The sequence below is a fragment of the Mesorhizobium sp. CNPSo 4661 genome (assembly GCF_057784215.1).
Map to the genome: position 1 here is coordinate 166,256 of NZ_JBWGIO010000009.1, position 171,646 is coordinate 337,901.

170 protein-coding genes, 1 tRNA gene and 1 pseudogene are annotated in these 171,646 nt (G+C 64.4%); 92 read left to right on the forward strand and 80 right to left on the reverse strand.

From position 1 onward, the window contains the following. Positions 1 to 181: 181 nt before the first annotated feature. Positions 182 to 988, reverse strand: coding sequence for an endonuclease III (gene nth, locus AC0YKC_RS15320; protein ID WP_488511636.1), 807 nt, complete (start codon positions 986 to 988; stop codon positions 182 to 184). A 23-nt stretch (positions 989 to 1,011) separates the two neighbouring features. Here nth and AC0YKC_RS15325 point away from each other — a divergent pair, with 23 nt between their 5' ends. Next, positions 1,012 to 1,506 (forward strand): DUF2244 domain-containing protein, encoded by a 495-nt coding sequence (locus AC0YKC_RS15325; protein WP_320296870.1) that lies wholly within the window; start codon positions 1,012 to 1,014, stop codon positions 1,504 to 1,506. Between the two features lie 106 nt (positions 1,507 to 1,612). On the opposite strand, the gene AC0YKC_RS15330 is transcribed toward AC0YKC_RS15325, so the two are convergent. Further along, positions 1,613 to 2,428, reverse strand: coding sequence for a class I SAM-dependent methyltransferase (locus AC0YKC_RS15330; protein WP_488511637.1), 816 nt, complete (start codon positions 2,426 to 2,428; stop codon positions 1,613 to 1,615). Between the two features lie 115 nt (positions 2,429 to 2,543). Between AC0YKC_RS15330 and AC0YKC_RS15335 the strand changes: the two genes are divergently transcribed. From AC0YKC_RS15335 to AC0YKC_RS15370, 8 genes are all read left to right on the forward strand, one after another. Continuing rightward, positions 2,544 to 3,449, forward strand: coding sequence for a methylated-DNA--[protein]-cysteine S-methyltransferase (locus AC0YKC_RS15335; protein WP_320296872.1), 906 nt, complete (start codon positions 2,544 to 2,546; stop codon positions 3,447 to 3,449). 238 nt (positions 3,450 to 3,687) lie between these two features. Continuing rightward, positions 3,688 to 4,161, forward strand: a complete 474-nt coding sequence (locus AC0YKC_RS15340; protein WP_320296873.1) for a hypothetical protein — start codon at positions 3,688 to 3,690, stop codon at positions 4,159 to 4,161. 22 nt (positions 4,162 to 4,183) lie between these two features. Next, on the forward strand, positions 4,184 to 4,576 hold the full coding sequence (locus AC0YKC_RS15345) for a PDZ domain-containing protein (RefSeq protein ID WP_320296874.1): 393 nt from the start codon (positions 4,184 to 4,186) through the stop codon (positions 4,574 to 4,576). After that, positions 4,543 to 5,103: a hypothetical protein gene (locus AC0YKC_RS15350; RefSeq protein WP_434724003.1), complete on the forward strand. Its 561-nt coding sequence runs from the start codon at positions 4,543 to 4,545 to the stop codon at positions 5,101 to 5,103. The genes AC0YKC_RS15345 and AC0YKC_RS15350 overlap by 34 nt, the downstream gene beginning before the upstream one ends. After that, the gene (locus AC0YKC_RS15355; protein WP_488511638.1) at positions 5,078 to 5,560 is read left to right on the forward strand and encodes a hypothetical protein; all 483 of its coding nucleotides are present in this window, start codon (positions 5,078 to 5,080) and stop codon (positions 5,558 to 5,560) included. Before AC0YKC_RS15350 ends, AC0YKC_RS15355 begins: the two co-directional genes overlap by 26 nt. Positions 5,561 to 5,710: 150 nt before the next feature. Further along, complete coding sequence (locus tag AC0YKC_RS15360) at positions 5,711 to 6,616, forward strand: ribokinase (protein ID WP_488511639.1); 906 nt, start codon at positions 5,711 to 5,713, stop codon at positions 6,614 to 6,616. Continuing rightward, positions 6,616 to 8,073 carry an amidase gene (locus AC0YKC_RS15365; RefSeq protein ID WP_488511640.1) on the forward strand — a complete coding sequence of 486 codons (1,458 nt, stop codon included), beginning with the start codon at positions 6,616 to 6,618 and terminating at the stop codon, positions 8,071 to 8,073. Before AC0YKC_RS15360 ends, AC0YKC_RS15365 begins: the two co-directional genes overlap by 1 nt. A gap of 101 nt (positions 8,074 to 8,174) precedes the next feature. Continuing rightward, entirely contained in the window at positions 8,175 to 8,789 is a 615-nt protein-coding gene (locus AC0YKC_RS15370) for a LysE family translocator (protein ID WP_320296879.1), read from the forward strand. 39 nt (positions 8,790 to 8,828) lie between these two features. On the opposite strand, the gene AC0YKC_RS15375 is transcribed toward AC0YKC_RS15370, so the two are convergent. Continuing rightward, complete coding sequence (locus AC0YKC_RS15375; protein WP_320296880.1) at positions 8,829 to 9,770, reverse strand: nucleoside hydrolase; 942 nt, start codon at positions 9,768 to 9,770, stop codon at positions 8,829 to 8,831. Between the two features lie 241 nt (positions 9,771 to 10,011). On the opposite strand from AC0YKC_RS15375, the gene AC0YKC_RS15380 reads away from it, so the two are divergent. Both AC0YKC_RS15380 and AC0YKC_RS15385 read left to right on the forward strand, forming a co-directional pair. After that, positions 10,012 to 10,437 (forward strand): Hsp20 family protein, encoded by a 426-nt coding sequence (locus tag AC0YKC_RS15380; RefSeq protein WP_320296881.1) that lies wholly within the window; start codon positions 10,012 to 10,014, stop codon positions 10,435 to 10,437. A 63-nt stretch (positions 10,438 to 10,500) separates the two neighbouring features. Then, complete coding sequence (locus tag AC0YKC_RS15385; RefSeq protein WP_112096587.1) at positions 10,501 to 10,758, forward strand: BQ00720 family protein; 258 nt, start codon at positions 10,501 to 10,503, stop codon at positions 10,756 to 10,758. Positions 10,759 to 10,914: 156 nt separating this feature from the next. On the opposite strand, the gene ptsN is transcribed toward AC0YKC_RS15385, so the two are convergent. The 6 genes from ptsN to lptC form a co-directional block, all read right to left on the reverse strand. Further along, positions 10,915 to 11,379: a PTS IIA-like nitrogen regulatory protein PtsN gene (gene ptsN / locus AC0YKC_RS15390; RefSeq protein WP_042641064.1), complete on the reverse strand. Its 465-nt coding sequence runs from the start codon at positions 11,377 to 11,379 to the stop codon at positions 10,915 to 10,917. 61 nt (positions 11,380 to 11,440) lie between these two features. Further along, positions 11,441 to 12,022 (reverse strand): ribosome hibernation-promoting factor, HPF/YfiA family, encoded by a 582-nt coding sequence (hpf, locus tag AC0YKC_RS15395; protein WP_434724007.1) that lies wholly within the window; start codon positions 12,020 to 12,022, stop codon positions 11,441 to 11,443. Between the two features lie 416 nt (positions 12,023 to 12,438). Continuing rightward, entirely contained in the window at positions 12,439 to 13,968 is a 1,530-nt protein-coding gene (gene rpoN / locus AC0YKC_RS15400) for an RNA polymerase factor sigma-54 (protein WP_488511641.1), read from the reverse strand. 179 nt (positions 13,969 to 14,147) lie between these two features. Next, positions 14,148 to 14,966, reverse strand: coding sequence for an LPS export ABC transporter ATP-binding protein (gene lptB, locus AC0YKC_RS15405; protein ID WP_320296884.1), 819 nt, complete (start codon positions 14,964 to 14,966; stop codon positions 14,148 to 14,150). Next, the gene (locus tag AC0YKC_RS15410) at positions 14,966 to 15,562 is read right to left on the reverse strand and encodes an LptA/OstA family protein (RefSeq protein ID WP_320296885.1); all 597 of its coding nucleotides are present in this window, start codon (positions 15,560 to 15,562) and stop codon (positions 14,966 to 14,968) included. The genes lptB and AC0YKC_RS15410 overlap by 1 nt, the downstream gene beginning before the upstream one ends. Beyond that, positions 15,549 to 16,262, reverse strand: a complete 714-nt coding sequence (lptC, locus tag AC0YKC_RS15415; protein WP_488511642.1) for an LPS export ABC transporter periplasmic protein LptC — start codon at positions 16,260 to 16,262, stop codon at positions 15,549 to 15,551. The genes AC0YKC_RS15410 and lptC overlap by 14 nt, the downstream gene beginning before the upstream one ends. 392 nt (positions 16,263 to 16,654) lie before the next feature. Between lptC and sppA the strand changes: the two genes are divergently transcribed. The 4 genes from sppA to lhpI all read left to right on the forward strand — a co-directional run bounded on the left by sppA (position 16,655) and on the right by lhpI (position 19,456). Next, positions 16,655 to 17,611 (forward strand): signal peptide peptidase SppA, encoded by a 957-nt coding sequence (gene sppA / locus AC0YKC_RS15420; RefSeq protein ID WP_488511643.1) that lies wholly within the window; start codon positions 16,655 to 16,657, stop codon positions 17,609 to 17,611. A 75-nt stretch (positions 17,612 to 17,686) separates the two neighbouring features. Further along, positions 17,687 to 17,971, forward strand: a complete 285-nt coding sequence (locus AC0YKC_RS15425; RefSeq protein WP_027165368.1) for an integration host factor subunit beta — start codon at positions 17,687 to 17,689, stop codon at positions 17,969 to 17,971. A gap of 115 nt (positions 17,972 to 18,086) precedes the next feature. Continuing rightward, a complete protein-coding gene (locus tag AC0YKC_RS15430) occupies positions 18,087 to 18,419 on the forward strand; it encodes a DUF1049 domain-containing protein (protein ID WP_320296888.1) in 333 nt (110 codons plus the stop codon). A gap of 74 nt (positions 18,420 to 18,493) precedes the next feature. Further along, complete coding sequence (gene lhpI, locus AC0YKC_RS15435; protein ID WP_488511644.1) at positions 18,494 to 19,456, forward strand: bifunctional Delta(1)-pyrroline-2-carboxylate/Delta(1)-piperideine-2-carboxylate reductase; 963 nt, start codon at positions 18,494 to 18,496, stop codon at positions 19,454 to 19,456. A gap of 3 nt (positions 19,457 to 19,459) precedes the next feature. On the opposite strand, the gene AC0YKC_RS15440 is transcribed toward lhpI, so the two are convergent. From AC0YKC_RS15440 to AC0YKC_RS15450, 3 genes are all read right to left on the reverse strand, one after another. After that, positions 19,460 to 19,885: an EVE domain-containing protein gene (locus tag AC0YKC_RS15440; protein ID WP_488511645.1), complete on the reverse strand. Its 426-nt coding sequence runs from the start codon at positions 19,883 to 19,885 to the stop codon at positions 19,460 to 19,462. Next, entirely contained in the window at positions 19,882 to 20,262 is a 381-nt protein-coding gene (locus AC0YKC_RS15445; protein WP_488511646.1) for a VOC family protein, read from the reverse strand. Before AC0YKC_RS15445 ends, AC0YKC_RS15440 begins: the two co-directional genes overlap by 4 nt. Before the next feature lie 71 nt (positions 20,263 to 20,333). After that, complete coding sequence (locus AC0YKC_RS15450) at positions 20,334 to 21,044, reverse strand: helix-turn-helix transcriptional regulator (RefSeq protein ID WP_488511647.1); 711 nt, start codon at positions 21,042 to 21,044, stop codon at positions 20,334 to 20,336. Positions 21,045 to 21,122: 78 nt separating this feature from the next. Here AC0YKC_RS15450 and AC0YKC_RS15455 point away from each other — a divergent pair, with 78 nt between their 5' ends. The 7 genes from AC0YKC_RS15455 (at position 21,123) to olsB (ending at position 28,758) form a co-directional block, all read left to right on the forward strand. Next, positions 21,123 to 21,608: a DUF1772 domain-containing protein gene (locus tag AC0YKC_RS15455; protein WP_488511648.1), complete on the forward strand. Its 486-nt coding sequence runs from the start codon at positions 21,123 to 21,125 to the stop codon at positions 21,606 to 21,608. Positions 21,609 to 21,696: 88 nt separating this feature from the next. Further along, complete coding sequence (locus AC0YKC_RS15460) at positions 21,697 to 22,779, forward strand: RsmD family RNA methyltransferase (RefSeq protein WP_488511649.1); 1,083 nt, start codon at positions 21,697 to 21,699, stop codon at positions 22,777 to 22,779. Position 22,780: 1 nt separating this feature from the next. Then, positions 22,781 to 23,641 carry a TrmH family RNA methyltransferase gene (locus AC0YKC_RS15465; RefSeq protein ID WP_488511650.1) on the forward strand — a complete coding sequence of 287 codons (861 nt, stop codon included), beginning with the start codon at positions 22,781 to 22,783 and terminating at the stop codon, positions 23,639 to 23,641. A 23-nt stretch (positions 23,642 to 23,664) separates the two neighbouring features. Then, positions 23,665 to 24,153: a signal peptidase II gene (gene lspA, locus AC0YKC_RS15470; protein WP_320296896.1), complete on the forward strand. Its 489-nt coding sequence runs from the start codon at positions 23,665 to 23,667 to the stop codon at positions 24,151 to 24,153. Between the two features lie 53 nt (positions 24,154 to 24,206). Further along, the gene (gene acuI / locus AC0YKC_RS15475; protein ID WP_488511651.1) at positions 24,207 to 25,196 is read left to right on the forward strand and encodes an acrylyl-CoA reductase (NADPH); all 990 of its coding nucleotides are present in this window, start codon (positions 24,207 to 24,209) and stop codon (positions 25,194 to 25,196) included. Between the two features lie 109 nt (positions 25,197 to 25,305). Next, positions 25,306 to 27,585: an ATP-binding protein gene (locus AC0YKC_RS15480; RefSeq protein ID WP_488511652.1), complete on the forward strand. Its 2,280-nt coding sequence runs from the start codon at positions 25,306 to 25,308 to the stop codon at positions 27,583 to 27,585. A 285-nt stretch (positions 27,586 to 27,870) separates the two neighbouring features. Then, on the forward strand, positions 27,871 to 28,758 hold the full coding sequence (gene olsB, locus AC0YKC_RS15485; protein ID WP_488511653.1) for a l-ornithine N(alpha)-acyltransferase: 888 nt from the start codon (positions 27,871 to 27,873) through the stop codon (positions 28,756 to 28,758). Between the two features lie 74 nt (positions 28,759 to 28,832). Here the strand turns inward: olsB and AC0YKC_RS15490 are convergent, their stop codons facing one another. After that, on the reverse strand, positions 28,833 to 29,465 hold the full coding sequence (locus AC0YKC_RS15490; protein ID WP_320296900.1) for a trimeric intracellular cation channel family protein: 633 nt from the start codon (positions 29,463 to 29,465) through the stop codon (positions 28,833 to 28,835). A 118-nt stretch (positions 29,466 to 29,583) separates the two neighbouring features. Next, the gene (grpE, locus tag AC0YKC_RS15495) at positions 29,584 to 30,216 is read right to left on the reverse strand and encodes a nucleotide exchange factor GrpE (RefSeq protein WP_320296901.1); all 633 of its coding nucleotides are present in this window, start codon (positions 30,214 to 30,216) and stop codon (positions 29,584 to 29,586) included. Between the two features lie 217 nt (positions 30,217 to 30,433). On the opposite strand from grpE, the gene AC0YKC_RS15500 reads away from it, so the two are divergent. After that, positions 30,434 to 30,631 carry a hypothetical protein gene (locus AC0YKC_RS15500; protein WP_488511654.1) on the forward strand — a complete coding sequence of 66 codons (198 nt, stop codon included), beginning with the start codon at positions 30,434 to 30,436 and terminating at the stop codon, positions 30,629 to 30,631. Positions 30,632 to 30,758: 127 nt separating this feature from the next. Here AC0YKC_RS15500 and AC0YKC_RS15505 read toward each other — a convergent pair whose 3' ends face one another. The 7 genes from AC0YKC_RS15505 to cysG all read right to left on the reverse strand — a co-directional run bounded on the left by AC0YKC_RS15505 (position 30,759) and on the right by cysG (position 38,280). Further along, the gene (locus AC0YKC_RS15505) at positions 30,759 to 31,379 is read right to left on the reverse strand and encodes a DJ-1/PfpI family protein (protein ID WP_488511655.1); all 621 of its coding nucleotides are present in this window, start codon (positions 31,377 to 31,379) and stop codon (positions 30,759 to 30,761) included. 195 nt (positions 31,380 to 31,574) lie between these two features. Continuing rightward, the gene (locus AC0YKC_RS15510; RefSeq protein WP_488511656.1) at positions 31,575 to 33,182 is read right to left on the reverse strand and encodes a GMC family oxidoreductase; all 1,608 of its coding nucleotides are present in this window, start codon (positions 33,180 to 33,182) and stop codon (positions 31,575 to 31,577) included. 194 nt (positions 33,183 to 33,376) lie between these two features. Next, entirely contained in the window at positions 33,377 to 33,916 is a 540-nt protein-coding gene (locus tag AC0YKC_RS15515) for a DUF934 domain-containing protein (RefSeq protein WP_434724021.1), read from the reverse strand. Positions 33,917 to 34,082: 166 nt separating this feature from the next. Then, entirely contained in the window at positions 34,083 to 34,844 is a 762-nt protein-coding gene (locus AC0YKC_RS15520) for a phosphoadenylyl-sulfate reductase (protein ID WP_488511657.1), read from the reverse strand. Next, a complete protein-coding gene (locus AC0YKC_RS15525; RefSeq protein WP_488511658.1) occupies positions 34,819 to 36,489 on the reverse strand; it encodes a nitrite/sulfite reductase in 1,671 nt (556 codons plus the stop codon). The genes AC0YKC_RS15520 and AC0YKC_RS15525 overlap by 26 nt, the downstream gene beginning before the upstream one ends. Positions 36,490 to 36,532: 43 nt before the next feature. Beyond that, entirely contained in the window at positions 36,533 to 36,835 is a 303-nt protein-coding gene (locus AC0YKC_RS15530) for a DUF2849 domain-containing protein (protein WP_488511659.1), read from the reverse strand. After that, a complete protein-coding gene (gene cysG / locus AC0YKC_RS15535; protein WP_488511660.1) occupies positions 36,832 to 38,280 on the reverse strand; it encodes a siroheme synthase CysG in 1,449 nt (482 codons plus the stop codon). Before cysG ends, AC0YKC_RS15530 begins: the two co-directional genes overlap by 4 nt. Before the next feature lie 415 nt (positions 38,281 to 38,695). On the opposite strand from cysG, the gene AC0YKC_RS15540 reads away from it, so the two are divergent. After that, positions 38,696 to 39,136 carry a host attachment family protein gene (locus AC0YKC_RS15540; RefSeq protein ID WP_320296909.1) on the forward strand — a complete coding sequence of 147 codons (441 nt, stop codon included), beginning with the start codon at positions 38,696 to 38,698 and terminating at the stop codon, positions 39,134 to 39,136. Between the two features lie 217 nt (positions 39,137 to 39,353). Continuing rightward, complete coding sequence (ybaL, locus tag AC0YKC_RS15545; RefSeq protein WP_488511661.1) at positions 39,354 to 41,153, forward strand: YbaL family putative K(+) efflux transporter; 1,800 nt, start codon at positions 39,354 to 39,356, stop codon at positions 41,151 to 41,153. 6 nt (positions 41,154 to 41,159) lie between these two features. Here ybaL and AC0YKC_RS15550 read toward each other — a convergent pair whose 3' ends face one another. Then, positions 41,160 to 41,966, reverse strand: coding sequence for a helix-turn-helix domain-containing protein (locus tag AC0YKC_RS15550; protein WP_488511662.1), 807 nt, complete (start codon positions 41,964 to 41,966; stop codon positions 41,160 to 41,162). A 123-nt stretch (positions 41,967 to 42,089) separates the two neighbouring features. On the opposite strand from AC0YKC_RS15550, the gene AC0YKC_RS15555 reads away from it, so the two are divergent. Continuing rightward, positions 42,090 to 43,007 carry a zinc-binding dehydrogenase gene (locus tag AC0YKC_RS15555; RefSeq protein WP_488511663.1) on the forward strand — a complete coding sequence of 306 codons (918 nt, stop codon included), beginning with the start codon at positions 42,090 to 42,092 and terminating at the stop codon, positions 43,005 to 43,007. Positions 43,008 to 43,017: 10 nt separating this feature from the next. On the opposite strand, the gene AC0YKC_RS15560 is transcribed toward AC0YKC_RS15555, so the two are convergent. From AC0YKC_RS15560 to AC0YKC_RS15595, 8 genes are all read right to left on the reverse strand, one after another. After that, positions 43,018 to 43,767 carry an SDR family NAD(P)-dependent oxidoreductase gene (locus tag AC0YKC_RS15560; protein ID WP_434724029.1) on the reverse strand — a complete coding sequence of 250 codons (750 nt, stop codon included), beginning with the start codon at positions 43,765 to 43,767 and terminating at the stop codon, positions 43,018 to 43,020. Between the two features lie 152 nt (positions 43,768 to 43,919). Next, positions 43,920 to 46,190: a transglycosylase domain-containing protein gene (locus tag AC0YKC_RS15565; RefSeq protein WP_320296914.1), complete on the reverse strand. Its 2,271-nt coding sequence runs from the start codon at positions 46,188 to 46,190 to the stop codon at positions 43,920 to 43,922. A 193-nt stretch (positions 46,191 to 46,383) separates the two neighbouring features. Further along, the gene (locus AC0YKC_RS15570; protein WP_488511664.1) at positions 46,384 to 46,608 is read right to left on the reverse strand and encodes an SGNH hydrolase domain-containing protein; all 225 of its coding nucleotides are present in this window, start codon (positions 46,606 to 46,608) and stop codon (positions 46,384 to 46,386) included. Positions 46,609 to 46,664: 56 nt separating this feature from the next. After that, on the reverse strand, positions 46,665 to 46,811 hold the full coding sequence (locus AC0YKC_RS15575; protein ID WP_320296915.1) for a hypothetical protein: 147 nt from the start codon (positions 46,809 to 46,811) through the stop codon (positions 46,665 to 46,667). 106 nt (positions 46,812 to 46,917) lie between these two features. Next, the gene (locus AC0YKC_RS15580; RefSeq protein WP_320296916.1) at positions 46,918 to 47,172 is read right to left on the reverse strand and encodes a GlsB/YeaQ/YmgE family stress response membrane protein; all 255 of its coding nucleotides are present in this window, start codon (positions 47,170 to 47,172) and stop codon (positions 46,918 to 46,920) included. A 108-nt stretch (positions 47,173 to 47,280) separates the two neighbouring features. Next, positions 47,281 to 47,487, reverse strand: a complete 207-nt coding sequence (locus tag AC0YKC_RS15585; RefSeq protein ID WP_320296917.1) for a hypothetical protein — start codon at positions 47,485 to 47,487, stop codon at positions 47,281 to 47,283. A 66-nt stretch (positions 47,488 to 47,553) separates the two neighbouring features. Then, positions 47,554 to 48,177, reverse strand: coding sequence for a ribonuclease D (locus tag AC0YKC_RS15590; protein ID WP_434724033.1), 624 nt, complete (start codon positions 48,175 to 48,177; stop codon positions 47,554 to 47,556). 123 nt (positions 48,178 to 48,300) lie between these two features. Beyond that, the gene (locus AC0YKC_RS15595) at positions 48,301 to 49,686 is read right to left on the reverse strand and encodes a M20/M25/M40 family metallo-hydrolase (RefSeq protein WP_434724034.1); all 1,386 of its coding nucleotides are present in this window, start codon (positions 49,684 to 49,686) and stop codon (positions 48,301 to 48,303) included. A gap of 525 nt (positions 49,687 to 50,211) precedes the next feature. On the opposite strand from AC0YKC_RS15595, the gene polA reads away from it, so the two are divergent. Continuing rightward, positions 50,212 to 53,166, forward strand: coding sequence for a DNA polymerase I (gene polA, locus AC0YKC_RS15600; RefSeq protein ID WP_488511666.1), 2,955 nt, complete (start codon positions 50,212 to 50,214; stop codon positions 53,164 to 53,166). A gap of 102 nt (positions 53,167 to 53,268) precedes the next feature. On the opposite strand, the gene AC0YKC_RS15605 is transcribed toward polA, so the two are convergent. The 8 genes from AC0YKC_RS15605 to AC0YKC_RS15640 form a co-directional block, all read right to left on the reverse strand. Next, positions 53,269 to 53,673, reverse strand: coding sequence for a Fur family transcriptional regulator (locus AC0YKC_RS15605; protein ID WP_041003614.1), 405 nt, complete (start codon positions 53,671 to 53,673; stop codon positions 53,269 to 53,271). 150 nt (positions 53,674 to 53,823) lie between these two features. Further along, on the reverse strand, positions 53,824 to 54,870 hold the full coding sequence (gene mgrA, locus AC0YKC_RS15610; protein ID WP_488511667.1) for an L-glyceraldehyde 3-phosphate reductase: 1,047 nt from the start codon (positions 54,868 to 54,870) through the stop codon (positions 53,824 to 53,826). Between the two features lie 112 nt (positions 54,871 to 54,982). Then, complete coding sequence (locus tag AC0YKC_RS15615) at positions 54,983 to 56,125, reverse strand: Gfo/Idh/MocA family protein (protein ID WP_488511668.1); 1,143 nt, start codon at positions 56,123 to 56,125, stop codon at positions 54,983 to 54,985. 5 nt (positions 56,126 to 56,130) lie between these two features. Further along, the gene (locus AC0YKC_RS15620) at positions 56,131 to 56,883 is read right to left on the reverse strand and encodes a sugar phosphate isomerase/epimerase family protein (protein ID WP_488511669.1); all 753 of its coding nucleotides are present in this window, start codon (positions 56,881 to 56,883) and stop codon (positions 56,131 to 56,133) included. Positions 56,884 to 56,923: 40 nt separating this feature from the next. Next, on the reverse strand, positions 56,924 to 58,033 hold the full coding sequence (locus AC0YKC_RS15625; RefSeq protein ID WP_488511671.1) for an ABC transporter ATP-binding protein: 1,110 nt from the start codon (positions 58,031 to 58,033) through the stop codon (positions 56,924 to 56,926). Further along, positions 58,033 to 58,962, reverse strand: coding sequence for a carbohydrate ABC transporter permease (locus AC0YKC_RS15630; RefSeq protein ID WP_488511672.1), 930 nt, complete (start codon positions 58,960 to 58,962; stop codon positions 58,033 to 58,035). The genes AC0YKC_RS15625 and AC0YKC_RS15630 overlap by 1 nt, the downstream gene beginning before the upstream one ends. Continuing rightward, complete coding sequence (locus AC0YKC_RS15635; protein WP_320296926.1) at positions 58,955 to 59,848, reverse strand: carbohydrate ABC transporter permease; 894 nt, start codon at positions 59,846 to 59,848, stop codon at positions 58,955 to 58,957. The genes AC0YKC_RS15630 and AC0YKC_RS15635 overlap by 8 nt, the downstream gene beginning before the upstream one ends. Positions 59,849 to 59,933: 85 nt before the next feature. Then, entirely contained in the window at positions 59,934 to 61,172 is a 1,239-nt protein-coding gene (locus AC0YKC_RS15640; protein WP_488511673.1) for an ABC transporter substrate-binding protein, read from the reverse strand. Between the two features lie 386 nt (positions 61,173 to 61,558). Between AC0YKC_RS15640 and AC0YKC_RS15645 the strand changes: the two genes are divergently transcribed. Continuing rightward, positions 61,559 to 62,605 (forward strand): LacI family transcriptional regulator, encoded by a 1,047-nt coding sequence (locus AC0YKC_RS15645; RefSeq protein ID WP_488511674.1) that lies wholly within the window; start codon positions 61,559 to 61,561, stop codon positions 62,603 to 62,605. A 226-nt stretch (positions 62,606 to 62,831) separates the two neighbouring features. Here the strand turns inward: AC0YKC_RS15645 and gndA are convergent, their stop codons facing one another. The 6 genes from gndA to AC0YKC_RS15675 form a co-directional block, all read right to left on the reverse strand. After that, positions 62,832 to 64,256: an NADP-dependent phosphogluconate dehydrogenase gene (gene gndA / locus AC0YKC_RS15650; protein ID WP_488511675.1), complete on the reverse strand. Its 1,425-nt coding sequence runs from the start codon at positions 64,254 to 64,256 to the stop codon at positions 62,832 to 62,834. Between the two features lie 235 nt (positions 64,257 to 64,491). Further along, positions 64,492 to 66,120, reverse strand: a complete 1,629-nt coding sequence (locus AC0YKC_RS15655; RefSeq protein ID WP_488511676.1) for a copper resistance CopC/CopD family protein — start codon at positions 66,118 to 66,120, stop codon at positions 64,492 to 64,494. 51 nt (positions 66,121 to 66,171) lie between these two features. Then, the gene (locus AC0YKC_RS15660) at positions 66,172 to 66,690 is read right to left on the reverse strand and encodes a YcnI family copper-binding membrane protein (protein WP_488511677.1); all 519 of its coding nucleotides are present in this window, start codon (positions 66,688 to 66,690) and stop codon (positions 66,172 to 66,174) included. Positions 66,691 to 66,720: 30 nt separating this feature from the next. Then, positions 66,721 to 67,275, reverse strand: a complete 555-nt coding sequence (locus AC0YKC_RS15665; protein WP_488511678.1) for a copper chaperone PCu(A)C — start codon at positions 67,273 to 67,275, stop codon at positions 66,721 to 66,723. 88 nt (positions 67,276 to 67,363) lie between these two features. After that, a complete protein-coding gene (locus tag AC0YKC_RS15670; RefSeq protein WP_488511679.1) occupies positions 67,364 to 67,711 on the reverse strand; it encodes a DUF2946 family protein in 348 nt (115 codons plus the stop codon). Between the two features lie 336 nt (positions 67,712 to 68,047). After that, positions 68,048 to 68,950: a GntR family transcriptional regulator gene (locus AC0YKC_RS15675; RefSeq protein WP_320296934.1), complete on the reverse strand. Its 903-nt coding sequence runs from the start codon at positions 68,948 to 68,950 to the stop codon at positions 68,048 to 68,050. 260 nt (positions 68,951 to 69,210) lie between these two features. Here AC0YKC_RS15675 and AC0YKC_RS15680 point away from each other — a divergent pair, with 260 nt between their 5' ends. The 5 genes from AC0YKC_RS15680 to AC0YKC_RS15700 all read left to right on the forward strand — a co-directional run bounded on the left by AC0YKC_RS15680 (position 69,211) and on the right by AC0YKC_RS15700 (position 75,812). Continuing rightward, positions 69,211 to 70,716 (forward strand): UxaA family hydrolase, encoded by a 1,506-nt coding sequence (locus tag AC0YKC_RS15680; RefSeq protein WP_488511680.1) that lies wholly within the window; start codon positions 69,211 to 69,213, stop codon positions 70,714 to 70,716. A 347-nt stretch (positions 70,717 to 71,063) separates the two neighbouring features. Next, entirely contained in the window at positions 71,064 to 72,059 is a 996-nt protein-coding gene (locus AC0YKC_RS15685; RefSeq protein WP_320296936.1) for an ABC transporter substrate-binding protein, read from the forward strand. A gap of 156 nt (positions 72,060 to 72,215) precedes the next feature. After that, positions 72,216 to 73,769: a sugar ABC transporter ATP-binding protein gene (locus AC0YKC_RS15690; RefSeq protein WP_320296937.1), complete on the forward strand. Its 1,554-nt coding sequence runs from the start codon at positions 72,216 to 72,218 to the stop codon at positions 73,767 to 73,769. After that, on the forward strand, positions 73,766 to 74,731 hold the full coding sequence (locus AC0YKC_RS15695; RefSeq protein WP_320296938.1) for an ABC transporter permease: 966 nt from the start codon (positions 73,766 to 73,768) through the stop codon (positions 74,729 to 74,731). Before AC0YKC_RS15690 ends, AC0YKC_RS15695 begins: the two co-directional genes overlap by 4 nt. 64 nt (positions 74,732 to 74,795) lie before the next feature. Then, positions 74,796 to 75,812, forward strand: a complete 1,017-nt coding sequence (locus tag AC0YKC_RS15700) for a zinc-binding alcohol dehydrogenase family protein (protein ID WP_488511681.1) — start codon at positions 74,796 to 74,798, stop codon at positions 75,810 to 75,812. 288 nt (positions 75,813 to 76,100) lie between these two features. Here the strand turns inward: AC0YKC_RS15700 and phnF are convergent, their stop codons facing one another. After that, on the reverse strand, positions 76,101 to 76,847 hold the full coding sequence (gene phnF, locus AC0YKC_RS15705) for a phosphonate metabolism transcriptional regulator PhnF (RefSeq protein ID WP_488511682.1): 747 nt from the start codon (positions 76,845 to 76,847) through the stop codon (positions 76,101 to 76,103). 126 nt (positions 76,848 to 76,973) lie between these two features. On the opposite strand from phnF, the gene phnG reads away from it, so the two are divergent. Genes phnG through AC0YKC_RS15720 form a run of 3 tightly spaced genes read left to right on the forward strand, consistent with a single transcriptional unit; the run spans position 76,974 to position 79,163 of the window. Further along, a complete protein-coding gene (gene phnG / locus AC0YKC_RS15710; RefSeq protein WP_434724051.1) occupies positions 76,974 to 77,435 on the forward strand; it encodes a phosphonate C-P lyase system protein PhnG in 462 nt (153 codons plus the stop codon). Next, a complete protein-coding gene (phnH, locus tag AC0YKC_RS15715) occupies positions 77,435 to 78,046 on the forward strand; it encodes a phosphonate C-P lyase system protein PhnH (protein WP_488511683.1) in 612 nt (203 codons plus the stop codon). The genes phnG and phnH overlap by 1 nt, the downstream gene beginning before the upstream one ends. Position 78,047: 1 nt before the next feature. Next, positions 78,048 to 79,163 (forward strand): carbon-phosphorus lyase complex subunit, encoded by a 1,116-nt coding sequence (locus tag AC0YKC_RS15720; protein WP_488511684.1) that lies wholly within the window; start codon positions 78,048 to 78,050, stop codon positions 79,161 to 79,163. Between the two features lie 2 nt (positions 79,164 to 79,165). On the opposite strand, the gene AC0YKC_RS15725 is transcribed toward AC0YKC_RS15720, so the two are convergent. Further along, positions 79,166 to 79,339, reverse strand: a complete 174-nt coding sequence (locus AC0YKC_RS15725) for a hypothetical protein (RefSeq protein WP_320296944.1) — start codon at positions 79,337 to 79,339, stop codon at positions 79,166 to 79,168. Positions 79,340 to 79,398: 59 nt separating this feature from the next. Here AC0YKC_RS15725 and AC0YKC_RS15730 point away from each other — a divergent pair, with 59 nt between their 5' ends. From AC0YKC_RS15730 to phnE (AC0YKC_RS15770), 9 genes are all read left to right on the forward strand, one after another. Next, positions 79,399 to 80,313, forward strand: a complete 915-nt coding sequence (locus AC0YKC_RS15730; RefSeq protein WP_488511685.1) for an alpha-D-ribose 1-methylphosphonate 5-phosphate C-P-lyase PhnJ — start codon at positions 79,399 to 79,401, stop codon at positions 80,311 to 80,313. Beyond that, complete coding sequence (phnK, locus tag AC0YKC_RS15735; RefSeq protein ID WP_488511686.1) at positions 80,310 to 81,086, forward strand: phosphonate C-P lyase system protein PhnK; 777 nt, start codon at positions 80,310 to 80,312, stop codon at positions 81,084 to 81,086. The genes AC0YKC_RS15730 and phnK overlap by 4 nt, the downstream gene beginning before the upstream one ends. Positions 81,087 to 81,402: 316 nt before the next feature. Next, entirely contained in the window at positions 81,403 to 82,110 is a 708-nt protein-coding gene (phnL, locus tag AC0YKC_RS15740; RefSeq protein WP_488511687.1) for a phosphonate C-P lyase system protein PhnL, read from the forward strand. Further along, positions 82,107 to 82,724 carry a DapH/DapD/GlmU-related protein gene (locus tag AC0YKC_RS15745; protein WP_320296948.1) on the forward strand — a complete coding sequence of 206 codons (618 nt, stop codon included), beginning with the start codon at positions 82,107 to 82,109 and terminating at the stop codon, positions 82,722 to 82,724. The genes phnL and AC0YKC_RS15745 overlap by 4 nt, the downstream gene beginning before the upstream one ends. 133 nt (positions 82,725 to 82,857) lie before the next feature. Beyond that, positions 82,858 to 83,568, forward strand: a complete 711-nt coding sequence (locus AC0YKC_RS15750; protein WP_488511688.1) for a DUF1868 domain-containing protein — start codon at positions 82,858 to 82,860, stop codon at positions 83,566 to 83,568. Between the two features lie 116 nt (positions 83,569 to 83,684). Continuing rightward, positions 83,685 to 84,542 (forward strand): phosphonate ABC transporter ATP-binding protein, encoded by an 858-nt coding sequence (gene phnC / locus AC0YKC_RS15755; RefSeq protein WP_434724058.1) that lies wholly within the window; start codon positions 83,685 to 83,687, stop codon positions 84,540 to 84,542. 139 nt (positions 84,543 to 84,681) lie between these two features. After that, complete coding sequence (phnD, locus tag AC0YKC_RS15760) at positions 84,682 to 85,590, forward strand: phosphonate ABC transporter substrate-binding protein (RefSeq protein ID WP_488511689.1); 909 nt, start codon at positions 84,682 to 84,684, stop codon at positions 85,588 to 85,590. Between the two features lie 56 nt (positions 85,591 to 85,646). Further along, positions 85,647 to 86,600: a phosphonate ABC transporter, permease protein PhnE gene (gene phnE / locus AC0YKC_RS15765; protein WP_434724060.1), complete on the forward strand. Its 954-nt coding sequence runs from the start codon at positions 85,647 to 85,649 to the stop codon at positions 86,598 to 86,600. Positions 86,601 to 86,686: 86 nt separating this feature from the next. Further along, positions 86,687 to 88,051: a phosphonate ABC transporter, permease protein PhnE gene (gene phnE, locus AC0YKC_RS15770; RefSeq protein WP_488511690.1), complete on the forward strand. Its 1,365-nt coding sequence runs from the start codon at positions 86,687 to 86,689 to the stop codon at positions 88,049 to 88,051. Between the two features lie 156 nt (positions 88,052 to 88,207). Here phnE (AC0YKC_RS15770) and AC0YKC_RS15775 read toward each other — a convergent pair whose 3' ends face one another. The 3 genes from AC0YKC_RS15775 to AC0YKC_RS15785 form a co-directional block, all read right to left on the reverse strand. Continuing rightward, entirely contained in the window at positions 88,208 to 89,059 is an 852-nt protein-coding gene (locus AC0YKC_RS15775) for a sugar phosphate isomerase/epimerase family protein (RefSeq protein ID WP_488511691.1), read from the reverse strand. A gap of 169 nt (positions 89,060 to 89,228) precedes the next feature. Next, positions 89,229 to 90,416 (reverse strand): Gfo/Idh/MocA family protein, encoded by a 1,188-nt coding sequence (locus AC0YKC_RS15780; RefSeq protein ID WP_488511692.1) that lies wholly within the window; start codon positions 90,414 to 90,416, stop codon positions 89,229 to 89,231. Between the two features lie 54 nt (positions 90,417 to 90,470). Then, positions 90,471 to 91,526 carry a sugar phosphate isomerase/epimerase family protein gene (locus AC0YKC_RS15785; RefSeq protein WP_488511693.1) on the reverse strand — a complete coding sequence of 352 codons (1,056 nt, stop codon included), beginning with the start codon at positions 91,524 to 91,526 and terminating at the stop codon, positions 90,471 to 90,473. Between the two features lie 397 nt (positions 91,527 to 91,923). Here AC0YKC_RS15785 and AC0YKC_RS15790 point away from each other — a divergent pair, with 397 nt between their 5' ends. From AC0YKC_RS15790 to AC0YKC_RS15805, 4 genes are read left to right on the forward strand one after another with little or no spacing between them, the layout of a single operon-like run. Beyond that, a complete protein-coding gene (locus AC0YKC_RS15790; RefSeq protein WP_320230675.1) occupies positions 91,924 to 92,811 on the forward strand; it encodes a sugar phosphate isomerase/epimerase family protein in 888 nt (295 codons plus the stop codon). Positions 92,812 to 92,863: 52 nt separating this feature from the next. Beyond that, positions 92,864 to 94,033 (forward strand): mandelate racemase/muconate lactonizing enzyme family protein, encoded by a 1,170-nt coding sequence (locus tag AC0YKC_RS15795; protein WP_488511694.1) that lies wholly within the window; start codon positions 92,864 to 92,866, stop codon positions 94,031 to 94,033. A gap of 2 nt (positions 94,034 to 94,035) precedes the next feature. Further along, positions 94,036 to 94,752 (forward strand): FadR/GntR family transcriptional regulator, encoded by a 717-nt coding sequence (locus AC0YKC_RS15800; protein ID WP_320216915.1) that lies wholly within the window; start codon positions 94,036 to 94,038, stop codon positions 94,750 to 94,752. 4 nt (positions 94,753 to 94,756) lie between these two features. Continuing rightward, entirely contained in the window at positions 94,757 to 95,737 is a 981-nt protein-coding gene (locus AC0YKC_RS15805; protein WP_488511695.1) for a hydroxyacid dehydrogenase, read from the forward strand. Positions 95,738 to 95,980: 243 nt separating this feature from the next. Here AC0YKC_RS15805 and AC0YKC_RS15810 read toward each other — a convergent pair whose 3' ends face one another. Beyond that, positions 95,981 to 97,276, reverse strand: a complete 1,296-nt coding sequence (locus tag AC0YKC_RS15810) for an amidase (RefSeq protein WP_488511696.1) — start codon at positions 97,274 to 97,276, stop codon at positions 95,981 to 95,983. Positions 97,277 to 97,395: 119 nt separating this feature from the next. On the opposite strand from AC0YKC_RS15810, the gene AC0YKC_RS15815 reads away from it, so the two are divergent. Further along, positions 97,396 to 97,743, forward strand: coding sequence for a GFA family protein (locus AC0YKC_RS15815; RefSeq protein WP_488511697.1), 348 nt, complete (start codon positions 97,396 to 97,398; stop codon positions 97,741 to 97,743). 59 nt (positions 97,744 to 97,802) lie between these two features. On the opposite strand, the gene AC0YKC_RS15820 is transcribed toward AC0YKC_RS15815, so the two are convergent. Then, the gene (locus tag AC0YKC_RS15820) at positions 97,803 to 98,711 is read right to left on the reverse strand and encodes an SDR family oxidoreductase (protein WP_488511698.1); all 909 of its coding nucleotides are present in this window, start codon (positions 98,709 to 98,711) and stop codon (positions 97,803 to 97,805) included. A gap of 94 nt (positions 98,712 to 98,805) precedes the next feature. Between AC0YKC_RS15820 and AC0YKC_RS15825 the strand changes: the two genes are divergently transcribed. Continuing rightward, positions 98,806 to 99,384, forward strand: a complete 579-nt coding sequence (locus tag AC0YKC_RS15825) for a TetR/AcrR family transcriptional regulator (RefSeq protein WP_488511699.1) — start codon at positions 98,806 to 98,808, stop codon at positions 99,382 to 99,384. A 308-nt stretch (positions 99,385 to 99,692) separates the two neighbouring features. Continuing rightward, entirely contained in the window at positions 99,693 to 100,775 is a 1,083-nt protein-coding gene (locus AC0YKC_RS15830; RefSeq protein WP_488511700.1) for an Acg family FMN-binding oxidoreductase, read from the forward strand. A gap of 135 nt (positions 100,776 to 100,910) precedes the next feature. Here the strand turns inward: AC0YKC_RS15830 and AC0YKC_RS15835 are convergent, their stop codons facing one another. Next, on the reverse strand, positions 100,911 to 102,125 hold the full coding sequence (locus tag AC0YKC_RS15835) for an MFS transporter (RefSeq protein ID WP_488511701.1): 1,215 nt from the start codon (positions 102,123 to 102,125) through the stop codon (positions 100,911 to 100,913). Positions 102,126 to 102,296: 171 nt separating this feature from the next. Between AC0YKC_RS15835 and AC0YKC_RS15840 the strand changes: the two genes are divergently transcribed. After that, positions 102,297 to 103,265 (forward strand): AraC family transcriptional regulator, encoded by a 969-nt coding sequence (locus tag AC0YKC_RS15840; protein ID WP_488511702.1) that lies wholly within the window; start codon positions 102,297 to 102,299, stop codon positions 103,263 to 103,265. A gap of 99 nt (positions 103,266 to 103,364) precedes the next feature. After that, positions 103,365 to 103,796, forward strand: coding sequence for a DUF4437 domain-containing protein (locus tag AC0YKC_RS15845; RefSeq protein WP_434724072.1), 432 nt, complete (start codon positions 103,365 to 103,367; stop codon positions 103,794 to 103,796). Positions 103,797 to 103,920: 124 nt separating this feature from the next. Here AC0YKC_RS15845 and AC0YKC_RS15850 read toward each other — a convergent pair whose 3' ends face one another. From AC0YKC_RS15850 to AC0YKC_RS15880, 7 genes are all read right to left on the reverse strand, one after another. Further along, positions 103,921 to 105,024: an ABC transporter ATP-binding protein gene (locus AC0YKC_RS15850; RefSeq protein WP_488511703.1), complete on the reverse strand. Its 1,104-nt coding sequence runs from the start codon at positions 105,022 to 105,024 to the stop codon at positions 103,921 to 103,923. Continuing rightward, entirely contained in the window at positions 105,024 to 106,127 is a 1,104-nt protein-coding gene (locus tag AC0YKC_RS15855) for an ABC transporter ATP-binding protein (RefSeq protein WP_320296968.1), read from the reverse strand. Before AC0YKC_RS15855 ends, AC0YKC_RS15850 begins: the two co-directional genes overlap by 1 nt. Beyond that, the gene (locus AC0YKC_RS15860; protein WP_320296969.1) at positions 106,124 to 106,345 is read right to left on the reverse strand and encodes a hypothetical protein; all 222 of its coding nucleotides are present in this window, start codon (positions 106,343 to 106,345) and stop codon (positions 106,124 to 106,126) included. The genes AC0YKC_RS15855 and AC0YKC_RS15860 overlap by 4 nt, the downstream gene beginning before the upstream one ends. Further along, on the reverse strand, positions 106,342 to 107,298 hold the full coding sequence (locus AC0YKC_RS15865; protein WP_320296970.1) for a carbohydrate ABC transporter permease: 957 nt from the start codon (positions 107,296 to 107,298) through the stop codon (positions 106,342 to 106,344). Before AC0YKC_RS15865 ends, AC0YKC_RS15860 begins: the two co-directional genes overlap by 4 nt. Before the next feature lies 1 nt (position 107,299). Further along, complete coding sequence (locus AC0YKC_RS15870; protein ID WP_320296971.1) at positions 107,300 to 108,205, reverse strand: carbohydrate ABC transporter permease; 906 nt, start codon at positions 108,203 to 108,205, stop codon at positions 107,300 to 107,302. Positions 108,206 to 108,271: 66 nt separating this feature from the next. Beyond that, a complete protein-coding gene (locus tag AC0YKC_RS15875; RefSeq protein WP_320296972.1) occupies positions 108,272 to 109,588 on the reverse strand; it encodes an ABC transporter substrate-binding protein in 1,317 nt (438 codons plus the stop codon). 353 nt (positions 109,589 to 109,941) lie between these two features. Next, complete coding sequence (locus AC0YKC_RS15880; RefSeq protein ID WP_488511704.1) at positions 109,942 to 110,625, reverse strand: TetR/AcrR family transcriptional regulator; 684 nt, start codon at positions 110,623 to 110,625, stop codon at positions 109,942 to 109,944. A 211-nt stretch (positions 110,626 to 110,836) separates the two neighbouring features. Between AC0YKC_RS15880 and AC0YKC_RS15885 the strand changes: the two genes are divergently transcribed. From AC0YKC_RS15885 to AC0YKC_RS15895, 3 genes are read left to right on the forward strand one after another with little or no spacing between them, the layout of a single operon-like run. Further along, a complete protein-coding gene (locus AC0YKC_RS15885; RefSeq protein WP_488511705.1) occupies positions 110,837 to 112,033 on the forward strand; it encodes a Tm-1-like ATP-binding domain-containing protein in 1,197 nt (398 codons plus the stop codon). 12 nt (positions 112,034 to 112,045) lie between these two features. Continuing rightward, on the forward strand, positions 112,046 to 112,891 hold the full coding sequence (locus AC0YKC_RS15890) for a phosphoenolpyruvate hydrolase family protein (RefSeq protein WP_488511706.1): 846 nt from the start codon (positions 112,046 to 112,048) through the stop codon (positions 112,889 to 112,891). A gap of 4 nt (positions 112,892 to 112,895) precedes the next feature. Then, positions 112,896 to 113,312: a cupin domain-containing protein gene (locus AC0YKC_RS15895; RefSeq protein ID WP_488511707.1), complete on the forward strand. Its 417-nt coding sequence runs from the start codon at positions 112,896 to 112,898 to the stop codon at positions 113,310 to 113,312. Between the two features lie 76 nt (positions 113,313 to 113,388). Here AC0YKC_RS15895 and AC0YKC_RS15900 read toward each other — a convergent pair whose 3' ends face one another. After that, positions 113,389 to 114,576: a M24 family metallopeptidase gene (locus AC0YKC_RS15900; protein WP_488511708.1), complete on the reverse strand. Its 1,188-nt coding sequence runs from the start codon at positions 114,574 to 114,576 to the stop codon at positions 113,389 to 113,391. Between the two features lie 334 nt (positions 114,577 to 114,910). On the opposite strand from AC0YKC_RS15900, the gene AC0YKC_RS15905 reads away from it, so the two are divergent. From AC0YKC_RS15905 to AC0YKC_RS15930, 6 genes are all read left to right on the forward strand, one after another. Then, entirely contained in the window at positions 114,911 to 116,521 is a 1,611-nt protein-coding gene (locus AC0YKC_RS15905; protein ID WP_488511709.1) for an ABC transporter substrate-binding protein, read from the forward strand. Between the two features lie 261 nt (positions 116,522 to 116,782). Beyond that, on the forward strand, positions 116,783 to 117,769 hold the full coding sequence (locus AC0YKC_RS15910; protein ID WP_488511710.1) for an ABC transporter permease: 987 nt from the start codon (positions 116,783 to 116,785) through the stop codon (positions 117,767 to 117,769). Then, positions 117,766 to 118,596 (forward strand): ABC transporter permease, encoded by an 831-nt coding sequence (locus AC0YKC_RS15915; protein WP_488511711.1) that lies wholly within the window; start codon positions 117,766 to 117,768, stop codon positions 118,594 to 118,596. Before AC0YKC_RS15910 ends, AC0YKC_RS15915 begins: the two co-directional genes overlap by 4 nt. Beyond that, the gene (locus AC0YKC_RS15920) at positions 118,593 to 119,603 is read left to right on the forward strand and encodes an ATP-binding cassette domain-containing protein (RefSeq protein ID WP_488511712.1); all 1,011 of its coding nucleotides are present in this window, start codon (positions 118,593 to 118,595) and stop codon (positions 119,601 to 119,603) included. Before AC0YKC_RS15915 ends, AC0YKC_RS15920 begins: the two co-directional genes overlap by 4 nt. Next, positions 119,600 to 120,376 (forward strand): ABC transporter ATP-binding protein, encoded by a 777-nt coding sequence (locus AC0YKC_RS15925; RefSeq protein WP_488511713.1) that lies wholly within the window; start codon positions 119,600 to 119,602, stop codon positions 120,374 to 120,376. Before AC0YKC_RS15920 ends, AC0YKC_RS15925 begins: the two co-directional genes overlap by 4 nt. Positions 120,377 to 120,439: 63 nt before the next feature. After that, positions 120,440 to 120,946, forward strand: coding sequence for an L-2-amino-thiazoline-4-carboxylic acid hydrolase (locus AC0YKC_RS15930; RefSeq protein WP_434724085.1), 507 nt, complete (start codon positions 120,440 to 120,442; stop codon positions 120,944 to 120,946). An 8-nt stretch (positions 120,947 to 120,954) separates the two neighbouring features. Here AC0YKC_RS15930 and AC0YKC_RS15935 read toward each other — a convergent pair whose 3' ends face one another. From AC0YKC_RS15935 to AC0YKC_RS15970, 8 genes are all read right to left on the reverse strand, one after another. Further along, on the reverse strand, positions 120,955 to 121,740 hold the full coding sequence (locus tag AC0YKC_RS15935) for a DeoR/GlpR family DNA-binding transcription regulator (RefSeq protein ID WP_488511714.1): 786 nt from the start codon (positions 121,738 to 121,740) through the stop codon (positions 120,955 to 120,957). A gap of 214 nt (positions 121,741 to 121,954) precedes the next feature. Then, positions 121,955 to 123,253: an NAD(P)/FAD-dependent oxidoreductase gene (locus AC0YKC_RS15940; RefSeq protein ID WP_488511715.1), complete on the reverse strand. Its 1,299-nt coding sequence runs from the start codon at positions 123,251 to 123,253 to the stop codon at positions 121,955 to 121,957. Positions 123,254 to 123,255: 2 nt separating this feature from the next. Then, a complete protein-coding gene (locus AC0YKC_RS15945) occupies positions 123,256 to 124,626 on the reverse strand; it encodes a glutamine synthetase family protein (protein WP_488511716.1) in 1,371 nt (456 codons plus the stop codon). Positions 124,627 to 125,008: 382 nt separating this feature from the next. Further along, positions 125,009 to 125,770 carry an SDR family NAD(P)-dependent oxidoreductase gene (locus tag AC0YKC_RS15950; RefSeq protein ID WP_434725773.1) on the reverse strand — a complete coding sequence of 254 codons (762 nt, stop codon included), beginning with the start codon at positions 125,768 to 125,770 and terminating at the stop codon, positions 125,009 to 125,011. Between the two features lie 11 nt (positions 125,771 to 125,781). Then, positions 125,782 to 126,594 (reverse strand): ABC transporter permease, encoded by an 813-nt coding sequence (locus AC0YKC_RS15955; protein ID WP_040987444.1) that lies wholly within the window; start codon positions 126,592 to 126,594, stop codon positions 125,782 to 125,784. After that, a complete protein-coding gene (locus tag AC0YKC_RS15960; RefSeq protein ID WP_488511717.1) occupies positions 126,594 to 127,457 on the reverse strand; it encodes an ABC transporter permease in 864 nt (287 codons plus the stop codon). The genes AC0YKC_RS15955 and AC0YKC_RS15960 overlap by 1 nt, the downstream gene beginning before the upstream one ends. 77 nt (positions 127,458 to 127,534) lie before the next feature. Continuing rightward, positions 127,535 to 128,698: an ABC transporter substrate-binding protein gene (locus tag AC0YKC_RS15965; RefSeq protein WP_320296989.1), complete on the reverse strand. Its 1,164-nt coding sequence runs from the start codon at positions 128,696 to 128,698 to the stop codon at positions 127,535 to 127,537. Then, on the reverse strand, positions 128,679 to 129,815 hold the full coding sequence (locus AC0YKC_RS15970; RefSeq protein ID WP_488511718.1) for an ABC transporter ATP-binding protein: 1,137 nt from the start codon (positions 129,813 to 129,815) through the stop codon (positions 128,679 to 128,681). The genes AC0YKC_RS15965 and AC0YKC_RS15970 overlap by 20 nt, the downstream gene beginning before the upstream one ends. A gap of 118 nt (positions 129,816 to 129,933) precedes the next feature. Between AC0YKC_RS15970 and AC0YKC_RS15975 the strand changes: the two genes are divergently transcribed. Continuing rightward, positions 129,934 to 130,746, forward strand: a complete 813-nt coding sequence (locus tag AC0YKC_RS15975; protein ID WP_488511719.1) for a helix-turn-helix transcriptional regulator — start codon at positions 129,934 to 129,936, stop codon at positions 130,744 to 130,746. Here the strand turns inward: AC0YKC_RS15975 and AC0YKC_RS15980 are convergent. Continuing rightward, positions 130,724 to 131,377, reverse strand: a complete 654-nt coding sequence (locus tag AC0YKC_RS15980) for a GntR family transcriptional regulator (protein WP_488511755.1) — start codon at positions 131,375 to 131,377, stop codon at positions 130,724 to 130,726. The genes AC0YKC_RS15975 and AC0YKC_RS15980 overlap by 23 nt on opposite strands. 338 nt (positions 131,378 to 131,715) lie before the next feature. Between AC0YKC_RS15980 and AC0YKC_RS15985 the strand changes: the two genes are divergently transcribed. The 8 genes from AC0YKC_RS15985 to atzF are packed head-to-tail and all read left to right on the forward strand — an operon-like array spanning position 131,716 to position 140,047. After that, the gene (locus tag AC0YKC_RS15985) at positions 131,716 to 132,843 is read left to right on the forward strand and encodes a BMP family ABC transporter substrate-binding protein (RefSeq protein ID WP_488511720.1); all 1,128 of its coding nucleotides are present in this window, start codon (positions 131,716 to 131,718) and stop codon (positions 132,841 to 132,843) included. A 28-nt stretch (positions 132,844 to 132,871) separates the two neighbouring features. Then, complete coding sequence (locus AC0YKC_RS15990; protein ID WP_488511721.1) at positions 132,872 to 133,996, forward strand: ABC transporter permease; 1,125 nt, start codon at positions 132,872 to 132,874, stop codon at positions 133,994 to 133,996. Continuing rightward, positions 133,996 to 134,922, forward strand: coding sequence for an ABC transporter permease (locus AC0YKC_RS15995; protein WP_488511722.1), 927 nt, complete (start codon positions 133,996 to 133,998; stop codon positions 134,920 to 134,922). Before AC0YKC_RS15990 ends, AC0YKC_RS15995 begins: the two co-directional genes overlap by 1 nt. A gap of 40 nt (positions 134,923 to 134,962) precedes the next feature. Further along, positions 134,963 to 135,664: a biuret amidohydrolase gene (gene biuH / locus AC0YKC_RS16000; RefSeq protein WP_488511723.1), complete on the forward strand. Its 702-nt coding sequence runs from the start codon at positions 134,963 to 134,965 to the stop codon at positions 135,662 to 135,664. Between the two features lie 10 nt (positions 135,665 to 135,674). Continuing rightward, positions 135,675 to 137,207 carry an ABC transporter ATP-binding protein gene (locus AC0YKC_RS16005; protein WP_488511724.1) on the forward strand — a complete coding sequence of 511 codons (1,533 nt, stop codon included), beginning with the start codon at positions 135,675 to 135,677 and terminating at the stop codon, positions 137,205 to 137,207. Then, positions 137,207 to 137,875 (forward strand): cysteine hydrolase family protein, encoded by a 669-nt coding sequence (locus AC0YKC_RS16010; RefSeq protein WP_488511725.1) that lies wholly within the window; start codon positions 137,207 to 137,209, stop codon positions 137,873 to 137,875. Before AC0YKC_RS16005 ends, AC0YKC_RS16010 begins: the two co-directional genes overlap by 1 nt. After that, entirely contained in the window at positions 137,868 to 138,218 is a 351-nt protein-coding gene (locus AC0YKC_RS16015) for a cupin domain-containing protein (RefSeq protein WP_488511726.1), read from the forward strand. The genes AC0YKC_RS16010 and AC0YKC_RS16015 overlap by 8 nt, the downstream gene beginning before the upstream one ends. After that, positions 138,215 to 140,047, forward strand: coding sequence for an allophanate hydrolase (atzF, locus tag AC0YKC_RS16020; protein WP_488511727.1), 1,833 nt, complete (start codon positions 138,215 to 138,217; stop codon positions 140,045 to 140,047). The genes AC0YKC_RS16015 and atzF overlap by 4 nt, the downstream gene beginning before the upstream one ends. A gap of 67 nt (positions 140,048 to 140,114) precedes the next feature. Here atzF and uxuA read toward each other — a convergent pair whose 3' ends face one another. After that, on the reverse strand, positions 140,115 to 141,299 hold the full coding sequence (uxuA, locus tag AC0YKC_RS16025; RefSeq protein ID WP_488511728.1) for a mannonate dehydratase: 1,185 nt from the start codon (positions 141,297 to 141,299) through the stop codon (positions 140,115 to 140,117). A gap of 231 nt (positions 141,300 to 141,530) precedes the next feature. Here uxuA and AC0YKC_RS16030 point away from each other — a divergent pair, with 231 nt between their 5' ends. After that, on the forward strand, positions 141,531 to 142,229 hold the full coding sequence (locus AC0YKC_RS16030) for a GntR family transcriptional regulator (protein ID WP_488511729.1): 699 nt from the start codon (positions 141,531 to 141,533) through the stop codon (positions 142,227 to 142,229). A 232-nt stretch (positions 142,230 to 142,461) separates the two neighbouring features. Then, positions 142,462 to 143,817 (forward strand): glutamine synthetase family protein, encoded by a 1,356-nt coding sequence (locus AC0YKC_RS16035; RefSeq protein ID WP_488511730.1) that lies wholly within the window; start codon positions 142,462 to 142,464, stop codon positions 143,815 to 143,817. Positions 143,818 to 143,900: 83 nt separating this feature from the next. Here AC0YKC_RS16035 and AC0YKC_RS16040 read toward each other — a convergent pair whose 3' ends face one another. Continuing rightward, positions 143,901 to 145,118: an NAD(P)/FAD-dependent oxidoreductase gene (locus AC0YKC_RS16040; protein WP_488511731.1), complete on the reverse strand. Its 1,218-nt coding sequence runs from the start codon at positions 145,116 to 145,118 to the stop codon at positions 143,901 to 143,903. Positions 145,119 to 145,126: 8 nt separating this feature from the next. Then, positions 145,127 to 145,891 carry an HpcH/HpaI aldolase family protein gene (locus AC0YKC_RS16045; protein ID WP_488511732.1) on the reverse strand — a complete coding sequence of 255 codons (765 nt, stop codon included), beginning with the start codon at positions 145,889 to 145,891 and terminating at the stop codon, positions 145,127 to 145,129. Positions 145,892 to 146,157: 266 nt separating this feature from the next. On the opposite strand from AC0YKC_RS16045, the gene AC0YKC_RS16050 reads away from it, so the two are divergent. The 14 genes from AC0YKC_RS16050 to AC0YKC_RS16115 all read left to right on the forward strand — a co-directional run bounded on the left by AC0YKC_RS16050 (position 146,158) and on the right by AC0YKC_RS16115 (position 161,045). Then, the gene (locus tag AC0YKC_RS16050) at positions 146,158 to 146,970 is read left to right on the forward strand and encodes a shikimate dehydrogenase family protein (protein WP_488511733.1); all 813 of its coding nucleotides are present in this window, start codon (positions 146,158 to 146,160) and stop codon (positions 146,968 to 146,970) included. Further along, entirely contained in the window at positions 146,963 to 147,769 is an 807-nt protein-coding gene (locus AC0YKC_RS16055) for an SDR family NAD(P)-dependent oxidoreductase (RefSeq protein ID WP_434724107.1), read from the forward strand. The genes AC0YKC_RS16050 and AC0YKC_RS16055 overlap by 8 nt, the downstream gene beginning before the upstream one ends. Before the next feature lie 11 nt (positions 147,770 to 147,780). Further along, positions 147,781 to 148,128, forward strand: coding sequence for a RidA family protein (locus AC0YKC_RS16060; RefSeq protein WP_488511734.1), 348 nt, complete (start codon positions 147,781 to 147,783; stop codon positions 148,126 to 148,128). A 151-nt stretch (positions 148,129 to 148,279) separates the two neighbouring features. Continuing rightward, entirely contained in the window at positions 148,280 to 149,068 is a 789-nt protein-coding gene (locus tag AC0YKC_RS16065; RefSeq protein ID WP_488511735.1) for a FadR/GntR family transcriptional regulator, read from the forward strand. A 14-nt stretch (positions 149,069 to 149,082) separates the two neighbouring features. Continuing rightward, a complete protein-coding gene (locus AC0YKC_RS16070) occupies positions 149,083 to 149,322 on the forward strand; it encodes a hypothetical protein (RefSeq protein ID WP_488511736.1) in 240 nt (79 codons plus the stop codon). A gap of 40 nt (positions 149,323 to 149,362) precedes the next feature. Continuing rightward, complete coding sequence (locus AC0YKC_RS16075) at positions 149,363 to 150,073, forward strand: SDR family oxidoreductase (RefSeq protein ID WP_488511737.1); 711 nt, start codon at positions 149,363 to 149,365, stop codon at positions 150,071 to 150,073. A gap of 11 nt (positions 150,074 to 150,084) precedes the next feature. Next, entirely contained in the window at positions 150,085 to 150,834 is a 750-nt protein-coding gene (locus AC0YKC_RS16080; protein WP_488511738.1) for an SDR family NAD(P)-dependent oxidoreductase, read from the forward strand. Positions 150,835 to 150,911: 77 nt separating this feature from the next. Then, entirely contained in the window at positions 150,912 to 151,859 is a 948-nt protein-coding gene (locus tag AC0YKC_RS16085) for a LysR substrate-binding domain-containing protein (RefSeq protein ID WP_488511739.1), read from the forward strand. Between the two features lie 174 nt (positions 151,860 to 152,033). Continuing rightward, positions 152,034 to 153,437, forward strand: coding sequence for an FAD-binding oxidoreductase (locus AC0YKC_RS16090; protein ID WP_488511740.1), 1,404 nt, complete (start codon positions 152,034 to 152,036; stop codon positions 153,435 to 153,437). Positions 153,438 to 153,650: 213 nt separating this feature from the next. Then, complete coding sequence (locus AC0YKC_RS16095; protein WP_488511741.1) at positions 153,651 to 155,321, forward strand: thiamine pyrophosphate-binding protein; 1,671 nt, start codon at positions 153,651 to 153,653, stop codon at positions 155,319 to 155,321. Continuing rightward, on the forward strand, positions 155,318 to 157,414 hold the full coding sequence (locus tag AC0YKC_RS16100; protein ID WP_488511742.1) for a hydantoinase/oxoprolinase family protein: 2,097 nt from the start codon (positions 155,318 to 155,320) through the stop codon (positions 157,412 to 157,414). The genes AC0YKC_RS16095 and AC0YKC_RS16100 overlap by 4 nt, the downstream gene beginning before the upstream one ends. After that, the gene (locus AC0YKC_RS16105) at positions 157,411 to 159,027 is read left to right on the forward strand and encodes a hydantoinase B/oxoprolinase family protein (RefSeq protein WP_488511743.1); all 1,617 of its coding nucleotides are present in this window, start codon (positions 157,411 to 157,413) and stop codon (positions 159,025 to 159,027) included. The genes AC0YKC_RS16100 and AC0YKC_RS16105 overlap by 4 nt, the downstream gene beginning before the upstream one ends. Next, positions 159,027 to 160,229 (forward strand): pyridoxal phosphate-dependent aminotransferase, encoded by a 1,203-nt coding sequence (locus AC0YKC_RS16110; protein ID WP_488511744.1) that lies wholly within the window; start codon positions 159,027 to 159,029, stop codon positions 160,227 to 160,229. Before AC0YKC_RS16105 ends, AC0YKC_RS16110 begins: the two co-directional genes overlap by 1 nt. Before the next feature lie 3 nt (positions 160,230 to 160,232). After that, a complete protein-coding gene (locus tag AC0YKC_RS16115) occupies positions 160,233 to 161,045 on the forward strand; it encodes an NAD-dependent epimerase/dehydratase family protein (RefSeq protein WP_320297017.1) in 813 nt (270 codons plus the stop codon). Between the two features lie 550 nt (positions 161,046 to 161,595). Here AC0YKC_RS16115 and AC0YKC_RS16120 read toward each other — a convergent pair. The 6 genes and pseudogenes from AC0YKC_RS16120 to AC0YKC_RS16145 form a co-directional block, all read right to left on the reverse strand. Further along, a complete protein-coding gene (locus AC0YKC_RS16120) occupies positions 161,596 to 162,522 on the reverse strand; it encodes an alanine--tRNA ligase-related protein (protein ID WP_488511745.1) in 927 nt (308 codons plus the stop codon). 77 nt (positions 162,523 to 162,599) lie between these two features. Beyond that, positions 162,600 to 162,929, reverse strand: a complete 330-nt coding sequence (locus tag AC0YKC_RS16125; protein ID WP_488511746.1) for a hypothetical protein — start codon at positions 162,927 to 162,929, stop codon at positions 162,600 to 162,602. Positions 162,930 to 163,036: 107 nt separating this feature from the next. Beyond that, positions 163,037 to 163,453, reverse strand: coding sequence for a carboxymuconolactone decarboxylase family protein (locus tag AC0YKC_RS16130; protein ID WP_488511747.1), 417 nt, complete (start codon positions 163,451 to 163,453; stop codon positions 163,037 to 163,039). 112 nt (positions 163,454 to 163,565) lie between these two features. Then, positions 163,566 to 164,141, reverse strand: a complete 576-nt coding sequence (locus AC0YKC_RS16135) for a carboxymuconolactone decarboxylase family protein (protein ID WP_488511748.1) — start codon at positions 164,139 to 164,141, stop codon at positions 163,566 to 163,568. A 1-nt stretch (position 164,142) separates the two neighbouring features. Continuing rightward, positions 164,143 to 165,705 carry an MDR family MFS transporter gene (locus AC0YKC_RS16140; protein WP_488511756.1) on the reverse strand — a complete coding sequence of 521 codons (1,563 nt, stop codon included), beginning with the start codon at positions 165,703 to 165,705 and terminating at the stop codon, positions 164,143 to 164,145. A 142-nt stretch (positions 165,706 to 165,847) separates the two neighbouring features. Then, positions 165,848 to 167,001: pseudogene (locus AC0YKC_RS16145) on the reverse strand (HlyD family secretion protein). 121 nt (positions 167,002 to 167,122) lie between these two features. Here AC0YKC_RS16145 and AC0YKC_RS16150 point away from each other — a divergent pair. After that, positions 167,123 to 168,034 (forward strand): LysR family transcriptional regulator, encoded by a 912-nt coding sequence (locus tag AC0YKC_RS16150; RefSeq protein ID WP_488511749.1) that lies wholly within the window; start codon positions 167,123 to 167,125, stop codon positions 168,032 to 168,034. Between the two features lie 22 nt (positions 168,035 to 168,056). Here the strand turns inward: AC0YKC_RS16150 and AC0YKC_RS16155 are convergent, their stop codons facing one another. Next, positions 168,057 to 168,803 carry a sulfite exporter TauE/SafE family protein gene (locus tag AC0YKC_RS16155; RefSeq protein ID WP_488511750.1) on the reverse strand — a complete coding sequence of 249 codons (747 nt, stop codon included), beginning with the start codon at positions 168,801 to 168,803 and terminating at the stop codon, positions 168,057 to 168,059. 98 nt (positions 168,804 to 168,901) lie between these two features. On the opposite strand from AC0YKC_RS16155, the gene AC0YKC_RS16160 reads away from it, so the two are divergent. From AC0YKC_RS16160 to AC0YKC_RS16170, 3 genes are all read left to right on the forward strand, one after another. Next, positions 168,902 to 169,813: a LysR family transcriptional regulator gene (locus tag AC0YKC_RS16160; RefSeq protein WP_488511751.1), complete on the forward strand. Its 912-nt coding sequence runs from the start codon at positions 168,902 to 168,904 to the stop codon at positions 169,811 to 169,813. A gap of 178 nt (positions 169,814 to 169,991) precedes the next feature. After that, the gene (locus AC0YKC_RS16165) at positions 169,992 to 170,231 is read left to right on the forward strand and encodes a DUF680 domain-containing protein (protein WP_488511752.1); all 240 of its coding nucleotides are present in this window, start codon (positions 169,992 to 169,994) and stop codon (positions 170,229 to 170,231) included. Between the two features lie 241 nt (positions 170,232 to 170,472). Further along, complete coding sequence (locus tag AC0YKC_RS16170; RefSeq protein WP_488511757.1) at positions 170,473 to 171,144, forward strand: muconolactone Delta-isomerase family protein; 672 nt, start codon at positions 170,473 to 170,475, stop codon at positions 171,142 to 171,144. A gap of 248 nt (positions 171,145 to 171,392) precedes the next feature. Here the strand turns inward: AC0YKC_RS16170 and AC0YKC_RS16175 are convergent. Beyond that, positions 171,393 to 171,469, reverse strand: a tRNA-Met gene (locus AC0YKC_RS16175). Positions 171,470 to 171,646: the final 177 nt, after the last annotated feature.

Consider the following 171,646-nt stretch of genomic DNA (forward strand, 5'->3'; position numbering starts at 1 on the left):
TCCGGAATTGCGTAAAAACAAAGAGATAGGGCGTTTCGCCGGTTCCGTGAAACGGTGAAAACACACGAGAACACCGCCCTAAAGCAGGTCGCGTGAAAAAGGATTCACGCAACCTGCTTTAAGCCTTTGATCTTAAGCATGTCTTTGTCCCGAAACCGGGACCACTTTCGGGAGACATGCTTTAGGCTTCGACCGGAAACCTCTCATCCAGCGGCGCGATCTGCACCAGCGGGGCCGGCACGTCGGTGGTCTTTTCCTTCGACTTGCAGATGTCGGCGATCACGCAAGCCGGGCAATCGGGCTTGCGCGCCTTGCAGACATAGCGGCCATGCAGGATCAGCCAGTGATGCGCATGGCGCATGAATTCGGCCGGGATGACCTTGAGCAGCCCTTGTTCGACCTGTTCCGGCGTCTTGCCGGGCGCCAGCCCGATCCGGTTGCCGATGCGGAAGATATGCGTGTCGACCGCCATGGTGTGCTGGCCGAAAGCGACGTTGAGCACGACATTGGCGGTCTTGCGCCCGACGCCAGGCAGCTTCACCAGCTCGTCGCGATCCTGCGGCACCTGGCCCGCATAATCGTCGATCAGCGCCTTCGACAGCGCGATCACGTTCTTGGCCTTGTTGCGCCACAGACCGATGGTGCGGATATGGTCGCCGACCTTGGCCTCGCCCAATGCCAGCATCTTGGCCGGCGTGTCGGCCGCGCCGAACAGCGCCTTCGTCGCCTTGTTGACGCCGGCATCGGTCGCTTGCGCCGACAGCACCACCGCGACCAGCAAGGTGAAGGCGTTGACATAGTCGAGCTCGCCTTTCGGCTCCGGCCGTTGCACGCAAAAGCGCCGGAATATCTCATGCACCTCGGCCGGCGTGTAGAGCGAGCGCGAAGCGGCTTTTGATGGCCGCCGACCAGGCGCCCGGCCGCCGCCCGCGACGGCGGGTTGAGGTTTTTTGACGGCTGCGGATTTTTTCGACTTGGGAGGCGCCATATCCCTTCCTATAATATCCCCTCATGAGCGACACAAACGCCTCATTCGAAGCCGACGAGCCATTTTTCCAGGCTTTGCTGACGCCGCACCGCTCGCTCGGCCGTACCGGCTTCCTGATCCTGATGGGAGCGCTTGTGTTCGGCTGGGCGGTCACCGGCGCCTTCTTCCTGGCGCACGGCGCCTGGCCGGTGTTTGGCTTCTTTGGCCTCGACGTGATCGCCGTCTACATCGCCTTCCGCGCCAATTACCGGGCGGCGCGCGCCCGTGAGGAAATCTCGGTCTCGCGCACCAGTCTCGACATCCGCAAGACAGCGCCTTCCGGCCGCTCGGAAGATCATCGCTTCAACCCTTTCTGGACGCGGTTCTCGATCGCCCGCCACAGCGAAATCGGCATCACCAAAATGGCCGTCGAAGCGCAGGGCAAGAGCGTGGCGATCGGCGCCTTCCTCAATCCCGACGACCGCGAAAGTTTCGCCACCGCCTTTTCGCGCGCGCTGGCGACCGCCAAGACGCGCTGAGCATGATCCCGAACCGAGGGTCCGCGTCAGCGAAAGGTGGACGCCGGTTTTTGCTTTCGCTGACCTGCGGTTCGGACAAGATCATGCTCACGGCAAAATAACCGTTTCAGAACCGGTAGCGCAGCAGCCTGCCGACCTTGCGCATCGCCGGGATAAGCTTCCAGAGACCGACGAACAGACGCGCCGACCAGCCCAGGCGCGCCCCTTGCTCCGGCTTGTAGGACGGGATCTCGCCGATGAAGCGAAGCTTGGGCACCGCCCGCTCCAGGTCGCGCGGATCCTCTATGGCCCAATGGACCTCGGCGCCGGTCGCCTTGATGGCCGGATTGAGGCGCATCAGCTTCAGCCCGAACCGGCTATAGGCGTCGAACATCAACTCGCCGCCAGCAAGATGCGAGACAAGCCGCGCAAGCAGCCGCGGTCCCTCGTCGGCGGGAAGATACGGCGTCAGCCCCTCCGCCACCACGATCGCCGGGCGATTGCGGGGCACCGCGGCCAGCCAATCCGGCTCGGTCACCGAGGAGGCGATCGGGTGGTAACGGTCCCTGGACGGGTAGAGCCTGCGCCTGAGCTCGACGACTTCCGGATAGTCAACGTCGAACCAGTCGATGCCTGGCAGTGGGTCGACACGAAATACCCGCGTATCGAGCCCGCATCCCAGATGCAGCACGATCGCGTCCGGATATCTTGCAAGGAAATCCGCGACGCAAACGTCCAGGGTCTTCGCCCTGATTGCGAATCCCAACCCGAGATTGGCATCGACCTTGAGCCTTGCGAAATCATAGTCGATCTTGCGCAACGCCTCGTCGGCGAAGCGGTCCTTGAGAAGCGAATTGGGCAGCCGGCTCTCCAGCGCCTTGCCGTAGAGCGTCATCAGCAAGGTTTCCCTTGCCCCGGTCAGATCAACCTTTTCGACGGCCATGATCGTCCTCTTCGGCCCGAAGCCCACTCTATCTGGGTGCCGTGTGCGGGAAGGCAAGTTTCGGGTGGAGGCAAAGTTCTGGAAGACCGATATTCGGGACCAAGGAGATATTGCCATGAACGCTCAGATGACCACGAATACCCGCATGAAACCGACCGCGATCCTCCAGAACGACATCACGCCGGAAGGCAGCGACTACGACGTCGTGCGCCGCGCCATCGAGAAGATCAGCCTCGACTATCGCGACCAGCCCTCGCTCGAGGTCCTGGCCGAAGAGGTCGGCGAAACGCCGACCGGCCTGCAGAAACTCTTCACCCGCTGGGCCGGCTTGTCGCCCAAGGCCTTCCTGCAGGCGGTGACGCTCGACCATGCGCGCAGGCTGCTCGATTCCGGCATGCCGCTCTTGGAGACCTCGTTCGAGCTCGGCATGTCCGGTCCCGGCCGGCTGCACGACCTCTTCGTCACCCATGAGGCGATGTCGCCTGGCGACTACAAGACCCGGGGCGCGGGTCTCACCATCCGGTACGGCTACCACATCTCGCCTTTCGGCATCGCGCTGATCATGGTCACCGACCGGGGTCTCGCGGGCCTCGCCTTCTGTGACGCCGGCGGCGAGCGGGCCGCCTTCGCCGACATGTCAGGCCGCTGGCCGAACGCGACCTACGTCGAGGACATGTCGGCCACCCAGGCTTACGCCGCCCGGGTCTTCGACCCGACGCAATGGCGGGCCGACCAGCCGCTGCGCGTGGTGATGATCGGCACCGATTTCCAGCTTCGCGTCTGGGAAGCCTTGCTGCGCATCCCGATGGGCCGGGCCTGCACCTATTCCTCGATCGCGGCAAGCATCGGCGCGCCGAGCGCCAGCCGGGCCGTGGGCGCGGCGGTGGGCGCCAACCCGATGTCCTTCGTAGTGCCTTGCCACCGGGCGCTGGGCAAGTCCGGCGCGCTCACCGGCTATCATTGGGGCCTGACACGCAAGCGTGCCATCCTCGGCTGGGAAGCGGGACAAGTGACGTCATGAAACAATCGATTTTTTCGTATCCCGTTGCGAAAAACCGTGTTTCGTAATATAAGTCAGTGCAAGATAAATAAATACATCGATTTATTCACGAAATGCAACCGGCGACAACCTCTGGTTATTGTCGGTTTTGTTTGAAGTTGCTCTCCGACATTAGTTCATTTAACGCTAAATTAACCACGATAAAGGGAAGATGACCCCTACGTTGAGCCGCATCATCCGGCTCGAAAGTGGGGTCCCAATGAAGTTCTTTCGCGCCGCCATGGCTGCGAGCTTGCTGGCCGCCTGCACCTGCCAGACGGGGCAGGCCGCCACCACCGGAAACGTGCTGTTCAACGGCACGATCACCGCGACCTGCACGGTCACGATCAACTCCAACGGCACGATGACCGTCAGCAGCAATCTTCAGTCGCTGAGCTCGCACAATGCCGGCGGCTCGGCCGGCAGCGCTCAGGTCGATACCACGGGCGGCGTCTCGCTCAGCGTCGATCCGGTGACCACGACGACCGTGCCCGCCTCGGATACGACGGCCACGACATGGACCCCGACCTTTGCCACTTCCGGCGCGCAGACGATCGCCGAAACCGGCACCGCGACCGCGCTGACGGTGCCGGGTACATCGACGGTGGCGGTCAATCTCGCCGGCACCAAGAGCGGCACCAACCGCTTCTCCGCCGGCAACTACCAGGCAACGGTGACGCTGCGCTGCGAATAGCCTCTCGTGAAAGGAGCGGTCCTTGAGAACGATTGCAATTCTGGCGGCGGGCCTGACCGCCGCGTTGTCTCCCGTTGCAGCGACCGGCCAGTCGATGACGCCGATGCGGGGCGAAGTACGATCCTTCACGGATGCCTTCGCCGTTCGCGTCTTCCCGGGCAACCCGTACAACCAGCGCATACGCGTGGAGGTGCATGTCTACGACCAGGATTTCCAGCCCGTCGACGCCAGGATCACGCCGAGCGCTTTCCTTCTGGCCGGTCAGGCGTCGCGCCCTGTCCTGGTGGTCGTCCCGTTCGACGGCGCGAACGAGCGTAAAGTGCGTATCTGTACCGAGAGTATCCCCTTTCCAAGCGAGCAGACCCAGATAAGGGCACAGATATGCGGAAAGTTCTTCGGGCATCGCAGGTTCTGACCCTGTCCTTGCTGCCCGTCCTGGCGGTCGTAAGTCAGGGGCTTGCCGAGGATATCCTGAACCTGAACCAGAACCAGACGGGTTTCAGCCTGCCCGGCGTCAGCCTGCCTCAGGGCCAGGACGAGGTTCATGCCAGTGACGGCACGACCTGCCGCTCAGCCGTTTCCGGCAGCGGTGCCTATCTCGACCTTGGTGTCATCCGCGGCAACAACAGCAGCAACCAGGCCAACAGCGACATCGCCACATACGGCCGCGTGGTGATCCCGATCGGGCGGACTCCGAAACGCGTCGATTGCAGCCGCCTCTACGAGCTGGAGGTTGAGCGCCTGCAGCTGGAATTGAAGCTCCTCAAAATGGGCCTCGGCACCGATGGCCAGACGACGGGGAGCACGACGAACACCGCTGCCACGGCCGCAACAGCTTCCGCGGCTCCCGCAGCTCGCTCGGCGACGTCGGCAGGATGGGCCAATGAAGGCTGGAGCATCAGAGGCACGACCGGCAATGAGAAGAAAAAGAAGCGGAAATAGTCGAGCGCCGTTGGCGATAGCAGCGCTCGCCTGCTTCTGTCTCCCGGCACAGGCGGCGATCATCGGCACCTGCACGATCATGATCGGCGCCTCGGGGACGATGAAATCGAACCTGGCCATCAACACCCTGGGCTCCAAGCAGGCAGGTGGGTCGAGCGCCGGCGCCACCATCACCGCGAACTCGACGCTGTGTTCGATTCTAAACCTGCTAGACTGCTATACCGTCTCCGCGCCGACGCCGATCGCTTTCACCTCGGCGCCGAGCGGCGGCGACACCAACGTCACCTTCGCCACCGTCTTCCGGCTCGACGGATCCGGGCTGGACATACCGGGCAGCTCGCCGCAGCGGGTGACCAACGGCACCCACACCATCCAGGTCGATCTGACCGCCACCAAGTCGCCCGGCATCTTCCCGGCAGGCAACTATCAGGGCACGGTCACGGTGCGCTGCGAATGATGCCTGTGGGCCAAGAGCCCGCGCAACCGGCATGATCTGGCAACCGGCGGTCTTTGCAGCTAGCTTCCGGCGCAATCAATTGTGTAAAAGCAAATACTTGGAGTTGGTCCCGTCAATCGAAGGCTGGACGGCTCCAGCAGGAGGCACTTCTTGATCATCGTTGTCGGCTCGATCAACCTCGACCTCATCGCCAATGTCGACCGTTTGCCGGAACCCGGCGAGACGGTGCGCGGCTCCGGCTTCGCCACCGCGCCCGGCGGCAAGGGTGCCAACCAGGCCCTGGCCGCTGCGCGCGCCGGCGCGCCGGTGCGCATGGTGGGCGCCGTCGGCAAGGATGGTTTTGCCGCCGAAGCGCTCGCCCTTCTCAAGGCCGGCAACGTCGATCTGTCCGGCGTCGGCCAGAGCTTCGCCTCCACCGGCACGGCGTTGATCCTGGTCGGCGCTGATGGAGAGAACGTCATCGCCGTCGTGCCTGGCGCCAACGACTCGGTAGTGCCGGGCGATGTCGCCAAGGCCTATCTCAAAAAGGGCGACGTCGTGCTCTTGCAGCATGAGATCCCGCTTCAGACGGTCGAGGCAACGCTCGACGCGGCGCGCGCGGCGGGCGCCGTCAGCGTGCTCAACACCGCGCCCTTCCGTGCCGAGGCCGCCGGATTCGTCGGCAAGGCCGACTATGCCGTCGCCAACGAAACCGAGTTCGATCTCTATGGCGAGGCGCTGGCGCTCTTGGGCCGCGATCGCCCTGCCCGCATGCGCGACTATGCCAAAAGGACAGGCCGCGCCATCGTCGTCACGCTGGGTGGCGACGGCGTGCTCGCCGCCACGCCGGAGGATTTCCTCACCGTTCCGGCGTTGAAGATCACGCCGGTCGACACGGTCGGCGCCGGCGATACCTTCTGCGGTTATTTCGGCGCCGGCCTCTCGTCCGGCCTGTCGCTCCAGGAGGCGCTCACCCGTGCCGCAGCCGCCGGTTCGCTTGCCTGCCTGAAACCCGGCGCGCAGCCGGCGATCCCGTTGGCAAAAGACGTCGACGCCGCCTTGGCGGGAGCCCGGTAATGGCCATGCGTCCCGTCACCAGGCATGCCGTGCCGCCGGCCGGCGATATCTGCCGCCTCTCCGCCGTCGAGCTTGCCGAAAAGATCAGGCAGCGCCATCTGTCGGCGCGCGAGGTCGCCGGCGCTTTCCTCGACCGCATCGAGGCGGTGAACCCGCTGGTCAACGCCATCGTTTCGCTGCGCGAGCGCGCCGATATCCTGGCCGAGGCCGACAGGGCCGATGCTCATTTAGCCTGCGGCGGCGAGGCCGGATCGCTGTTCGGCCTGCCGATCGCCATCAAGGACCTGGCCCTGACGAAAGGGCTCAGAACCACCTTCGGCTCGCCGATCTTCGCCGATTTCATCCCCGACGTGGACGATTTCTTCGTCGAGCGCGTCCGCATGGCCGGCGCCATCATCATCGGCAAGACCAATGTCCCGGAATTCGGGCTGGGCTCCAACACCTACAATCCGGTCTTCGGGCCGACGCTCAACGCTTTCGACCCGGCGCTCACCGCCGGCGGATCGAGCGGCGGCGCGGCCGTTGCGCTGGCGCTCGACATGGTACCGGTCGCCGACGGCAGCGACTTCGGCGGCTCGTTGCGCAATCCGGCCGCCTACAACAATGTCTACGGCTTCCGTCCCTCGCAGGGCCTTGTGCCTGCAGGCCCGGACTTCGATGTCTTCCATTCGCAGATGGGCGTCGAAGGGCCGATGGGCCGCAACATTCGCGACATCGCGCTTTTGCTGGACGAACAGGCCGGCTACCACCCGCACGCGCCGCTGTCATATGCCAAGGAGGGCTCGTTCCTCGACGGCTTGGGCGCGAAAGCGGCCGGCGGCCGTATTGCCTGGCTGGGCGATCTCGGCGGCCACCTGCCGATGGAACCGGGCGTACTCGACCTCTGCGAGGCCGCCCTTGCCCGCTTCGCCGATGCATCCTTCCACAGCGAAGCCTCGGTTCCGGATGTCGATTTCGAGGCGCTGTGGCAGGCTTTCGTCACCTTGCGCCAGGCAAGCAGCGGCTGCGGGCTGAAATCGCATTACGATGACCCGGAAAAGCGCAAGCTTCTGAAGCCTGAGGCCGTCTGGGAAGTGGAACAGGCGATACGCCTCACCGCGCCGCAGATCCATGCCGCGACCGTCCGGCGCACCTCCTGGCACCGAACGCTGCTGTCGCTGTTCGAGCGCTTCGACCTGATCGCGCTGCCCACCGCCCAGGTGTTTCCCTTCGACGTCTCGACCCACTGGCCGCGCGAGGTCGCGGGGCGGCCCATGGACAGCTATCACCGCTGGATGCAGGTCTCGGCCTTCGCCACGCTCGGCGGCTGCCCGGCGCTCAACGTGCCGGCCGGCTTCGACGAGAAGGGCCGGCCCATGGGCATGCAACTGATCGGCCGCCCGCGCGGCGACCTCGCCGTGCTCAAGGCCGGCGCCGCCTATGAGACGACGCTGCCCTGGCCGGTGGGAGCTGGCTGAGCGATTCTGGTCGACAAGGCAGGGCGACTTGCGCCGGCGGCCGCGCCGTGCATTGATCCCCCAGCCACCGCCGCATCACCTCCGTCCATCCGAGGAAGACCATGTCGCTGGAACTCTACGCCACCTATGTCGTCGCCTGTATCGTCATCATCCTGGTACCGGGTCCGACGGTGACATTGATCATCGCCAACAGCATCCGCCACGGCTCGCGCGCAGGCTTGGCCAACGTCGCCGGCACCCAGGCCGGGCTTGCCATCATGATCGCCATCGTCGGCATCGGCCTCAACACGTTGATCGCCGGCATGGGCCACTGGTTCGAGTGGGTGCGGCTGATCGGCGCTGCCTACCTGATCTGGATGGGCGTGCAGATGTTCCGCGCCAAGGGCACGCTGAACCCCGACGGATCGGCGAAAAAACCGCGCGGCGGCTTCTTCCTGCAGGGCTTCCTGGTCGCCGTCAGCAATCCGAAAACCTTGGTGTTCTTCGGCGCCTTCTTCCCGCAGTTCATTTCACCACAGGGCAATTACACGCTGCAGATCGTCGTGATGGGCCTGACCGCGATGATCTTCGCCGCCATGTCGGACTCGACCTACGCCCTTGCCGCCGGCCGCGCCGGCCGGATGCTGTCGGCCAGCCGCGTCAGGCTGATGTCGCGCATCAGCGGCACCTTCCTGGTCGGCGGCGGCCTGTGGCTGGCGTTCTCGAAGGCGAAGTGAGCGCTTCCCCTTCTCCCCTTGCGGGAGAAGGAAGAGGGGCTACAGCCGCCCGAGCCGCTCCACCAGCAGCGCGAAGAAGCCGTCATGGTCGATGTCGCGCATCACCGTGGCGTTCTTCTCGCGCTTGGTGACGCCCCACCAGTCGATCACCGTCATGCCCATGGTGAGCTCCGACGCGGTCTCGACGCTGACATTGCAGTGGCGGCCCTTGAACAGTTCCGGCTTGATCAGGTAGGCGATCACGCACGGATCGTGTAGCGGCCCGCCATCGGTGCCGTATTTCTCCTCGTCGTAGCGCTCGAAGAACTCCAGCATCTCGGCGGTCGCGGTGCCGACCTTGGTGCCGAGCTGGCGGAAAGCCTGGATGCGCTTGGACGTGGTCAATGCCTTGTGGGTGACGTCGAGCGGCATCATCACGATCGGAATGCCCGATTTGAACACCAGATCGGCGGCCTGCGGGTCGACATAGATGTTGAATTCGGCGGCCGGCGTGACGTTGCCGCCTTCGAAGAAGCCGCCGCCCATCAGGACGATTTCCTTGATGCGTGGCGCGATCCTCGGCTCGCGGATCAGCGCCAGCGCGATGTTGGTCAGCGGCCCGAGCGGGCAAAGCGTGATGGTGCCTGCCTCCTCGCGCATCAGCGTCTCGACGATGAAATCGACGGCGTATTGTTCCTGCAACGGCATGGTCGGCTCGGGCAGTTGCGGCCCGTTGAGGCCGGTCTTGCCGTGCACTTCCTCGGCGGTGACGAGTTCGCGCGCCATCGGGCGGATGGCGCCGGCATAGACCTTGATGTCCGGCCTGCCGGCCAGCTCGCAAATCTTGCGGGCGTTGTTCTGGGTCAGCTTCAGCGGCACGTTGCCTGCAACCGCGGTGATACCGACGATCTCCAGCTCCGAGCTGCCGAGCGCCAGCAATATGGCGACGGCATCGTCCTGGCCGGGATCCGTGTCGATGATGATCTTTCTGGACTGGGGCATTTCAATTCCTTTTGGGGAGTCTTTTTGGGCGGGTTTAGAGCATGACCGCGAAAAGTGGAAACCGGTTTTCGGACAAGATCATGCTCCACTGAAGAGCTGAACCAGGATGGCGGTTCAACGAAACGTCATCCTGATTTCAGTGGCTTGAACTTGATCGCGCGGCAGACCATATCAAGGCCATCGGGAAAAATGCCATCTGGGTTTTTCCAGTTTGTGTCGCTCTTCAGAGGACAGTGTAACAATGAGTCGAATGACGCCCTTCTCCAGCCCGCTTCTCCTGGGTTTCGATGCCATGGAAAAGACGCTTGAGCGTCTGGCGAAGTCCGGCGACAGCTACCCTCCTTACAACATCGAACGCCTGAACGCTGCCGACGGCAAGTCCGAGAGGCTGCGTATCACGCTGGCCGTGGCCGGTTTTGCCGAAAGCGACCTCGATGTCACCACGGAGGAGAACCAGCTGATCGTGCGCGGCCGCCAGACCGACGACACCGAGCGCGAATTCCTCCACCGCGGCATCGCCGCGCGCCAGTTCCAGCGTTGTTTTGTGCTGGCCGACGGCATGCGGGTGATCGCGGCGGAACTGAAGAACGGCCTGCTGTCGGTCGATCTCGACCGGCCGGAGGCCGAGCGGCTGGTACGGAAAATAAACATATCGGTGAAAGACTAACCTTCGCCGATGGCTCTATGCGAGACGGCCAATTCTGGCGTCCTCGCGCCAAGGAGGCTTGAAATGACCAGAACTGACGAAGTGAACACCATGACCAGCGGCGAACTCGCCCATCTCGGCGAAGGTTCGGTCGCTTATCTCAGGAAAGTGTCGAGCGACGACCTCCGCGGCCGCTTCCCCGGCCTCGAGGAAATCGCGCCCGGCATGGAGCTGTGGGCGCTGTTTGCCGCCAACGGCCAGCCGATCCTGCTTTCCGATGCCCGTGACCGGGCGCTTGCGGGTGCGCTGGAGAACGACCTGACCACCGTCGCGATCCACTAACGCGGCTCAGGTCTTCGAAAGGGAAGGGGCCGCTCACGGCGGCCCTTGGAAGCTTTAATCCAAAAAATTTCCAGCAATTCCAGAAAAGTGCGGAACGGTTAGGCTCGGTGACTTCGCCGTGGCCTTCCGTCCGGAGTTGCGCTCGACCAAAGAGACTCAGGCCGCGTGCGAGGCCTGTGTGTCCGACAGCAACGCGTGGATCGCCACCGCGTCGCGCGTCCCCCTGATCTTGGCAACCGTGTCGGCGTCGCGCAGCACGCGCGCGATGCGCGACAGCGCCTTGAGATGGTCGGCGCCGGCGCCTTCGGGCGCAAGCAGCAGGAACACCAGGTCGACCGGCTGGTCGTCCAGCGCCTCAAAATCGACCGGCGTTTCCAGCCGGGCGAAGACCCCCGCGATCCGCTTCACACCGGCGAGCTTGCCATGCGGGATGGCGATGCCGTTGCCGACGCCGGTCGAGCCAAGTCGCTCGCGCTGCAGGATGGTGTCGAACACCTCCCGTTCCGGAATCCCCGAAATCGCCGCCGCCCTCTCCGACAGCAATTGCAGAAGCTGCTTTTTGGAATTCGCTTTCAACGCCGGCATGATCGCCGGGACGCTGATGAGATCACTGAGATCCATGCTTGAAAAATCCCTTGCTCGCCTGCCGCGCCAGTCGTCGCCCCCTCGCGCGGCTGGCTTTTTATCCCTGCGCGACTTTGGTCGTCGACGGATCGATCCAGCCGATATTGCCATCCGGCCGGCGGTAGACGATGTTGAGATGGTCGGTCCCGGCATTGCGGAACAGGAAGACCGGGCTGTCGCTGTTGTCGAGCTCGATGACAGCCGACGCCACCGACATGGTCCGCAGCGTCATGCTTGATTCGGCGACGATGACCGGAGCGAAGTCCTCCGGAATATCTTCCTCGTCGTCGGTAAGGGGGGCCATCACGGTATAGGCGATGTCGGTCGGCTCTTCGCCGTTGCCCGTATTGCGCGACTTCAGCCGGCGCTTGTAGCGCCGCAGCCGTGTTTCCAGGCGGTCGGCGGCCGCCTCGAAGGCCAGCGTCGGATCCTGGGCGTCGCCGGTCGCCTGCAGCGAAGCGCCGGAATCGAGCCGGACCATGCAATCGGCGGAGAAACGCGACCCCGATTTGATGACCGTGACATGTCCTGAAAAACCCCGATCGAAATATTTCTCGATCGCCTCGCCGACCCGGTCGTTGATGCGCGTGCGGAACGCATCGCCGATGTCCATGTGTTTTCCCGAAATGCGTAGATTCATCTGAAAACTGACCTTCCTTGCTCAGGCTTCAAACTGTTCCCGAGTTTATACCCGTGGCGCGCGCGCACAAGCTTCGCAGCGGCATGCGCGCCGATTTTAGACCCGAACTTTCCGGTTGATCACAAGTCGCCTTCTTGGCCGTCCGTGGCCGTGTCTGACGGACCCTTTCGCGAGCGGGCATTACCGCCCCGCTCATGCGGGCGGGCTTCTAGCCACTTCGTTGCGGCTTGTCAATGAAGCTTGGCAATTGTGGAAAATCCGCGCATCTCGCAGCGACCTCGGCTTGTTGAGATTCGGATCAGGCCGAGCCGAGAATGGTGGTTTTCGAGAACCGAAACGGAGCGTACTTTGAGGTACGCAAGTACCGGAAGCGCAGAAACCGCCATTCGCAGGCTGGCATCGCGAGACCGACAAGCCTAGCGGCCGGCGTTCGCGAGCGCTCGCTTTTCCCGCCGCCGCTGAACCGACGATGGAATATTCATGCCCTCGCGATATTTCGCGACGGTGCGGCGCGCAATATCGACCCCGCTTCCCTTGAGCATGTCGACGATGGCATCGTCGGAAAGCACGTCGGCTGGCTTTTCCTCGTCGATCATCTGCTTGATGCGATCGCGCACGGCCTCGGACGAATGCGCCTCGCCGCCTTCCGCCGAGGCGATCGACGCGGTGAAGAAATAGCGCAGCTCGAAGACGCCGCGCGGCGTCAGCATGTATTTGTTGGCAGTGACGCGGCTGACTGTCGATTCATGCATGCCGATGGCGTCGGCCACCGTGCGCAGGTTGAGCGGCTTGAGGTGGCGCACGCCATGGACGAGGAAGGCATCCTGCTGCCGCACGATCTCGGAGGCCACCTTGAGGATGGTCTTGGCCCGTTGGTCGAGACTGCGCGTCAGCCAGTTGGCGTTCTGCAGGCATTCGGCGAGAAAATCCTTTTCCGCCTGATCCTTGGCGTGGCTCGAAATGCGGGCGAAGTAGACATTGTCCACCAGCACGCGCGGCAGCGTGTCGGCGTTGAGTTCCACCGCCCAGCTGCCGTCATTGGCGGCGCGGACCTCGACATCGGCGACGATCGCATCGCTGGCGCCGCCCGAAAACGCCAGGCCGGGCCGCGGATCGAGCGCGCGGATCTCGGCCAGCATGTCGAGCAGATCCTCCTCGTCGACGCCGCAGATGCGTTTCAGCGTCTGGAAATCCCGCCGCGCCAGAAGCTCGAGGTTGGCAACCAGCGCCTTCATCGCCGGATCAAGCCGGTCGCGCGCCGCAAGCTGCAGCGACAGGCATTCGGCGAGGTCGCGCGCGAAAAGGCCTGCCGGCTCGAAGGTCTGGCAGACGCCAAGCACACGCGCCACCGCCGCGTCATCCGTGCCGAGCCGGACCGCGATCTCATCGAGTTCGGTGCGCAGATAACCGGCTTCGTCGAGCCCGTCGCCCAGCTCGCCCGCGATCAGCCGCTGGGCGGGGCTAAGCGACGCGAGCGCGATCTGCTCGCCGACATGCTCACGCAGCGTAATGGCGGCGGCTGCCATGTCACCGACGTCGAACCCCTCGGATGACGCTGCGCCGGCGCCGCCGCCCGCGGCCGACTTCCACTGCGCCGTGAGATCGGGCCCCAGCCTCTCGCTGGTGCCGGGATCGTCGGGAAACAGGTTCTCCAGCGAAGAATCGAGCTTTTGCGAGATCGCTTCGGCGCTCCACTCCGTCTCGCCCTCGAACCAGTCGCCCTCGGGATCCTTGTCCGGCGCCGCCTCGCCTTTCTGGGCCTGGTCGCCGGCCGCGTCGTCCTGCGGTTCGGCCCGCTCCAGCAGCGGGTTGCGCTCGATCTCCTCATCGATGAAGCGCTCGAGCTCGACATGGGTGAGCTGCAACAGCCGGATCGACTGCATCAGCTGCGGCGTCATCACCAGCGACTGGGACTGTCTGAGCTGCAGTTTGGCTGCCAGCGCCATGGTGGGATTCAAACGCCTCGTCTACGCGTCGTACATAAAGTTTTTCGGTCGGGCATAGAAACTGGCCCGGCTTTTGCTTGTCAAGGAAAACGCTAACAGCTGCCGCTTACCGGAGCGTTATCGAGCGCTAAAATAACCGAAAGTCGGACGCGGCCACGAAAAAACGCGAAAACCGCGGATCAGAGGGTGAAGCCCTCGCCGAGATAGAGACGCCGCACATCGGCGTTGGCGACGATCTCGTCGGCCCGGCCATGCGTCAGCACCTGGCCGGCATGGATGATATAGGCGCGGTCGATCAGGCCAAGCGTCTCGCGCACATTGTGGTCGGTGATCAAGACGCCGATGCCGCGCGCCGTGAGGTGGCGAACGAGCTGCTGGATGTCGGCGACGGCGATGGGGTCGATACCGGCGAAGGGCTCGTCGAGCAGCATGTAGGCCGGCCGCGTCGCCAGCGCCCGCGCGATTTCGAGGCGACGACGCTCGCCGCCCGACAGCGACATCGACGGCGCCTTGCGCAGATGGCTGATGTGAAATTCCTCGAGCAGCTCGTCGAGACTGCGTTCGCGCACCTTGCGATCCTTTTCGACCACTTCCAGCACGGCGCGGATATTCTGTTCGACATTGAGGCCGCGGAAGATCGACGCCTCCTGCGGCAGGTAGCCGATGCCAAGGCGGGCACGCCGGTACATCGGCATCGAGGTGACGTCGAAGCCGTCGATCTCGATCGAACCTTCATCGACGGGCACAAGGCCGGTGACCATATAGAAACAGGTGGTCTTGCCGGCGCCGTTGGGACCGAGCAGGCCGACCGCTTCGCCGGCGCGCACGCCGATCGTCACCCCGCTGACCACCTTACGGCCCTTGTAGCTCTTGGTCAGGCCCTTGGCGATCAGGGTGCCCTTGAATTTTTCCTTGTCGACGCCGGCCGTCGCGGACGCAGCCGGTCGGGCGGCCGCCCGCCCCGGAAGACGGGCAAGCAGCGAAGTTACGCCGGCCATTAGTTGCTCGACGCTCCCTGGTTCTGGGTCGCATCCTGCTTCTGCGGCTTGAACATCATGATGACGCGCGGGCAGCCTTCGACATTGCCGAGGCCGCTCTTCATCTGCACGGTGAGCTTGCAGCCCTTGAGTACATTGTCGCCCTGCGACAGCACCACTTCCTTGCCCGAAAGCACCAGCACCTGCGTCTTCATGTCGAACTTGCCGGTGTCTCCGGTGGCGATCTGGTCGTTCGATTTGATGTAGACTTTGTTCTCGACCTCGAGATGGTCGATATTGGCCGCGCCCGTCATCGCCGACGCCCCCGCGGCAGCGCTTTTGTCAGCCTTGGGGTCCTTGACGTAGTAGACCGTCATCTTGCCGGCCTTGAGCAGGGTCGGCCCCTGATTGACGGTCACGTTGCCGCTGAAAACAGCCATGCTCTCGTTCTGCCGCACCTCGAGCTTGTCGCTTTCGATCTGGATCGGCTGGTCGCCCGACAGCTTCAACCCCGGGATCTGGCTGGTCGCGCTCGATTGCGCGAACGAATGCGCGGTCGCCAGAAGCAGCAATGCGGAGGCAGCGCCCGGAAGCCATGCGGATTTACTGCGACGCATTCTGTTCTCCACCGTTTACCCCCGCAGCCTTCAGCGCGGCTGGATCTATGTTGACGCGAACCCGGTTCTCGAAGACCACGAGCCTGCCATTGTCCTCGACCGACATCGAGTCCGCGGTGATGCGCGACCCGCCACGGCTGACATCGACCGGATTGCTCGTCTTCATAGAGCCTTTGCCCATGTCTAGGAAGATCGATTTGAACTTCGCCACCAGTCCGTCCGTCGTCGTCACGGCGACGTCGCTGGTCAGGTCCATCGTATTGGCGTCGCGATTGTAGATACCGTGCGCGGCGTCGACGGACACGATGTTGTCGGAGGCGACAGGCAGTTTGGCATTGATGCCTTCAAGGTCGATGACGGCCTGCTGGCCAACATCCTGCGTCGCCCTGGTCGCCGTCAGCGAATAGGGCAGCTTCTGCTTGGTGAAGCCATTGAGCTTCGGATTGGCCATCACCAGCTTGCCGTCGGAGAACGCCGTGCCGTCGGCCTGCACCGAGACGGACAGGGGTGCCTTCAGGTAGGAATAGACCGGAAATGCGACGGCGATCGCAACCGCGAGCAGCGGCACCGCGAATTTCAGCACACGCACGCGGCGCGAGTGCCGCTTTGCGCGGTTGAAGGCATCGCCACGCGCGCCGTCCTGGCTCGCGGGAGCCGATGCCTCACCGGCATCGCTCGTTTCGTCAGATCGCGCCAACATGACTTTTCTAATGGACCTTTGCCCGCCCAAACACCGACTATAGGTGGTATGCCGGCACCTACAAGCAAGCACAAGCGGAGGAAAACTGCAAAAATGTGACAACTGCCGCCCGCAAAATCGAGGGGAATCCAGCGGGACGGCTTGTAGTTCATAGCAGATACTGACTGCTTGCGTTAATTTTTCGTGAGGCCGGCGTCAACACCGAAGCCCGAAGCCGGGCCTTTCTAGCCATTCCAGGAAAAGTGCGAGCGGTTTTCCGGCGGGAACTGCATCAGGACAGTGAGATCCGGCCGATCACCGTTCCGTGAAGCGGCAACCGACCCCACGAAACGGTAGCCCTGTGCCGAGGCTTGCTTTAAAAGCGTGTTTTCCCACCACCCATGAGGCTGACGATGGCAATGAGAGCCGACGACCTGATCGACCGCCGCCGCTTGCGCCGCAAGCTGACTTTCTGGCGCGTGGCTGCTTTTGTTGTCCTGGCGGCGGCAATTATCGCCTTCTCGGCCTGGGTCTATGGCGACAATTTTACCGGCCAGGCAGTCCCCCATATCGCCAAGGTCAAGATTGAAGGCACCATCACCGAGGACGAGGAACTGCTCAAAAGGCTGGAAGCGATCCGCACGTCGTCGGAGGTGAAGGGCGTCATCCTCTCGATCGATTCGCCCGGAGGCACCACGGTCGGCGGCGAGTCCACATTCGAAGCCGTGCGCAAGCTTGCCGGCGACAAGCCGGTGGTGGCCGAAGTCGGCACGCTGGCGGCATCGGCCGGCTATATGATCGCCAGCGCCGCCGACCACATCGTCGCCCGCAAGACCTCCATCGTCGGCTCGATCGGAGTGCTGATCCAGTATCCCGACGTCAGCGGTCTCATGGACAAGCTCGGCATCAAGCTGGAGGAAGTGAAATCGTCGCCACTCAAGGCTTCGCCTTCGCCCTTCAAGCCGACCAATGACGACGAGCGCGCCATGGTGCGCAAGCTGATCCTCGACAGTTACGACTGGTTCGTCGGTATCGTGGCCGACCGCCGCAAGATGACGCATGAGCAGGCGCTGGCGCTGGCCGACGGTTCGATCTTCACCGGCCGCCAGGCTTTGGCCAACCATCTGGTCGACGCGGTCGGCGGCGAGCAGGAGGCGATCGACTGGCTGGCGACGAAGGGCGTGGACGGCAAGCTCAAGGTCGTCGAGTGGAAGAACAAGGACAGGCGTGGCGGTTTCCTGTTTTCCCAGTCGATGGCAAAAATGGCGGCCAAGGCGCTCGGCCTGCCTGATGCCGGCGGCGATGTCATTCACGAACTCGGTGCCGACCGCTTGTTTCTTGACGGTCTCGTTTCGGTCTGGCACCCTTGAGGCACCGTTGGTACCTGCCAAAAAAGCAATAAAATCATCCTGATAATCGATTCCAGTGGTTTACGGGGAACGTCTATGATCAAATCCGAGCTTGTGCAGATCATTGCTGCACGCAACCCGCACCTTTTCCTGCGCGATGTCGAAAACATCGTCGGCGCGATCTTTGACGAGATCACCGATGCGCTTGCCGAGGGCAACCGGGTCGAGCTGCGCGGTTTCGGCGCCTTTTCGGTGAAGAATCGTCCCGCCCGCACCGGCCGCAACCCGCGCACCGGCGAATCCGTCGAAGTCGAGGAAAAGTGGGTGCCGTTCTTCAAGACCGGCAAGGAGTTGCGCGAGAGGCTGAACGGCGGCAAATAGGCGCCGCGCCGGCGCGTTGAAACCGCATCTTGGCGCTTAAAGCATGTCTCCCGAAAGTGGAGGCGGGTTTCGGGACAAGCATGCGCGCCTCAAGAAGCCTCTCCATGGAGATCTGATGTTCAATCGCTTCATCCTCGTCGTGGTCTTCGTGCCGCTGGCCATCATCCTGATCGCGCTCGCCGTCGCCAACCGCGGCCCCGTCGCCTTCACGCTCGACCCATTCCATCCCGGCAATCCCGCGCTGACGCTGAACCTGCCGCTTTTCATCTTCCTGTTCCTGGCCTTGGCCGTCGGCATGGTCGTCGGCAGCATGGCAACCTGGGTGAAGCAGGGGCGCTACCGCAAGCTCGCGCGCCAGCGCGGTCTGGAAGCCGAGAACCTGCGCCAGGCGGTGAGCCGCACGCCCGCGGCGCCGAACGGACCGGCGCTGCCCAAGCCGACGAACTAGAGCATGACGCCGAAAAATGCGAAGCGGCTTTCGAGTGCATCATGCTCTCTGAGTAACGCCTTACGGAGCCCCCGATGCTGACCATTTCGGCCGAAGAGGTCGACCGCGCGCTGACCTTTCCGGGCCTTGTCGAGACATTGCGCACAGCCTTCCGTGATGGCGCGGTACAGCCGGTCCGCCACCATCATGGCGTCGAGCGGCCGGATGGCGCCGCCTCGACCCTGCTTTTGATGCCGGCCTGGACCGACTTCAACGCCGCAGGCACCTCGGTGGGCGGTCATATCGGCGTCAAGATCGTCACCGTGTCGCCCGACAACAACGCCATCGGCAAGCCGGCGGTGATGGGGCTCTATCTCTTGCTCGACGGCGTAACCGGCGAGCCGCAGGCGCTGATCGACGGCCAGCGGCTGACGCAATGGCGCACGACCTGCGCCTCGGCGCTCGCCGCCTCCTATCTCGCCCGCAAGGACGCCTCGCGGCTTCTGGTGATCGGCGCCGGCGCGCTGTCGCCCTTCCTCGCCAAGGCGCATTCGGCGGTCAGGCCGATCACCTCCATCCGCATCTGGAACCGCACGCCGGCCAATGCCGAAAAGGTGGCCGCCGCCTTGCGCGCCGAAGGCCTTCCGGCGACTGCCGCAGGCGATCTCGACGCCGAGCTTGGCGAGGCCGACATCGTCGCCTCGGCGACGATCTCGAACACGCCGCTGGTCAAGGGCGCGCTGCTGAAGCCCGGCGCCCATGTCGATCTGGTCGGCGGCTTCACACCGACGATGCGCGAAAGCGATGACGACGCCATTGCCCGTGCCCGCGTCTATGTCGACACCCGCGCCGGCGCCACCAAGGAAGCCGGCGACATCGTCCAGCCGCTGGCCTCCGGCGTGCTGAAGCCGGAAGCGATCGTCGCCGACCTGCATGAGCTTGCGCGCGGCGAGAAAAAGGGCCGGCAAAGCGACAGCGAGATCACGCTGTTCAAGTCGGTCGGCGCCGCGCTCGAGGATCTCGCCGCCGGCATCGCCGTCTACAAGGCGCTCAGATAGCTGCTAAGCCAGCCTGGCCCCCATCGCATCGCCGATCAGTCCAAAATCGTGTTTGCTGATCTCGAACAGGCCAAAGCGCAACTGGTAGCCCCAGTTCGACTTGCTGGCAGTAAAATCCAGCTGATCGAGCAGCGGCTTGATCGGAACCTCCCTGGCCTCGCGCCAGTCGACATCGCGCCGCGCGGGCGTGAAACCGCCGCCCATGACGCCCTCATACACATCACCTTGCCGCACCGTGCCGATCGCCGTGAAGGATTGCAGCCCGTCTTTCTCGCCGAGCACGGTGCTCGGCGAGTAGTAGGCGATGCCGTCGCCCGGCTTGATGCGGCGCAGCGGCGCCGCCTTGCCGTGATTGACCTGCATGAAGCCGTCCTGGCGGCCGATCCGCACATGCTCGGCCGACGCAACCGCGATCCAGAAGGCGCTCATCCTTGCGCTCCCTCGAACGGCCAGTAGACGCGCAGGCGGTGATTGTCCGGATCGAGCGCGACGAAGCTACGGCCGAAATCGAGATCGGTCGGAACCCGCAGCATTTTCAGGCCACGCCCGGCCCAATCGGCATGCGTGGCATCGACCGCCGCCGCGTTCTCGACGGCAAGCACGAGCTCGCCACCCCCGCCGGTGGCGGTCGCGGCCGGTTCCACAGTGTGGCGCGACCACAGGCCGAGCTTGAAGCCCTTGTCGAGCACGAACATCACGAAGGTCGGCGAAGACTCGACCGGCTCGCGCCCAAGCAGCGAGGCATAGAACGCACCGCTCCTTTCCGGGCTGTCGACATAGAGGATGATGAAATTCGGCGTGGTCATATCTGATCTCCAAAAGTGTCTGAACCTTGGAGACCATATGCGGGCCTGCTGTCAGATTCTGGCAGCAGCGATCACCGGAGAGTGTCTTTCCTACCATTCTGGCCGGACGCAGCGAGTGTCGCCCGCCACTCTTTCAGCATCGCCTGGCGGCGGCGCGGATAGCGGATGTCGGTCGCTGCCAGGTCGGATATCCGGTCTGCGCGAAAATGCCGGAAATCCTGGCGCGTCTCGCACCACGCCACCATCACCCGCACCTTGTCGAAGAAGGCGAGCGCGAATGGCCAGACCATGCGCTTCGAGGTCGAACCGCCGGCATCGCTATAGAGGAAGCCGAGCTTGCGCTCGTCGCGGATCGCCTGCCGCACGACACCGAGGTCGATCGCTTCGACGCTTTCCGATCGCGGCCCGACAAGCAGCGTCGTGGCATCGAGGTCCTCGCGCAAATCATCCGGCAGCACCGCCGCGATCTTTGCCAACGCATCGGCCGCGGCGGCGGCCAATCTCTTGTCCGGCTGCTTCGCCACCCAGCGCGACCCGAGCACGATCGCCTCGATCTCCTCGTCGCTGAACATCAAAGGCGGCAGCATGAAGCCGGGCCTCAGCACATAGCCAAGCCCCGCCTCGCCTTCGATCGGCGCGCCCTGCCCCTGCAGCGTCGCGATGTCGCGATAGAGCGTGCGGATCGAGACGCCCATCTCGTCCGCAAGCATGCGGCCGCTCACCGGCCGGCGATGGCGGCGCAGGATCTGGACGAGGTCGAGCAGGCGGGCTGAACGGGACATGATTGGCTGACCAGTGTGCTGAACAATAGGGCGCCCAATACCACGGAACGCCTGCGTCCCGTTCCCGTTGTCTCCGCAATGGAGATGCGCGGATACCTGCTTTTCTGGTCGGTGCTGACCGCTTTCGTCGCGGCGCTCAGCCTCGGGCCATCCTTTGCCCATGTGCTGGAATCGCTGCCCAAGCTGACCAGATGGTCGCCGGCGCTGTGGCGCGAGGCGACGGTGTTCAACGGTCAGTTTGTGCTCTTTGCCGTGATCGGAGCACCGCTCGATATCGCAGCGATCCTTTGTCCGGCACTGCTGGCCTGGATGTTGCGTGGAGAGCCGTTTGCCTTCCGGTTCGTGCTCGTCGCCACATTGCTTTATGCGGTCTCGCTGGCGCTCTGGTTCGGCCTCGTCAAACCGGCCAACGATATCCTCGCGCCCTGGACGCCCGGGCCAATTCCAGAAGACTTCGAAACTGTGCGGCTGCGTTGGGAAACCGGCCACATGGCGGTGGCGGCGACGAAGGCGCTTGGCTTCATTTCACTTTGTTTCGGCCTGTTCGGCCTCCGGCATGGTTGAAGACCCCACTATTGAATGAGCCAGGCTTTGTTGCGCCGGTGGGCTTAGCTGTGGCAGAAGCGGGCCGAACCGCCGGAGATGATCCTTCTTGAAATCCTTTCGCGACAAACGCCGCGATAACCGCCCGCACCCCGCAAGGGCGGAACAGCCCCGCCCGCGTGATGCTTTCGCGGCCGGGCGCCAGCAGGCCGCGCCCGCCGAGCGCCGCGAAACCAAACCGGCGGACAGGCAAGAAGCCAAACCGGCACCGCGGGTGCTTGCGCGCCGCGAGGGCGTGTTGCCCGCCGAGCGCCTGCCATTGATCCTCGAAGTCGCGCCCAACGCCGATTACGCGCTGCTGGACAGCGGCGCCGGCGAGAAGCTCGAGCAATACGGCCCCTACCGCATCGTGCGCCCCGAAGGCCAGGCGATCTGGCAGCGGGCCCTTCCGGCGAAGGAATGGGAACGCGCCGACGCCATCTTCACCGGCGATACCGACGAGGAAGGCATCGGCCGCTGGCGCTTTCCGAAGGCGCCGCTCGGCGAGACCTGGCCGATGAAGCATGACGGCATCGACTATCTCGGCCGTTTCACCTCGTTTCGTCACGTCGGCGTCTTTCCCGAGCAGGCTTCGCATTGGGACCATATGGCGGGGCTGATCGCGGCGGCGAAGCGCCCGGTCAAGGTGCTGAACCTCTTCGGCTATACCGGTCTCGCCTCGCTGGTGGCGGCCCGCGCCGGCGCCGAGGTCACCCATGTCGATGCCTCGAAGAAGGCTATCGGCTGGGCGCGCGAGAACCAGGAAATGGCCGGCCTTGCCGACAAGCCGATCCGCTGGATCGTCGAGGACGCGGTGAAATTCGCCGAGCGCGAGGAACGCCGCGGCAGCCGCTACGACATCGTGCTGTTCGACCCGCCGGCCTATGGCCGCGGCCCCAAGGGCGAGGTCTGGCAATTGTTCGAGGACCTGCCGGGCCTCACCGACCTCTGCCGTTCGATCCTGACGCCGAAGCCGCTTGCCGTCGTCCTCACCGCCTATTCGATCCGCGCCTCCTTCTTCGCCATCCATGCGCTGATGCGCGATACCTTCGCCGGCATGGGCGGCACGGTCGAATCCGGCGAACTGATCATTCGCGAGAAATCCGCCGGCCGCGCGCTGTCGACCTCGCTGTTCTCGCGCTGGGTGGCTTGAAATGACGGCACATGACGGCGCGCGCCCTGTCGGGCAGGTCAAGGAAGTCACCAGCCTTGCCAATCCCCTGGTCAAGGACATCAAGGCGCTGACGCTCAAGAAATTCCGCGACCAGCAGAACGCGTTCATGGCCGAGGGCCTGAAGCTCGTCATCGACGCGCTGGACCTCGGCTGGTCGATCAGGACCTTGGTCTTCGCCAAGGCAGGGCGCGGCAACGCGGCCGTCGAAAAGGTCGCCGCGCGGACCGTTGCCGCCGGTGGCACGGTGCTCGAAGTTTCTGAAAAGGTGCTGGCAGCCATCACCCGCCGCGAAAACCCGCAAATGGTGGTCGGCGTCTTTGCGCAGCAGACCGTGCCGCTGAAGGATATCCGCGCCAGGGACGGCGATGTCTGGGTTGCGCTCGACCGCGTGCGCGACCCCGGCAATCTCGGCACCGTGATCCGCACCGTCGACGCCGTCGGCGCCAAAGGTGTCATCCTGGTCGGCGATACCACCGATCCGTTCTCGCTGGAGACGGTGCGCGCCACCATGGGCTCGATCTTCGCCGTGCCCGTCGCCAGGGCGACCGAGCAGGCCTTCCTCGCCTGGCGGCGCGATTTTTCCGGGCTGGTCGCTGGAACGCACCTCAAGGGCGCGGTCGACTATCGCTCCGTCGATTTCTCCAGAGGCCCGGTCTTGCTGCTGATGGGCAACGAACAGCAGGGACTGCCGGACAGCCTCGCCGAGAGCTGCGACCGGCTGCTCAGGATCCCCCAGGCAGGCCGGGCCGATTCGCTCAATCTGGCGGTCGCCACCGGCGTGATGCTGTTCGAGATCCGGCGCGGCGCGTTGAAGCTCGAGCCTGCCAACGACATCCGATGAGGGCTGCCGATGAGGACTGCTAAGTGAAATCCTGGTCCCCTTACGTCGTGCTGGTCGTCATCGCCATCGCCCTCGATCAGTGGATCAAGCAACTGGTCGAGAACGGTCTCGCCTTTCAGGAGAAAGTCGATCTCCTGCCGTTCCTGGCGCTGTTCCGCACCTATAACACCGGCATCGCCTTCTCGATGTTCGAGTCCTTCGGCGACACCGGCCTGGTGGTCATCGCCGTGCTGGTCGTGGCCTTCGTGCTCTATCTCGCCACGCGCACGCCTGCCGGCCATGTCGTCGCCCGCATCGGCTTTGCGCTGATCATCGGCGGCGCGCTCGGCAACCTCATCGACCGGGCCGTCTACGGCCACGTCATCGACTACATCCTGTTCCACACGCCCGTCTGGTCCTTCGCGGTCTTCAATCTCGCAGACGCCTTCATTTCGGTCGGCGCGGCGCTTGTCGTCTTCGACGAGCTGATCGGCTGGGGCCGTGAGGCCAAACCGCAGGATCCAGGCAATTGACCGCACGCGGTTGAAGCCGCAGACTTCCCGACAGCAGAGCCGAGGAGAGAACCATGCCCGATACCTTCAAAGCCATCCTCGTTTCGCGCGATGCGGACAAGAAGCAGTCCGTCGATGTCGTCGACCTCACCGAGGCCGACCTGATGGAAGGCGATGTCACCGTCGCCGTCGAGGCGACGACGGTGAACTACAAGGACGGGCTCGCCATCACCGGCAAAGCGCCGGTCGTGCGCCGCTGGCCGCTGGTTCCGGGCATCGATTTCGCCGGCACGGTGATCTCCTCCTCGCATGCCGACTGGCGCAAGGGCGACAAGGTGATCCTCAACGGCTGGGGTGTCGGCGAGACGCATTACGGCGCCTATGCCGGTCGCGCCCGCGTCAAGGGCGACTGGCTGGTGCCGCTGCCCGAGGGCATGAGCGCGCATGATGCGATGGCCGTCGGCACGGCGGGCTACACCGCAATGCTCTCAGTCATGGCGCTGGAGCGGCACGGCATCGTGCCGGACCGCGGCCCGGTGGTGGTGACGGGTGCTGCCGGCGGCGTCGGCTCGGTCGCCATCTCGATCCTGTCGAGCCTCGGTTACCATGTCGTCGCCTCGACCGGCCGCAACGCCGAAAGTCCCTATCTGATCGACCTCGGCGCGGCCGAGGTGATCTCGCGCGAGGAGCTCAGCCAGCCCGCGAAACCGCTCGCCAAGGAGCGCTGGGCAGGCGGTGTCGACTCGGTCGGCAGCCATACCCTGGCCAACGCGCTGTCGATGACCTCCTATGGCGGCGCCATCGCCGCTTGCGGCCTGGCCGGCGGCATGGACCTGCCGGCAAGCGTCGCGCCTTTCATCCTGCGTGGCGTCTCGCTGCTGGGCATCGATTCGGTGATGGCGCCGAAGGCGGTTCGCCTCGAGGCATGGCGCCGCATCGGCACCGATCTCGACCTGAAGAAGCTGTCGACATTGTCGCGCACGATCGGTTTCGACGGCATTGTCGCTGCCGCGCGCGACATCGTCGAAGGCAAGATCAGGGGCCGCGTCGTCGTCGATATGTAGCTGGAAATAGCGGTTTCGCCCGCGCATGCGTGGTTAAAATCCGCGCAATCGCTAAAATTCGAACGATCCGTCCCAGTCTTCCATAATCTCTGTCTGGCATGGTCCGCGCATGGTCGCGGACTCCGACATCAGACAGGACAGCAAAGCCGCGGGCGCTGACAGGCTCATCCCCGATGCGCCGAAGCGGCAGGTGCTTGTCGCGCCGCCGCTGGCGCCTGAATTGCCCATGGCGAGCCACGAAGGCTTGCCGTTCCTGACGATCGTCGCCATCGCCGTCATGGCGGGGCTGGCGCATCTTACCGGCGCGCCGCTCATCATCACCATCGGCCTCGCCGCCGCCGCGCTTGCCGGCCTTGCCATGCATCTGCGCAACCGTCGCGACGAGCGGCGCGCCGCAGCGCTTCTCGACGAGACCGCCGCCCGCAGCCGCGCCGAGATCGAAACCCTCGCCGACCGCATGTGGGAGATGCAGGAGAGCGAGGAGCGCTTCCGCGGCCTGATCGACGCGCTTGGCGACCTCGTCGTCCACCGTAATCGTGACGGCCATATCGTTTATGCCAACAGCGTCTTTGCCTCGCTTGTCGAGATCGACGCGCGCGATCTTGCCGGCAAGACCTTGGCCGAGCTTGGCATCGATGTCGGTGTCGTTCCCGACGCCGCCTTCTCCGATCATGAATGCCTGAGTTCCACCGATGTCGCGATCCGCACCCCGAACGGGCCGCGCTGGTTCTCCTGGATCGAATTGTCGGTGCGCGACAAGGACACGGGCGCGGTCTCGCACCGGGCGATCGCCCGCGACATCACCGCCCGCAAGCGCGCCGAATCCTCGCTGATCACCGCGCGCGAACGGGCCGAATATGCCAGCCAGGCCAAGTCGCGCTTCCTCGCCACCGTCAGCCACGAGATCCGCACGCCGATGAACGGCATCATGGGCATGGCGAAGCTGCTTGCCGATACCGACCTCTCGCCCGAGCAGCGCACCTATGTCGGCGCGGTCTCCACTTCGGCCAGCGCGCTGCTCGCGCTCATCGAGGACCTGCTCGACTATTCCAAGATCGAGGCGGGCCGCTTCGAGCCCGAGCCGCAGCCGACCTCGCTGCGCGAGATCGCCGACAACATCATCGAGCTTCTTGCCGCGAAGGCCTTTGCCAAGAACATCGGCCTCGGCTGCCATGTCGAGCCCGACGTGCCGCAGATGATCACCGCCGATCCCGGCCGCGTGCGCCAGGTGCTGCTCAACCTCATCGGCAATGCGGTGAAGTTCACCGACACGGGCGGCGTGCTGCTGACCGTGGCGCGCGCCCGCACCGAAACCACCGACCGCATCTGCTTCACCATCGCCGACACCGGCCCGGGCCTGCGCGAAGAGGACATGGAGCGCATCTTCGAGGAGTTCGAGCAGTCCGACGGCACCTCGACCAGGGTGCATGGCGGCGCGGGTCTCGGTCTTGCCATCTCCAAGCGCCTGGCGACGGCGATGGGCGGCACGATCTCGGTTTTGAGCCGACTCGGCGAGGGGTCCGAATTCGTCCTCGAGCTTCCGGCGGTCGCCGCGACCGAACCGCCGCCGCATCGCCACAACATCCTTGCCGACCGGCGGGCGGTGATCGTGTCGAAAAACGCCGTCGAGGCCGATGCCATCGCCCGCGCGATCAGGGCCCATGGCGGCATCGTCGAGATCGCGGCGACACCAAGCCAGGCCGCTCCCTTCGCCGCCGGCTGCAACGTGCTCTTGATCGACGCGGCGCTCGAAAACAGCGATGGCAGGCTGCTCAGGCGGCTGCGCGACGCGGGCTTCGCCGACTGTGAGGCCATCACCCTGATCGCGCCGACGGATCGCGGCATGCTCGGTGAATTCCGCGCCAGCGGCTACACCACTTTCCTCGCCAGGCCGGTGCGCGGCGAGACCCTTTTGCGGGTGCTGTTGACCAGCCATGGCTCCCCGCTCCTGCAGCCGCAGCCGAAGCCGCGCGGGGCATCCTCGGTGCGCAAGCGCGACCAGGGCCTGTCGGTGCTGATCGCGGAAGACAATGACATCAACGCCATGCTCGCCCGCGCCACGCTCCTCAAGGCCGGGCATCGCGTCAGGATCGTCGGCAACGGCAAGGCCGCGGTCGAGGCCGTTACCGATGCCGGCCTCAAGTTTCGCTTCGATGTGGTGCTGATGGACCTGCACATGCCTGTCATGGACGGGCTGGACGCGATCGCCGCCATCCGTCGCCATGAAGAGTCGCTCGCCATGCCGCCGATCCCGATCATGGTGCTTTCGGCCGACAGCCAGGAAAAGACCCGGCATGCCGTGCTCGCCCACGGCGCCAGCGGTTTCGTGACCAAGCCGCTCGACCCGGACGCACTCGTCCAGGCGGTCGAGGGCCAGGTTGCGGCTTAAAGCATGTCTCCCGAAAGTGGGCCCGGTTTCGGGGCAAAGACATGCTTAAATCAAAAACTCAAAGCAGGTCGCGTGAATCCTTTTTCACGCGACCTGCTTTAAGGAAATTTTTGACCGTTGAACGCCTTGGCTTGCCTGCCTTTCGCGGTCACAAGATAGCCGGTTGAGGGTATTGCCCAGCCGACAAAGTATTGCCCGCCACGTCGTATCACGGTACTGTCACAATCCTGTTGCACCTACACCGTATCCCCGTGCCAAGAGGGATGGCTCGAAGGAGAATCACTCGTGCATACAGTCGTGCCTGAATGTGACACTCGGCCGAATGCCGGCGGCGCCCTGCTCGCCGCCCGTACCGTCGACGCCGTCGCAAACGGTGCTCCGCTGGGCCGTGTCGGCAATCTCGAAGTGCGGCTCGCCCGCAACGAGGCCGAGATCGCCGCCGCCCAGGAGGTCCGCTATCGGGTATTCTACGACGAGCTTGGCGCGAGGAAGGACCTGTTCCAGGCGCAGGACCGGCGCGACGCCGACCGTTTCGACCCGCTCTGCGATCACCTTCTTGTGTTCGACACGTCCCTTCCCGGCCCTGAACATCGTCGCATCGTCGGCACCTACCGCTTGCTGCGGCAGGAGATCGCCACGGCCGCCGGAGGCTTCTATTCCGAGGGTGAGTTCGAATTGACCAAGCTTGTCGCGCGGCACCCCGGCCAGCGCTTCCTCGAGCTCGGCCGCTCCTGCGTTCTCAAGGAATATCGCTCCAAGCGCACCATCGAGGCGCTGTGGCAAGGCATCTGGGCCTACATCAATCACTACAATATCGGCGTGATGACCGGCTGCGCCTCCTTCCACGGCATCGTGCCGGCAGCGCATGCCGAGGCGCTGACCTACCTCGCCCATCATTGCCGCACCGACTCCGCCTGGGATGTCCGCGCGGTTCCGGGACGCTACTGCTCCATGGACCTGATGCCGATCGAGGCGGTGAACACCAAGGCGGCGATCGCTGCCATGCCGCCGCTGGTCAAGGGCTATCTGCGCGTCGGCGCCCGCATCGGCGACGGTTGCGTCATCGACCACGAATTCTCGACCGTCGACGTCTTCGTCGTCATGCCCGTCAAGGAGATCGGCGCCCGCTACGTCAACTACTATGGCGGCGAAGGCCAGCGCTTCGCCGCTTAGCGAATAGCGAATAGCGAATAGAACGCTATCTCGCGCAATCCCTATTCGCTACTCCCTATTCGCTATTCGCTCCCTCAGGGAATATCCTCCGGCCTTCGCCCCGGCCGACTCCGATAGGCCGGAAACGACCAGCCGAATTTAAGCGCCCCGCCGCGCACCAAGAATGCGCCCGCGAAGCCGAGCAGGCTCGACGCCAGCGCCGGCAGGCCGGCAAGATCGCCAAGGGTGAAGATGGCGGCGCCGGCAAGGGCGGCCGTGACATAGATCTCGGGCCTGAGCAGCACCGAGGGCTCACCGGCAAGCAGGTCGCGCAAAATGCCGCCGAAGGTTGCCGTCAGCACGCCCATGATGACCGACACGACGGGCGAGCCGGTGATCGCCAGCCCCTTCGCGGCGCCCATGACCGAAAAAGCGGCAAGTCCGATGGCATCGAGCCAGAGCAGCAATTTGTAACGGGATTCGAACCGGTGGGCGCTGAAGAAGACCAGCACCGCCACGACGGCGCAGATCAGCACATAGCCGCTGTTGGCGACCCAGAACACCGGCAGGTTGAGGATGACGTCACGCAGCGTTCCGCCGCCGATTCCGGTGACGCTGGCCAGGAACAGGAAGCCGATGATGTCGAGCTCTTTGCGCGATGCGGCAAGCGCGCCCGTCGCCGCGAAGACGGCGACGCCGGCATAGTCGAGCAAGGCGATGGGATTCAAGGGCATAGGCAGTAGGGATTAGGCAGTAGGGAATGGGGGAGTATGAATAGCACGAAGCTACGCGATTGATATCGCCCTCGTTCCCTCTACTGCCTACTGCCTATTCCCTATTCCCTAATCACGCATCCTTCTCGGCCTGCTCGTTCACCGGGCCCGGCTCGACCTTCGCCTCGGCGGCGGTCTTCGGACCGCCCTTGGCGACACCGACCATTGCCGGCCGCAGCACGCGCTCGCCGATCGAATAGCCCGGCTGAACCACCTGGACGACGGTGCCGGCCGGAACCTCCGGATTGGGCACCTCGAACATCGCCTGGTGGAAGTTCGGATCGAACTTCTCGCCTTCGGGCGCTAGTTTCTTCACGCCATGGCGCTCCAGCGCCGAAAGCATGGCGCGCTCGGTGAGATCGACGCCCTCGATCAACGCCTTGAAACCGGCATCGCCGCCAGCCTTCGCCTCGGCGGGAATCGCGTCCAGCGCGCGGCGCAGATTGTCGGACACCGACAGCATGTCGCGGGCGAAGTTGGCAACGGCATAGGCGCGGGCGTCTTGCACGTCGCGCGCGGTGCGCCGCCGCAAGTTCTCCATTTCGGCCGCGGTGCGCAGCGCGCGGTCCTTCAGTTCCTCGTTTTCCTTCAGCAGCCGTACAAGCGCCTCGTAGTCGCCGTCGACGCCACCTTCCGCACGCTCGCCGGAAGCCTGGGTGGCTTCCATATCTTCGGGCGTGCGTTCGTCTTTTGCCTGGTCGCTCATCGCGTTTCCCGTCATTCGGATTGGTCTGGATTTGCGCCCGATATCGAGGTTTGGAGGCCAAAAATCAAGGGGTAAGCGTGGGCGGCCGATATCGGACTATCGTTTAAAATTAATTCAAATTTTACCGTACCGAGCAGCTTTGCTTGCTCTCAAGGGCGAGTATGGGAACCATTGTCGCCCTAGCGGAGTTTCGAAGCCGACACAGGATTTTGGGACGATGAACGGCAACAACGCCAACAGGCGCGCTGAACTGGCCAACGATATCAGGCGGCAGGCGGGCAGCGAAGCGACCAAGCGCTTTCTGCGCACCTTGCCGACATTTCGCCTGGAAAAGGAAATGCCCCGGCAACTGGTCGACCTGCTTGACCGCCTCGACGGCGCCGAGGCTGAGAATGCAGGCGGCGGGCGGCGCTAGAGCATGATCCCGAAAAGTGGGAACCGGTTTTCGGAGAAGATCATGCTCCGACAAAGAGTTAGATCGTGATGGCGATTCAACGAAACGCCTTCACGATCTAATAGCCGCGCCGCCGCAATTGACGAGTTCAGGCCGCCTTCCGGTCGTCCCGCATCAGCGCTTCACCGTGGCGGATCTCGGTACCGAGCACTTTCAGGCATTCCCGCATGAAGGCGGCGAGGCCCGGCCAGCCCTTGGCTGAAACCAGATTGCCGTCGACATGCGCGCCGGTCGGCGCGACATCGATATAGATGCCGCCGGCAAGCGTCACTTCCGGCTCGCAATAATGCAGCGCCGCCACTTCCTTGCCGAGCACAACGCCATCAACCGCGATCAGGATCTGCGCGCCGTGGCAGATGGTGAAGATCGGCTTGCCGGCTTCATGGAAATGTCTGACCAGCGCCTGCACGCGCTTGTCGATGCGGATATATTCCGGCCCGCGCCCGCCCGCCGCATAGACCGCGTCGTAGTCGGCGGGGTTCACCTCGGCGAAGGTCTTGTTGAGGATGTAGTCGTGGCCGAGTTTTTCGGTATAGGTCTGATGGCCCTCGAAGTCGTGCAATGAGGTCTTGAGCACGTCGCCGGCCTTCTTGTCCGGGCACACGACATGGACGGTGTGGCCGACCGCGTGCATGGCCTGCTCGAAGACGAAAATCTCGTATTCCTCGCTGAACTCGCCGACGAGCATCAATATCTTCTTGCCTGCCATGCTGCTTCCTCCCTTAGCTGGCTATTTATTTCGTAACGCGAAATAATGACCCTATCCTAAGGGCAAGACGACGAGAGGGGAAGTCAAAATCGCATAAGTGGTCTGACCAGATAGATTCGAATGCACCGGCGGGTGTACGGGAAAGACGACGCGCACGGAAAACCGACGAAGCTGGTCCGACCAAGCAGGCAAGGATCAGGCGGTCGCCCGGATCATGTCCGCGACCTTCTCGGCGATCATGATCGTCGGCGCATTGGTGTTGCCACCGATCAGGGTCGGCATCACCGAGGCATCGACCACACGCAAGCCCTCCAGCCCGCGCACCTTGAGCTTCGGATCGACCACGGCCATGTCGTCGACGCCCATCTTGCAGGTGCCGGCGGGGTGGTAGATCGTGTCGGCGCGCGCCCTGATGTGCGCCATCAATTCGGCATCGCTCGAAGCGCCGGCGGTATAGATTTCCTTGGCTCGATACTTCGCCAGCGCCGGCGCTTCCAATATGGCGCGCGTCATTCGCACGCCCTTGAGCAGAAGAGCGGCGTCGCGGTCGTCCTCGAGGAAGCGCGGATCGATGCGCGGCGGCGCCAGCGGATCGGCGCTCGACAGCCCCACCTCGCCGCGAGAATGCGGCCGCAGCACGCAGACGTGGCAGGAGAAGCCGTAGCCCATATGCAACTTGCGGCCATGGTCGTCGACGATGGCGATGCAGAAATGCAATTGCAGGTCGGGGCGCTCGATCGCCGGGTCGGATTTGAGGAAAGCACCGCCTTCGGCATAGGGGGTGGCGATCATGCCGCTGCCGTCCTTGCGCCAGCGCAGCATATGCCTGATCAGGCCCGGCATGCCGCTGAGGCCGATGCCCATCAGATCCGTCTCCCGCGACTTCCAGGCGAGGATAAAATCGAGATGGTCCTGCAGGTTCCGGCCGACGCCGGGCAATTCGTGGACGAGCGGAATCCCGTGCGCCGCGAGCTCGACCGCCGGACCGATGCCGGAGAGCAGTAGCAGTTGCGGCGAGCCGAACGCCCCGCCGCAGAGGATGACTTCGCGCCGTGCCTCCGCCACGGCTTCGCTCTTGCCGGCGCGATAGCGCACGCCCGTGGCGCGCTTGCCGTTGAGCACGACGCCCGTCGCATGCGCGCCGGTGATGACGGTGAGGTTCGGCCGGTTCATCGCCGGATGCAGATAGGCGGCCGCCGCCGAGCAACGCTCACCGTTGCGGCGCTCGCCCCAGAACTGCGTTACCTGATAGAGGCCGGCCCCCTCCTGCTCCGGCCCGTTAAAGTCGTCATTCAACCTGATCTGGTTTTCGCCGCAGGCCGCGACGAAAGCCCTGGAGATCGCGCGCGGGTCCTGCTGTTCGGCGACCCTGAGCGGCCCTTCGCCGCCATGCAGCGCATCAGTGCCGCGCTGATTGCCTTCGGCGCGCCGGAAATAGGGCAGCACCTCGTCCCACGACCAGCCGTCACAGCCGAGCTCGGCCCATTCGTCATAGTCGCGGCGGTTGCCCCGCGTGTAGAGCATGGCGTTGATGGCGCTGGAGCCACCCAAGGCCTTGCCGCGCGGCTGAAAACCCCTGCGACCGTTGAGGCCCTCCTGCGGCACCGTGGCGAAAGCCCAGTTGTTGATCTTGGGCCGGCCAGGCAGCAGCGCGATGATGCCGGCGGGCGCACGGATCAGCAAATCCTTGCCGGCGCCGCCCGCTTCGAGCAGGCAAACAGTCTTCGATGGATCCTCGGAAAGCCTCGCGGCAAGCGTCGAACCGGCGGAGCCGCCGCCGGCGATCACATAGTCATAGCGCATGGTTTCCTCCCGGCGGATGTTTCCGTCCGTTCTGCCGAGAGAATGCCTGCTTGGGCGGCTTGTAAAGATGCCGCTGCGTTAGCCAGAGCATGATCCCGAAAAGTGGAAACCGGTTTTTGCTGCGCTGACCTTCGGTTCGGAGAAGATCATGCTCCAACAAAAGGACTGGACCAGGATGACGGTCCGACCGAACGTCATTCTGGTCCAGCGCGCTTGCGCCGCCAGGAGTATTTCGGGCCCTTGGGCTCGGGTTCCACAGCCGGCTGGTAGTACACCGGCAGGCCACCGGTCCGGCCCTCCTCCAGCCGCTTCAACAGCACCGGATTGGAGACCTCGAACTCGTCGAAGCCGAGTCGCAGCATATGCGGCAGCTGGTCGACCAGCACCTGGCCGGTGGCGCGCACCGCGCCCTTGAAATTGTGCCGGGCGCGCAGCAGTTCGCCCTTGGAGAAAGAGCGGCCGTCATTGAAGGCCGGGAAGGCGAGCGCCACCAGCGACAGCTGGTCCAGCAGGCCGGTGATCTTGTCGAGCTCGTCGCCGGGTTGCAGCAGGACGCCGATGCGCTCGCGCGCCGACTTGCGGACCTGGTCGTCGAGCCCGAGAAAGACCTGCAGCGGCAGGATGAAGCGGCCATTGCCGGCCAGCGCCTCGGCGCTTTCGGCGTGCGTCCACTCGTCCTCGCGAAAACCGTCCGGGGTCCAAAGGCGGGTCCCCGCTGTCGTCGATCCAGTCATCAAAGATCCTAAAGTTCAAAATCGAGGCTATGTCGAGAGTCAGGTCAGGCCGAGTCGAGAGCGGTGGCTTCCGAGAACCGGAGCGGAGCGTACTTGAAGTACGTGAGCACCGGAAGCGCAGGAAGCCGCCGTTTGCAGGCCGGCCTCACCTGACTATCGGCATAGCCTAAAGAGATGCGTCGGTCAGCGACTTTTCCAAACCGGAGAGGTGAATGCCGCACTCTACCTTGGCGTGACCGGCCCAGCGGCCGCTGCGGGCGTCTTCGCCGGGCTGCACCGGCTGCGTGCAGGGGAAGCAGCCGATCGAGAGATAGCCATAGGCGACCAGTGGATTTTCGCGCAGCGCGTGCGCGCGCATGTAGTCGGCCTGGTCGGTGGTCGTCCAATGCGCCAGCGGATTGATGCGGATGCGCGAGCCGACCGCCTCGAAGACGGGCAGTGCCGCGCGCGTCGAGGCCTGGAAGCGCTTGCGCCCGGTGAACCAGGCACGGAACGGCTCGACGCCCCGCGCCAACGGCTCGACCTTGCGCACATTGCAGCAGGCATCGGTGTTGGTCTCGTGCAGCCTGCCGGTCGGGTCGACGCGGTCGAGCGCGGCCTCCTCCGGCTTGATCACACGGATATCGGTCAGGCCGAAATCGGCGACCAGCGCGTCGCGATAGCCGAGCGTCTCCTCGAAATGCTTGCCGGTATCGAGGAAGATGACCGGCAGCGAGCGGTCGATCTCCGATATCATATGCAGGAGCACGGCCGAGTCCGCGCCGAAGGACGACACCGCGGCGACCGCGCCGCGGAACTCATGCGCCGACTGCTCGATGATCTCGATCGGCTTCAGATGGCCGAGCAGCGCATCCAGCCCCGCCGCTTCCGCGGCAACGCCGGCCTCGACGCCGCCCACCTTGTCAAGCGGCCTTGGTTTCGCCAGCATAGAGCGCCTCCTTGAACGGCGCGGGACCGACACGGCGGTAGGCGTCGATAAAACGTTCGTCGGGGTTGAGCCGAAGGCCGAGATAGGTATCGACGATCTGCTCGATGGCATCGGTGATCTCTTCGGAGGAGAAGCCGCGGCCGATGATCTCGCCCACGGACGTGTTCTCGTCGGCCGAGCCGCCAAGCGTCACCTGGTAGAGCTCGGAGCCCTTCTTCTCGACACCCAGGATGCCGATATGGCCGACATGGTGGTGGCCGCAGGCATTGATGCAACCGGAGATCTTCAGCTTCAATTCGCCGATCTCGCGCTGCCGCTCCATCGAGGCGAAGCGCCGCGAGATTTCCTGCGCGATCGGAATGGAGCGGGCCGTGGCCAGCGCGCAATAGTCGAGGCCGGGGCAGGAGATGATGTCGCTGATCAGGTTGGAATTGGCGGTCGCCAGGCCGATCTCGACCAGCGCGTCATAGACCGCCTTGAGATCGGCGCGCGCCACATGCGGCAGGATCAGGTTCTGCTCGTGGCTGACGCGCAGTTCGTCGAAGGCATATTTCTCGGCGATGTCGGCCACCGCCTCCATCTGGCTGTCGGTGGCGTCGCCGGGCACCTCGCCGATGCCCTTGAGCGAGATCGTCACCGCTGCATAATCGGGATGGCGGTGCGTCACGACATTCTGGTCGAGCCATTCCGAAAAGCTCTTGGAATCGAGCCTGGCCTGTTTCACCGCATCGTCGCCTTCCGGTCGGGAAACCAGCGCCGGCGGCGCGAAATAGGCATTGATGGCCTGGATATCGGCCTCCGGCAGCTTGAGCTCCGCATCCTTCAGCTCCTGCCATTCTGCCTCGATCTGGCGGGTGATCTCCTCCACGCCGGTCTCGTGCACCAGGATCTTGATGCGCGCCTTGTACTTGTTGTCGCGGCGGCCATAGAGGTTGTACACGCGCAGGATCGCCGTGCAGTAGGACAGAAGATCCGCTTCCGGCAGGAAGTCGCGGATTTTTCTCGCCACCATCGGCGTGCGGCCCTGGCCGCCGCCGACATAGACGGCGAAGCCCAGCTCGCCGGCCGCGTTCTTCTTCAGATGCAGGCCGATGTCATGCGTCTGGATGGCGGCGCGGTCGCGCTCGGCGCCGGTCACCGCGATCTTGAACTTGCGCGGCAGGAACGAAAACTCCGGATGCACCGACGACCATTGGCGCAGGATTTCCGCATAGGGACGCGGATCGGCGACCTCGTCGGCGGCGGCACCCGCGAAATGGTCGGCGGTGACGTTGCGGATGCAGTTGCCGCTTGTCTGGATGGCATGCATCTCGACGCTCGCCAGATCGGCCAGGATCGCCGGGATGTCCGACAGCGCCGGCCAGTTGAACTGGATGTTCTGGCGCGTGGTGAAATGGCCGTAGCCCTTGTCGTATTTGCGCGCGATGTGGCCGAGCATGCGCAACTGCCGGCTGTTCAGCGTGCCGTAGGGCACGGCGATGCGCAGCATATAGGCATGCAGCTGCAGATAGACGCCGTTCATCAGCCTGAGCGGCCGGAACTGGTCCTCGGTGATCTCGCCGGCAAGCCGGCGCTGCACCTGGTCGCTGAACTCGGCGACACGGGCGTGAACGAAATCCTGGTCGAACTCATCGTAACGGTACATGCTTCGTCTTTCCGGGCGCGTCCGCCCGCTGTTTCCTAAAATTCTACGCCCTGATCGCTTCCAGGCTCGCCTGTTTGCCGAGATCGGTACGAATGGTCGGGCCCGCGGCGCGGATCTTTTCGCGCAGCCGCACCGGCTCGACCAAACCATCGACCACGGTGACATCGATCAGATTGACGTCGACCACCTCGTTGTTGGCGCCAGCCGCGGCGCCGATCGCTTCCAGCCAGTCCTCCGCCGTCTTGTCATGCGCGATATCGGCGTGACCGACCGTCTCCGCCCAGCCGCCATCGGCGTACCAGACGGCGATGCCGTCGGAGAGCCTGTTCGCGGTCAGAACCTTCATTGCTCAACTCCTTCGGCGACGGCTGACGCCGCGCCCTCATGCCTGTGTGCCGCAAGCGGCTCGGATTGTTCGAAATTGGCGCCGGCAACCGCATCGCCGATGATCGTCATCACCGGCCCGGTGAGGTCGGCGCGCGCCTCCAGCGACGGCAGGTCGGCCAGCGTGCCGTGGAAGCGGCGGCGGGTGCCGAGGCTGGCGTTCTCGACGACGGCGACGGCGGTGTCCGGCGACAGGCCCGCCTCGATCAGCCGGCCGGCGACCTCGGCCGCGACCGAGCGGCCCATATAGACGGCGACGGTGGCGCCCGAGATGGCGAGCTTCGCCCAGTCGGGCAGCGAGTTGCCCTTGAGGTCGTGGCCGGTGGTGAACACCATCGAGGACGAAACGCCGCGCAGCGTCAGCGGCAGCTCGAAATCGGCGGCGGCGGCAAAGGCGGCGGTAACGCCCGGAACCACCTCATAGGCGATACCGGCCTCGCGCAGTGCCGCCATTTCCTCGCCCGCGCGTCCGAACACCAGCGGATCGCCGGACTTCAGCCGCACAACGCGCTTGCCGGCGCGGCCGAGCTCGATCAGCAGCGCGTTGATCTCTTCCTGGCTCTTGGAATGGCAGCCTTTGCGCTTGCCGACCGGCAGGCGCTCGGCGTCGCGGCGGCCCATGGCGACGATCGCTTCCGGCACCAGCGCGTCGTAGACGATGGCATCGGCTTCCATCAGCAGGCGATGCGCGCGCAAGGTCAAAAGGTCCTCCGCGCCCGGACCGGCGCCGACCAGCGCGATATGTCCCTCGGCCGGAGCGTCCTGAGCCAGGAGGTCGAGCGCCGCGCCATGCGCCTCGGCGAACTCACCTGCTTCGATGGCCTTGGCCGGCGCGCCGGCGAAGAAATCGCTCCAGAAGCGACGGCGGCGGTTGCCTCTCGGCAGCTTTTCGGCGGCGGCGCGGAAAGACGCGGCGAGCGCCGCCAGCCGGCCGAGCGACGGCGACAGCATGCGGTCGATGCGACCGCGCAGCATCTGCGCCAGGACCGGTCCCGCCCCTTCGGTGCCTATGGCGATGGCGACCGGCGCGCGGTTGACCAGCGCCGGGGTGTAGAAATCGCAGAGCTCCGGACGGTCCACGGCGTTGACCGGAATTCCCATGCGGCGCGCGTCCTCGACGACGCGGCTGTCGACCGCTTCATCGCCACTGGCGGCAAACACCAGGGCAGCGCCTTGGAGATGCACGGCCTCGTAGGCCGCATTGATGTGGATGGCGCCGGTCGAGACAATGAAATCCAGCAGAGCGCCGCCGGCATTGTCGGCAACGATGCGCAGCACCGCGCTCGATTGCGAGAGCAGCCGCGCCTTGGCAAGCGCTTCCTCGCCATTGCCGACGATGGCTACGGCTTCGCCGTCGACCCGCATGAAGACGGGAAAGGCATTGAGCTTGGTGTTGGTTTGCGGCATGACGATGAGCAATACTGGAACAGTTTGGCAGTTTTACGCGGCCACGCCAAAAACCAGAAGGCAAGCACTCGCGCGCCGCCGAACGGCAGGCAATCGCTTTTTCGCAAGCGCGAAGGCCAAGAGAAAAAAATTCTATTTTGAGAATAAGACGGCCGGAGCGGCGTGAGAAACAGCCTTGATCCGCCGTAATTTTTAGCGCCGAACCGGGAAAGCCGCAAAACAGTTTTTTCTAATTTCTACTAAGTTAGTAGATTAAAGCCGACCTTATCGAAAGGCACTCAGCCTCGTCGGCCGGGAGTGATCGAAGCGCGACCGCCAGATCGGAACAATCATGCTCCACGGCTCGTTTCCCTAGCAGCCCATCTGTCGATCCCGGCTCCGTCGATCGGCAATCATGCAAGCAAAGAGGAACGCCATGAGCATCAGGCTGAAACACGGATTATGGGTCGTCGTGGCCGATGGCGAGAAGGCGCTGTTCCTGCGCAACCAGGGCGACAACAAGTTCCCGAACCTGGAAGTGGTGCACGAGATGGAGCAGGAGAACCCTGCCACGCGCGAGCAAGGCACCGACAAGCCGGGCCGCCAGAGCAACGAGGGTCCGCGCAGCGCTGTCGAAGAAACCGATTGGCACCGCCTCGGCAAGGAGCGCTTCGCTGTCGAGATTGCCGACCGGCTCTACAAGCTCGCGCATCGCGGCGAATTCGACGCGGTCGTGCTGATCGCGCCGCCGCAAGTGCTTGGCGAGATGCGCCAGAAACTGCACAAGGAGGTGGGCGAGAAGGTGCAGGCGGAAATCCCAAAGACGCTCACCAACCACACGATTTCGGATATCGAGAACCTGTTGCAAGCGGCATAAAGCGGCGAAAAGACAGCGGTTTCGAGGCTGGATCGCGTCTCGAAGCCGTCTCTTTGGCGGCGCGGCCGCGATTTTCCCCCATGCATCGCTGCACGGCGTCGATTTCTGCGCGGCGGTGGTTGCATCATCGCCGCTCCGTCCACCATATTGCCAGAGGCGACGGCCTCGGCGGGGGCCCATCCGACATCGTGAATTTTCGAAAGGCGCTCCATAGACAATGCCGCATGACACGCCCCTTATCGCCACCATCGTCGCCGGTCTGGGGCTTGCTTTCGTCTTCGGGGCTTTAGCCAACCGTTTCCGCATTCCGCCGCTCGTCGGCTACCTTGTCGCCGGCGTCCTTGTCGGCCCGAACACGCCCGGCTTCGTCGCCGATGCCAGCCTTGCCAACGAGCTCGCGGAAATCGGCGTCATCCTTCTGATGTTCGGCGTCGGCCTGCATTTTTCGCTGAAGGACCTTCTGTCCGTCCGCGCCATCGCCGTGCCGGGCGCCATCGTCCAGATCGGCTTTGCGACCTTGCTCGGTGTCGGGCTTGCCTGGGTGCTCGGCTGGTCGCTGGGCGCCGGCCTGGTTTTCGGCCTGGCACTCTCGGTCGCCTCGACCGTGGTGCTTTTGCGCGCGCTTCAGGAGCGGCGGCTGATCGAGACCGAACGCGGCCGCATCGCCGTCGGCTGGCTGATCGTCGAGGATCTCGCCATGGTGCTGGCACTGGTGCTTCTGCCGGCGCTCGCCGGCGTGCTTGGCGGCCAGCCGCAGGTCGAGGATCATGCCAGCCTGCTCTCGCTGCCGGCCAGCTACGGCGTATGGGGCGTGGTCGGCGTCACGCTTGCCAAGGTCGCCGCCTTCGTCGTCGTCATGCTGGTAGTCGGCCGCAGGGTCATCCCCTGGATCCTGCATTACGTCGCCCATACCGGCTCCCGCGAACTGTTCCGGCTCTCCGTGCTGGCAATCGCGCTCGGCGTCGCCTTCGGCGCGGCGAAGCTGTTCGGCGTCTCGCTGGCGCTCGGCGCCTTCTTCGCCGGCATGATTATGAGTGAATCCGAGCTCAGCCACCGCGCGGCGGAAGAATCGCTGCCGCTGCGCGACGCCTTCTCGGTGCTGTTCTTCGTCTCGGTCGGCATGCTGTTCGACCCGTCCAGTCTCATCAGCAACGGCCTGCCGATCCTCGCCACCTTGGCCATCATCGTCATCGGCAAATCGATCGCGGCTTTCATCATCGTGATCGCCTTCCGCTATTCAATCGCGACCGCGCTGATGATTTCGGCGAGCCTTGCCCAGATCGGCGAATTCTCCTTCATCCTGGCCGAGCTTGGCGTCGGCCTGAAACTGCTGCCCGAGCAGGGCCGCGACCTGATCCTGGCTGGCGCCATTCTCTCGATCCTGCTCAATCCGCTGATATTCCTGGTCGTCGACTGGATGAAGCCGTGGCTCGAAAAACGCGCCGGCAAGGCAGCGCCGGTCGAAGAGCAGAGCCCTATCGGTCCGGCGACGGAGCCTGGCCAGGTCGCTTCGGTGTCGGCAGTTCCGGGAAAGGAAGACGGTCCGCCGCCGAAGACGGCGCTTGCCGGCCATTCCATCCTGATCGGCTACGGCCGCGTCGGCAGCCTTGTGGGCGCCGCGCTGAAGGAAGCCGCCCTGCCCTTCCTGGTCATCGAGGATGCCGACAAGACGCTGGCGAAGCTGCGCGACGACGGCGTCGAAACCGTCGCCGGCAACGCCGCCAATGCGGACATCTTCTCGGCCGCCAACCCGGAAGGCGCCAGGCGGCTTATCCTCGCCATTCCCAACGCCTTCGAGGCCGGCCAGATCGTGCTTCGGGCGCGCGCGGCCAATCCGGCGATAAACGTCATTGCCCGCGCTCATTCCGACGCCGAGGTCGAGCATTTGAAGGGCCTCGGCGCCGACACCGTGATCATGGGCGAGCGCGAGATCGCCCGCGGCATCGTCGAGGTGGTGACCGGCAAGGCCACCGTTCCGGTCGAGCCCACTATCGCGGTAAAACCGCAACCTGCGTGATCGACATCAGGCCGAGAATGCGGAACCGCCGTTCTGCGCGATATCGCTGAGGTATTTCGCGGGCGGCTTGCCCAGCGCTTTCTTGAACATGGTGATGAAGGCGGTGACGGATTCGTAACCGAGATCGCCCGACACCTGCTGCACGCTGGCGCCGGCGGACAGCTCCCTGAGCGCCACGATCAGATGCAGCTGCTGGCGCCAGCGCCCGAAACTAAGGCCCGTCTCCTTGACCACGAGGCGTGCCAGGCTGCTCTCGCTGAGCGCAACGCGGTTTGCCCAGTCGGCCAACGTGCTGCGATCGGCCGGATCGTCCGCCAGCGCTTCGGCGATCCGTCGCAAGCGCGGCTCGGCCGAGATCGGGAGATGCAATTGCTGCACGGGCATGAGCGGCAGCTCTGCAAGCAGGACCTTTCCCAGGAAGTCGCAACGCGCGTCGTCCGGCGCGCATTCCGATAGCTCGATGATCAGCTCGCGCAGCAACGGCGAGATCGAAAGCGTGCAGCACTGTTCCGGCAATGCGGCGACGCCAGGCTCGATATAGACGAAGAAGATGCGGGCATTCGCCGTCGCTATGTTGCTGTGTTCCATGCGGCTCGGCACCCACACCCCGCAATGCGGCGGCACCATCCAGAGCCCGCCGGGAACGCGGCAGGTGACCCCGCCGCCGAGCGCGAAGACGAGCTGGCCTTTGCGATGCCAGTGCGCCGGCACCTCGGCCTTTGTTTCGGTCACGTCGACGCCGACGGCGATCGCCGACGCAACCACGTCGTCGACGTCGAAGTTGGGCCAGGGCCAGCGTAGCGGTTGTCTCACACCTGACTTCTTTTAGCGATCATCTGGCTATATCTCTAAATTCTTCGAGGACGGAAGTCGATAGGCTCCAGCTGTTTCGTCAATCGATCGCGACTCCCAAGCACCAATTTCAAAGGTAAGCCTATGCTCGCTCTCGCTATTTCTTCCGACAGTCCCACCGGGCTGAGGCTCACCGAGGCCGCCGACCCAAACTGCAATGGGAATGAAGCATTGGTGGCCGTTCATGCAACATCGTTGAACCGTGGCGAGCTGCGCCTGCTCGGCATACGCCCCGACGGCTGGATCCCCGGTCAGGATATCGTCGGCATCGTCGAACGCGCGGCCGCCGACGGCTCCGGCCCGGCCGCTGGCGCGCGCGTTGCGGCCTTGGTCGACCAGGCCGGCTGGGCTGAGCGCGTCGCCGTTCCGGCCGACCGGCTCGCCGTCGTGCCGGAGGGCGTAAGCTTCGCCTCTGCCGCCACGCTCCCGGTGGCGGGCACGACAGCGCTGCGGACCTTGCGCCATGGCGGCGACCTCACGGGCCAGCGGGTTCTGGTCACCGGCGCAAGCGGCGCGGTCGGTCGTTTCCAGATCCAGATCGCCCGCGAGCAAGGCGCTTCGGTGACGGCGATCGCCTCGGCCCGGCACCACGATGATCTTCGCCATCTGGGCGCCGGGCAGGTCGTCGAGTCGATCGAACTGACCGACGGCCTATTCTCGCTGATCACCGAATCGGTCGGCGGCAAAAGCCTCGCCGACGCGATCGAGCGCGTGGCGCCGGGCGGCACCATCGTCATGTTCGGCTCAAGCAGCGGCGAACTGACACCCGTCGGCTTCCGGCAGTTCGTTCCGGGCCACGAAGGCGCGAGGCTCCAGACTTTCGCCTATTACGCGTCCGGTTCAGCCATCGGCGCCGACATCGCCACGCTGCTTGGCTTAGTCGCGGCCGGCCGGCTGGAGACCCGCGTGGCCATGATCGTGCCATGGACCGACATTGCCCAGGCCCTGGAGGCACTCAGACAGCGCAGCTTCAGCGGCAAGGCCGTCCTCGCCATGGCCTGAAGTAAGCCAATCACACGTGCTGGCCGCCATTGATGTGGATCTCCGAGCCGGTCACGTAGGATGCCTGGCCGGAGCACAGGAAGAAGATGATGTCGGCGACTTCCGAGGTGGCGCCCAGCCTTCTCAGCGGGATGGTCTCGACTATTCTGTCGGTGCCGGGCGACAGGATCGCGGTGTCGATCTCGCCCGGCGCGATCGCGTTGACGCGGATGCCGTGCGGGCCGAAGTCATGCGCCATCTCGCGCGTCAGCGAGCCGAGCGCCGCCTTCGACGTCGCATAGGCCGTACCGGCGAAAGGATGCACGCGGGTGCCGGCGATCGAGGTGACGTTGACGATCGAGCCCTTGGCGGCGGCGAGCTCCTTGAACAGCCCTCTGGCCAGCATGATCGGCGCGAAGAAATTGACCTGGAAGACGTCGCGCCAGACATGCATCGGCGTCTCGATCGAGTTCATCCGGCTGCCGTCCTTCAGCTTCGGCGAGATGCCGGCATTGTTGACCAGGGCGTTGAGCTGCCCACCATGCGCCTCCAGCCGGTGACGGATTTCCGAAACGGCGATGCCGACATCCTCCTGGTCGGCGAGGTCGACCTTGATGTGGTCCTCGGGGCCGGCCGGCCACGGGCAGTCCTCGGCGAAAGCCTGGCGCGAGCAGGTGATGACGCGCCAGCCTTCGCGCGAAAAGCGCTTCACGGTCGCATGACCGATGCCGCGGCTGGCGCCGGTGAGCACGATGGTTTTTCTGCTGTCGGTCTCGGCCATGGCTTTGTCTCCGGCCGGACATGTAGCCGAAGGCGGCAGTCATTGCGAGAGGGCGAGTTGCCGCCGCAGCCATGATCGCGGAAAGCAGGTTCCGGTTTTCGGCTTCGTGATGGAATAAGAAGCTGGAGCCGTTCCGATCCCGTCGGACGGCTTCAACCGCCACCCAATATATCGAGGATCGACGTTTGCCGCCTTTTCTTTGGTCCGCCGACATCGCCGGGCGGCACCGGATGTTTGATCGAGGCGGTCGATCCACTGTCGCTCGGCATGTCGAAGCCGCCGGCGTCGACGGTTTCGGCCGGTTTCGCCGTCCGCACCTGGCGGACGGGCGCTGGCGCCTGGGCTACAGGCTGTGACTGGCCGACAGCCGCGGGCGGAGCCGGCGGTGGCGAGGCGTCCGCCGACGGGATCTCGTCCGGCACGATCGTGTCGGACGGCGTCGACTTCCAGGTGCCCGGCAGCGGCCGCACCGGCACGCCTTGATGCGCGGCCACCATGAATTCGTGCCAGGCCTGCGCCGGGAGAGCACCGCCGGTAACCTTCTTCATCGGGCTGCCGTCGTCATTGCCGAACCACACGCCCGTGGTGAGATTGGCGGTGTAGCCGACGAACCAGGCGTCGCGCGAATTCTGGCTGGTGCCGGTCTTGCCGGCCGACGGCCAGTTGAAGGCCGCCTTCTTGGCGGTGCCGACCTCGACCGTGCCCGTCATCATCGCATTCATCATGCCGACGATGTCGGCCTTGATGACGCGCGGCGCACTGCCGGTGCTGCCCTCGTAGAGCACCTTGCCGTTGGCGGTGGTGATGCGCTGGATGAAATGGATGTCCGGCTTGTAGCCGCCATTGGCGAAAGGCACATAGGCGGAGGTCAATTCCAGCGGCGTCACCTCCGAGGTGCCGAGCGCGATCGAGGTGTTGGCCTGCAGGTCGGACTGGATGCCCATGCGGTGCGCGGCTTCCACCACGGCGTCGGGTCCGACCTCCATGGTGAGCTGTGCGGCGACCGAATTCAGCGACTTGGCCAGGGCCGTCGCCAGCGTCACCTTGCCGTAATATTTGCCGCCGTAATTGTCGGGCGTCCATTTGCCGATCTTGATCGGCGCGTCGTTGCGGATGCTGTCCGGCGTGCGGCCGGCTTCCAGCGCCGCCATGTAGACGAACGGCTTGAAGGCCGAGCCCGGCTGCCGGCGCGCTTCGGAGGCGCGATCGAACTGGCTGGTCGAATAATCATAGCCGCCGACCATGGCGCGCACCGCACCGGAATCGTCGATCGACACCAGCGCGCCTTGCGTGACATTGAGCTTCTTGCCGCTCTCGTCGACCAGCCGGCGGATCGACTGTTCGGCAAGCTTCTGCAGGTTGAGGTCGACCGTGGTGTCGATGACGATGTCGCCGCGCACGTCGCCGATCAGGTCGGGGAGTTCGTCCATCACCGTATCGGCGACATAGTTTTCCGAGCCGGTCCAGTAGGACGGCGCGCGCGTCGCCGGCGCGCTCAGCGCGGTCTTGTATTCCTTGTCGCTGATCTTGCCGGTCTCGCGCATCGCCGCGAGCACGAGCTGCGCCCGCTCCTCGGCCGCCTTCGGGTCGCGCGCCGGCGAAAGCTTTGACGGCGCCTTGAGCAAGCCCGCCAGCAACGCAGCTTCGGAAAGGGTCACGTCGCGCGCGCTCTTGCCGAAATAGCGCCTCGAGGCGGCCTCGACGCCATAGGCGCCCGAGCCGAAATAGACCCGGTTGAGGTACATTTCGAGGATCTGGTCCTTGCTGTGCTTGTGCTCGAGCCAAAGCGCGAGCAGCACTTCCTGGACCTTGCGCTCCAGCGTGCGGTCCGGCGTCAGGAACAGGTTCTTCGCCAGCTGCTGTGTCAGCGTCGAGCCGCCCTGCGAGAAATGCCCGCCGACGAGATTGGTGACCATGGCGCGCGACAGGCCGATCGGGTCGATGCCGAAATGCGAATAGAAGCGGCGGTCCTCGATGGCGACGACGGCCTCCGGGATATAGGGCGACATTTCGTGCAGGCCGACGGCCTCGCCGCCCGACGCGCCGCGGTTGGCGATCAGCGCGCCGTCGACCGAGACGATCTTGATGTTTGGCGCGCGGTCCGGGACCGACCACGTCGTCGCCGCCGGCATCTTGGCGCCGTAATAGACGACGATGCCGGCTACCGCGATACCGCCCCAGATGCAGAGCACGAAGCACCAGTAGACAAGCCGCGTGGCGATGCCGAGCAGCCCGCTCGGATTGCGGTCGCGACCACGTCCGCGGCCGCGCGATTTTGCCTTGGCGGACTTGCCTTTCGAAGCGGATTTACGACTGCCCGGCACGACGCGATCCTCCTCGCTGACCGAAAAGCCTTCGGAGGATTTCGCGCGCGGCGATCCCTCGAAGCTCGGTTCGATGCGACTGTCTCTGCGGTTCGCCATGCGCTCTTGCTTGCTGCCCCGGTGCCGATGGCGTTCGGGTTGAAGACTAGATGCGGCGGTTTAAAGGCGGGTTAAGGCAGGGTTTATGCAGCCTTTTGAAAACCCTTGGGATTTTCTGAACCCGGCTGTCTCGCGGTATCGTTCTGGGCTGCGGCGGCTGTCTGCAGGACGCCATTTTTGATAGACAAGTCGCCTAAAGTCCTGCCGCCTTGGCCAGACGAGGCGCCAGCGCCAAGGCGTAGGTCGCCGTCAGATGATGGTTGTCGCGCCAGACGACGATGTTGCCGACCACCGCCGGGCAGCTGTCCTTGCCGCATATCGCATCGTTCATGTCGACCACGGTTACCCCCGGGCACGGACCGGGCGGCGAGCGCGTAGATGTTTCCCCGTTCGACCTCACCGCGCATGATTGACGCATTTGCGGGATCGGTCTAGCCCCTCACGGCGCCGGCCTCTCCCGGCCGGCCACCGTGCTCAATTCTGCTGGATCGAAATACCCTTGTCGTCGATCTTGAGCTCGACGCCTTTGGGCCTGGTCTGCTCGCGATAGACATAGATGCCGAGCGCGATGATCACGACCACAAGCGCGCCGATGATCAGATAAAGCATGTTCTGTTTCACGGCGCGCTCCTTCGGGGCAATTCCAGGAAACGTGCAAAGCGGTCAGGTTCGACGACTTCGCCGTGACTTTCCGTCCGGAATTGCGTTGAAACAAAGAGTTGGAGCGTCACGCTCGCTTCAGGACCTTGACAAGCACCAACAGGATAACTGCGCCAATGGTGGCGTTGATGATGGAGGCGAGGATGCCGCCGCCAATGGCGAAGCCCAGCCTTGGCAAAAGCCAGCCGGCAATGAAGGCGCCGATGATGCCGACGACGATGTTGCCGAGCAGGCCGAAGCCGAAGCCCGAGACGATCAGGCCGGCAAGCCAGCCGGCGATGGCGCCGATGATGATGAAGACGAGAAGACTTTCAATGCCCATGCTGATTTCCTCCGAGCGAACAGCCGGATCAGAGAAAGGCTCCGAATCGGCCTTCAATATCAACAGTCTCAGGCTATGCGAAAGCCTTTGATCACGCCAGCGGGCGCATCACCGGTCGTCGCCATCGTCATCTGAAGCGGGCCGCCAGCTCGTCGGATCGACTTTCTTCTGCGTGTCGCTGTCGGTGTAGACCCACCAGCCGCCGTCGCGATATTGCCCGACGGATTCGTTGACGACGCCGTCGCCGTCCTTCCACATGATCGTGACTTTGGAGCCGTCCTTGGGCGCGCTCGTGATCGGTTTGCGTTCTGCCATCTCTCTCCCTCCCAATCCTACGCCTCATCGGGCTGGCGGAAACGTCCCGCGCGGCTCCGGGTTCCGTCAGCTGTGCGCGAAGATGTCTTCCTCGGCCCAGCCCATCAGGTCGAGCTTGGCGCGCGTCGGCAGGAAACGGAAACAGGCGTCCGCCTCCCTGGTGCGATTTTCGCGTGCCAGGCGCGCCGCCAGCACTTCGCGCAGACGGTGCAGATAGAGCACGTCGGAGGCGGCATATTCGAGCTGTTCGGGCGAGAGCGTCTCCGCCGCCCAGTCCGAGGATTGCTGCGCCTTGGACAGGCCGATGCCGAGCAATTCGTTGCACAGATCCTTCAGCCCATGGCGGTCGGTATAGGTGCGGGTCAGCCGCGAGGCGATCTTGGTGCAGAACACCGGTTCCGCCATGACGCCGAAGGCATTGTAGAGCACGGCGATGTCGAAACGGCCGTAGTGAAACAACTTCATCACGGCGTCGTTCCTGAGCAGGCTGACGAGGTTGGGCGCCTCCTTTTGGCCAGGCGCGATCTGGATGACGTCGGCACTGCCGTCGCCGGGAGAAATCTGCACCACGCAGAGCCGGTCGCGATGCGGGTTCAAGCCCAGCGTTTCCGTGTCGATGGCCACCGCCCCGACATTGTAGCGGGTGAGGTCCGGCAGGTCGTTCTTGTGAAAACGGATGTCTGCGGTCATTCTCTTCTCCGGATCGCGATCTGCAGCGCCGCGCATCTTTTGGGATGCGCAAAGGACGCTGCATAAAAACTAGAAAGCCCGTCCTTGCCGCGATCCGGTGAAAAATCAACCAAAACTTGTTGTTTAGCGGGTCAGCGCATCGAGGATTCGCGCCCAGGACCGCTGCCCCTTGTGGAAGGAGGTCAGCTCGTATTTCTCGTTCGGCGAGTGGATGCGGTCGTCGTCGAGGCCGAAGCCGACCAGAAGCGATTCCATGCCGAGATAGGTCTGGAAATCGCCGACCACCGGGATCGAGCCGCCGCCGCCGGTGGTCACCGCCTGCTTCTCCCACTCGTCCGACAGCGCGTCCTTGGCCTTGGTCAGGAACGGCGAATCGTAGGAAAGCTGGATCGCTGGCGAGCCGCCATGCGGGTGGAACTCGACCGAGCAGTCGCCGGGGATGCGCTCGCGCACGAAGGCCTGGAAGGCGGCGCGGATCTTCTTCGGATCCTGCTTGTGGACGAGCCGGAACGACACCTTCGCCGAGGCTTGCGCCGCGATCACCGTCTTGAAACCCTTGCCGGTATAACCGCCGATGATGCCGTTGAATTCCGCCGTCGGCCGCGCCCAGGTGAGCTCGAGCACCGAGCGGCCCTTTTCGCCGGCCGGGATGGAAAGGCCGACCGGTCCGAGGAAGGTCTCGGCCGTCTCGCCGAGCCCTTCCCAGGATTTCAGCACCTGCGAAGGCGTCTCCTCGACGCCGTCATAGAAGCCCGGGATGGTGACGTGGCCGTCCTTGTCGTGGATGTCGGCCAGCACCTTGGCCAGGATGCGGATCGGATTGGCGGCGGGACCGCCATAGAGGCCCGAATGCAGGTCGCGGCTGGCAGCCTTGACGGTGACCTCCTCGCCGACCATGCCGCGCAGCGACACGCAGATCGACGGCGTCTCGCGGTTCCACATGCTGGTGTCGCAGACCAGCGCGAAATCCGCCTTCAGCTCGGCGGCGTTGGCTTCCAGGAACGGCTTCAGCGATGGCGAGCCGGACTCCTCCTCGCCCTCGAACAGGATGGTGACGCGGCACGGCAGATTGCCATGCACCTGCTTCCACGCGCGGCAGGCCTCGACGAAGGTCATCAGCTGCCCCTTGTCGTCGGCCGAGCCTCGTCCGGTGATTACCTTGCGTCCAGGCTCGATCTCCTTGATCGACGGCGCGAACGGGTCGGTTTCCCACAATTCGATCGGATCGACCGGCTGCACGTCGTAATGGCCGTAGAACAGCACATGCGGCGCGCCCGCCGGTCCCTCGTGATGCGCCACCACCATCGGATGTCCGGGCGTGTCGCGCACACTGGCGTCGAAGCCGATCAGCTTGAGCTCGGCGACCAACCATTCCGCCCCTTTGCGGCAGTCGGCGGCAAAGGCCGGATCGGTGGAGATCGACTTGATGCCGAGCAGGCCGAACAGCCGCCCCAGGCTCTGGTCGAGATTCTGGTCGAGACGGTCGAGGACGGGGGAGATTCTGGACATGCTTTTTGCCTTTCGATTTTGGGCAGACCCTAAAGGGCCACGCCGAAAACGAAAAGCCGCGATCGTTAGACCAACGAGACAAGGGGCCAGCCGAAAGGCAAAAAAAGACCGCCGTGGTGGAGGGGGAACCACGGCGGTCTCTACTCGAAACGATGCGGCAGCCCGGAGAGGGGGGATAGGCTGCCGCAGTTGCCCGGGATAGGCGGGGGACGGGCCTTACTCCGGACTTCGGCGAAAACTGCCGATGAAATGTATTTGGGTCTGTGAACGTGGCGATTCAAGGGCACGAAAATTACAGTTTTGTAACATGCCCGTGAGCGGCGAATTCCATGCACGTCGCCCAAAACTGTGCAGCGGTTTTGGGAAACGGCATGCACGAACAAAAAGACCCAAAACGCGTCGCCTGAATCCGCTTCAACGCGACGCGCTTTGGCGGACAGGATCTGTCAGGGGTGTTGCCCGAACCGGTGGGTTCCGCAGCCTTTGGCATGGACCGCGAAGGCTGGCCGCGCTATCCCTGCCGGCATGAAAAAAGGCGATCACCTCTTCCTCGTCGACGGCTCCGGCTACATTTTCCGCGCCTACCACGCGCTGCCGCCGCTCAACCGCAAGTCCGACGGCCTGCCGACCAATGCCGTGCTCGGCTTCTGCAACATGGTTTGGAAGCTGGTGCAGGACGCCCGCAACACCAATGTAGGTGTGGTGCCGACGCATTTCGCCGTCATCTTCGATTATTCCTCGAAAACCTTCCGCAGCGATCTCTACCCTGAATACAAGGCGAACCGCTCGGCGCCGCCGGAAGACCTGATCCCGCAATTCGGGCTGATCCGCCAGGCGACCGTGGCTTTCAACCTGCCCTGCATCGAGATGGAAGGCTTCGAGGCCGACGACATCATCGCCACCTATTGCCGGCTCGCCTGCGAGGTCGGCGCCGACACCACCATCGTCTCCTCCGACAAGGACCTGATGCAGCTGGTCGGCCCGACGGTCGGCATGTACGACCCGATGAAGGACCGCCAGATCGGCATCCCCGAAGTGATCGAGAAATGGGGCGTGCCGCCGGAAAAGATGATTGACCTGCAGGCGCTGACCGGCGACTCGGTCGATAACGTGCCGGGCGTGCCCGGCATCGGCCCGAAGACCGCGGCACAGCTTCTGGAGCAGTTCGGCGATCTCGACGGCCTGCTGGCGCGCGCTTCCGAGATCAAGCAGGACAAGCGGCGCGAGACCATCATCGCCAACGCCGACAAGGCGCGCATCTCGCGCCAGCTGGTGACGCTGAAGAACGACGTACCTATGAAGGAGGGGCTGGACGAGCTGGTCCTGCATGAACCGGACGGCCCGAAGCTGATCGGCTTCCTGAAGACGATGGAGTTCACCACGCTGACGCGCCGCGTCGCCGAGGCGACCGCGACCGAGATCGGCGACGTCCAGGCTTCCGCCGTCACCGTCGAGCGCGCCGATGCCGCGCATGGGCCCGATGTCGGGGCCGGCGCTCCGCCGAGACAGGCAGCAGCCTCATCAAACGGCGCCGCGAAGCCGGCGGTAAGGGGCGAGGACGCGCCGCCGCAGGGCGACACCCCATCCCTCCTCTCGGCGCTGCGGCTGGAGCAGGCGACGGCGCGCAAGATCGATCCCTCGGCCTATGGCGCCATCCGCGATGCGGCGGCGCTCAAGGCCTGGATCGCCGAAGCCCGCGACGCCGGCATCCTTGCGCTCGATGCCGAGACCTCTTCGCCCGACCCCATGCAGGCCGATCTCATCGGCATTTCCATGGCGATCGCGCCCGGCCGCGCCGTCTATGTGCCGCTCGCCCACAAGAGCGGCAATGGCGACCTGCTCGGCGGCGGCATGGTGGAGAACCAGATCCCCGTCCGCGACGCGTTGGCGCTGTTGAAGCCACTGCTTGAGGACCGTTCGGTCCTCAAGATCGTGCAGGACATGAAATACGACATCGTCGTGATGAGCCGGCACGGCATCGAGGTCGGTCCGTTCGACGACACGATGTTGATCTCCTACGTCCTCGACGCCGGCACCTCGGGCGGCCACGACCTCGCCTCGCTGTCGGAGAAGTGGCTTGGTCACGCGCCGTCCTCCAAGAAGGAACTTGCCGGCTCGGGCAAGAATGCCATCGGCTTCGACCAGGTCGATATCGACCGCGCCACCGCCTATGCCGGCGAGCAGGCCGACTTGGCGCTGCGGCTGTGGCAGTTGCTGAAGCCGAGGCTGGCCGCCAAAGGCCTCGTTTCCGTCTACGAGCGGCTGGAAAGGCCGCTGGTGCCCGTGCTTGCCCGGATGGAACAGCGCGGCATCTCGGTCGATCGCCAGATCCTGTCGCGGCTGTCCGGCGAACTGGCGCAGGGCGCCGCGCGCGTCGAGGAGGAAATCTACGGGATCGTCGGCGAGCGCATCAACATCGGCTCGCCGAAGCAGCTCGGCGACATCCTGTTCGGCAAGATGGGCCTGCCCGGCGGCTCGAAGACCAAGACCGGCCAGTGGTCGACCTCGGCCCAGCTGCTTGAGGACCTCGCCGCCGAAGGCCACGAGCTGCCGCGCAAGATCGTCGACTGGCGCCAGCTGACCAAGCTCAAGTCGACCTATACCGACGCGCTGCCGGGCTTCATCAATCCCGGCACCAACCGCGTCCACACCTCATATGCGCTCGCAGCGACGACGACCGGGCGACTGTCGTCCTCCGATCCCAATCTGCAGAACATCCCGGTGCGCACCGCCGAAGGCCGCAAGATCAGGACCGCCTTCATCGCCGAAAAGGGCCACAAGCTGGTCTCGGCCGACTACAGCCAGATCGAATTGCGCGTGCTTGCCCATGTCGCCGAGATCCCGCAGCTCAAGCAGGCTTTCGCCGACGGCGCCGACATCCACGCCATCACTGCCTCCGAAATGTTCAACGTGCCGGTCGAGGGCATGCCTTCGGAGGTGCGCCGGCGCGCCAAGGCGATCAATTTCGGCATCATCTACGGCATCTCGGCCTTCGGCCTCGCCAACCAGCTGTCGATCCCGCGCGACGAGGCCAGCGCCTACATCAAGCGCTATTTCGAACGCTTCCCGGGCATCCGCGACTATATCGAGGAAACCAAGGCCTATGCGCGCGAGCACGGCTTTGTCGAAACGATCTTCGGCCGCCGCATCCACTATCCGGAGATAAGGTCGTCCAACCCGTCGATCCGCGCCTTCAACGAGCGCGCCTCGATCAACGCCCGGCTGCAAGGCACCGCCGCCGACATCATCCGCCGCGCCATGGTGCATATGGAGGAGGCGCTGGACAAGGCGAAGCTCTCCGCCCGCATGCTGTTGCAGGTGCATGACGAGCTGATCTTCGAAACGGTGGAAGCGGAGGTCGAAGCGACGATTCCCGTCGTGCGCCGCGTGATGGAAAACGCGCCGATGCCGGCCGTCTCGATGTCGGTGCCGCTGCATGTCGACGCGCGGGCCGCCAACAATTGGGACGAGGCGCATTAGGCGGCATGCCGAGAGGCGCCGCGATCCGTCGCCCCCCTCTCTGTCCGGCAGGACAGAGAGGGGGGCTTTGCGCCGGCCTTAAAAAGGCTAAGTCGTATAGAGCTAAGCGGCTTCGGCCCGACACTTGGCGCAAACCCCACGAAACTCGATCACCGCCTTCTTGGCCGCGAATCCCGTCGAGCGCACCCACTCGTCCAGCCGGTGGTCGACATCGTGGTCGGACATCTCCGTCACCTGGCCGCAATTGTCGCAGATGGCGAAGGCCGTCATCGAATGGCTGTGGTCGTGCGGCTCGGCGCAGGCGACGAAGGAATTGAGGCTTTCGAGCCGGTGCACGAAGCCGGACTTCACCAGCGTGTCGAGCGCCCGGTAGACCTGCAGCGGGGCGCGGAAACCGCGCTCACGCAACTGGTCCAGCAGCGTATAGGCGCTGAGCGGCCCGCTGGACGCCTCGAGCTTCTCGAGCACGCAAAGCTGGTTCTTGGTCAGCGCATCTCTTGCCGTCATCTTGTTCGCCCAATCGACGCTTTGCACGCGCGACCGCATGCCAAGGACTTCAATTTCCCCTGAGATAGCGACGAACGACTGATTTTGCCACTGTTTCCGCAGCGCGTCTCTTCAGGCACAGGTCGGGCGAGATGGTTCGCCGGCTAAGCGCTACTTGCGCGGCGGCCCCTTGCGCTCGGCCGAAGCCGCCCACAGGTTGATGTCGGACTCGCGCGCATAAGTGTCGATCTCGGCAAGCTCGGCGTCGGAGAACTCGAGCGCCTTGAGCGCGCCGACGCAATCCTCGACCTGTTCCGGCCGGCTGGCGCCGATCAGTGCCGTCGTCAGCCGGCCCTTGCGCAGCACCCAGGCCAGCGCCATCTGCGCCAGCGTCTGGCCGCGGCGGCCGGCAACGGCGTTGAGCGCCTTGATGTTGGCGATCGACTTGTCGTTGATGAAGGCAGGCTTGAGCGACTTGCCTTGCGATGCACGGCTGCCATCGGGAATACCGCCGAGATATTTGTCGGTCAGCATGCCCTGCGCCAGCGGCGAGAACACGATCGAGCCGATGCCGAGCCCCTCCAGCGTGTCGAGCAGCCCGTCTTCCTCGACCCAGCGGTTGAGCATCGAATAGCTCGGCTGGTGGATCAGGCAGGGCGTGCCGAGCTGCCTCAATATGTCGGCCGCCTCGCGCGTGCGCTGCGAATTGTAGGACGAGATGCCGGCATAGAGCGCCTTGCCCGAGCGCACCGCGTGGTCGAGCGCGCCCATCGTTTCCTCGAGCGGTGTCTCGGGGTCGAAACGGTGCGAATAGAAGATGTCGACATAGTCGAGCCCCATGCGCTTGAGGCTCTGGTCGAGGCTGGCCAGCACATACTTGCGGCTGCCCCATTCGCCATACGGGCCGGCCCACATCTCGTAGCCGGCCTTGGTCGAAATGATCAGCTCGTCGCGATAGCCTGCGAAATCGCTGCGCAGGATCTCGCCGAACGCGGTTTCCGCCGAGCCGGGAGGCGGGCCGTAATTGTTGGCGAGGTCGAAATGCGTGATGCCGAGGTCGAAGGCCTTGCGCACGAGCGCCTGCTTGGTCTTGTGCGGCGTGTCGTTGCCGAAATTGTGCCACAGCCCGAGCGAGATCGCCGGCAGCTTCAGGCCGGACCGCCCGCAGCGGTTGTAGATCATCTTCTCGTAGCGGTTCTCGGCGGCGACATAGGGCATGGGGGAATCCTCAGGATACAAGCGGCGCAGAGATCGCCACCAGATAAATTGAATCGATGCTTGCCCCTAATCATTACCCTCTCCCCGCCGGAACGGGGAGAGGGGTCGCCACCTACTTTTTCTTCGCCAGCAGCGCCTTCGCGTCCTTGACGCCGAGCGCGGCCGGCCGCTCGCAGCTCGTCTGCATGGCGACATATTTGCCGCTTTCGCCGGAACGCAGGATGCCGGTCATCACATCGACGGCGTGCAGCGCCAGCTCCATCGAGCAGCGATGCGGCCGCCCTTCGCTTATGGCAACGGCCATGTCGGCGAGGCCGGCGGTGCGGTAGTTGGCCATCATGCCCTGGCCATGCATCTCGTTCGGCACACCGAACGGATGGTTCCATTTCGGCAGCTTCTTCACCGGCTTTGTGCCATTGGTGAAGCGCACCTCGCCGCCGAAGAAGTTCGGGTCCGGCACGAAGACGGTGCCCAATTCGCCATAGAGCTCCATCGGCGCGTGGCCGTGGCTCCAGACGTCCCAGCTGGTGTTGAGCGTGATCACCGCGCCATTGGCGAATTCGAGCAGCGCATGGATGGTGGTCGGCGTATTCACCGGGATTTTCTCGCCTGCGCGCGGCTGCGAGCTGATGGTGCGCTCCTTGGCCGGCGTCGTCGCGAAAGCCGCCACCTGCTTCACCGGCCCGATCAGCTGGATCAGGTTGGTGACATAATACGGCCCGATGTCCAGCACCGGACCGGCGCCCGGCTGGAAGAAGAAGTCCGGGTTGGGGTGCCAGTGCTCCATGCCATGGCCCATCACATGGCAGGTGCCGCTGGTGATCGCGCCGAGCTTGCCGCTGTCGATGAGATCGCGCACCAGCTGGTGCGCGCCGCCGAGGAACGTATCCGGGGCCGAACCGATGCGCAGGCCTTTCTTCTCGGCCCGTTTCTTGAGATCGAGCCCTTCCTCGATCGACAGCACGAACGGCTTTTCCGAATAGACATGCTTGCCGGCGTCGAGCACCGCTTTCGACACTTCATAGTGCACGGCCGGGATCGTCAGGTTGACGATGATGTCGATCTCGTCGTCCTTGAGCAGGTCGTCGACCGTCTCGGCGCGCAGCTTGAACTCCTTTGCCCGCGCTTTCGCGGCATCCATGTTGATATCCGCGCAGGCGCGCATCTTGATGCCGTGGAACAGCGGCGACAGCGAGAAATACGCCTTCGATATGTTGCCGCAGCCGATGACGCCGACGCCAAGTTTCTCTGCCATTTCGATTACTCCTGCCAGCTCTTGGCTGCCGCGATCGATCGCCGGGCATAGCGCTCGATGTCGTTGGGGTTGTCCTGCTCCATGATGAAATACTGCGCCGCGCTCTTGGCGCGCAATGTCTTGAACAGGCCCGCCCAGTCGATCGTGCCGTGGCCGACATCGGACCAGCCGTCCTCGTCGAGCCCCTCGCCGGGCTTGGCCATGTCCTTGACGTGGACGGCGACGATGCGCTTGCCGTGCTTTTCGATCCAGGGCAGCGGATCGGCGCCGCCGCGCACCACCCAGGCGACGTCCATCTCCCAGCCGATATCAGGTGCGGCGGACAGGATGTGGTCCTGCGGCAGCGAGCCGTCGGCAAGCGCCTTGAATTCGAAATCGTGGTTGTGCCAGGCAAAGCCGTAGCCGGCCTTCTTGGCGGTCTCGCCCACCTTGGCCAGACGCTCGCCGAAGCCGCGCCAGCCGGCGGCGTCGGACGGGCGCTGGTCGGGCATCAGATAGGGGCAGATCATGAGCTTGATGCCGAGCGCATCGGCGATTTTGCGCACGCCGTCGAAATCGTTCTCCAGCGCGTCGATCGAGAAATGCCCGGTCGGCATCGCAAGCCCGTTCTTGTCGAGCTCGGCGCGAAAAGCTTTCGGGTCGTCATAGACGCCGCCAAAGCCTTCGACCTGTTTGTAGCCGAGCTCGCCGAGCATTTTCACCACGTTGTTCCATGGCTGGAAATTGCGGGCGCTGTAGAGTTGGAATGACCAGTTCATCTGTCCTGTCCGTTCTGCTTGGGGGATGATTTTTCGGGAGTTAGAGGCGGCTGTCGGTCTCGGCGTCGAACAGCGAAGCGCGCGCCGGATCGAAGCCGATGCGGATCGCATCGCCGTTGTGCAGCGTTTTGTCGGCTTCGACGCGGAAGGAAAGGATTTGGCCGCCGAGCTTTGTCCATACCAGCGTGTCAGAGCCCATCGGATCGACGATCTCGACGGTGGACTCGGCGGTGAACGGCATGGCCCTCGCCGCTTCGCCGAAAGCAATATGCTCGGGCCGGATGCCGAAGACGCAGGGCTTTGCGGCGCGCCCTCCGTCGCTGTCGAACTGATAGCGGGCGAGCGGCACCGACATGCCGTCGGCCTCGAACACCGGCGCCTCGCCCGCTTCGAGCCGCCCCTTGAGAAAATTCATCGCCGGCGAGCCGAGGAAGCCAGCCACGAAGCGGTTGACGGGGCGGTTGTAGATCGTCTGCGGCGCGTCGAGCTGCTGGATCACGCCGCCCTTCATCACCGCGATGCGGTCGGCCAGCGTCATCGCCTCGATCTGGTCGTGGGTGACATAGATCATCGTGTTCTTGAGCCTGCGATGCAGAAGCTTGATCTCGACGCGCAGCTCGGAACGCAGCTTGGCATCGAGATTGGAGAGCGGCTCGTCGAACAGGAAGACGTCGACGTCGCGCACCAGCGCACGGCCGATCGCCACGCGCTGACGCTGGCCGCCCGAAAGCGCCGAGGGCTTGCGCTGCAACAGCGGGCCAATCTGCAGGATCTCGGCGGCGCGGGCGATGCGTTTGGCGATCTCCTCCTTCGGCACGCCGGCGACACGCAGGCCGAAGGAAAGGTTCTTCTCCACCGTCATCTGCGGATAGAGCGCGTAGGACTGGAACACCATGCCGATGCCGCGGTCCTTCGGCTCTTCCCAGGTGACGTTCTTGCCCTTGATGAAGATGCGCCCGTCCGAAATGTCGAGCAGGCCGGCTATGCAGTTGAGCAAGGTCGACTTGCCGCAGCCGGACGGGCCGAGCAGCACGATGAACTCGCCCTCGGCGACATCCAGGTTGAGTGTCTGCAGCACCGAGACGGCGCCGAAATTGAGCGACAGGTCCTGGATCGAAACGCTTGCATTGGCGATTTCAGCTTCCATCATCATCCTTTCACCGCGCCGGCGGCGATGCCGCGCACGAAGAGCTTGCCGGAAATGAAGTAGACGATGAGCGGAACCAGCCCGGTGAGGATGGTCGCGGCCATGTTGACGTTGTATTCCTTCACGCCCTGCACCGAGTTGACGATGTTGTTGAGCTGCACCGTCATCGGATAGGTGTCGGGGCGCGTGTAGACGACGCCGAACAGGAAGTCGTTCCAGATGCCCGTCACCTGCAGGATGATGGCGACGACGAAGATCGGCAGCGACATCGGCAGCATGATGCGCAGATAAATGCCCCAGAAGCCGGCGCCGTCGACGCGCGCCGCGCGGAACAGTTCCTCCGGCATCGAGGTGAAGTAGTTGCGGAAGAGCAGCGTCAGGATCGGCATGCCGAAGATCGAATGCACGATCACCAGGCCGGTCAGCGAGCCGTAGATGCCGATCTCGCGCAGGATGATGACGATCGGATAGATCATCACCTGGTAGGGGATGAAGGCGCCGACGATCAGGATGATGAAGAAGGTGTCGGCGCCCTTGAAACGCCAGTTGGCCAAGGCATAGCCGTTCACCGAGGCGATCGCGATCGAGAGCAACACCGACGGCACCGTGATGCGCACCGAATTCCAGAAGCCGCGCGAGAGCCCGTCGCAATTGAGCCCTGTGCACGCTGTCGCCCAGGCTTTGACCCAGGGCTCGAAGGTGATCTCCACCGGCGGCGAGAAGATGTTGCCGAGGCGGATCTCCGGCATGCCCTTCAGCGACGTGACGATCATCACGTAGAGCGGCAAGAGATAATAGAGCGCCACGACGATCAGCGTGCCGTAGAGGAAGATGTTGCGGCGCGACAGCACGTGCCGCGGCTTCGGCCCACTCGGGCCGGCATCGCGCCTGAGCGCTTGCGCGCTGGTGGACACGGAGGCGACGTCAGCCACGCTTCTTGCCTCCGAATTCGAGATAGGCCCAGGGCACGATGACGATCACCACCGACAACAGCATCATGGTCGAGGCGGCAAACCCCTGGCCGAGATTCTGGGCGAAGAACATGTAGTCGTAGACGTATTTCGCCGGCACTTCGGAGGCGATGCCGGGACCGCCGCTGGTCTGCGCCACGACCAGGTCGTAGACCTTGACGATGCCGGCGGCGATGATCACCAGCGTGGTGATGAAGACCGGCCGCATCATCGGGATGACGATGAAGAGATAGGTCTTCCAGGTTGGAATGCCGTCCACCCTCGCCGCCTTCCAGATGTCCTCGTCGATGCCGCGAAGGCCGGCGAGCATCAGGCACATGATCAGGCCCGTGCCCTGCCACAGAGCCGCGATCGAAATGCCGTAGATGACGATGCTGGAATTGTAGAGCGGGTCGAAGCTGAAGCTCGTCCAGCCGAGGTCGCGCACGACGCGCTGGACGCCGAAATCCGGATTGAGCAGCCATTGCCAGACCAGCCCGGTGACGATGAAGGACAGCGCGAAGGGATAGAGGAAGATCGTGCGGAACGTGTCCTCGAAGCGGATCTTCTGGTCGAGCAGGGCTGCAAGCAGGAAGCCGATGACCAGCGAGAACACCAGCGAGATGACGCCGTAGATCAGAAGATTCTCGATCGACACCAGCCAGCGCGATGTCGACCAGAGCCGGTGATACTGGTCGAGCCCGACGAAATTGAGCCGCGGCAAGAGCTTCGAATTGGTGAAGGAGTAGAGAACCGTCCACGCCGTGCCGCCGACGAACACCACAAGCGCAGTGAGCACCATCGGGATCGATGCGACCTTGGCGTTCAGGTTACGGAAAAGCTGGTTAGGGCGTTCGCTGTTGCTCATCTCGGCAGCCGGGCTGGGACAATGAGGACGTCATGCTCCCGACCCCCGATAGGCTGGGGCCGGGAGCGGGCGGGGGCGCCGGTTGTCAGTCCGCCGAACCGATGATCTCGGCGAAGCGCTTCTGCGCCTCTTCGACGGTCATGTCGGGCTTGGCGAAGAACTCGGAGAATAGGTCTTCCTTCTGCTTCTGGGTGTCCTGTGAAAGCAGTTGGTCCGTCCACGGCATGACCGCGCCCTTGGCGAGGATGGCGAGGCCCTTCTTCATGCAATCGTTGGCCGTGCCGAGGTCGACGTCGCCGCGCACCGGCAGCGAGCCCTTCTTGAGGTTGAAGGCAACCTGGGTCTTCGGATCGAGCAAGGTCTCCGCCAGAACTTCCTGGGCCTTGGCCTTGTCGGCATCCTTGAGCAGCGGGAAGTAGAAGGCGTCGCCGCCGGTAGCGATGACTTCGTTCAGGCCGAGGCCGGGCAGGCAGGTATAGTCCTTGCCGGCGGTCTTGCCGGCGACCTGGAACTCGCCCTGCGCCCAGTCGCCCATGATCTGGCCGGCAGCCTTGCCGGTGATGACCAGATTGGTCGCCTGGTTCCAGTCCTGCACATTGGTGTTCTTGGCCATCTTGCGGGCGTCGTCCGCCGCCTTGAACACCTTGGCGATCTCCGGACCGGCCGCAAAGGTGGCGTCCTTGTTCTTGTAGACCTTGAGGAAGGTGTCAGTGCCGCCAACAGCGGCCATCAGCACGTCGAAGGCGCCGGAAGCCTGCCAGGGCTGCCCGCCGACGGCGAGCGGAATGATGCCTGCCTTTTCCAGCGCCGGCGCGTCCGCCACGAATTCATTCCAGTCCTTCGGCAGCGGCAGGCCGGCCTTCTGGAAGGCCTCGTTGGACAGCCACAGCCACTGCCAGGATTGGATATTGACCGGCACGCAATAGATCTTGCCGCCGATGGTGCAGCTGTCGAGCAGGCTCTTCGGCCGCACGACCTCGGTCCACTTGCCCTTGGTGGCGATGTCGGTGAGGTCGCGCATCAGCCCGGCCTGCACCAGTTCCTCCGCCTGCCGGCCGTGGTTGAACTGCGTGGCGCCCATCGGATCGCCGCCGGTGATGCGGCTGATCATGATCGGCCGCGCCGTGCCGCCGGAGCCCGCAATGGCGCCGTCGACCCAGTGATTGCCTGTCGCGTCGAATGCCTTGGCAAGCTCGGCAACCGCCGCCGCCTCGCCGCCGGAAGTCCACCAATGGGTGACTTCCAGGTCGGTCGCGGCCGCCGGGCCGGCGAAGTTGAACGCAACCGTCGCGGCAAAGGCGGCAGTCATGAATTTGTATCGCATTTCGGCTTCCTCCCAGAATCTGAAACGTTACAGATTTTCGATACGGCAAATGGACTGCATAGGCAACCCCTCGCCTCAAAACCAATCAAGATTTTTTCGAGGCCCGAACAAAATCTCTCTTCTGGGATGGCAATGCCAACGTCGGAACAGTCGTTTGGTAGCAAAACCCAGCCTGAAGCCGAGATTTCTTTGTGATTCCAGAGACTTTCGGTTCGCCTCCGCAGCGCAATGGAATGCTTCCGGCCCTGCCGGCCGCTCACGAAGATTGGCAACCTGTAACGTTTCAGTATATTGAACCAGGCGACATGCTGAAGGTCGCGCAATTGTCAACGCCGCACGATTGCCGGCCGGCCTTGCGGCTGCTATGCGCCTGACGGGCGGGACGAATGGATAGACGGGTAACGAAGAAGGGCGACGACGACACGTCGGGCAAGGAGCGGCCGACTCTGAAGACGCTTGCCTTCATGACCGGACTTGGCGTCACGACGGTCTCGCGCGCGCTGAAGGATGCGCCGGAAATCGGCGCCGAGACCAGGCGCCGTGTCCAGCTCGTCGCCAAGCAGATCGGCTATCGCCCGAACCGCGCCGGCGTACGCTTGAGAACCGGCAAGACCAACGTCATCTCGCTTGTGCTGAACACCGAGCACGAGCTGATGAGCTTCGTTTCGGACATCATCTACGGCGTCACCGAGGTGATCGCCGACACGCCCTACCATTTGATCGTCACGCCCTATTCGCGCTCGCAGGATCCGCTCGACCCGGTGCGCTATCTGGTCGAGACGGGCTCGGCCGACGGCGTCATCATCTCGCGTACCCAGCCCAACGACCCGCGGGCGCGTTACATGCTGGAGCGCGGCATCCCCTTCGCCACCCATGGCCGCACCGACATGGGCCTGGTGCATCCCTATCACGACTTCGACAATTACGCCTTCGCCGGCGAAGCCGTGCGCTATCTCGCCGGCAGGGGCCGCAGCCGGCTTGCGCTGGTGACGCCGCCGGTCGGCCTCACCTATTACGGCCATACGCTGAACGGCTTTGCCGATGCGTTGAGCGAGGTGGGCGCCTCGGAGGTGCCATTCAACACCGTCTCCATCGACCAGTCGATCGAGCAGATCAGGATGCGGACTGCGCAGTTGATGCGGCGCAAGGACCGGCCGGACGGCTTCGTCAGCAGCGCCGCCGCCGCCACGCTCGCCATTGTGGCCGGCATCGAGGACGCCGGACTGAAGCTCGGCCGCGACGTCGACGTGGTCTCGAAACAATCGTCGGAACTGCTGCATCTGTTCCGGCGCGAGCTGCTGGTCGTCAACGAGAACTTCCGGCTGGCCGGCTTCGAACTCGCCAAGGCCGTGCTCGGCTGGATCGGCGGCGCTGATCCAGGCACGCTGCAATCGCTCAGCACGCCGAGCGAGGTCTTGCCCTATCGCGGTTAGCTCTGGTTCGTTGGAGATTGGCCGAAGCTCCTCAGCTTCGTCATTCCAGGGCGGAGCAGGAGCGAAGCTCCGTCGCGGAGACCCTGGAATCCATGCCGTGACCTTGGCCAGAAAACGCAGCGGAGCAGAATTCTGCTCGGTTGCGACACTCGGATGTCACGGAATGGATTCTAGGGTCTGCGCGCGTCGCTTCGCTCCTTGCTCCGCCCTAGAATGACGACCAAGCCTAGGCCGCTCCACTCCCCCACGGGCCGTGGAACGCCCCCTCTTCCCCGATGCGCTCAAAGCCATGCGCGCCGAAGAAATCGCGCTGCGCCTGGATGAGGTTCGAGGTGCCGCGTCTTTGGCGGTAGCTATCGAAATAGGCAAGCGCCGAGGACAGCGCCGGCACCGGCGAGCCAGCCTCGGAGGCGCGCGCCACGATGCGCCTCAGCGACGGATGCGCCTCCTTCATCATGGCGATGAAGGCCGGCGCCATCAAAAGGTTGGTGGACGCGCTGCCCGAGCCGAAGGCCTCGGCCATGGTGTCCAGCATCTGCGAGCGGATGATGCAGCCGGCGCGCCAGATCTTGGCGATGGTCGGCATCGGCAGGTTCCAGTTGAACTCCTTCGAAGCGCCGCTCATCACGGCAAAACCCTGCGCGTAAGCCGCGATCTTGCCGGCGAACAATGCGAGCTCCAGGTCCTTGAGCAGCGCGGCCCTGTCGCCCGCGATCTTTTCAACGCCGATATCGCCATAGGCCTTTTCCGCCGCCTGGCGCTCGTCCTTGATCGACGAGAGCACGCGCGCCGCGACCGCCGCCTCGATGGCCGTCGCCGGAATGCCGAGCTGCTGCGCCTCGATGACCGACCATTTGCCGGTGCCCTTCTGCCCGGCGCGGTCGAGGATGATGTCGACCACCGGCTTGCCGGTCTTCGCGTCGTCGGCGGCCAGCACTTTGGCGGTGATCTCGATCAGGTAGGAGTTGAGCCGGCCCTGGTTCCAGCCGTCGAAGACCTTGCCGATCTCCTTGGGCGCCATACCGAGCCCGTCGCGCAATATGCCGTAGATCTCGGCGATCATCTGCATGTCGGCATATTCGATGCCGTTGTGGATGGTTTTCACGAAATGCCCGGCGCCGTCATGCCCGAGCCAGGCGGCGCAGGGCTCGTCCTTGAACTTGGCGGAAATCGCCGTCAGCACGTTCTCGACGCGCTTCCAGGATTCTTCGGTGCCGCCGACCATGATCGACGGACCGTGACGCGCGCCTTCCTCGCCGCCCGAAACGCCCATGCCGATGAAGGTCAGGCCCGAGCCGGACAGCTCCGAGAAGCGGCGCATCGTGTCGCGGAAATTGGCGTTGCCGGCGTCGATGACGATGTCGTTGTTGGAGAGCACGCCGCGCAGTGCCGCGATCTGCTCGTCGACCGGCTTGCCGGCCAGCACCATGATGATGATCGGCCGCGGCGGCCGGATCGCCGCGGCGAGTTCCTCCAGGCTGTAGCACGGGACGACCATGTCCTTCAGCGAACCGGCGCTCTCGACGAAGGCGTCGGTGCGCGATGGCGTGCGGTTGAAGACGGCGATGCGGTGCCCGTGCTCGGCGATGTTGAGCGCCAGGTTGGAGCCCATCGTGCCAAGGCCGATCAGGCCGATTTCGGCTTTTTCCATCGTTTCTTCCCTACTTCCGGATGCTTGTTGCAGGTCGTGTTTATGGACGATGATTGACGGGCCTTGGCGACGACGTCAACCGCCTCTCCGATTTGTGTCGCGTTAGCGCTGAGTGAGATTCAGGCCAGGCCGAGCCGAGAATGGTGGGTTTCGAGAACCGGAGCGGAGCGTACTTAAGTACGTGAGCACCGGAAGCGCAAAAAACCGCCGTTCGTAGGCCGGCCTCACCTGAATATCACTCAGCGCGAATATCGATCGGCGCCTCTATCTTCACAATGTCGAAGTCCGAGACGAGGATATCGAGCCGCGCTGTCCAGCGGCCCGGTATCGGGATGACAAGATTATCGATGCGCCAGGTGCCGTCGCCGGGCTTTGTCGCCGGCCGCTTGATCGGCTCGATGCCGGAATCCGGCTTCGACAGCACCAGCGTCACCGCCTTGGCGTCCAGCGGTCCGAAATCGCCGGTCATGATCATTATCGAAGCGGCGACCTCGCCCGCGTGGCCGGGCATGACGCTGAGATCGGCCATCGCCTTCAGCGTGTGGATGTGGATCGACACCGGTTGCGCGGCGGCGATCGCCAGCGCGCGCGGCGGCGGGGTGAAGCGCCAGCCGGCGGCGACGCCGAAGATGGCAAGCACGATGAAAACCTCGATGCGGATGGAGCGCGCCAGCCGTCGCTGCACCTCCGTGTCGCCTGCCTCGGCGGGCGCGGTCAATGTCCAGCGGTTGACCGCGGCAAGCGTGAACAGGAAGAGCAGCAGAGCCAGCTTCAAGAGTAGCAGCCGGCCATAGGACGTATGGACCAGCGCCGCCGGCTGCTGCACCTGGATGATTGCCAGCATGATGCCGCTTGCGGCAAGCGCGATGACGACCGGCAGGATCGCGCGGGAGAAGCGCCGCAGAAAGGCTTTTGCTTCCGCGGGTTGCTGCCGCAGCGCTAGGCCGAGCGGCGCCAGCGAACCGGCCCAGAAGGCGATTGCGGCGCCATGCAGGAACACCAGCGGCCGCGTCAGCCATTGCGGCTCGGCGGCGCTGGCGTGGCCGCTCGCGGCGAGAGCGCCGCCGACACTGAGCAGTGCAGCACTTGCCGACAGCTTGCGAAGACCTGACGGCCCGGCAAGCGACAGCAGCGCGAGACCAAGCGCGATCACGCCTATCAGCACCGTCCAGACGAAGCTCGTCTCCAGCGCGGTCTTCCAGACAACCGGTGCCGCAAACCGGGCGAGCGGCGCGCCGAGCCCATCCAATCCCTGCAGGCCGAGCGATACCGGTGCGCCGGCCAGACCGAAAAGCAGCGCCGCGGTGACAAAGCGCTGGCCGCAACGCCGGTCCTCGGCCAGCCATGCAAGCGCGAACGCGCCGCCGACGCCGAGGAAGAGGCCGGCATAGAGAAACAGCCTGGCTGCCCAGATCGCCGCGCGCAACGTCCAGTCGACGGCTTCGGCCGCCACCGGCGCGGCACTTGGCGCACCTATGGAAAACAGCGCCGAACCGGCGACCGGATGGCCGTCGACCGACACCACTCGCCAGCTCAGCACATGCGTGCCGGATTTGAGCGTTTCAGGATTGTCGATCTCGACGGTCTGATCGTTGAGACGGAAGGATGTCAGCGCAATCTGCGAGCCGTCCGGCCGCACGAGCGTCAGGACCAGCGGCGAGACCGGCTCACTGAAGGTGAGTGAGAATTTGGCGGGACTTTGCGGCAGCACCGCGCCGTCGGCTGGATCGGTCGCGACCAGCGCCGCATGCGCAAGGGCGCGACCAGGCATGGCCAATACCGCCATCGCCATGAGCACCGCCACCAGCCAGGCAAGCGGGCCGGTATGCAGGTGGATCGTCGAGGAAGGCTGTGCTGCGTTCATGCCGTCATGACAGGAAATGGTGGCGCGCCCCGATGGAGCGCCACCGAAAGATCATTTCTTCGGCAGCAATTTGATGCCGGGCGCTGGAGTTTCCAAGGCGTCCTCATCCTGGCCCGTCGCCGGGATCTCGATCCAGCGATCGATCGCGTCGCCGCATTCCTGGACCACCGGAAAATAGAGCATCTGGCCGGCTGGTAGATCGGCCGCCAGCGAAGCGCGGAAGACAAACTCGTCATAGAACTCGTCGGGCAAATTGCCGCCGCTCCAGTCCACTTCCTTCACGCCGGTGGTCAGCGTCTCGCCATAGAGCTGGTAGGATTTCTCGTACCTGCCCTTCTTGGTCTGCAGTGTCCAGCCGGGCTTGGGCATCGGCTTCACCGCGATGACGCCTTCGGGGATCTGTACGCGCAGGGCGGTCGTCGCCTTGCCCTCGCAGCCATGCGGCACGCGCAGGACCGCCTTATAGGTGGAGTCGACAGCCGCTTCCTGCGTTTCAAGCGTGATGTGGGCGAGCGCGGCATTGGTCCCGAGCGCGCATAGCACGCCCGCCGCCAAAAGATACTTCCTCATGGATCGTCCCTCTGATTTCGAACTGGCGGATTACTCGGCGTGATCCATGTCCATATCGCCACTGCCGGTTTCGCCCATGCCTTCGACGGCAAACTCGACTTTGACGCTGCCGGCCTTCTCGAACGTCAGCGTCGCGGCGAATTTCTCGCCCTGCTTCGGCTGCCGCTTCAAGCCAGTGAACATCAAATGGTAGGCGCCCGGCTTCAGCGCGATCTTGCCGCCGGCCGGGATCTCCAGCCCGCCCTCGACCGGCCGCATGGTCATGACGCCGTCCTTGACGCCCATCTCATGCAGCTCGGCCTTGTCGGAGATCTCGGAGGAAATCGACAGCAGCCGGTCCGGCACGCTGCCCTTGTTGGTCACGGTGAAATAGCCGCCGGCCACCTTGGCGCCCGGCGGCGTCGCCCGCGACCAGGGATGCTCGATCTCGAGATTGCCGACCTTGAATTCATGCGCGATGGCGGCCGGAATGCAGGCCAAGAGAAGGACAACGAAAAGCGCGGCGAAGGCGAGACGCTGCCGCAAGCCGAGCTGCGGCTGACCGCGAAGGGCGAAGGCTCGCGCCTTGGGAAGAAGATTGGACATGGTTGCTCCATGGATAGGGAATCGCGCCGCAATGCGGTCGCGAGCAGTCTGATCATAGGATAGACAAGGCCGCGAAAGGTTCCGCGGATCAGCCGATTGCCGGCGGCGCGCGCGGATTGGCCGGCGAGCGATCGCGGGCGAAGTCGAGATGCTGGAAGGCCGGGGCCGCAAAAGCGAACGTCTCGGACGCCATCGCCCTGTGAAGCGCATTCGCTTCCGGCGGCGGTAGATGCGCCGTCGAGACCATGCTGCAGCCGAGCGAACAGCAGGCCGGCAGGTGTTGCTGATGGGGATCGCCGTCGGGGGGCTTTACAGCGCCTTCATGCGTGCAGATGACATTGCCGAAGGCGTCGAGCTGCGAAGACGCGCCGAAGGCGAACGCACCGAGAGAGGACTGAAGCAACAGAAGCAGCGCCGCGACGAACGCGGCCGGCATGCTCCATCGTTTCAGCCGGATATCCAATGCAAATCTCCCGGAAACTTGATCGACCCTAACATGGACGATGCGGCCGGAAAATCTGCAAAACCGCGCTGCGGCAACGCGGCGCGATGCGCCTGTTTTTATGGGTCTGTTGAGATTCAGGTCAGGCCGAGCCGAGAATGGTGGTTTCCGAGAACCGGCCTACGCCGGCCGTAGCCTTCCTAGAGCGGAGACCCTTATGAGGGCCTCGGCCGGCGAAGGCCGGAGCGGAGCGTACTTGAAGTACGGGAGCACCGGAAGCGCAGGAAGCCGCCGTTCGCAGGCCGGCATCACCTGAATATCAACAGACCCTCAGGCGGGCTGCGCCTGCCGTCCCTCGGGAATGGAGCTCAACAGCGTCTGGCGCGCCGACTTCAAATGCTTGCGGCAGGCGGCGTCCACCTTGCCGGGATCGCGCGATTTGAGCGCCGCGATATAGGCGAGGTGCTCCTGCACCGCGACCTCGTTGCGCTGGCGCTCCTCGGCCTTGTTCCACTGATAGTGGTAGTGGAAGATCATGGCGATGACATCGTAGAAGTCGACGATGAAGCGGTTGTGCGAGGCGCGGTGGATCAGCCGGTGGAGGCGCTCGTCGAGCTCGGAGAATTCGTTGAAGCGCGTGGCGATCTCGCTGGCGAGCTGGCGATGCTCGACCTCCAGCCCGTCGAGATCGGCCCAGACCGCGCTCTCCAGCGGTAGCGCGACAAACGCCGCCGCCGAGCGCAGCTCGAACATCTCGCGTATCTCGGTCAATTCGAGCGCGAAGGCGCGCGTGAAACCTTTCAGCACCCAATGGCTGTTGCGCCGTTTCTCGATCAGGCCGAAGCGCGAGAAGCGGATCAGGAACTCGCGCACGCTGGTGGTGCCGACGCCGATCTCGCGCGCCAGTTCCAATTCGTTGATCTGCATGCCGGCCTCGGCGCCACTGGCAAGCAGCCGTCGCATGAAGGAACGCTCGATGATCTCGGCCAGCGTGTCGGTCTCTTCCTCCGGGAAGAAATCCTCCGGCCGCGGCGCCCTGAGCACCGTCTTGCTGCGCTTGTTCCAGGCGATCAGCCCGGTCTCTTCCATGCGGGTAAGGATGCTGCGCACCGTGGTGCGGCTGACGCCGAGCAACGTGCCGAGCTCGGGCTCGGAGGGCAGGCTTTTGGATTCATCGAGCAGCCGCAGACAGCGGTTGAAGGCGTCCTTGTAGACGTTGTTGCTCTTCGACATTCCCTGCCCCGTTGCCTCGCCGGCGCTTGCGACGGCCGACTTGAGGCGCAATTATGGTGCGTTCCTAGCTCAAGCTTCCGAAAACAGGAAAGGTTTTCGCCGGCTTGCCAAACGGACACCCGCGCCGCCAGAGGGCGCGCGCTGTCCGCGACGAAAAAACAATTGACGCAAAAATGTTTTTTCCCGATAAAAGACATTACCTTTAAACGGGCGCGAGTCAATCCGCCCGCCTTCCCAGGATCCACCCAGGACAGCCGCCCGTGACCATTGCCAACACCATCCTTCTCTCACCCTCCGACAATGTCGCCGTCGCCAATGGGCGTATCGAGATTGGATCGCCCTTGCCGGGCGGCGCCGCCGCGACCGCCGTGATCGAGCCTGGCCACAAGGTGGCGATCAAGCCGATCGCCGCGGGCGAAGCGGTGGTGAAATACGCACAGGCGATCGGCCGCGCCACGCAGGCCATCGCGGCTGGCGAGCATGTCCATTCGCACAATCTGGTTTTCGAGAGCGGCCGCTTGCCGGTGGTGCCGCCGAGCGAGGCAGAGCACGCCACCGAGGCCGACCGCAAGCGTACCTTCATGGGCTACCGCCGCGCCGACGGCCGCGCCGGCACGCGCAACTTCATCGGCATCATCGCCAGCGTCAATTGCTCGTCGACCGTTTGCCATGCCATCGCGGACGAAGCCAACCGCACGCTTCTGCCGAAATATCCCGGCATCGACGGCTTCGTGCCGATCGTGCACGGCCAGGGCTGCGGCATGAGCGCCACCGGCGACGGCATGATGGTTCTGCACCGCACTTTGGCCGGCTATGCGCGCCACCCGAATTTCGGCGGCATCCTGATGGTGGGCCTGGGCTGCGAGGTCAACCAGCTCACCCTTTATGGTCAGAAGGGCGTGGCGGCGGGAAAACGCCATTTCAACATCCAGGAAGCCGGCGGCTCGCGCAAATCCGTCGCGCGGGCGATGGGCGTGCTGGCCGAGATCGCCGAGGAGGTCGGCCATCTGCAGCGCGAGCCGATACCGGTCTCGGAGATCGTCGTCGGCCTGCAATGCGGCGGCTCGGACGGCATGTCCGGCATCACGGCAAATCCGGCGCTGGGCGCCGCCGTCGATATCCTGGCCGGCTGCGGCGGCATCGGCATCCTGTCGGAAACGACCGAGATCTACGGCGCCGAGCATCTGCTTGCCTATCGCGCCGCCTCGCCCGAGATCGCCGCCAAGCTCGACGGCTTCGTGAAGTGGTGGGAGGACCATACCGCCAAGCACGGCGCCTCGATCGACAACAACCCATCGCCCGGCAACAAGCGCGGCGGCCTGACCACGATCCTCGAGAAATCGCTGGGCGCGGTCGCCAAGGGCGGCCAGACGCCGCTCAACGGCGTCTTCGGTTATGCCGAGAAGGTTTCGGGCAGCGGCCTGGTGTTCATGGACACGCCCGGCTACGACCCGGTCTCTGCCACCGGCCAGGTCGCCGGCGGCGCCAATGTCATCGTCTTCACCACCGGCCGCGGCTCCTGCTTCGGTTGCCGGCCGACGCCGTCGATCAAGGTCGCCACCAATTCGACCATGTATCACCAGATGGAAGAGGATATGGACGTCAATTGCGGTGTCATCGCCTCGGGCGAGAAGACCATCGCCGGCATGGGCCGCGAGCTCTTCGAGCTGATCATCGAGACGGCGTCCGGCCGCAAGACCAAGAGCGAGGCGTTCGGTTATGGCGACAACGAGTTCGTTCCCTGGCATCTCGGCGCGACGCTCTAGATCACGGACAACACGGCCACCGACGACGGGACCGGGGCAACCTTCCCGATCCTGCGATTTGGCTAGGGAATGAATATTCCACATTGACAGGATAATGGAATTAATGTTCCATGTTCAAGGGAGGAACGGAAGCGCGCTCGTATGCTGCCTGGGAGGGGAAGCCGGCTGAAGCCGACCAAACCCTATCCGGCAACACGTAAACGGCACCAGACACCGCTTGCATCGGCCACTGCGATGCACTATCAAAAAACGGCATCTGTTTTTTATTGATAAAGTTCTGTTTGGCTCGCGCCTATCCAGATGGAGCTTCCGTAAACCTTCACCAGGCGATTTTAGGGAGGAACCTAATGAAATTCGTGACCAGCCTTCTCAACCGCCGCGCCTTCGTGGCCTTGGCCGCCGCATCGATGCTCGCCGGCACGCTGCATTCCGCCCCTGCCTCGGCGGCCGACGTGACCATTCCGATCATCGTCAAGGACACAACCTCCTTCTACTGGCAGATCGTCCTGGCCGGCGCCCGCAAGGCGGGCAAGGATCTCGGCGTCAACGTGCCGGAACTGGGCGCGCAGGCGGAGACCGACGTGAACGGCCAGATCTCGATCCTCGAAAACGCCGTCGCCGGCAATCCGGCCGCGGTCGTCATCGCGCCGACCGAGGCCAAGGCGCTCGGCAAGCCGATCGACGAGGCCGCATCCAAGGTCAAGGTCATCGGCATCGATTCCAGCGCCGACTCCAAGGCCTTCACCTCCTTCCTCACCACCGACAACGTCCAGGGCGGCCGCGTCGCGGCTGACGGTCTGGCCGCCGCGATCGGCGCCGCCAATGGCGGTAAGGTCGAGGGCAAGGTTGCCCTGATCACCGCGCTCCCGGGCGCCGGCTCGCTCGAGCAACGCGCCCAGGGCTTCAAGGAACAGCTCAAGGCCAAGTATCCGGGTCTCGAGCTCGTTGCCGACAAATACGCCGACGGCCAGGCGACCACCGGTCTCAACATCGCGACCGACCTGATCACCGCCAATCCGGATCTGAAGGGCATATTCGCCTCCAACCTGATCATGGCGCAGGGCGTCGGCCAGGCGATCGCCGAGAACAACCTTGCCGGCAAGGTCGGCCTGATCGGTTTCGACAGCGACGAGAAGCTGATCAAGTTCCTCAATGACGGCGTCATCTCCGGCCTCGTCGTCCAGGACCCGTACCGGATGGGCTATGACGGCATCAAGACCGCGCTCGCCGCATCGAAGGGCGAGAAGGTCGAGGCCAATGTCGACACCGGCGCCAACCTGGTCACCAAGGCCAACATGAAGGACCCGAAGATCGACGCGCTGCTCAATCCGAAGCTCAAGTGAGATCTTCACGACAGTCGTTTCCGGGGCTTCGCGCCCCGGAAACATCCGCCGCGGCGGCTTGGAAATTCGACGCCTTACGTTAGCTTGCGTTCAAGGTGCGCGATCAAGACGCATCGCTGCGGATCCAACAGTTGAGATCAATCTGGGAGGATTGTCATGACGTCGACGGCGCAGGAACTGCATCCGCACCCCACGCTGGAGCCTGGCAGGACGATCCTCGAGCTCAACGGCCTCGAAAAGCGCTATCCCGGCACGCACGCATTGAAGCCCGTGCACCTTGCCTTCAAGGCGGGCGAGATCCACGCCATTGTCGGCGAGAACGGCGCCGGCAAGTCCACCCTCATCAAGCTTCTGACCGGCGTCATGCCGCGCACCTCGGGCGAGGTCGTCTGGGAGGGCAAGCCGGCGGCTTTGGCAACACCTCATGAAGCGATGGCGCTCGGCATCAACGCCGTCCACCAGGAGGTGGTGCTGTGCCGCCACCTCACGGTCGCCGCCAACATGTTCCTCGGCGAGGAGGAGTCGCGCTTCGGCATCCTTCAGCAGCGCGCCATGGTCAAGGACGCACAGAAGATCATCGACGATCTCGGCTTCGACCTGCCGGCGCATGTCGTTCTCGGCGACCTCACCATCGGCCAGCAGCAGCTGATCGCCGCCGCCCGCGCCACCGTGCGCGGCACGAAATTCCTGATCTTCGACGAGCCGACCGCCTACCTCACCCGCAAGGAGGCCGACCAGCTGTTCACGCTGATCCGCCGGCTGAAGGGCGAGGGTGTCACCATCATCTACATCAGCCACCGCATGGAGGAAGTGTTCGAGCTCGCCGACCGCGTCTCCGTTCTGCGTGACGGCACCCTGGTCGGCACCCGCAACATCGCCGAGACCAACGAGCCCGAGCTGGTCAAGCTGATGATCAACCGCTCGATCGAGCAGATCTACCACAAGGAGCACTTCACGCTTGGTGCCGCGATCGTCGAAACGAAGAACCTCTCCGGCAAAGGCTTCGAGAATGTTTCTCTGACTGTCCGCGCGGGCGAGATCGTCGGCCTCTACGGCCTGATCGGCGCCGGCCGCAGCGAGTTCGTCACGACGCTTTACGGCCGCCACAGGAAATCGGCCGGCCAGATACTGTGGCAAGGCAAAGAGGTCCAGGTCAATTCCGAGCACGACGCAATCCGGCTCGGCATGGCGCTGGCGCCCGAAAGCCGCCGCGACCAGGGCCTGTGCCTCAATTTGCCGGTCGGCATGAACCTCAACCTGCCGATCTACAAGCGCATTTCGAGCAACCTTCTGATTTCCGGCGCCAAGGAGAAGGCCGAGGCCGACCGCCAGATCGCCGACCTGCGCATCAAGACGCCGACGCGCCATGCGTTGGCCTCGAGCCTGTCGGGCGGCAACCAGCAGAAGATCGTCATCGGCAAATGGCTGGCGCATGGCGCCAAGCTGTTCATCTTCGACGAGCCGACAGTGGGCGTCGATGTCGGCACCAAGGCCGAGATTTACCGGCTGTTCAGCGTGCTCTTGTCGAAAGGCGCCGGCATCATCCTGATCTCGTCCTATCTGCCCGAGGTCTATGAGCTCGCCGACACGCTGCATGTATTCCGGCGCGGCAAGCTGGTCGCCACGCATGGCTTCCGCACTGCCGATCACGAGGAAATTCTCACGCAGGCGCTCGCCGAGAAACAAGAAAAACAGGGAGGTCAAACATGAGCACCGAGGCCATCGCCGCCGAAAAACCCAAGCGCAACTACAACGCCCTGTTCGGGCTGACGCTGCTGGCGCTGCTGGTTCTCCTGTGGGTCATCCTGTCGGTCGCGACGTCGAGCTTCGCCTCGGCCAACAACATTTCGAATCTGCTGCGCCAGGGTTCGATGATCGCCATCCTCGCAGTCGGCCAGACCTTCGTCATCATCACCGGCGGCATCGATCTTTCCGTCGGCGCGGTGGTCGGCTTCTCCACCGTCATCGCCGCAATGCTGATCAATGCCGGCGTGCCGGTCTTCGCCGCTATCCTGATCACGCTTCTGGTCGGCGTCGCCATCGGCCTGTTCCACGGTTTCGGCATCGTCAAGATGGGCCTGCCGCCCTTCATCATCACTCTGGCGACGCTGACATCGCTGCGCGGCATCGGACTGCTGATGACCAACGGCAATTCCATCTCGATCAACAACGACGCCTTCCAGGAGTTCTCGCGCAATTCCTTCGTCGGCGTCCCCAATTTGTTCTGGATGGTGATCCTTGTCGGCATCCCGGCCTACATCTTCCTGCATCACAGCCGATGGGGCCGCTATCTGTTCTCGGTCGGCTCCAATGCCGAGGCGTCGCGTCTATCCGGCGTCAACGTGCAGCGCACCATCTATATGGCCTATACGCTGTCCGGCCTGTGCGCGGCCTTCGTCGGCGTCCTGCTGGCATCCCGCATCGGCATCGGCAATCCGACCCAGGCCGAAGGTTGGGAGTTGCAGGCGATCGCCTCGTCGGTGATCGGCGGCACCTCGCTCTTCGGCGCGGTCGGGTCGGTGCACGGGCCGCTGCTCGGCGCTTTCATCCTCGCCACCATCAACAACGGCGCCAACCTGCTCAACGTCAACGCCTTCTGGCAGCGCATCATCACCGGCGTGCTGATCATCGTCATCGTCTACTTCGACGGTCTGCGCCGTCGCGGCAAATGAATCCTCCCTGAAACTCCGCGCCGGCCCGGTTCGACCGAGGCCGGCGCTCTTTTTTGGATTGCCCATGAAAGCCGTTGTCTGCCGCTCGCCCGGCGAGCTTGTCCTCGAAGACCGCGCCGCCCCAGCTACGCCGCCGCCCGGCTGGGCGCGCGTCGCGGTCAGCCATGTCGGCATCTGCGGCACCGACTACCACATCTTCGAAGGCAAGCACCCCTTCCTGGCCTATCCGCGCATCATGGGCCATGAGGTTTCCGGCACCATCGTCGAGAAGGGCGAAGGCGTCGATCTCGCGGTCGGCGAGCCGGTGATCATCAACCCCTATCTTTCATGCGGCAAATGCATCGCCTGCCGGCACGGCAAACCGAATTGCTGCGTGAAGATCGAGGTGCTGGGCGTGCATCGCGACGGCGCCATGTGCGACGAGATCCTGGTGCCGGCGCAAAACCTCTACCCGACGAACGGCCTGTCGCTGGCCGACGCCGCGGCGGTGGAATTCCTGGCCATTGGCGCGCATGCGGTGCGCCGCTCGCTCGGTCAGTCCGGCCAGCGCACGCTGGTCATCGGGGCCGGCCCAATCGGCCTTGGCACGGCGATCTTCGCGCGCATCGCCGGGCTGGATGTCAGCCTGCTCGACATGAGCGCTGAACGTCTCGGCTTCGCCGAAAAGGAACTCGGCTTTGCCCCGCTGGACAGCTCGAAAGCGGCGGCCGCCGACCTGGTGCGGCAGGCAACCGGCGGCGAAGGATTCGACCTTGTGTTCGACGCGACCGGCAACACCCAATCGGTGCAGTCGGCCTTCGCCCATGTCGCGCATGGCGGCACGCTGGTGCTGGTCAGCGTCGTCAAGGACGACATCACCTTCTCCGACCCCGAATTCCACAAGCGCGAGATGACGCTGGTCGGCAGCCGCAACGCGCTGAAAGCCGATTTCGACCATGTCGCGGCCTCGATCCGCAACGGCTCCGTGCCGTTGAACAAGCTCGTCACCCATCGCACGACGCTCGACGGAACGCCGCGCGACCTCGCCAGATGGACGCATGAGAAATCGGGGCTGATCAAGGCGGTTATCGAGGTCGGCTGAGCGCCGGCACGGAGATCTCGGCTCTGGATTCCTGGCAAATCGCGGCATTGGCGATTGGCCGAAGCGTTTGTCCCTCGTCATCCGCGGGCGGAGCAAGGAGCGAAGCGACGCGCGCAGACCCGAGGACCCATTCCGTGACGCCAACGCGTTGCGACGATCCAGAATTCTGCTCCGCTGCGCTCTACGATTAAGATAACGGAATGAATCCCCGGGTCTGCGCTCCGCTTCGCGTCGCTCCGCCCGTGGATGACGACCGCTGGGGTTATCGCCCGGAATGAAGTCGGAGGACTAATCGCCGGCCGACAGCCTCAGCTCCACCCGCTCCGCGGGAAAGCGCGACTCCGCGAACTGGATCGGCTGGCCATCGAGCGTGACGTTGACGGCGACGGTGACCAGCACGATGGCGCCCGGCTGCAGATCGAGCGCTGCAAGGTCGTCGGCATCGGCATGACGTGCCGACAGCACGGTCGATTGCCGCAGATAATCGTTGATGCCGAAACGCTTGAGCGAGGCGGTGATCGATCCCGTTTCCGCCATTGCGTCCTCGATGCCGGCGAAGCGCTGGGCGTCGAACCAGGTCGTCGCGCGCGATACTGGATGACCATCGGCCTCGCCACGCGTCTCCAGGCAAATGACGGCCGCGCCCTTGGCGATGCCCAGCGCCTCGGCGATGCGCCGGCTGGCCGGCTCCGTGGATGATGACAAGAGCGCGATGTGCCGCTCGCTCGTCTGCCCCTGCAGCCCGGTCGAGAAGCGCGTGCGCGCACCGATCGGATAGGACAGCCGCTTGCGCGACAAGACAAAGGTGCCGCGTCCCTGCTCGGCCTTCAGCACGCCTTCCTGCACAAGTGCTGCGATGGCGCTGCGCACGGTGTGGCGGTTGACGCCATAACGTTCAGCCAGCGCGACTTCGGGCGGCAGCGCCGCATTCTCGGCGAAATCGCCGCTTGCGATCCCCTGCAATATCTTGTCGGCGATCTGCCGCCACAGCGACACGCCGTTGCGCCTTTCGATACTAGCCGCCAGTCCAGTCACCTATCGCCCCCAAGCATTTTTCCCGCCCTTGTCATCCACCCGTCATGGACTCCCGTTACGAGGTGAGTATAATTTGTATAGTTGTCTATATCAATAGACAAATTTATGCATGCAAGGAGCGATGCCATGCGAGGACAGGAAGCGCGCGAGCAGGCCGGGCGAAAGGCCTTGATGGCGACGCTGGCGCATGCCGCGGCCGATGAGATCGCCCGTCTGTGGAGCGAAGCGGGCCTGCCTTCTGAGGCGGAGCTTTTGCGCGGTCCGGAGACCGGTCTGGTGACGGTGCGCGGGCGGATCGGCGGCGGCGGCGCGCCGTTCAATGTCGGCGAGGCGACGGTCACCCGCGCCACGGTGCGGCTGCCCTCCGGCCAGGTCGGCCATTCCTATGCGCTCGGCCGCGACAAGGGAAAAGCAAAGCTGGCGGCGATCGCCGACGCGCTCTGGCAGGACCCGGCACATCGCGAAGCGGTCGAGACGAAGCTCGCCGCGCCCTTGCGCGCGGCGCTCGATGCGGCGCGCGAGACAAAGCGCGTCGAAACGGCGGCAACGAAAGTGGATTTCTTCACCATGGTGCGCGGAGAGGACTGATGAACATCGCCACGCAATCGATCGACGGCGGTTTCGCCGAGCCGGTCTTCAACGCCCAGGCCGTGTTCCGCGCCATTATGGATGCGATGGCGCGCCCCGGCACCGTCCAGGAGCTGCCGCAGCTCGCCCGTCCGCCGGCGCCTTTGTCGGCGACTGCCGGCGCCGTGGCGCTGGCACTCTGCGACAACGACACGCCGGTCTGGCTCGACCACGCGCTGCAGGCGGAGGCCTCGGTCAAGGCCTGGCTCGGCTTTCACACCGGCGCGCCTTTGGCCAACACGCCGGCCGACGCGCATTTCGCCTTTATCGCCAATCCGAAGGAGATGGCGGCGATCGACGGTTTCTCGCAGGGCACGCAGGAATATCCCGACCGCTCGACGACGCTGATCCTGCTCACCAGCGATCTCGGTTCCGGCCCGACGCTGCTGCTCGAAGGCCCCGGCATCGAGAAGACGGCGATGATCGCGCCGACCGGCATGCCGCGCCATTTCGTCGAGCAGTGGAAGCAGAACAACCAGCGTTTCCCGCGCGGCGTCGACATCATCCTGGCGGCGCCCGGTAGCCTCGCCTGCCTGCCGCGCACCACCCGCATCAAGTCGATGGAGGCATGACATGTATGTCGCGGTGAAAGGCGGCGAGGCCGCCATTGCCAATGCGCACCGCCTGCTTGCCGATCGCCGCCGCGGCGACCGCTCGGTGCCGGCGCTGCGCCTCGACCAGATCGTCGAGCAGCTGGCGCTCGGCGTCGACCGCGTGATGAGCGAAGGCTCGCTCTATGATCGCGAGCTGGCAGCACTCGCCGTCGTCCAGGCGCGCGGCGACATGATCGAGGCGATCTTCCTGGTGCGCGCCTACCGCACCACGCTGCCGCGCTTCGGTTACACCAATCCGGTCGATACCGGCGCCATGCAGCTCGAACGGCGCATATCGGCCACGTACAAGGACCTGCCGGGCGGACAGGTGCTCGGCCCGACCTTCGACTATACCCACCGGCTGCTCGATCCCGAGCTTGCCGCCGGCGCCGAGGTCGAAACGCCCGCGCAGCGTCCCGTCGAGGCCGAAGCCATGCCGCGCGTCTCCGCGATCCTCGCCCATGAAGGGCTGATCGAGGCCGACGGCGACATGCCGCTGGACCATGTGCCCGGCGACATCACGCGCGAGCCGCTGCAATTCCCGATGGCACGCGACATCCGCCTGCAGGCGCTATCGCGCGGCGACGAGGGCTTCCTGCTGGCGCTCGGCTATTCGACGCAACGCGGCTATGCCCGCAACCACCCCTTCGTCGGCGAAGTACGCATCGGCGAGGTCGCGCTGGAGCTGGACGTGCCCGAGCTGCCTTTCGCCGTGCCGCTCGGCTCCATCCGCGTCACCGAATGCCAGATGGTCAACCAGTTCAAGGGCTCGGCCAAGGCGCCGCCACAGTTCACGCGCGGCTACGGCCTTGTCTTCGGCCAGAGCGAGCGCAAGGCGATGGCGATGGCGCTGTGCGACCGGGCGCTGCGCGCCGGCGAGCTCGGCGAAGACGTCGTCGCCGCCGCGCAGGACGAGGAATTCGTCATCTCGCATTCCGACAATGTCCAGGCGACCGGCTTCGTCGAGCACCTGAAGCTGCCGCATTATGTCGACTTCCAGGCCGAGCTAGGCCTGGTTCGCCGCATGCGCGCCGAATACGAGGCACGGGAGAACGAGGACAAGGCCGCCGAGGAGAAGCGGGAGGCTGCGGAATGATCCTAACGTCCGCCGCCACCGAACCACAGGCCGATATAGCCACGCGCGCCGGCAACGGTCTCGCCGCGTGGCGGCGCCTTTGGCGCGGGCAGAACCATCTTCCACAGCACAAAGGCCACGATGCCGGCAAACACCAGCAGCAGCACGCCAAGATGCATCCAACCGGTAGAGTCCATTCGGGCGCCCTCCCGCCTCTTTGGCGCCAAATCCATAGCACAGAGCGGACGTGATCGCCATGACCGACATCGCCACCTACAACTTCGCCTATCTCGACGAGCAGACCAAAAGGATGATCCGCCGCGCCATCCTGAAGGGCATCGCCATTCCCGGCTACCAGGTGCCTTTCGCCTCGCGCGAGATGCCTATGCCTTACGGCTGGGGCACCGGCGGCGTCCAGGTCACCGCCTCGATCATCGGCCCGGTTGACGTGCTGAAGGTCATCGACCAGGGCGCCGACGACACCACCAACGCCGTCTCGATCCGCGCCTTCTTCAAGAAGGTCGCCAAGGTCGCCGTGACCACCGAAACCGCGACGGCGACCATCATCCAGACCCGCCACCGTATCCCCGAGCATCCGCTGACGGCGGGCCAGGTGCTGGTCTTCCAGGTGCCGATCCCCGAGCCGCTGCGCTTCCTCGAGCCGCGCGAGACCGAAACGCGAAAAATGCATGCGCTGGAGGAATACGGCCTCATGCATGTGAAGCTCTACGAGGACATCGCCAAGCACGGCCGCATCGCCACCACCTACGCCTATCCGGTCAAGGTCGAGGGCCGCTATGTGATGGACCCCTCGCCGACGCCCAAATTCGACAATCCGAAGATGCACCGCTCGCCTGCCCTGCAGCTGTTCGGCGCCGGCCGCGAGAAGCGCATCTATGCGGTGCCGCCCTTCACCGATGTGGTGAGCCTCGATTTCGAGGATCATCCTTTCGAGGTGCAGACCTTCGACCAGCCCTGCGCGCTGTGCGGCGCAGAAAATGTCTATCTCGACGAGGTCATCCTCGACGACCATGGCGGCCACATGTTCGTCTGCTCGGACACCGACCACTGCGAGAAGCGGCGCGACGATGGCCATCACGGTCACCTTGCCCCCGAGACCCATCTTGCCCCCAAGACCCACCCCGCCGAGAAAACGGAGCCGGCTAAATGAGCGACGAACCGCTGCTGCGCGTCTCCGCGCTGTCCAAGTTCTACGGCTCGCGCGTCGGCTGCGAGAATGTCTCCTTCGACCTCTGGCCGGGCGAGGTGCTGGCGGTGGTCGGCGAGTCCGGCTCCGGCAAGACGACGCTGCTCAACTGCCTGTCGACCCGGCTGCTGCCTTCGTCCGGCACGGCCAGCTACCGCACGCGCGACGGCCAGTGGCGCGAGCTCTACCGCATGAGCGAGGCCGAGCGCCGCTTCCTGATGCGCACCGACTGGGGTTTCGTCCATCAGAACCCGGCGGACGGACTGCGCATGACGGTATCGGCCGGCGCCAATGTCGGTGAACGGCTGATGGCGGTCGGCGACCGCCACTACGGCAAAATCCGCGCCACCGCCGTCGACTGGCTGTCGCGTGTCGAGATCGACGAGGACCGCATCGACGACGAGCCGCGCGCCTTTTCCGGCGGTATGCGCCAGCGCCTGCAGATCGCCCGCAACCTGGTCACCGGCCCGCGGCTGGTGTTCATGGACGAGCCGACCGGCGGCCTCGACGTCTCGGTCCAGGCCCGCCTGCTCGATCTGTTGCGCGGGCTGGTCACCGATCTCGGCCTTGCCGCGATCGTCGTCACCCACGACCTCGCCGTGGCGCGGTTGCTGTCGCAGCGCATGATGGTGATGAAGGACGGCCGCGTCGTCGAAAGCGGCCTCACCGACCGCGTGCTCGACGATCCGCGCGCGCCTTACACGCAGTTGCTTGTTTCCTCGATTTTGCAGGTGTGATGATGGCGCCGGGTCACCCTCTTTCAGGCTATTCATTGAACTTTGGCGATTGGCGAAACCGCCCGACACAGCCCCTTCTCCCCGTCACTATACGGGGAGAAGTGCCCGGCAGGGCGATGAGGGGCGGCGCTGACTTGGCGAGAAGGCGCGCCGTGGACGCCAACCTCGCCCCGTTAGCTTCGGTTTGCGCAGAGCGACTCCTCAGCCGGGCTCCGGCGCTGCCCCTCATTGTCCTGCCGGACATTTCTCCCCGTATAGTGACGGGGAGAAAGGGCTGTACCCTCCCGCCGACACACGACAACCGGAGCACCTTCTAATGCCCACCCCTCTCGTCGTTTCCGATGTCGCCAAAAGCTTCACCATGCATCTGCGCGACGGCGTGACGCTGCCGGTGGTGACGGGTGTCTCCTTCTCGATCCGCGCCGGCGAATGCGCCGTGCTCGGCGGCCCGTCGGGCGCGGGAAAAAGCTCGATCCTGAAGATGCTCTACGGCAACTACGCCGTCGATGAAGGCCAGATCATCGTCCAGCATGGCGGCGGGTTGATCGACCTCGCCTCCGCCAGCCCGCGCACCGTGCTTTCCGTGCGCCGCCACACCATCGGCTATGTCAGCCAGTTCCTGCGCACCGTGCCGCGCGTTTCCGCGCTCGACGTCGTCGCCGAGCCGCTGGTCGAGCGCGGCGAGGACAGGGAAAGCGCGCGGATGAAAGCGCGAGCCTTGCTCGCACAGCTCAACCTGCCGGAAAAGCTCTGGGCCTTGCCGCCCGCGACCTTCTCGGGCGGCGAGCAACAGCGCGTCAACATCGCACGCGGCTTCATCACCGAGCATCCAATCCTGCTGCTTGACGAGCCCACCGCCTCGCTAGATGCGAAGAACCGCGATGTCGTGGTCGAGCTCATCGCGGCCAAGAAGGCGGCGGGCGTTGCCCTGCTCGGCATCTTCCACGACCTCGACGTGCGCGACGCCGTCGCCGACCGCGTCATCGATGTCACTGCCTTTGCCGCAGGGAAGATCGCTGCATGAGCAAAAAACTTTCGGAGGCGCCGCTGATCCATCCGACGGCGCAGGTCGAAAACTCGACCCTCGGCCGCTGGACCGAAATCGCCGAGCGCTGCCGCGTCGCCGAATGCGAGCTCGGCGACTATTCCTACATGATGCAGGACTGTGCCGTGTGGTGCGCGACCATCGGCAAGTTCTCCAACATCGCGGCGAGCGTTCGCCTCAATGCCACCAACCACCCGACCTGGCGGCCGACGCTGCACCATTTCACCTACCGCGCCTCCGACTATTGGGATGACGCCGAGCATGAAAGCGAGTTCTTTGCCCAGCGCCGCGCCAGGCGCGTCATCATCGGCCACGACACCTGGCTCGGCCACGGCTCGACCGTCCTGCCCGGCGTCACCGTCGGCGACGGCGCGGCTGTCGGCGCCGGCGCCGTGGTGTCGAAAGACGTCGCGCCCTACACCATCGTCGGCGGCGTGCCGGCAAAGCCGATCCGCGAGCGTTTCGACCGCCGCACCGCCGAGCGCTACCAGGCGCTTGCATGGTGGGATTGGGACCACGCCCGCCTGCGCGCCGCGCTGGATGATTTTCGCGAGCTGGAGGCCGAGGCGTTTCTGGAGAAATATGGCGGCTGAAGATCGTGAATGGTGAATGGTCAATAGTGAATGGCAACGAAGCTCTTCTTCCCACCATTCACCATTCACCATTCACCATTCATACCCTTGACACATGACTCGGACAGGACGCCATCTCCCCCAGGAGATCGCCATGCTCGACACGATCAGACCTTCGCTCGCCGGGTTTTTCGAAGGCACCAATCCGACGCCGCCCACCCATCTCGGCACCCGTTACGACACGGCTGGCAACTTCCTCGTCGAGCCCGGCAACACCGTCGTCTGCCATCTGGTCGAAGGCTCGCCTTCGCAAGCTGCCATCATCGAGGTGCGCGAGCGCGTCCGCGCCATGCCCGACGCGGATCGCCTCGCCTTCACGCCGATCTCCAGCCTGCACATGACGCTGTTCCAGGGCATCATCGAGTATCGGCGGCGCCTTCCCTACTGGCCGTCCGACGCGCCGCTCGATACGAGCATCGACGACATGACCCAGCTCTATCTCGACCGCCTACAGGGTTTCGAAGGCCGCGGCGCGTTCAGCGTCAAAATTGTCGAAGTGGTGCCGACCGGCCTGACGGTTGCGGGCGCCACAGAGGAAGACCGGCTTGCGATGAAAGCCTGGCGCGACGCGCTGTCAGTGCCGTTCGGCTACCGCCATCCGGACCACGACACTTATGTCTTCCACATCACCTTCGCCTACCAGATCCGCCGTCTCGCCGACGAACAGGCGGCAGCCTGGCAGGACCTGTTCGACGACTGCCCGTCGTTCCTCGATCGCGAAGCTCCCGTGATCGAGCTCAGGCCCCCGGCCTTCTGCAGTTTCAAGGACATGAAGCATTTCGAGGAACTGCTTGTGCTTGGTTAAATCCCCAAGCCTGGGACTCGTAACAAAACTGACATCAATCCGACACCGCAGCTTCATCGGCCTGCGCTAGCGAAGGTCAACAGACCTGCAAAAGCGCGACGGACTGGAGTTTTGGTATGTCAGCATCATCGGCCACGCTCGAAATCCGCGGCGTAACCCGACGATTTGGCAAGAATACCGCTGTCAGCGACATCAACATTTCGATCCCGCGTGGTCAGATGGTCGGCATCATCGGCCGCTCGGGCGCCGGCAAGTCGACGCTTTTGCGTATGATCAATCGTCTCATCGATCCCAGCCAGGGGTCGATTTTTTTTGACGGCGCCGAGGTCTCCAGCCTGCAGGGTTCGCCGTTGCGCCGCTGGCAGCGCGACTGCGCCATGATCTTCCAGCAGTTCAACCTCGTGCCGCGTCTGGACGTGCTGACCAACGTGCTGCTCGGCCGCCTCAACCACCGCTCGACGGTCTCCAACCTGCTCGGCATGTTCACGCGCACCGAGTGCGCCGAGGCGGTGGCCGCGCTCGAGCGTCTCGACATCGCCCGCACCGCGTTGCAGCCGGCCGGCACGCTGTCCGGCGGCCAGCAGCAGCGCGTCGCGATAGCCCGCGCCATGATGCAAGAGCCGAAAGTACTTCTGGCCGACGAGCCGATCGCCTCGCTCGACCCGCTCAACGCCAAGGTGGTGATGGACTCGCTGCGCGACATCAACCTGCGCGAAGGCATCACCGTCGTCACCAATCTGCACACGCTGGACACCGCGCGCGCCTATTGCACCCGCATCATCGGCATGGCCGCCGGCAAGGTCGTCTTCGACGGCGCCCCGGAAGACCTCGACCGCAACGCCGTGCGCACGGTCTATGGCGCCGATGCCAGCGGCGCCGAGATCTCCGAGGCCATCACGTCGACCAGCGTGACCATCAAGCCGAAGATCACCGCATCCGCCGGACCGCTCGAACCAGCCTTCCCTGGCTACTGACTCCGCCGCCCGGCCGCAGCCAGTCCGGGCGTCGTGGATTTCAGCAGAGCAACCCGGATCGCCCGCCAGCGTCAACGGCAAGACTTGAAAAATCAGAACGCCGCCGGCGCGCAGCCGGAACAACAGGAGAGAGATCGAAATGTTCAGGAAGATGGTTTTTGGGGCGGTTTCGCTGCTCGCCATGGCGACAAGCGCCGCGCACGCAGCTGACATCAAGGAATTCCGCGTCGGCATCCTCGGCGGCGAGAACGAGACCGACCGCCTGCGCAACTACCAGTGCCTCGCCGACCACCTGAAGTCGGAATTCGGCTTCGAGAAGGTGTCGCTGTTCCCGGCCGCCGACTATGACGGCGTCATCCAGGGCCTGCTCGGCGGCACGCTCGACTTCGCCGAGCTCGGTGCCTCCGGCTATGCCAGCGTCTATCTCAAGGACCCGAAGGCCGTCACCCCGATCCTCACCACCAAGCAGACCGACGGCTCGACCGGCTATTATTCGATCGGCCTGGCGCTGAAGACCTCCGGCATCACCGACATCAAGTCGGCCAAGGGCAAGAAGCTCGGCTACGCCGATCCGGACTCGACCTCGGGTTACCTGATCCCGCTGACCCAGATTCCGAAGGACACCGGTGCTTCGAACGAGACCTACTTTGCCTCGACCCAGTTCAACGGCGGCCATGAGAACAACGTGCTCGCCGTGCGCGACGGCAAGGTTGACGTGGCCGTCGACGATTCCTCCGGCATCGGCGACTTCAAGAACGGCTTCACTTCCGGCACCTTCCACAAGGAAGTCGCCAAGGGCGCCGTCGACCCGAACGACTTCGTCGAAGTCTGGCGCTCGGGCCTGATCCCGAATGGCCCGCTGGTCGTGCGCACCGCGCTGGGCGACGACATGACCGCCAAGCTCACCGCGTTCTTCACCGCCCTGCCGGCCAAGGACAAGGCCTGCTTCGAAGGCGTCGAGGGTGGTGATTTCACCGGCTATGTCCCGGTGAAGCCCGACTTCTACAGCGTCATCGTCGAGGCCCGCAAAGCCGCTATCGGCGGCTAACGGCAACAGGAAAAAGGGCGGCGTTCGAAACGCCGCCCTTTTTGCATGTCCACATCATGACATCAGCGACACTCCATTCCGACGCGACAAAGCAACAGGCGGACGCCTGGCGGCGCCAGACCTCGTTGCGCCGCTTCTACACCGCGCTTGGCGTCGGTCTGCTGCTCATCGCCATGTGCGCCACCATGTGGTTCGCCGACGAGGCCAATGCCGGCCATTTCTTCGACCGGCTGCCGCATCTTCTGGATTTCCTGAGCTGGCTGGTCCCGAAGGACTGGAACGACGTCTGGCGCGCGCTGTTCGACATCGCCTCGCCCAACGACAAGGGCACGCAGGAATTCAACTTCCCGCTCGGCCGCGTCTATGTCTGGGGCGGCCTCTACATTCCCGAATATTTCGAGCTGATGCTGACCACGGTGAACGTCGCGCTGGTCTCCACCTTCATCGGCTTCGTCTTCGCCGTTCCGTTCTCCTTCATCGCCGCGCGCAACCTGACGCCGAACCCGATCCTGCGGCTTGTCGTCAAGCGTTTCATGGAATTGCTGCGCGCTTTCCCGGAGATCGTCATCGCCGGCCTGTTCGCGGCCATCGTCTCGATCGGCCCGGTCGCCGCCATCATCGCCATCGGCCTGCATTCGATCGGCGCGCTGGGCAAGCTGTTCTACGAGATCAATGAGAACATCGACATGCGCCCGGAGGAGGGCCTGCGCGCGGTCGGCGCCAACTGGTTCGAGCGCGTGCGCTTCGCCGACCTGCCGCAGGTGCTGCCCAATTTCATGTCCTACACGCTGCTTCGGATCGAGATCAACGTGCGCATCTCGACCATCATGGGCGCGGTCGGCGGCGGCGGCATCGGTGAGGAGCTGAAGCTTTCGATCTCGCGCGGCTTCGGCGCCAAGACGCTGGCGCTGGTGCTCCTGCTCTTCGTCACCATTTTCCTCGTCGACCAGTTCTCCGCCTGGCTGCGCCGCAAGCTCGTCGGCGAGCAGGCTTTCCTGATGAGCGCGTGACCATGATCCCGAACCGAAGGACCGCGTTAGCGAAAAGTGGACGCCGGTTTTCGGACAAGATCATGGTCAGGAGCAAAGAGTAAGCCATGGCAGTGACCGCCTCCGAACTAAGCGCCATCGAAGATCGCCATCCGCTGATATTCCAGCGTCCTGTCTACAAGCGCTTCTGGCCGCTGCTGCTGATCGCCGGCTCGGTGCTCTACCTCGCCTATGCCTTGTGGTTCTTCAGCCTGCCGCAGGTGCTGCGCGAGTCGCATTGGGAACGCCTGCCGCTCTTCCTGTCGCAATGGATCAGCTACGACCTGCAGCCGGAATTCCGGCTCGACCAGCCTCAGATCACGCCGAAATATCCGCGCTTCTCGGCGCTCGGCGAGAACCCCGATCCCGATTGGGTGGTCAAAAACCCCGGCGGCACCTTCACGGTTCAGATCGACGGCGACGCGAAATCCGTCACCTTTGACAAGACCAGGGCGACGATCACGGCCAATGGCGTGACCGTGCCGATAACGCTGATCGGCGGCAAGCCGGTGGTCACAGGTCCGGTGCCCGACTGGGTGACCGTCCATGACGACGAGATTGTCGCCAAGATGGGCTTTGCCGGCGAGGTGCGCGTCACCGTTGACCGCGTCAAGGTGCGCAAGCGCTTCCTCGGCTGGGCCAATTTCGTCTTCGACACGCGCTCGCCCTTCTTCGGTAAACCGGCCGGCGAGGTCATCTCGCTGATCGTCTCGGGGCCTGAGCTTCAGCCCGGCACGTCCAACCTCGCCTTGGCCGCCGACAACATCTGGAACAACGCGCAGTGGCAGCACGGCGATGTCTGGACGAAGCTCCTGCAGACCATCGTCATGGCGTTCCTCGGCACGCTGCTCGGCGCCATCGTCGCCTTCCCGCTCGCCTTCTTCGCCGCCCGCAACATCACGCCGAGCGGCGTGCTCAGCCAGGTGCTGAAACGCTTCTTCGACTTCATGCGCTCGGTCGACATGCTGATCTGGGCGCTCTTCTTCACCCGCGCCTTCGGCCCCGGGCCGCTGGCCGGCAGCGCCGCGATCTTCTTCACCGAAATCGGCACGCTGGGTAAAACCTACTCCGAGGCGCTGGAGAACATCGACGACAAGCCGCGCGAAGGCGTGCTCTCGACCGGCGCCAACGGCATTTTGGTGCAGCGCTACGGCGTGCTGCCGGAAGTGGTGCCGGTCTTCATCAGCCAGACGCTCTACCAGTGGGAATCCAACACCCGCGGCGCGACCATCATCGGCGCCGTCGGCGCCGGCGGCATCGGCCTGAAACTATGGGAAGCGATGCGCACCAATTCGAACTGGGCCAACGTCTTCTACATGGTGCTTTTGACGCTGCTCGTCGTCTTCATCTTCGACAACATCTCGAACTTCCTGCGCCGCAGGCTGAGCCGCACGCTGCATGATTACAACAGGCTGCAGGCCGAGCGGGGTTGATAAGCTCAGCGCACGAGGGTGTACCGAGATTCAGGTCAGGCCGAGTCGAAAATGGTGGCGTCCGAGAACCGGAGCGGAGCGTACTTGAAGTACGTGAGCACCGGAAGCGCAGGAGGCCGCCATTTGCAGGCCGGCCTCACCTGAATATCGGTGCACCTAAGCGGCCTTCTTCCACCCATTCCTGATATGCTTATACCCCTCGCGATAAACCGCCTCCGGGCTCTCGGCGAAATCCCGCCACACCTTGGTCGCCGCCGCCAGATCCTTCAGCGAGCGTCCGAACGACTCGATGGTCAGCCAGTCGTCATAGCCGCTTTTGCGGATGGCGGAGAACGTCTCCTTCCAGGGGATGTTGCCACGCCCCGGCACGCCGCGGTCGTTCTCCGAAATATGGATATGGACGACGTTTCGGCGATGCTTCGTATAGGCGCCGATCGGGTCGGCCTCCTCGATGTTGGCGTGGAACGTGTCGTACATCGCCTTGATGTGCGGCCGGTCGATCGCGTCGATGTGCTCCGACAGGTCGGCCATGGTGTTGACGAGATAGCATTCGAAGCGGTTGAGCGCCTCCAGCCCGATGGTCACGCCCCTCTTGCCGGCATGGTCGCCGATGGCGCGCTGCGAGGCGATCGAGCGCTTCTTTTCGGCGGAAGTCGGCCCGCTGCCGGAAAAGGCGCCGAGCGTCGAATGCAGCGGCCCGCTGAGCCGGTCCGCGCCGAGGGCTGAGCTGCAGTCGATCGCCCATTTCATGTAGTCGATGCCGGCCTTGCGCGTCGCGGCATCCGGCGAGATCAGGTTCATCGCCGGATCGCCCATCGCCGAGACGGCGGTTCGCTCCAGGCCGATGCGGTCGAGCATCTCGCCGAGCTTTTTGTAGTCGTCGGGCACCCCGACGAAGACCGGTATCTCGACGCCGTCGAAGCCGGTCGCCTTGATGTCCTTCAGCAGCGCCTCGTGCTTCTTCGAGACGCTGGTCGTCCACAAGAACATGCACATGCCGATTTTCATCGACCCTCCCCCCTCATCACCTTCGATCAAGGGGTGATGAGATTCAGGTCAGGCCGAGTCGAAAACGACGGATTCCGAGAACCGGAGCGGAGCGTACTTGAAGTACGTGAGCACCGGAAGCGCAGGAAGCCGCCGTTTGCAGGCCGGCCTCACCTGAATATCGTCCCCCCTACAGTTTCGTCCACGCCCCATTCTTCTTCGACGACTTCACGCAGGCCTCAATGAAGGCCATGCCTTCGACGCCGTCCGCGATCGTCGGGAAGACCACATCCTTGCCTGGCTTGCCGCCCTTCCGGCGCGCCGCGCGGATGGCGCGAGCGGCCTCCTGGTAGATGTTGGCAAAACCTTCGAGATAGCCCTCAGGATGGCCGGACGGCACGCGGCTGACGCGTGCCGCGACCGGCATCGCGCCGGCGCCGGCCCGGGTGAGCAGCTGCTTCGGCTGACCGAACGGCGTGTACCAGAGATAGTTCGGGTCGGCCTGCACCCATTCCAGCCCGCCCTTGGAGCCATAGATGCGCAGCTTCAGCCCGTTCTCGTGGCCGGGCGCCACCTGGCTTGCCCAGATCATGCCCTTGGCCGGATGCTTGTTGCCGACCGGCTTGAAGCGCAGCATGACATTGACATTGTCGTCGAGCTGTCGGCCCGGCACGAAGGCGTCGAGATCGGCCGACAAAGAATCCAGCTCCAGGCCGGACACGAAGCGGGCGAGGTTGTAGGCATGCGTGCCGATGTCGCCCAGCGCACCGCCGGCGCCAGCCTGCTTGGGATCGGAGCGCCACGAGGCTTGCTTCTGGCCGGTCGCGGCGAGATCCTCGGTCAGCCAGTCCTGCGGATATTCCGACTGCACGATGCGGATGTCGCCGAGCTGGCCTTTGGCCACCATCTCGCGCGCCTGCCGGATCATCGGATAGGCGGTGTAGTTGTGCGTCAGCACGAACACCTTGCCGGTCTTCTCGACCAGCGCGGCGAGCTTCTTCGCCTCTGCCAGCGAGGTCGCCAGCGGCTTGTCGCAGATGACGTGGATGCCGGCCTCGAGGAACGCCTTGGCCGCCGGGACATGCACGTTGTTGGGCGTGACGATCGCCACGGCCTCTATGCCGTCGGGACGCTTGGCTTCGGCCTTGGCCATCTCGGCATAGGAGCCGTAGCTGCGCGCGGGATCGAGTCCGAGTTCTTCGGCCGATGCCTTGGCCCGCGCCGGATCCGACGACAGCGCGCCGGCCACCAGCACGAAATCGTTGTCCATGCGCGCCGCGATGCGATGCACCGCGCCGATGAAAGCGCCCTGCCCGCCGCCGACCATGCCGTAGCGGATCGGGCCGCCTCCCGCTTCCGACTTCGATGCGCCGACCATGCCTGTCTCCCTCGTGTCTTGGATGTACCTCCCTCGGCGGGAGGCGAAGTCGTGTCAAATCCCCATCATCGCCCGCAGCAGCTTCTTGTCCGTTGTACCGGCGGCGAAATCGTCGAAGGCCTTCTCCGTCACCCGGATGATATGGTGCTGGATGAAGGGTGCGCCTTCGGCGGCGCCGTCCTCGGGATGTTTCAGGCAGCACTCCCATTCCAGCACCGCCCAGGAATCGTAATTGTACTGGGTGAGCTTGGAAAAGATGCCGCCGAAATCCACCTGTCCGTCGCCCAGCGAGCGGAAGCGGCCTGCCCGGTTCACCCAGCCCTGGTAGCCGGAATAGACGCCTTGCCGCCCGGTCGGGTTGAACTCGGCGTCCTTGACGTGGAACGCCTTGATGCGCTCGTGATAGATGTCGATGAACTCGAGATAGTCGAGCTGCTGCAACAGGAAATGCGACGGGTCGTAGTTGATGTTGCAGCGCTTGTGGCCGCCGACCGCGTCGAGGAACATCTCGAAGGTCGCGCCGTCGAACACATCCTCCGAAGGATGGATCTCGTAGCCGACATCGACGCCGTTTTCCTCATAGACATCGAGGATCGGCTTCCATCGTTTGCCGAGTTCGCCGAAGGCTTCCTCGATCAGCCCCGCCGGCCGTTGCGGGAAGGGATAGAGGTAAGGGAACGCCAACGAGCCGGTGAAAGATACCGAGGCATTCAGCCCGAGATTGCGCGATGCCTTGGCGCCGAACTTCATCTGTTCGACGGCCCATTCCTGCCGCGCCTTGGGATTGTTGTGCACCGATGGCGGCGCGAAGCCGTCCATCTGTGCATCGTAGGCTGGATGCACGGCCACCAACTGGCCCTGCAGATGCGTCGACAATTCCGTGATCTCGACGCCAGCCTCGGCGCAGGTGCCTTTCACCTCGTCGCAATAGGCCTTCGACGACGCCGCCTTCTTCAGGTCGAACAGGCGTCCGTCCCAGGTCGGGATCTGCACGCCCTTGTAGCCCAGGCCTGCCGCCCATTTGGTGATCGAAGCCAGTGAATTGAACGGTGCGGCGTCGCCCGCGAACTGCGCCAGAAACAGGCCGGGGCCCTTCATCGTCGTCGGCATCGGCATCCTCCCTCTTTGTTTTCACGACCAAGCATAGCGCCGATTGGAGCGAGGACCAGTCTGTTTGGTCAATCTCACCGGCGTCTACGCACTGCGTCATTCTGGTATTACCAAATCCCTTGGGTCGGTCAAGCGGTCGAAAACCCTGGGAAGGCGCCACTTTACGGCTCACGAGGGGAAATTGTCTTATTAAATCATGAAATTACACGGCCGGTCCGGCCTCCGATGGCCACTTCTTGCCGCGCGTGAAAATTTGCTGTAGAGGTCATGGTGAACCCAATTGGTCGAACCAGTTTCGAGGAAAATGCTGGCAGTGCCTTGGGGAGGAATCATGCGACCGCTTCGGTCGGAGCGTCGCGGGGTAAATGTGACTGGCGAATTCTGGGAAGGATAGACCATGCATCTTTCGACGCACAATTGGATGCGGGCGGAGCCACTGGAGGTGACGCTCAAGCGCATCAAGAAATTCGGCTACGAATCGATCGAGATTTCCGGTGAGCCCGAGCAGTACAAGACCAAGGAGACGCGCGCGCTGCTCAAGGAGCATGGCATCCGTTGCTGGGGTTCGGTGACGCTGATGCTGGGCGAGCGCAACCTCGCCGCCAAGGACCAGGGCCAGCGCGAGCGTTCGGTCAAATACGTCAAGGACGTGCTCACCATGGTGAGCGAACTCGACGGCGAGATCATCACGCTGGTGCCCGCGACCGTCGGCAAGGTCGTGCCGGACGGCACCGAGGCGGAAGAATGGGGCTGGGTGGTCGACGCCACGCGCGAGTGTTTCACCCATGCCAAGAAGGTCGGCGTCAGGATCGCCGTCGAGCCGCTCAACCGCTTCGAGACCTATCTCTTCAACCGCGGCGCCCAGGCGCTGGCGCTCGCCGATGCGGTGAGCCCCGAATGCGGCGTCTGCCTCGATGCCTACCATATCCACATGGAGGAATTTAACGTCTATGACGCGATCCGTCAGGTCGGAAAGCGCCTGTTCGACTTCCATGTCGCCGACAACAACCGCTTCGCCGCCGGCCTTGGCCAGATCGACTGGCCGAAGATCGTGCGCACGCTGAAGGAAGTCGGCTATGACGGCGCGCTGACCAACGAATTCGTCGCGCCCGTCGACCGCACGCCGGCCGCGCCCTATCCGGAGATGGTCGAGCGCAATCCGGTCGACATCTCGCCCGAGCAGCTCAAATTCATCCAGGACCACGGCTCCAGCGTGCTCACGGAGAAATTCTACACCGACCAGATGCGCATCACCGCTGAAACGCTGCTGCCGCTGATCAAGTAGACCTCCGATTGAAATCCTTCCGCCCGGCGGGCGGAGGGGCCGAAGGGAACACATGCGCATCAAAAGCGTCCAGGCCTGGTGGGTTCGTATCCCGATCGAAGTCGCGAAGCAGCATCGCAGCGACTTCGGTCAGGTGACGACGTTCGACGCCGCCATTCTGCGCATCGAGACCGGTGACGGCGTGGTCGGCTGGGGCGAGGGCAAGAACGCCGCCGGCAGCGCCGGCAGCTATGGCGCGCTCGTGCATATGCTGAACCACGAGGTCGGCCCGCAGCTCATCGGCCGCGATCCGGCCGATATCGGCATCATCTGGGAAATGCTCTATAACGGCGTGCGGCATGAGACGGCGGCGCATGCCGGCCATGCCATGCCGCAGCTGGCGCGGCGCGGCATGAGCGTGGCGGCGATCAGCGCCGTCGATATCGCGCTCTGGGATATTCTCGGCAAGTCGCTGGGGCAGCCGGTGTGGCGGCTGCTCGGTGGCCGCAAGGTCGAACGCATGCAGGCCTATGCCTCGGGCGGCTGGGCCGCCGCCGACGCGATCGGCGAACAGTTGCAATCCTACATCGCCAAGGGCGGCTTCAAGGCGCTGAAGATGCGCGTCGGGGCCATGGACGGCGCCCCGCATGTTTCGGCCGCACGTGTGCGCGCCGCAAGGCAGGCGATCGGCCCGGATGTCGAGCTGATGGTCGACGCGCATGGCACCTACACCGTCGCCGAGGCCAAGCGCTTCATCAAGCTCACCGCCGATCTCGACCTTGCCTGGTTCGAGGAACCGGTGATCGCCGACGACAAGCCGGGCATGGCCGAAGTGCGCGCCTCCGGCTCTACGCCGATCGCCACCGGCGAAAGCGAGGCGACGCGCTACGCCTTCCGCGATCTGGCGGTGCTGAAATCCGCCGACATCTTCCAGCCGGACCCGGCGTTTTGCGGCGGCATCAGCGAGGCGATGAAGATCGGCACCATCGCCAGCGCCTTCAACCTGCGCTTCGCGCCGCATCTGTGGGCCGGCGCGCCCTGCTTCTTTGCCGGGCTGCACGTGTGTGCCGCATCGCCCGCCTCCTTCATCATCGAATATTCGCTCGGCGCCAATCCAATGATCCACGACCTTGTCAAGGAGACTGTCGAAGCGAAGGACGGTATGATAGCGATCCCTGAAAAGCCTGGATTGGGATTCACCATCTCCGAGCGATTCCTGGAGGCGCACGCGCAACGTATTTGACGATGAAAGAAAAGAACCTTCTCGCGGAACTCGCCGCTTATCTCTTCTCCAACTCGGACAAGGAGTCCGGCCGCACGCCTTCGGAGCGCGAGCTGGCGGAACATTTCGGCGTCAGCCGCGGCCAGATCCGCGAAGCGCTCGCCATCCTGGAAGCCATGCGCATCGTCGAGCGGCGCGCCAAGTCCGGCATCTACATCGACACCAAGCAGGCGAGTGTCGAGGCGCTGGCCCTGTTCGCGCGCGCGGGCCTGCCGCTCGATCCGGTGCAGATCTACGAGACGGTCGAATTGCGCAAGATCCACGAGATCAAGGCGGCCGAGCTTGCCTGCTCGCGCGCCACGGAAGAGAACTTCGAACGCCTGCGCGAGATCCTGAAAGCCTCGGAAGAGCGCATCGCCGCCGGCGAAGGCCTCGCCAAAGAGGACCGCGAGTTCCACCTCGAGATCGTGCGCGCCACCAAGAACAGCGTCTTCCACAACATCTGCAGCGTCTATTACCTGATGGGCGAGCAGCGCCTGCCGATCTATTTCAACGATCCCGAACGCAGCGTGCGCTCGCATGCCGAGCATATCCAGATCTACGAGGCGCTGTTGCGCCGCGACGGCAATCTCGCCCAGGCCCTGATGAATGCTCATTTGCAGGGCGCCGAGAGCTACTGGAAGGGGATCATCGAAGGCCGCGGAATGGAGCCGAAAGGCGCGGCGCTCGAGAAAGCTTGAGCTCATGCGCAAGATCCTGTCGACGCATCCGCTGCATCCTCGCGCCACGGCCATGCTGGCCGGCGCCGGCCAGCTTGTGGTCGCTTCCGCGCTCGATCCCAGGACGCTGACCGCTGAGGCCCGGGACGCCGACATCGTCATCGTGCGCGCGCTGCTGCCGCCGGGGCTGTTTGCCGGTGCTTTGAGCCTGCGCGCCGCGATCCGCCACGGCGCCGGGCTGGACATGATCCCGGTCGAGGCCGCGACCGCCGCCGGCGTGCTGGTGGCCAACGTGCCCGCCGTCAATGCCCGCTCGGTCGCCGAGCATGTGATGTTCACTGCCCTCGCGCTCTCGCGGCGCTTCCGCATGATGGACCGCGACCTGCGCGCCAAGGGCTGGCTTGCCGGGCGCGAGCATGCCAATTCGACAAGCGAGCTTGCCGGCAAGACGATCGGCATTGTCGGCCTCGGCGCGGTCGGCCAAGCGGTCGGCCATATCGCCGCGCACGGCTTCGACCTCAATGTCGTGGCGACCACGCGCAGCCTGCGCCCGGCGCCCGAGCGCGTCGGCTTCCTGTCGATCGACGCGCTTGTCGAGCAGAGCGATATCATCGTGCTCTGCTGCCCGCTGACGGAGGAGACGCGCGGCCTGATCAGCCGCGAGCGCATCGCCCGCATGAAGCCCAACGCGCTGCTGATCAATGTCTCGCGCGGTCCGGTGGTCGACGACGACGCGCTGATCGAAGCCTTGCGAGAAGGCCGCATCGGCGGTGCCGCGCTCGACGTCTTTTCCACGCAGCCGCTGCCGTCGAACCATCCCTATTTCGGCTTCGACAACGTCATCGTCACTCCGCATATGGCCGGCATCACCGAGGAATCGATGATGCGCATGGGCGTCGGCGCCGCCGGCGAGGCGCTGCTGGTGCTGGCCGGCAAACTGCCGGTCAATCTGCGCAATCCGGAAGTTATCGAGCACTACCGGCGACGCTTTCCGGTCAACGGTTAGAGCAATTCCAGGAAAAGTGTGAGCGGTTTTCCGTCCGGAATTGCGTAAAAACAAAGGGATAGAGCGGCTCGCCGTTTCCGTGAAACGGTGAAACGCTCTAGTACCGGCGACCATCGCGACGGTGCAGCCAGAGATGACAGCGGGACAGCGCCCCCTCTGTCCGGCAGGCCAGCGGGGGCGCGAAGGAACGCAACGGCAAATTTCCCTGACGCCAAATTTGCCTCGGTTCGCGGCGCGCCTCTCTCAACGGCCAAGCAGCGTCTCGACCGCGGCGGCAATGCGCAGCAGCCGGTGATCATCTCCATGCTTGCCCACCAGCATCAACCCGGCCGGCAGCCTGGTGCCGGGCATCGGCAGCGAGATCGCGCAGAGGTCGAACTGGTTGCCGACCTGCGTGTTGCGCAAGAGCAGCCCTTCCGTGCCGTCGCGCAGCGCTTCGTCGCCGGCCATGGCGGCAATGGAGGGCGCGACCATTGGCACGGTCGGCAAGGCCAGCACGTCGACCGTCTCCAGCCGTTCCGCCATGGCCGCTGCAAGCTTGCCGCGACGGCGGATCGTGCGGATATAGGCTGAGGCGGGGACGGCCAGCGCGCGCGACAATGGTCCGGTGACATGCGGATCGACCGGCACGGACGTGTCGCTCTTCAGCCAGTCGGCATGCACTTCGGCGCCTTCCATCGACGCGATCGTGCCGCGCCTGGTGGCAAGGCGCATCTCGGCGATGAGATCGTCGATGGACAAGTCGGCGGCACGGGCGCCGGCCTGGCTGATCCTGTCGATGCAGGACTCGAAAGCTCTGGCGACCTCGGTCTGCGTTTCGCCGAACAGCACGCCGCGCGCAATGCCGATGCGCAGGCCGGCGAGCGAGGCTGGCTGAAGCGCAGCCGGCTCTTGCCCCGCCATGATCGCATCGGTGATCGCGCAATCGGCGACGTTGCGGGCAAGCGGGCCGATCGAATCCAATGTCATCGACAGCGGAAAGGCGCCGGCCAAGGGCACGCGCCGCGCCGTCGGCTTGAAGCCGACGACGCCGTTGAGCGAAGCCGGGATGCGGACCGAGCCGCCGGTGTCCGAACCGATCGAAATCTCGCTCGTGCCTTCGCCGACCGCCACGCCCGCGCCCGATGACGAGCCGCCCGGGATGAGGCTGGGATCGGCCGCATTCCCCGGCGTGCCGTAATGAAGATTGTCGCCGATAGCGGTGAAAGCGAACTCGGTCATGTTCGTCTTGCCGAGGATGACGGCGCCCGCCTGGCGCAGCCTTTGCACGATCGCCGCGTCCCGCGTCGCCGGCACGGCGCCGGCGCGGATCAGCGACCCGGCTGTCGTCGGCTCGCCAGCGACGTCGAACAGGTCCTTGACCGAAACGATCCGACCGTCGAGCGGCCCAAGGCTGATGCCGGCCTTGCGGCGGGCATCGGATGCGTCAGCCGCCGCCCGCGCGGCCTCGGTGTAGAGCTTCGTGTAGACCTTCTCGTCGGCCGCGCGATTGGCAAGACGTGACAGGATGGTTTCAAGACGGTCGCGGACGGATTGCATTTTCGATGTCGGGCCTTGCAAAGTTGCAACGTCTTCTAGGCGCGGCCTGATGTTGGGCCGGCCCAAGAGATAAACCGGCAAGCGTGCCTTTGCACCCTGCCAGCGATGGGAAGATGCTGATGCTGTACAAAGGCAGCTGCCACTGCGGCAAGGTGGCGTTCGAGGTCGAGGGCGAGCTCGGCATGGCCGTGCGCTGCAACTGCTCGATCTGCCGGCGCAAGGGCGCGCTGTTGTGGGCCGTACCGCATGAGACGCTCAATCTGGTTGCCTGGGGCGACGACCTCGGCCGCTACACCTTCGGCAAGGCTCAAATCGCGCATCGCTTCTGCCGCACCTGCGGCATGCATCCGTTTGCCGAGGATGTCAGTCAGGGCGACGAGCGATCCGCCTATGTCAACATCAACTGCCTGGACGATGTCGACATCGCCAGCATCGAAGTCTTAGAGTTCGACGGCCGCTCGGCCTGAAGCTTTGTTTTTACGCAATTCCGGACGGAAAACCGCTACGCACTTTTCCTGGAATTTCTCTATCGGTAGCCGGTCGCATCGGCCGGCTTGCCAGCGTCCTGGACTTCCGGGACATAGCGCCAGGCGTCGGGGCGCGAGCCGTCGAGATCGGCAAAGCCATAAACCTGCGCCAGCCCGCCGCTGGAAAGCGACTGGCCGTTCCAGCGTGAGCGCTTCGGATCCGAGGCAAGCGCCACGACGGCGCGACCGACGAAGCGCGGCGTCTCCGATATGACGAAATGCGGCACATTGGCTGTGGCGTCGCGCCAGTTCTCTTCCCAAACGCCGAATGTCTCCAGCATCATCTCCGAGCGCATCCAGCCCGGTGTCAGCGAGACAGACGTCGCGCCATGCTTTTCAAGATCCTTGGCGTGCGCCCATGCCATGCGGTTCACCGCCACCTTGGCGAGATCGTAGAAGGGCGACAGCCGGTAGTGGTCGGCATTGTATTCGGCGGTGCCGTCGGTGACCTCGACGTGGAGCCCGCCCGGCTGTTCGATCAGCAGCGGCAGCGCGTGATGCGCGGTGATCAGGTGCGTGTCGATCCCAAGCCGCAGCAGCCGCAGGCCGTTGTCCAGATTGTGCTCCCAGACGGACTTGTTCCATTCGAACAGCTTCTCACCGCCCCAGACATCATTGACCAGGATATCGAGGCCGCCCTGCTCCGCGCGGATACGCGCGACAAGCTTCTGCACCTCTTCGGAGATCAGATGGTCGACCTGCACGGCAATGCCCTTGCCGCCTTGCGCGGCAACCAGCTCGGCCGTCTCCTCGATGGTCTCGGGGCGCTGATAGTCCGATTGCCGGGTGCGCGTCGTACGGCCCGTGACATAGACGGTGGCGCCGGCGGCGCCCAGCTCGACCGCAATTCCGCGGCCCGCGCCGCGCGTCGCGCCGGCGACGAGAGCGACTTTGCCTTGAAGCGTCATTGAAACCTCCGAACTTGAACTCAGCACAACGAGGGCTGGCTTTTGCCGCGCCTCTCATTTATAAATGATCATTCGTTTATGAATAAGAGTCAAGATGACCCGGCCAAAGACCCAATCTGACGAGAAGGTGCTGGAAACCGCGTACCGGCTGATGCATGCCGACGGCCCGGAAGCGTTGACCTTCGAAAGGCTGGCGCGAGCCAGTGGCCTTTCAGGCTCGACGCTGGTGCAGCGCTTCAAGAACAAGGCGCTGCTGAAGCAGCGCACCCTGCTCTATGCCTGGGATGGGCTCGACCGAAAGACCGAGGATGTGGCAGGCTCCGTCCCCAGGACGCCGGCCGGCGCCGTCGAGCTGCTGGTCGCTCTCTCGAGCGGCTATGGCGACATCGAGTCCTATGCCGAAGGTTTGCTCGTCCTGCGCGAGGATCTGCGCGATCCGATTCTCAGGGTGCGCGGCGCCGCCTGGAAGGCCGCACTCGGCAGGATGCTCGCCGATTGTTTCGCCGGCGTCCGCGGCATTCCGGACGACATCGGCCTGCTGATGGCAACTCACTGGCAGGGCTCGCTGCTGTGGTGGAGCTTCGATCCCGATGACATGGACCTTACTGCCTATGTCGAGCACAGTCTGAAGCGCTTCCTATCCGCCACGACAACGTTGGCTCGAAACCCTTGAAAGTTCCGCCGGAGAACGATGTGGAGTTAACTATTCCGCCTGAATCGGCCCAATGGTAAAGGTCATCAGGGCCACGGGCATCATCGCGCCATTATAGGCGAAGGTGCTCACCACGCCGGCATGGTCGACCTGCAGGTCGCCTGCTGGCCGAATGCGGAAGTCAGGGTAAAGATCGATCTTCCAAATCAGTCAGGGACGATTCGGGGCCGTAATGTAGGCCGCCTGGTCAGCGAGATGACGTTGACGAAGATCAAAAGACAATTTTCCGATCGGCGGTATCTTCCCTAAAGCTTATCCGAGAGGGCGCGATGAACAGGCGAACGATGCTCGTGGGCGCAGGCGCCGCGCTTGTGGCGGCCGGCGCCGGTGCCGCCGCCTGGCGATCAGCGGTCGGGTCCATGGCCGAATATGAAGCTTTCGCCGCCGGATTGCGCGACCGCCTGACGCCCGATCTTGAGGCCGTGGTCCGTTATGCAACCCTGGCGGCCAATAGCCACAATACGCAGCCCTGGCGGTTCCAGCTTGAAGGGCATGCAATCGAGATCCGGCCCGACCTTCAGAGGCGGACTCCGGTCGTCGACCCCGACGACCATCATCTCTATGTCAGCCTGGGATGCGCCGCGGCCAATCTCACGCTCGCCGCGGCGGCAACTGGCCGTACCGGCGAGGCTTCGCTTACGGCTGACGGCAACGGAATCCGTTACAATTACCTTATGGGCGCGCCGAAAGCGGACCCGTTGACCGACGCCATTCCGAAACGCCAATCGACTCGTGCCGAATATGATGGCCGCGCCACCGCCGCGGCGGATCTCGCCGAGCTTGAGCGGGCAGCAGCGATACCGGGTGTGAGCCTGGCGCTCATCACGGATCGGACGCGGATGAAGCAGGTGCGGGATCTTGTCATTGCCGGCAATGAAGACCAGATGAACGACCCCGCATTCATGCATGAGCTGAAGCAGTGGATACGCTTCAACCCACGCAGCGCGACGGCAAGCGGAGATGGGCTCTTCTCAGCCGCTAGCGGCCGCCCGGTGCTGCCGACCAGCCTGGGCCGGATCGCCCTGGATCGGCTGTTTAGCATCGCTCAGGAGAATCAGAAGTACGCCCGTCAGATCGACTCATCAGCCGGGGTGGCGATCTTCTTTGGCGAGCGGCCGGACCACGATCACTGGATCAGGGTCGGCCAGGCATGCCAGCGCTTCGCTTTGGCCGCGACGAGCCTGGGACTCAAGATCGCCTTCATCAATCAGCCTGTCGAGGTCGCCCGCCTGCGCGCGGACCTCGCGGCGATCGTCGGCGAGACCCGCAGGCCGGATATTGTAATGCGCTTCGGATATGGGCCTGCCTTGCCGTTTTCGCCAAGGAGGCCGGTGGCTTCGGTCATTACATGATGGCGTGGAGGGCTGACATGGCCCGAGGCGGTTGATCCTTCAGCCATGTTGCCGACACCTCCCACCAGGCGGGCACGGCGCATCGGCCGGAGCCTGAAGGCCTGGGTCGATGCGGCAGAAATGGTCCCGACCAGGCTAATCAGCCTGCTTCGGCCCCATCAGGAAGGTCACCAGCGCCGCGAGCAAGGTCGCCACGCCGCCATAGGCGAAGGCGCTCGCCACACCCGCATGATCGACCAGCAGGCCGCCGACGATGGCGCCGAGCGCGATCGCCACCTGGAAGGTCGCGACCATCAAGCCGCCGGCGCTCTCGGCCTGATCGGGCGCGGCGCGCACCAGCCAGGTCTGCAGGCCGACGGGGACGGCGCCGAAGGCAAAGCCCCAGGCGGTGACTGCGACTGCAGCCGTTATCGGCGAAGCGCCAAACACGAGCAGCGTCGCCGCCGACAGGGCGATCAGCAGCGGCGCCAGGCCGACGGCCATCTTAAGGTTGCGCTCGGCCAGGAACGCGCCCGCGAAATTGCCGAAGAAGCCGCCGATGCCATAGGCAAGCAGCACCAGCGAGATCGTCTCGATCGGCATCGCCGGAACGGTCTCCAGGAACGGCCGCACATAGGTGAAGCCGGCGAACTGTCCGGACGCAACCAGCAGCACGACCAGCAGCGCGACGCGGATCATCGGCCGCTTCAACACGGCGAGCAGGGTGCGGAAGCTTGCAACGGTTGTGGGCGGCAGGCTGGGCAGGGTGGCGAGCTGCGCCAGCAGCGCCAGCGCGCCGACGACCGCCGCGATCATGAAGGCGGTTCGCCAGCCCCAGATATCGCCGACATAGGCGCCGACCGGGGCGGCGGTGACGGTAGCAACCGAGACGCCGGTCAGGATGATCGACATGGCGCGCGGCATCAGCCGCATCGGCACCAACCGCAGCGCCATCGCCGCCGACATCGACCAGAAACCGCCGAGCGCAACGCCCAGCACGACGCGGGCAAGAAGCAGCATGGTGAGCGAGGAGGCGAAGGCGGCGACGAGGTTGGAGACGATCAGCAGCACCGAGAGGATCCACATCACCAGCCGGCGGTCGAGCCACTTGGTGACGATCGCCATGGTCGGCGCCGCGATCGCGCCGACGACGGCCGTCGCCGTCACCGCCTGGCCGGCGGCGCCTTCGCTGACGCCAAGGTCCTGCGCCAGCCGCGTCAACAGGCTGGCGGGCAGGAATTCGGCAGTCACCAGACCGAAAACGCCGAGCGCCAGCGAGACCACCGCGCCCCATGCCGGCTCTGTTCGCTCCTCGGCTTCGCTTCCGTCGAGATCGGCGGCGTCGACGACGCCCGTGGCGGGTTCGGTCATGGCAAAATCTCCGATCTGTTTGCGGCGCCACGTAGGAGATGACCCGATCGGACTCCACCCGATACATGCCGGCAGGCGGCTGTGTCAGTTCGATCTGGTTGCGGCGCAATATTTGGCTGCAGTGCAACATAGGGAGTGACTGGCTGGAGTTTCCATGCTAGAAACGCCGAAATGAATTACAATTCGTCCAAAACCATTCTGCAGGCTTCCGGCGACCCGCTGACCGACATGCTGCGCGGCTTGCGCCTCGACGGCGTCGATTACGGCCGCTGCGTGCTGGGCGAGCCCTGGGCCGTTTCCTTCCCCGCGCAGAAGGCGGCGCGCTTCCATTTCATCGGACAGCAGGGCTGCTGGCTGTTTACGCCGGCGAAGGAATGGACCCAACTCTCCGTCGGAGACGCGCTGCTGATCCCGCGCGGCGACGCGCACGTGCTCGCGAGCGCGCCCGGCGTGCCTCCGGTGCCGATCGGCCGCTACACGATCGAGCCGGTCTGCGAGAACATCTACGACGTCTCGAATGGCTGCGACGGCAGCAAGACCTTGCTGTTTTGCGGCTCGATGCATTTCAACCTCGACGGCTCGCATCCGCTGCTGGAAATGATGCCCGACCTGATGCAGGCGCATAAGCTGATGGCGAACGCGCCCGGCATCCAGCATCTGCTCGACGCGATGGCCGGCGAGGTGACGATGGACCGCGTCGGCTCCGGCGGCATCCTGGCCCGTCTGGCCGACGTGCTCGCCGCCACCATCATCCGCTCCTGGGTGGAGAATGGCTGCGGCGACGCCACCGGATGGATCGCCGCCGTGCGCAATCCGGATGTCGGCAAGGTGCTTGCCGCCATCCATCTGCAGCCGGAGCGCGACTGGACGGTGGAGGCGCTGGCCAGGAGGATGGGCGCCTCGCGCTCCGCCTTCGCGCAGCGCTTCGCCACCGTGGTCGGCGAGACGCCGGCCAAATATGTGCTGCGCGTGCGCATGCACCAGGCCCGGCAATGGCTAGGCCGCGACGGCATGCGGGTTTCGGTGGCGGCGTCGAGGCTGGGCTACGATTCGGAAGCCTCCTTCAGCCGCGCCTTCAAGCGGGTGATGGGCGTCGCGCCGAGTCATTTCCGTCACGCCGGCGCCGACGAACAATCCTGATCGCCAGCTGCAGGGCTGGAGGAATTGCCAAGTCTTTTGGACACCGTGTCATTCCCCGTCAGTCGAGACGGCATAAGCTCAAGGGCGGAGGAAACCGCCATGCCTAACCATCTCGCACCGTTTGCGCTTGCCGCACTTGCCGTCTTGCCGAGCCCGGCTTTGGCGCTCGAAGACAGCTACCTGCCCGCCGACAAGATCCCTTACGCCGTCGAAGCGCCGGGCCAGCCGCAGCGCCTCGGCGCGTTATGGGGCGAACGGGCGAAAGGACCGGCCGGCACGCTGCTGAAGGTCCCCGGCAACTGGCGCGCGCCTGTCCATGCCCACACCGCCGATTACCGCGCGATTGTCATCAAAGGCCTCTGGGCGCACTGGCAGATGCAGGGCGGCGAAGCCACCAAGGTCGAGTTGCCGCCCGGCTCCTACTGGACCCAGAAGGCCGACGAGATGCATGACGATGCCTGCCTGTCGGACACCGAATGCGTGATCCTGTTGATCAACGACACGCCTTACGAGACCTATCTGCCGAAATAGCGCAAGAACCGACCGGCGAAATCTCTGTGGGCGAAGCGGCGGGCTAGCGCGCTTCACCGTTTCACGGAAACGGCGAAACGCCCTATCTCTTTGTTTTTACGCAATTCCGGACGAATTGCTCTAGTCAGCTAGCGTGCTTCAGGCTGACGCCGCTGCCCTTGTCGAACAGCATCACCTTGTCCGGGTTCCAGGCAAAGCGCACCGGCTGCTCGATTGTCACATCGGTCCTGGCAGGCACGGTTGCCCGCAGCATCGTGTCGCCGACCCTGAGCGTCAGGATCTTCTCCACGCCATGGTTCTCGACATCGTGGACGCGTGCCTCGACCGGCGCGCCGCTCTCCAGGTAGACGTCCTCCGGACGGATGCCGAAGACGAGTGGCCGACCGTCGGTCGCGCCACTCGTCCTGCCCCCGCCAAAAGTCTTGGCCCCAGGTGACAGCGGCAGTTCGAAATTCACCGGCGCCATCACCGCGCGGTCGTCGACCAGCCTGCCGTCGATGAGGTTCATCGGCGGTGAACCGACGAAGCTCGCGACATAGGTGTCGCGCGGATTGTTGTAGATCTCATGCGGCGTGCCGATCTGGACGATGCGGCCATGGTTGAGCACGCCGACCTTGTCGCCCATCGACATGGCTTCGATCTGGTCATGCGTGACGAACAGGAATGTGGCACCGAGCTGCATCTGCAGGTTCTTCAGCTCCGTGCGCAGCGCCTCGCGCAGCTTGGCGTCGAGCGCCGACAGCGGCTCGTCCATCAGGAACACGCGCGGCTTGCGCACGATGGCGCGGCCGATCGAGACGCGCTGCATCTCGCCGCCGGAAAGCCGGTCGGTCTTGCGGTCGAGCAGATGTTCGATCCTGAGCGTGCGGGCCGCGCGCGCGACGCGGTCCTTGATCTCGGCATCCGGCAGCCGGCGGATCTTCGGCTTCAGCGGAAATTCCAGGTTCTGCCGCACCGTGTAGCGCGGATAGAGCGAATATTGCTGCAGCACCAGCGCCACGTCGCGTTCGGCCGCGCCCCAGTCGGCGACGTCGACGCCGTCGATTAGAACCTGGCCGTCAGTCGGCTTATCCAGTCCGGCGATCAGGCGTAGCGTCGTCGTCTTGCCGGCGCCGGTCTCGCCGAGCAGCACGAAGAACTCGCCGTCGGCTATGTCGAGGTTCAGACCCGTGAGCGCGGTGTGGCTGCCGAATTTCTTGGTGATGTTCTTCAGTTCGATATGGGCCATTACAGCCTTACTCCCAGCGACTTACCGCTTGCGGTGTCGAAAAAATGCGCCTGCTCGGGATCGATGCGGACATGGACTTTCTCACCGGGGCCCGAGACGTAGCCTGCCTTGGTGCGGGCGCGCAGCATCTTGGAGCCGACCTTGAGGTCGACGATGTCGAAGGAACCCAGCGGCTCGATGATATTCGCCTCGACCGGCACGTAGCCGGGCGCTGCGTCGCGGCGGACGAGCACGCCCTCCGGTCGGATGCCGAGCGTCAAGCCACCGTTGGAATGCCCGTTGAGCCTGGACAGGAGCTCGCGCGGAAATTCGAAACCCGACGGCGCGCCGCCGATGGTGACGGTTGCTGCACCGGCCTGATCCGCGACGCTGGCCTCGGCGATATTCATCACCGGGCTGCCGACAAATTGCGCGACGAACAGGTTGGCCGGGTGCGAATAGACATCGTCCGGCGTGCCGACCTGCTGGATGAAGCCTTCATGCATGATGACGATGCGGTCGGCCAGGCTCATCGCTTCGATCTGGTCGTGCGTGACGTAGATCGTGGTCGAGCCTTGCTTGACGTGCAGGCGCTTGATCTCGGCGCGCATCTCTTCGCGCAGCTTGGCGTCGAGCGCGCCGATCGGCTCGTCCATCAGCATCGCCTTCGGCCGCCGCACCAACGCTCGGCCGATCGCCACCCGCTGCATGTCGCCGCCCGAGAGCGCAGACGGCCTCTTGTCGAGCAGATCGGTGATGCGAAGAACCCTGGCGATCTCTCTCACCGACGTGTCGACCTCGCCGCTGCTCATGCGCGTGGCGCGCAGTGGAAAGGCGATGTTCTCGAAGACGGTCATGTGCGGGTAGAGCGAAAAGGACTGGAACACCATGGCGATGTCGCGGTCGGCGGCCTTGAGGTGCTGCACCGGCTTGCCGTCGATCAGGATGTCGCCCTGGTCGATCGTCTCCAGCCCTGCCACCGCGCGCAGCGTCGTGGTCTTGCCGCAGCCCGACTGTCCAAGCAGCACGATGAACTCATTGTCGGCGATGGCGAGGTTCAAATTATGGATGACCTGGACGGCACCAAAGAATTTCTCGATGCCGCGAAGTTCGATCTGCGTCACTGCCGGGCTCCCTCATGCATCGCGGCGCCGGTTTCCTCGCTCTGCTCCGGTGCAATCTTGGACGTGATGTTGAAGCCGATCAGCCCGACCAGGATGATCGTCACACCGTATGAATGCAGGCTGAGGCTCCATGGCTGGCAGAGCGCTACGATGCCCAGCACCATGAGGATTTGCGAGGCCGGCAGCAGGTACTTCTCGTTGATGGCGCGAAAACTCATTTTCGGATTGCTCCGAACGTCACGCCGCGAAGCAGATGGTTGCGCAGCAGGAAGGTGAAGATCGCGACTGGCAACAGGAACAGGAAAGTACCCGCCGCGATCGTGGTCCAGTCCGGCAGGCCGGAGCCGATCTGCGACGGGATGAAGGGCGGCGCCGTCTGGGCGCGCCGGTTGGTCATGATCAGCGCGAAGGCGTATTCGTTCCACGCGGTGATGAAGCAGAACACGGCGGTGGCGGCGATGCCGGTCGCCGCTTCCGGCAGCACGATCTTGAAGAAGGCCTGCATGCGTGTGTAGCCGTCGACGAGCGCCGCCTCCTCATATTCCTTCGGGATCTCGTCCATGAAGCCCTTCATCAGCCAGACCGAGAACGAAAGATTGAAGGCGACGTAGAGGATGATCAGGCCGATATGCGAGTCGTTGAGGCCGACCATCCGGTACATCAGGAACATCGGAATGGCGACCACCACCGGCGGCAGCATGCGGGTCGACAGGATGAAGAAAAGGAGGTCTGCCTCGCCCTTCACCTTGAAGCGTGAGAAGCCGTAGGCGGTGAAGGTTCCCATGCCCACCGCGAGCACCGTGCTGATCACAGCCACGATCAGGCTGTTCATGAACCGGTCGGGATATTGCGAAAGCTGCACGTCCTTGCCGACCTTGAGCACCCGCTCGCCGCCGTCATAGATGCGTTTTTCCCACCAGGGCGCGGCATCGTAGACTTGCGGATCGACGGCCTTCTGCATCTGCACGCGCTTGGTGAAGAGCCGCACGAACGGCGTCACCTCCGGCTCGAACAGCACGGTGGGCGGCACGCTGACGGCGAGCTCCTTCGGCTTGAACGCCGTCGAGGCGATCCAGTAGATCGGCGCCAGGAAGATCAGCGTCGCGATCAGCACCGCGGCGATGGCGATGCGGTTGAATGCGACCTCGGAAGAAGTGCGGACGGCGGCCATGTCAGCGCTCCTTCACCTTGTTGAGATACTTCACGTAGAGGTTGGTGATGGCCAGCACCATGATCAACACGATGTAGGCCAGCGCGCAGGACTTGCCCGTATCCCACTGCTGGAAGGCCTGCTTGTAGAGCCGGATCGCGATCAGTTCGGCGGTTGGCTGGGTCGTCATCGTGTAGGCGATGTCAAAGGTCTTGAAGGCTTCCATGGTGCGGAAGATCAATGCGATCAAAAGGATCGGCGAGACCAGCGGCAAGGTGATGCGGGTGAACGTGTACCACCATCCGGCGCGGTCGATCGCGGCGGCCTCATAGAGATGCTGCGGCACGGCCGACAGGCCGGCGAGCGACAGCAGCATGACGAAAGGCGACCACATCCAGATGTCGGTGATCGCGACCGCGTAGAGCGCGCTGTCGGGATTGGAGAGCCAGGCGAAGTCGCCAAGGCCGAAGACATAGTTGATCGGACCCCAGGACGGGCTGTAGAGCAACTGCCAGAACAGGCCGACGACCGCCGCCGACATCATCATCGGCAACAGCAAAAGCGTGGTGATCAGCCCCTTCATCGGAAAGCTGCGGTTGAGCAGAAGCGCAAGGCCGAAGCCGACGATCATCTGTCCCGCTACCGAAACGATGACGTATTTCGCCGTGATGATGAAGTTCGACCAGATGTGGTCGTCGCTGAGCAGTTCGCGGTAGTTCTGCAAGCCGACGAACTGCCAGGCATCGCCCCGGTTTGCGGCGAAGTTCGTGAACGAATAGCCCAGCGAATAGATCAACGGGAAGATGTTGAAGACGATCAGGAAAACCAGCGTCGGGATGATGAACAGGTTGCGGATGGTCAGATCGGACCAGCCGCGCGCGGCGGCCCTGGAGGCCGGATCAAGATTGGTGAGGGCTACCGAAGCCAACGAATGTCTCCCTGAAAACAGGAATGCCGGAGGGGAAACCCTCCTCCGGCATTCTGACTGCGGTGCTTACTTGTAACGATTGTACTTGGTGAACGTCGCCTTCCAGTCGGCGGCGGTCTTGTCGAGAGCTTCCTGGGCGGTGCCCTTGCCGCCAACCACGAACGGATAGATGTTCTGGTTCAGCTGATCGAGCACTTCGGCATATTCAGGCGTTGCCCAGAAGTCCTTGACCATGAACATCGTGTCGTAGAACGCCTTGTTGTATGGCGTGGCGTTCTGGAAGGCTTCCGACTTCAGCACGGCCTGGCTGCAGGTGTAGCCGCCGAGGTCGGCCCACTTCTTCTGGGTCTCGTCCTTGATGAACCACTCGAGGAACTTCATCGCCTCGTCCTTGTTCTTCGAGTACGAGATGACGGAGATGCCCTGGCCGCCGAGAGCGGCGAAGCGCTTGCCGTCCGGCCCGGCCGGGTTGGCGAAGAAGCCGGTGACGTCGGCATAGGGGTTGGTGGCCTTGTTCACCAGCGGCGGGAAGAAGGCGAAGAAGTTCATGCTCATCGCGGCGAGACCGCCGGTGATCGCCTGGTTGTCCTCTACGAAGAAGGTCTTGCCCCAGCCCGGAGGCGTGAACTTGTAGAGTTCCTTGTACATGTCGAGGCCGGCAGCGGCCTCTTTCGAATTGATGACGCCGTCGACCTTGTAGGTTGCGTAGTCGCCGAGATCGCCGCCATAGCTGAATATGGCGCTCTCGACGCCCATCGCCATCGCGTCATAGGAATTGTCGGTGTAGATGGCGACGCCGTATTTCTTCTGGTCCGGACGGTAGAAGAACTCGGCGATGTCGCGCAACTGCGCGTAGGTCTTCGGAATGTCGAGGTCGTAGCCGTATTTCGCCTTGAAGGCTTCCTTCTCCTTCGGGTCCTCGAACCAGTCCTTGCGGTAGGACCAGCCGATCGCATCGCCCTCCAGCGGGATCGCCCAATACTTGCCGGAACCGCCGGGGTATTCGGCATAGTATTTGATGGTCGCGGGCGCCATCACGTCATTGAGCTTGTGCTTGTTGAAGAAGTCGGTGAGGTCGACATAGTGACCCTGCGTCGAACCGGCGCCGAGCCATTGCGAGTCGCCGACCACCAGGTCGTAGGCGTCGCCATGCGCGTTGAATTCGGTGAAGGCCTTGGTCTGGAAGTCGGGCCATGGCGTGGTCTGCACCGTGACCTTCACGCCGGTTTCGGCCGTGTATTCGTTGACGAGTTCCTGCAGATAGTTCGCCGGATCCCATTCCGCCCAGAAGATGGTGAGTTCCTTGTCCTGCGCGCGGACGGATGTCCCGCAGGCAAGCGCCAGCCCGATACCAGCAATCACGCTGGTCACTATCTTGCGCATAGTTTTCCTCCCTTGTGCGCATTCTACCGCGTCATGTGGACCGGCAACGAAGCCGGCCCTGGTAGTTCCTCCTGTGACGGCACCTCTCCGGTTCCGGGCCTCCTCGCCCTGCCGGAAATGGATCTCGGCCTTCACTATTTGATCCGCTTTATCGGTCTTGATCTGGTATTACCAATTCCAGCTTGGCGTCAAGCGCTTTCTTGAGTGGCCGGCAGCAGCCGAAAAAGGGAAGCATTACGATATCTGCCTGTTTTCCCTTGTTTTTCCTACTCTTTGATACGCAGGACCCTTGCCATGGACTGCCCACTGCAATTAACATTCCGAACCGTCGTCGCAATCTGGTCGAACCAGATTTAGGCCATTGTCGCCCTGGACACTGCCGATTGCGCCTCCGATTCCGCCATTGCGGCGCGAACCAGCGCGCCCGCCGCCCATTGCGCGACCGACATCATCTCGGCGCTGTCCAGCCCCCATATATCCTTCAGCACCGTGACCACCTCGACGCCGAACACCAGCGACAGCGCCTGGGCCAGGCGCTTGAACTGGCGCGGCTTCAAGCGGCCCTTGAGCGGTGCGATCGCATCCTTCAGCAAGTCGACGCGATGGCCGCGCTTGAAGGCCGGTTCCGATCCGAGGGTGCCCGCCTGGCGCCGCGCCCATTGATCGAGCGACAGCTTCAGCGCCGCCTTGAACGTCGCCTCGAAGGCTTCGATGCGCGGCATCGCGGTGGCGAACAGATCCGCCACGCGCCGCTCGGCATCGTCGGACGCCGACTTCCAGGTGAGTATCGGGCCGAGCCCTTCGTCGACCACGGCCTGCACCAGCGCCGCCTGGCTCGGGAAATACCGGTACGCGGTCGCGCGTGACACTTCCGCTGCCTCCGCGACCTCGCTGACCGAAGGGGTCATGCCGGACTGCATCAATCTCGTCGCCGTTTCCAGCATCAGCCGCCTGGTGCGGGCGCGCGGCCCCTTCTCGACGGCCGGCGCGTGGGCGGCATCGTCGGCGGAGACAGCTTGTTGACGTGAGACATCCATATCAATACGATACGCGCGTCTCAAAAATTTGCAATGGCGCAATGCCGGGCAATAATGAGGTCCCCACCAGCGACGAGGCTTTGCCGAGGAGCTTAAGGGTGGGGCAAAAATTGACCCCCACCAGCGACGAGGCTTTCGCCGAGGAGCTTAAAGGTGGGGCAAAAAAGGCGGACGGCGATGCCGGACATGCCGGATGACGGGGAAACCACGGATGGGACGCATCTATGTGGTCGGCACCGCCGACACCAAAGGTGAGGAACTCGCCTTCCTGGCCGATGCTATCGCCAGGGCCGGCGGCGCGGTCACGCGTGTCGACATCGGCACGCGCGGCGCGACTGTCCCGGTCGACATTCCCGCAAGCGAGGTCGCCGCGCATCACCCCAAGGGAGCCGGCGCGGTTCTCGGCGTCGACGATCGCGGCGCCGCCGTTACCGCCATGGGCGCCGCCTTCACCAACTTCATCCGCTCCCGTCACGACATCGCCGGCGTCATCGGCATCGGCGGCGGCGGCGGCACCTCGATCGTCACCGCCGGCATGCGCGCGCTGCCGCTCGGCCTGCCGAAGCTCATGGTCTCGACACTGGCTTCCGGCGATACCGCGCCTTACGTCGATGTCTCCGACATCGTCATGATGCCGTCGGTGACCGACATGGCGGGACTGAACAGGCTCTCCCGCACGGTGCTGCACAATGCCGCCCAGGCCATCGCCGGCATGGCCGCGAAGCCCGCCCCGGCCGCTGCCGGCAAGCCGGCGCTGGGGCTCACCATGTTCGGCGTCACCACGCCCTGCGTGACCGCGATCGTCGACCAGTTGCGCGCCGGCTATGACTGCATGGTCTTCCACGCCACCGGTACCGGCGGCCGCTCGATGGAGAAGCTCGCCGACAGCGGCCTGCTGGCCGGCGTCCTCGACATCACCACGACCGAAGTCTGCGACTTCCTGTTCGGCGGCGTGCTGCCCGCGACCGAGGATCGGTTCGGCGCGATTGCCCGCACGAAACTGCCCTATGTCGGCTCGGTCGGCGCGCTCGACATGGTGAACTTCTGGGCGCCGCCCACGATCCCCGAGCGCTATCGCGGACGCTTGTTCTACGAGCACAATCCCAACGTCACGCTGATGCGCACCACGGCCGAGGAATGCCGCAAGATCGGTGAATGGATCGGCGGCCGCCTCGCCCGATGCGACGGCCCGGTCCGTTTCCTGATCCCGGAAAAGGGCGTCTCGGCGCTTGATATCGAAGGCGGCGCCTTCTTCGATCCGGAAGCCGATGCGGCGCTGTTCGAAGCTATAGAGCGCACGATCCAGCCGGCCAGGGACCGCAACGTGACGCGCCTGCCGCTGCACATCAACGACCCCGCCTTCGCCAAGGCCGCCGCCGAGGCGTTCCTCGACATAGCCAGGAAGTGAGAGACGACAAGCATGGCCGCCATTCCGCGCAAAACGATCCTGGAAAAATTTCGCAAGATGATCGCCGACGGCCTGCCGATCGTCGGCGGCGGCGCCGGCACCGGCCTGTCGGCCAAGGCCGAGGAAGCCGGCGGCATCGACCTGATCATCATCTACAATTCCGGCCGCTACCGCATGGCCGGGCGCGGCTCGGCCGCCGGCCTGCTCGCCTATGGCAACGCCAACGAGATCGTCAAGGAGATGGCCTATGAGGTGTTGCCGGTGGTGAAGAAGACACCGGTGCTGGCCGGCGTCAACGGCACCGACCCCTTCGTCATCATGCCGCTGCTTTTGGCCGAACTGAAGACGATGGGCTTTTCCGGCGTGCAGAACTTTCCGACCGTCGGCCTGTTCGACGGCACCATGCGCCAGAGCTTCGAGGAAACCGGAATGGGTTTTGGGCTCGAGGTCGACATGATCGCCGAGGCGCACAAGCTCGACCTTCTGACCACGCCTTACGTCTTCAATCCGGACGAGGCGCGCGCCATGACCAGGGCCGGCGCCGACATTGTCGTCGCCCATATGGGCGTCACGACCGGCGGCTCGATCGGCGCCACATCGGCGAAAACGCTCGATGCCTGCGTCAAGGAGATCGACGCCATTGCGGACGCCGCGCGCTCGGTGCGCAAGGACATCATCCTGCTTTGCCATGGCGGGCCGATCTCGATGCCCGACGATGCGCGCTACATCCTGGAGCGCTGCGAGGGGCTGCACGGCTTCTATGGCGCGAGCTCGATGGAGCGTCTGCCGGCCGAAGCGGCAATCGCCAGGCAGACGGCGGATTTCAAGGCGGTCGCGATCACGAAAAAGAAGGGATGAGGCTATGGCCGACAGGAGCAAGGTTTTCGTCTACCCGAAGGATGTCAGCGCCTTCGGTTTCGACTGGGGGAAATTGTCGCTGACGGTCGCGCCGGAAGTGAACGGCGCCGAGCGCTTCTCAGGCGGCGTCGTCGACTTGCCGCCCGGCAAGGGCCACACCCGCCACAACCATCCGGGCGCCGAGGAGATCATCTTCGTCATCTCCGGCCATGGCGAGCAGATGGTCGAGGACGAGAAGGGCAATCCGGTGGTGGCGAAGGTCGGCCCCGGCTGCACCATCTACGTGCCGGAAAGCCGCTTCCACTCGACGCTCAATACCGGCGACCAGCCGATGCAGCTTTTCGTCGTCTATTCGCCGGCCGGACCGGAGCTGGTGCTGCGCGAGTTACCGGATTTCAAGCTGCTGCCGGCGGGTCACTGACAGCCTTTCCTTCTCCCCGTTCTACGGGGAGAAGGTGCCCGAAGGGCGGATGAGGGGCAGCGCCGGCCTCCAGGCTCTATGAAGCTCCCCTGTTCCACCCGCGCCCGCGGTCACCGAACATCACATAGCCGGCATCGGTCACCGCCACCGTGTCCTCAAGCTTGATGAAGCCGCGCGTCGGGTGGAGCATGGTCGTTTCGACCGACAGCACCATGTTCTTCTCCAGCGGCTTGGCCGCATAGGTGCCTTCATAGGCGACGGGGTGGTTGGTCATCAGGAACGGCGCTTCATGGGTGATCAACCCCATGCCATGCGCGAAGAAGTCCGTGTAGGCCGCGACCTTGGAGGCCTTCAGCACGCTCTCCGCATGCGCGATCATGTCGCCGCCCAGTACGCCCGCCTTGACCTTGGAAAAAGCCGCCTGCTGCACTGTCTCCACTTCGGCCAGAAGATCCTCCAACTCGGCATCTGGCTCGCCGAGCACGCCCATGCGGCAGAGGTCGCCGATATAGCCGTGATAATTGCCGCCGGAATCGATCGACATCACCTCGCCCGTCTTCCACGCCTGGCTGGACGCCGCGCGGTTGTGGCTGGAACCCAGCGTCAGCAGGCAATATTCGAAATGCGCGCCGCGATTGGTCTCCTCGCGCCGGAGCTGCTCGATGATGTCGGTCTTGCTCGTGCCCTCCCGCGCCCAGGCAATCGTCGCCAGCATGGAATCGGTGATGAGCTCTGACGCGATGCGCAGCTGCTCCAGCTCGGCCTCGGTCTTGATGGCGCGCATGCGCTCCAGCATATCGGTCGCGTCGATCAGCTTGGCATCCGGCAACGCCTTGCGGATCAGCATATAGGCATCCGACGGCAGGAAACCCGGTTCGATGCCGATGCGCGCCGCCGACTTGCCGATCTGCTTGAGATGCTCCACGGCAAGATTGGCGGCGTCGAGCGTGCCCCAGCAGGCGGCATGCAGCGTCGGTGTCCAGAACGGATGGTTCTGGTGCTCGCCGCCTTCCATCTTGTTGCCGATATAGGCGGCATGCTCCGGCCCGCCCTTCTCGTAAAGCACGATCGGCAAATAGCGGCTGTGACCGATGGCATCCATCGCCGCAAAGAAGATGAACTTGTAGCCGCCGAGCAGATATTGGGTGTTGTGCTTGGAGGTGGCGAAGAGAACGTCGATACCAGCCTCTTCCATCAGCCGGTCCACCCGCGCCTGGTCGAACGGAATGCTGCTGACCTCGGTTTTGCCCGGAGCGATGTTCATCTGCCTCTCCCTGTTTTTCATCGGCCGCAGGAGCGCCGAACGTCATGATTTATGGCTGTCGGCCAAATCTGCATCATTTTGACCGCTCTGGTCCAGCCAGAATTGATCACTTTCGCGCCAAAGGCGGTTTCATCCGGAATCTTGACCCGGCCTCTCTATGATCTGGTCCTACCAGATAGAGAAATCGGAGCCTCATTCGGCCGGGTGGTCCAGCGGACGGAAATTTCAAAGCCAAGCCATGATGCGCCAAATCCGTCTCTGGCGAAACCTTTGCCAAGCGCCATAATCGCCGGATTGCCGCGCCTGTCACGGCGCGAAGAGGGGAGTGTGAGCGATGTCCGAATTGACGATTTCACGCCGCGGCCTGCTGGCCGGCTCGGCGCTGCTGCTGGCCTCGACCGCGCTGCCGACCATCGGCTTCGCGCAGGCGCCGAAGAAGGGCGGCCGGCTGGTGCTGGCCGCCGATTCCGAGCCGCGCAACCTCAACCCGGCGATCGTCGCCTCCAACGGCGTCTTCTTCATCTCGAGCAAGATCGTCGAGACGCTGGCCGAAGCCTCCTTCAACGGTAAGGACGGGCTCACGCCGCGCCTGGCGCTTTCCTGGGAAGGCGCGGCCGACGGCCTTTCGGTCACCTTCAAATTGCGCGACGGCGTCAAATGGCATGACGGCAAGCCCTTCACCTCGGCCGATGTCGCCTTCTCGGCGCTGCAGATCTGGAAGCCGCTGCAAAATCTCGGCCGCACGGTGTTCAAGGATCTGCAAGCCGTCGAAACCCCGGACGAGCTGACCGCCATCTTCAAATTCGCCAAGCCAACGCCGTTCCAGCTGATCCGCAACGCGCTGCCGGCGCTGTCGAGCGTCGTGCCGAAGCACCTTTATGAGGTGGGCAAGATCGAGGACAATCCGGCCAACAACGCGCCGGTCGGCACAGGCCCGTTCAAATTCGCCGAATACAAGGCCGGCCAATATTACCGACTGGCGAGGAACGACGCCTATTGGGGCAAGGACGAACCCTATCTCGACGAGATCGTCTACCAGGTGCTGCCCGATCGCACCTCGGCCGCAGCGGCGCTGGAAGCCGGAGAGATCCAGCTCGCCGCCTTCTCCGCCGTGCCGCTCGCCGATCTCGACCGCATCTCGAAGGTGCCCGGCCTGAAGGTCATCACCAAGGGCTATGAGGCGCTGACCTACCAGCTCGTCGTCGAGATCAACCACCGCCGCAAGGAACTGGCCGATCTGAAGGTGCGGCAGGCGATCGCGCATGCCATCGACAAGGATTTCGTCGTCAAGACGATCTTCCTCGGCTATGCCGCGACGGCCACAGGCCCGGTGCCAAAGAACGATCCTCAATTCTACACCGCCGACGTGCCGACCTATCCTTTCGACGTCACCAAGGCCAATGCGCTGCTGGACGAAGCCGGCTACAAACGCGCCGACGACGGCAAGCGCTTTGCGCTGAAGCTGCTGCCGGCGCCCTACTTCAACGAGACAAAGCAGTTCGGCGACTATCTGCGCCAGGCGCTCGCGGCAATAGGCATCGACGCCGAGATCGTCAACAACGACTCCGCTGCGCACATCAAGGCGGTCTACACCGACCATGCCTTCGACCTCGCCGTCGGCCCGCCGGTGTTCCGCGGCGACCCGGCGATCTCGACCACCATCCTGGTGCAGGGCGGCATTCCGGACGGCGTGCCCTTCTCCAACCAGGGCGGTTACAAGAATGCCGACCTCGACGCGCTGATCACCAAGGCTTCGGAGACGCTCGATGCGTCGGCCCGCACCGAGCTCTACAAGGAGTTCCAGAAGAAGGTGGCCGCCGATTTGCCGCTGATCAACGTCGCCGAATGGAGCTTCATCTCCGTCGCCCGCGACACGGTCGGCAACATCGCCAACAACCCGCGCTGGGCAGTGTCGAACTGGGCGGACACCTATTTGGAATCGTGACACACTCGCGCGGATGAAAGTACGCGAGATCATCGTAGAAGCTGAGTTCTACGAGGCCCCCCTCTGTCCTGCCGGACATCTCCCCCTCAAGGGGGGAGATTGGCAGCTTGTCTGTACCGCCAATTCTGCAACGATGGAGATTGGCGAAACCAATGGCGACATCCAATCTCCCCCCTTGAGGGGGAGATGTCCGGCAGGACAGAGAGGGGGGCCTGGGCTCGGCATCTCCTTTTTGCAGCATTCCGCCCCTTCGAGGCGCGCATGACCCGCGCCCTCACCATCCTCCGCCGCCGTCTCGTCGGCAGCGTCTTCGTGCTCCTGGTCGTCGTCATCGGCAGCTTCCTGCTGCTCGAAGCCGCCCCCGGCGACGCGGTCGACGCCTACATCGTCTCGACCGGCGGTGATGCCGGCATGATCGAATTGCTGCGCCACCGGTGGGGCCTCGACCAATCGGAGCTCACCCGCCTCGCCAACTACCTCTGGGCGCTGCTGCATCTCGACCTCGGCCAGTCCGTCACGTTTTCCAGGCCGATCCGCGACGTCATCCTCGAACGCCTGCCGACGACGCTGATCCTGATGGGCAGCGCCACCGCGCTTTCCTTCGGCCTTGGCTCGGCGCTCGGCATCTATGCCGGCGCCCGGCCCCGCAGTTTTCGCGACCGCTTCCTGTCGATCGGTTCGCTGGCGCTTTATGCCGTGCCTGGCTTCTGGCTCGGCCTGGTGCTCATCGTCGTCTTTGCCGTCGACCTTCGCTGGCTGCCGATCGGCGGCATCGAGACCATCGCCTCCGATAAAACCGGGTTTTCCCGCGCCGCCGACGTCGCCACCCATCTCGTGCTGCCGGTCTCGGCGCTCGGCTTCATCTATCTGGCGCTCTATCTGCGCATGATGCGCGCCGGCATGGCCGAGGCCTGGCGGCAGGATTTCGTGCTTGCCGCCCGCGCCAGGGGGCTGACGCGCCGCCGCATCGTGCTTGCCCATGTCGCCCGCAACGCGCTCTTGCCCTTGGTCACCATGCTCGGCCTGCAATCGGCGCAGATGCTGGGCGGCAGCGTGGTCATCGAAAGCGTCTTTGCCGTGCCCGGCCTCGGCCGCCTGGCGCAGGAAGCCGTCGCCGGACGCGACACGCCGCTGCTGCTCGGCATCATCCTGGTCAGCGCCGTCCTGGTCGTCGTGATCAACCTTCTGGTCGACCTCGCCTACGCTGTCCTCGATCCGCGCGTCGGCGCCGGCGAGGCAAGCGCATGAACCGCCTACGCCGTTTCTTGCGCACGCCGGAAGCTGTCGCTGGCGCAATCATCCTGACCCTGCTCGTCGTCATGGCGCTTGCGGCGCCGCTGCTGTTTCCCGGCGACCCGCAGGCGATCGCCGGCCCGGCGCTGCTGCCGCCGTTCCAGGACTGGTCGCTGCCGCTCGGCACCGACCGGCTCGGCCGCGACGTGCTGGCCGAGCTGTTTCATGGTGCTCGTACATCATTGGCGGTCGGCCTGGCGGCGGCCGCCGCGGCGCTCCTCATCGGCGCGGTGGTCGGCAATTTGGCCGGCTTTGCCGGGGGCCTCGTCGACGAAGTGCTGATGCGCATCACCGACGCCTTCCAGACCGTGCCGGGCTTCCTGCTCGCGCTCGCCTTCGTCAGCATTGTCGGCCCCTCGCTCGGCGTCGTCGTCGCGGCAATCGCGCTCAGTGCCTGGACCGGGCCCGCGCGCGTCGCGCGCGCCGAGGTGCTTTCGATCCGCGAGCGCGACTATGTCGCCGGCGCCCGCGTCATCGGCATGCACCCGCTCGAAATCGCCTTTCGCGAGGTGCTGCCCAATGCCCTGCCGCCGGTGCTGGCGTTGTCTTCGGTGATCGTGGCGGCGGCGATCCTGACCGAGGCAGCGCTATCCTTCCTCGGCCTCGGCGATCCCAACCGCGTCACCTGGGGCGGCATGATCGCCGAGGGCCGCACGGTGCTGCGCACCGCGCCCTTTCTGTCGATCGTTCCCGGCGTGGCGCTCGTGTTGACCGTGCTCGGCGTCTACCTCACTGGCGAAGGCGTGGTGGAAGGCACCGCTGTGCGCAGGAGCCTGTCGTGACGGCGCTGCTTTCGATCCGGGATCTTTCGGTGCGGTATCGACGGGACAGCGTCGAGGTGGCAGCGCTGAGGGGCGTGAGTCTGGATATCGAGGCCGGCGAGCGCCTCGCGATCATCGGCGAAAGCGGCTCGGGCAAGAGCACGCTGGCGCTGGCGGTTGCGGGGTTGCTGCCCCGGGGCGCCAAGACTGGCGGGCGCATGGACTGGTCCCTGCCGGCAAGCGCTGGCGCCAAGGCCCCCCTCTCTGTCCTGCCGGACATCTCCCCCTCAAGGGGGGAGATTGGCAGTTCCGTCGCTGGCGCTCACCTTGCGGCCTCGAAAATTGGCGAAAGCGGAGATCACCAGCTAATCTCCCCCCTTGAGGGGGAGATGTCCGGCAGGACAGAGAGGGGGGCGACAGAACGCCGATCATCGGCGATTGGCGAACCCCGACAAGGATTCCGCCTCGGCGGCGACATCGGCTTCGTCTTCCAGGACCCCTCCTCCAGCCTCGATCCGGTGATGCCGATCGGCAAGCAGATCGTCGAGGTCGCCCGCACCCATCTCAACCTGAGCTGGCCACAAGCCTACGCCAAGGCCGCAACCCTCCTCGAACGCGTCCGTCTCCCCGATCCGGACTCGGCCCTCCGCGCCTACCCGCACCAGCTCTCGGGCGGCCAGAAGCAGCGCGTGGCCATCGCCGCCGCAATCGCCGCCGGGCCGAAGCTGCTCATTGCCGACGAAGCGACCAGCGCGCTCGACACCATCGTCCAGGCCGAGATCGTTTCCCTGATCCGCCGGCTGGTCAGCGAGGACGGCATGACGATGCTCTTCATCAGCCACGACATCGCGCTCGCAGCCGCGCTTGCCGATCGCATCGCGGTGCTGCGTCACGGCGAGTTGGTCGAGTTCGGAGAGACCAGCCAGACCCTCAACGCGCCGCGCCATGCCTATACGCGCTCCCTGCTCGCGGCTCACCTCGGCCTGGAGGCCGAGCCGTTGCTTGACCGGCAAGGCGCCTCGGCATGAGCATGCTTGCCGTCTCCAGTCTCGCCAAGCGCTATCATCGTGGCGGCAAGCCCTTCGCGGCGGTCGACGACGTCTCGTTCGAGATCGGCCCGGCGGAGACGCTGGCGCTCGCCGGCCCGTCCGGCAGCGGCAAATCGACGATCGCCAGGCTGGTGCTGCGGCTGACCGAGCCCGATGCCGGTCGAATCGCATTCGAAGGTGCGGACTTCCTCGCGCTGTCGGGCGCCGCGCTGCGCGCTCGCCGCGCCCGCCTGCAGATGGTGTTCCAGGATCCGCTCGCCGCCTTCAATCCGCGCGCCACGGTGGCGCGCGTGCTGGACGATCCGTTGCGCATCCACAACATCGCCTCGCGCGCCGAGCGCCCACGCCGGATCGCGGCGCTGCTGGAACACGTCGGCCTCGACGCCAACCTAGCCACGCGCGCCGTCCACGAGATTTCCGGCGGCCAGCGTCAGCGCGTCGCGATCGCCCGCGCCATCGCCACACAACCGTCGCTGATCGTCCTCGACGAGGCGGTGTCGGCGCTCGACGTATCGGTGCGCGGGCAGATCCTGGAATTGCTGCTCGACCTGCAACGGCAGGAACGGATCGCCTATCTGTTCATTTCCCATGACCTCGGTGTCATCCGCGCCGTGGCGCACCGCGTCATCATCCTCGATGCCGGCCGGATCGCCGAGAGCGGCGATGCCCGCGCCGTCATCGCCGACCCGCAGTCGGCGATTGGCAAGGCGTTGGTGGCGGCAACGCCAAGATTGACCAGGAACCGACCATGATCCCGCAAGTGGCAACCGGTTTGCGGACAAGATCATGGTCAAACAACAAAATCAGGACACGCCATGACCGATCCCGAAGCAGCCAGAGCCGAGAAACTGTCGCGTGAGCTCGACTTGGCCTTCCGCAACCGCGCCGACCTCTACCGCCTCTTCCTCGACGAGCTGACCGCCGAGCTCGGCGCCGAGAAGGCCGAGGCGGTGATGATCCGCAGCATCGAGAAGCGCGGCCAGGAAGTCGCGGCCGCGGCCTTCGCCGGCTTCGGCCCCAATGACGCGCCGGCGATCGGTGAAGCATTCCTCGCCGTCAGTCCGGATGGCGGGCGCATGTACCCCGCCGACATCGAGCGAGGCCAGGACCGCATCGCCTTCAAGGTGAAGCGCTGCCCGCTGAAGGATGCCTGGGTCGAGGCCGGCGTCGGCGAGGAGAAACTCGCCACACTCTGCCGCATCGCCGGCGCCTTCGACCGTGGCCTGTTCGAGGCGACCGGCGTGCGCTTTGCCAATGTCACTTGGACGCCGGGCCACGGCTCCGGCTGCTGTCACATCGCGCTGACCAATCGTGACGCTTAGCCGGAGAATTATTCGGCAAAGACGTGCAGCTCGCCGCCCGCTTCGTCGATCGCGGCGCGCAGCGCCGCTGCCGGCTCGCTGTCGGTGACGACATCGGAAATCTCGTTCAGCGCGCAGACGCGTTCGAGGCCGCTGCGGCCGAACTTGTCGTTGGTGACGACCAGCATCGTCGACAGCGATCGCCCCATCATCGCGCGTTTCACCGCCGCGGCGCCCGAGATCATGTCGCTCGGTCCCTCCGCGTTCAGTGCCGACGCGCCGATGATGGCGATATCGGCATTGTAGCGCCGCACGAATTCCACAGTGTCCTCGCCGAGGGCTGCGGCCTCGCGGCTGTCATAGGTGCCGGGGCAAAGGATGACGCGGAAACCGGGATTGGCGCCGGCCACTGAGGCAACGCCGATGGAGTTGGTGATGATCGTCAGGTCCCGGCCGAGCTGCGAGAGGCTGCGCGCCACCTCGTAGGTGGTCGATCCGCCGTCGATCATCACGATGCTGCCTTTCTCGATCAGTCCGGCCGCACCCCGTCCGACGCGGGCCCGCTCCTCGACCATGGTAAGGCCGCGTTCGGCGATCACCGGTTCCGACGTCACCAGCGAAATCGTGGCGCCGCCATAGGTGCGGTTGATCAGCCCTGCCTCGCCGAGCTCGATCAGGTCGCGGCGGATGGTCTCGCCGGCGACCCCGATGCGGCGGGCAAGCTTCGAGATGCGGATCGAGGCCGAGCGCCGCACCTCCGACAGGATCAGCTCATGGCGTTCTTTCTTCGTCAGCCGGTCAGGCTCGATGTTCATCGCTCTTCCTTCCCGCGGATTTCCCTCCCGGCGCCAGGACATTAGCCACGCCGGGAACGGGAAAGCCAGCCCGGGGTCTATTGAGATTCAGGTCAGGCCGAGTCGAAAATGGTGGTTTCTGAGAACCGGAGCGGAGCGTACTTAAAGTACGTGAGCACCGGAAGCGGAGGAAGCCGCCATTTGCAGGCCGGGCTCACCTGAATATCAACAGACCCTAGTGCCGCAACCGATCGCGCATGGCGTACCACAGCATGCCCAGCACATAGAGCGGGCCGCGCAACGCCGTACCGCCCGGGAACGGCAGCGGCGTCAGCGTCGAGAACAAATCGAGCCGCGAGGCATCGCCCGTGATCGCTTCGGCCAACAGCTTGCCGGACAGCGTCGACAGGATGACGCCCTTGCCGGAATAGCCATGCGCGAAATAGACCTCGCCATAGTGCCCGACATGCGGCAGGCGCGACGTGGTGACCGACACCAGACCGCCCCAGGCATGATCGATGCGGCAGCCCTTGAGCTGCGGGAAGGTCTTTTCCATGTGCGGCCGCACGAAGCCCGCTATGTCGGCCGGCGGCGACGGCGTGTAGCGCTCGCCGCCCCCGAACAGCAGGCGTCCGTCCGCCGACATGCGGTAGTAGTTGACGACGAACAGCGTGTCCGAGACGGCGACATTCGCCGGGATGACATTGCGTTCGCCCAAAGGCTCGGTGGCAACGATATAGTTGCCGACCGGCATGATGCGGCTGTTGACACGCGGCTCCAATCCCTGGAGCAGCGCATCGCCAGCAAGCACGACGTGCTTGGCGCGGACCGAGCCCTTGCCGGTGAACACCCGGATGGACGGCTCGCGCTCCAGCCGGACGGCCACCGAGTTCTCATGGATGGTGACGCCTGCGGCGGAAGCGGCGCGGGCAAGCCCAAGCGTGTAGTTCAGCGGATGCATGTGGCCGCCGAGCGGCTCGAAGACCGCGCCTTGATAGGGCGTGTCCACCTTTTGCCGCGCCTGCGAAGCCGACAGGATCTCGACATCGGTGAAGTTCATCACCTTGGCGAGGCACCCGGCCTCGTCCTCGAAGTCGCGCACATCCGAAGCGCTGACCGCGCCGACCAGATGGCCGGTCTGGCGCAAATCGCATTCGATGCCGTGACGCTCGATGATGTCGAGGACCAGCCCGCGCGCCTCGAAGGCGAGGTCGAACAGCGCCTTTGCCCGCTCCGGACCGAACGTCTTGACCAGCCCCCTGGCGCCCTTGCGCAGGCCGGGGATCATCTGGCCGCCATTGCGGCCCGAGGCGCCCCAGCCGATCTTGCCGCCTTCGAGCAGCACCACCTTGAGGCCACGCTCGGCCGCATGCAGCGCCGCCGACAGACCCGTGCAACCGCCGCCCACCACCACCAAGTCGGCCTCGACATCGCCGGCAAGCGCGGTATGGTCGGGCGCCGGATTGGCGGTGGCGGCATAATAGGATTTGCCGATATCGAGACCGGAATTGAAACCTGTCGAACGCGAGGCCATGATCACACCTTGAGCAGCAGATGGTCGCGTTCCCAGGACGTCACGACGCTCTGGAACAGGTCGAGCTCGACGCTCTTCACGCGCAGATAGGTCTGGAAGAAATCCTCGCCGAGCAGCGCGCGCACGGGCTCGCAGGCGGCGAAGCGGTCGAGCGCTTCCTCCATCGTCTTTGGCAGTGTGCTGTTGCTTTTATAGGCATTGCCGAAGGCTTCCGGCGAGCGCGCAAGCTTCTCCTCGATACCGAGATAGCCGGCGATCAGCGAGCCGGCCATGGCAAGGTAAGGATTGGCGTCCGCTCCGGGCAGCCGGTTCTCGATGCGGCGTGCGGCGCGCCCGCCCATCGGCACGCGCAGTCCGCAGGAGCGGTTGTCGTGCGACCACTCGATGTTGGCCGGGGCGCTGTGGTTTGGCCGGATGCGCCGGTAGGAATTCACGTTAGGCGCAAACAGCGGCATGATTTCGGGAATGTATTTCTGCAGGCCGCCGATGAAATGCGTGAACATTGCGGTGTCCTCGCCATCTTTGCCGGCAAACAAGGGTTCGCCCGCCTTATCGACGATCGACATGTGCAGATGCATCGAGCTGCCGGCCTGTGCGGCGATCGGCTTGGCCATGAAGGTGGCGTGCATGCCATTCGCCTGCGCGATCTGCCGCGCCAGGCGCTTGAACAAAAGCACCTTGTCGGCAAGCGCCAGCGGATCGCCATGCAGGAGATTGATCTCGAGCTGCGCCGTTCCGGATTCGTGGATCAGTGTGTCGAGCGGCAGACCGGCGGTGGCGGCATGCTCGCAGAGGCGTCGCGTCACCGCTTCGAACTCCTCAAGCGCTTGCATATCGTAGGGATGCTGCACGCTTTCCGGACGGCCGTTGCGCCCGACCGGCGCGGTCAGCGGCCGGTCCGGATCGGGGTTGGGCGCGGTCAGATAGAATTCGACTTCCGGCGCCATCACCGCGCGCCAGCCGCGCTTGCGATAGAGGTCGAGCACCGCCCGCAGCACATGGCGCGGCGAAGCCATCCAGGGCCGGTCGTCCATGTGGAAGGCGTCGGCGAAAACATAGGCCCTGCCGGCGCTGCCGGGCGCTACGCACAGCGTGGAAATGTCCGGCACCATGCGCATGTCCGGGTCCGAATAGGCAAAACCCTCATCGATGGAGCCGGAATAGCGGCCGTCGATCGCCACCAGGAAGGCACTGCTCGGCAGATACAGCGCGCGGTCCTCGAGCGACTTGAGGAATTTGGCCGCCGGCAAGGTCTTGCCGCGCAGCACGCCGTTGACGTCGGGCACGAGGCACTCGACTTCGTTGATCGCATGCGTTTTCAGCCAGCTTTGTGTGTCCGCGCCGGCGAATGAGGAGTCTTGATTGTCAGGCATTGGTCATGTCCGTACGAAGGAGAAATCGCTTCGGCGGGCATGTCCGTTCCGGGTAGGGCGTTATCTAAGCTGCGTTATCCGAGAACGGACGCCCGCCTGATGGCCGGCTCAAGGGCCGGGTGGAGCACGCCTCACACCCCCTCGGTCCAGCCGTCGCGAACGACATGCGAGCCGACTTTCGTCTCCTCCGCGCGCTGCAGATTCTCGAAGCGGCAGCAGCGCATGATCAGCGATACCCCGCGCGCGCAAACGAAATACCGTCGGCAACCGAATGCCTGGCGCGGTATTGCTGTTTTGCAGCTTGCATGACGGGTCCCACTAAGATGGAGTTATGGTTTGACCGATCATCGCCGCCGGCGCAAGCCCGCTCTGCTGGACCAGATCAGCCGATACTCTCGCCGCCATCGATCACCAGCGCCTGCCCGGTCATGAAGGACGAACGGTCGGAGACCAGGAAAAGAATGGCTTCGGCGATCTCCTCCGCGCTCGCCCAGCGCCCCATCGGGATCTTGGTGCGGACATAGTTTTCGATTGCGTCGCGCCCGCCCATCTGGGTGATGAACGGCTCGTTGAACGGGGTGTCGACCCAGCCCGGGCAGAGCGCGTTGATGCGCACATTGTGCCTGGCGTAGTCGAGGGACATCTGCCGGGTCATCGCCACCACGGCATGCTTGGACGTGGCGTAGGCGATCATCTCGCGATCGTAGAAGACGCCGGAATTGGACGCCGTGTTGAGGATGACACCGCCGCCCTGCGCGATCATCGAAGGCATCACGGTCTTCGCCGCCAGGAACTGCGCCCGCACATTGATGCGCCAGGAGGCATCCATGCCGTCCGTGCCCACTTCCGTCAGAGTGCCGCCGACCTGGATGCCGGCATGGCTGTGCAGGATGTCGATCCGGCCATGCCTGCCGAGCGTTCCCTCGATCAGATCTTCGACCGCCGTGTCGTTGCCGACATCGGTGGCGACGGCCTCGGCGCGGCCGCCGGCTTCGCGGATGTCGGAGGCCGCGGCTTCGCCAGCCGCAGGATCGCGGTCGGCGATGACCACATGCGCCCCTTCCCTGGCCATGATCATGGCCCCGGCGCGGCCTATGCCCGACCCGGCGCCCGTCACCACGGCGATACGGTCTTTCAGGATCATGAATCTGTCTTTCAAGGCGATGGCTTCCGGCGCCCGAGCTGCCATTGGGCGAGAAGCACGAGCAGGACCGACGCGCAGAGCACGATCGTCGCGATGGCGTTGATTTCGGGCGTGACGCCGCGCCGGATCGAGGCGAAGACGTAGATCGGCAGTGTGGTCTGCGCGCCGGCGACGAAGAAGGCGATGATGAAATCGTCGAAGGAGAAGGTGAAGGCGAGCAGGAAGCCCGCGATCACCGCCGGCATGATCTGCGGCAGCACGATCGAGCGGAACGTCGTCAGCGGCGTGGCGTAGAGATCGCTCGAGGCCTCGACCAGATTGCGGTCGAGGCTCGCGAGCCGCGTGCCGACGATCATCGTCACCAGTGCCATCGAAAACAGGCCGTGCGCGGCGATGATCGAGCCGTAGCCGAGCGAAAGCCGCGGCGGCTGGTCGGTCGGCCACAGCGAAGCGAGGAACGGATTGACGACGGCGAAAAGCTGCACCAGCGCCACCAGCGTCGAGATGCCGATGACGACGCCAGGAACGACGATCGCCGCGCCGAGCAGCGCGTCGAAGAGCGCCCGCGTGCGCGCGCCGACGCGCTGCAGCCCGAGCGCAGCGGCGGTGCCGCAGAAGGCCGCGAGCAGCGCGCTGGTCGTGGCGATGAACAGGCTATTCTTCAGCGCTTCCACCAGGAACGGATTGGACAGCGCCTTGCCGTACCATTGCACCGAGAAGCCGGTGAACTCGCTGGCATGGTGGCCGGCATTGAAGGAGAACAGCACGACCAGCGCGATCGGCAGATAGAGGAAGGCAAAGACGGCGACGACGAAGGCGCGCATCAGATCAGGTCCACCCGGCGTGCGCCCGAAACCCGGGTCGAGACGCGGTTGGCGACGATCAGCACCACGACCGAGACCAGCACCAATGTGATGGCGATGGCCGATCCGAACGGCCAGTTGCGCGACTGCAGGAAGAGATCGACCAGCGCGTTGCCGATGAAGAACACCTTGCCGCCGCCAAGCAGCGTCGGGATCAGATATTCCCCGAGCAGCAGGATCATCACCAGCGAGAAGCCGGTCATCACCCCGGGCAGCGACAGCCGCAGCGTCACGCCGAGGAAGGTCGACAGCGGCGTTGCGCCCAGATCGGCGGAAGCCTCAAGCAGCCGGCGGTCGAGCCGCTCCAGGCTGACATAGATCGGCAGGATCATCAGCGGCAGGTAGCCGTAGACGATGCCGAGCAGCACCGCCCCCGGCGTGTTGATCAATCTGAGATCCTCGATGCCGGCATAGGCGAGCAAAGCCGGGATGCCGCGCCCGCCGAGGATATACATCCAGGCATAGGTGCGCATCAGAAGGCTGGTCCAGAACGGGATGACGATCAGCGCGAGCAGGATCAGCCGCCAGCGCGGCGGCGCGCGCAGCGCCAGGTAGTAGGCGACGGGATAGGCGACGAGCAGGCAGGCCAGCGCGCCGATCGGCGCCAGCACCATCGTGTTCCAGAAGGCGGTCGCCCGCGCCGGCAGATTGGCGTATTGCGCAAAGGTCAGCGCGGCCTGATAGCCGCCCTCCGGCGCCCGCTCGCCGACGCTGAAAATGGCGATGGCGACGAAGGGCAGCACCAGGAAGACGACCAGCCACAGCGCCGCCGGGGCGAGCAGCAGCGCCGTCACGAGATTTTTGCGAAAGAGACTGCCGCGCATCGGGAAAGCCGGTTGGGAGCCGGCGGACTTTCGTCCGCCGGCCGCATTGTCTTGGTCGGGTTTGTTGCCGGTCTCGCTCAAGCCGACTTGAAGCGCGCCATCAGCTCGGCGCGGCCCGGATCGGTCAGCGTCGCGGCGGCGCCGAATTCCAGCGGCTTCAACAGGTCGGCCGCCGGATAGAGGATCGGGTTGTCGAGCACTTCCTTGGGCAGCAGCGCGTTGACCCGCGCGTCGGTCGAGGGCGCGCCATTGGCCAGATGCTCCTTCACCGCCACCTTCGGGTTCATCAGGTAATTGAGCAGCGCATAGCCGGCCGGCTTGTTCGGCGCGTCCTTCGGAATGGCGTAGAAGTCGGTCCAGATCTCGCCGCCTTCCTTGCCGAGCACATAGGCGATATCGGGAATGTCGCGATGAAGCTGAGCCCCGTCATTGGTCCAGCACATCGTCATCCAGGCGTCGCCGGCGCGCATTCCCGGCTGGTAGTCGCTCGACACGGCGAACAGATGCGGCTTGACCTTGAGCAGCAGCTCCTCGGCCTTGGCGAGCTCGTCCTGCTTCAGCGAGTTGAACGAGTAGCCGTAATATTTCAGCGCGTTGCCGATCGTGGTCAGCTGGTAGTCATGCACCATGGTGCGGCCGTCGCCTTCCGCCATGGCGGTGTCCCAGAATTCCTTCCAGCTCGACATCGGCTTGGCGAGCTTCTTGGTGTTGACGGCGAAGCCGGTGGTGCCCCAGTTCTTCGGCACCGCGTAGATCGTCCCGTCGATCGTGCCTTCCGCGGTGAAGCGCGCGTCTTCCGACTTGCCGTCGAAATTGCCGAGCTTGGCCATGTCCAGCGGCTCGATGATGCCGAGCTTCTTGTAGGTCGAGATGGTGTAGTTGGTCGGCACGAACAGGCTCCAGCCCGAGCCGCCGGCCTGCAGCTTGGCCAGCATCTCCTCGTTCGATCCGAAGACGTTGACCTCGACGGCGACGCCCGTATCGGCCTTGAAGTTCTCGAAGGTTTGCGGATCGTGATAATTCGGCCAGGTGGCGATCGACATGCGGTCGCCGAGATTCTCGGCGGCGAAGGCCGGCGTCGGCATGATGCCGAGCTCGCGCGCCATCACCGCGGTCGCTACGCCGAGGCCGGTGAGGCCGAGGAAGTCGCGCCGGCTGATCGAGCCGCGCTTCAGGCGCATCAATTGGTCGACGAATTTATCGGGGCTTATCGGCAGTCCGTCACGATAGGATTTCGGCATTTTGGTCTTCCCTCTGGTTGGTCCCGTTGTTCTTGGCGTGCGGAAACGCCAGCGGCGCTCCGGCGGCAAAGCCGATGGCGACGGGTTCGCCCGGCTTGAAGAGGTTGCCCTGGCCGATCACGTGGTCGGCCTTGGCGAGCAAAGATCCGATGCCCTGGACCTCGATGGCGTATTCGGCCGTCGAGCCCAGGAAAATGCGGTTGCGGACGATGCCTTTCAGGCTGCCGCCTCCGGGCGCCGAGAGGCTGAGCGATTCCGGGCGCAGGCTGACGGACACGGCCTCGCCCCGGCTGAGCGGCAGCCGCTTGCGCGCGGAAATCACCGTGCCGTCGGCAAGCGCGACATCGACCAGATCGCCCGAAAGGCCGGCCACCTCACCGCTCAACAGATTGGTCTTGCCGACGAAGTCGGCGACGAACAGGTCGGCGGGCTCGTCATAGATTTCGCTCGGCTGTCCAAGCTGGACGACGCGGCCGCCATTCATGACGCAGACGAAGTCGCTCATCGACAGCGCCTCCTCCTGGTCGTGGGTGACCAGCACGAAGGTGATGCCGATCTCGCGCTGCAGGTTCTGCAGCTCGATCTGCATATCGGTGCGTAGCTTCTTGTCGAGTGCGGCCAGCGGCTCGTCGAGCAGAAGCACCGCCGGCTTGTTGACCAGCGCGCGGGCGAGCGCCACCCGCTGCTGCTGGCCGCCGGAGAGCTCATGGATCTTGCGGCGGCCGTAGCCGGCGAGCTGCACCATGGCCAACGCTTCGCCCGCCCTCGAGGAAATCTCGCGCGACGACAGCCGCGGCCTCGCCTGGCGCAGCCCGTAGGAGATGTTCTCCTCCACATCGAGATGCGGGAACAGCGCATATTGCTGGAACACCATGTTGACCGGCCGCCGGTAGGGCGGCGTGCCGGCCATGTCGCGGCCGCGGATCAGCACCTGGCCTTCGCTGGGCTGCTCGAAGCCGCCGATCATGCGCAGGCAGGTCGTCTTGCCGCAGCCGGAGGGGCCGAGCAGCGCGACGAAGGCGGAGGGCGGGATGGCAAGGTCGATGCCGCTCACCGCGGTGACCGCGCCGTAGCGCTTCGTGACCGCGCGAAATTCGATATCGGGCACTGCAGTCAAGCCACGAGCTCCAGCGACAGCGTGAGGCAATGTCGTGACGCTAGCAGAGCCAACAGCACCTAGTATATACCTCGCAGGTGGTATATTTAGCCGATTTTATCGTTCAGAGGGGTATGAATTGGCCGCCTCCCGCAGTGACGACTACAACGCGCTTGCCGCCGTGATTGCCGCCGCGCGCGAGACCGGCGGCGACCATTTCGGCAAGGCGATCGTCGGCTGGCTGCGCGGCCATGTCCGTTTCGACCACTGCGTGATCTTCGGTTATCGGGGTGCTGCGCGGCCGCCGCTCCTGTTCGAGACCTTCTCGCCGGCGGAGAGCCACATCTTCGTCGCGCTTTACCAGGAGGGTCCCTATCTGCTCGACCCGTTCCACCACGCCGCGGTCGAGCGCAAGGAAGGTTTCTGGCGCATGCGCGAGCTCGCCCCGGACCGCTTCTATGCCAGCGAATACTACCGCTCCTACTACAGCCAGACCCGTCTCGCCGAGGAGGTCGGCTTCTTCGTGCCTCTGGCCGGCAAGGACGCGCTGGTGCTCTCGCTGATGCGGCTGCGCGCCACCGGGCCGTTCGGAACGGCGGATGCCAGGCTGCTGCGCGACATGGCGCCGGCGGTGATCGGCTTCTGCAGGCAGCGCTGGCCGTCTTTGCCCGCCGAACAGGTCGCGCTGCCGCCGGCGGGTGAAACCACCGCCGTGACCAACGAGCTCGACCGCGCCCATATCTGGAAGAGCCTGTCGCTGACCTCGCGCGAAAAGCAGGTGGTCGACCTGGTGCTGCAGGGCCATTCCACGGAATCGATCGCCAGGGCACTCAGGATCGTGCCGGGGACGGTGAAGGTCCACCGCCGCAACATCTACCGCAAGCTGAAGATCAAGTCGCAGGCCGGGCTCTTCGCCCGCTTCGTCGAGATCATCGACGCGCGTATCGGGTGAGTCTCGACTCCACCGGGTCGACGGCCGCAAACACCGCGCTTGCCTCGCTGACGATCGAGACATGATCCCGGGCCGCCTTGCCGGCAGCCGCCGCGTCCCCGCGCATGATCGCGGCAACGATCATATCGTGTTCCTGCCAGGATTTGGCCAGCCGGCCCGGCAGCATGAACTGCGCGCGCCGGAACGGCGCCAGCCGGCTGCGGGTCGCCACGGTCAGATCATGGATATGCGTGTTGTGGGCGCCGCGATAAAGCCTGCTGTGGAATTCGGTGTTGAAATACTCGTAGTCCTCCTCGGCCCCGAGCTGCACCATGCGCGCCGATGCCTGATGCTCGCTCTCCAGCGAGCGGCGCTCGGCTCCGGTCATACGCTCGGCGGAGAAGCGGGCGCAGATCGCCTCCAGCTCGGCCATGCTCTCGAACATCGAGGCCAGATGCTCCTGCGTGACCACGGCGACGATGGCGCCCCGGTTGGGCCGCCTCTCGACCAGCCCGATGGCACTCAACTGGCCGAGCGCCTCCCGGACCGGCGTGCGCGAAACGTCGAAGCGGGCCGCGAGCGAAGCCTCATCGAGCTTTTCGCCGGGACGCAGATAGCCGGTGACGATGCGATCCGCGATCGCCCTCACCATCTGATCCACGGTCGTTCCCGACCTGACCAAGCTGCGCTTTCCCGACACGTCTCCTCCCGTCCAGTTTATCGCGGACGGCCCGCAAGGTGGACGGCCCACGGGTTATTTCGACTCAAGGCCGCATCCCTGTATGCCTAGATTTTGACCTCAATGTCAAACTGAGCATTTTTCAGGCAAAAAGTGCATGCACTTGCCTTTGGTTTATGCAGCCGCTCTAAAGTCTTGCATTGATTTTATTACAGAAAATCACGGAAGGGAACTGGCACGGCGATTGCATGCACTTTCTTGACAGCACGTCAAACGACCCCGACCGGGTCCAAGAAAGGGGAGCATTCGATATGACCGACCGATTCATGCTTAGCCGCCGCGACCTGCTCAAGACCTCCGCCGCCGGAGCGGCGCTCGGTCTGGCTTCGGCAGCCTTTCCGATCCGCGCGGCGCGCGCCGCCGCCGCGACCGTGGGCTTCATCTATGTCGGTCCGAAGGACGACTACGGCTACAACCAGGCGCATGCCGAAGGAGCTGCATCGCTGAAGGGCATCGAGGGCATCTCCATCGTCGAGGAAGAGAACGTCCCCGAGACGGTCGACGTCCAGAAGACGATGGAATCGATGATCAATCTCGACGGCGCCTCGCTGATCTTCCCGACCTCCTTCGGCTATTTCGATCCGCATATGCTGGCCATGTGCGCCAAATTCCCCGACGTGCAGTTCCGCCATTGCGGCGGCATGTGGAACAAGGACAAGCACCCGATGAACGCCGGTTCCTATTTCGGCTATATCGGCATGGGCCAGTACCTGAACGGCGTCGTCGCCGGCCACACCACCAAGTCGAAGAAACTCGGCTTCGTCGCCGCCAAGCCGATCCCGCAGGTCCTGCTCAACATCAATTCCTTCCTGCTTGGCGCCCGCTCGGTCGATCCGGCGATCACCTGCCAGGTGATCTTCACCGGCGAGTGGTCGCTGGCGGTCAAAGAGGCCGAGGCCACCAATGCGCTGATCGACCAGGGCGCCGATGTCGTCACCTGCCATGTCGACAGCCCCAAGGTGGTGGTCGAGACGACCGCCGGACGCGGCGCCTTCGTCTGCGGCTACCACGCCAACCAGAGCCCGCTGGCGCCGGAAAAATACCTGACCGGCGCGGAATGGAACTGGGCCAAGGTCTATAAGATGTTCGTCGACGACCTCATCGCCGGCAAGCCGCTGCCCAATTTCACGCGCGGCGGACTGGCCGACGGCTTCGTCAAGATGAGCCCGCTGGGCCCGGCCGTCGGCGAAGCGGCGCGCAAGCAATTCGACGCCACGCTGGCCGAAATGATGAAGGGCGGCTTCTCCGTCATCAAGGGACCGTTGAAGAGCAACAAGGGCGCCGTCGTCGCGACCGAAGGCCAGGCCTTCATTGAGACCGCCATCGAACTCGAAAGCATGGACTATCTCGTCGAGGGCGTCGTCGGCTCGACGGCCTGAGCCACGCGCGCGCCGAGGGAGACGGGATATGGCGGACACTGTGAGTGGCCCGGACGTGCGGACCATCCTCGACGCGAGGGGATATCGGCCGGCGCTCGAATGGATCGCCAGGCGGGCCGAGGCCTTCGTCATTCCGCTCGCGGCGCTGGTCGCCGGCATGGTGCTGTTCAGCTTGTTCATCCTGGCTGTCGGCAAGTCGCCGGTCCAGCTCTACGAGACGATGTGGCGGGGCGGCTTCGGCTCCTGGTTCTCGATCCAGAACTCGCTGTCGCGCGGCGCGCCGCTCTTGCTGTCGGCGCTCTGCGTGGCGCTGCCGGCGCGCCTCGGCCTGGTGGTCATCGGCGGCGAAGGCGCGATCGTGCTGGGCGGCGTCGCCGCGGCCGCCATCGGCGTGGCATTGAACGGCGCGCCGGCTTTTCTCGTCATCCCTCTCATGGGCGTGGGGGGCGCAGCCGCCGGCGGCATCTGGATAGGTGTCGTCGGCGCGCTGCGTCATTACCGCGCCGTCAACGAAACCATCTCGAGCCTGCTGATGGCCTACATCGCAATCGCCGTGATGAACCATCTGGTGGAAGGGCCGCTGCGCGACCCAGCCTCCCTCAACAAGCCCTCGACCCAGCCGCTCGCCGACATCTACCGTGTCGGCAACATACCGGGCATGGAAGTGCATTGGGGCCTCGTGGTCGGCGTCCTCGCCTGCGTGCTCTCCTGGCTGCTGATCGAGAAGACCCGCTGGGGTTTCGCCGCCCGTATCGCGGGCGGCAATGTCAGGGCGGCGCAGGTGCAGGGATTGGCCGTCGGGCCGCTGATCGTCGGCTTCACCGCTCTGGCCGGCGGCTTTGCCGGCCTCGCCGGCATGCTGGAGGTCGCGGCCGTGCAGGGCAGCGCCAACGGCTCGCTTGCCGCAGGCTACGGCTACACCGGCATCCTCGTCGCCTTCCTTGCCCGCCACAATCCGCTGGCCATCATCCCCGTCGCCGTCCTGCTTGGCGGCATCGACGCGTCCGGCGGACTCATACAGCGCCGCATGGACCTGCCCGACGCGACCGTTCTGGTGCTGCAGGGCATGCTCTTCATCGTCATCCTGTTCAGCGAGACCTTCTACGGCCGCTTCAAGCTCTTCAACCCCGATCTCTGGCGGAGGACCCCCTGATGGAGACGACCGACATCGGGCTATGGGGCGTGCCGCTCGCCATGCTGGGCGGCGCCATCCGCGTCTCCACCCCCTTCATCTTCGTCTCGCTCGGCGAAGCCATCACCGAGCGCTCCGGCCGCATCAATCTCGGCCTCGAGGGCACGCTGGTGTTCGGCGCCATGAGCGCCTACGCGGTCGCGGTGATGACCGGCTCGCCTTGGCCCGGCCTGCTGGCGGCGGCCGTCGCCGGTCTCTGCTTCGGCCTCTTCCAAGGCTGGATCTGCAAATTCCCGAAGGTCAACGACATCGCCATCGGCATCGCCCTCATGCTGTTCGGCACGGGCCTCGCCTTCTTCTTCGGCAAGCCCTTCATCCAGCCCTCGGCGCCCGACCTGCCGGCAATCCCCTTCGGCGCCTGGTCCGACATCCCGCAGGTGCAGGCGGCGCTCAACGTCAACGTGCTGTTCCTGATCGGCGCAGCGCTTGCCGTCTTCCTCTGGTGGGCCTTCCGCAACACCCGCGTCGGCCTGATCGTGCGCGTTGTCGGCGACAGCGCCGATGCCGCCCGCGCCATGGGGCTCAACCCCAACACGGTGCGCCTGCTCGCCACCGGCGCCGGCGGCGCTCTGGCCGGCATCGGCGGCGCCTATCTGTCGCTCTACTATCCAGGCAGCTGGACCGAGCGCATCTCGTCCGGCCAGGGGCTGATGGCGGTGGCGCTGGTCATCTTCGCGCGCTGGAACCCGCTTGGCTGCTTCGCGGCGGCCTTGCTGTTCGGCGGCGCCGGGGCACTCGGCCCGGCGCTACAATCCGTGGGCGTCACGCAAGGCTACTACCTCTTTTACGCCGCGCCCTACATCCTCACCCTCGTCATCATGATCGCCACCTCGTCGCCGAGCCGCACGCTCGCCGGCGCGCCCGGCGAACTGTCGATCACCAAGTGACCATTCCATCAAAACCGCTCGCGAGACCGGAGTCTTTGCCATGAACGCCAGAGCCGAGATCACCCAGCGCTACATCGACGCCGATCCCTATCCCTGGCCCTACAATGGCGACCTGCGGCCGGACAACACGGCGCTGATCATCATCGACATGCAGACCGATTTCTGCGGACCGGGCGGCTATGTCGACCATATGGGCTATGACCTGTCGCTGGTCCGCGCGCCGATCGAGCCGATCAAGTCGGTGCTGTCGGCGATGCGCGCCAAGGGCTACACCGTCATCCACACGCGCGAGGGCCACCGCCCCGACCTTGCCGACCTGCCCGCCAACAAGCGCTGGCGCTCGCGCCGCATCAATGCCGGCATCGGCGACCCCGGCCCTTGCGGGCGCATTCTGGTGCGCGGCGAGCCGGGCTGGGACATCATCCCCGACCTTTATCCGGCCGAGGGCGAGCCGATCATCGACAAGCCGGGCAAGGGCTCCTTCTGCGCCACCGATCTCGAGCTGATCCTCAACCAGCGCGGCATCGAAAACATCGTGCTCACCGGCATCACCACCGATGTGTGCGTGCACACCACCATGCGCGAGGCCAACGATCGCGGCTTCGAATGCGTGATGCTGGAGGATTGCTGCGGGGCGACCGACCACGGCAACCATCTGGCGGCCATCAAGATGATCAAGATGCAGGGCGGCGTGTTCGGCGCGGTGTCGAATTCCGCGGCGCTCGTCGCGCAGCTGCCTTGAGGGGCCGGCGATGAGCAGTAGCCTCCACGGAAAGGCGATCGGCGTCGAGACCATCGGCATGACCATGTGCTTCGGCGCCTTCACGGCGCTGGACGATGTCTCCATCAAGGTGCCGGCGGGCTCCTTCCACGCCCTGCTCGGCGAGAACGGCGCCGGCAAGTCGACGCTCGTCAAATGCATGATGGGTTTCTACCACCCGACGTCGGGCGACATGCTGGTCGACGGGCGTCAGGTCGCGATCGCCAGCCCCAGGGATGCCTCGGCGCTCGGCCTCGGCATGGTCTATCAGCATTTCACGCTCGTGCCGTCGCTGACGGGCGCCGAGAACCTGGTCATCTCGCGTGAGACGGTGCCGGGCGTCATCGACTGGCGCAGAGAGCGCGGCGCGCTGGCCGCCTTCATGAGCGGCATGCCGTTCAAAGTGCCGCTCGACGTCAAGGTGGCCGAGCTTGCCGCCGGCGAGAAGCAGAAGCTGGAGATCATCAAGCAGCTTTATCTCGGCCGCAATTTCCTGGTGCTGGACGAGCCGACATCCGTGCTCACCCCGGGCGAGGCGCAGGAAGTGCTTGGCCTTGTGCGCGGCATGACCAAGGCCGGCGACCTCACCGTGCTGATGATCTCCCACAAGTTCCACGAGGTCACGGCCTTCGCCGACGACATCACGGTGCTGCGCAAGGGCAGGCTCACCGGAACCGGCAAGGTCTCCGATCTCTCGCACAGGGAGATGGCGGCGATGATGATCGGCGACCAACCGATCGCGGCGCTCGACAGCCGCGCCGAGCCGAAGCCGGACGCCGAGATCGTTCTCAAGGTGAAGGCGCTGAAGGCGCCGGACCGCACCGGCCTCAAGTCGATCGACATCGCGGATCTCGGCGTGCGTTCGGGCGAGATCGTTGGCATCGCCGGCATTTCAGGCAACGGCCAGAAGGAATTCCTCGAAGTGCTGGCCGGGCAGCGCCCCCGCAATGGCGGCGAGGTGATGGTGCGCGGCAGCGTCTATGCGGCGACGCGCGCCGAGGCGCGCGCGCTCAATGTCCGCCTCATCCCGGAGGAGCCGCTGAAGAATGCCTGCGCGCCGAGGATGACGGTCGCCGAGAACATCGCCTTCCGCACCTTCGACGTGGACGGCAACGGCAGGCCGGTGAGCTGGATCAGCGCCGGCGCCATCAAGTCCTTCAGCGCCCGCCTGGTCGAGCAGTTCAAGGTCAAGACGGCATCGCTCTCCTCGCCGATCGCCTCGCTGTCGGGCGGCAATGTGCAACGCGCCGTGCTCGCCCGCGAGCTAACCGGCGAGGTCGACCTGCTCATCGTCTCGAACCCCTGCTTCGGCCTCGATTTCTCCGCAGTCGCCGAAATCCGCGCCCGCATCATGAAGGCGCGCAACGCGGGGGCCGCGGTGCTTTTGATGTCCGAAGACCTCGACGAGCTCCTGGAGCTCTCCGACCGCATCCTGGTCATGTCCGACGGCGCGCTCGTCTACGAGACGCCGATCGCGCAGGCGAGCGTGCAGACGATCGGCGAGCACATGGCGGGGCACCACTGATGGCGGAAATCGACGCACTGCCGTTCGCCTTCGCCTTCAGGCCGGAGACGACGGCGCTCATCGTCATCGACATGCAGCGCGACTTCGCCGAGCCGGGCGGCTTCGGCGCCAGCCTTGGCAACGATGTCAGCCGGGTCACGGCGATCGTGCCGACGGTGAAGCGGCTGATCGAGGGTTTTCGCGCCGCCGGCCTGCCGGTGATCCACACCATGGAATGCCATAGGCCGGACCTTTCCGACCTGCCGCCCGCCAAGCGCGACCGAGGCAATCCATCGATCCGCATCGGCGATGCCGGCCCGATGGGGCGCGTGCTGATCGCGGGCGAGCCGGGCACGGCGATCCTCGACGAGCTCGCGCCGTTGCCGGGCGAGATCGTCATCGAGAAGCCCGGCAAGGGCGCCTTCTACGCGACCGGACTCGGCGACGACCTGAAGCGGATCGGCGTCCGCCAATTGGTCTTCGCCGGCGTGACGACCGAAGTTTGCGTGCAGACGACGATGCGCGAGGCCAACGACCGCGGCTACGAATGCCTGGTCGCCGAGGATGCGACGGAGAGCTACTTTCCCGAATTCAAGGCGGCCGCGCTTGCCATGATCAGGGCGCAGGGCGCGATCGTCGGCTGGACGGCGACGGCCGACCAGGTGCTCGAGGGAATTGCGAATGCCTAATCTTGCCTTTGCTGGCCTCGCCGACCGCGGCTGGCGCGATCTGGCGTTCGAGCCTTTCCGCGACGGCGTCACGGTCCACTGGCTGCTCAGGGGCGGGCCGGTCGAACCATCGGTCGCCGTCCTCAAATATCAGCCGGGTGCCGGCGTGCCGCGCCATCGCCATGCCGGGCTGGAAACCATCGTCGTGCTGGACGGCATCCAGAGCGACGAGAACGGGAACTATGCTGCGGGCAGCGTGATCCTCAATCCGGTCGGCACCGAGCATTCGGTATGGACCGATGGAGGCTGTGTCGTGCTGATTCAATGGGACCTGCCGGTGATCATTCTGGGGGACACGAAATGAGCGACATCCGCTTCGACATCGGCAGCCTGCACGCAGCCTACCGGGCCGGTACCGACATAGCAGAGGTGATCGATACGGTGCTGGCCCGCGTCGAGGCGGCCAGCGATCCCGGCATCTTCATCCACCTGGCGACGAGGGCGGTGTTGCTGGCGCAGGCTGAAGCGCTCGGCCCGTTCGATCCCGCGGCCAAGCCGCTCTGGGGCATACCTTTCGCCGTCAAGGACAATATCGATGTCGTCGGCATGCCGACCACGGCCGCCTGCGCCGAATTTGCCTATGCGCCTGCCAGAGACGCCACGGTCGTGGCGCGGCTCAGGGCCGCGGGCGCCCTGGTCGTCGGCAAGACCAATCTCGACCAGTTCGCCACCGGCCTCGTCGGGGCGCGCACGCCCTGGCCGATCCCAAGGAATGCGATCGATCCGAAACTGGTGCCCGGCGGCTCCTCATCCGGCTCGGCGGTGGCGACGGCGCGCGGGATCGTTTCCTTCGCGCTCGGCACCGACACCGCCGGTTCGGGGCGCATTCCGGCCGGCCTCAACAACATTGTCGGGCTGAAGCCGACGGTCGGCGCACTGTCGGCGACGGGTGTCGTACCGGCCTGCCGCACGCTCGACTGTGTCTCGGTCTTCGCATTGACGGTCGACGACGCCTATGCGGTGTTCTCGGTCGCCGCGGCGCACGATGCCGCCGATCCCTATTCGCGCGCGGTCGCCGCCCAGCCTCTCGCGACCCGCCCGCCGGTGCTGAACATTGGCATCCCGGCAAAGCCCGACCTGAAGTTCTTCGGCGACGCGTCGATGCGGGCCGGATTCGAGGCCGGCCTCGCCGCCTTGGAGGCGCTCGGCGCCAGGCTTGTCGAAATCCCGTTCGGCGACTTCTACGCCACCGCCGATCTCCTCTATGAAGGCGCCTGGGTGGCCGAGCGCTATGCCGCGATCCGCGATTTCTTCGAGGCGAATGAAGCAGCGCTCCATCCGGTGACGCGCAAGATCATCGGCGGCGCCAGGAACCTGTCGGCCGCCGACACCTTCCGCGGGTTCTATGCCTTGCAGGCCTACAAGGCGCGCCTCGCTCCAGTTATCGCTTCCGTCGATCTGTTCTGCGTGCCGACCGCGCCGACCCACTATACCGTCGATGCCGTGCTTGCCGATCCGATCGCCACCAACAGCCGGCTCGGCACCTATACCAATTTCGTCAATCTCCTCGACATGTGTGGCATCGCCGTGCCGGCCGGCACGCGCGACGACGGCCTGCCGATGAGCGTGACCCTGCTCGCAGCCGCCGGGCGGGACGGTCTCGTCGCGGCGGTCGCGCGCGATCTGCATGCCGCGAGCGGCCTCACCCTCGGCGCGACCGGATGGCGGCAGTCGAGCGCGCGGCCTGTCGGCGCATCGGCCGAGGATGGCACGATAGAACTAGTGGTGGTCGGCGCGCATCTTTCGGGAATGCCGCTCAACGGCCAATTGAAGGAGGCCGGCGCGCGCTTCTGCAGGTCGGCGCGGACGGCCCCTGCCTATAAGCTCTATGAACTCGCCGGCCAGACACCGCCCAAGCCCGGGCTTGTCCGGGTCGGCAGCGGCGGCGCCGCCATCGAGATCGAGGTCTGGCGCCTTTGCGCCGACGCCTTCGGCCGTTTCGTAGCGGCCATCCCGTCGCCGCTCGGCATCGGCACCATCGAGCTTGACGACGGCACCTCGGCGAAAGGTTTCCTGGCAGAGACAGCCGGCCTGGCGGCGGCAACGGACATCTCGGCTTATGGCGGCTGGCGCAGCTACGTCAGCGGGGCGAATGCGATTCAACGACAATTGGAGAGCCTTCCCTCCAATTGACCAGGGCTCGCTTCGGGCCGCCAAGCGGGCTGAAGCCCATTTCGAAGCAGGGGCCCGCCGGTCCGCGTCAGGCCAGCTCGAACCGCTCGATCGCCCGCATGATGCCGCGCAATTCGGCAAGGCCCTTTAGCCTGCCGATCAGCGAATAGCCGGGATTGATCTTCGTCTTGCCGATATCGTCTGCAAGCAGATGGCCATGGTCCGGCCGCATCGGGATGCGCCAGTCGGAGCGGCCCTCCTTGCGCCGGCGCGCCTCTTCCTTCATCAGCGCCAGGATGACCTCGGCCATGTCGGTCGAGCCCTCCAGATGCTCCGCCTCGTAGAAGGAGCCGTCCTTTTCGCGCGTCACATTGCGCAGATGCGCGAAATGGATTCTTGGCCCGAATTCCTCAATCATCACGACCAGGTCGTTGTCGGCGCGCACGCCGTAGGATCCGGTGCAGAAGGTCAGCCCGTTCGACGGGCTGTCGACCGTGCCCAGGATGAAGCGCGCGTCATCGGCGGTGGAGACCACGCGCGGCAGGCCGTAGAGCGAGAAGGGCGGATCGTCGGGATGGATGCACAGGCGCGCGCCGACTTCCTCGGCCGCCGGGATGATCTCATTCAGGAACCAGGCGAGGTTGGCGCGCAGTTCCGCCGGGCCGATCGCCGCATAGTCGGCGAGCGCGTCGCGCATCGTCTCGCGATTGTAGGTGCGCTCGGTGGCCGGCAGGCCGGCGATCAGGTTGCGCTCGATCCTGTCGATGTCTTCGCTGCTCAAGGTCCTGAGCCGCGCTTCCGCCTCCTCGAGCCGCGCCGGGCTGTAGCCCGCCTCGGCGTTCGGCCGCTTCAGCACGAAGACGTCGTAGGCGGCGAAGTCGAGCGCGTCGAAGCGCAGCGCGTAGCCGGTGGTCGGCAGCCGGTACATCAGATCGGTGCGGGTCCAGTCGACCACCGGCATGAAATTGTAGCAGATGGTGGAGATGCCGGCCTTGGCCAGCGCCCGGATCGTGTCCTTGTACCAGCCGGCGTAGCGCTCCCGTTCCGGCGTGCCGGTCTTGATCGAGTTGTGGACGGGAATGCTCTCCACCACCGACCAGGCCAGGCCCGCCGCCTCGATGATGCGCTTGCGCTCCAGGATGGCGTCGAGCGGCCAGGCGCTGCCGTCATAGATGTCGTGCAGTGCCGTCACGATGCCCGTAGCGCCCGCCTGCTTGATGTGATCGAGCGTGACCGGATCGTTCGGCCCATACCAGCGCCAGCATTGTTCCATGACTGCCTCTTTCGTGCGATTGCGACCGACCATATTGTTGGATGACAATGGCCGTCAAATCAGATCAATGGCGTCGATCGCGGGAGATAGCGTCATCGTCTCGATTAAGCGGGCTCTCGCTTGCGACGGCGTGCGTTGACCGTCTATCGTGCGGCGGCCAGAACCGCCTTCCGCGTATCGCGGATAGAGTGACGAAACAGATTTCGGGACGAGTGAAGCAACGCATCGCCAATGGCCGCCAAATCGCAATTCGGACTGACCGCTGTCGATACCGTTCCGCTGCATGAGAAAGTCTATCTGGAGCTCGTGCGGGCCTTGATGTCGGGGCAGCTCCAACCTGGCCAGAAGCTGACCTCGCGCAAGCTCGCCAAGGAGCTCGGCACCAGCGACATGCCGGTGCGCAGCGCCTTCATGCGGCTGCAGGCGCTCAGGGCGCTGAGTCCGATGCCGAACGGCAGCGTCGAGGTGCCGCTGATTTCGGCCGACCGCTTCCAGCAGCTGACCGCCGTGCGCACGATCCTGGAAGGCACGGCCACCGAGCTCGCGACGAAGCTCATCAACGGCAACAATCTGCGCGCGATCCGGCGCCGCTGCGCCGAGCTTACCGAAGCCGCCCGCGGCGGCGGGATCGATAACTATCTGCGCAAGAACTATGACTTCAAATTCTCGATCTACCGCCATTGCGGCAACGAGCAGATGATCTTCCTGATCGAGACGGTATGGATGCAGGTCGGCCCTTTCCTGCGAAATCTGCACATCGGCTTCGAGGACGACCTGGCCGGCATTCTCGGCATCGACTACCACGAGGAGGTCGTGGCGGCGATCGAAGCCGGTGACGGCGAAAGGGCGCGGGCCGCGATCGTGCGCGATATCACCGAAGGCGCGACCCACATCCTTGGTCAGGTCAAGTTCCCGGAACTGCGGCACTGACAGGCGAGCCGGCTTCGAATCCGGCTTGGCTTTCGTCGATCGGGCCGCTATGTTGCGATCGCAGATCGCACAATATGGACCCGAAATGCCGCCCGATATCCCAGCTAGTGACTTGAAAAAATGAAGGAAAGCCGCCCGGCGTCAGCCGCGCTGGCCTTCACGAACTCACAAGCTGAAAATTGGATATCGTAGCCGACAGGGCTACAGCACCCAGAGAAAAAGGGGCTGGAAATTGAGCGATGCGACTGCGGACGTCTTGAAGTGGTTGGACAGCAGGAAGGACATCCAGAGCCTGCGGGCGGCGGTGTGCGACCTGAACGGCATCATGCGCGGCAAGCGCATCCCGGTCGAGCAGGCGCGCAAGGCGCTCGAAGGCAAGCTGCGCATGCCCTATTCGGCCATCGGCCTCGACATTTGGGGCGAGGACATCGAAGGCAACGCCCAGGTGTTCTCGACCGGCGACGCCGACGGGCTTTGCCATTGGACGGGGCGTGGCATACTGCCGGTCGACTGGACGGCGCACCCGACGGCGCTGTTGCCGCTCTGGCTGGCCGATGATAGCGGCGCCCCCTACCTCGGCGACCCGCGCCGCGCGCTGGCCCGCATCCTCGACCGCTACGCCGCGCTCGGCCTGACGCCCGTCACCGCGACCGAGCTCGAATTCTACCTTGTCGATCCAACGTCGCAGCGGCCTGTCGGGCCGGTCTCGCCGGTGACCGGGCGGCGTCTCGATTCCGACGCCGCACTTTCGATCGATGAGGTCGACGATTTCGAAGCCTTCATCCACGATATCTACGAAGCCTGCCGCATGCAGGACATTCCGGTCGACACCGCGATCGCCGAGAACGGTGTCGGCCAGTTCGAGATCAACCTCAATCACGTCCCCGACGCGCTGCGCGCCGCGGACGACGCCGTGCTCTTCAAGCGCACCGTCAAGGGCATCGCCCGCAAGCATGGCTTCGCCGCCTGCTTCATGGCCAAGCCCTATGGCGAGCGCGCCGGCAACGGCTTCCATGTCCATTTCAGCGTCCTCGACAAGGACGGCCGCAACATCTTCGACGACGGTTCGGACCAGGGCTCCGACACCATGCGCCATGCGGTCGGCGGCCTGCTTGCCGCGATGGCCGAGAGCACGCTGGTGTTCGCGCCGCATTTCAATTCATACCGCCGGCTGCGGCCGCGTTCCTATGCGCCGACCGCCGTTGCCTGGGGTTATGAGAACCGCATGGTGGCGATACGCATTCCAGGCGGCCCGTCGGCGGCGCGACGCATCGAGCATCGCGTTTCCGGCGCCGACGCCAATCCCTATCTGGTGCTGGCCGCGATCCTCGGCGCGGCCTTGATCGGCATCGAGCGCCAGCTCTCGCCAGGCGAGCCGACCGGCGGCGAAGGCCAGGGACTGACGCTCGCCAAGCTGCCGCCCGACTGGGCCTCCGCAATCGCCGCCTTCGAGGCGGGTCCGCGCGTCGCCGAGATCTTCCCGGATGTGCTGCGCGACGCCTTCATCGCCTGCAAGCGCCAGGAGCTGAACACGTTCGCGCTCAACGTCAGCGACTTCGAGATCGAGACCTATCTCGAGAGTGTTTGAGGTGTGCCAACAGATGGGCCGCCATAAATTGATGGAGAGGGCGACGGCCCGAGCCGTTATCTGACGCAACGATATCCAAGATTCTAGATCACTGCTTCCTCGAGGAACGGTTCGTTGCGCGGGATCCTTTCGTAGCAGAAGGGCGAAAGGTCCAGCGTCTGGAACGCGCCGTGGACGATCAGTTCCGACACCGCCCGGCCGACCGCCGGCGACTGCTGCAAGCCGTGCCCCGAAAAGCCGTTGGCGAACATGAAGTTCCTCACCTCGGGATGGAAGCCGACAATGCCATTGTGGTCGAGCATGTTGTATTCGTAATGGCCGGTCCAGCTCGTCTGGACCTTCAAGGCGTCAAAGGCTGGGATGCGGTGCCACAGCGCCGGCCAGATGTAATCGTCGAACTCCTCGAAATGCATTTCGAAGTCGTCATAGTCGGCCGGCCCGTCGCCTTGCGGCGTGTTGCCGGTCAGGAAGAGCTCGCCCTCCGGTCGCACGAATGTGCCGGAAAGGTCGATGACATTGGGCATGCGGCCCGGGATCGGATTGGCGCTGGCGAAGACGAAGCTGTAGCGCTTGTAGGGCGCGACCGGAATGGATAGCCCGGCCATGCTGGCCACCTGCTGCGCTCTCGGGCCGGCGGCATTGACCAGCGTGCCGCAAGCGACCGTATCGCCTGTCGCGAGGCGGACGGAGGCGACCCGCCCGTCAACGACATCCAGCGCCGTCACGGCATTGTCGATATATTCGACCCCGCTGCCGCGCGCCGCGCGGCGGAAGCCGTTCAACATGCCCATGGAATCGAACCAACCCTCTTCGCGGGAGCCCCACGAACCGCCGCCGAGATCGTCGACGTTCAGCCACGGAAACCGCTCCTTCAAGGCCCCCGGTTCGAGGAAGACGGTGTGGGCGCCGAGGCTGCGCTGCAGGTCGACCCGTTCGCGCGCCGCCTCCACGCCCTCGGGGGAACAGCAATAGAGATATCCGTGCTCCTTGAAGCCGAGATCGGGCGCCGGCTCATTCGGGTAGAAGGGCGCCATCCGCTCGGCAAAACCACGGATGATCTCGATGCCGAACTGGCTGATCTTCACATTGATCGGATTGGAATATTGCTGGCGGATCGCACTGGTTGAGAGGGCGGTGGAAGAAAAGGTGTAGCTCGAGTCGCGCTCGACGACGAGGATCGAGACCTTGTCGCCAAGAGCCTGGCTCAGCCAATAGGCCGTCGACGAACCGACGACCGCGCCGCCGACGATGACGATGTCATAAGCGTTGCGCGACGGTGCCTTGTAAGGGGGAATTGCCATGACTGTTCCTACCGGTTGAACGAGGCGACCAGGGTGTCCGAGCCCCGCGCCAGCAGGCCGATGTCGGAGCCGACCGCGACCATGGTGAAGCCGTCGGCAAGGTAGCGGTCCGCATCGGCCTTCACGGGAGCCAGGATGCCGCCGGCCTTGCCTGCCGAGGCGGCGGCCTTGCGCACCGACGATATCGCTTCCTGCACATGGCCCGCGCCTGGATTGCCCATCGCGCCCATATTGGTCGAAAGGTCGCCCGGCCCGACGAACAGGACGTCGACGCCATCCACCGCTGCGATTTCGGTGGCGTTCGCCACGCCGGTCTCGTCCTCGATCTGCACCGCCAGCAACTGCTGCTCGCGCGCCTTGGCGTGATAACCGGCGATGCGGCCGAACGCGTTGGCGCGGTGGCCGACCGAAAAGCCGCGAAAGCCGTCCGGCGCATAGGTCATCGCGGCGACGATGGCGCGCGCCTGCTCGGCCGTGCGCACATTCGGTATCATCAGGCTGCGGGCGCCGACATCCAGCGCCTGTTTGATCAGATTGGGATCGTCGGATGGCAAGCGCACCACGGCCTCGCAGGGGAACGCCGCCGCGACCTGCAGCTGCGCCATGATGCTGCGCAGGTCGTTCGGGCTGTGCTCGCCGTCGACAAGCAGCCAGCCCGCTCCGGAGCCTGCGACGACTTCGGTGGTGAGCGCGGAGGCCAGCGAGCACCAGATGCCGATATGAGCCCGGCCGGCCTGTATGGCCGCCTTCAGCGAATTGACGCGCTCCTGCATTTTGCGATCGGTCTCCAGCCGAGAAGAAGGTGCATTGAAATTTGTATGATGTCCTATATCATACGTCGAACTTGAGCTGCAAGGCGTTCCGACGCCGCATGGGAGTTGCTTAATGAGAATCGGCTTCATCGGACTTGGCGTCATGGGTGCGCCGATGGCCGGCATCTCCTCGATGCCGGGCAAGCGCGGAGGCCGACCATTCTTCACTCGTTCGAGCCCTCGAAATCCTCAGTCATCACGACCTCTCAACCGGAAAGGAATAACCGATGCGCGGAACCGGCAAGGCCGATGTTTTCGTCATGCTGGCCCATCCCGTGGGCCATGCGAAAAGCCCCGGCATCTTCAATGAGATCTTCGAGCAGAAGGGGCTCGACAGCCTGATGGTGCCGCTGAGCTGCCGCCCGGAGGACTTCGACACGTTCTGGGCCGGCATCACGGCGGCCGAGAACATCCGGGGCGTAATCATCTCGGTCCCCTACAAGGTCCCGGTCTTCCACAAATGCGCCGCCGCCCATGACCGCGCCGCGCGCGTGCAGAGCGCGAATTCCGTGCGCCGGCAGGCGGACGGCACCTGGTATGCCGACAATTTCGACGGCGTCGGCTTCATCGAGGGACTGAAGGCCGGCGGACACCGGATCGCCGGCAAGCGCATCCTTCAGGTCGGCGCCGGCGGCGCCGGCGCTTCACTGACCTACTGCCTTGCCGAGGAAGGCGCGTCGGAAATCCGGCTGGCCGATATCGACAGGGAACGCGCGCAAAAGCTCGCTTCGCTGGTCAACAAGACTTTCCCCAACTGCCGCATCGAAGTCGGGGAACCCGATCCGTCCGGCATGGATATGGCGATCAACGCCACGCCGTCCGGGCTGAAGGCCGCCGACCCGCTGCCGATGGATGTGAGCAAGCTGACGTCGGAAATGACTGTCGTCGACATCATCATGGAGCCGGCCGAGACGGCGCTGCTCAAGGCGGCGAAGCAGATTGGCTGCCGCATCCAGCCGGGACGCCCGATGATGGATTTCCAGGTCGAGGCCATGGCCGAATTCTTCGACATAGAGCGGAAGGATCGCCGCCATGGCTGACGCACCGACCGCCGTCGTCATCGGCGGCACGTCCGGCATCGGCCGCGCGATCGCCGAGCGCTTCGCCGGGGATGGCTACCAGGTGGTCGTCGCCGGCCGCGATGCCGTTCGGGGCAAGGAAGCGGCAGGCGCTTGCGAGGGCGCCGGCGCGCCAAGCGCCATCTTCGTGCAGACCGATGTCGCCGATCCCGCCTCGGTCGAAGCGTTGGCGCGAGATGTCAGCAATGCCTTCGGCACGCCGCATGTCGTGGTCAACTGCGCCGGCATCCTGCAGAGCGGCAAGCACGTCCTCGACCAGGACCTCGATGAAGACGAGCGGATGTGGCGCATCAACTATCGCGGCACGCTGCTTGGCTGCCAGGTGTTCGGCCGATTGATGTCGGCCGCCGGTTGCGGCGCGATCCTCAATGTCGGCTCGCTCGCCTCCTTCGCGCCGCTGTCGCTGCCGGCCTACACGCCGGGAAAGCATGCGGTGTTGGCGCTGACGCAGATGCTGGCCGCCGAGCTCGGCCCGCATGGGGTCCGCGTCAACGCCGTGGCGCCTGGCTACACGCTGTCGGATGGATTGAAAGCAAAGATCGAGAAGGGCGAGCGCAACCCGCAAGCCATCCAGGCCACCACCGCGCTGCGTCGCTTCGTCGAACCGCGCGACGTCGCCGAGGCAGCCTTGTTCCTCTGCTCCGACCGCGCCGCATCGATCACCGGCGTCACGCTTCCGGTCGATGCCGGCTGGCTCGTGCAGGCGCCCTACGCGCAGTACCTGCAAGGCAATCCCATCCGGCAGACGCCGGCAATCTGAGAGAAAAACAAGTGAGCGACATCCAACGCTTCGACTTCGACACCCGCATCCATCACGGCGTCATCCACAACGGCACGCTCTATTTGACCGGCCAGGTCGCCCGACCGGGCCAGTCCGCGGCCGACCAGATGCGCGAGGTGCTCGGCAAGATCGACGCGCTGCTCGCCAGGGCAGGCACCGACAAGACGCGCATTCTCCACGTCCAGATGTGGCTGGACGACGTGCGCGATTTCGACCAGGTCAACACGGTCTGGGACGCCTGGATGCCGAAGGAGCACGCGCCGGCGCGGTCCTCCGGGGAAGGCCGGATGGCCAAGCCCGGCATGCTGGTCGAACTGATCGTCACCGCGGCGGTTTGAATGGTCCTGTCGGTTCGGGCATCATCCCGAATCTGGGTCGAGCGTTTCAGCGTTTCACGGACACGCCGAACCGCTCTATCTCTTTGTTTCTACGCAATTCCGGACGGAAAGCCGTTACACACTTTTCCTGGAATTGCTCGCGGGGAGACTGATGACGAAGCGCAAGCCGCTTTCCACCGTCGTGGCGGAGAGCCTGTCCGAAAAGATCCGCTCCGGATCGCTGCTGCCCGGCGCGCAACTGCCGACGGAGGCGGAGCTTTGCGCCGAATACGACGTCAGTCGCACCGTCGTGCGCGAGGCGGTGGCGCGGCTGCGCTCCGAGGGCATGGTCGTGCCGCAACAGGGGCGCGGCATGTTCGTCAGCGAAACGCCCGCGCCGCGCAATTTCTCGATTCCGGACGAGGCTCTGCGGACATTGCCGGAGACCATCGCTTTGCTCGAATTGAGGCTGAGCGTGGAAATCGAGTCCGCCGGGCTCTGCGCGGAACGGCGAACCGACAAGGAGGCACGCGACATCCGCGCCATGATGGATGAGATTGATGCCCAGCATGCAGACCCCGCCGCCGTCCAGATCCACTACGACTATGATTTCCACCTCGCGATCGCCAAGGCCGCGCGCAATGAATTCATCCACGGCTTCCTGAGCTATCTCGGGCCGATGATCGTGCCGCGATTCCAGCTCGGCTATGTGGTCGAGCCCGCGCTCAAGGACAGCTACTACGCGCGCATCCACAGCGAGCACAAAGCGATCGTCGATGCCATCGAAAGGCAGGACGCAAGCAAGGCCCGCCAGGCGATGCGCAAGCATCTGCAGAACAGCCTGGGGCGCGTGCGCGCGCTGGCGAAAGCCTCCGGCATCGAGGCAACCGAGGCCGAGCAGAAAGCAGCCGCCGCCTCGCTTTTCACCGAGCTGAGAAAGCCCTTGCCGACAGCCGGATAGTTCGGCCGACTTGGATGTCGCTCGCCTCTGGCGTTGCGTGCCCGCCGGCCGTTTGCGAAAGCCATGTTTTTTCCCGGTTTGCGGCCAACGGCCCGCTCTCGCGCGCCGAAGGCGTTGTTTTCCTTGGGTTGTCTGCATTTGCCGCCGCGCAGGCATGTTGGAATATTCCGGTCGGCAGCAAGGCTTTCGAAAGTTTATCTTTCCTTTTTGCTGGTTTTCTTGGTTTCGCGGCACCGGCCCGCGCCGCACACTGAAAACCAGGCAAATGGGGAAGCCGCAAATGGGAAAACCCAAGTGACGACAGCCTTCATCACCGGAGCGACGAGCGGCATAGGGCGAGCGATGGCGATCGCGCTGAGCGACGCCGGCTACGAGGTCTATGCGGTCGGCCGCAGCCAGGCGGCGTTGAAAGCCCTGCAAGGCGAGCGTCCGGGCATCGTCCCCATCGCCGTCGACGTCACCGATCGCGAGGCGCTGGAATCGGTGCTGGCGGACCTCACCATCGATGTGCTGATCAACAATGCCGGCATCATGCCGCCGCTCGGCAATTTCGCCGACATGAAGATCGCCGACATCGACGCCACGCTGGAGGTGAATCTCAGCGCCGCGATCCTGCTCACCCGCCTCGTCGCGCCGCAGATGCGCGAGCGGCAGTCGGGACACATATTGTTCACCGGCTCCGTCGCGGGCCATGCCGCATTCTCCAACATTGCCGTCTATGCGGCCACCAAGGCGGCAATCTCCGGCTTTGCCGGCGCGCTGCGCGCCGACCTTTCCGCGTCCGGCGTGCGCGTCACCGAAATCGTCGCCGGCCGTGTCGAGACGCAGCTCTACCAGGACATCCTCGACGCCAAGGCGCGCGCCGCCATGTACGCCAGCAAGGTGGTGCAGCCCGACGACGTGGCCAGGATGGTCGTCGCCGTGCTTGCGCTGCCGGCATGGGCCGACGTCACCCGTTTCGACATCATGCCGACCTGGCCGACCTCGCCCAGCGGCACCAAGTAGGGAAAACAGGAATGAAGGAACTTTCCGTTCTGATCGTTGGCGGCGGCGCCGGCCTCGGCGCGCTTTTGGCCCAGATGGCTGTCGAGGCCGGGGCGGCAAAGATCGGCATCATCGACATCAACCAGCAGGCGGCGGAGAGCGCGCTTGGGCCGGCGAAGGCCAAGGGCCTGCCGACCGCGGCGGCCACATGCGACATCCAGGTCGGCCCGCAGTGCCATGCCGCCTTCGACGCCATCGTGGCCAAGCTCGGGCGCGTCGACACGCTGATCAACTGCGCCGCCATCTATCCGCGCCGACCGTTGCTCGAAATCACCGACGCCGACTGGGACGCCTCGAACGGCATCAACATCAAGGGCACCTACCACATGATGGTGGCGGCGGTCCGCCACATGCAGGCGCAAGAGCCGAAGGATCATGTGCGCGGGCGGATCGTGAACCTCACCTCCGTCGACGCCTTCAAGGCGCATCCGCAGAACGCCCATTATGCCGCGACGAAGGCAGCCGTCGTCAGCCTGACGCGGTCCTTCGCGCACTACGTCGCCAAGGACGGCATCCTGGTGAACTCCGTGGCGCCGGCCGGCATGGCCACCGAGAAGGCCAAGGCCCTCGGCTTCCTCGAGGAACTGGCCAAGGCAAGCCCGCTCGGCCGCGGCGCCGAGCCCACCGAGATCGCCGAATGGGTGCTGATGACGGGTGGCCCCAGGAACACCTACATGACCGGCGAAAATGTAATTGTTTCAGGCGGTTACATCTACGCGTAGCGTCTCGGCGGCCTGACGGCGCCGGCATGTGGCAGTGCATGACTGACGGAGCTCGAACGAAAGGGGGCGGAACTACCATGACCGGCAAGCTTCGCCTTCCTTCGCTGAATGCGCTTCGCGTCTTCCACGCCGTGGCGCAGCACAAGAGCTTCCGGCAGGCGGCTGACGAGCTCCTGGTCACGCCGCAGGCGGTCGGGCAGCAGATCAAGCTCCTGGAAGACACGCTTCAAGTGACGCTGTTCGAGCGCAAGGGCCGGTCGATCGAACTGACCGAGTCGGCGATCCTGCTCTCGCACTACGTCAAGGCCGGCTTCGACGAGTTTTCCGAGGGCGTGCGCCGCGTCACCAAGTCGAACTACCGCGACCGCATCAACCTCAATGCGAGCCCGTATTTCGCCACGCATTACCTGCTGCCGAGGCTTTCGCTGTTCCGCGAAATGCTGCCGGGAGCGGACCTGCGCCTGACCACAATGGTCGACCTGCCCGACTTCGGTCGCGACGACATCGATATGACTGTGCAGTGGGGCTACGGCAACTGGCCCGACTACGAGGTCACGCTGCTGGTGCCGGACCCGAAGATCATCTGCTGCACGCCGGCGATCGGCGAGAAGATCAACTCGGCGCGTGATCTGACGAAGTTCACGCTGCTCGACACGGTCAAGTCGAAGCGCCTGTGGCCGGACATATTGCGGCACCTCGGCGTGGAGCTGACCGACGGCGACCGCAGCATCAGCTTCGACGACGCGGCGACCATGCGCCGGGCGACCTTGCAAGGCATCGGCGTCGGCCTGGTCTCCGTCATCGACGCCGAGGAGGATTTCCGCTCCGGCGCGCTGGTCGCGCCGATCGGCCGCGACGCCATCGCCGATATGAAACCGGAGGAAGTCCCCGGCTTCTATCTCGTCGTCCCGCGCGGGCACCTGCGCGTCAAGGCGGTGGCCGCGCTCCATCGATGGCTGGCCCAGGAAGATTGGCGCAGCGACCTCAAGCTCTCCTTGCCGAAACCGACCCCGCTTTCCGACTGACAGGCGGGCTTCGAGACCGGGCTCCGACAACCGCTTGCGGGGCTCCAACAACAAGAAACGGAACAACCTCAACAGTGCGAGCGCACGCGACAATTCCTGTCGCAGGTCCTGGGTCATTGAGCCGGACGCCCCAACTGTCTATTACGCGGCTCATCCGATATCTCAGGTACCCAGATGGCTGATCTCGTTATCGCATTGCAGGCAATCCTCGGACCGAAAGGCTGGCTTTCGGGCGCTGATGCCGAGCCCTACCGCCGCGATTGGCTCGACCGCTACGGCGTAGCGCCTCTTGGCGTTGCCCGGCCTGCCAGCACCGCTGAGGTGGCGGCAGTCGTAAACATATGCAGGGAGGCGGGCGTAGTGGTGATCCCGCAAGGCGGGAACACGGGCCTGTGCGGCGGCGCCGTCGCCGATCAGGCGAACGCGGTGATCGTCTCGCTTTCGCGCATGACGGCGATCGGCGAACCGGACCTGGACAGCGGCTCGATTATCGTCGACGCAGGCGTCGTGCTTGCCGCGCTGCACGAGACGCTGGAACCGCATGGGCTGATGTTTCCGATGCATCTCGGCGCCGAAGGCAGCGCCAGGATCGGCGGCCTGATCGGCACCAATGCCGGCGGCAGCCAGGCGTTTCGCTTCGGCATGATGCAGGATCTGGTGCTCGGCCTCGAAGTCGTGCTGCCGGACGGCACGGTGTGGGACGGTCTTCGCGCGGTGCAGAAGGACAATGCCGGCTATCAGCTGCGCAAGCTGTTCTGCGGTTCGGAAGGCACGCTCGGCATCGTGACGCGCGCGGTGCTGAGGCTCTATCCCACGCCAAAGCAGCAGGCGAGCGCGCTTTTGGTGATGTCCGATTTCGCCGCCGCCGTGTCCTTCGGCGCCTTCCTGCGCGGCGAGGCCGGAGAATTCCTCGCCAGCCTCGAGTTCTTTTCGGATGTCGGCCTGACGCTCGCGCTCAAGCATCTGCCGGATCTTGCCTATCAGCTGGAGACAAGGGGCGACGTCTATCTGCTCGTCGAGATAGCGTCGGGCTCGACGCGCGTCCCTCTCGACGAGATCCTGTCTTCGGCGCTGGAATGGGGCATGGAGCAAGGCATGGTCGTTGACGGCGCGCTGGCCAATTCGGGCGCGCAACGGGCGCAGTTCTGGCGCCTGCGCGAAGAACAGCCGGAGGGCCAGCGGCTGGAGGGCGAGCAGCTCAAGCACGACATCTCCGTGCCGCCGGGCGCGATCGCGCGCTTCATCGAGGCCGGCGCGAAATTATGCCACGACATTCTTCCGGGCGTGCGGATCAACCCGTTTGGCCATCTCGGTGACGGCAACATCCACTACAATCTGTCGCCGCCGGAAGGCCACGCCGATTTCGACGGCAAGGGCGCGGCGTTCGCCGAGGCGCTGGCTGCTTTGGCCACTGGCATGGGCGGCAGCTTTGCCGCCGAGCACGGGCTCGGCCGCGCCAAGATCGCCATGGCCGACCGTAACCGCAGCTCAACCGAGCGGGCCCTCATGGCCCGGCTCAAACGCGCATTCGATCCGCAAGGGACGATGAACCCCGGTGTCTTGGTCCGGACTCCATAGCAAAGAAAAACTTTCCTATCGATCGCATTTCTTGATTTCGCGCCGGCCCGCCGCGGTGCAGGTATAGTTTCAAGGGCAGGCCCGGTCCGTTTGCCGCCAGCTTTAGAGCATGATCCCGAAAAGTGGGGACCGGTTTTCGGAGAAGACCATGCTCCAACAAAGAGTTGGATCAGGATGGCGAAACGTCATCCTGATCCAGGAGGATGCCGAAGCATGGTCCGCAATGGCGGTCGCCTTCTTGTCGAGTGCCTCATTGCCTTGGGTGTCACCAAGAGCTTCGGCGTTCCCGGCGAGAGCTATCTCGCCGTCCTCGACGCGCTGCATGACACGCATGGCAAGCTCGACTATGTGCTTTGCCGCAACGAAGGCGGCGCGGCTTTCATGGCCTCGGCCTATGGCAAGCTCACCGGCTCGCCGGGCATCTGCTTCGTGACCCGCGGCCCGGGCGTGACCAATGCCAGCATCGGTGTGCATACCGCGATGCAGGACTCTTCGCCGATGATCCTGTTCGTCGGCCAGGTCGGCACCGACATGAAGGGCCGCGAAGCCTTCCAGGAGATCGACTACCGGGCGGTCTACGGGACCGTCGCAAAATGGGCGGTCGAGATCGACGACGTCGCGCGCCTTCCCGAGATCGTGGCGCGCGCCTGGACCACCGCCTTGACCGGCCGGCCCGGCCCCGTCGTCGTCGCACTGCCCGAAGACATGCTGACGACCATGACCGAGGCCGCGCCGCTCAGCGGCCCTGCTTCGATTTTCGAAGCCGCTCCGTCGCAGGATGCCATTGCGTCGGCGCTGAATATGCTGGCCGCGGCCGAGAAGCCGGTGCTGCTGATGGGTGGGGCCAACTGGACGGCGGATGGACGCGCCGCGCTCCAGGCCTTCGCCGAGGCTTCAGACATCCCCGTCATTGCCGCCTTCCGCTACCAGGACCAGTTCGACAATCATTCGCCGGTCTTCGTCGGCGAAGCGGGCGTCGGCATGGTGGCGCATGTCAAGACGCTGATCCGCGATGCGGACGTGATCCTGGCCGTCAATGTCCGCTTCGGCGAGATGACGACGGACGGCTACACGTTGCTCGACGTTCCGGTGCCGCGCCAAAAGCTGATCCATGTCCATGGCTCCGACCGCGAGATTGGCAAGATCTACGTGCCCGCGATCGGCATCCATGCCGGCCCGAATGCCTTCGCCAAGGCCCTGTCCCCGGTAAAGGGTGGCTGGGCCGACTGGCGCGCGGCGGCGCGCAAGGCCTATGAAGGCACGTTCGCGGCGCCCGTCCAGCCCGGTCCCGTCGACATGGTCGCGGTCACTGCCTGGCTGCGCGAGACCTTGCCGGCCGACATCATCCTCACCAACGGCGCCGGCAATTTCACCGTGTGGCCGAACAAGTTCTTCAAGTTCGGGCCGAAGGCGCGGCTGCTTGCCCCGCAATCCGGCGCGATGGGCTACGGCCTGCCGGCGGCAGTTGCCGCGAAGGTTGCCTATCCGAACCGCACGGTGGTCTGCTTTGCCGGCGACGGCGACTTCCAGATGAATTGCCAGGAGCTCGGCACCGCCATGCAGGCCGGCGCGCAGCCGATCGTGCTCATCATCAACAACGGCATCTACGGCACGATCCGCGCGCATCAGGAGCGCAACTATCCGGCCCGCGTCTCCGGCACCTCGCTGGAAAACCCCGACTTCGTGGCGCTGGCGAAGGCCTATGGCTTTCACGCCGAGCGCGTCGAAACCACTGGGGATTTCGCGGCGGCGTTCGAACGGGCGCTGCAGTCGGCGACCGGTGCCGTGCTTGACATCGCCATCTCGCCCGAAGCGCTGACGCCCCGGCAGACCCTCTCCCAGATGCGCGACGCCGCGCTCGCTTCGCAGAAGGCCAAGGCATGACCTCCAGATCAGACGACATCCGTCTCGGCGCGGACATCGGCGGCACCTTCACCGACATCGCGCTCGATGTCAGGGGAACGATGTTCTCGACCAAGGTGCTGACCAATTATGCCGCGCCCGAGCAGGCGATCCTCGACGGCATCGACGTGGTCATCCGCGATGCCGGAATTTCGACGGCCGAGATCGGCATCATCATTCATGGCACGACGCTCGCCACCAACGCGCTGATCGAGCGGCGCGGCGCCAGGACCGCGCTGGTCACGACGGAAGGTTTTCGCGATGTGATCGAGATGCGGACGGAGAACCGCTTCGAGCAATATGATTTGAACCTGCAGCTGCCGACGCCGCTGATCCCGCGCGAGGACCGCTTCACGGTCAAGGGCCGCATCGGCGCCGAGGGGCAGGAACTGCAGCCGCTCGACGAGACCGCGCTCGAGGAGATCGCCGATCGCATCGCTGCCGGCAATTTCGGCTCGGTGGCGATCGGCTTCATCCATGCCTACGCCAACCCCGACCACGAGCGCCGCGCCCGCCAGATCCTCGCTCACAAACTCACCATACCGATATCGATCAGCGCCGAGGTCTCGCCGCAAATGCGCGAGTTCGAGCGCTTCAACACGGTCTGCGCCAACGCCTATGTTCGGCCGCAGATGGCCGACTATCTCGCCCGCCTGCAGACGCGGCTGAAGGATATGGGCGCCGACTGCCCGGTCTTCATGATCCATTCCGGCGGTGGCCTGATCTCGGTGGAAACCGCTTCGGAATTCCCTGTACGGCTGGTCGAGTCCGGCCCTGCTGGCGGCGCCATCTTCGCCGCCGACATCGCCCGACGCTTCGGGCTCGAAAAGGTCGTCTCCTACGACATGGGCGGAACCACCGCAAAAATCTGCCTGATCGAGGACTATGCGCCGCGCACGGCGCGGACCTTCGAGGTCGCGCGCACCTATCGCTTCTCGAAGGGCTCGGGCATGCCGATCTCCATTCCGGTGATCGAGATGATCGAGATCGGCGCCGGCGGCGGCTCTATCGCCTGGGTCGACGCCATGGGCCGCATCCAGACCGGGCCGGAAAGCGCGGGCTCGGAACCCGGCCCTGCCTGCTACGGCCGCGGCGGCAAGCGCCCGGCGATCACCGACGCCGACCTGGTGCTCGGCAAGCTCGATCCCGACAATTTCGCCGGCGGTGCGATCAAGCTCGACACGGCGGCGTCCGAACAGGCGATCCTGCGCGATGTCGGCGAGCGCCTGTCGCTGAACGCCATGGCGACGGCCTTCGGCATCTGCGAGGTGGTCGACGAGAACATGGCCAATGCCGCGCGCGTCCACGCCGTGGAGAACGGCAAGAACATTTCCGACAATCTGATGATCGCCTTTGGCGGCGCGGCCCCCCTCCACGCCGCGAGGCTCTGCGAAAAGCTCGGCATCGACCAGTGCATCGTACCGCGCGGCGCCGGCGTCGGGTCGGCGATCGGCTTCCTCAAGGCGCCGTTCGGCTACGAGGCGCTGGCCTCGAAGCTGACGCGCCTGTCCCGCTTCAAGGCGGCCGACGTGAATGCCCTGCTCGCCGACCTCAAAGCCTCCGCCGAGGGCTTCGTGCGCACCGGCGCCAGCGGAAAAATCGTCTGCGAGATCACGGCCTTCATGCGCTATGCCGGCCAAGGCTGGGAAATCCCCGTGCCGCTGGCGGACGAGCCGTTCGGCGACGATGCCGTGGCAAAGCTCAAGGACCTGTTCGAGACGAACTACCAGCGCTTCTTCGGCCGCGCCATCGAAGGCCTCGACGGGCTGGAGATCGAGATCGTCACCTGGTCGGTCAAGGCCACCGACGTTCGGCCTGCCGTAGCGAGGCATGAATTGACCAAAGGCAAGAAGACAACCGAGCCGGCAACGACGCGCGAGATCTTCGACCCGGTCAGCGGCGCCTCGCGAACTTATGGCATCGTCGAGCGCGACACGCTCTGCGCCGGCGACGGCGTGGCGGGGCCTGCCGTCATCGTCGAGCGCGAGACGTCCACCGTCGTCACCACCAGCTTCGACGCCGTCATCCAGAGCGAGGGCGCGATCCTCCTGATCCGCAAAGGCAGCCAGGCATGAGCGATATTGGCGAAATCCGCATGCAGGTCATGTGGAACCGGTTGATCTCGGTGGTCGAGGAGCAGGCGCTGACCTTGCTGCGCACTGCCTTCTCGACCTCTGTGCGCGAATCCGGCGACCTGTCGGCTGGCGTGTTCGACCCGCGCGGCCAGATGCTGGCGCAGGCGGTGACCGGCACACCCGGCCACGTCAACACCATGGCCGAAGCCGTGCTGCATTTCATGAACGCAATACCGCGCGAGGAGATGTTCGAAGGCGACACCTATGTCACCAACGACCCTTGGCTCGGCACCGGCCACCTGCATGACATCACCATGGTGTCGCCGTCCTTCCTCAACGGCGAGCTCGTCGCCTTCTTCGCCTGCACGGCGCATGTCGTCGATGTCGGCGGGCGCGGTTTCGGCGCCGACGGCAAGTCGGTCTATGAGGAAGGCATCCAGATCCCCATCATGAAATTCGCGGAAAAGGGCAAGGTCAACCTCGACCTCGTCCGCATCCTGCGCGCCAATGTCCGCGAGCCGAACCAGGTCGTCGGCGACTTCTATTCTCTGGCCGCCTGCAACGAGGTCGGCCACCGTCGCCTGACCGACATGATGAAGGAGATTGGCCTGACTTCGCTAGACGGGCTCGGCGACTTCATCTTCTCGCGCACCCGCGACGCCATGCTGGAACGCATCGAGGCGCTGCCGAAGGGAAGCTGGTCGAATGAGCTGGTGACCGACGGCTATGACGAGCCGGTCAAGCTTGCAGCCACGGTCTCGGTACGCGATGACCATGTCGAGGTCGATTTCACCGGCACCGATCCGATGAGCCGCTGGGGCATCAACTGCCCGATCATCTACAGCAAGGCCTATGCCTGCTATGCGCTGAAATGCATGGTGGCGCCCGACATTCCCAACAATGCCGCCTCGCTCGCCTTCTTCACCGTGTCCTCACCGATCAACATCCTGAATGCGGTGCGGCCGGCGCCGGTGGCGCTCAGGCATATTTTCGGCCACATGGTTCCCGACCTCGTGCTGGGCGCCTTCGCCAAGGCGTTGCCCGGAAAGATTCTCGCCGAAGGCGCCGGCGCGCTCTGGAACATCCATATTTCGGCGCGTCCTGTCGCCGGCGAATCCGGACGTCGCGCCGAGGTGCTGATGTTCAACTCCGGCGGCATGGGCGCCCGCCCCGAGCTCGACGGCCTCTCGGCGACGGCCTTCCCATCCGGCGTCCACACCATGCCGATCGAGGCGACCGAGCATACCGGCCCGATCGTCATCTGGCGCAAGGAGCTGCGGCCCAATTCCGGCGGCGACGGGGAATTCCGCGGCGGCCTGGGACAGATCATCGAGATCGCCGCGACCGACGGCCACGAATTCGACTTTTCGGCCATGTTCGATCGCGTCAATCATCCGGCCCATGGCCGCGAGGGCGGCGGGCCAGGCGTTGCCGGCGTCGTCAAGCTCGACGACGGCACGAAGATGCGCCCCAAGGGCTGGCAGCATGTGCCGGCGGGACGCCGGCTGATCCTGGAACTGCCGGGCGGCGGCGGCTATGGCGATCCGGCCGAACGCAACGCGGCCGCGCGAGCCAATGACCGATCCAAGGGCTACATCACGGAGAACGACTGATGAGCTACATTGCCTCGCGCCTCTCGGTGGTGAAGCCCTCGGCATCGATGGCGGCCTCGCAAGCCGCCAAGGCATTGCGCGCCAAAGGCGTGGACGTGATCGATCTCGGCCTGGGCGAGCCCGATTTCCCGACACCGCATCATATCATCGATGCCGCTCATTTCGCCGCCAAGGCCGGCCAGACGCTCTACACGGCTGCGGCCGGCACGGCCGAAGTGCGCGAAGCCATCGCGGGAAAATTCCGGCGCGAGAACGGGCTGGACTACACGGCCGACGACGTCGTCGTCGCCAACGGCGCCAAGCAGATCATCTTCAACGCGCTGATGGCGACGCTCGAGGCCGGCGACGAGGCAATCCTGCCAGCGCCCTACTTCGTGTCCTACCCTGAAATGGTGAAGCTTCTCGGCGGAACGCCGGTCGTCGTGGAATGCCCTGAGACCACCGGCTTCCGGCTGACGCCGGCGCTACTGGAAAAGGCGATCACGCCGAGGACGAAGTGGCTGTTCCTCAATATGCCGGGCAACCCGTCCGGCGCCGTTTATTCTCAGTCCGATCTCAAGGCGCTGGGCGCGGTGCTGGCGAAGCATCCGCAGGTGCTCATCCTGTCCGACGAGATCTACGAGCACATCCTGTTCGACGGACGCGCGTTCGTTTCCTTCGGCAAGGCGTGCCCCGAGCTCAAGGACCGCACGCTGATCGTCAACGGCGTCTCGAAATCCTATGCGATGACCGGCTGGCGCGTCGGCTATGCAGCCGGGCCCGCGCCGCTGGTCAAGGCGATGTCGACGATCCAGAGCCAGTCCTGCACTTCCGTGTGCTCGATCGCTCAAGCCGCGACGGTCGCCGCGCTCAACGGCCCGCAGGATGAGGTCGCGCGCTTCCGCCAGGCGTTCGAGAGGCGCCGCGATCTTGTCGTGGACGGCATCCGCAAGATCAACGGGCTCACGCTCTCGCCGCCGGAAGGCGCCTTCTATGCCTATATCGGCTGCGCCAGCGTGATCGGCCGCAAGACACCCAAGGGCGTCGTGCTGGAGGACGACGCGGCCGTGGCGAATTACCTTCTGAACGAAGGCCGGGTGGCGTCGGTGCCCGGCGTCGCCTATGGACTATCACCCTATTTCCGCATCTCGACCGCGACCAGCGAAGAGGTGCTGACCGAGGCGATCGCGCGGATCAATGCCGCCGTCGCGCAAGTGGAGTAAGTGATGCCGCAGTACGAACGTATCCTGATCACGGGCGCCGCCGGCCGGCTCGGCTCGCAGCTGCGCAAAGGGCTGGCGCCGCTGGCCAAGACGATTCGCCTGGCTGGACGCGAACCGTTCGGCGATCTAGCGCCGCACGAAGAGGAAGCGGTGTTCGATCTCGCCGACATGGAAGCCACGATCGCGGCCACCAAGGACTGCGACGCGATCGTGCATTTCGGCGGCGCGCCGCTCGAATGCGAATGGCAGACCATCCTCGATTCCAGTATCCGCGGCTCCTACCACATCTATGAAGGCGCCCGGAAACACGGCGTGAAGCGCGTCATCTACGCCTCCTCGGTGCATGCCATCGGCTATCACGAGATCGAGGCGCATATCGGCGTCGACGCGCCAGTGCGCCCCGACAGCCTCTATGGCGTGTCGAAGAATTTCGTCGAGAGCCTCAGCCGGCTCTACTGGGACAAGTTCGGCATCGAGACGGTGTGCCTGCGCATCTTCTCGTCCTTCCCGGAACCCGCCGATCGCCGCATGCTGTGGTCCTATCTTTCCTTCGCCGACTGCGTGCGCCTGGTCGAGGCCTCGCTGACCGCGCCGCGTGTCGGCCACACGATCTCCTTCGGCATTTCCAACAACAAGCTGAAGATGGTCGACAACAGCGGCGCGGACCATCTGGGATTCATCCCGCAGGACAGCGCCGAGCCATTTCGCGCCGCGGTCGAGGCCAAGACCCCTGTTCCCGATCCGAACAAGCCCTCGGTGAAATATCTCGGCGGCTGGTTCTGCGAGCTTGGCCACCCCGACGACAAGCCCGCCTGAACATCTCGTCTGAGCGGAACCGCGTCACGAAAGCAAAACGCCGGCAACTCGTTGAGTTGCCGGCGTTTTCAATGGAAGCTGGTTTTGGGGAGCGGCACTGGTTTTTGTCTTGTGGGGCCGGCGCCGGCTTGGCCTCTCAGGGCTGGCTACGAGAACGCCGGCGCGCGGCGGGGGTTATATTTGGTTTTAGGGACAGGATTGGCTTTTTGTCGCACGGCGTCGGCTTGCCCTCCTTGCGGGCCGCTGATGCAGGATAAAATCGCCGGCCCTGGGAGCACAAAGCAAAACGGCCCGCGCGAGGCGGGCCGTTTTTGAAGTTTGGTTGCGGGGACCGGATTTCGATCTGCTGCCCTCGCTTGCGAAGTCCTTTCAACAGACGAACTCGGTTGCAGCGCTGTATTGGCGGTAGCCCTCTCCCGCTACCATCGTTCCTAACATTCTGTCGTTCTCCTTTTGGGTCAAAGGAAAACCCCTGTAGGGCAACCCGCTTTTGTCATCATGCCGCCGCCTCTGTCGAGGCAGCGGCATTCGTCCAAGTGCAGTCAATCTTTCACCCGCGATCCAAATGGCGCATTTCTGCAACATCGATTCCGTGCGTGTCGAACCACCAATCTGGACTTTTGTCGCCATGCCGATCACGAAGCCGTAGGTACTTGGCGCGAAACCCCTTCTGGCGTGCAATTTCTTCCTCAAAGAAGGGGTGCTCCAGCATGCCGCCCATCACGTAAATGCGGCGAAGCAGCTTTCGCAGAACGTATCCCTGCTCCTTGTTGCCAGGCCGATATCCGCTTTCGATCACTTTCATCGCTGTATCGCGCAACGTGGTGAGGGCGTTGTCTGCCGGGATGCCGTTGACGATCATGTCGAGGCGCTCAAGGCCGAAGCCGGCGTCGATGCAGGTCCCGAGCGGATTGACGATGTTTCCGATCTCGACCACACCCTTGTGGAACTCCGTGCAGTATCCACTGATACTGCCATCGCTCCACGTGCATTCCGAATCCGGGATAATCGGCACGCGCCCGCGATAGAGCGGGCTCCATTCGGTCAGTCGGTCCGGATGAATGGTCACGTGATCTGGAACCAGCCCGAGCGTTTCCAGAAACTCGAGCCAGAAATCTATTGCTTCGCCGACGGTCATCTCCCTGAAGGAGAAAAGGCCGAGCATGTTGAAATGGAGAAAGTGGGTTCCGTCTCCGATCTCGTCGAGGTCGCCCATGCGCAAGCAAGCCTGGCTGTTGGCGACGGTTCCAATGTAGGAGGGATCCGAGAAGAACGATTTGTACTGCTGCATTCCAGCGCTGCAGAAAAGCGTGGTTTCGTCGTGCGGCTGTACGGATTCAAAACGTGTGAAATTGATGCCCTTTGAAAGGCAGAAGTCTTGATATCGCCGGATCAGGCGTCCCGCGGTGACATAGGCAACCTCCTTAGCTGTTCGTGTGCCTTCTGGAAAAATAGCAACGCCTATCTCGATCAGCAAGCCGAGGGACAGCGCCTTCCCTGACCTAATCCTCGGATAAGCTGGGCGGCCGTTCTGACATCGCCCTGATCTTCATATCAATCCTGCTGCAACGGGCTGCCAGATCCGCCAAGGTCAACCCTTGGGCTGAAGCCCCGATATGGCCGCAATGGTACGATCGCCACCGCTTCCTGCATCCCTGCCGCAAATGCAGGCAGCCCGCTGAAGGCTGCGGTCACGTCCTCGCTCGAGGGGGGCTTCCGTGAGAAGACATGGGCCGCCGATGTCACCGCGAGGCCAGATCTGACGACCAAGCCGTCCATGTATAGCCGGCGCACTGCTTCCGCCTCTGCCTCAAGCCGCTTCGGGGTGTATTCGCCTTGGTGGAAAGCCTCGGTTCGGCGGCGGGTCAGGACTATGAATTGCATGCTTATCTCCTTCCTTTCTTCTTCTCTATTTGCTGGCACAACAGGTTGGAAAAACAACCGCGCCGCTCTCGCAGAGCTGGTGCCGATTACCTCCATGGAGCGAACGCTTAAGGGCGAAGCGCTTGCGGTTCATCCGCATCATCGACGGCGCCATTGAGTATGTCCTTCACATGGACCAGCGCATTTCGAACCGCGGCCCCTCCGGCGTAGAAAGTAAGTTGCAGGATCGCTTCGACGATTTCCTCGCGCGTTGCGCCCGCCCTGAGCGCGGCTTGAGTATGCGCCCGCAATTGCGTGACGGTGTGCCCCAGTGTGACGCACGAAGCGATCACCACGAGTTCACGGGTGACGTAACCGAGACCGGGGCGGGTGGTGATGCCGCCAATGGCCCATTCTATAGACATGTCCGTGAAGTCCGGACAAAGGTCTTCCATGTCGCGCACAAGAGCCTCGCCGGCTCCGGCTCCGAACAGCCGCTCGAAATAAGCCAGCCCGCGCTGGCGTAGTTCGGGGTTGGAAATCATGGCTGGTCTCCTTTTTCATTCGAAGAGAAAGTTGGGCAATGATCGCTCACTCGGTCCAGGCCGATCTTCATGTACGACTTGGCGCGGGCTGTTTTCACCGTCGCTGCGTATCTCACATCGACAGGACGATCGTGGCGCTGCATGTGCAACCCGTTGAGCGGGCGTCGGAACACGTCTCCCCGGCTGCATGGAGAACCGATCGGAAGCCGATGGCGAGACGATCCCAGAGATTGGTCGTGCCGACGAGCAAGGTCAGCTTGGCGAGTTCGTCGCGATCGAATTGTTCCCGGGCTTGCTGGTGGATGGCATCGGTCACGTGCGTCGTGGACAGCGCGGTCAGAGCCTCCGTCCAGGCGAGCGCGGCGCATTCGCGCGCGCTGAATGGCATTGCCGGATCACGCCAGGCGTGGAGCACGCGAAGCCGCTCTTCCGTCTCGCCATGCAAGCGGGCGTTGCGTATGTGCGAATGGATGCGGCAGGCACAGCCGTTGATCTGGGAGGCACGCATCTTCACCAGCACAATCAGGCTCTGTTCGAAGCCGCAATTCTTGACCGCCTCTTCCAGGGCCCGGATCGCATTCACAGCATCGAAAGCGCTCTCCGCCGTCTGGAAGTCAAATCCCTGTTGCATGATTCTCATCCTCCTCCCGTCGCCGGGTCGTCGGCACTCAATGCCGGTTTTCGACATCTCAGTGACCGCCGCCACCCTCGGTCTTGCCCGGTTTCCGAAGCATCAGGCTGGCGCCGAGTGCTGCCACCAGGGCTGCCCCAAGCAGGTAGAACGTGTCGCTGAACGCCATGATATAGGCCTGCTTCTGCACAACTCTTGCGATGGCGACGATGGCCTGGTGGGTCGCAGCGGCGCGATCGCTGATGCCATGGACCAGGAAATATCCAGTCAAACGGTCGATGCGCGCGCGGATGCTTTGCTCGAACAGCGACACCGACTGAACCAGCACGTTCGAGTGGAATTGCTCGCGTTTCGTCAGAAACGTCTGGAGCATGGCTATGCCGGCGGCGCCGCCGAGATTTCGGATCATGTTGAAGAGCGCTGAGGCGGAGCCTGCATTCTCCTGCTCGATCCCGGCAGTAGCGATAGCGGAAAGCGGCACCATGACGAGGGCCTGACCAAAGGCCCTCACGGTGTTCGGCCAGAAAAGCTGGTCGGACGCGTAGGTCGCCGTCATCTCGATGTTCATGAAGTTGCTCGCCGCAAACAGCGCAAAGCCGATGGCGACGATCATGCGCAGGTCAAAACGCTGCATCAGGCGGGGCACCAGAGGGATCAGCACCAATTGGGGCAAACCCGTCCAGGCCAGCACCATGCCGATCTGCTCGGCATTATAGCCCTGGATGCGCGCAAGGTAGACGGGGAGGATGAACACCGCGCCGTAAAGCGCTATTCCCAGCAGGAAGCTGGCCAGAATGGCGAAACCGAAATTCCAACGCGCGAGCAGCTTGAGGTTGAGCAAGGGCCTTTTGCTTCTCAGCTCGATCCACAGAAAGAGCGAAAGACTGACGGCGGCGATCAGCGACAGCCGCACGATGAAAGGTGAGCCGAACCAGTCGTCCTTGTTTCCTTCCTCAAGCACGGTCTGCAACGCCCCGAGCCCGATCGCCATTGTGGTGATCCCCGCCCAGTCACCCTGACGCAGCAGCGAGAGTTGCATTGGCGTCCTTTCGAGGGACCCCCACAGCATGGCGACCATAAGCGCGCCGGGAACGAGATTGACGTAGAAGATGTACTGCCAACCCCAGTTCTCGGTGAGATAACCCCCGATCGTCGGTCCGATCGCCGGAGCAAAGGTCGCCGACAACGCAAACAGCGCGAACCCGATTGGCTGCTTCGCCTTGGGCAGGAGAGTTATGGTGATTGTGAAGGCAACCGGGATCAGGACGCCCCCGCAAAAGCCCTGAAAGGCTCGCAGGACGATCATTTCCTGCAGATTTTGCGCGAAGGCGCAGGCGACCGAAAAAGCAAGGAACAAGATCGCATTGGCCAGAAGGTAGATACGGATCGAGTAGACCTGCGACAGCCAGCCGGTGAGCGGAATGACGACGATTTCCGCCACGAGATAGGCAGTCGATATCCAGCCTCCATCGTCGATACCGGCGCCTATGGCGCCCTGAATGTCGGCCAGCGAAGCATTGACAATCTGGATATTAAGGACCGCCATGAAGGCTCCAAGCGTCGAGCCGATGACCGCGACCCAGGATTTGAGAGATGCCGACTGGCCCTCAAGCTGGGCCAGACTCGGCGTCTTCTCGCGTGCGGAGAGGGTGGTTAGAGTTGCAGGCACGGTCGGACTCCTTGATTCTAGGGAACCAACGGGCAAAGATGTTGGACGGCGGCCGGCGAGCGGACGGGAGGGAGGATCCGCTCAGCAGTGCCGATCATCGGCTGAGGATGATCCGGCGACCGCCGTCCAATTCGCGCTCTGCGGCGCGAAAGGCTGATTTCGTGTCGATAGTCGGTTCGACCGACATGCCGGCCCGTAGTAATCCGGCGAGCCCGCCGCCCTCGATCGCGATCTTCACTGGAATACGTTGGACTATCTTGGTGAAGTTGCCGGTGGCGTTGTCGGGGGGCAGCAGGGCGAATTCGAGCCCGCTTGCTGGCGAAAGGCTGTCAACATTCCCCCTGAGCGCTACACCGGGGAAGCCGTCGACTGCGAGTTCAACCGGCTGTCCGCTGCGCACATGGGCGAGTTGTGTCTCTTTGAAATTCGCCACGACATAGACCGCGTCCAGGGGGACCACGGCCATGAGTTGGGTTCCGGCCTGCACGTACTGGCCTACGCGAAGCGACCGAGCCCCGACTGTGCCGTCGACCGGCGCGGTGATTACGGTGTAAGAGAGGTTAAGCTGCGCCTGGCGCATCGCTGCGCGGCTGCGGTCCGCTTCTGCGTGTGCTTTGCCGCGCTCGGTCGCGAGCACGTCGATCGCCTTGCCGGCCGCAACCAGCGCGGCTTGATCGCGCCGCAACTGGGCTTCGTTCTCGCCCAGTGCAGCCATAGCCTCCTGCGCCCGCTGGCTGGTGCCATACCCGCTGCTCAGCAAGGTCTTGTACCGATCGTTCTCCTGTCGCGCGAAAGTGAGCTTCGCTTGCGTCGCGGCGACATTCGCCCTTTGCTGTTCTATCACCGAATTCTGCAGGGCAATTTGAGCGTCTAGATTGCGCAGCGCCGCCTCCGCCGCTTCGACGTTGGCCTGCGCCTGGTCTAGCGCGGCCCTGGCATCGCGATCGTCGATGCGGGCGAGGACCTGCCCTGCCCTGACGCGCGTGTTGTCCTCCACGAGCACCTCGGCGATATAGCCAGAGGTCTTTGGCGCCACGATCGTATAGTCCGCCTTGACATAAGCATCTCAGTCGATTCGAGGTACTGGCCAACCATCCAGTAGTCATAGCCATAGGATACCGCGGCGGTGAGGCCAGCCAACAGGCCCATCCCTATTGTAACTCGCTTGATGATCTGCAGGCGTGATCGCGGCGCTTCCCCTGCCTCGATCGGATACTCCAGGATGGCTGGATTGACGGTGACGTTCATCGCGATCTCCTTTTCGGCGGGAGCATGGCCGGTTCACCGGAGGAGTATGCGTTAACACTATGGGTGTGATAATCAGCGCACGAATGGAAGGATCATCCATTGACAAGGGACAATCGGCGCGATGGACAGACTCACAAGCTTGATCGTGTTTGGCCGTGTTGTGGAATGCGGCGGATTTTCCGCGGCAGCCCGACGCCTCAACATGTCAACGACGATGGTCAGCAACCACGTCCAGGCCCTGGAAAACCGGCTAGACGTTCGGCTTCTCAATCGCACGACCCGCAAGGTAAGTCTGACCGAGATCGGCCAAGCTTACTACCAGCGTTCCTCGCAGATCCTCGCCGACCTCGACGAGGCGGACCGCATCGCCAGGGCGCTCCAGGCAACGCCACAAGGCAAGCTTCGCCTTCATTCCAGCATGAGCGTCGTCCGTTTCCTGGCCCCGGTTATTTCAGAGTTCGTTGACCTTTATCCGACCGTTTCGGTCGATCTGACCGTCGGCGAAAGGATGGTCGACATGGTGGAGGAAGGGTTCGACCTAGCCATGCGTTCGCTGCCGCTTCCTGATTCGAGCCTGATTGTGCGGCGACTGACATCGTGGCGCAACATCGTCTGCGGCTCGCCTGCCTATTTCGAACGAAATGGGACGCCGCTTCATCCCGGTGACCTTGTGCGTCACAACTGCATGCGGCATGCCTCGTACCCATTCGGTGACGAGTGGCGTTTCGAAGGCCCGGACGGCGAGACCGCGTCTGTCCGGATCAGTGGCAACCTGCTCACCAACAGCCAGGAAACGCTCAGGCGCCTCGCAATTGACGGTCGCGGCCTGTTCATACCGCCGCCATTTCTCGTGGCCGACGACCTTAGTTCAGGGCGCCTCGTCCGGGTGCTGGAGAACTATTCAGGAGTCGAGTTTGCCATCAACGCGATCTATCCGCATCGTCATCATGTGTCGGCCAAGGTCAGAAGCTTCATCGATCTCCTGGCCGAGCGCTTTGCGGATCACCGCAGATGGATGGAGATGACCTACTGAAGCGTGGACGACGGAAAGGAACTCATAGGAATGGCCTCGCCAGCATTTCCGTGCCGAGGAGAAAGAGAATGATCAAAAACCAACGCCGAAAGAGTTGGGCGCTGATGCGCTTTCTGATCATCTGACCGGCCCACATGCCGGCAAGCGCCGGAATGATCGCAAGCCCGGATGCAACGAATTCGTCGATCCGGAAGGCACCCCGGCATGCCAGACCGGCGGCCAGGGCAATGGTGGAAATGGTGAAGGAAAGGCCAAGCGCCTGCACGAGTTCGTCCTTATCGAGATCGAGCGCGTGAAGGTAGGGCACGGCGGGGATGACCAGGACGCCGGTGCCTCCGGTAACCATGCCGGTCGCGACGCCGATGACAGGCGACAGCCAGGGTTCCAACCTCGCCGGTAGGCGAAGCTGACGAGAGACGAGGGTGTAACCGGCGTAGAGCGCAAGGGCTCCCCCCAGCGCGCTCGTCGTGACGGCGGCACTGCCGCTGGCCAGCATTGATGATCCGGCAATCGTTCCTGCGACCACCGCCAGCATCATCGGCCAGAGCCTGCGTAAAAGGACACCGATGCTTCGGCCCGCCAGAAGCTGCCAGACATTGGTCACGAACGAAGGAGCGATCAGCAGGTTGGCCGCGCTCAGCGGCGACGTTAGCGAACCGAGCACCGCCATGGAAACCGTCGGTAGTCCCATACCAGTGACACCCTTGACGGTGCCGGCGAGGAAGAAGGTCGCGGTTGTCGCGACGACGAGCAACGTGGAATGGTCCATGGCGTTGGCCTAAAGCATTTGGCGACAGACACAATGCGGATGATGCGCTGTCAGGCTTCGGCTGGTCCGAAGGCTGGCTATCGGATAGCCTCCCACCCGTGCGTTTCGATCTAACAGACCTTCGCCTGTTCCTGGCCGTCGTGGACGCGGCCAGCATTACTCAAGGCGCAGCGGACGTCGGGCTCTCGTTGTCCGCGGCCAGCGAGCGTCTGCGCGACATGGAAGCCGCTGGCCGGGTCAAGCTGCTTGAGCGCGGCCGCCGCGGCGTGTTGCCGACGCCAGCCGGTGAAGCGCTGGCACATCACGCCCGCCTCATTCAGCGTCAGATGGCGCAGATGCGCGGCGAACTCGGCAAGCACGCTAGCGCCTTGCGTTCGACCATCCGGCTTTGCGTGAACACGGCCGCCTTCACCGAATTTCTGCCGGAACGGCTGGCATCATGGATGGCCGCGCACCCCTCAATCGATATCGAACTTAAAGAACGACAGAGCTTCGAGATCGTGAGGGCCGTCGCGGCCGGGCTGGCCGAGATCGGCATCCTTTCGACCGCGGTCGACACCGCCAACCTGCAACTGCGTCCCTTCGCCATTGACCGCCTGGTAGTCGTGCTCTGGCGCGATCACGCTTTGGCAGCGCAGAAGCGCGTCGCCTTCGCCGATATCGTCGATCAGCACTTTGTTGGCTTGGCGGGCGGTGCGCTGCAGGATCACATCCATGCCCATGCGGCAAGGATGGGCGCTAGGCTGAAGACTCGGGTGCGCATGCGCACCTTCGAAGGCATCTGCCAGATGGCGGCGGCTGGCGTTGGTCTCGGCATCGTGCCCGAAACAGCAGCGCGCCGCTGCGCCAAGCCGGCAGGCATCGCGTTCGTTCCCCTTTCCGATGAATGGGCTAGACGGCGGCTGTCAGTCTGTGTGCGCAATGAAGAGGAATTGACGGCGCCCGCGCGGGATCTCCTAGAGCATCTGACAAAGCCGGTCGGCACCAAGAGAGGTCGCCTTGGGCAATAGCATCCTGGACCGATGTTGAACCAGCGCGACTGTCCGTGAGCACATTATCCGCTCACGGCGGATGATGTTTCCCAATCTGGGACGATTATCACGGGCCAGCCGAAGATCCATTCTTCTTGGCGAACGGGCGAGAACCTGTTCGTGAGGCAAGACCAGAACTCAATGTTAGGAGACTTCCATGAAAAAGATCGCTGTTTACACCGCCGCGCTTTTAGCCGTCAGCAGCAGCGCATTCGCCGAAAACCCGAATGTCGGCGGTTCTGACATCAACGCGATCGCCAAGGCGCAGGTCGACAACATTCACACCTCCTCGATACGTCACAGCGCGGGCTACGAACTGCTCAATCCAGGCGATAGCCCAGCCACGGGCCAGGACCAAGCGGCCGAGCGGCGTCGGGATCTTTTCGGCAACCACTGACCGCCACTGTCGGGCATTAGAAACTTCAAACCGGCGGGATCGTCCGTCGTTTTCGACACATTGGCTCGTGGCGGAAAGGAGAAATGTCATGGATGCAAACGCCAAAGTAGTCGCCTTCAGGCCGGCACGAACGAGCAACACACTGCGGCGAACCGAAGCGAAGGCAGGAGAAGCTCGGCCAATCCGGGATGGCGTGCCGAGTGCAAACGCTTCCACGCGATGTAAAGTCCAATTTCTGCGAATGCGGCTAACGCGCCTTGCGGCAATCGTCAGCTGGATCAAGGAGATACTGGAAAGACGGCGCAGCCATCGCACGCTGACGGAACTTACGGACTCCCAGCTTCAAGATATCGGCCTTACGCGCGTGGACATTGTCGACCGCAATGGAGGACAAGTTCACCTGCGCCTCGTCCCGGGCCGACAACAGATAGAAGCGCCAGCGTGGCGGCTCTCGTTCAACCTTCGCCACATCCAAAGGCAGGCGCATCGTCAACCGTCTTTTGCACGGACCGTCGCTCGTATTTCCGTGCCGCAGGTGAAGAGAAAGATGGCCATGCTGAAACACTCGAGCCCTCGCAACGAATTAAGAAGGCCTCCACCCCAACAGGAGACGACATTCATGCAGTACATGGTCTTGACACGTCGGCGAACAGAACGCTTCGACGACGCGCATTACACGCCCGAGAGACTGGAATCCGAAGCTGAAGGCGTTCGGCGGCTATACACGGCAGGCACCGTACGACAAATCTGGAATCGCGCCGATATGGGAGGCGCCTGTCTTGTCATGGAGGCCGAAGGGGTAGAAGAGGTTCGCTCGGTGCTCAACGCCCTTCCGTTGTTCCAAAGCGGCATGCAGGAGACGGTATCGATCGTGCCCCTACGACCGTATAGAGGTTTTGGGCCCCGCCAATAAGCGAAATCGCTGCACGTGTAGACATCATCTGGTAATCCGTTCGAACATCTGCCGGACAGCACTACCAAGCGGATGATGGACGCGGACGCGGGCGTGGAGAAATGACCGACCGCTCGTCGCCGGCGCCCATTATCGTAAGATCTGGCTCTTTGGCCCCGGCTGTTCATCAACGACGACGATTGCGTGCTCTCCCAAACGCAAAAAACCGCCCCGGTTAGACCGGGACGGTAATTGATTTATGATAAAATTGGTTGCGGGGACAGGATTTGAACCTGTGACCTTCAGGTTATGAGCCTGACGAGCTACCGGGCTGCTCCACCCCGCGTCACCTACGAGCAAGCGTTTGCTTGCGACTACGAGCAAGCGTCTGCTTGCGACTACGAGCAAGCGTTTGCTTGCGAGCTTAGAGGTAAGTTTGAGCTTACCGTATTCAAGAGGGCGCCAAATGAAAGGGCCGCTTGCGCGGCCCGGGATCCCGTTTGGCGGGCCTTATCGTAGAGAG

Coding starts and splice junctions, on each gene's coding strand:
- rpoN (WP_488511641.1), bottom strand. CDS start 13,968: ATGGCGCTGGCAGCCAAACTGCAGCTCAGACAGTCCCAGTCGCTGGTG.
- phnH (WP_488511683.1), top strand. CDS start 77,435: ATGAACATCGCCACGCAATCGATCGACGGCGGTTTCGCCGAGCCGGTC.
- AC0YKC_RS15455 (WP_488511648.1), top strand. CDS start 21,123: ATGGAGATGCGCGGATACCTGCTTTTCTGGTCGGTGCTGACCGCTTTC.
- AC0YKC_RS15375 (WP_320296880.1), bottom strand. CDS start 9,770: ATGCCCCAGTCCAGAAAGATCATCATCGACACGGATCCCGGCCAGGAC.
- AC0YKC_RS15925 (WP_488511713.1), top strand. CDS start 119,600: ATGAGCATGCTTGCCGTCTCCAGTCTCGCCAAGCGCTATCATCGTGGC.
- AC0YKC_RS15540 (WP_320296909.1), top strand. CDS start 38,696: ATGAGCATCAGGCTGAAACACGGATTATGGGTCGTCGTGGCCGATGGC.
- AC0YKC_RS16065 (WP_488511735.1), top strand. CDS start 148,280: ATGACGAAGCGCAAGCCGCTTTCCACCGTCGTGGCGGAGAGCCTGTCC.
- AC0YKC_RS16155 (WP_488511750.1), bottom strand. CDS start 168,803: ATGGACCATTCCACGTTGCTCGTCGTCGCGACAACCGCGACCTTCTTC.
- AC0YKC_RS15510 (WP_488511656.1), bottom strand. CDS start 33,182: ATGCGCTATGACTATGTGATCGCCGGCGGCGGCTCCGCCGGTTCGACG.
- ptsN (WP_042641064.1), bottom strand. CDS start 11,379: ATGGATCTCAGTGATCTCATCAGCGTCCCGGCGATCATGCCGGCGTTG.
- phnD (WP_488511689.1), top strand. CDS start 84,682: ATGTTCAGGAAGATGGTTTTTGGGGCGGTTTCGCTGCTCGCCATGGCG.
- AC0YKC_RS15865 (WP_320296970.1), bottom strand. CDS start 107,298: ATGGCCGCCGTCCGCACTTCTTCCGAGGTCGCATTCAACCGCATCGCC.
- phnG (WP_434724051.1), top strand. CDS start 76,974: ATGCGAGGACAGGAAGCGCGCGAGCAGGCCGGGCGAAAGGCCTTGATG.
- AC0YKC_RS16115 (WP_320297017.1), top strand. CDS start 160,233: ATGCCGCAGTACGAACGTATCCTGATCACGGGCGCCGCCGGCCGGCTC.
- AC0YKC_RS16005 (WP_488511724.1), top strand. CDS start 135,675: ATGAGCAGTAGCCTCCACGGAAAGGCGATCGGCGTCGAGACCATCGGC.
- AC0YKC_RS15330 (WP_488511637.1), bottom strand. CDS start 2,428: ATGGCCGTCGAAAAGGTTGATCTGACCGGGGCAAGGGAAACCTTGCTG.
- AC0YKC_RS15385 (WP_112096587.1), top strand. CDS start 10,501: ATGACCAGAACTGACGAAGTGAACACCATGACCAGCGGCGAACTCGCC.
- AC0YKC_RS15860 (WP_320296969.1), bottom strand. CDS start 106,345: ATGAGTTTTCGCGCCATCAACGAGAAGTACCTGCTGCCGGCCTCGCAA.
- AC0YKC_RS15840 (WP_488511702.1), top strand. CDS start 102,297: ATGAATTACAATTCGTCCAAAACCATTCTGCAGGCTTCCGGCGACCCG.
- AC0YKC_RS15775 (WP_488511691.1), bottom strand. CDS start 89,059: ATGAAAATCGGCATGTGCATGTTCTTGTGGACGACCAGCGTCTCGAAG.
- AC0YKC_RS15565 (WP_320296914.1), bottom strand. CDS start 46,190: ATGGCGAACCGCAGAGACAGTCGCATCGAACCGAGCTTCGAGGGATCG.
- AC0YKC_RS15505 (WP_488511655.1), bottom strand. CDS start 31,379: ATGGCAGGCAAGAAGATATTGATGCTCGTCGGCGAGTTCAGCGAGGAA.
- polA (WP_488511666.1), top strand. CDS start 50,212: ATGAAAAAAGGCGATCACCTCTTCCTCGTCGACGGCTCCGGCTACATT.
- AC0YKC_RS16015 (WP_488511726.1), top strand. CDS start 137,868: ATGCCTAATCTTGCCTTTGCTGGCCTCGCCGACCGCGGCTGGCGCGAT.
- AC0YKC_RS16150 (WP_488511749.1), top strand. CDS start 167,123: ATGGACAGACTCACAAGCTTGATCGTGTTTGGCCGTGTTGTGGAATGC.
- AC0YKC_RS15580 (WP_320296916.1), bottom strand. CDS start 47,172: ATGGGCATTGAAAGTCTTCTCGTCTTCATCATCATCGGCGCCATCGCC.
- AC0YKC_RS16135 (WP_488511748.1), bottom strand. CDS start 164,141: ATGTCGAAAACCGGCATTGAGTGCCGACGACCCGGCGACGGGAGGAGG.
- AC0YKC_RS15440 (WP_488511645.1), bottom strand. CDS start 19,885: ATGAGCGCCTTCTGGATCGCGGTTGCGTCGGCCGAGCATGTGCGGATC.
- atzF (WP_488511727.1), top strand. CDS start 138,215: ATGAGCGACATCCGCTTCGACATCGGCAGCCTGCACGCAGCCTACCGG.
- AC0YKC_RS15645 (WP_488511674.1), top strand. CDS start 61,559: ATGGATAGACGGGTAACGAAGAAGGGCGACGACGACACGTCGGGCAAG.
- AC0YKC_RS15810 (WP_488511696.1), bottom strand. CDS start 97,276: ATGCAATCCGTCCGCGACCGTCTTGAAACCATCCTGTCACGTCTTGCC.
- AC0YKC_RS16085 (WP_488511739.1), top strand. CDS start 150,912: ATGACCGGCAAGCTTCGCCTTCCTTCGCTGAATGCGCTTCGCGTCTTC.
- AC0YKC_RS16090 (WP_488511740.1), top strand. CDS start 152,034: ATGGCTGATCTCGTTATCGCATTGCAGGCAATCCTCGGACCGAAAGGC.
- AC0YKC_RS15745 (WP_320296948.1), top strand. CDS start 82,107: ATGAGCAAAAAACTTTCGGAGGCGCCGCTGATCCATCCGACGGCGCAG.
- AC0YKC_RS15560 (WP_434724029.1), bottom strand. CDS start 43,767: ATGGCCGAGACCGACAGCAGAAAAACCATCGTGCTCACCGGCGCCAGC.
- AC0YKC_RS15960 (WP_488511717.1), bottom strand. CDS start 127,457: ATGCGCGGCAGTCTCTTTCGCAAAAATCTCGTGACGGCGCTGCTGCTC.
- AC0YKC_RS15635 (WP_320296926.1), bottom strand. CDS start 59,848: ATGAGCAACAGCGAACGCCCTAACCAGCTTTTCCGTAACCTGAACGCC.
- lptC (WP_488511642.1), bottom strand. CDS start 16,262: ATGTTGGCGCGATCTGACGAAACGAGCGATGCCGGTGAGGCATCGGCT.
- AC0YKC_RS15725 (WP_320296944.1), bottom strand. CDS start 79,339: ATGGACTCTACCGGTTGGATGCATCTTGGCGTGCTGCTGCTGGTGTTT.
- phnK (WP_488511686.1), top strand. CDS start 80,310: ATGAGCGACGAACCGCTGCTGCGCGTCTCCGCGCTGTCCAAGTTCTAC.
- AC0YKC_RS15515 (WP_434724021.1), bottom strand. CDS start 33,916: ATGACTGGATCGACGACAGCGGGGACCCGCCTTTGGACCCCGGACGGT.
- AC0YKC_RS15465 (WP_488511650.1), top strand. CDS start 22,781: ATGACGGCACATGACGGCGCGCGCCCTGTCGGGCAGGTCAAGGAAGTC.
- AC0YKC_RS15410 (WP_320296885.1), bottom strand. CDS start 15,562: ATGCGTCGCAGTAAATCCGCATGGCTTCCGGGCGCTGCCTCCGCATTG.
- AC0YKC_RS15625 (WP_488511671.1), bottom strand. CDS start 58,033: ATGATGGAAGCTGAAATCGCCAATGCAAGCGTTTCGATCCAGGACCTG.
- AC0YKC_RS15985 (WP_488511720.1), top strand. CDS start 131,716: ATGACCGACCGATTCATGCTTAGCCGCCGCGACCTGCTCAAGACCTCC.
- AC0YKC_RS15800 (WP_320216915.1), top strand. CDS start 94,036: ATGAAAGAAAAGAACCTTCTCGCGGAACTCGCCGCTTATCTCTTCTCC.
- AC0YKC_RS15520 (WP_488511657.1), bottom strand. CDS start 34,844: ATGCTGGCGAAACCAAGGCCGCTTGACAAGGTGGGCGGCGTCGAGGCC.
- AC0YKC_RS16095 (WP_488511741.1), top strand. CDS start 153,651: ATGGTCCGCAATGGCGGTCGCCTTCTTGTCGAGTGCCTCATTGCCTTG.
- AC0YKC_RS15910 (WP_488511710.1), top strand. CDS start 116,783: ATGACCCGCGCCCTCACCATCCTCCGCCGCCGTCTCGTCGGCAGCGTC.
- AC0YKC_RS15430 (WP_320296888.1), top strand. CDS start 18,087: ATGTTCAATCGCTTCATCCTCGTCGTGGTCTTCGTGCCGCTGGCCATC.
- AC0YKC_RS15555 (WP_488511663.1), top strand. CDS start 42,090: ATGCTCGCTCTCGCTATTTCTTCCGACAGTCCCACCGGGCTGAGGCTC.
- AC0YKC_RS16040 (WP_488511731.1), bottom strand. CDS start 145,118: ATGGCAATTCCCCCTTACAAGGCACCGTCGCGCAACGCTTATGACATC.
- AC0YKC_RS15370 (WP_320296879.1), top strand. CDS start 8,175: ATGTCGCTGGAACTCTACGCCACCTATGTCGTCGCCTGTATCGTCATC.
- AC0YKC_RS16050 (WP_488511733.1), top strand. CDS start 146,158: ATGCGCGGAACCGGCAAGGCCGATGTTTTCGTCATGCTGGCCCATCCC.
- AC0YKC_RS15365 (WP_488511640.1), top strand. CDS start 6,616: ATGGCCATGCGTCCCGTCACCAGGCATGCCGTGCCGCCGGCCGGCGAT.
- AC0YKC_RS15995 (WP_488511722.1), top strand. CDS start 133,996: ATGGAGACGACCGACATCGGGCTATGGGGCGTGCCGCTCGCCATGCTG.
- sppA (WP_488511643.1), top strand. CDS start 16,655: ATGGCAATGAGAGCCGACGACCTGATCGACCGCCGCCGCTTGCGCCGC.
- AC0YKC_RS15980 (WP_488511755.1), bottom strand. CDS start 131,377: ATGGTGAGGGCGATCGCGGATCGCATCGTCACCGGCTATCTGCGTCCC.
- biuH (WP_488511723.1), top strand. CDS start 134,963: ATGAACGCCAGAGCCGAGATCACCCAGCGCTACATCGACGCCGATCCC.
- AC0YKC_RS15945 (WP_488511716.1), bottom strand. CDS start 124,626: ATGCCTGACAATCAAGACTCCTCATTCGCCGGCGCGGACACACAAAGC.
- AC0YKC_RS15335 (WP_320296872.1), top strand. CDS start 2,544: ATGAACGCTCAGATGACCACGAATACCCGCATGAAACCGACCGCGATC.
- AC0YKC_RS15895 (WP_488511707.1), top strand. CDS start 112,896: ATGGCCGACAGGAGCAAGGTTTTCGTCTACCCGAAGGATGTCAGCGCC.
- AC0YKC_RS15690 (WP_320296937.1), top strand. CDS start 72,216: ATGACGTCGACGGCGCAGGAACTGCATCCGCACCCCACGCTGGAGCCT.
- phnL (WP_488511687.1), top strand. CDS start 81,403: ATGCCCACCCCTCTCGTCGTTTCCGATGTCGCCAAAAGCTTCACCATG.
- AC0YKC_RS15595 (WP_434724034.1), bottom strand. CDS start 49,686: ATGTCCAGAATCTCCCCCGTCCTCGACCGTCTCGACCAGAATCTCGAC.
- AC0YKC_RS15640 (WP_488511673.1), bottom strand. CDS start 61,172: ATGCGATACAAATTCATGACTGCCGCCTTTGCCGCGACGGTTGCGTTC.
- AC0YKC_RS16125 (WP_488511746.1), bottom strand. CDS start 162,929: ATGCAATTCATAGTCCTGACCCGCCGCCGAACCGAGGCTTTCCACCAA.
- AC0YKC_RS16045 (WP_488511732.1), bottom strand. CDS start 145,891: ATGCAGGAGCGCGTCAATTCGCTGAAGGCGGCCATACAGGCCGGCCGG.
- AC0YKC_RS15615 (WP_488511668.1), bottom strand. CDS start 56,125: ATGGCAGAGAAACTTGGCGTCGGCGTCATCGGCTGCGGCAACATATCG.
- AC0YKC_RS15880 (WP_488511704.1), bottom strand. CDS start 110,625: ATGGATGTCTCACGTCAACAAGCTGTCTCCGCCGACGATGCCGCCCAC.
- lhpI (WP_488511644.1), top strand. CDS start 18,494: ATGCTGACCATTTCGGCCGAAGAGGTCGACCGCGCGCTGACCTTTCCG.
- AC0YKC_RS15530 (WP_488511659.1), bottom strand. CDS start 36,835: ATGAAGGTTCTGACCGCGAACAGGCTCTCCGACGGCATCGCCGTCTGG.
- phnE (WP_488511690.1), top strand. CDS start 86,687: ATGGCAGTGACCGCCTCCGAACTAAGCGCCATCGAAGATCGCCATCCG.
- AC0YKC_RS15965 (WP_320296989.1), bottom strand. CDS start 128,698: ATGCCGAAATCCTATCGTGACGGACTGCCGATAAGCCCCGATAAATTC.
- AC0YKC_RS15605 (WP_041003614.1), bottom strand. CDS start 53,673: ATGACGGCAAGAGATGCGCTGACCAAGAACCAGCTTTGCGTGCTCGAG.
- AC0YKC_RS15890 (WP_488511706.1), top strand. CDS start 112,046: ATGGCCGCCATTCCGCGCAAAACGATCCTGGAAAAATTTCGCAAGATG.
- AC0YKC_RS15425 (WP_027165368.1), top strand. CDS start 17,687: ATGATCAAATCCGAGCTTGTGCAGATCATTGCTGCACGCAACCCGCAC.
- AC0YKC_RS15325 (WP_320296870.1), top strand. CDS start 1,012: ATGAGCGACACAAACGCCTCATTCGAAGCCGACGAGCCATTTTTCCAG.
- AC0YKC_RS15570 (WP_488511664.1), bottom strand. CDS start 46,608: ATGCGTCAATCATGCGCGGTGAGGTCGAACGGGGAAACATCTACGCGC.
- AC0YKC_RS15785 (WP_488511693.1), bottom strand. CDS start 91,526: ATGCCGACGACGATGAAGGGCCCCGGCCTGTTTCTGGCGCAGTTCGCG.
- AC0YKC_RS15585 (WP_320296917.1), bottom strand. CDS start 47,487: ATGGCAGAACGCAAACCGATCACGAGCGCGCCCAAGGACGGCTCCAAA.
- AC0YKC_RS15955 (WP_040987444.1), bottom strand. CDS start 126,594: ATGCGCGCCTTCGTCGTCGCCGTCTTTGCCTTCCTCTATCTGCCGATC.
- AC0YKC_RS15990 (WP_488511721.1), top strand. CDS start 132,872: ATGGCGGACACTGTGAGTGGCCCGGACGTGCGGACCATCCTCGACGCG.
- AC0YKC_RS15790 (WP_320230675.1), top strand. CDS start 91,924: ATGCATCTTTCGACGCACAATTGGATGCGGGCGGAGCCACTGGAGGTG.
- AC0YKC_RS15950 (WP_434725773.1), bottom strand. CDS start 125,770: ATGATCCTGAAAGACCGTATCGCCGTGGTGACGGGCGCCGGGTCGGGC.
- AC0YKC_RS15590 (WP_434724033.1), bottom strand. CDS start 48,177: ATGACCGCAGACATCCGTTTTCACAAGAACGACCTGCCGGACCTCACC.
- AC0YKC_RS15620 (WP_488511669.1), bottom strand. CDS start 56,883: ATGAACTGGTCATTCCAACTCTACAGCGCCCGCAATTTCCAGCCATGG.
- AC0YKC_RS15450 (WP_488511647.1), bottom strand. CDS start 21,044: ATGTCCCGTTCAGCCCGCCTGCTCGACCTCGTCCAGATCCTGCGCCGC.
- acuI (WP_488511651.1), top strand. CDS start 24,207: ATGCCCGATACCTTCAAAGCCATCCTCGTTTCGCGCGATGCGGACAAG.
- AC0YKC_RS15660 (WP_488511677.1), bottom strand. CDS start 66,690: ATGAGGAAGTATCTTTTGGCGGCGGGCGTGCTATGCGCGCTCGGGACC.
- AC0YKC_RS15525 (WP_488511658.1), bottom strand. CDS start 36,489: ATGTACCGTTACGATGAGTTCGACCAGGATTTCGTTCACGCCCGTGTC.
- AC0YKC_RS16080 (WP_488511738.1), top strand. CDS start 150,085: ATGAAGGAACTTTCCGTTCTGATCGTTGGCGGCGGCGCCGGCCTCGGC.
- AC0YKC_RS15675 (WP_320296934.1), bottom strand. CDS start 68,950: ATGTCGAAGAGCAACAACGTCTACAAGGACGCCTTCAACCGCTGTCTG.
- gndA (WP_488511675.1), bottom strand. CDS start 64,256: ATGGAAAAAGCCGAAATCGGCCTGATCGGCCTTGGCACGATGGGCTCC.
- AC0YKC_RS16165 (WP_488511752.1), top strand. CDS start 169,992: ATGAAAAAGATCGCTGTTTACACCGCCGCGCTTTTAGCCGTCAGCAGC.
- AC0YKC_RS15885 (WP_488511705.1), top strand. CDS start 110,837: ATGGGACGCATCTATGTGGTCGGCACCGCCGACACCAAAGGTGAGGAA.
- AC0YKC_RS15850 (WP_488511703.1), bottom strand. CDS start 105,024: ATGGCCCATATCGAACTGAAGAACATCACCAAGAAATTCGGCAGCCAC.
- AC0YKC_RS16055 (WP_434724107.1), top strand. CDS start 146,963: ATGGCTGACGCACCGACCGCCGTCGTCATCGGCGGCACGTCCGGCATC.
- lptB (WP_320296884.1), bottom strand. CDS start 14,966: ATGGCCGGCGTAACTTCGCTGCTTGCCCGTCTTCCGGGGCGGGCGGCC.
- mgrA (WP_488511667.1), bottom strand. CDS start 54,870: ATGCCCTATGTCGCCGCCGAGAACCGCTACGAGAAGATGATCTACAAC.
- AC0YKC_RS15340 (WP_320296873.1), top strand. CDS start 3,688: ATGAAGTTCTTTCGCGCCGCCATGGCTGCGAGCTTGCTGGCCGCCTGC.
- hpf (WP_434724007.1), bottom strand. CDS start 12,022: ATGAATCTACGCATTTCGGGAAAACACATGGACATCGGCGATGCGTTC.
- AC0YKC_RS16010 (WP_488511725.1), top strand. CDS start 137,207: ATGGCGGAAATCGACGCACTGCCGTTCGCCTTCGCCTTCAGGCCGGAG.
- cysG (WP_488511660.1), bottom strand. CDS start 38,280: ATGCCGCAAACCAACACCAAGCTCAATGCCTTTCCCGTCTTCATGCGG.
- AC0YKC_RS15700 (WP_488511681.1), top strand. CDS start 74,796: ATGAAAGCCGTTGTCTGCCGCTCGCCCGGCGAGCTTGTCCTCGAAGAC.
- AC0YKC_RS15835 (WP_488511701.1), bottom strand. CDS start 102,125: ATGACCGAACCCGCCACGGGCGTCGTCGACGCCGCCGATCTCGACGGA.
- AC0YKC_RS15900 (WP_488511708.1), bottom strand. CDS start 114,576: ATGAACATCGCTCCGGGCAAAACCGAGGTCAGCAGCATTCCGTTCGAC.
- AC0YKC_RS15350 (WP_434724003.1), top strand. CDS start 4,543: ATGCGGAAAGTTCTTCGGGCATCGCAGGTTCTGACCCTGTCCTTGCTG.
- AC0YKC_RS16030 (WP_488511729.1), top strand. CDS start 141,531: ATGGCCGCCAAATCGCAATTCGGACTGACCGCTGTCGATACCGTTCCG.
- AC0YKC_RS15780 (WP_488511692.1), bottom strand. CDS start 90,416: ATGGTCGGCGCATCGAAGTCGGAAGCGGGAGGCGGCCCGATCCGCTAC.
- AC0YKC_RS15815 (WP_488511697.1), top strand. CDS start 97,396: ATGCTGTACAAAGGCAGCTGCCACTGCGGCAAGGTGGCGTTCGAGGTC.
- AC0YKC_RS15750 (WP_488511688.1), top strand. CDS start 82,858: ATGCTCGACACGATCAGACCTTCGCTCGCCGGGTTTTTCGAAGGCACC.
- AC0YKC_RS15665 (WP_488511678.1), bottom strand. CDS start 67,275: ATGTCCAATCTTCTTCCCAAGGCGCGAGCCTTCGCCCTTCGCGGTCAG.
- AC0YKC_RS16170 (WP_488511757.1), top strand. CDS start 170,473: ATGCGGCTAACGCGCCTTGCGGCAATCGTCAGCTGGATCAAGGAGATA.
- phnC (WP_434724058.1), top strand. CDS start 83,685: ATGTCAGCATCATCGGCCACGCTCGAAATCCGCGGCGTAACCCGACGA.
- nth (WP_488511636.1), bottom strand. CDS start 988: ATGGCGCCTCCCAAGTCGAAAAAATCCGCAGCCGTCAAAAAACCTCAA.
- AC0YKC_RS16130 (WP_488511747.1), bottom strand. CDS start 163,453: ATGATTTCCAACCCCGAACTACGCCAGCGCGGGCTGGCTTATTTCGAG.
- AC0YKC_RS15500 (WP_488511654.1), top strand. CDS start 30,434: ATGAACGGCAACAACGCCAACAGGCGCGCTGAACTGGCCAACGATATC.
- AC0YKC_RS15695 (WP_320296938.1), top strand. CDS start 73,766: ATGAGCACCGAGGCCATCGCCGCCGAAAAACCCAAGCGCAACTACAAC.
- AC0YKC_RS15670 (WP_488511679.1), bottom strand. CDS start 67,711: ATGCCGGCCGCGTTCGTCGCGGCGCTGCTTCTGTTGCTTCAGTCCTCT.
- AC0YKC_RS16105 (WP_488511743.1), top strand. CDS start 157,411: ATGAGCGATATTGGCGAAATCCGCATGCAGGTCATGTGGAACCGGTTG.
- AC0YKC_RS15480 (WP_488511652.1), top strand. CDS start 25,306: ATGGTCGCGGACTCCGACATCAGACAGGACAGCAAAGCCGCGGGCGCT.
- AC0YKC_RS16100 (WP_488511742.1), top strand. CDS start 155,318: ATGACCTCCAGATCAGACGACATCCGTCTCGGCGCGGACATCGGCGGC.
- AC0YKC_RS15805 (WP_488511695.1), top strand. CDS start 94,757: ATGCGCAAGATCCTGTCGACGCATCCGCTGCATCCTCGCGCCACGGCC.
- AC0YKC_RS15380 (WP_320296881.1), top strand. CDS start 10,012: ATGAGTCGAATGACGCCCTTCTCCAGCCCGCTTCTCCTGGGTTTCGAT.
- ybaL (WP_488511661.1), top strand. CDS start 39,354: ATGCCGCATGACACGCCCCTTATCGCCACCATCGTCGCCGGTCTGGGG.
- AC0YKC_RS15930 (WP_434724085.1), top strand. CDS start 120,440: ATGACCGATCCCGAAGCAGCCAGAGCCGAGAAACTGTCGCGTGAGCTC.
- AC0YKC_RS15795 (WP_488511694.1), top strand. CDS start 92,864: ATGCGCATCAAAAGCGTCCAGGCCTGGTGGGTTCGTATCCCGATCGAA.
- AC0YKC_RS15825 (WP_488511699.1), top strand. CDS start 98,806: ATGACCCGGCCAAAGACCCAATCTGACGAGAAGGTGCTGGAAACCGCG.
- AC0YKC_RS15905 (WP_488511709.1), top strand. CDS start 114,911: ATGTCCGAATTGACGATTTCACGCCGCGGCCTGCTGGCCGGCTCGGCG.
- AC0YKC_RS15915 (WP_488511711.1), top strand. CDS start 117,766: ATGAACCGCCTACGCCGTTTCTTGCGCACGCCGGAAGCTGTCGCTGGC.
- AC0YKC_RS15830 (WP_488511700.1), top strand. CDS start 99,693: ATGAACAGGCGAACGATGCTCGTGGGCGCAGGCGCCGCGCTTGTGGCG.
- AC0YKC_RS15845 (WP_434724072.1), top strand. CDS start 103,365: ATGCCTAACCATCTCGCACCGTTTGCGCTTGCCGCACTTGCCGTCTTG.
- AC0YKC_RS15355 (WP_488511638.1), top strand. CDS start 5,078: ATGAGAAGAAAAAGAAGCGGAAATAGTCGAGCGCCGTTGGCGATAGCA.
- grpE (WP_320296901.1), bottom strand. CDS start 30,216: ATGAGCGACCAGGCAAAAGACGAACGCACGCCCGAAGATATGGAAGCC.
- AC0YKC_RS15875 (WP_320296972.1), bottom strand. CDS start 109,588: ATGCGCAAGATAGTGACCAGCGTGATTGCTGGTATCGGGCTGGCGCTT.
- AC0YKC_RS15820 (WP_488511698.1), bottom strand. CDS start 98,711: ATGACGCTTCAAGGCAAAGTCGCTCTCGTCGCCGGCGCGACGCGCGGC.
- AC0YKC_RS15445 (WP_488511646.1), bottom strand. CDS start 20,262: ATGACCACGCCGAATTTCATCATCCTCTATGTCGACAGCCCGGAAAGG.
- AC0YKC_RS16070 (WP_488511736.1), top strand. CDS start 149,083: ATGTCGCTCGCCTCTGGCGTTGCGTGCCCGCCGGCCGTTTGCGAAAGC.
- uxuA (WP_488511728.1), bottom strand. CDS start 141,299: ATGGAACAATGCTGGCGCTGGTATGGGCCGAACGATCCGGTCACGCTC.
- AC0YKC_RS15655 (WP_488511676.1), bottom strand. CDS start 66,120: ATGAACGCAGCACAGCCTTCCTCGACGATCCACCTGCATACCGGCCCG.
- AC0YKC_RS15935 (WP_488511714.1), bottom strand. CDS start 121,740: ATGAACATCGAGCCTGACCGGCTGACGAAGAAAGAACGCCATGAGCTG.
- phnE (WP_434724060.1), top strand. CDS start 85,647: ATGACATCAGCGACACTCCATTCCGACGCGACAAAGCAACAGGCGGAC.
- AC0YKC_RS16110 (WP_488511744.1), top strand. CDS start 159,027: ATGAGCTACATTGCCTCGCGCCTCTCGGTGGTGAAGCCCTCGGCATCG.
- AC0YKC_RS15940 (WP_488511715.1), bottom strand. CDS start 123,253: ATGGCCTCGCGTTCGACAGGTTTCAATTCCGGTCTCGATATCGGCAAA.
- AC0YKC_RS15730 (WP_488511685.1), top strand. CDS start 79,399: ATGACCGACATCGCCACCTACAACTTCGCCTATCTCGACGAGCAGACC.
- AC0YKC_RS15720 (WP_488511684.1), top strand. CDS start 78,048: ATGTATGTCGCGGTGAAAGGCGGCGAGGCCGCCATTGCCAATGCGCAC.
- AC0YKC_RS15685 (WP_320296936.1), top strand. CDS start 71,064: ATGAAATTCGTGACCAGCCTTCTCAACCGCCGCGCCTTCGTGGCCTTG.